Below are 185938 nucleotides of genomic sequence, written 5' to 3'. Positions count from 1 at the left end.
GGCTATACTGTTGCTTCCTTTGCCGGGAAGGGGTGAATAAAAACGGCGAACCTCCTTATCCTGCGCTCGCGAAGTGACTTTTTAAGGGTCAACTAGGTAGTTCAGCTGGTTGATTCCGAGCTGGCGCATTTCACTAGCCTTAAGACCTGTGCTAGCCAAAGTCGGGAGCGTAATGCCCTGCTTTTCGATATCGGCAGCGACATCGGCGTAGGCAAGTACTTCAAAGATATTTCCGACTTGATAATGGTTGAAAATCCAGGCTTGGTCTGTCTGCATGGTGTACCAGGTCGGGTCATACTTGATCGTATTGTTTTTGTAGCCAACGTCACCAGTCGGGAGAACGATCGATGCTGTACCTTCGCTTACATCGCCTAGATTGTAAATCATGTCGGCAAGGCAGTCTTCGATAGCGGCTAAGCGTTCTTCTTCAGAAAGCCCGTAATCGGTTGTAGCCTTGGTCTTGTCTGCTAGAATCAACTTGTACAAGGCGTACAGAGCGTAGGTGTGTGCATTTGCCCAGCCGGTGTTCTTGGCGCTTTTTAACATGCCTTTTTCGGTGGTAGAGAACCAGCCGCCTTCAAAGTATCCTGCTCCGGTACCAGTAGCTTGGCTTTTGAAGAGATCCTTTGCGCGGATCATGTCGTCGGCGTATTCTTTTTTGCCGGTAGCGTAAAGGAGTGCGACCGAGGCGAGAGCCAAGTCGTCTTCGAATTCGTTGTTGCCGTTGTAGGCGCTGGAGTAGAATGTGGGCGCTTTATTGTTCTTGAAGGGCTTGCCGTTGTCGTATGAGTCTTTGCCTTGAGCGAGGCTCTTGGCGAAGTCATACATCTTTTCGGCGACCGTCAAGCAGGCTTTTGCGAAATCTTTGTCATAGGTGGCGTATTCTTTACTTAAAATGGCAAGACCGGCAGCGATTTCGCCAGAAATGTTGGAACCGAGTTCGCCGAGTCGCACATCTCGTTCGGCGGGGCCTCCGCGATTTTCTACGTTCAAATAGTCTTGAGCTTCCGGGCGTCCCCACCAGCCATGATCGCTACCAAAGTTTCCTATGGAAACCGGCATATCGTCAATGACTCCGTTGGCAAATTTGTAAGCCTTCAAGAAAAAGTCTGCACCGTGTGCGGCCTCGCGCAAGACGTCGGGAATTCCGTCGGTCTTTACAAATTCACCTTGATTGTAGGCGTAGTGGTCGACATCTTTAGCGGGGTTGGTGGCAGACATCACCGCCAAAGCCATAAAGGCGAACGCCTGTGTCTGGGATTCCTTCAGGTGGTCGCCTGCATCGTACCAGCCGCCTTCCAGAGCGCCTTCTTTCGAAGCGAGTTCCGGGGTGACATTGATGAGGTCGTTTACCACCTTGCCTGCACCGTCTTTCACGTGGCTCGGACCGTGGAACCACGATTCGGAATTACCGCTACGCTGGATACCTAAGAACTTGAGGGAGGCATCCTTTGCCATGGTGTAAACGTCGTCGCTGATAATAAAGGTGCTCGAAATATCGTCGCCTACCTTGATGCGCAAGCGCTTGTCGGTAGGTACACTTTGCGGAATTTTACCGACAAAGATTTTGCCGGAAGGTCCGGTAATTTCAACCTTGTAACGTTGCTTGTCGTTTGTCGCGTTGTCCGTGCCGGCGATAATGGTCCAGTCGCTTTGGGTTACGGTTTCGCTTTCAGTAAAGGTTCCGGTCACCTTGGTGCTCAGTGACTTACCGTCAATATCCACGACTTCGAATTCGGTAGCCTTGGAGCCTACATAGTAGAACTGGCGTTCCGTATCGTTCTTCAGGTAACCTGCCTGGTTCACGCGGATCGGCGAAATTTTGGAGTTAATGGCGTCGTAGTAGGCCTGGTCCAAGACGTTAGGCAACAGGGCGCCCGCCTTGAAGCTTTCGGGAGTGGCGGGAATGTTCAAGACGTTGTGTTTCTTCGTAACCGTCGTGTCGAAATTCTCGAAAACCTTCGCATCCCAGCTCAAAGGCCAAGTCGGTCGAATCAGGTCGTATGGGGTGGTGGCGGCAAAAGCTGTAGAAGCAGAAAGTGCTGCCAGGGTAGATGCCATAACCCCTGCATGTTTTTTTAGACGCATAAGTCCTCCATATATTATGGAGGAAATATAGCACCGTTTTTAAAACTCTGCAAGCAAAATGTAAGATTCTGTAGTTTGAATCACATACTATTGATTGCGGTTGCGTTATTTTGCATTTTATTCGAACCTTAAGGCTTCAATCGGGTCAAGTCGGCTTGCCTTGCGGGCGGGGTACCAGCCAAAAAATACGCCTGTTGCAAAGCATACGGCAAAACTCACGATCACGCTGGTAACAGACACGCTCATGGGCATGTTGAAGGCGATTTTCACGATTTCGGAGGCGGCAATGCCGAGTGCTATCCCGATAATGCCCCCGAGTAGGCTGATAATCACCGATTCAAACAAAAACTGAAACATAATGTCCTTACCGCGGGCACCGATAGCCATACGCAGGCCAATTTCTTTGGTGCGTTCCGTGACAGAAACATACATGATGTTCATGATACCGATACCGCCTACAAACAAACTAATACCTGCGATAATCGTGAGCACCAGAGAAATCATGTCAGACGTACTCGTGATGGTCTGAATCATTTCTTCTTGCGTAAACACGCGGAACGGGTCGGTGGGCTTTGTCCAGCCGCGGCGTTCCTTTAAGATTCCCATGATTTCTTCGGTCGCCTTTTCGGCGTAGCCTTCGCCAATAGAATTTGCAAAAATCTGGCGGATATTTGTGGTGGCAGAAAACCTGCGCATCACCGTTTGGTAAGGCGTGAAAATCACGTCGTCGTTGTCTTGCCCGAAGTCGCCGGAGCCTTTCGCTTTCAAGGTGCCGATGACTTTCAGGGGAATGTTCTTGTAGCGAATGGTCTTGCCAATCGGGTCGCCTTCAGGGAACAGGTTCTTGACAACGGTTTGCCCGATCACACAGACTTTGGACATACGGTCCGTGACGTCGTCGAACATGACGCCGTCTTCGATTTCGTAGTTGCGAATCTTGAGGTAGTCGGCAGAAATGCCGCTCAAGGTCGTGGGGGAGTTGTTGTTGCCGACAATCGCCTGCCCGCCTACAGTCATCATCGGGGAAACGCCGTTGATGTAGGTAGCGTTTTCGCGGATAGCGATGATATCGGCTTCTTCGAGGAGTTCGCTGGTGGATTCCTGCTGCACGCCGCCGCGGCGGTCACGATTCGGCATGATAATGATGGCGTTCGAACCCATCGCAGTCATCTGTTCCTTGATAGAAATTCGGGAGCCTTCGCCCATGGCGACCATGGCAATCACCGCCGCGACGCCAATCACGATGCCGAGCACCGAAAGGAAGGTGCGCATGCGGTTACGGAGCAAAGCTTTGAGTGCAATTTTTATAAGAGTAAATGGTGACATTATTCCTCCTCAAACGTTTCCGGTGGAGGGAGGGCTTCGAAGGCTGCCTTGGCGTCTTGCACGGTTTCGTTCTTCACGTCTTTCTTAAGGAGCCCGTCACGCAGCGTAATGGTGCGCCCACTAAAGGTGGCGATGTCGGGTTCATGCGTCACGAAGGCGATGGTTTTTCCTTGGCGATTCAGCTCCTGGAAAATCATCATGATTTCGTAACTGGTGCGGGTATCCAAGTTTCCGGTGGCTTCGTCGGCGAGAATGATGACAGGATCGTTCACCAGGGCACGTGCAATGGCGACTCGCTGTTGCTGGCCGCCCGAAAGCTGGTTCGGCAAGTGGTTCATGCGGCTTTCGAGTCCGACCATTTTTAATGCCTCGATGGCACGGCGATGGCGTTCTGCGGCAGACACGCTGGAATTATATAACAGGGGGAGTTCTACATTTTCGATAGCTGTAGTGCGGCTGAGCAAATTGTAACTCTGGAAAACGAATCCGAGTTTCTTGCTGCGAATTTTGGCGAGCGCATCGCGCTTCAGTTTTTCGGTATGTTGTCCGTCTAGAATGTACTCGCCGGAGGTCGGCTTGTCCATGCAACCCAGAATATTCAGCATGGTCGACTTGCCGGAACCGCTGGTGCCCATGATGGTCACGAATTCACCGGGGTAGATGTCGAAAGAAACTCCGCGCAGCGCGTGGACCGTCTCGTCGCCCATTTTAAAGTCGCGGCGGATATTTTGTATAGATAAAATTGGGTCCATAATCGCTATTTTGATGTTTTATATAAACTTTTGGTTGCATTCTACATTTTTTAAACACTTTTTGGAGTGTGAGCGGCGTCACACTGGGCTTTAATTGGGCAAAAATACTACATTGAGAACAAAATGTAATAAAGACATGCGAGGGATACAATGAAAAAAGTCATTGCTTTATCACTAGTCGCTGGCGGTCTTGCCTTTGCCCAGTCTGGGCTTCAGGGTGGAACTTCCGGTATACATCAACACAACGCTTACACGTTGGGTCAGTGGGGTATTGAACTCGGTACGGGTGGAGATGTCTCTACGGATTCATGGTCTCAATCTCGTGGTGGCGTGATCAACCAGGGAAATAAGGAACGTTCTTTCCATGGTACGGCAGGTACTCTTTCGGGTAATGTCCATGCTGCAATTGGTCTGAAGGATTTCATTGACCTCGGTGTGGCTCTTCCGCTGTACTATGATCATGCCAACTTGAAGGGCGATGGCGAAGGCGATATCTGGAAGGCTAGCCGTGGCGACCTGAACGTTTGGTTGAAGGCCGGTCTCGTGGGCGATTCCAAGAGTTTCTTTGGCCTCGCTATCCAGGGTGATGTCTATTTCCCGACCGGTGATGAAAATGTGGGCATTCGTCCGCGTCATGCCTGGTACTTGAACGATGACGGTGGCAACACCAACCCGTATACCTCTAACGAAATTAACTTTGCCGGAACGGTGGTTCTCTCCTTGAACTTCGGTGCACTTGGTGTGCCGGTCTTGTGGAACACCCATGCAAGCTTTGTCTATGCCGACAAGGGTTCCAATACCTTGGTTTATGGCACGGGCTTGAACGTGATGCCGACCGACTGGTTGGATATCTTCACGGAATTCTCTGGCGAAATGCGTATCGAAGACGGTGCCTACCGTCGCGATCCGATGGACGACCCGATGCTCTTGACTCCTGGTCTCCGTTTCCACTTGCCGTGGCACATCGACCTCGCTTTGGGTGCCGATATTGCCATTCGTACCTTGGCTAACCTTGGCTACGATAGAGACGAAGAAATGAAGAATGTGCAGTACCAGACTGTCCGTCACAGCAGTTCTGAGGGTAACGTCAGCTACGGCTACGCCCCGACTCCGACGGTTGCTGTGACTGCATCCCTTACTTGGCGCTTTGGTGGCAATGTCAAGGACGTACAGACCGACAGCGATGCCGATGGCGTACCTGATGCCAAGGACCAGTGCGAAAAGACTCCGGCCGGTGCTGTGGTTGATTCCCTCGGTTGCCCGCAGGATTCCGACAAGGATGGCATTTTTGATGGTCTTGACAAGTGCCCGAATACTCGCGGTGGCGCAAGCGTTGATTCTCTCGGTTGCGAACCGGACTTCGACAAGGATGGCGTTCCTGATGCTCTCGACAAGTGCCCGAACACTGCCGAAGGCGTGAAGGCCGACGATGTGGGTTGCCCGAAGGATACTGACAAGGACGGCGTCTACGACGGTCTCGACAAGTGTGAAAATACGCCTGCTGGTCTCCCGGTTGACGAAACGGGTTGCCCGGCTGATGCTGACAAGGACGGCGTTGCCGACGCATTTGATAAGTGCCCGAACACTGCTGCTGGCCTCGCTGTTGACACCCTCGGCTGCCCGGCTGACGCCGACAAGGATGGCGTGCCCGATGCTTTGGACAAGTGCGCCAATACCCGCGAAGGTGCCCAGGTTAATGCCGAAGGTTGCGAAGGTGACTTCGACGGCGACGGAATTCCGGATGCCGCTGACCAGTGCCCGAACACCAAGCAGGGCGTAGCTGTTGATTCTACCGGTTGCCCGGCCGATGCCGACAAGGATGGCGTGCCTGATGCTTTGGACAAGTGCCCGGATACCAAGGCCGGCTTGAATGTTGACAATACCGGTTGCCCGCTCGACTTCGACAAGGACGGCGTACCTGATGGTATTGACCAGTGCCCGAATACTCAGGCTGGCGTGCCTGTTGATTCTCTGGGTTGCGCTGCTGACGCTGACAAGGATGGCGTGTACGACGGTCTCGACAAGTGCGCAGATACTCCGAAGGGTGCTGCCGTTGACACCGCTGGTTGCCCGGTCGACAGCGACAAGGACGGCGTGGCTGACTTCCTCGATAAGTGCCCGAACACCCTCGAAGGCGTGCGTATCGACAAGAAGGGTTGCCCGCTCAACAAGGCTGAAGACTTGGAACAGTTGAAGAAGGGTATCAACTTCCAGAGCGGCTCCAAGAAGCTCACCAAGGCAAGTTACAAGACCCTGAACAACATCGTGAAACTCATGAAGAAGTTCAGCACCGCCAATATCGAAGTCCAGGGTCATACCGACAATACGGGCTCCGAAGAAATCAACAAGCAGATCTCTCAGGATCGTGCCCAGGTGGTGGTGGATTACTTCATCCAGAACGGTATTTCTTCTGACCGCGTTCGCGCCGTGGGCTTCGGCTCCGACAAGCCGATCGCCGACAACAAGACGAAGAAGGGCCGCTCCAAGAACCGCCGTGTTGAACTCGTACCGTTCTAATCGGAATTCTTAAACCGAAATTAAAAACGCTCGCCAACGGCGAGCGTTTTTTTTGATTTATTTCTTAAAAACCCACTTTTTATAAAGCGTAAAGCTTGCAACGACGTATACGCCGTTCGCGACAATGTTTGCAAAGAATCCGGGCTTCATGAATTGTGAAATGAAGTCGGTAAACGGCTTGCACCAGGCGGTGTTCAAGGCGTAAACAGTCGCTTCGAGGGTGGCGAGGTTCAAGAGGTAGGCTGCCGCGAAAACGATAATGAACCGGATGACTTCGGTACGCTTGCGGTTATGGCTTTTGAAATTCCAGATTCGGTTCATCAGGTAACTGTTGATGGCGCCGAAAATGAACCCGAGAAAGTTGGAAAGTTCCAGGTTCCAGTCTAAAAGCTGGTGCATTACCCAGACCGATGCCAGGGTAATGAGGGTGTTCATGACGCCAATCAAGTTGTATTTGATGAAATGCTTCACGGACTGAAAATAAAAAAATGAATGGCCTTTGTTGCGTGTCTTCCCCGACTTGATCGGGGATCTCCTGTCTCAATTAAATAAAAAAGTATTTATTTTTTGCGCATGACTTGGATTAACGATAAGAAGTGCTCGGCGGCCGATGCCGCGGCAATGATTAACGATGGGGATGTGCTGGGAGTGTCTGGATTTACCTTGGCGGGTTACCCCAAGGAAGTGCCCACGGCTTTGGCCGCGCGTGCCGAAAAGTTACATGCCGCAGGCAAGCCTTTCAAGGTTACGCTTTTTTCGGGAGCTTCCACTGGCGACAGCTGCGACGGGGCTTTAGCTCGGGCGCAGGCGGTATCGCTCAGGATGCCTTACCAGAGCAATCCGAGTCTGCGTAAGGCGATTAACGCAGGCGAAATCAAGTATATCGACGCACACTTGGGCAAGATGGGTTACCTGGTGCGTACGGGGGCTTTGCCTGCCCCGACGGTCGCCATTGTCGAAGTTTCTGCCATTATGAGCGACGGTCGGGTATGTCTGTCGACATCGGGCGGAAATTCGGTCACTTACCTTGAGATGGCGCCGAAAATCATCTTGGAATTGAACACCCGCTTTGGCGATTCCTTTGTAGGAATCCACGATGTGGCGTTGCCCGAACTTCCGCCCCATGCAAAGCCGCTCGCCATTTACAGCGCCGGCGACCGCGTGGGTTCCGAATTCGTCAAGATCGACCCGAATAAGGTCGTTGCCATTGTCGAAACCTCTAGACTCGACGAAGTGAGCCCCTTTGTAGAACCGGATGAAATCTCGACCAACATCGGTCAGCGTATTTTGGACTTTATCAGCTTCGAAGAGAAAAAGGGCCGGCTTCCCAAGGGAATGGCCTTCCAGAGTGGCGTCGGCAAGGTGGCCAATGCGGTTCTGAACGCCATGTCCTGCGACGATCGCCTGGGCCAAATCGACCTGTATACCGAAGTGATTCAAGAGGCGGTGCTGCCGCTCCTTAAAAAGGGCAAACTCGGTGTCGCTTCGGGTACGGCTCTTACTTTGTCTGAAAACGCCCAGAAGGAATTCGTGGAAAACGCCAAGGACTGGAAAAAGCACCTGGTGCTTCGCCAGCAAGAAGTGAGCAACAGCCCCGACGTGATTCGTCGCGTGGGCGTGATATCCATGAACACGGCGCTTGAAGCCGACATTTTTGGAAATGTGAACAGCAGCCTTGTGACAGGCTCTTCGATGATGAACGGAATCGGTGGCTCGGCGGACTTTGCCCGCAACTGCTACTTGGGCTTTTTCTTGACGCCGTCGGTGGCCAAGAACGGTGCCATCAGTTCCATTGTGCCTTACGTGAGTCACGTGGACCAGACGGATCACGACACCATGGTCTTTGTGACGGAACAGGGACTTGCTGACTTGCGAGGCCTTTCGGCAGAAGACCGTGCAAGACTCATTATCAAGAATTGCGCCCATCCGGATTTCCGCGAACCGCTCACCGATTTCTTGGAATACAGCCTAAAGCACGCCAAGGCCGTTCATATGCCTCTTGCCCTTGATAGGGCATTCGAGATGCATTCTAGGTTCCTCGAAACCGGAAAAATGCGCTAAAAAGTTCCGTTTTTGCAGTTTTTTTGTGATTCTACTCATTGCCCCTGTTTTGGCGGGTGTCTTTGGTAGATTCTGTTGGCTTTTTCGTTGAAAATAAAGTAGTTTCTTGTTATATTGCGAATAATTTTAGGAACGACGAATATGAATCGCCTATTTTGGATTATAGTCTCTGCTTGGTTCGCCTTCTCTTTGCAGGCGTGTTCCGGTAGTTCGTCTTCTTCGAATGAAGAATATGATCCTGACGATGAATATGATGACGAATATGACGATCCTAATTCCAGCGGTAGTGGCTCCCATCGCGGGGATAAAAACTCTAGCGCTGTAGTCCAACGAGATTCTTTGGGCCGCCCCATTTCGAGTGCTGCGGATTCGGACAAACCGGGTGAATCGGGCAATCTGAGTGACCCAGACAATCCGAACACGTCGAGTTCCTCCACGGGTGCGGTTGTCGGTATTGAAGATCCGGTTATTGAAGATTCCACGGCTGTGGTCGATGTAGATGCCTTGCCGGAATGTACTGCCCAAAGCGAGGGCGAATCCTTCCTGGTCAAGAGCGAAAACGTTCTGTATTTCTGCCTGGCGGGCGAGTGGGTTCCTTCGGAAGAGGTCTCTCAGGCCACGGGAATTTCTTGCCGCGATGGCAAGATGTACACGGGTGTCGAAGATGAAGATGACGACAAGGGCTCAAGCTCGGGTGGTGGCACCTCGCCGTGGGGCTTTGGTGGCGGTAACACCGTCAATACAGCCGCCGTCGATACGGCAGAACCGCGCATTGTGGGGGCCCACTTGGTGGGCGTTGCCGAAAAGGGCCCGTTCCGCTACGGTACATCTATTAAGCTGATCGAACTTGACAGTACGCAACATTTGGCAGATTCCAAGCGTACCCACAAGACTTGTATTTTGAATGGCGATGGTAACTACAGCTTTGACAGCGTAGACTATGTGTCGCCCTATTTGCGTGTGAAGGCTAACGGCTATTTCCGCAGTGAACTGACGGGCGGGCTTTCTTCTAAGCCGGTGACTCTCGAAGCCGTGGTTGACGTGACCGAAAAAGATACGGTGAACGTGAATATCCTGACCCACATGGAAGCGGGTCGTGTGCTTAAGCTCGTGGAAAACAGCGGCAACAACCAGCCGATTCGCGCCGTCAAGGCTCAGGCCCTGCGTGAAATCCTTTCGAGCTTTGAAATCCAGTGGGATAAGTCTTCGGGCTCCAGTAGCACTGGTGGCGGAAACGGCGGTGGCTTTGGCGGCTGGAACTTTGGTGGGCAACAGCAGCAGACGCTCACGACCGATGGTCGTGCTGCCGAAGATATTGGACTTTTTGATGGTGACGAATACAGTGGCGCCTTGCTTGCCATTTCTATCATGATGCAGCGCAAGGGCTCGGGTTCCGAGATGACTTCTTATGCCGCGGGTATTGCCGACCGCATTAAGGGTAACGGCAACTGGGACGACAACAACGCCAAGGCTGACCTGGCAGACTGGCTCATGGTGCTCGATACCAGCGGTTCTTACGCAACGATTCGCAATAACATCGCCAGCTGGAATATGGGCGAGGTCCCCGACTTTGAAAAGCACCTGAAGCGTTTCTGGTCCAGAGCCTATAACTTTGGTGATTGCAATGCGCAGAAAGCCGATTCGGTATTTTGCATTTCGAACAGCCTGAGCGCCTATTTCTGCGGGGGCGGCTACGATCAGCCGGGTCCGACGGTCCGCTTTATCTGCGATGCCAATACACATGAATGGCGCGCCGCTACCGCTGTCGAAAAGGACACTTATGGTTACGGCAAGGGAGAATATCCGGGCCAAATCAAGAATGGCCGCGTCGATAAAGAAAAGTACTACGTTTACGACGATGAAAACAAGAAGTGGCGTGCCGCGACAAGCGACGACATTCAGGAATTCGAAGACATCGAAGATGTGTACAAGAGCCTGAAGTCGGGCGAAAAGGTCATCTTCTTCTTGCGCCACGCCAAGCGCGGCGATGACACCGGCAAGAACGGCCACTTGACCGACGATGGTAAGGCCCAGTCGAAGAGCGTGGGCGAAAAGTTCAAGGGCGAAGACATCTACTTTGCAAATTCGACTTATACTCGTAGCTTTGAAACCTGTGAAAACATCGCACTTGGTGCCGGTATGTCGGGCATTGAAAAGAATACTAACGAAAACCTTGACGGCGAATGGTACGTGAAGGACAACAGTAAGCTTGAACAGTACAAGAGCAACAATGGCGGCGGCTGGGTCGTGGCTTCGCAGTATGCGTACAAGGGCGACTACACTGACGCTTACTACGATCTTGAAGAATACAGCGAAAAGTATATTACCGAAGTAATCAAACCTGAATTTGCGAAAGTGAAGAAAGTGGGTGTGTTCATTTCGCATGACATGTTTGTGGTTCCGCTCACGGCGTACTTCACCGACAAGAAGGTGAACCTGCGCTACTTTGATACCAAACAATGGATCAACTACTTGGCGGGCCTTGCAATTATTATGGGAAGCGATGGAAAGATTCGTTATGTGCCCGTGAAAGGGTTGGAATCCGGCACGATGACGATGTAACTGTAGGTTAAAGAAGAGAGAAAATGAACCTAAAAAATTGGATGGGAGTAATGGGGGCAGCGCTACTGCTCCTTTGTGGTTGTGATGAAACAACGAGCGCAACCGATAATACAGAAACAGTTGTTCGAGATTCGGTGGTGGTGCGCGACAGCGTGCGCATCATCGATAGCGTAAGCGTTAGGGATAGCGTCAATGTAATTGATGTTGTCAACGTGATCGACAGTGTGAATGTTCTGGATAGCATTCATGTGGTCGATAGTCTGAATATTATCGACAGTGCCATCAACGTAATCGACAGTATTCATATCATAGACAGTGTCCATGTGATTGATTCCTTGTATATCAAGGATAGCGTGAACGTGATTGATTCGGTTGTTACGTACGGGCCGGAACATTATTTTGGCGAATGCAACACCCTGAATTCGGGCGTGATCAAGTCTGCGACCATTAACGGTGAACTTCGCGATTACATTTGCGACAAGAATACGCTTTTCTGGCGTCTTGCTAGCAAGTTCGATTGGAACCGCAAGTATATCGACGATTCTCATGTGGAAGACTTTACTCCGGTCCAGACGGTCGTCAAGAATTTGGCCGATACAGAAAAGTTGATTGTCATTTTGCGCCATGCCGAACGTGGCAGCGATTATTCTAGGACGGGCCCGCTGAATGAAAATGGCATAAGGCAGGCGTTTAAACTCGGGGAATCGCTCCAGAGAGATTCCATCAATCGTGATTCCGTTAAGGGCGATATCGAGGTGTATTACGGAGCGTCTGAATTTATTCGTGCGCACCAGACGAACAACAATATTGCCAAGGGCCGCGGCGAACTCGATACGCTTGCCGATACGATTCCGGCGCTGAACGACGATTGGTTCATAAAGAACGATTCCGCTTACAAGGACGTCCGCGATAAAAACGGGGGCGGCTGGAAGTTTACGGCGATGTGGGCGTACGAAGGCGGCTTTGCCGATGCCATGTATGACTTGGAAGAACGTAGCTCGGAACTTTTGGAAGAACATGTGATTCCCGCCTTTGAAAATTCGGGAAAGCAAGTAGGGTTCTTTGTGTCGCATGATTTGGTGATGATGCCTTTGGTGGTGTATGCTTCAGACCGAAAAATCGATTTGAAGTATCACTTGAATTCTACGAATCATTGGCTGAATTACCTCGGGGGAATCGCAATCGTATTCAAACCCGATGGAACCAGGGTGTTTTACGCGGTAAAGGGCCTTGATTCAGGGACAATGTAAAATGGTAGGTTAATGGTAAAAAAGAAGTGGTGTGTGGAATGTTTGGTGGGTGTTTTATTTGCAACCCTGTTCATGCTGGGGTGCAGTGCAGAAAATAATGGCGGCGCCGTAAATGGAGGCGATGCAGCAAATGAGGGCTCGACAGAGGTAAAGCCTGATACTCAGGCGGTTCAAGTGCTTGAGCCAATCAAAGCGCCCCTCTATGTCTTTGAAATTCTAGAAGAACGGATTGCGGCAGCCGATTCTACTGATTCCGTTAGCGTGAACAATATATTGGATTTGTTGGCGCGTCCTCGAGTGGATCAGCACTTGATGAACCATGTCCCGTTGGATTCTGCGGTGGAACGCGCCAAGTACGAAACGCTCGCGGCGTTCGGCGTAGATTCCCTGCAGTATGCGATGGATTCTAATGGCGTACTGCTTGCCATTGCGGCGATGGTACAGAGCCGCTTGAGCAAAGAGGAAACGCAGAACTTTATCGGCACTTTGGGTGAAGACCTGAAGGGCGATGGCGTGTGGAATGACCCTAATGGGAAAATCCAAATTGCCGACTGGATTGTAGGCCTCGATAGCAACTGGCGTTATGGCGAAATTCGAAACAACGTAACGTCTGCCTACGGCGGGAACGTGCCGAACTTTGAAGGCTACATGCGCGGCTTTATTCCGCTGGCTTATGCGTTTGAAACTTGCACCGAAGTGAATGCGGGCACAGTGACTTATGTGAATCAGGGACAGAGTGCTTACTTTGCAAATGACTACGAAACGTCGGATCATTCGGCGGTGCGTTTTATTTGCGATGCAAATGGATTCCAGTGGCGCCTTGCGCAGCCCATGGAAAAAGATACGGTGGGCTTTGGCCCGGGTGAATACGACCGTGAAATCCGCGAAGGGCGCGTCATCCATGACAACTATTACATTTACGATGCCGGCGCCTGGCGCCTTGCCACCCCGCAAGAAGCCGATGGCTTTACCGACTTGGTCGAGGTTTATGCGAACTTGGCCGCCGACGAAAAGGTTGTGTTCATTATTCGCCATAGCGAACGCACCGGCGAAACGGGCGCAAAGGGTCACTTGACCGACAACGGAAAAAAGTACGCCCAGGATTTGGGAAAGCGTCTTGCCGCCGTGAATAAGGAAACCTTTTATTTCGGCTATTCGGGCTATACTCGCACCCAGGAAACCTGCGAAAACATTGCCTTGGGCTATGGGCAATCCAAGTACAGCTTGGATATCCTTCCCGGCCTCGATGGTGACTGGTACATGAAAGACAGCGTGAAATTCGAAAGCTATTCGAATTCCGATGGCGGCGGCTGGGTGGTGTGTTCCAAGTACGCCTTTTTAGGGGCCTACCCGGATGTATTCTATGACTTGGAAACGCGCAGTGAGGAACTGCTGCAAAACGAAATTCTGGCGAATTTGGGCAGAATGGGGCGTGTGAGCTTCTTGGTTTCGCACGATTACCTGGTTGTCCCGCTGCTTGCCTACACGACAAATGGGCATGCGAATGTGCGCTTTTACGAAAAATGGAAATGGGTGAATTACATGGCCGGCGTGGCCATCATTATCTCACCCGACGGCTCGGTTCGTTATATCCCCGTAAAAGGCCTCGAAACTGGGGTGATGTAGCTTTCGGCGGCGTTATCCAAACGCCGCTTTTTCTAAATTTTCGTCGCTGATTTTTACAAAACAGAAACCCAAAAGAATGGATTGAATCCAATATGAACGAAACACAGACCAATGCACCCGAAGCTCAGGAAGTGGCTCCCGCCGCTCCGGCCCAGGAAGTGCAGCAGCCGGCTCTCGTTGCTTCGAAGCCTGCAGCAAAGGTGAAGGGCAAGTTCGATGAACAACTCGGACTCATGCTCCCCTCCGATGCCGCTCAGGTTCAGGAGCAGCTTTCTATGCCGGGTATGAATGACGACATGGTTTACAAGATCGTGGAAAACCACTCTGGTAACCATTCGATTCTCTATAAGACCTACGATCAGGCAGTTCTTGCACGCGACGTTCGCGATTCTATCGAAAACGCTGGCGGCCACAAGGTGCTCCCGATCGCCAAGGCCAAGCTGGGCTCGACCTACTGCAAGGGCGAATTCTCGACCGAACAGGGTTGTAAGGGTGACTCCGACACCTTCGGTATCGGCTCCTTAATCGAATTCCAGGCAACCGGTCTTATCGTGGTGATGTGCGTCATCGTGGGCCTCACGGTGCTCTGCTACCTCATGAACTTCATTATGGCCAAGCTCGGCCTCAACAAGGACAAGGCTCCGGCACCTGCAGTTAAGGCTGCTCCGGCCGCCGCTCCCGCCGCTGCAGCACCGGTGACCATCGGTCCTGCCCACTGCGACTGGGATCCGAACGCCAAGAGCGTTCATCCGGGCTTCACCAACAAGCAGCTCCAGGCTTTCCTCGGCATTGCCGCCGTGGCAGCCCTCGAAGAACACCCGGGCATGAGCAACGACCAGTTCCTCGCCCTCGTGACCGCAGCGGCGACCCAGGCTATCGGTCAGCCCTGCCGCGTGACTGCTTACAGAAACATTAACTCTCCTGCTTGGACGATCGTCAAGTAAGGTAAACTTTTAAAACTCAACAGGCTTTTAAGCCAGGAAATATCAAAATGAAGAAAACCGTCCGTATCAGTTTCGAAGGCAAGACCTACGATGTCGAAGTAGAAGTTCTTGATTCCAATGCCGCCGTTGCCGCTGCTCCTGCTGCCGCTCCGGTCGCTGCCGCTGCTCCTGCCGCCGCTCCTGCTGTTGCCGGTGGTACCGAAGTCAAGAGCCCGCTCGCTGGCTCCGTGTTCAAACTGAAGGTCAAGGTCGGCGACACCGTCGCTGCCAACCAGGAAGTGGCTATCATCGAAGCTCTCAAGATGGAAAACCCGGTCGTCGCTCCGTGCGCCGGCACCGTGAACTCCATTGCCGTCAAGGAAACCGACACTGTCGTCGACGGCCAGACTCTCATGACCATCGCCTAAGAGGTACAGATAAATGAGTTCTCTTTTAAATTCGGTCGTTGAGTTCGCAGGCGACACCGGATTCGCATACGTCACCCCTTCGATGATCGTGATGTGGATCGTGAGTTTCGTCCTGATGTACTTGGCGATTGTCAAAAAGTACGAGCCGCTGTTGCTCTTGCCGATTTCTCTCGGCGCACTGGCGGTGAACATCCCGAGTGCGGGATTCTACGATGGTGGCTGGAGCATCGAAGGTATGTTTACCCCGACGGCTGGCCTCTATTACTACATCAGCCAGGGTATCCACCTGGAACTCTTCCCGCCCATCATCTTCTTGGGCGTGGGCGCCATGACGGACTTCGGACCGCTTATCGCTAACCCGCGTACACTGCTTCTTGGCGGTGGCGCTCAGTTCGGCGTGTTTGCGACCATGTTCTGCGCTGTGGCTTTCGGTGGCTTTACTCTCGGTGAAGCAGCCTCTATCGGTATCATCGGCGGTGCTGATGGTCCGACCTCCATCTTTACTGCAAACAAATTAGCAAAGCACCTCATCGGACCTATCGCCGTGGCAGCTTACACTTACATGGCCCTCGTTCCGCTGATTCAGCCGCCTATCATGCGCCTCATGACCAACGACAAGGAACGCAAGATCCGTATGAAGGCTCTGCGCAAGGTGTCCAAGGCCGAACGCATCGTGTTTGCCGTGATGGTGATGATCGTGTGCATCCTCGTGGTGCCCGATGCTTCTGCTCTTATCATCATGCTCATGCTCGGTAACATCTTCAAGGAATCCGGCGTTGTCGAACGCTTGGTGAAGACCTCTTCCAACGAACTCATGAACATCGTGACGATCTTCCTCGGTTCTTCCGTGGGCCTCACGATGTCTGCCGACATCTTCCTCCGTCCGCAGACCCTCATGATTATCGCTATGGGTGTGGTGGCCTTCGGTTTCTCGACCGCTGCAGGCCTCTTCCTTGCTAAGATCATGAACAAGTGCACTCCCAAGAACCCCGTGAACCCGCTTATCGGTTCTGCTGGCGTGTCCGCCGTGCCGATGGCCGCTCGCGTGTCTCAGGTGGAAGGTGCCAAGTATGACCCGCAGAACTTCTTGCTGATGCACGCTATGGGCCCGAACGTGGCTGGCGTGATCGGTACTGCAGTTTGCGCAGGTTACATGATTTCTCGACTCTCGTAGTCTGAGTGTCACCCCGTGACATTAGAACGCCCCCGACTTTGTCGGGGGCTTCTTGTTTTATTGTTGTAATAATCTATATTATTCGTTGAAAATAGGGTTTTCTCTTATTCTCTGTCTGAAACTTCGACAATTTCTACAACGGGAATAGGACGAACGCTCACGTCTGCGACTAGCTATGGCTTGCCGCATCGTTTTGCTACATGGTTTATTGCTTTTGCAATTTACTTGAATGCAAACGGCCTTTTGGGGCGTGAGTTGTTTGTGTTTATTCGTTGTGGGCAGTCGAAGGCCTCAGACAGGTAAATGCATTCAACTCCACGCCTTTTTTGTTTATCGATAAAGCATGGTTTTGTATAGAATGAGAGCAAACTCGCCGAGTTATGCTCTTGTCTCTGTCTGAAACTTCGACACTTTCTACAACGAGAATAAGACGAATACTCGCGTTAACCCATGAGTGCCATGGGTGTATTGTGTCCTGGGTGAATTGTATCCGCTCGGGATTGCGGGTTTTTGTATCGTATTGAAATCGTCGTGCTTTTAGCTCCAGCAGGAGTGAACTCGTTCACTCTCTGCATGGAGCAACACGATGGCAAACGAATCGCTGAGCAAAGCTAAAGACGCAAAAAATGATGAGTTTTACACGCAGTTTGCGGATATTGAAAAAGAAATGAATGCCTACTTGGAATACGATGAAAATGTATTCCGGAATAAGACGATTTTGTTGCCATGTGATGATCCGGAGTGGAGTAATTTTACCCGCTATTTTGCGCAGAATTTTGAAAAGCTCGGCTTGAAGAAATTGATTTCGACATCTTATGCGATAGAATCAAAAAAGTATAAAGTCATGGATTGGCAACCGACTTTGTTTGAACAGCAGGCCCCTTGGTTTGATGTGGATAAGTCAAAAATCAAGGGCAAAATCTTTACGCTTGATCACGACACTAATAGGAACGGTCGGATTGACATAGAAGATTTGGAATGGAAGTATCTTGAAGGAGATGGTGATTTTCGCTCTGAAGAAATCAAGCGGTTGCGTGATGAAGCAGACTTTGTCATAACAAATCCGCCATTCAGTTTATTTAGGGAATTTCTTGCATGGATTATGGAGGCTAGGAAAAAGTTTGTCATTGTTGGCAATATGAATGCTATTACATATAAAGAAGTTTTTCCTCTATTAAAGGATAACAAAGCCTGGCTTGGCAATGGATTTCATGCGGGGAATGCCTATTTCCGCGTAATTGACACTGCTAATGCGGGAAAATATGCTAATGGTGTTTTTGATGATTCTACAGGGCTTGTGAAATTTAGAAATTGTTGCTGGTTTACAAATGTTGAACATGGGCGGCGCCATGAACCATTGTCTTTGATGTCTATGCAACAGAACCTTAAATTCTCTAGGCATAAAGAAATAAAAGAGAAAGGATATTTGCATTACGATAACTATGATGCTATTGAGGTCCCTTACACTGACGCTATCCCCAATGATTATAAAGGTGTAATGGGTGTGCCAATTTCTTTCTTGGATAAATATTGCCCAGAACAATTTGAAATTTTGGGAATCAGTCTGGAACTTGCAACAACAAAGCCTGCAGATTTGCCTAAGGCGAAACAAGGAGGTCCTGCTTTCTATATAAAAGAAAATGGAGAATACCAAAGACTTTATTGCCGTATTGTAATCAAGGCAAAAGGGTAGGTATACATTATGAAAACAGAACTCAGAAAATACTCCGTCAAAGATATCTGCGAAGGTTTCGTCTATAACGAACTCGAAGGTAAAGGTTTGTTCGGTCTCTCCGGTAAACTCACAATTCAGCCGGAATATCAGCGTAATTACATCTACGCTGATGGGAAAAAGGATGTTGCAGTCATAGACTCTATGCTCAAGGGGTATCCGCTAGGGCTTATCTATTTCAACAAAGTGGATGATGAGCATTTTGAAGTGCTGGATGGTCAACAGCGAATTACATCTATCGGACGATTCGTCAAGGGAAAGTTTGGCGTTGCGGATGCAAATGGCATACCTCAGTATTTCTCCGGGCTTCCTGCAGAAAAACAGAAACAGATTGAAGACTACGAATTACTTGTTTATGTTTGTGAGGGTGAAGAAACTGAAATCAAGGAGTGGTTCAAAACCATAAACATCGCGGGAGTCCCGCTGAATGAACAGGAATTGTTGAACGCCATTTTCTCGGGTCCATTTGTAACGGCAGCCAAGGCTGAATTCAGCAATTCCAAGAATGCCAATGTGCAGATGTGGCAAACTTATGTACGAGGAGAACCGAACCGCCAGGGAATTTTAAGCGTTGCTCTTGATTGGGTTAGTGGAGTAATGATTTCTGAAGAAGAAGCGAAAAAGTATAAGTTGTCCAAGAAAGACTCTTATATGGCGAAACATCGCCGTGATGCCAATATTGACGAACTGAAAACCTATTTCAATACGGTCATTGATTGGGCGTCAAGCGTTTTTGACATGACGGAAAGCGAAATGTGCGGGCTTGAATGGGGAAGGCTTTATGAAGTCTATCATAAAAACGCCTATAGTCCCAAAACCGTTTATGATAAAGTGATGTCGTTGTATGCGGATCCCTATGTGAAAGATCGCAAGGGGATCTTTGAGTATGTGCTCGGTGGTGAGGTAGATAAAAAGCTCTTGAATATTCGCGTGTTTGACGAAGCCACGAAGAAAAGTGTTTATACTGTGCAGACAGCCAAGGCGCAGTCGGCGGGTATTTCTAACTGCCCATACTGCGCTATGTCCGATAACGCAAATAAGAATAAAATTTGGAAACTTGCTGATATGGATGCCGACCATGTGACTGCTTGGAGTAAAGGTGGTGCCACCGATCGAGCTAACTGCGAAATGCTCTGCAAGTCGCATAATCGGGCGAAAGGGAATAGGTAAGTGTATTATAAAATGAAAAAGGCAGTCAAATGACTGCCTGAAATTTTTGGTTGGGGTGGTTATAATGCGCGAATCTCTTCTTCTGAAAGATTGGTTGTTTCGGCAATAATTGAAATGTCAACGTTTTTATCGCGCATTTTCTTTGCGATTTCCCGCTTTTCTTCATACCTTTCAATCGCCTTGTCTACGTCACTCATGTCTACAGTCATAAGATACCTCGCACTAAAGTTACACAATTTTACTTCGTTTTGCAAGACATTGAATACAGGATCGTTTGCGAATTCGCTGAAATCGCCTTCGTTGTTCAGTGTGTCGATAGCGCGGAGCCACTGAGCAAGACGGCTGTTGTCGTTGGCAAATCTCTGGGGATTTTTGAGAAACTTGGCTACTTCAATTAAGGTCACTGTCTGACGGTCAAAATAGATCCGCTGCTCTTGGTTTTTCAGCTGAACCGTCTGTCGGTAGTTCGGAGAGCCGGCAAAAGCATCAAAAAACAGGAAACTTACCACATTTAAATTATCAAGGCACGGAATTTCCCCTGCTTTCACCATATTGCTCGTAAGGCGAGCGACGTAAAGTACCAAACGTTCCCTAAATAGGGACTTGTGCTCATGTTGAACCTCGATAGAAATTCGGTCACGAGGAAAGTTCCCGTTACGATCGTTCGTCAGCAAAATGTCCGGTTCAGTACTGCGATAACCCAATTCTCCAGGAATAAACGGGTTAACGAGTTTCGGATTATCAATGCGGTCGGAACCGATAAGGTTCAAAGCTGCGTTTATGAGGTCTGTCGTGAGCATCAGGTTCTTTTCGCTGGCAAGGATTTTTTTGATACAGCCGTCGTTATAGAAATACACATTTCTGTGTTCAAACTTCTTGACGAATGCGTCAATATCTTGCCCTTTTTCTTTGGTTTCTTTGAGTTTTCCGAGAAATTCTGCGAAATCTTCTCTTGTCATTTGTTTTTTTCCATTTTTTTTCGGGAAAGCCTCCCGCGAGCGAATAGAGAGAATCCCTATTCTTGTATATACACGCTTTTTTCAGGCGTTTGAATGCCAAGTTTGATGTAAAATTTGTTTCATGGATTTTGAACTTTGTTTTATAGTTTGCTAAAAATTTTTGCATTTGGATACAAAGTGGCTAAATTCGCTTAAAAACGTCAATTTTGTTTTAAGAAAAATATTGCATGGCAGTTTTTAAAATTCTATTTTATAGTCATGATGAAATCAGTTATTGAATACAAGGACTATCGCGAGTATGTACTCGATTACTACCGCGAGCGCAAGCGCACCTCGGCGTTTACATGGCGCGAGTTTGCGAAGATTGCGGGTTTCGCATCGGGGTCGTACCTGAAGCTTGTTTGCGACGGTAAGACCCGCCTTCGGGAGGAAGGGGCAAAGAAAACGGCCTTGGCAATGGGGTTGCTGGGGTTTGAGTTCGACTACTTCGTTTTGATGGTTCGATACGAAAACGTAAAGACGGATCGAGAGAAAAAGAAATGCTTCGAAGAAATGGAGGCATTGAGTTCTGCGCATCACGTGAAGATTCTGGGCAGCGAAATGTACACGTTCTACGAAACGTGGAAACATTCCGTGGTCCGTGAATTGGCCGTGGCGATGCCCGGGGCGAAACCGCACGAAATCGCGAAGGCTTGCCGGTTGCCTATTTCGGCGGCTGACGTAAGCAGCAGCTTGCGATTCCTTTTGAATGCCGGATTCCTGACGATAGATGCCAAGGGCATTTATCACCAGACGACGCATTCGATTACGACGGGGCGCCTAAAGGTGGTTTCGGTGGCAGTGCATTCGCTGCTGCGCCAGATGGGCGAATTTGCGCTCGAAGCTCTGGACAAGTTGCCCATTTCGGAACGCCACTTTAGCGGCGTTACCATGGGGATGACTGCCGAAAGTTATGAAAAGGTCGTCGAAGAACTCACGGAGTGCCGCAAGCGCATCGTGTCGATTGTTTCGGCTGACAAAAAAGTGGAAAAGGTCTGCCGCTTGAATATGCAGCTTTTCCCCCTCTCAGAAAATTTAAATTGTAACCCGACCGATTTGGGTAAAGGAGTATAAGATGAACCACTATTTAAACGAAAAAAAGACAGGGGCGGTCTGGGCTCTTGCTTTGACGGCGCTACTCGGTGCCTGCTCCAATATGGAGTCCTCTGGCACAAGCGAAGAAGCGGAAGGCGTTATCGCCATTGCCGACAAGAAGATTGCTGGCGTATCGCAGAAGGGTCCTTTTATCAAGGGCTCCGAAGTGATTCTCAGGGAAACCTCGAAGGATGGCAATTTTGAACCCACCGGTCGAGAATTCTATACCCATACTATCAGCGACAAGGGTGATTTCAAGATTGACAGTATCAATCTGGAAAGCCAGTATGTGCTTATTTCTGTGGAAGGCCGTTACCGCCACGAGCACAACAACGAAATTTCTAGCTGTCCTATGCGTCTCAATGCGGTTTCCGACTTGGAAAAGCGCGAAACCGTAAACATCAACCTCTTGACTCATTTTGAATACAAGCGTGTGCTGAATTTGGTCAAGGAGGGCAGCTCCTTTGCCGAGGCCAAAAAGCAGGCCGCAAAGGAAGTCCTTGGTGCATTCGGCGTCAAGATCGATGTTTCTTCTGCAGAAGACTTGAACATCTACAATTCTACGGATGGCGACAGAACTCTGTACAATATCAGCCGAATTATAGATGAACAGCCTGAATGGAATTATTGGCGCGATTGGTATAATGCTGATGACGATGTCGATTGCTCCAAATTGCAAGCTTACGTCGATGGGTTTGCCAATGATTTTGCCGATGATGGTGTTCTCGCTGATTCGATTATGCAGGATCTCGTCGGAGAGGGCTATAGCTCTGCCAAGGAATGGAGCAACATGATGGATGTCGATGAAGACGATATCAAGCGAAAGGACGAGTCTGATCCGGATGGTATCAGTATCCGTTTCTTGAAGAGCGAATATGATTTCGGTATTCTTGTCTTCTTGAATTATATGGAATTGGAACTCTGTACAAACGATCTTTGGGGCGAATACAGAAAACTCAATAAGTCCATGGTGCTTTACGGCGAACTGATTGATTCGAGCTACTACTTCCTTTGCAACGGTTATTATTGGGACTTGACGACAAAAGATCATATCGATTCTCTCAAGCTTCCAATTGACCATGAAATGGGAACCATGACCGATCCTCGCGATGGACATGAGTACAAGACGGTCAGCTTTGAATACGAAGGGAAAACGCATGAATGGATGGCGGAAGACCTCAAGTACGATTCTGATGGACGCTATACCTGGACAACCGCCATGCAGATTGACGATAAGTTCATGAATGAAGTGGTTGAAGATAGCGTGATCGACGAAGTTCACCAGGGTATCTGTCCCGATGGCTGGCATGTGCCTAGCATAGACGAATGGGATGTCTTGATTGATTATGTCGGTGGAATCAACAATCTGCTTAACGAAAAATGGAGATCCTATGTTTTGGAAGCCGCCTTTGGTAAAGATTTGATCGGCGTGTTCTACAACAGGTTTGATTTCAATCTGACGCCGACGGATACGGTATACTTGGAAGTCCATTACCATTCTTATAAGCATAGCTCCTATTATATGAGTGAGCCCGATGAAGTCGATATGTTGTACTATCAATACCTGCTTGAAACAGCAAAGGATGATGAAGAACTCGAAGAAGTTCAAGAAAGGCTTCATCCGACGCCGGTTGGTGAGTATGGGGTAGAATTGTCTGTCGAACGCTACTATACTGAACGAGAACCGCTAAAAGAAGCTTACGTGCGTTGCGTAAAGAACTAAAGTGAAATTCATTCCCCCGATTTGGACCCGAGTGTTTAGGGCAGGGGGATGGTTAGGAGAGGAAACCTCGCTAGGATACTAGCGAGGTCTTTTTTTTGTGTTCTTGGAATACAAGTTGTGTTCTAAAAATTGCTAAAAATTTTAATAATTGGGTTAAATTCGTAAAATTTGAATAAAATTTGATAATTTGTGTTCCAAAAATAGAGAAATAGTCTATATTTGTGTTCATGAAGGAGATTATAGAATACACAGATTACCGCAAGTTCATCCAGGATTACTACGATGAACGTAAGCGTACTTCTGCGTTTACCTGGCGAGACTTTGCGCGAGACGCGGGGTTTTCGTCGGCGGTTTATCTGAAGTATGTCTGCGAGGGAAAGAAAAACCTCAGCGTAGGGGCTGCAGGTTCCGTAGCGAGTGCTATGGGGTTGGTGGGGTTCGAACACACGTACTTTGTGCTGATGGTTTCGTACGCGCATGCGAAGGGGGACGAGGCGAAACGAGCCGCGTTCGAGGAACGCTGTGCGCTTGCGAATGCTCACAAGGTGCGTGTGTTGGGGGGCGAAGAGTTCAATTATTTTAAATCGTGGAAAAACGTGGTGCTGCGAGAACTTGCGCCAAGTATGCCCGGTGCAAAGCCGCTAGAAATGGCGAAGGCCTGTAAGCAGCCGATTACTGCGGCCGAGGTCTCTGAGACGCTCGACTTTTTGCTGCGCGCCAAGCTTCTCACAAAAGACAAGGACGGAAATTACCACCAGACGGACAAGGCCGTTTCGATCGGCTCTGTTGATGCTGTGCCGGTGGCGGCCCGCGATTTGCAACGCCAAATGGCGGAGTTTGCTGTCAAGGCGGTGGGCTTGCCGCAGTCGGAACGCGATATGTCGGGCCTTACCATGGGAATTACGCATCGCGCTTACGAACGTATCAAGAAAGAACTTGCGGATTGCCGTCGCCGCATTATGGCCATTGTTACCGAAGACGACGATACGGAACAGGTGTACCGCTTGAACTTGCAACTGTTCCCGATGAGTGAAAGTTTGAAGAAAGACGATAAGGGTATCCCCAAAAAGGAAGGAGATCATGAAGAATAACTTGTGTAAGGCGACCAAGAAAGGCTTGGCCGTTGTTTCTGCAATGATAGGTATGTCGGTGCTGTTTGCCGCATGCTCTACTACTGAAGACGATCGCATTTCGGGAGGCGTCTCGGAAGATGCCGGCTTTGTGGCCGATGTGGCGGGCGTTGCACAGAAGGGCCCGTTCGTAAAGGGCTCCGCTGTGACGGTCCGCGGTATCGACTGTAAGACGCTGGAATTCACGGACCAGGTCTTTGAAGGCGTTATCAAGAGCGACAAGGGTGACTTTGCCCTCGATAGCGTTGCCCTCGATTCTTCTTGCGCAGTCATCGAAGTTTCTGGTAAGTACCTGAACGAAGTCACGGGCAAAAAGACGGAAGACGAATTGACGCTGCGTGCGCTGACGGACCTCAAGGATCGCGAAAACGTGAACGTCAACTTGCTCACGAACCTGGAATACGAACGCGTGATGCACCTTGTGAAAGAAAAGAACAATACCCTCGCCAAGGCGAAAGCCCAGGCCGAAAGCGAAGTTCTCGCAGCCTTCGACATCAAGGGTGAATTCGGTGAGTTCGAAAACTTGAACCTCTTTGAATCGGGCGATGGCAACGCGGCGCTCTTGGCCGTAAGCGTGATGATGCAGGGCGACGCCGATGCGGCTGGTCTTGCCAAGCGTCTCGACAAGTTCGACGATTCCTTTGCCGAAAGCGGTGAATGGAAGGACTCCGAAACGAAAAAGGCTATTGCGGAATGGACTGCCGAAGCTTCGGCAAACGGTGATCTTGAAACGATCCGCAAGAATATCGAAGGTCTGGATTACGCCGATGAAATCCCCGCCTTTGAAAAGTACATTCCCGCTGTTGAAGCCACTGACTCGACCGAGGAAAGTTCTTCGTCTTCCATCGAAGAATCTTCTTCTTCTGCCGCGCAGGATTCGATTGAAGAAATCGTCTCCTCTTCTTCGAAGGAAGATCCGCGCGACAGTACGGTGACATCTAGCAGTAGCGAAGCAAAGTCCGATACGGTGTCTTCGAGTTCTGCGGTGCCGCCGGTGTCGAGTTCGTCTGTTCCTGATTCGTTGGTTTCTAGCTCGTCCGTACGCGATTCGCTTTCGCTGGATAGCCTGCGCTCTTCGAGTTCTGTAGTGCCGAAGGATTCAACGGTCCGCGATACAGCAGTTCGCGATACTTCCGCTCGCGATACGGGCTCCGTAAAGCCGGATACTTCGGCTACGGCGAATGATACTGCATGTACCGATACGAAATTCCCCTATGAAATGGAATACTTGATTGGAAACGGTTATGAAGTTGTGAGTGCACGATGTGTGGGAGATTCCATCGTTGTGGATTGGAGATCGCAACACGTGATTCACGAAATAGAGGTAAGCGATTCGGGAACCTATGTATTCTCGACGGATTATGAAAAGGATGTGATGGACAGCTTGGCTCGTTTAAGGTCGGAATGGCTGGACGAGGGCTCGGGCTTTGTGTCTCGTGGATCAATTAATGCAGATAGGGACGAATTGGCGATGGATGTGTATGGTTATTCGTACTCGGATCGCGGCATTAACGCCAGTATGGGTCGGATTGACAATGTCACGTCACTTTATTCGTTCACAATGAACTTGAAGTATGCGGCGTATTTTATTCGTGCGTTCTCTGCGCCGGAAGTATTGGTGGCCGCAAGTGGATCTAGGACAGTCCGCTATGGGTTTGTTGTAGAGTTGTCTGCAATCTATTTGTCAAAGTGAAGTTAGGTAAAAAAATCTCCATACCTAAGAAAAAAGACCTCGCAAACTGCGAGGCCTTTTTTTAAGGGTGGGTGACCGGACTCGAACCGACAACATCCAGAATCACAATCTGGGACTCTAACCAATTGAGCTACACCCACCATGATTGTGAGCCCAAATATAAAAAAGCCACCCCGATTTTCAAGGGTGGCCCTGCAATTTTTTTGTAAAATGCGCCTTTTTAGTCGTTTTTCAGCTTCGAAATGATGCGCAGGTAGTTGGCGCGCTTGAAATCGTTGCGGTGTTCTTCGCAGAAACGGGGGTAAATGTACTGCTTCGGGAACACGCGGATGGTGAACAGCTCGTTGCAGCCTTCGAGGCAGCACTTGAAGGTGAGGTCCATGGATTCCGTGTAGTTGTGGCGGAAGATGATGTTCTTGGACTCGATGTTGTCCACATCCTTCTTCTGCTTCTGGCGCTGCTTGATATCGCGGTGCAATTCGCAGTACTTGGCGATCGGGTGGCCCCAGAATTCGCGGCCGCAGCCGGGTTCCTGACAGACTTTCAGCTTGATACGCTTCTTCTTTTTGTACTTAGGTAATTGCATAAAAACCTCGGTTTAGGGGTAAATATAGTAAAAATTCCAACTAATGCCGTTTTTTAGGCCGAATTTGAACGGTTTTGCTGATTATGGCGTGTATATAAGAGAGACCTTTTTGAAAAAGGAAGCCTTTTATGCATGTTTCACGAAAATCTAATCGCTGCATTTTCCTATGGGTTTTGCTTTGTGGCGCCCTTTGGAGCGCCGTTTTTGGCCTGCTTTTTTCGGGGTGCACCTATGATTCCGGTTGGGGCGGTGCGTCCGAACCGGTTCGCATCACGTTTTTGGATGTGGGGCAGGGGCTTGCCGTACTGCTGGAAAACGAGGGGAGGTTTGCCCTGTATGACACGGGACCCGACTCCGCCGGACTGATGGATACGCTTGCGGCGCGCGGGGTCGATTCGCTCGACTGGGTGCTGGTGAGCCACTTTCACCGGGACCACGGCGGTGGGTTTATGGAAATGGGGGCGGCAATCGAGTCGGGGCGGCTCAAGGTCGGACGCCTCTTGGTGGGGTTAGACACCGCGGTGGGCTTCGTGAGCGATAGCGTCTTTAAGGTGGTGCGGCGGTACAGGATTCCGGTCGATACGCTAGTGCGCGGCGATTCGGTGTACTTTGCCGAGGGGCTAAGGCTTGAATGTCTGTGGCCTGTAAGTTACGGACGCTTTGGCGAAAATCGGGCTAGTGTCGTCCTTATGGGTTCTATGGTGGGGCCGCAGGCGGGGCGTGAAAGTTCGTTCCTGCTTACGGGTGACTTGGATTCCGTTGGCGAAAATCGCTTGATGGAACTTTCCCGCGATTTGTCGGTAGACTTGCTGCAAGTCGGGCACCATGGTTCCGCGGGCAGTAGCGGACTCCAGTTCCTGGCGCGGGTGTCGCCAAGGTATGCGGCTGTCGGCGTCGGTAAAAACAACCGTTACGGTCACCCTAAAGAAGAGGTGCTGAACAAGCTCCGCATCATAACGGGTGATTCGTCGGCGGTATACCGTACCGACTTGCACGGGAGCTTTAGTTTTGAAATGTGGCCCGGCGTCGGGCTGATTGTTCCTTGACTTAGCCCCTGAAACCGACGCGTGCTTGGAAGTGGCAACGGTTGGTGGTGGGGCTTTTTTCCATATCGGCGTTCATGCCGAAGAATACGGCGTGGTGGTTCGTGTCCTTGAAACGGATGATGTTCACGTTTGCGTCGAGTGGCACCTGGTTCACGAAGTTCAGCTGCAACGAACGGATACCGCGTTCCTTGATTTCTTCTTTGCTAAGGCAATCGAGAATCCATTCTACATAGCGACAGTGGTTTACGTGGTGGTTTAGGTCCAGGTCGCTATTGCGGGCGCGTTCCGTATAAACTAATTGTGGATCTTCTCCCATGGGCAAAACCGAGAGCATTTCCGGCAGGGCGCTCTTTTCGAGCTGGATGGGGAAGGGGTACGGGCTGTTAGAAGGGGGCTCGGCAAAGCCGGTCTTCAAGTTCACCAGAATCCAGGAGGAAGTGCCTTCGGCAAGGGCGTGACCCTGGCTGTCGACAACGGCGTAGTCTTTCAAGACAACCTTGTCTTTATAGATTTCCTTGATCCAGGTGGAAACGTGAAGGTCTTCTCCCATGAGCGGAGTATGATTGATGCGGACCTTCATGCGCGTAATGGCCGAAGTGTAGCCGGCCTTGATCATGCGCCATAGGCCAAATCCGCCTCGCTCGGCGTCGGCTATGGCTGCCTCTTCCATGAACTGGAATAGGCGCGAAAGCTTGAGTCTGCCGTATTCGTCGCAGTCCGAAAAGCGTACGGTGAATTTGAGGTCTGTGATTTCGCTCATCATTTAGCGCTCCATATAGTCTATTGGACTATTTAATTTATAAATTTATCGGCATGGATACACCTTTCTTTCGCCCCAGTCATATTCAGATTCCTGCTTTGTCGTCTTATAACGGAGAACTTCGCGTCCCGGGTTCCAAGAGTATTACCAACCGTGTGCTTTTGGTGTCGGCCCTTGCCGAAGGAACTACCCGTTTGCACAACTTGTTGAAGAGCGATGATACCCGCTATATGGGCGAGGCTCTCAAGGCGCTTGGTGTCAAGGCGGATATGACCGATGACTTTACCGAAGCCGAAATTGAAGGTAACGGCGCCCCTATCGATGCTCCGTCTGTCTTGATGGAAAACGACAACTATGTGGCAGGTCTTTACCTGGGTAACGCAGGCACGGCCATGCGTTCGCTTTGTGCCGCCTTGGCTTTGGGTAGGGGAGTGTTCCATTTGAGTGGCGAAGAACGCATGAAGGAACGTCCCATCCGCGACTTGGTAGATGCGCTCCGCATGCTGGGTGCCGATATCGATTATATGGAAACGGAAGGTTTCCCGCCGGTGTGCATTAACGCTCACGGTCTCAAGGGTGGATCTGTCACGGTTCGTGGCAATATTTCGAGCCAGTACCTGACGGCACTTTTGATTTGCGCCCCTTATGCGGAATCTCCGCTTCACATTCATGTGGAAGGCGAACTGATTTCTGCTCCTTATATTCTTTTGACGCTCGATGTCATGAAACATTTCGGCATCGAAGTCAAGCATGCCGACCTTAAGGATTTCTATGTGCCCAAGGGCGTTTACAAATCTCCGGGTGACTATATGGTCGAAGGTGATGCAAGCTCTGCCAGTTACCCCCTCGCCGCTGCGGCCATTGCCGGTGGCAAGGTTCGCGTGCTGGGCGTAGGTTCCGAATGCCGTCAGGGCGACATCGCCTTTGTCGAAGTCATCAAGAAGATGGGTGCGACTGTGACGATGGGCCCCGACTGGGTAGAATGTGTCGGTCCTCAAGGCAAGCTCAAGAGCCTTGGTGAATTCAACGCCATCGAGATTCCCGATGCAGCTATGACGGTTGCGGTGCTCGCCTTGTTTGCTGACGCCCCCATGACCATTTCGGGCATTGCCAGCTGGCGTGTCAAGGAAACGGACCGTATAGCGGCCATGGCGGCTGAACTCCGCAAGGTAGGCGCCGAAGTTCGCGAAACCAATGATTCCATTACGATTACACCGCCGGCTCAGCTGCAGCCTGCGACTATCGAGACTTACAACGACCACCGCATGGCCATGTGCTTTAGCTTGGTGGCTCTTGGCGGCGTCCCCATCAAGATTATGGACCCCGCTTGCATCAACAAGACGTATCCGCGCTACTTTGACGATTTTTTGAAAATTGCCCACTAGTCGATAAAGGTTAATTAGTATCTTAGAGTAGAACCATGAAGAAGCGTATTTGCGGCATAGCTTTATTGGTAATGGGTCTCGCCTTGTGCGGGGTTGCTCATGCTGTGCCGGAACTGAGGGCTATGCCGACGCCCCCCGATACGCTCGTGCTTTGGGTTATGGACCAAGATATTAATGCAGGCACGGCTCTTCAAAAGTTGATGAAGAAGTATACGCGCCAAAGTGGCATTCCGGTCAAGATTCGGTTCGTGGATTGGGGTGTCGCCTTCGCCGAACTCAACAAGGTTTTGGTAAACGACGCTGGCCCGGGGACCGATTTCCCGGATGTGTTGCAACTGGGCTCGAGCTGGGTGCCGTACTTTGCCAAGGCCGGCATGATTAGCCCTGTCACAGAATTGTTAGACGCTGTCGATACAAGTCGCTTTTATCCGGAGGCCATGAAATCTGGCCATATCGGTCGCGATACTCTAGTGTACTCAATTCCGTGGTTCCTCGACATTCGTGGGTTCTTCGCGAACGAACGTATTTGGTTGGAACTGGGACTGCACGATACTGAAATTGAAACTTACCCGCAGTTCTTTGGCGTGCTCCGTGCCATTTCGGAAGCCAAAGTGACTAACCGGCAAGATGTTGAGGTGGTGCCGTTTGAATTTGGCGTGAAGGACGACTGGACGGGCTATCAGCAGATGTCTCCGTTCCTCTGGAATTACGGAGGTGACTTCGTTGCAGAAGTCGATAGCGGTTACCGCAGTGCCCTGGCAGACCCATTGACGCTGGTGGGACTTTGTTTTTATTTGAAATTGTTGCGCGACCATGACGTATCGCCGTACAACCTCAAGGAAAATTCGGCCCAGAGTGCAGACCGCTTTGTGCGTTCCGAACAGTTGATGATTTTTGGTACGTCCGAATTGATCCGCAAAATTGAATTCGACACGGAAATGGGCGGCTTGAGAGATAGCCCGCTCGCCAAAGACGGCTTGATTACAGTGACCGGTCCCAAGGGCCCGTACGGCAATTTCTCGTTTGTGGGCGGAAGCCATTTGACGCTCCCGAAGAACAGCAACCCGATCAAGCATCTAAAAGCCCGCGATTTGTTCCTGTTCATGCTCCGTGCGGACAATATCGATTTCTATTCCAGACAGTGCGGCTTCATTCCGCCCGACAAGAGCCTGATTCGAATCTGGATGCAGGATCCTCGCTACAATCATTTGATTGACGGTCTCGAAAATCATGGCCGTAGTAGCCAAAACATTCCGGAATGGAGCGAAATCGAAATGACGGTGAACAGCATGGTGTCTGCCATCGCGAGTACATTGCTCAAGCAAGATTCTTCCGTGAACGAAGAAATTGCGAGTCACGTGTTTGATGCTCACCAGAAAATCAATGGCATTTTGGGGTACAAAGACTCCGAAACGGAATCCGCTGTAAAGCACCGTATTCTTGCGGCTTTGGAAACCCCGGTCGAAGAAACCAAGTACGAAAAGGGTTTCGGTTCGGTCAGCGTGCAGCCTGAATTTAGCTTGCGGCTTATTGTGGTGATTTCTTTGGGAGCTGTTGCGGTCGTGCTATTGTTGGTGTTCTCTATTCGTCGGTTCCGCAAGCGCTAGAATTATGCGAAATATTTTTGCCTTAATTGGATTCTTTACAACTGTCGCTCTTGCCAATTTTCAATTGGATTCGTTCCAGATGTATGTGGATTCCGTAGTGCCGGGATCCCGTTATGGTCTTTCGATACGCTCGGTCAAGACAGGCAAGGAATTGGGAAACATTCGCGGGGTGGAAAAGTTTACTCCGGCAAGTACGCTTAAGACTTTGACGACTGCGGCGGCGGTGCATTATCTGCCGCTCGATTACGCTCCCAAGACAGATGTCTCGCTCAATGGTAGCGTGCGCAAAAAGACTTTTATTGGTGCGGTCAATGTACGCGGTGGCGGTGATCCGAATTTTTCGGGACGCTACTATGCTGACCCGTTCCATATGATTTATGCCATGGCCGATTCTATTCACGCCTTGGGAATAGATTCCATTTCGGGAAAGATAAACCTGGATTCTAGCTACTACAAGGGTCCGTGGCGTGCTGAACACTGGCGCAAGAATTTTTATGATGCCTGGTATGGCGCCGAAATTGCGCCTCTCGGTTTTAACGATAACTGCACCATGATCCGCTTTAAGCCGGGCTTGAAGGTGGGCGACCCCGCTCGTGCCGAAATTCAGCCTGATGTGGGTTATGTTGTCTTGAAAAATGAGATGATTACGGTGCCGGGCAAAAAGCGCAAGTGGACTTGGGCGCTCGATTCTGCAAAGCCTGAAATTACCATTGGCGGCGCTATCGGCATTGGTGTCGATTCAAGCCAGTTGGTGCTTCCGGTGCGTAACCCGATTGCTTATTTTAAGGCGGCCTTTGTGCATGCCCTCAAGGAACGCGGAATTGCCTTTGCCGAAAAGCAGGATGTCCCGGATGGCATTCAGATTGCATCTTATTCTTTCTCGGCGGCGCCCTTCTTGAGCATCCTCGACGAGATCAATCAGCGTAGCCAGAATATGCATGCCGAAACCATTTTCCGCAACTTGGGCGCTCAAAAGTCGGGCGTGGGTAGCGTTGAAAGTGGCCGTGCTGCAGAGATGAAATTCCTTGCCGAAATGGGGATTGATTCTACGGACTTTGAAGTGTGGGACGGTTGCGGACTTTCGCCTAAGAACAAGGTGAAACCTTCGACGGAAACGGCGATGCTTGCCAAGATGGCTCGCCACCCCAAGGGTCGTTTTTATATCAACAGCTTTGCAGGCCCGGGTATCGGTACCGGCGGCAAGCGTATGCTTGATTTGCCTTACCCCTGGCTCACCCGATTCAAGACGGGCTTTATCGGTGAAGTCCATGGTCTAGTGGGTTACATTTATGCGCTCGATGGCGATACTTTGGCTGTGGCCATGTACTTGAACGAAACTGGCAAGAATCCGGATTCCCAGTTGAAAGATGTGCTGGATACTTTGTGGAGTAGGCTAGTGTATCGTACTAACGACAACTATGCCTCTCTCATGAGAATGAAGCAGATGTGGCTTGCTGCCCAGAATGTGGCTGGCCTGACTGCAAGATTGGATTATTTTTCGAAGGCTCTGAAGGGGACTCCTTACAAGCTTGGTCCCATGGGTGAAAGCTATGTGGATCCCATCGAAAACAAGCCGTTGGTGTATATGGATTCGGTCGACTGTGTCACCTATCTGGAACACGCTCTTGCGATGGCGATTGCGCCTAGCGAAAATGAAATCTTTAGTACGCTCCAGAAAATCCGTTATAAGGGCGGTAAAATCGGTTACGTGAACCGCAAACATTACCTGTTGGCTGATTGGGTAGGCGATGGCAAGTTTGCTCGCGTGATGCAGGTGCCGGGCGATACGGTGGTGAAACGTACCATTCCCAAGCAGAATTTTTTCAAGGCGAAAAAGATCAAGTACGACACTCCCGATGCTCCGATGGACTTGCGCTACTTGCCGTACAATCGCGCCGTGGAAATGGCCTCTAAGCCTTACTCCGGTCCTCTGATGGTGACGGGTGTGGCCTTTGTCGCAAGTGCGAATGACTTGGATGCAACGCATACGGGCTTTGTGATTTTCCGTAACGGTGAACTTCCGAAACTTCGTCACGCTGCCTTCAAGAAGCAGGTGATTGAATTGACTTTGAAAGATTACCTGGCAAGCCGCAAGGGCAAGCTTCCCGGTATCACTCTCTTCGAGTTCCTGAAGCAATAGGATTTATTCCCCCAAATCAAACGCCAGAATCGCGACGAGTTCGTGCTCGCCGCCTTCATCGCTCGCAGGCCCCTTTTCAAAAAGGGTCCATGCGTCCGGCATCCATCCGTATGCCGCCATCGTCAGTTCCTTGCCGATGGCGATTTCGGCGGCTTCCACTTCTTCCCAGCGTACGGGACCCGTAGGAGCCTTATAGTAGCGTAGCATTCCGAGTGCTTCCATCGATTCAGGGTAATTGTCCACCAGCTGGTAAACGCAGTCCTTGTAGCTTTCGCCCTTCAGGCGAATGACGCGGTAAAGGCGCTTGTGGCCGAGGAACTTAGAAAGATCGCCGTGGTGAACGTCAATCTTGGAACCTTGCCCGAAAAACGTCATGAGCTCGCGGAAAATTTCCGAATCCTCTTCCATGAATGGGGAGAGCTTTTTAATCAGGGCGTTAACTTCGTTTGCGAGCATGTTTAAATAATAGATATTTGCGCCGCCCCTACTGAATTTTTTATTTTTATCTCTATAAAAAAGAGGCTTCAAAATGAAAAACGTAGTTCTTCTCGGTGCGACCGGTTCTATCGGTACTTCTAGCGTCGATGTCATTCACCAGCATTCCGACATCTTCAATCTTTATGCCGTTGCGGCTAACAGCAGCGTGGCGAAGGTTGCCGAAATCGTGCGCAAGTACAAGGTCGAACGCGTGTGCATGTTCAACGAAGCAGCCGCCAAGGAACTCGAAAAGGAACTCGGCATGAAGGTGCTCGCCGGCATGGAAGGCCTTTGCGAACTCGCTGCTGACCCGAAGGCCGACATCATCATCAACTCGCTGATGGGTGCTGTGGGTTGCCTCCCGACCATTACCGCTATCGAACACGGCAAGCATGTGGCTCTCGCCAACAAAGAAACCATGGTCATGGCTGGCCCCGTGATCTGGGACAAGCTTGCTGAAAATCCGAAGTCCTTCATTACGCCGATTGACTCCGAACACAGCGCTATCTTCCAGTGCCTCGAAGGCGGCAAGCGTGAATCCGAAGTGGAATTCCTCGAAATCACGGCTTCGGGTGGTCCGTTCCGTGAATGGCCGATTGAAAAGTTTGAAAACATTACCGTGGCCGACGCCTTGAATCATCCGGTTTGGAGCATGGGCAAGAAGATTACCATCGACTCTGCCTCCATGATGAACAAGGGCCTTGAAGTTCTCGAAGCTCACTTCTTGTTCCACATTCCGTACGACCAGATCAAGGTGGTTGTTCACCCGCAGTCCATGGTGCATTCGCTGGTGCAGTTCCGTGACGGTTCCCTGATGGCCCAGCTCGGTGCCCCCGACATGCGCATTCCGATTCAGGTGGCGCTCACGTGGCCCGACCGTCTCAAGCTCGATACCAAGCGTATCGACCTGCCGACGCTCGCGAAACTGACCTTCTTCGAACCGGACTTCAACAAGTTCCGTTGCCTTGCGCTCGCTTTCGAAGCCGGCCGCCGCGGCGGTATCGTGCCTGCCATGATGAATGCTGCAAACGAAGTTCTCGTTGACACCTTCCTCAAAGGCAACCTCAAGTTTACGGATATCCCGCGCCATGTGGAAACCATTATGGCCGGTGCCCCGAACGTGACCGGTCACCTGACGCTTGACCAGGTTCTCGAAGCCGACGCCGAAGCTCGTCGACTGACGCTGGACCTGATTAAGTAAGTTGTAATCTTGTACAACAGAATTTTTAGCCGCCCTGTGATAGGGCGGCTTTTTTGACTTATATTACTTTATGGGCTTTTAGCCTGTTTGGAAAAGGATTGAGTATGAGAAAAATGATAGCAGCATCTTGCCTTGCTGTAGCCGTTTCGGTATTCGCCCAGGGCTTTGGCGGCCAGCAGGGTAATGGCAAAATAGAGTATTCCGAAAAGTTCGCTGATCTGAACTACGCGGGCGACGGAAAAGTCTACCATACATTGGACATCTATTTGCCCAAAGAAACGAAGGATGCTTATCCGGTGGTGATTCACACTTACGGTAGCGCCTGGAGCATGAACAATTCCAAAGGCTCCGCCGATTTAAATACCATTTGCGCGGCACTCCTGAAAGCAGGCTATGCCGTGGTGACGCCGAACCACCGTTCTGCAAGCGATGCCAAGTACCCGGCGCAGTTGCATGACCTTAAGGCCGTGGTGCGTTTTATTCGCGGTAATGCGGCGAAATACAAAATCGATACGTCGTTTATCGCCATGTCCGGGTTCTCCTCGGGCGGTCACCTATCAAGTCTTGTAGCGACGACCTGTGGCTTGGAAGAAGGCAAGTCCGGCTCTGTAACGGTGGACTTGGTGGGCTCCCTGGGGGAGTTCACCAAGTTCAGTAGCTGTATCGATGCGGCGTCGCTTTGGTCTCCTCCGACCGATATTTACACCATGAATCCTATCAATAATTTCATGGGAAGCGGAACCTACGAAGGCGCTTTCATTGGTGCTGAACGCGAAGGAAACAAGGATAAATGGATGGTTGCCAGTTCGCCGTATTATGCGAGCGAAGACGATCCACCTGTCATTTTATTCCATGGAACGAAGGACCAGATTGTGAATCCGGAACAGAGCAAGGAACTTTACGATTCGCTCAAAAAGCATAATGTCGTGACGGAACTTGTTACGGTGGTGGGTGGAACCCATGGCGGCAACGAAATGTATGTCGACGAAAACTTGAACAAAATGATCAGTTTCTTCAATACGGCTCGCGAAGCAAAGGCTGCTGCAGTGATTCTGCCTCCCGACACGACTTGCTGCAAGGATTCTTCCTCCAATGATTCGACGGTTACAGATCCTCCGGCGCGGGTGCTTGCAAGCATGAAGCAATTTGCCCAGGTCGGCCTGATGTGCAACAAACTGGTCGCCTATGGAAGTAAGGACGAGTTCCGTTTTGCCGTTGTCTCTATGAACGGCTCTGTTACCCGCCGAGGTTCTTTCTATGGTTTCCATGACCTGTCTTCGCTCCCCTCCGGAGCTTATGCAGTGGTCGTGACATTGCCGTCTGGAGCGCAGAAAATCCTCAAATTCGTCAAAAAATAACACAATGGGTACACTTGTGTCCAATTTCTGGCGTAAGAGAACTCTCTTACGCCTTTTTTGGGGTATATTTGTAGCTACATAATTCATTAAGGAGTCCGAGATGTTGAAATTTGGCTTGAAACAGTATGCCGCTGTCGTGCTTTCTCTTACGTCGGCGGCTTTTGCTGCCACAGCGTACATTAACCAGATTGGTTACCGCGTAGGTGATGCCAAGGAATTTGCCTTGGTCGATGGAAATGGCAATGTGGAAATTACGGATGCCAGCGGTAAGACCGTGCTTACGGTGACCCCCTCTGCAGCTTCCAATTGGCAGCCCAGTGGCCAGAATGTCCAGTTGGTGGATTTCTCGGAATTGGATGCTCCGGGCACTTATTCTATCAAGGTGGGCGGTCAGGAACTCCGCAAGGATCTCACGATTGCCGCTAACACGTATGAAGAAGTGACTAAGGCTTCTTTGAAGTGGTATTACTATCAGCGTGCCTCTATGGAACTTGAAAGTTCTTATGCAGGCAAGTGGGCTCGCGCCGCAGGCCATGCCAACGGCAATGTGCAGCTTCACAGTTCTACCGGTGAATCGGGTTCCATCAACTCGACGAAGGGTTGGTACGATGCCGGTGACTATGGTCGCTACATTGTGAACTCGGGCATTACCACTTATACGCTTCTTTCGCTGTACGAACATTTCCCGGAATACTTCAAGACGCTCAAGTGGAACATTCCGGCTGACGGAACGCTTCCGGACTTGCTCGCCGAAATTAAGTACAACTTGGATTGGATGCTGACCATGCAGGCTTCTGATGGTGGCGTTTACCACAAGCTGACTTCTCTCGGATTCCCGGGCGATGTCATGCCGGCAGAAGATACCGATCCGATTTATGTAATCGGTAAGGGCTCTGCTGCAACGTTTGACTTTGCTGGCGTGATGGCTGTGGCTGCCCGTGTGTACAAGCCGTTCGATGCAACTTATGCAAGCAAGTGCTTGGAAGCTGCCAAGAAGGCTTATGCTTGGGGTGCCCAGAATCCGAATAAGGCTTACAGCAACCCGAATGGTGTGCAGACGGGTGAATACGGTGACAAGTGGCTCGGCGACGAAAAGGAATTTGCTTCTACGGAACTTTTCGTGTCTACCGGCGATGCCTCTTACAAGCCGAATAATGCTTCTGGAAATATCCCGAGCTGGGCTGATGTCGGTGGCCTTGCTACTTATGGTATGGCTACGCATGCTACGGAATTCGGCAATACCGCTCAGGCAGCCAAGGATAGCTTGCTTAAGGTGGCTGATAATTTTGTGAAGCGTACCCAGTCGGGCTTCGGCGTCGTGATGGCCAAGGATGACTTTGTGTGGGGCTCTAACGCAGTGGCCGGAAACCAGGGCGTTTGGCTGTTGCACGCTTATTATCTGACTGGCGATGCCAAGTATTACCAGGCTGCCGTTAAGGTGCTTGACTATCTGTTGGGTAAGAACCCGCTTGATATGTCTTTCTTGACTGGTTTTGGTACAAAGTCAGCCATGAAGCCGCACCATCGTCCGAGTACTTCTGACAAGGTGAAGGAACCTGTTCCGGGTATGATCGTGGGTGGCCCGCAGCCCGGTGGCGAAGACATTGGTTCTGAAACTTGGGAATGCAAGGACTATAGAACCGGTTTCCCGGCAACCTCTTATGTTGACAACAACTGCAGCTACGCTTCTAACGAAGTGGCTATCAACTGGAATGCTCCGTTTGCATACCTCGCTGGCGCAATCGAAGCTATCAACCACGGTTATGCCCCGAGTTTTGCTGCCGAAGGTGTTGCCCGCGGTACCGATGCAATCAAGCCCGCTGTCGCTCGCAAGGCTCACACTAAGCAGGGCCCGCAGCTCCGCTTTGCTGACCAGAAGCTCTATGTCGAAGTGAATGGCAAGCGCTTCAACTTGAAGGGTCATCAGGTTAAGTAGACTGTAGACGGTAGGCAGTAGACAGATTCCGCGCCGAATTTGAATAGTTTGCCCCTGACTTGTTCAGGGGCATTTCCTTTTTCTTCCTACATCCTACTTCTAACTTCCTACTATATTTACCCTGAGAGGTTTCTATGAAAAATCGTTTTGCCAACCATTTTATTTTTGCCGCCTTGGCGGGGCTTTCTCTGGGTTCCGCCGCCTTTGCCGCCCAGAATGTCATCAAGGTAGATGACTTGCACCCGGGTATTGTTATTAACAAAGACAACATGATGTCTGCGGACTTGGCGATTTGGAATCCGCCTAGCCGTTATTACGACATGACCTCTGCCTTGGTCGATGGCGGTTACACGCTGTTCCGTTTCCCGAATGGCAGCCTTTCGAATGATTACCATTGGAACGGTATCGGGAGCTACGATAGCACTGGCCTTTGGACTGCTGACGAAAATAAATGGGCTCGCGGTTTCTTGGGCGAAACGATTTACCGCGGCACCACCAAGGACAACTACGGCTTTGTGCGCCGCAGTCACCTGGCCGACGGCAACATGGAAACCATGTGGTGGGGCGAAATTCTGGATCCCGATGATCCGCCTTGGGTCGTGATTGAATTCCCCGAAAAGATCAATGTTGATTCCTTGCAGATCGATTGGGGCACTCTGCGTCCGAAATCTTTCGAAATAGCCTACTGGACTGAAGACTATGCTGAATATCCGGGCGTGCACCAGGCGCTCGAAAACAAGCTGAAAACCGAGAAGATCGTTAAGGTGAGTGGGGCGACGACGAAGTACAAGTCCAAGTTCCGCACACGCTATGTGGCAATCCGCTTCAAGGCTAAGGATTTGCCGGCCAAGGGCGTGCAGATTCGCGAAATAAAACTCTTCAGTGGCGAAACCGACTTGCTCGGCGGTAACAACTACAAGTTCTACGCCATGTCGACCCGTAACGGCGATAAGGCTCGCACCGACTGGACCGACATCAAGTGGGACTTCGAAGAATTCATGAAGTACATCAAGACGCTCCCGAATGCAAAGGCCGTGATTTGCGTGAATGCAGGCACGGGTACTGCAAAGGAAGCGGCTGCTTGGGTGCGCTACGCCAACAAGGTCAAGGGCTACAATATCAAGCAGTGGGAAATTGGTAACGAACTCGATGGCGAATGGGAAGAATCCGGTCCGATTTCGGCAAGGCATTACGCTGCCCGCTTCTTGGAATACGCACGCGCCATGAAGGCGGTGGATTCTACCATCATTCTGCACGGACCGCTCTTGAGTACGCATAAGATGATGCAGAAGGGCGCCGGCATTCTTGATGGCAAATACTGGATGGAAGAATTCCTGCGCATCGTGGGCGAGGCCGAAAAGAAAGACGGCAAGCGTTACCTCGACGTAGTCGACTTGCACAATTACCCGTACTGGACGCCTAACGAGCCGAAGCCTGCCGAGATGCTCAAGGCCATGCTCGACGTGGGCCCGAATATGGATACGCTCAATGTGTGGATGAAACGCCATCTCGAAGGTGAACGCGGCGTATTCCTTTCGGAATTCAGCACGTGCGTGCAGGGCTTTAGCTTGCTGATGGATTATCCGCAGGCCGCTGCCGTGGCAAGCATCTTTGCTCAGCATGCCATGCGCTTTGGAAATCGCTTGCAGGTGCTCCCGTGGGATGCTTTCGGTAACTTGTTCAAAGGTCCCGATGACACTTGGGGTACCATCAGTATGACCGCTCTTGCAAAGGAAGGCTCCTGGAATTATTGGAAGTCTCTGGAGCCGACGGCGGAATACTACGGCCTTTATATGACTTTCAAGGATTTCTTGGAAGACGGTTATGCCGTGCTTCCGGTAGAGGCAACTTCGCCGGATGTAGAAGCTTATGCAATTGGCAAGGGCGATTCTGCCCGCGTGATGATTGTGAACTTGTCGGACGCTCCGCAGGTGGTGCAGATTGACCGCGCAAGCGTCAAGGGCAATTCTAAAGAAGTCGGCAAGGGCGACTTGGTGCGTACACAGGTCGAAATCTTTGGCGAAGATCAGTTCAAGTGGGTGGGTACTTCGCAGAAGGCGTTCCCGTACCCGAAAATGGGTCCGAGCGGTCGCCGCATTAACCCGAGCAAGAGCAAGGACATTACGGTGCCGCCGTTTGGTCTCGCTGTCGTGCAGATCAACCCGAAGGTGGTGGGCATGACTGAAGCGACCAAGGCGCAGGCCGCAAAGCCTGTGATTCTCGCTGCGGCGCTTGAAAAGAAGGTTCTCATGGCGGGTGATACCATTGACTTGTTCGTGACGGCAACCCAGCCGAATGGCCAGCTGACAAACGGTTCCGTGAATATCGGCAACTGGGGCAAGCGCGGCTTGTTGATGGAATCGGTGACCCCCGATGACGGCAAGTGGAATGCTTCTGTTGAAAGTTTCCATGTGCAGATTCCGATTCCCGAAGACATGTACCCTGCCGCTCGTACGATTCATGTGGTGGTTCAGGGCCTTGGCGGTAAAGTGTCAGTGCTTGAAATTCCGTTCCGCATTCGTGGCGCCTACCGTACTACGCACGTGATGCAGAATTTTGATAACGGCCTCGATGCTGTCGATTGGTTCCCGGTGGCAAATGGCGACAACGCTACGACCATTGGCGCGAAGGTCTTTAACGGTGCTCCTCCGCATGGTGGCTTTATCCGTCACGACTTTATGATTGAACAGCCGCCTACGCAGGGTTGGCCGAACTTTGCGGGCGCCTACTACGTGATTCCCGAAGAAGTTCACAACTCGGTGGGTATCGTGTTTGACTATGCCACGAACCATAGCAATCCCGATGGCTATTTCGAAGTGCAAATCGCAAGCGAACAGGTCAAGGATTACGATGAATTCATGGTGCGCCTGAAAAATACTCACGGTTCCTGGATGCGTGACACGCTCATTTGGGAAAACATGAAACAGGAAGGCTGGGGCAAGACCATTCCGCAGCTCGACCCGAAGCAAATCAAGAACTTCTCTTGGCGTGCCCGCTACAGCGGTACGGGTTACATCAGCCTCGATAACATTTACCTGTTGCAGGAAGACGGTACCGAAGTCCCGATGCCCCGCGGTCTGAGAAGATTGCGTTAAAAATGTTATGCTTTGAAATTGTAATAAAGGAGAAAATATGTCAAATAAAGTTCGCTGTCCTGATTGCGGCAAAGAAAATGAATTGAGTTTTGGCACCTGCGAGTGCAGTGGATGTCATAAACGCTATGGTTTATGCAAAAAGTGCGGAAAAATATTTGATGCGAGTGGTGGCTTAAGCGCAACCTGTCCTGAATGTCGGGGGGCTGCTGCTGCTGCCGCAAGTGATGGTACATTTGTTGGCTGGCTGGATGCTAAAATAATGAATTCCAATCACAATCTTGAAATGCACCTTCTTAGGCTGTTTGTTGCAATACCAATTCTTAAACCATTAAAGCTCCGTCGTAAGGAGGGGATTGCATGGTGGTTTGGAACATTGTGGCTTACTTTCTATGTTGGGGCGATACTTACGCTAGTTATTTCAGGTGTATTTAAGCCTGAAGGAGAGTATCCTGATGTTTGCAGTGGAGTTATGGGATGGAGCGCTTCGTTCTTCCTTTTCTTGGCTCCTCGTGTTATTTCGTTGATAATAAGATCCTCATCAAACAAGGCTAAAATTGTGACTGCCAGCATTTTTTTGCTGGATATTATTGCAATTGCCATTGCTTATCAATTTAGTTTTGGTGCGTGGGTTGATGGTATCTTCAAACCAACATACTATGATTACAGAAGTTTAAGTGAAAATGAATGGAATGAAGTGCGGTCTGTAAGTAAGAGTGTGAATAATCAATTGGAAAAATGGAGAGAAGATAAGAACTTGACGACATCAGATCAAGGTTCTTCAAAAAATTGGGAAGAACAATATATATCATATGTATCTTATGTGGGCGAAACAGAGTATGATGCTGAAAAAAAATTATATAAATTGTCAAAAGAAATTTCTGTAACGCTTCGTAAAGAATTTGCTGGATGCCCTGCGGGTGCCAAATATGTAGAGAATATTACATATGCTTCAAAAAAGAACAAAGCTTTTGATCAGGTTGTTAATTCAAAACAGCATATTGAAATTCAAGGGGTTAAATCGAAAAATAAAAAGCTTGTAATGGTTGGCGACTGTTGGCAGCTTTTAGAAGTTGGGGCTGAATATGCTGAAATACTGTCTTCAACACCGAGACAAGAGACTCTTTATCTTTTGGATCAGCAATGGAGTACTCCGTCTTCATTCAATCCTCTTGCTGAAAGTTGGATGGTTTCGTGGCCTGTTGCTGGGCGAAACAATTTAATGTACGAACCTCTTCTTGTGTACAATTCATTAAATGATTCGGTTGAATCTCTTTTAGGTTCTCTAGTTAAAGATTTGTCCAACAACGATAGTATCGTTGTTGCGTTAAATCCTGCTGCTAAATGGAGTGATGGTAGATTGTTGTCTTCAGAGGATGTGCTGTTTTCGTACTTAGATTGTGGTAGGGATGTTTCTAACATCATTTCTCAAATTAATGTTTTAAATGAATCGAATGGACGTACGTACATATCATTTGTTGTTGCAAAAGAAAAATTTAATAATCCGCTTAAAGTTTATGAATTGTTGCAATATGTGCATATTGTTCCTGCTCATATATTTAAGCCCCTTATTGCAAAAAAAGGCTTGAAAGAAGCAAAAAAACTTGTAATGAGTGAAAATCCTGTTGTGTCGGGTCCGTATAATCTTAAAGAGTTTGCTGATGATAAAATCGTATTGAAACGTCGAGATGATTATTGGGGAAATGTCGCTATTCATAATGGAAAATTACCTGCTCCCCAATATATAGTTCATCCAATATTCAATGGCAATGGCCAAGGCATCTTTGCTATGCGAGAAGGTAATTTAGATATATCTTCATTGTATATACCACATGTTTGGAATAAGGAACGTCAAGGAATTCATGCGTGGTTGAAAAAAGAACCTTATTACACTCCGCTAACAATGCCAATGTTGATAATTAATACTCAGAAGTATCCTTTGAGCGATAGACGTTTTCGTAGAGCCCTTGCTGCTGCGATCGATTATGCTGGATTGGGCATGTTGTCAATGTCCAATTATACATCGAGTATTCGTCCTGGTCTTATTATTCCTGATGGCGTTGAAAAAAAATATTATGAAGAAAGTGATGAAAAATATGGCGTAATGCTAGATAACGCCAATCGAATTAAGCGAAAAAAAATGGTAAAGAGAATGTTTACTGAAGCTGGGTATAGTTCTGAGTTTTCTAGAGATGGAGAACTCGTTGGAATGTACAATTCTAATGGGGAAAAAATGCCGACACTTTACATCACTTGTCCTTATGGATGGTCTGATTGGGAAAGCATGGTGTCCATAGCTGTTGAAAATATGCGTGAGGCGGGAATAGATGTTCAAGAAAATTTTGTAGATGGAGGTTCTTATTGGCCTGCAATGGGACTTGGAAACTTTGATCTTATAATGCATAAACCGGCTGGAGATGCATCTCCAGCAATGCTGTGGAATCGCTTTAATGAAGTGATGTCTAGCCAAAATTGGAAACCTGTCGGAGAGTGGGCGGGAGTCAATGTGGGACGTTACAATCAACCGGATACATTGAACTTCCGTCCTGAAATTGATCGGCTTTTGTCAGAAATACCTTTGATGACTGATCTTAAGGAAAAAACTAGAGCTTATGGAGAACTGAACAGAATTTTTATGGAAGATCAGCCCGCAATACCTTTGGCATATGTGCCAGAAAACTATTATGACTATAGTGACAAGGTGTGGACGAATTGGCCTAATGCCCAAAGTCCATATGCGCCACCGCAGTTGCCTGGCTATGGAGCTGGAACGAACATTCTGTGGAATATTTCTCTTAAATGATGTTTTTAGTTGTTGTGTAAATCGTCTGTGAAATTATTAAGGCGGTCGATTGACCGCCTTTTTACTATCTTTCTCTACGATGGAATCGATTTTTAGCAATGTCTTGATGTTTGTGCTCGGCCTGTTGGGCTTGAGCTTCTTGGTGACCATTCACGAACTCGGCCACTTCTTGGTGGCAAAATGGAATAACGTCAAGGTTAATACATTCAGCATCGGTTTCGGCAAGAAATTGATTCGCTACCGTCACGGCGAAACGGAATACTGCATCTCGGCAATTCCGTTTGGCGGGTACGTTGCCATGGCGGGGGAGAACCCCGACAAGTTGAAAGAAGGTGAAGCCCCCGGTGAACGAGATTTCATGGGCAAGTCGGTGGGCGCTCGCGCTGCCATTGCGTTTGCGGGCCCGTTCATCAATATCGTATTTGCCTTTATTCTGTTGATGATTCTTTATATGGTGGGCGTCGAAGAACCGGCGACGAACGATTTGATCGTGGGGTTTGTCGCGAAAGATTCTCCGGCCGTAACCGCTGGCATTCAGCCGGGCGACACCATCACCGAAATTAACGGCAAACCCACTCAGGGCTGGGATGATTTCCGTGAACAAATCGGCGTGAGTCTCGGCGCAAGCGTCCCGCTTACAGTACACCGCGGCGGCGAACCGCTCTCGATTACGGTCGTGCCCGAAGAACTTGTTATTCCGGCACAAGATTCTACCGGCTCCGAAATTGCAATGGGTATCGGAGATATCGGAATTTACCCGCGCAATCGCGTGATTGTGCGCTTGCCGCCTGTGGCCGGTTCTGCAGCCGAAAAGGCAGGCCTTGCCGTGGGCGATACCATCTTTGAAATTAACGGCGAACATATTTCCCGCTACGAAGAAGTCGTGCGCATTATCGACGGCAGCAAGGGAGAACCCGTGAACATCACCGTTATCCGTAACGGCGATACGCTTACCAATTCGCTCACGCCGGTTTATAACGAAGATTACAAACGTTACATGGTCGGCATCCAAATGGGCTACGTGCTCTTCCGCGAAACCAAGATTGTGCGCCGCGGCCCTGTCGAAGCCTTCACGAAAACTTGTGCGACCAGTTGGAAAATGACCACGAGCATCTTCCGCTATTTCAAGCGCATGTTCCAAGGCCATGTCAAGGTCGATGCCTTCTCGGGTCCGGTCTCGATTGTCGCCGTCATGGGCAACGTGTGGATGAGCGGCTTCCAGGACTTTTTGATGTTGCTCGCCCTCATCAGCATTAACTTGGGCGTTATGAACTTGCTCCCACTCGCGATTACCGACGGTGGCTTGCTGATGTTCCTCGGCATTGAAAAGCTGCGCGGCAAACCGCTTTCAACTAAGACGCAGACTGTTATTCAGAACGTTGCCGCAGCTTTCTTCATCAGCTTCTTCGTGTTCATCACGATTCTTGATTTTACCAAGCTCTCGCTGTTCTTGAAGTGACACAAACGTGTCATCCTGAGCACGCGAAGCGTGTCGAAGGATCCGACGCCGCTGTCGGGTTATTAAATTGGGGGAGGGTGACACTTTTCGAGATTTGGGGTGTTATATGGGGAAAAGGAGTGTGAAAAGTGACTTTAGTGTTGAATACGCTGGAATCGGGCGATTGCTCGGAGCAAATTAAAGCGCTGCTCGCAGGCAAAGACGAAAATATTGAAATCGTCAACACTGCAGACATGAAAATCGCGCATTGCATGGGCTGCAATATGTGCTGGCTCAAGACTCCGGGTGTTTGCGCTATCAGGGACGACTACGAAATCATTCTCAAAAAATTGGTCGCTGCCGAAAACTTCTGGATAGTGACGGATACGAAATTTGGATTTGCCGACTATCGTGGCAAACGAGTCTTGGACCGTGTTGTGCCCATGCTGAACATGTACATCGAATTCCGCGACGGTTGGGAACGTCATCAACTGCGTTACCATCCTCTGAATTTCGGTGTCATTTACAAAGGCGATGGTAATCAGGAATTACTCGAAGAATGGAGCATGCGGGTCGCGAGAAATTTGGCAGGGCATTCGCTCGGCGTCTTCGCGCTAGACAAGAATGAGGTTCGCGAAAGCGCCACTTCGGAAACTGCCACAGTTCCGATTGAAGACGCTGTGCCCGTGAAGCGCGTCCTGATTCTCAATGGCAGCCCGCGAGTCAAAAAGAACAGTAACACGAATAAGATTATTGAAGCCTTTGGCGAAGGGCTGCGACAGGCGGGAACTTGCTACGATGTTTACTCCTTGTCAAACCGTTCTGAATGGGACGCTGCCCGCGAAGCGTTTATGACAAGCGACAATATCATTATTGCCATGCCGCTCTTTGTAGAATGTTTGCCGAGCCTGTTGCTTGAATTCTTGAATACGTTTCCTACAGAACGAAAACAGCCCGCACAACTCTCGTTCATCCTTCATGGTGGATTTGACGAAGGTCATCAGCTGCGCCTCGGTGAAAAGTTTTTGCAATCACTCCCGGCCCAGTTAGGATGCTCTTGCGGCGGCGTTCTCGTGAAAGGCGGTAGCTTCTTGCTTCGCAACCGCGAAAACAGCTACATCAAAAAGATGACCAACAAGATGCTCGCCTCTTACACGACCATGGGGCTGTCTTTTGCTCAAAACGGCAATTTTATGACGCCCGAAGCACAGAAATTTACGGGCCCCGAGAAGAATCCCTGGATTGGTCTGCTACTATTCAATCTCATTTTCAAGCGCATCGTCAAAAAGAACTTTGAGCGAATCGCACAGGAATGGGGCTGCACAGAACCGCTGGACAGCAAGCCGTATTAAAACAAAGGATCAACTTTATGAAACTAAAGAAATTGGAACACAAACTAACAGTCTGTAAAGTAGCGGACGTTAGTGATGTCGATACGGGTAAGGATTTCTATTTCATTGGCAAGACCGACGAAGAAATATCCCTCGTATGCAAAACAGATGATGTGCCCCAAAATACTATTGAACGAGATGATGGATGGCGAGGATTCCGTATTCAGGGTGTACTTGATTTTTCTCTTATAGGTATCTTTTCGAAACTCTCGGCTATTCTTGCAGAAAATGGCGTTGGAATTTTTGCGATATCCACTTTCAATACGGATTATATCCTTGTGAAAGCCGAAAATTTCGAGAAAGCGCTGGAAGTGTTGTCTGATGCGGGGTATGACGTGGTGTGATAAAGCCTCAAAGAAAGGATTATAATCGGATGAACTCTATTATCATCTACGGAAGCCGCTACGGCTCGACAAAACGCTACGCCGAACGCCTCGCCGAAATCACGGGGCTCAAGGCAGTTTTCTTTAAAGACGTGAAAAGCGTTGCCGGCTATGACCGCGTCGTCTATCTGGGCGCTCTTTGCGCAGGCGGTATCATGGGCCTCAAGAAAACGGTTTGCTGCCTCTCCGCAAGTCAGGAATTGTTTGTCGCGACTGTCGGTCTCGCCGACCCGACCGATGCCGAAAACGTCAACCACATCAGGGGTTGCCTCAAAAAGCAGGTTCCTGCATCGCATTACGACGAAAGTAAAATTTTCCACCTTCGCGGCGCCATCGATTACACCAGACTCAGCCTGAAACACAGAATCATGATGAAACTTTTGTATTCGAAGGTCACGAAAATCCCCGAAGCGGAGCGCAACGCCGAAGTCCGCGCCCTCATCGCCACCTACGGCAAGCAAGTGGACTTCGTGAATCTCGACACCCTAGAACCGATTGCTCAAATTTTGAAATAATTTGAATAAGTTCCTTGACAAGAATTCTAAAATAGTGTACATTTGTGCATAGAGCTAAAAAAGGAGAACCTATGGAAATGAAATTTTGTCAGAGCTGCGGAATGCCGCTCACACCGGAAATCTTGGGCACTAACGCCGACGGCAGCAAGAACGAAGAATACTGCATCTACTGCTACAAAGACGGTGCATTCACCGGCGACTTCAACATGGAACAGATGGTCGAATTCTGCTCGCAGTTCGTCGATGAATTCAACAAGAACACCGGCAAGAGCCTCACCCGCGAAGAATACAAGGCGGAGCTTCGCAAGTACTTCCCGACGCTCAAGCGCTGGCGCCTCCCGGCAGATCAACTGCCGCATGCCACATCGCCCATGAAGCAGAAGTTCATTGAAGAAGTCAACGCGCTGAACATCAAGGACATGCCGACCATCGACAACCTATTTGTGCTGCAGGGCTCGTTCATCAACCAGGAATACAAAATCAACGGCAACAGCGTCAAGCTCTTGGACGATAACGCAAGCTACTGGGGCAACCAAGTCGAAAAGAACGGTGCCGAAGGCCGTTGCTACGGAATCGCCTGCGATGAACACTACATTCTCGTGAGCGAATACGGCAAGAACGGCTCCGATGCCGAACTCGTCGTATTCAAGAAACGATAACGGATAAGAATTGTATTAAGCTTCTTTCCCGAGTACGGCGCGGGCCAACTGGTCGGCGCACGAAGTCGGCTTCCCGCCGCAGGTGTTGCCCAAGAGCTTCGCCGCGATATCTTCGGCGCTCATGCCTTCGCAAAGTTTGGCAATCGCTTTCAGATTGCCGTTGCATCCGCCCGTAAAGCGGATGTTTCTGATTTTGTCACCGTCGCGCGTAAACTGGATTGTTGTCGCGCAAACGCCTCTGGTCTTGAAAGTCTCTTCCATATGTGTCTCAGGGTTGAATGTCCGCCTTAAATATACAATGATTCCTGAAAAAATGAGATTCTGCATAAGATTTATGAAAAATTATGCAGATTTCATTGCTTTTCTGCATAAAAAGTTGTATATTTTGTGCAGAAAAAGGCCTGAATATGCATAAATTTGATTATTCCTTCCTGAAAAGTGGGTTGTTGCCCGCAAATTTGGTCAATACGACATCCTCTATTGCGTCGTTAAGGACAATGGCGTCGTTTCGCAAGGAATCCCATCAAGAAGTTTTCACGGAACTTGAATCCATTGCCAAGATCCAGTCCGTCAAAAGTTCAAATGCCATCGAGGGCATCATCACCAGCGATGATCGAATTGCGCAAATCGTGAACCAGAATAGCGCTCCGCTCAATCACGACGAAGCCGAAATTGCGGGTTATCGCGATGCGCTTTCGCTTATCCATACCGGTTATAATGATATTCCGTTTTCAGTGCAGAGCATGCTTTCTCTGCATCGGACACTCCTCGCGCAAGTGGCACAAAGTCGCGGAGGCGTGTTCAAGAACGAAGACAATGTGATTCTGGAAATTGACAAGTCGGGAATGCGCAAGATTCGTTTTGCGCCTGTGCGTGCTGCCGAAACGCAAAAGGCGATGGAACAGCTTGAACTCGCTTATATGGATGCGGCGGCTGATGACTCGATAAGCAAACTGTTGCTTATTCCATGCGTGATGCTTGACTTCCTGTGCATTCACCCTTTTAGGGACGGAAACGGCAGAATGTCGCGATTGCTTTCGCTACTTCTTTTGTACAAGAATGGCTACGATGTCGGTAAGTACATTTCTTACGAAGAGCAAATCAACAAGAACAAGTCGTGGTATTACGAATCGTTGCGGGAGTCTTCCGTGAATTGGCATGAAAGTCGCAATGACTATTTTCCGTTCGTTCAGCATTTCTTAAGCATGCTTTATCAGTGCTATCAAGAATTGGACAAACGCTTTGCAACGGTAAATTCAAACAAGATAACAAAGTCTTCTCGCATCGAGGCTACCGTATTGAATAGCCTTCTTCCGATATCGAAATCCGAGATATGCAAGATTCTTCCCGATGTCAGCCCGACTACTGTTGAATATGTTTTGGGAAAGATGCTGAAAAGTGGAGTCGTCACGACTGTCGGCGCCGGGCGTGGCACGAAGTATCTGAAGAAGTAACGACATCTCGTGGATTTTTATGGAGAAGGTAGAAACAGAGATTAATGCGGCTGGCGAGAATGCAGTGACTTCGCAAGGTAGGGAACCCTACAAGCTTGTGGATTTGCTTACCCTATTATGCGAAGTTGTTGGTTGATTTTTGTGACATCTATTTCCATATTGATTAATTCGGGCATTTCCCTATTGATTTTTATGAAAATAAATTGTATATTAATAGTGACTCTTGGTCGGACTGCCATACCAGAATGAGGCTTGAGAACTCTTATGATGTGTTTGGGCGATCAAGGATAAATTTTTCTCGGCTAAAACCATGCAAGATCAAATAGTATTTCAACGGAGCTAGGATTGTATGAATAAAAGAATCACCTTGATTACGCTTGCTGTTTTACTACTAAGTTGCAATTCTTTTGCCGATATGCGGTGTAGGACGGTTGGCCAAAATACCTATTGCGATGACGGCAATGGAAATTCCGCAACATATCGCCAAGTTGGAAATAATACCTATTACGAGGATAGTCGTGGTAATAGGGGTTCTTATAGAACGGTTGGTAACAACACCTATTATGAAGACAACAATAACAGCCGTAATAATGCCACGTATCGAAATGTTGGAAATAATACCTATTACAACGATAATAGAGGAAATCGTGGAACAATAAGAAGCGTAGGCAATAACACTTATTATGACGATGACAACAATAGAAATCGTTCGTCTCGTTGTCGAACTGTTGGGAACAATTATTACTGCGATTAAATTTGAGCCACCCTTTCGGGTGGTTTTCTTATAAAGAAAAGACGTTTTTGCAATGAGGGAAGGTTTTAATCTATTTTATTACAAGTTCCCATTTTTGTGCATGGTCTTCCATGACTGAAACTGCATTGGCGCTGTGGGTTAGGAAAGGACTTTTCTTTTGTGACCGCATGATGACGTCAAAAAGCTTTCTGTAGTTTTCCTTTGATTTTGCGTCCATTACTTTTGAGTATATTTCTATTTCGTTTAGTGACTTAGAATCAAAAAAGAAAAGGATTTTTGACAGCGTAGAAACGAAACAATCGGAAACTTGTATCAGTGGCTCGTTTTTTGAGTCAAGAAACTGGTAGTTCTCAAAAGGGAACAATTTCATTTGGGAAATGATTGTTTTTTCCTCGTCGAAATTGTGGTAAGAGTAAAGAAATGTGTAGCAATGCCTTTGATAGAATGGAAGGTAAGAGTCTTGCAATTCATATTTCTCGTTATTCGTAATTAAAGTATTCTCTTGTTGTGCAGGATGTCTTGCGTTATCTCTAACCATAGACCTTAATATGGTAAACCAGGAGTCATTTGCAAGAATGCTATCATTTTGAGCAAAGTCGTCAAGAAGATAGGTTAAGTTCTTCCAAAACAGTTCCGTTTTAGAAATGTCTGGAAAATCATAATTTGACAAAAATTCAGCAAATTCATCAAGATGTTGTTTCGCTGCCCTGTATAGAGCATCTTTTAGTAGTAAATGATATTCGTACATCGCTTTTAAATTCAAAGAATCAACTATATCAACTAAAGCGAAGTATAGGTTGTTTTCGACGGAATAATGAATACATGCTTTTGAGTTGTATATCCAGCTGATTAGCTTTGATACTCTATCATGCTTAATAAAGTTTTCAAAGGCCCAATCAGCAGGGCACAACATGTTTGATTTTAGTTCTGAAAAATTGGTTCCAAGATGCAAGGAATTGATGAATGATTGCGGGTTGCAACTCTGGGCGTCTTCTTTTGAGTCAAATGCTAGGCCTCCCAAAATGAAGTAATGGGACAGAGCATTTGTATTGTTAAATGAACCTCCTTTCGCTAATCGAAATTTTCTGCAATTACCTGTTTCATCAAAGAAAAACTCCCATTTTTCGTTACAAAGACTTACGCTTTGTAATTGCGCTTCGAGTTCACGTATTTTTATAAATTCGGCAAGACTATTTACTTGTTGCATTTTACTTTAAGTTTCCCCTTGGCTCATAAAGAACTCTTATGAGATTTACTTTCTGAATATATCTTTTTTATGCTGTTTAGCGAGTGAATTGGTTGAGAAAAGAACAAATCCGCGCCGCCAAAGGCTTAAATTTTCTACATTATTCCCCGAAACAGATAAGGACTCGCTTATGAATATTCTCGTCGTTGGTAGCGGTGGTCGCGAACATGCCATCGCTCTTGCAGTCAAGAAGTCGCCGCTGTGCGACACTCTCGTGTGCGCTCCGGGCAACCCGGGCATGGCTAACCTCGGCAAGTGCGTGCCGGTGGATGTGGCCGACCCGAAGGCAATCGCCGACCTCGCCGTTGCCGAAAAGATCGACCTCGCGATTATCGGCCCTGAAATCCCGCTCGTCGCTGGCGTGGTGGATGAATTCCGCCGTCGCGGGCTCCGCGCTTTCGGCCCGACTGCGGCTGCTGCCGCGCTCGAAGGCTCCAAGGCCTTCAGTAAGGATATCATGAAGAAGTACAACGTGCCGACGGCAGCCTTCGAGACCTTCACCGATCTCGCCTCCGCGAAGAAGTTCCTTGCCGAACACCCGGCTCCAATCGTGGTGAAGGCGTCGGGCCTCGCAGCGGGCAAGGGCGCCATCGTCTGCATGACTGACAAGGAAGCGAACGACGCTGTTGAAGAAATGCTCGGCGACAAGGCCGTCTTCGGCGAATCCGGCAAGACGGTGGTGATCGAAGAATTCATGGATGGCGAAGAAGCCTCCATCTTCGTGGTTTGCGACGGCAAGGACTACGTGATTCTCTCCTCTGCCCAGGACCACAAGCGCGTCTTTGACGACGACAAGGGCCCGAACACCGGCGGAATGGGCGCCTACAGCCCGGCTCCGGTCGTCACCGATGCTCTCCTCGACGAAGTCAAGGCAAAGATTATCGAACCGACCCTCAAGGGTATGGCTGCCGAAGGCAAGCCCTACACGGGCGTGCTTTACGTGGGCATCATGGTCACGAGCAAGGGCCCGAAGGTCGTGGAATACAACTGCCGCCTCGGCGACCCCGAATGCCAGATTGTGCTCCCGCTCTACGATGGTGACGTGCTCGCCTTGTTCGACGCTGCCGAAAAGGGCGAACTCGCGAAACTCGGTGCCCCGAAGGCTCCGAAGGGCAGCTCCGCAATTGTCGTGCTTGCAAGCGCGGGCTATCCGGGCTCCTACGAAAAGGGCAAGGTTGTCACGGGTATCGAAGAAGCCGAAAAGAACGGCGCCCAGGTGCTCCATGCCGGTACCAAGATGGTGGACGGCAAGTTGGTGACTAACGGCGGTCGCGTGTTCGGCGTGGTCGGTCACGGTGCAACGCTCCAGGAAGCCTTGGACATCGCTTACGCCGCTTGCGAAAAGGTTCAGTTTGAAGGCAAGTTCTACCGCAAGGACATCGGCAAGAAGGGCCTTGCAAGACTCGCGAACAAGTAGGCAGTAGAAAGTAGACAGTAGGAAGTAAATATGCAGATTAATGAAGTTCCGAATGCAAAGGTCGGTATCGTTGCGGGTAGCAAGTCCGACCAGGAAACTGTAGACAAGATCACCGCCGTGCTCGACAGCTTCGGCATCGTGTGGGAATACAACATCCTCTCTGCACACCGCACCCCGAATGCGACCGCGAAGTATGCTCGCGAAGCCGCCGGGCGAGGCCTCCAGGTCCTCATCGGTGTTGCAGGCCTCGCTGCAGCCCTTCCGGGCGTGCTCGCAGGGCACACCATCCTTCCCGTTATCGGTCTGCCCTGCGCCGGCGGCCCGCTCAACGGCGTCGATGCTCTGCACTCTATCGTGCAGATGCCCCCGGGAATCCCGGTGGCCACGGTCGGCATCGGCAACGGCAAGAATGCCGGTTTCCTCGCCGTCCACATCGTCGCCCTTTCTGATGCAAGCGTCCGCGAAAAGCTCGTCGCTTACCGCAAGGGCCTCGGAGACATCGAAGGCTAATTGAGAGTGGTTAGGAATAGTACAAAGTTCAGCTTCAAGATCGCCGCACTTGTGGCGGTCTTTGTTGCTGTATGTTTCGCGAGCGAACCGAACTTGCCCGAAGTGGATGCCCCATGGATGAAAGGCGAAAAGCTGACTTTCAGCCTCGGTTGGGGTTTCATTACGGCAGGTTCTGCAACGCTTGAAGTTCGCCCGACTTTAGATGGCAAGACTGAGTTCTTGACGTATGCGACGGGCAACAAGACAATCAATAAAATCTATCCGGTTAACGATACGGTCTACACTCGCGTGCGCAACAAGGGGCTCATGACCGAAGTGTTCCGCAAGCGCTTGCATGAGGGCACGTTCCACAATACCTCGGTGATCCGCTTTGACCGCAAGGGCGAAAAGGCCTGGCTTTCGGACACGGTATTCACTGACATGAAGACTCGCAAGGTCAAGCGTTCTGCCGATACGGCTGTCACAATCCAGGGCGCAGAACACAGCATCATGTCGGCGTTCTACCTGGTGCGTACACTCCCGCTCAAGGTGGGCGAGACCTCCCGTTTTTCGGCGGTGAGCGGCAAAAAGCGTTACGAACTTAAGGTCATTGTGCATGGTCGCGAAACGGTCAAAAGCGTCCTTGGCGAAGTCCCCTGTATCAAGGTGGAACCCGTGCTGGATGGTGACGGAATTTTCGTGTCCAAGGGCCGCATTTTCATCTGGTTGACCGATGACGAACGCCGCATTCCGGTCCTTATGGAATGTGAAATCGCGCTGGGTTCTATCAAGGCGAAATTGCTTGAGGCCAAATAATGGGGCGTTTTGGCAATTTTGTGCAAAAATACCCTTTGAAAAGCGTGTTTTTTGCTTTTTTTACATTAAGTTGCGTGCGATTTGCGCACTTAAAAGTTATATTCGCAAATGCGATTATATAATCTGAGGCTTTTTCATGTTTAAGAAAGTACTTTTGTCTTTATGCTTAACCGCCTTCATGTCTTGGGCTCAAGACGACTTCGACGAGGACGACGAAGGCTTCGTGTCCGCCCCTGCTTCTGCTCAAGAAGATGAGGGGGAGGCTGCTCCGCGTGCTACTATGGCTACCGGCGATGAAGAAGAAGAGGAAGAAGTCTATGACGTCGGTATTAACTCTGCCCAGCGCCGTGAAATGGCCGAACGCAAGAAGTTTGAAGAAGAACAGCGTCAGGATGAATATGCAAACTCTGAACGCCGTCGTGACTGGCTCCGTAACCGCTTGATTTTCCAGATCGGTATGGGTTCCCGTTACCCGATTATGGGTGAAACCGGTATGGGTATGGGCATCGGTGCCGGTGTCGAATACATTTTGCCGTTCCATTTGTCTCTGTACGGTTCTTTCGGCTTCTTGCCCAAGGGCACCGATAACGACTTCGACGAATGGGAACTTGAAGGCGGTACGGGTTACAAGGTCGGTTTGAACTACTACCTGTTCCCCAAGAACCCGCTCCATTTGGGCTTGTCTGTTTCTTATGGTACGGTCTACTTTGACCACGATATCATCCCCGATGAAAGCAAGGTCCGTGCCTTGATCAAGGTGGACGGCTTCCAGTTTGATGCCCTTATTACCTACTTGACCAATGAATGGTACTACTTGCAGTTCTCTATCGGTATGTACTATGCTCCGAAGCTGGCCAAGACTCCGGTTAGATACAATAAGGACAACGGAACGGGTGACGCAGAAACGGATAACCCGAGCTTCCGTAAGCTAGAAACCCCGATGACAGACTTGGAAGGAAATACCCAGTACATTTGGGATGATGGCGAATGGGGTTCCCGCGTGGTGGATCCGAAGGGCATGAGCAAGACGGGTATCGTATTCGGTATCGCTGTCGGTTACGCCCTGCCGGAACTCTTCCCGGATGACACCGAAAAGCGTCGCCGCGAACGTGAAAAGGCAAGAGCCCGCTCTGGCGTTGCCGGTCGCTAAGTCCTGATGTCATTCCGCACTTGGTGCGGAATCTGCATTTAAAAAAAGCTCCCTATTGGGAGCTTTTTTTCATACCCTTGATGCGATTCGAACGCATGACCTTCAACTTCGGAGGCTGACACTCTATCCAACTGAGCTACAAGGGCGAGCGAATCAAAGATAGTAAATTAAACCAACTTAACTATCAACTCATGCGGCTCGGCGTCTACCACGAGCGCGTCGCGGAATTCGCCTACGTCGGCATCGCCTTCAAGCACCTTCACGATATCGTCGTTTTCCATGGAGTTGCCTTCGGTGCGTCCATAGAAGTGGTATTCGCTTTCTTCGGCGACTTGGTCAATGATAATGCGAACGGTCTTGCCGATCATCGCCTCGGCGTGTTCGGCGTCGAGTTCTTCTTGCAAATCGTTCACGGCATCGAGCCTTGCGCGGGCTTCGCTTTCGTCGACTGCAGGCAAGTCCATCTCCATCACGGGCGTGCCTTCTTCGGGGCTGAATACGAATCCGCCCAAGTGATCGAACTGGATGTCTTCCAAGAGTTCCATCAGTTCTTCAAAGTCTTCGTGGGTTTCGCCGGGGAATCCGACAAGTACCGTGGTGCGAAGCGTTACCCCCGGAATGCGCTCGCGAATCTTGTGCAGAATATCGACAAGTTCTTTCTTGCGGTAGTTGCGCTTCATGTTCTTGAGCACGTTGTCGCTCGCATGCTGAATCGGCATGTCCACGTATTTCACAAGGCGCGGTTCGTTTGCCATCAGGTCCAGAAGTTCGTCGTCCACGAACATCGGGTACCAGTAAAGCGTGCGAATCCACGGAATGCTCGTGTTGTCAAGAATCGCCTTTAAAAGCTGGGCGAGCGTGCCGCCCTTCTTGCCCTTTTCGCGACCAAAGTAAGTCGTGTCTTGAGCGATGAGCGTGATTTCCTGAACGCCCTGCTTTTCAAGTTCCTTGGCTTCTTCAACGATGTCTTCGATGCTGCGGGAAACCTGCTTGCCGCGAATGAGCGGAATGGCACAGTAGGCGCAACGGCGGTTGCAGCCTTCGGCAATCTTCAGGTAGGCGTGGTGTTTGAATCCGCCCAGGTTCATGCGGGCCATGTTCTCGGCGTCGCAAGTGGCGGGGGCAACAATGCCCATCTTCTTCAAAAGTTCGCCCGGTTTGTAGGTGCCTACCCAGTAATCGACTTCCGGGAGCTCCTTTACGAGTTCGTCTCCGTAGCGACCCGAAAGGCAACCTGAAACGATCAGTTTCTGCTTGGGCTTTTTGCCGTTAATTTGTGCGAGAATCGCGTTGATGGATTCTTCCTTGGCAGCTTCGATGAATCCACAAGTGTTTACCAGGATGTAGTCTGCCTTGGCGGCTGTGTCGCAGGTGGTAAAGCCGGCGTGCAACATCTCGCCGACCAGGTTTTCTGCATCGACCTGGTTCTTGGCACATCCTAAGTGGACAACGAAAACTTTGGGCTTTTTAGTAGGCATGATGGCAAATTTAGAATTTTCTCTTACAAAAACACTACTTATTTTACGCCTACATTTTCAATTATCTATATTTCGCAACTAGTAACTGGTAAGTAAAACCTTTTAACACGCAAAAAATTATGGCAGATTATTCTGATAAAATGAACAAGGCCATTGAGGCCACCGAACGTGAATTCTCGAAGATCCGCGCAGGCCAGGCTAGCCCCGCTATCCTGAACGACGTGCGCATCGACTACTACGGTACGCCGACTCCGATTTCCCAGGTGGCTAAGGTTTCTGTGCCCGAACCGCGCATGCTGCTTGTGTCCCCGTGGGAAAAGACCATGGTCGACCCGATTGAAAAGGCTATCCTTGCTGCAAACATCGGCCTTACCCCGATGAAGGACGGCAACTGCATTCGCGTGAGCCTTCCGATTCTTACCACGGAACGCCGTCAGGAACTCGCAAAGATTGCACGCAAGCATGCCGAAGAAGGTCGTGTGGCAATCCGCAATATCCGCCGCGATGCTAACGACGCCCTCAAGAAGAACAAGGAACTGCCCGAAGACGAAGTCAAGAAACAGCAGGACGAAATCCAGAAGGCTACCGACAAGGCTATTGCCCAGATCGACAGCCTCCTCGCTGAAAAGGAAGCAGACATCCTCAAGGTGTAGTCCGGGGTTTGCGTGGCAAATCAGCTTAGACATGTAGCGATTATCATGGATGGCAACGGGCGTTGGGCTCGTAGCCGCGGTCTTGAACGTTTCCTGGGTCATCGTAAGGGAACCCAGGCGACGATTGACGCCGTCGAAGTGGGCGTGAACCTGAAGCTCGAACACATGACTTTGTATGTGTTCAGTTCTGAAAACTGGGGCAGGCCCAGCAAGGAAGTGGATTACCTGATGAACCTCCTGATTGAAATGGTGGTCAAGGAAATCCCCGACCTTATGGAGAAAAATGTAAAGCTTACGGTGATTGGAAACATGAACCGTCTGCCCGAAAAGCCGCGCGCAAGCTTGCAGTCCGCTATCGATAAGACGGCGAACAATACGGGCATGCAGCTGAACCTCGCTATCTCTTATGGTGGCAGGCAAGAAATTGTCGAGGCCGCTCGCTCCATTGCCGCTCAAGTCGCATCGGGCGCAATCAAGGCCGAAGATATCGACGAGACGCTCTTCGCTAAGAATTTGTATTTAAAAGGAGCTCCCGATCCGGATCTCGTGATTCGTACTGGGGGAGAATTCAGGCTTTCGAATTACCTGCTGTGGCAGGCTGCCTACAGCGAATTCTACGTAACGGATACGCTGTGGCCCGACTTTACCAAGGAAGAATTCATGAAGGCTGTCGAGTTCTTTAATACTCGAGAAAGACGTTTTGGAAAGGTGTTGCATGAGTAATCTTGCGCAGCGTGTAATTACGGCGGTTGTCGCCATTCCTATCGTGTTCTTTTTGCTGTGGTTCAGCGACTACAGCCGTATTGGACTGATGTGCTTTTTGGCCGGTGTCGGCGCCTGGGAATGGGCCGGCATGGCTTGCAAAATGTACAAGGGTCCCGATACTCGTTACCTTTCGTTCGCCGCTTCCTTGGCCCTGACGCTCGCTTGGGCGCTTTCCAAGGGTGGCTATTTTGGAATGCCTGCCGTGCCGTATGTGGTGGGCATGACCTTCCTCGTGATTTTTGCGATTTACATTGGCTTGGCGTATGCCAAGGTTGAAATTGATCACCTGTTCCCGTGGCTTGTGATGCAGCTGGGTGCCCCGCTCTATGTGGGCCTCTGGGGTGGCATGAACGTGATGATGATGGGCAACGGCCAGGGCTTTGAACATTGCTATCCGTTCATTTTAGTCATGACTTCGTGCTGGCTTTGCGATACCGTCGCCTATTTCTTCGGTAAATTCGCCGCTGGCAAGGGTCCTTTCGGTCGCCATCCGTTTGCACCGAGCATTAGCCCGAAAAAGACCTGGGAAGGTTCTGTCGCGGGTTCCATTGCGACGATTGCTTGGGTGACTTATTGGGCCAAGTGCAGCTCGGCACTCTCCGTTTTCGGTGCCGAAATCAACTGGGGTTCTGCTATCGTTATCGGCTTGCTCTTGACGGTGGCCGGTCAGGTGGGCGACCTCCTGATGTCAGCCCTGAAGCGCTGGAGCGGTACCAAGGATTCCGGCAACCTGTTTGTCGGCCACGGAGGCGTGCTCGACCGCTGCGATTCCTTCTACCTCGCAGCCCCCGCCCTCTACCTGTTCATGGATTTCCTCCAGAAACTCGGCTAGCAAAAAAATGTTTCCGAACGTTTACATTCGTTGTTTTTGCTAACAACGGATACTCTCGCCCTATTATTGCGATTGATTTAGCCCATATATATATTATAACGGGGTAAAACATTAAAATCAATCACTAAAAAGGGTGTGAGTGTATGAATTACAAAAAGATTTCTATTGCTGCGCTGATTGCCATGGGTTCTTCCATGGTTTTTGCTCAGGATGCTGAAATTGCCACTTGGGCAGGCTTCCGCAAGGGCGCAGCGTCTTTCACGTTTGACGATGGCGCTCCGAGCCACGTGAGCGACGGCGGTCCGTTGTTCGACAAGTACGGCTACAAAGCCACATTCAACGTGGTGGTGAACTGGAACCCCGACTGGAGCGGTTTCGGCAACATGGCCAAGAACGGTCATGAAATCGCAAGCCACAGCAACACCCACGGCCAGAACATGAGCGGCGAAGAAGCTTCTTCGAAGCAGGCTATCGCAGGCAAGATCCAGCAGAAGTACGGCATCATCACGGTCGCCTATCCGAACTGCAATGTGCCGAACAAGAGCGCCGTGCTGCAGAACTACGTCATTGGCCGTATCTGTAACGGTTCCTGGCAGAGCCAGCCCGACATGATGGGCAAGGACGGTCCTAGCGACTGGGCAATGGCATCCGCCATCATGACTGGATCCACCGGCACGAACGATTTCAAGGGCAACATGCAGAAGGCCGTACAGCAGGGCGGCTGGATTTCGTTCCTTACCCACGGTTTCGAGAACAAGAACAACGGTTCCGCCACCTACTCGCCCACGCCGCTCAGCGCCATTGAAGACGGTCTCAAGTGGGCCCAGCAGAATGACAAGGACATTTGGGTGGCTCCGATGGGCCATGTCGCCATGTATATCAAGGAACGCAAGGCCTCCAAGGTTGAAGTTTCTAACAGCGGCAGTTCCACAACGGTTAAGCTGACTCACAGCATTAAGGACAACGTTTCCGATTACGACTACCCGCTCACCCTGAAAGTCAAGTACAGCGGCTCCACTGCCAATGTGACGCAGGCTGGTGCCAAGCTCGAAGCCAAGGTTGAGGGTGGCTACGTATACTTCGACGCAGTCCCGAATGCAGGCGACATTGTTATCGCTGGTGAAGGCTCTGGTCCTTCTCCGGAATCTTCTTCTAGCGCAGAACCGCCGCAGTCTTCTTCTAGCGAAGCCAAGAGCTCTTCTTCTACGAATCCGTGGGGTCCGAAGTCCTCTTCTAGCAAGGGCGAAGTGGATTGCAATGTCAATCCGTTTGATGCTTCTTGCCATGGCATGGCTATTGCTAACGAACTTCAGAATGACTTCGGTCTCTCCGTCTACAGATCCTCTGACAACTACATCGTGGTCGGTGGCGCTAAGGGCATGAACATTACCGTGTTCAACAGCCTCGGCCATCAGGTGCGTACCACTCGCGGTCTCGGTGCCGTGCAGAAGGTCTATACCGGCGCCAAGGGCGTGTACATCGTCAAGGTGGGCGGCAAGTCCTTCAAGGTTAAGCTTTAATCCATTTTACCAAAACCTCTCTCGAAAAAAGGGAATCCTTATAAAAAGGGATTCCCTTTTTCTACATTTGGCACTAATATGCTTTTTTCAGAACTTCCCCTAGCAAATCCCTTGCAGCGTGCTATTCGCGCTGTCGGTTACGAACAACCCACTCCGATTCAGGAACAGTCGATTCCGAGTCTCTTGGAGGGGCGTGATCTGCTGGGAATCGCACAGACGGGTACGGGGAAGACGGCGGCTTTTGCACTTCCGATTCTACAGCTGTTGCTGGATTCCGGAAAGTTCCGTGCGCCTAAGACTTGCCGCGCGTTGATTCTTTTGCCTACGCGTGAGCTTGCCATTCAGGTGGAAGAATGCTTTAAGCAGTACGCCCAATTTACGGCCATTTCGACCGCCTGCATTTTTGGCGGTGTGAGTGACGTGAGTCAGAAGCGTAACCTGATTCGCGGCGTAGATGTTCTTGTTGCAACTCCGGGGCGCCTGCTCGATTTGATCAACCAGAAAGCAGTGTCTCTGAAGGCGCTTGAATTCTTCGTACTTGATGAAGCCGATCGCATGCTCGACATGGGATTCATTCACGATATCCGCAAGGTGGTGGCGCTGCTGCCGCAGAATCGCCAGAATCTGTTCTTCAGCGCGACCATGCCCGAAGACATTACAAAGCTTGCCGCGACAATCCTGCGCCCGAACCCGGTGAGGGTGGAGGTGGCGCCGCAGAGCACTCCGATCGAGCGCATTCATCAGGAACTCTACCGCATCGACAAGCGCCGCAAAGGCGCGCTCCTCAAGGAACTGCTGCTCGCTCACCCCGAAATGAAAAAGGTGCTGGTCTTTAGCCGCACCAAGCACGGCGCCGACAAGATTACGCGCGTGCTCGAAAAGGCGGGCATCAAGTGCGCCGCTATTCACGGTAACAAGAGCCAGAACCGCAGACAACAAGCTTTAGGCAATTTTAAGTGCGAACAGATTCGCGTACTCGTGGCAACCGACATTGCCGCCCGCGGTATCGATGTGGATGACGTGTCGCACGTATTCAATTACGACTTGCCCGATGTCCCGGAAACATTCGTGCACCGCATCGGCCGTACCGCCCGCGCCGGCAAAGACGGTATCGCCATTTCGTTCTGCGCCCCTGATGAAGAACAAGATTTGCGCGCCATCGAGAAGCTGACTCGCATCAGCATTCCCGAAGGTGACAAGGCAATTTACGAAAAGCTCCCGCCCCAGCAAAAGGAAACTCCCGAAAGCGAAATGCGCAACGCCCGCGGCCGTGGATTCCCGCGCCGCGACAATAACCGCGGTAATCGCCATGATAATAACCGTCAGGGCGGCCAGAAGGCAGAAAACAATAATCAGGCCAAGCACGGTCACGGAAAGAATCGCCCGCAGCAAAACCGCCCGCAGAATAATCCGCAAAACGAAAAACGCCCCGCTCCAAAGAGCGAAGGCGTTCAACAAGCGAATCCGCAGGAAGGGCGCCGAACCATCGGCCGTAACCGTCCTGGGTCCCGCGCCCGCAAGCGTATGCGTGAAGCCGCACGCCAGCCGGCTCAGGGCAACTAGACTATTTTATCGAGTACATGAACCATTCCCAGGTGATAGTGGCTTTTTCGCCCTTTGTCGTCTGGGGCTTGACGTTGTTTTCCTTGAAGAATCCCAGGTTCGTGACAGAAATGCAGTCCGAATCGTTCAGTAGGTCTTCGTCGTCGTAGTAGGCGTCATGTTCGTTCTTGTCCCTGAGTACGGGGCAAATGTCGATGGCGTCTATGCCGCGAGGAATCTGGATGGCGACTTTCTTTTCGCCCTTCCAACTCTTGAGGTTCAGCGTATCCAAGGCGGTAGCCGAAAGCGGATCGTATTCCGAGGGTTCGGAATCGATATAGGACTTCACCAGGAACCTGACTTGCGGGTCGCCAATTTTTTCGGTTTTACTGATGGAATCTGCGGTCTGCTTATAGCTGGTAAGCGTGATGCTCAGCATTTTCGTGACCTGCAGGTAATTGATTGCCGGGTCGTTGTTGGTGCCGATGAAGCTGCCCTTGTCGTTGTAGCTCTCGTTGTCCTTCACCATTCTGATGACGGTTTCGAGGCTCAAGACGGAGTCGGTGTCGCTGTCACGGAACTTGTCGATAAAGTTGTCGCAACGTACCTTATAATTGTAGACGACGCGCTTGGTCTTCTCGTAGCAATTGTAATAGTCCATGTTGTCGCGACGGCTTTCAAGAGTGTCCAATGCTGCATCGAAGTCGATCGAGAAGTTTGCCTGTTTTTCGTTTTCGACTTCAATAGAATTGTCTCCGCATGCCGTAAAGCAGAACGCGGTCAAAGAAATCAGCGGAATAGAAACGAGTTTCAACATAAAGCTTTTCTGATTCATAATCTTACCTCATTACTTTATGCTAAAGTCCAGGAACATACGCCAGGTAGGATTGCTGTCGTGTCCGATGTGATAATATCTGTGGTTTGCATTCTGCGATGCGCCACCGAAGGCAAACATCTGGACTTCAAACGAGACCAGTCTGCTTTCGATGCCCAGACCAATCCAGCCACTGGTTTCCCAGTCGTCCATATAGAAGAACTTGTTGGTCTGGTGGCTTTCGTAAAGGGGGAACGGGCTCTGACCGGCTTTGTCGATCAAGTCCAGGTCGGCCTTGAGCTTCTTGTCATTGGTTTTGATGTCGAGCCAGTTCTCGGTATCGGTCATTTCGTAAATGGGCTTGGTCAGTCCAAAAGTCAAGCTTGCGAAAAGGAAGGTGGTTGTACCCTTGACGTGGTAACCCACTTTTCCGGTGAGAGGCATGTCTGCCGAGAAGTTGTAGTATTTGCGGTCCAGGCTATGAACCAGCGTGTACTCTTCGCCAGAAGAAAGCTGTCCGTCCTCTTCGCCTACATCGAAGCTCCAGCGGGAGTAGCGGTAGAGGGCGCCCAATCTGCCCTGGAATCCTAGGTAGTTGCCGATATAGCGTCTGTAGAAGTAGTACATGCCCATACCCATGCCCCAGTCGGCATCGTGGTTCGTGTGCCAGTAGTTCTTGTCGTGGTAGTTGGCGCTGACAAGGCTTAGGCCATGATGCAAAGTCCTAGAACGCTTTTTGGCGGCTTTGATGACTCTTTTCTGGTAATCGGCATAGGTAATCTTGTTGCGAGGCTTCTTCGGTGCGGCACTATCGGCGGCAGTCGTGTCTGCCTTGGCAGAATCAGCCGGAGCGGCGGCTACCTTGGCGGTGTCGGCTGGCTTTGTGCTGTCAGCAACGACGGCTGCAGATGTGTCTGCTGCTTTGACCGTAGAATCTTGCACGGCGGCGGTCTGCGGCTGGTTGGCCGTAGCGGTAGAATCGGTGGTGGTGTCCCAATCGTCAGGGGGCGGTTCAGGAGATCCCTGGGCAAACCCGAGAACAGCAAGAACACTGCTAATAGTCAAAATTTTGCGAATAATGGTCATAATAATGCTTTAGCTCCCATAAATGGGGTTTCAGATACATAAAATAAGTAAAAAATAGCCATTGTGCAAAAAAATATTAAAAAAATGGAATTTGTAAAAAAAAATAATTAGTTTTACAGCAAGAAGGAATCTCAAGGGTTTTCCTTGTTTTTGTGGAACGGAAAGATGATCGTATAAGAGGATGTCTATGGATACAGGTAAGATTTCTCTTGGAAAGTTGCTCGCCCTGCTTATTTTTATGGTGGGTATTCAATCTGCGTGGGCAGATGTCTGGGATGGTACGACCAAGACTCCGGCAAAGAAGCAGACGATTGATGGCAAGGAATATTTCTTGATCGATTCTGCGGCAAATCTGGCGTGGTTTTCCGATACGGTGAATAATTATGTGCTTGAAGCAAAATGGCAGAGGTTGATAAGCCTCATTGAGGCCGACACCTCCAAAGCAGAATATAGAACTCGTGCGTTCAAGGATTCGGCTATCAACTTGATGAAGGCAATTCGACAGGATCCGGAATCTTACTATCTGGATCCTGCTAAAAAAGCCTTGTGGAATAAGGGACCTTATACAGGGTATTTGAGATCTGCGTGGGACTTTACGGTCAATGTAGAATTGAATGCCAAGATAACGGCGGAATACTTGGATATGAACAATAAGCCGTTTACTCCGATTGCAGCCGGTAATGGTACCGCGAAGTATACGGGCACGTTCTTGGGAAATGGTATTACCATTAAGAATCTAAAGGTCGACAGTAAAGAATTTGTCATGCAGGTTTTCGATGTAGTGCATGGCAATCCTTCCTATTGTCAGAATGTGGGCTTGTTCGGCGTGATCGGTAGCGGTACAGTAAGGAATCTGATTCTTGATGGGGTGACTATTTATGCGACCGGTAAAAATGATTACTGGGCAAACCCGCACCAGGTTAGCGTGGGTCCCATTGTCGGTTGGATGACCGGCGGAACCATTGATACCTGCTATACTTCGGGAAAAATCGTCACGAATGGTCGAGATGTTGGTGCTGGCGGTATTTTGGGTGCCATGACCGATGGCAAGACGGTAAGCAATGCCTTGAGCACGGCTTCAATTGAAGCGTCCGGCCGAGATGTTTATGTCGGTGGTATTTCGGGTGTGATTCGTGGTGGCGTGACGATATCGAGTAGCGTCTATGATGGCGACAACTTGGAAGCTCATCCGGATGAAATTGGTGCGCAAGGGGCTATAGCAGGCCGAATCGTAAACAACAGGGATACGTCAAAAGCGCAATCGATTACGATTACTCTGTCGAATTGCTATTACGATACCGATGCTTTGAACAATGATATTTGGGTTGGGTCTCTCGATGTGTATGTGAATGTTGTTGGCGACCCCAAGGGATTTAACAACGTCAATACAGAAGAAAATGCATGCTTGCTGAATAAACATACGTGGGACGCTACGACAAAAACATGCTCCGATTCTACGGGCCTTTGGACTAATCAGGAAAATATTGCTATCACCGGTGTTTCTAAAAAAGAAGATAACTCGAATGCTGAAACGGTATTCTTGATAACCTTCGATGCCAATGGAGGCTCTTTCGCTCCTGGTTCCAAGACTACTAAAGAACTTAAATTCAATACTCCGTTGACGGCCGATGAAATCTCAACACCGACTTATGACAGTACTAAGTCTTTTGTTGGTTGGGCATTAAGCCCGACTGCCAGCGCCCCTGAGAATCTGGGTGTTGTTTATGGCGTAAAGAAGGTGTATGCTGTATGGAAAGATGTTGTTCTTTATACGATTACGTTTGATCTTAACAATGGTGATGGTGCGGCAAAATATACCAAGAAGGTTGTAAAGGATAGCACCATTACGACTGCTGGCTTTACCGCAGAACAGCTGCCGTCTGTTTATAAAGTGGGAAACAATAAATATTATTTTGCAGGGTGGTCCGATTCTGAAAATGGCCTTGCCCTTGAAAACTTGGGTGTGGCAACAAAGGATGCGACGTTCTATGCTCGCTGGAGCCCTGCTCCGCAGTTTAAGGTGAAGTTCGATGTGCAGGGACATGGTACTGCTCCTGCCGATCAAGTCATATACGAAGAAGAACGTGCGACGGCTCCCGAGGAACCTGTTGCAAATGGTTATCAGTTTAAAGGTTGGTTTGTCGAGGCGGCGTGCACGAATTCGTATAATTTCCAGACTCCTGTTACTTCAGAAATTACCTTGTTTGCGAAATGGGTCCCTGTTCTTTATTCCCTTACTTATAACTTGAATGGTGGAACGGATAATGGGGCAAATCCCATTAACTATACCATAGAATCGGAAACGGTTCTGCTGAAAACTCCGACAATCGCTAACGATACACTTGAATTCAAGGGCTGGTTCTATGATGGTGCCTTTACGAATCAGGCTCTTCAGATTACGAAGGGATCTTTCGGCGATGTAACGCTTTATGCTTATTGGAGAACCAAGGAATATACCATCAATTATCAGGCTGGTGAAGAAGGCGCGAATAACGTTGCTCCTGTGGTAAAGAAATATGGCGAAGATATTGCCTTGTTGGGAGCTGTGTATAAGAGAGCTGGTTATGAACAAGATGGCTGGTCTACTGTTGATAACGGAGATAAGGCCTATGAACTGAATGCACTTTATACAGAAAATAAGAACGTGACTCTTTTCCCGCATTGGGAAAAGACTGTTTATAAGATTATCTATGAATTGGATGGTGGCGTGAATCATGTGGATAACGATACCACGTACACGATGGATTCTTCAGATGTTGTCTTGAAGAACCCGACAAAGGTTGGCTATAAGTTCGAAGGTTGGTATGATGCTGAAGTGGGTGGCAAAAAGGTTACCAAAGTGGAAATCAAGGCTCCTTATGGAGACGTGAAGCTGTATGCCAAATGGAGTCAGACTAAGGTTACTGTTACGCTCCAAGACAATTCTTGCGAGTACAACGGCAAGAACTGCGGCGCTAAATATACTGTATCGGTGACGAATGGTAGTCTTGGTAGCGATTATAAGACTGTTGTTGTGACGGATTCTATCAAGAATGTCTTTGACGGTCCGATTGATGCGAATATCGTAAGCTTTGCGATTGTGAACAAGACGACGGGAGATACTGTAACCAGTGCGTTCGATGTTACTTTTGTTGATGGTGGATCTATCAGTGTAAGCCCGAAATTGGTCAACTTTACTACGGATAACATTCCGTCGAAAACATATACGGGAGACTCTATCCATGTTGAAGGCAAGTCCAAGACTAGTGACTTGACTAAGGGTCATACGCACAATGTAGGCTATACCGTAGATGTGCTTGATGCGGGCGATAATTATGACCCGGTTATGACGGATCCTGCAGAAGTGAAAATCTTGGATGCTGACGGCAATGGCGTGACGGCGAACTATACCATAGGCAGTATTGCTCCGCCTGCCAAGAAATTTGTTGTAGAAAAGAGTAATGGTAATTTTGAGGTCGTTTTTGCTGACGAATATGTGACGGATGATGGAGCTCCGCATTCTATGACGCATGGGGCTTCTAGTGATGCTCCGGGAACGACTTTCATGTATCAGATGGATGGTGGCGAATGGACGGATAAGTTGAGTTCTCTCGTTGCTTCGGGAGTGGGGGACCATACGATTAAAGTTGTTGCGACCAACCCGAACTATAAAAAGACTCAAGAAAAAACGGCAAAGCTGATGATTACTGCATCGCCTGTTGTGACGATTGTTGCTGTCGGTGACTCGAAGGTGTATGATGGTACTCCGTTGTCGGCGACTTTTACAACGTCAGGAAATTTGGGTGCTGACGACCAGGTTGTTGATGTCGAATTTACAAACTCCATTACAGATGTTGGTACTGTGACCAGCTCAGTAAAATCTTATAAGATCATGAATGGGACGACAAATGTCACGGATTTGTACAAGGTAAATAAGGTTGACTGTTTCTTGTCTGTGACTAAGGCTCCGCTGACGATTACGACGGCTTCTGATTCAAAGGCTTATGATGGAAATCCGCTCACAGCTGGTGTAACAGCAGTTTTTGTCAATGGTGAAACGGCGACAGTGGTGGCGACGGGTAGCCAGAAGATGGTCGGTTCTTCTAAGAATACATACGATATTCAATGGGATGCAACTGCCAAGCAAGGAAACTACCAGATTGTAGAAAATCTTGGAATTCTGACCGTGACAAAGGCTGCCGTTACCATTAAGGTAAGTGCTGCTGAGAAACTTTATGGTGATGCGGATCCTGAGTTTACCGGCGAGGTTACGGGCCTTGTCAATCCGGATGACTTGGGCGTCATCAAGTATTACCGTTCGAATGCGAATGTAAAGAATGCCGGCTCTTATCCGAAAGCGATTTCGGCAAGTTATACTGCGAACATGAATTACGAAGTGAATGTAACCAAGGGCAATCTTACGGTTAAAAAGCGTAATGTGACATTGACGTCTGCAGACGCAAGTAAGGTGTACGATGGTACGGCTCTTACCGCCCCGACGGTGACGGTGGGTGGCGACGGCTTTGCTCCTAATGAAGGTGCCTACTTTACGGTAACGGGCTCCCAGACGGTTGCTGGAACAAGCGCAAATACGTTCACTTATGAACTGAAAGAAGGAACCGATGTAAGCACGAACTACACGCTTGCTGAGGTCAAGGGTGATCTTACTGTTACGAAGTCTCCGGTGACGGTTTCTATTGTGGGCCGCACGGGTACTTATGCCTATAACGGTTCTCAGCAAGTTGTGTCTGGCTACGATGCCTCTATTAACAACGCAATGTATTCAGCGAGCGACATCGTCTTCGGTGGCGAATCTGTGATCCAAAAGACCAAGAGCGGTACTTACGCTATGGGTCTCACGAGTGCAATGTTCACGAACAAGAACAATAACTTCGACGTGACCTTTGACGTGACTGATGGATCCTTGACGATTACACCTCCGGAAATTGTTGTTGCTTACAATGATGCCGGCGATACGCTCCATGTGATTGTGGGTGACGATGATTCTGATTCCGTGATTAACGAAAAGATTAATGATGCTCTTGCGGGTCATGTGCCGCCCATTGCGCTCCCGACCAAGGATGAAGACAAGGATTCTACTTATGCCTTTGACGGCTGGGAAAAGAATCCTACATCGGGTCAGTATGAACCTGTCTTTGATGCAACGGTCAAGAAGGATACGATTGATGTGAAATATCAGGATGATCCTGAAAAGCACATCGATGTGGAAATTCACGTGACCGATGTTCACAAGGATATCGTTGAAAAGATTAACGCTGCTCTTGAACAGAACGGCATTGCTCTCCCGAGCAAACCTGACAATGGCGATTCTACCTATGTTCTTGACTGGAAGCAGAATCCCGAAACTGGTGTTTACGAACCTGACTTCAAGGGCGTTTTGCGCGTGGAACAGATTATCGTCAAGTATGGTGATGGTGCTACGGATACAATCTATGTAGACATCCGTGCGCAGGATTCCAAGTCGCAGATCGAACAAAAGATCAACGACGCCTTGAACAATCATTTGCCGCCCATCAAGGTGAAAGGAAAGGATGATACCTATACTCTTGCCGGTTGGGAAAAAGATGAAGCGACGGGATATTACGTGCCTGTCTTTGCGAAGGGTGATGTTGTCTACGTGATTAACTTCCACCTGCCCGAAGGCGCTGTGTTGACGTCGAAGTTCAACGGCTACAATTATGGCGAGGTGACTCTTTTGCCCGATGCCGTCATGAAGTCTGACACGACATGGGTCTTCAATGGTTGGTATACAAAGACCAAGGGCCGCGGCGATCGCGTGAAGGCAATGCGCGAAACCGATGCCGGCAACAAGAGCTTGTATCCGCTGTTCCAGAAGACGCTCCGTTATGAGATCGCTGGAAAGACTGGCGAAGTGGTGGTGATCTACACGGACCGTGCCGATACGACGATTGCCCGTGCACTGAAGAGCGTGATTCCTGACGAAATTTCGAAGAATGGCGTGAGGTATGCCTTTGTCAAGTGGAAACTTGAAGATGGCGTCTATAAGGCTGTTTTGAAATCGCTTGCAGTACGCTTCAACGTGGCTGTTGACGCTCGCGCTCTCAATATCGAAGAGGCTCAGATGGGTTCCCGCTACGCAGTGTTTGACATGGATGGTCGCGTCGTGAAGCGCGGTACGGTATCCAATGGCTCGCAGCGTGTGGAAATCCCGAAGTCGGGCAGTTACATGGTGCGTGTCGGCAAGGACGCCGTCCAGGTGAACGTTAAGTAGAATGTCACCCTGAACTCGTTTCAGGGTCGGCATTCTACTCCGATATATTAATGTTCAATCGATGCACTTTGTAGTGCATGACTCTTGGCGAAATACTTAAATCGCGTGCGGCGGCAGACATGTTGCCGCCGTTTCTTTTTAGCGCTTCGCTCAGGATTTCTTTTTCGTAGGTGTCCATGAGAGTCGAGAGCGGCGCAATCTTGTTCGGGAGCATGGGCTTGCGGGCCGATTCGTCGGTCTGCAAGGTGGGCGGCAAATTGTGCGAATGGATGCAGTCGTCGCTCGTGGCGAGGGCTGCGCGCTCGATGCAGTTTTCAAGTTCCTGCACGTTGCCGGGCCAGTGGTAGCTCATGAGCATGTCAATCGCGGGCGTCGAGAGGCGCACCACATGCGTGCCGTACTTCAGGTTCACTTGCGAAATAAAATGCTCCGCCAAAAGCAAGATGTCGCTCTTGCGTTGCGCCAAGTCGGGCAGCGAAATCTGCACGATGTTCAAGCGATAGAACAAGTCTTCGCGGAAAAGCTTTTGCTGCATCAGGCTTTCAAGATTCTTGCTTGACGCCGCAATCAGGCGCACGTCGCTATGTAGGTGGATGTTGCCCCCTTGGCGGTAAAAGCTTTGGTCTTGCATGAATCGCAGTAGAATCTCCTGGTTCTTCGGGCTCAGTGCCGAGACATCATCCAGGAATAGCGTGCCACCGTTTGCGATTTCGGCCTTGCCCAAGTGGCGGCTGTTTGCGCCAATGAAGGCGCCGCGTTCGTAGCCGAAAAGTTCGCTTTCAAAGGTGTTCGCCGGGTTGCCGAAACCCTCGCTCAAGTTCGCACAACCCATGACGACAAAGGGCTGTTCTTTGCGTGCAGAAAGTTCTGCGATGGTGTGGGCGGTGAGTTCCTTGCCCGTGCCGTCATTGCCATAGATAAGCACCTGTGCGTCGTTCTTGGCGCACTTCTTGATTTGCTTATAGACCTCGCGCATTTCACCGCTGTTGCCGACCATTTTGCCCGGCTTCTCGTCGATGATATTGCGCAGCTCGCGGATCTCCGCTTTCAGTCTCTCTATTTCTTCTGCTTCCGTTGTCATTCCTTGACCATTAAGTCATGCCGGACCAGATCCAGCATCTGCTTTTTCATGTCCGAGCCTTTTTGCTTTACAATAATGTAATAATATACATTAATTTTACAATATTGTAAAGCATTTTGTTTCAAAACCTGTAAATTTTGGGTGCCAACCCACGTTTTTATTCCTAATTTCCTTCCATAAATTGAAAAACAGCTGTAAAACGGCAAATAAGAGGTTCAAAATGAGCGTAAGCTACCGCAAAAAGACCATCAACGAAATCGCAAAGGCCCCTACCGCGCCTGTTAAGCCGGCCGGACCTGTCAATGTGGATTTCTACGGCGAGGACGTGTTCAACATCGACGCCATGCGCGAATACTTGCCCAAGGATGTCTGCGAAAAGCTGATTGCAACCATTAACGAAGGCGCAGCCCTCGATCCGAGTATCGCGGGCGATGTGGCACACGCCATGAAGAAGTGGGCCATGGACCGCGGTGCCACGCACTTTACGCACTGGTTCCAGCCGCTCACCGGTTCCACTGCCGAAAAGCATGACTCCTTCCTTGAACCTGACGGTTGCCGCGCCATCATGGCCTTTAGCGGCAAGAACCTGATTGTCGGCGAACCGGATGCATCGTCTTTCCCGAGCGGCGGACTCCGTTCCACGTTCGAAGCCCGCGGCTATACCGCCTGGGATCCGACCAGCCCGGCATTCCTCAAGCGTCACGGCAACGGGGCTACGCTCTGCATTCCGACGGCGTTCTGCAGCTACACCGGAGAAGCGCTCGACAAGAAGACTCCGCTTCTGCGCAGTTTGCAAGCTCTTTCTAAATCTACCCGCCGCCTCATGACCTGCTTCAAGGCGGGCCCCAAGAAGACGACGGTCACGCTCGGCGCCGAACAGGAATACTTCCTCATCGACAAGCGCTTTTACCTGCAACGCCCCGACCTGTACCAAGCTGGCCGCACGCTGTTCGGTGCCGCTCCGGCAAAGCACCAACAGATGGATGACCACTACTTCGGTAGCATCCCGGCTCGCATTTTGAACTTCATGAACGAAGTGGAAATCGAACTCTGGAAGCTCGGCATTCCGGCCAAGACCCGCCACAACGAAGTTGCGCCTGCCCAGTTCGAACTCGCTCCGATGTTCGAAGAAGTGAACCTCGCTTGCGACCACAACATGCAAATCATGGAAGTGCTCCGCAACGTGGCCGACAAGAATGGCCTCGTTTGCTTGCTCCACGAAAAGCCTTTCGCTGGCGTGAACGGTTCCGGCAAACACAACAACTGGTCCGTGTCTTATGGTAAGGGTAACTTGCTCAATCCGGGTAAGGACCCGCACCAGAACGCCGTGTTCCTCACCACGCTTTGCGCTATCATTTACGCTGTCGACACGCACGCTGATTTGCTCCGCATGACGACTGCTGGTGCCGGCAACGATCACCGCCTCGGTGCAAACGAAGCTCCTCCGGCCATTGTCTCCATGTTCCTCGGCGACCAGCTCATGGACGTCATCGAACAAATCGAACAAGGCGTGCCCAAGTCCTCTAAGCAAGCTGGCGCACTCCGCATCGGCGCCGACATGCTCCCGGCTTTGCCGCGCGACGCCACCGACCGTAACAGAACTTCTCCGTTCGCCTTCACCGGCAACAAGTTCGAATTCCGCGCTCCGGGCTCTAGCCAGAGTTGCTCCGAACCGAACGTGGTTTTGAACACCATCGTGGCCGAAGCTTTCGACATGATTTCTGAACAGCTCGAAAAGCTCGACGAAAAGAACTTCCACACGGGCCTGCAAAAGATTTTGCAGAAAATCGTGAAGGAACACAAGCGCGTCATCTTCAACGGTAACGGCTACACCGACGAATGGGTCGCCGAAGCCGAACGCCGCGGCCTTCCGAATATTCGCACCTCCGTGGAAGCCCTCAAGGCTCTCACCAAGGAAGAAAATATTCAGTTGTTCGAAAAGTATGGCGTCATGAACCGCCGCGAAATGGAATCCCGCTACGAAATCAACGTCGAAGATTTCCACAAGCGCATCCACATCGAAGGCGAAGTCTGCCGCGATATGGCCAAGAACATCATCTTGCCGAAGGTCGTCGAAGCTTACTCCAGCGCATTAAAGACCAACGAAATGGCTCTGAACCAGGGCTTCCCCGGCGTCGATGCCTATGTGAAGTCTCTCGGCGAAGGCGTCAAGAACCTGAGTGCCGCCATTGCGACCATGGAAGAAAGCCTGAACGGCCTGCACGAAGGCATCCTCGATGCAATGGCCGCTTTGCGCAAGGTTGTCGATGGCCTCGAAAAGGTCGTCCCCGACGAAATGTGGCCTCTGCCGAAGTATAGAGAAATGCTGTTTATTTACTAAACAACATCGGCCATACGTCAAAAATTTTCCCTGCCCTCGGGCGGGGATTTTTTGTATCTGCAAACGACGCTAATTGTCGCATGCTCAATCTATATTCGTGATGTCCCCCTAAAAGGAGTACATCATGAACAGATTGGAAAAACTTGAAATATCGAATGTCATCGGTGATTTTCGTGCGGCTCTAGAAACTTTGGACCGCTACGACCACCAGCAGCTGGAATTCCCGAAGACCGGCGTAGACTATAGCGAAATGAGTGGCCCCATCACCTACGAGCAGGCGATGGAAGCGATTGATGTGCTCAAGGAAAAATTCCGAGACAGCGGAATCTTCGGCGTCGAAAAGGATGCTTCTTTCAAGAGTTCACTCGGACAAATTTACCAGACCTTCGACGGCAAGGAACTTTATCCGACCGTGCAGATGAAGGCGGCAACACTCCTGTATCTGCTTGTCAAGAACCACTCCTTTGTCGATGGCAACAAACGCATTGCTGCGTTTATTTTCTTGTGGTATATGTCGCGCAACGATATCCTTTATCGAGTGGACTGCTCCAAAATCGTAAGCGATGGTGCCCTAGTCGCACTCACGCTGCTCATTGCCGAAAGCAAACCCGAAGAACGTGAAACCATGACCAAGCTCGTGGTGAATTTGATTATGTAGGAGGTTCTTATGACTAACTCGTACTTTACAGATCCGCGAGATGGTGAAACCTACCGCACCGTAAAAATCGGCAATCGGATATGGTTTGCCGAAAACCTGCGGCATAAATGCGAAGGCGCGCAGGCGTATGCTGGCGGCAAGGGGTATCTATGCTTGAATGGTGAAACACCGCCTTACGATTGGAACTGCGACCCAAATGTGAAGAAATATGGCTTGTGCTACTACTGGAAATTTGCAGAAGCCGCAGTCCCCAAAGGTTGGCGCATGCCGAACAATGACGATTGGCGAGACTTGTTTAATGCAGTTGGCGCAAAATGTGAAATGGGCGAGCATGGTGCCGAAACTTACCTTGGGGCGGCTCTTGCGTTAAAGTCCAAAGACGATTGGGAAGAAGACGAACTGTTCCCTGTTGGCAAAAGTGCTGATGCATTCAACTTTACGGCGTATCCGGCGGGTTGCATGGAAGACTTCGGCTTTTGCGGAGCTCGCGGCAGACACACGCGATTCTGGAGTTCCGTCGGGCAAAACAAGTGGGCATACCGCGTTCGCCTAGACAATTGTTACGACGATGCCGTTCTCGACCGCTTTTGGAACGATTTTTCCTGCGCGAATTCAATTCGGTGCGTGAAAGACTACTGAATGGGTACTTATTCCAAGTTGGAGTGCCTAAAATAACGTTTTTTGAGGGAAAACTATAGTTTTTGTGGGGATTTGTGCTCTTTTGTAGAAAATAGGATATATTTCTTTTTAAAGAAGAAGGAAAAATATGGATAAAGAACCCGAAGTTATGGATATGAACGGCGCATCCCCTTTGAATAAGGGACTAGCCGTTTTTTTGATGATCATGTCGCTTTTGTATACTGCATCGCCCATTGACTTGGCTCCCGATGCCATTCCCGTTGTGGGGTGGCTCGATGACATTGGATTCCTTGTGACAGCAACCATGAATGTGGTTCAGCAGTTTTCAAAGGACCAGAATAGCGCCATGGTGAAAATCCTGAAATACGCCAAATGGTTTATGGTCATCGCAGTTGTAATCGCCGCTCTGTTGCTCGGCGGTTTGATTGCTGCGATCGTGGCGCTGATTGTGAAGTAAAAGGTTTAATGGAAAAAAGAGGTAAAAAATGAACAACGAAGAATTAAAAAATTTGATACAGTTTTATGCGAAAAAATATGATGTATCATCGGTAGAAACGTCTTTGCAAAAGGCTGTGGAACAACAGAGTGTCAAAATTGGTTTTCTTGGTGCGTTTAGTGCTGGTAAAACAAGCTTGATAAATTCCATTTTGGGATTGAATCTTCCGACAGACATTAGTGCGACTACAAAGTCAATTTGCATGATTGTGCCGACTCCTGGTATTGAAAAGAATGAATACTATTTGGATGATGGTCAAAGTTTGGAAAAAATTTCAATTTCTGATTTTTATTCAATTGTGGATGGTAGTAAGGATGGGTTAGCTGTTATAAAGACAAAACCGTCATCTATTTTGCCAGAAGGGTCGGTGTTTGTTGATACTCCGGGTATTGATAGTGTTGGAACCGAAATTGAACAGACTTTTGCTTATTTGCAGTATGTTGATGCTGCTGTATTTTGCATCAAAAGCCTAAATGGAACTATAAATCATAACGTTTTGGAGTTCCTTTGCCGTCCTGGAATTCAGTCGATGGCAAACCATATTGTATTTGCTTTGACGCATCAAGATGAAGTGGAGAATGAAGATGCTGTTCGCTCTGAGGTTGTTAGACAACTGCGTAATATTGGCGATAAATTGAAAATTGACAATATTGAAGATAAAATCTTTTTTGTTAATGGAAAAGATGGCGTTGGAAATGCTGATTTGGTTTATTCATTTGTAAAAACTCATATTTTAAATGATATTGAACATTTAAACGAAAAAAGGCTGAATCAGAATCTTTGCCAAATTGCTTCTCAGCTAAAATCTCATTTGGAGACGCTATTGACGAATATGAAATTAGATGATTCTGAGATAGATAAGCGACAGGAAGAAATTGAAAAATGTATTTATGATTTGGAAAATAGGATTGAATCTCATAGATGTCGCTTGTCTTCGTTGCAGCAGGAATTGCAAAAGGATATTTATAGCCAATTAAGTAGTTGGAAAACTGCTGTTTCTATTGCTGATTCAAATCAGTTAAAGAGTCAAGTTGATTCTATGCTGGATTCTCTTGTTCAAAGTATTGATTATAAGGTGAAGACCTTGTTGCCTAATTTTGATGTGCCTGATAATGTGAAAAGCTCTGTAGGCTCTGAAATTATGGCAGCGATGGCTGGAATTGATAAGAAAAAAGACGCTCTTGTTATGGTGTCTACGGCTGTGTTGACTGCTTGGCTTATGCCGGGGGCTAGTACTGCTGCAAATGCTGCTGAAGCTGCTGGTGGTGCTGCGGTAAAAGCTGCTGGTAATGCTGCAGAAAAGATTGGAAAAGAAGCTGCAAAACAAAATCTTTCTCAGAAAATAGGAGACTTGTTGTCTAAACGAGCGACACAACAAGCAGGTGAATCTGCAGGAAAAGTTGCTGAAAAAGTTGGGAAAGTTGCAGAAAATGTTGGAAAAAATGCCTCGAAACAAGTTGTGAAAGAATCTTCAAAATTTGCAAAGTTTCTTGGTGCAATGGGAACGGTTATTAAAGATATTAACCCGTTGGAACATGTGGGTACACTTGTTGCTGGTAAGGTTAAGGAATCTTCTTTTGAAGGGCTTATTGCAAATTATTCCTCATCTATTGCAAGAAATGTCATTTCTTCGTTATCTGATGCTTTTGAAGTTGAAATTGTTTGTCCGTTACAACAAAATTTGAATGATCAGAAGGTTGCGTTGGAAGAAGAAGAAAAGAAGAGAGTGCAGGGATATCAGAAATTTAATACGGAAAGAAGTGAACTCGAGGAAAACATTAAAAAAATTTCTCGTATGGTAGATAATATATGATTGAATATAAGGAAATGACCGCGAATGAAATGAAAAACTTTTCTGATGAAGTTGCTTCATTTCGTAAGGATGTAGAAAGAATTCTTGATTCGTTCCAAGAATTTGAGTCCATAACGTCTATTGATTTGGAAAATTATGCAGGTAACTATTTACGTTTGCAAAAAACAGGTCTTTTCAAAGAATCGAATGAATCGTCTCTTTTGCGAATAGCTCTTGCTGGAAGATATTCTTGTGGAAAATCAAGCTTTATCAATGATTTAATAGGAAAAAAGGTTGCTCCTGTAGATACTGGAGAAACAACACGTACAATTACTAGAATATCTTATGGAAAAACGTTGCAATTTTTTGATAGTGAAGGAAATTGTATTAGTGAGGCTGATTATCGTAAGAAAGCTGTTGATAAGGGGCTTAACAGACTTCAATATACGATTAATGTTCCATCAGATTTTTTAAAGGGGATTGTTATATCTGATGTGCCTGGCTTTGATCCAGGAACACAAGATGATAAAACAAAGAAAATAGATAATGAAATTAGTTTGAAAGAAGATAGGAATGCTGATATAATATTTTTGCTTTGTAAGTGTAGTGAAGGAGTCTCTGGGCAAAATCTTTTGGAGTTCTTGAAGGGCTCCAAGAGTAGAGAAGGCATTTTGAATGCTGATTATGCGGGAAAAGATAAGAAGAAATTGTTGTATGTTATCATTACAATGGCTGATACTGCAGTAGAACAGGCGGAAAGAGAGGCTGTGAAGATCTCAATAACTGCAACCTTGAAAAAGAATGGTATTCAGTATGAAGATTGTTTCTTCTATGCAAATCTCAGCGACCCCAATTGTGCTGATCTTGATGAAGATGAGAAAGTATATTTTGAACAAGAAAAACTGCGCTTAAAGAAAAAAATTGTAGAAATTGCTGACAAACATAGTGGCTTAGCTAAGCAGAGAATAAAAAAAAGTTTGGAAAAAAATTATGCAATTTTTAATGAGTCAAAGAAGGAATCGTTAAGAGAGTTCTCTTATCGGAAGTGTGGTTGGTTACGGGAATATTTGCTCGCTAATGGTGTTGGTGAAAAAATTGTGGATTACTCCCCGACGGAATTGAAAATCCAATTTAAAGACATGTTTGATAGTGTTTACGAAATGTATAGTTCGGCAATAAATTCTATTTATTTTTGTGAAGTCGGATGTAAAGGATCTTGGTTTAAAAATTATTATGTCAATGCAAGAGATGGTCGCTGGATTGGGTCTGGAAATTGGGCTGAAGAATGGCAAAAGAGTAAGGATAGTATTGATGCTTTTGTAAAACGTTGTGATTCTATATTTAGGCCGTATTTGAGATTGCCTCAATCTGTTTCGATGCCAAAATTTGAATTACTCGATGATTATAATGATGATTTTTTTGGAAATGACAAATCAAAAGTTTGTAAAGAATGTAGAGACTTTAATAGCCAAACTAGAAGGATGTGGTTGAGTTTAGTAAAAAAAAATTGGATGCTAAACGAAAAAAATTTGAAGAATGGATTGATAGCTCTGCGTATGACAAGAAAAAACAACTAGAAGAATTGTTTAATATTGAATACGAACAGATGAAATTTGAACTGGAGAGATAAAAATGTCAACAACAGTAAACCAAAACTTTGAAAATGCAAAAAAATGTTTCGAGGATGAGTTAGAACAGATTATTTCTAGCGATATTCTTCCTGTAGATATTCAAACATCTGCTGCTGATAAGACTATAACAGCAGAATCATTGCGGTCAGAATTTGATCATTGTTTGAATGAAATGTTCACTATTGCGGTATGCGGAGAGGTCAAGGCTGGTAAATCGACATTGCTGAATTCCCTTATTTTCGAAGATGAAGTCTTGCCGTCTTTTGTTACGCCTGAAACGGCAAAGTTAACTTTTGTTCGTGAGTCAAAAAAGGAAAAAAATTACTTTACGGTTAACTGGTATTCTAAATCAGAATGGGATGAAATGAAGAGTACCTTGCCTGAGGAAAATCGAAAAGCGTTGGATGAACGTCTTGAGTATTCAGCTTCAAAAGATGTGACTTTGTTCAATTGCGTTGGTAAAAGTCCTGTAGATGTTGATGATTTGGGACGCTTAGCAGAATATACTTCTGTTCCTAAAGAAGGCGAGCAAAATCCGAATGTCGGTGTATATACTCCATTTGTTAAGAATGTTGAAATTTATATAAAAAGTGATAAGCTAAAGAATTTACAAATTGTAGATACTCCGGGGTTGAATGATCCGAATAGAATCAATTCCAACGAAACTACAAAGTGGATTAATCAGGCTCATGCTATTATATATGTTTTTCCAGTTCGTGGTTTAGGCTCTTCTGATTTAGAGTTCTTTAAAACGTTTATGCCTGCTAAAACTTTAAATACTCGAATTCTAGTTCAAAATAGAATTGACGAAAATAAGGACTATAAGCATGCTACTGCAGGTTACTCTGATGAACCAGCATACAAAGCAGTTGGATTATTTGTTACTGGGGAAGTTTTGTGTCCGTATTCTGCTCAAGTTAATTTGGCTCAGAAGAAGAAGAAACATAATAAGGCCTCAGTCAGAGATGAAAAAATTTTAAGAAGATTCCCTGATTTTAATTCCGATCCAAATAATTTAGCTAAACAAGTTTCTGATCGCTTGTATAAAAATAGTGGTTATGCTCGTATTGAAAGTCTTAGCAATATTTGTTGTTCTGTTTATTCAGGAAAAGTGAAAAAAAATTCAGGAATCTATAAACCTGTTGAAATTTAAGTTTGACCAATTTGAAAGGCCTTTAGAAGAAATTAAGGATAAACTGAAAATTATAAGAAATGATGAAGCTGATATTATTGTCGAATTGGGAAAGATAAAAAAGAAATTAAATAAAAGTGTTGAAGACTTTGAATCGAATATAAAGGATCGGTTGTTGACTGAGTGGAATAATCTTAATTTTCAGCCGGAGATAGAACGTTTGGTAAGCAAATCGGGCGGATATCACAATGTTGAAGGTGAATTTCCTGATATTTGGGATCTTAAAATGAGAGAGATCAAGAATGGCTTGGAAAAATACATTCGTTCTGGTGTTCATGAAATCCAAGAAAATGTGTCGAAAAAGCAGGATTCTATTGTACAGAAAATTTCTGCAGTAATGCATGAAAATGTAAGAGGAATAATTGTAGACTATTCCAAGGAAAAATGGGATGTTGACATTGATTCTAATCTTAAAGATTTGGGTCTCCCATCAGGTTTTTGGGATAATTTAACTACAAGAGGATCAGTTGTTGCGGCTAAGATTACCGCTGCTGTAAATAAACAAAAGGCTAATGTGGAAAAAAAATATGACTCTATTCCGAAGCTTGTTTCTCAACGTATTTCTGCGTTAATTGCCAAAACACTTGATGAGATATCAGAGAAAATGGATTATATAGAAAAAACTCTTCAGGAAGTTTTGGATAAAGAGAAAAATTTAAATGCTGAAAAAGCTTTGTTAGAGAAGGAAATTCAAAATGAAAAAAATATGGAGGCTAAATGTACAAAGAAAATTGCAGACATCAAACTTCTTGTAAAAAAAACAGCATAGGAGGAAAAATGGAAGAGTCATTGAAAGAAGCGTCGGGTCAATCAAATGGAATATTGACTTTTATTGTCGTAATGGGACTTCTCGCTGCGGCTGTGCTTGTTTATAAATCCTTAAAAAAGAAAAAAACTGTTGATTCAGATAAAACGTCAAATGGTGATGAATGCGTTGTGTCTGAAGCCATGGTGTCTTGGTTCGAGAAAACTCTTCAGGCTTATGCTAAAAATTATTGTGCATATTTGCTTGAACAAAGTCGTTTGAGAAATAATTTATCCATGGATGAAGTTAAATCGTTGCGGGATAAATATGGTGTGGAACGGATTTCTCCAGATTTATTTCTTGAAATGAAATTTGCCGAATCATTCCCAGGTGCTGATATGGATGCTTTGAAAGCTATGCAAAAGGCTTGGCTTGATGAAAAACATATTTCGTATCATGAAAATTCTATGAGTGAAGCAATCGCTCGAGAAATAGAAAGAAATGTTACTCCAGAATTTCAAAATGAATTTGAAAATTTTGTTAAATCAATGAAGAAAAATTAGATAAGTGGTGATGAAAATATGGTAACAAAAGAAGAATTGGTTGAATATTTGCGGAATATGTATGATTTGCAAAATGATAATGGCTCTTTGTTTTCTTTTTTCGTAGAGCTTGATGATAATCAGAGACAAGAATGCCTTATTGATATTGATGAAGATTTTTGTAGAATACTATCTCCGGTAGGAGGTATTTGTGAATCAAAGTTGAATGATGTACTAGACTTATTGTTTAAAAAATTTATTGGGGGGCTGGTTAAAGGTGAAGAAGATTATTATGTTAATCATACATTTATTCTTGATGGCATAGATTCTCCTGTTGATGTTTCAATTATTGTTTATTTTGTATCAAAATTTGCACATAATATAAAAGAAGAAATTTTAGGAACTGATTGATTTTAATTGAAACTTATGCCTTCCAAGTTCTATTGTAAATATTGCGGAATTGGTTTTCCTTCGGTTTTTGCATTGGTGCATGCACGCTGTGCAAAGCAGGGTGGTGGTGCTAACCATGTGCTGTACGAGGGCTCTGAAAAGTCTAAGTACACTTGCAAATATTGTGGACTGCAATTCCCTACGATATTTGCCATGGTGAACGCTCGTTGTTTAAAGAGTCCTTCGAGGGGCGGCCACGAACCGGCTCTGTAATTGGAGATACTATGTCCAATACTACTTACGATTCCCGCTTTCTTTCTATCCCGTTCTACAGATCGCATCCGTACATGATGCCTTTTGTTGGTGACAATTATGAATCCTCAAAGCATAAAAAGCTTTTGCTTGTGGGCGAGAGCTTTTACTTGCCCGAAGGGGCTACTGTGCATCACGATGCGAATTCGTGGTACGGACATCCAGTGCTAACGAGTGATGAGCAGGATTGGTGCAACACTCGTGGGACTCGTGAGGGCAAGAGTGGTCGTTTCGGTAAAGAGATTGATCGTTGCTTGAATTTGGTGCTGCCGAGCGGCGGCAATGGTTGGCATCAGGTGGCTTTCCTCAATTACTTCTTGCGTCCGGCGGATTGCACGACTGGAATCGAGGATTTATGGAATGCTTATGGCGGAAAAGAAATTGACTGCGAACAAGCTATTCTCAATTTTATCAAAGTTCTTGAAATCCTGAAGCCGGACATGTTTGTGTTCTTGAGTTCTCGTGTCTGCAAGCAGGCGGAGGCCTTTGATTACCCGAAGTATTTTGGCGGTGAATTTTGGGATTGGACGGGACCGCGCGGCATTGAATATGTCTATACGAAGCATCCGTCAAGCGTCCATTGGAATCAGCCGATGACGGGCTACACAAAAGCTCGCGGCATGACGTCGCGGGATTTCTTTTGCGCTTGGCTTAAAGAAAATTGGCTCAAATAGTTTGGATAAAGAGTTGTATTTTGCAAAAAGGAGTAGCATTCCGCTACTCCTTTTCAAATTCAGATTTTGCAAATGACTCAGGGAGAATAGGATGCTAATTTAGACGCTCCAGGAATCTGTTTTCTCTTTAGGTATGTTGAAAAATTGAATTGCATCTTCACGAGTTATTTTCCCCGCATCAAACATCGCTTTAGCAATTCCTTGAAGTTTTTCGGCCTGTTCTTCCTCTTCAACTTCGGCAATGGACTTGTAGCCGTAAACTTCGCTGCATTTTTTGAAATCCATTTTGAACTGCTCCTTGGCTTCGCCCTTGAACCACTTTTTCAAATATACATAAGTTTTTGACAAAAGGTCTTCCGCTTCTTCACGTGGGAGAGACTTAAGTCCGGCAATTGCAGGTTTCAGGAATTTTTTGAGTTTTTCTTCCGAAAAAACATACTTCAAAGCAACTAAAGCCAAAGCAATCTTTGGCGAAATGTGCGGGATTTCCTCATCGTTGAAAATGTAACTGACGTCTACTACTTCAAGGATGAACGGAAGACCGATCTTGTGATAATATTCAGGATAGTTCGGGAACATGGTCGTTTTGCCAATCTTCCAAGGATCCTTGCCGTTGTAAAGGACAATGGCTACAGTCGGGATATTCTTCTGGTCGCGAACCATGATTTCGTACCAGTACTTTACAAGCTGGGGAATAATTGCTGATTCGGGGTAGCTTTTGTGTTCTTCTATAATTCCGACAAAAAGTTCGGCCTGCTTGGGCTCGTTACTGTCAATCTTTACGGTGAACGCAAGATCACTGTAACCGAACGAAACTACGTCGCTGAATGCTCCCGGAATTTCTTTTAGGGTGTCGAGATTTACTGTCGCAAGAAATTGTGCAAGATTGGTGTTCTTGCGTGCGGCAAGTCGCAAAAGTTCCGCCGTGCGAACGGGATCCTTGAGCACCGAACGGACATAGGAGTCGTGAGGAAAGTTTTCTGTCATATTTTTAGTCTCCATCAAGTTTGGAAGAGCAAATCTATCTAATAAAGCCCTGAAAAACGAAACACCCCTTCATTTTGCAAACAACTGATTGCAGCTATCAACAGAAAAAAATTTTACATCATAAAATGTCGCCTATAGTTTGCAACTATCAACATTTTTGTGAATAAAAAGTGAACGACATTAATTGTCGTGCGTTTCTTTTATATTGCATGGTAGAATCAAGAGGTTTTGCTATGCAGCTTCATTATCAAAATTCGGCAGAGAATTATTTCGGGAATGCGCTGAATCGGTTAGAAGGGAAGTCGCCTGTAGCGAAGGCGGAGTCGAGGACTTCTTTTATCGACTTGAAGATTATGGAATACTGGGTGCGCTTTATGCGGGCGTATCCGGATGGTTGCTGTCGCAGTTTTTGCGAGAATTATTTGCCGGTCCGTTATTATGGCGAATTTGCGAACCGTGTTTACGAGATTCGCGACCAGGTTGATTTTTCGAGTACTATCAGGACTTCGATTGATGACAAGCATTATGGGGTACGGGAGCTTTTGGAGGCGTATCACGAAACCAGGAATGTTCGCTTTGCTCAGCAGTTTTTTGAAATTATGGCTTATTTGGAGCGCGCGAATGATTGCTTGCGACCGATTATCGTGCAGATGATTGAAAATTGCGTGAAAGAAAAGCTGGCAAAAGGTTGCTCGCACGATGACGAAGCCTTGCAACGCGCTTTTGAGTTAAAGCGTCTTTTCCATTTGTCGGATGAGGCAGTGGAACTGGTGCTTTATTTGTGGCTTCGGAACCATCAGCGACTGTATTTGAGGCTAGAAAACATTCGGGTGAAAGAGGGGGAAACTTTTGACCCGAATGAGCGTGGAGCCTTTAGTCGGATTGCCTTGCTGACGGGGCTTGATGGCACAACGCTTCAGGAACTTTGTTCCAAGGAGAGTCCGCTTCTTAAGTTTCAGTTAATTCAAATGGAAGAATCGTTCCGCAATACGGATTTGAGAATCAAACGCAAGGAATTGTACCTAGCGGACGACGTGAGCAATTATCTGTATGGATTCTCAGATATGTCGCAGATTATGGATTTCAGACCGGCAGCAAAACCGTGTGTCCCCTATGAGCGGATTGTCAAGACGAATCCGCAGGCGTCTTTTGTTTTACAGATGCTGAAATCGCACCAGAGGGGCACTCCACTGAACATCCTTTTTTATGGTCGCGAGGGTACGGGCAAGACGGAACTTGCCAAGGCGATTGCACAAGAATTGAATGTTACGCTGCTTTCGGTGGGCATCGGTGAAGAATCAATGAGCGAGGAATCCCTTTTGCAGACGCGCTTGCGCTCGATGCTTTTGGCCGATTGGGAATGTGAGCGGAGTGGCTGCGTCATCTTGATGGATGAGGCGGACTTGGTCTTGAATAAGGCAGAAAAAGGGTCTGCTGAATATTATTTTCGAGAGCCTGAAAACGCCTGTCATCTGGATTACGAATAATATCGCGATGATTGAAAATAGTACCCGTCGCCGTTTCGATTACTCGCTAGAATTTTTCTCGTTCAGCAAGAGCGAACGCATTGCCATTTGGCAATCGGTGCTGAAAACGCAACAGGCGGAATCAATGATGCGTGGCGAAGATATTGAATGTGTGGCCAAGGAAATACCAGTGATGGCAGGGAGCGCCACTTTGGCGGTTCGGCTTGCTCAACGGATGCAGTCTCAGGATATGTCGCCTTTAAATGTGGTTCGCGAAGTGGCATCGTCGCATGCGAAACTTTTGGGTATATCGACTTTGCCTCAGGAATCGAGGCCAGATTATAATCTGGATTGTGTCCGTATTTCGAGTGGAGATATTCGGAATATTGATTATGTCGTGCCGATGCTCAAGAATTTTGATGCACGCTGGAAAGATTCGAAATTGACGGGGCGTAGGGAAAACCTGAATATATTTCTGTATGGCCCTCCCGGCACCGGAAAGTCGGCTTTTGCAAAGCATGTCGCGCATGACATTCTAGATCGCGAGATTATCGTGAAACGGGCGAGCGATATTCTGGGGTGCCATGTGGGCGAAAGTGAACATAACGTTAGCGCGATGTTCCGTGAAGCGGAACGGAGTGATGCGATTCTGTTTATCGACGAGGCGGACAGTTTCTTTGAAAATCGTGGTAATGCGAAAAACCATTGGGAAGTGACACTAGTGAATGAGTTCATTTGCCAAATGGATTCCTTTAACGGAATGCTGATTGCTGCGACAAACTACGAGAATGTCTTGGATTGGGCGATTCGTCGGCGTTTTCAGCTGAAGCTGGCGTTTGATTATATGGATCTGCCACAAATTTCAAGGACGTGGACTGCGTTCTTCGGGAGCCATTGCCCCAAGGAAATCCTTCGCTGCGATAATGTGGCGATTAGCGACTTTCAGAATGTTCGCCGCAAGCTAGAATATGTCCCTGATGAGTTGCGTACGAAGGAACTCATCTTGCAGAACATGCTCGAAGAACTCGCCAATAAAGACGACCATCAGGGCCGCAGATTGGGATTTTAAAAAATCTTTTAGTAGACGACAATAATTGTCGTCTACTAAATCTATATTGAAGAAAAAAGGAGGCCGTTATGAACTCGATAAATAAGAACGATACGAAACAGATGGAATTATATCCCGATGTGCGGGATGGCTTGACTTCTGTGCAGAGAAGAATTCTTTGGGCTCTTAGAACTTGCCCCAAAAAAGAATGGAATCGTTTCATGAAGTCTGCGAGCATTGTTGGTTCTGTGATGGGGCGTTTTTATCCATATAATGATGACTGTATATACAAAGCCTTAGTCAATATGGTACAGCTTACGGAGAAAACGCCTCTTGTTTTTGGTCAAGGAAATTTTGGTTCTCCAGCTGACCGAAACTCGTATGCGGCTATGCGCTTCACAGAGGTGATGCTTAGTCCTTGGGGTAAATCGATGTTTGATCGAATTGAAAATGGGGCTGTTGAATTGTTTGATAATTATGATGGTCGTTTCAAGGAACCCCGTTGCTTGCCATCTATGTTTCCTAATCTGCTTGTGAATGGATTTGAGGGTGAACATGTTAGTGTTCCTCCACATGATTTCTTAGATGTTATTGCTTATGTACGTGATTATTGTAATGGTGCTTCGCAATCGAACCATCCTTTGTTGGACGAATCTAGGACGTTCCCTATTTGGACCGGCGAGAAAGTTGAAAAACTTTCGTTTGCGCAAATGCTTGGAATATGGGTTGAACACCGCGTTGATTGTTTAGAGCGATCATTCGCTAGGGATGTCAAGGAAGCTAACGAAAAAATGCATTGGTTGGATGCGAAGAAAATGTTCTTGAAAGATTTGCCTGCAAATTTGGAACGAAGGCATAAATTCAAGAGTATGCAAGAATTCGGCGCTAGTATGGGTTTTGACGAGGTGCAAAATAGATATTTTGAAAAAATGACGATTCGTGATATAGCAACAAGTGATATTGATCAGGAAATCAGCCTTGCAGAAAGTGAACTCGCTGGGTTGCAAAAGACTCTTAATAGTAGAGAGGCTTTGCTTGGCATAATTCTGGAACAATTGGAATCTTTGGCGAATCCACCAAAAACAAGAAAAAAAAGCTTAAGTCCGAGCAAAAAAGATGCTTCCTGAACGGCTTTTTCTAATAAATATGCAAACATATTGCTTTTGTAATGTGCTTATACTATATTTAGTAGTTGTATATCGTTTGAGGTTAGTATGGCGACATCAATATTGCAAATACGTGTGGATGATAAGTTGAAAGACGAGGTCTCCGACTTGTTTGAAAGTCTAGGAATGGACATTCCTACGGCTGTTCGCATTTTTTTCAGGCGAGCGGTAATTGAAAGAGGGTTGCCGTTTAAGGTGTCCGAACATCCTACGATGAGTGAATCTTCTGGACTTATGTCGGCATTACGTGCACTCAATGAAGATGCCTTGAAAAACGGCTCTGCTGGCATGAGCGAAGAAGAAATTGAAGCGGAAATTAAAGCTGCAAGAGCGGAGAGAAAAAAACGTGTATTACGCAGTCGTTGATACAAACATATTGGTTTCTGCAGCCCTTGCGAAAGATCGTCTGCAATCAGTTCCTTATGCGGTTTTTCAAGGTATCTCGAAACACCTTTTTACGCCGATTGTTGATGAAAATATTGTTGAAGAATATTGTGAAGTGATGAGCCGTTCTAAATTCAGGTGGAATGTTTCATACGGTCAACGCTTTGTGGATGAAATTTTAAAATACGCTATAAATGAGCCTGTCGCGCCGACGGACTTTACTTTGCCAGATGTTGATGACAGAATCTTTTATGATGTAGCTTTTGCTCATCGTGATAAAAATGCCTATGTCGTTACGGGTAATATAAAGCATTTTCCTAACGTTCCTTTTGCGATAAGTGCTCGAATTTTTCTGGATTTGATAAATCCCGTTCAATCGCAAATATTTGTAAATGATGTCTCGGTTTCTTATTCCGCATCCACTCTTATGTCCGCGTTACAAGCCTTGAATGATGATGCATTGAAAAACGGCTCTGCAGGCATGAGCGAAGAAGAAATTGAAGCGGAAATTAAAGCTGCAAGAGCGGAGAGAAAATAGGAGCGTCAACAAATCTATATTTCCCACCATGTCCATTTTCACTAAATACATCCAGAACGAAGAACACTATTCCGAAGTGATTTCACGAATCATGTCGGTCCGCAATAACTTGTGGATTGGTACTGCCGATATCAAGGATGTGTATGTGAAACAGGATGGCGATGCGATTCCGTTGCTGGGGCAGTTGGCCGCACTTTTGAAGCGAGGGGTGGGCGTGCGCCTGATTCACGCAAAGGAACCTGGTCCGAATTTTCGTGAGGACTTTGACCGGTTCCCGATTCTGGTGACGGATTTGGAACGCGTGATGTGCCCGCGTGTGCATTTCAAGATGATGATTTTTGATCTCGAAACCGCTTACATCGGCTCTGCGAATTTGACGGGTGCGGGAATCGGCATGAAAAGCTCTCTGCGCCGTAACTTCGAAGCGGGAATTCTCACGAACGACCCTGCACTTGTTGAACCTGCTATAGAACAGTTCGATACGCTATGGATGGGCTCGCACTGCAAAAAATGTGGCCGCCAGGAATTCTGCGGGGATAGGATTAAGTAGACTTTCTTTCGTACAGTTTCACCAAATCTTTAGCACTTTCAAGTACCATTTGGCGGAGCTTAGCGGGCTTTAGCACTTCGGCAATGGAGCCGTAGTACATGACCCATTGCTTGAGCAGGCCGTTGACGGCGACCTTCATGGTCACGTGTATGTCACCGCAATCCAGCTCCTTGATTTTCATGCTGGGGTGGTAAGGGCGCTCTTGCAGAAAGTTCTTGGCGTATCCCGGGAAATAGATGACAACTTTTTCTTCTTGTTGGTCTTGGTCGCCCGAAAGTAACGTGCCTGTGCGGATTCGCTTGCGGAGTGTCTCAACGACTTTCGGATCTTCGACGAATTGTTCGCGCAAAAGTTTTACGGATTGAATACGGCGGAGCTTGAGGGCGTATGTTTGATCGGGGTGGTGCTGCGATACGCAACCGATGTAGATTTCGCCTTGGTTGATGGCGACCATCAGCGGAATGCGAGGCTTGTTGGTTGTATTGCCCCAGTTGTCGGTGTAGGTGATTTGTACTTTCTGCTTTTTGCGAATGGCGTCGAGAATGACTGGCAGATTCTTGCCTACGTTATCGTCAACGCTCGGAGGAGTTCCCATAAACAGAATGCGTCCGTTCAGTTCCTTCGCGTAATGCGCTAAAGTCGATTGTTCCTTAGCGGGCAAGTCCTGCGTGATTCTCTTGGTCAGGTCTTCGATGAGATTCGATGTTGCCGGATAAATGTTCGCGATGCGCTGCAGGAACATGAAGTGCAGTAGCGTGTCGCCAAATTCCGGGAATATGAGCTTGTTTGCACGTTCAAGTGCCACCTGGTAATAGGTCTTGCCACTTTCGACAGAGCGCTTGATGTAACCGCCCTCGATTTCGGAGAGTGCGTGCATGTCGCGCTGCACGCTCCGCAGGTCTTCTTCGCGAATGTCCAAATGCCGCATGATGTCGGCGACGCTGTAACGGTTGTTGTAGTGCGCCATCATGTAGACGAAAATTCGTATCATTCGTTCGCCGCGAGCTTGACTGGCCATAAAGCCTCCTGCAAAAGTGCAATTCTCATAAAGTGAGAAGTGTTTCTTAATATATAAAATGTAGGCGACAATAATTGTCGTCTTTTTGTGCAAAAGTAGTTCGTCTGCCGAAGCATGGAGGCTGCTTGGCCCCTGCCAAGGAATCAGAAAAATTCTAAATTTGGCCCTGTCATGTTTTTTAGGAAACATTTGGGGCTTATTTTTGGATTTGGAGTGGCGGTTATTGCGCTTGCCATGGTCTACCTATCTACTCGTCCGCTTATCCCGTTGGTTGTTCAGGAACAGATCGAAGCCGATATTGAAAAATGTGGCGGGCAACTGAAAGAGGCTCGCTGTGCGGTAAGTGGCGTAGACGACTGGATTTTCTTGCAGGAAAGTCTTGTCAACCTGGTGGTGGACTGGAAAGAAAATTTGAATTCATTTGTGGCTTTCAACGATTCGCTGGAAGCGCGCGGTATCAAGTTGGTGGTCGTGCCAGTTCCAGACAAATTGCAAATCGAGGCGGAACATTATTCAGAAGAATTGTCGGGTGGTATCGTTGCCCCGCAATATGAAGAATGGGTAGATGCATTGCAAGACGAAGGCGTTGTCGTTGTCGATGCGGTGGAGGAGTTTCTCGAAAAGAACGAAGAAACGCCCATGTTCGAGGCGTACGAAAGCCATTATACAAGTGCCGGCCGGCAGTTGCTTGCCCAGATGATTGCCGATTCCATCAACGAGATGGACTTGGATGTTCCGAGGGAGGAATGGTTCCTGCGCGACACGGTTGTTCCCGGTACCGGGAATCTTTATCACTTGAAGTACAATTCTTACCCGGATTACGATGTGCGCGTGTTAAAGACCGTGGATGCAGAAGGTAAACGCTACCGCGGATCCAAAGATGCTCCCATTGTGGTAATTGGCGACAGCAATGCCGATTTTGGCTGGAACAGTTCTTCCAATATCGGCGCATACATTGCGCAGGCGACAGGGATAGAGACGTTTACGCGTAGCCGTATTGGTGGCGGAAACTTTGGTCCGACCTTGTTCAAGGACCGTTCGGAATTCCTGGAAGGCAAAAAGATGGTGGTCTGGGTGTTTGATGGCCGTGAACTTTACGGCGATTTCAGCATGCCGGAATTCTAGTTCTTACTCGGCGTTTGCTAAGGCCTTCTTGTAGATGTCCTGCATCACGAGGCCTGCAATCATGAATCCAAAAATAGCGGTGGAGTGTGCCATGGTGCCGTTGATTTGCGCCTTACTGCTGCACCATTCGTGATCGACCAGGTTTGCATTCTGGAGTTCGGCTTCGCTCCTTTCGTGGCGCACCTTGGGGCACATGCAGGCGTCCGTTCCGCAAGAGGAATTCTTGCCACGGTTTTTCAGGAGTTCGTCGCTGTAGACGCATAGCACTTTTTTCTTGAGAGCCATTTTCTTTTTCTTGAACTTGTCGCGGAGCGCGCGGGCGAGCGGGCAACCGGCGACTTTCCAGAATTCGGCGACCTTGATTCGTGTGGGGTCCATCTTGAGGGCTGCCCCCATTGAAGAAAATACCGTGGCCTTGGTGCGCGTGGCGTGCCACAATAACTGCATCTTGTTTTCGAGGCTGTCGATGGCATCGATAATGTAGTCGAAGGTGTCCAGTTGGAATTTGTCCGTATTCGCTTCTTCGTAGATGTCTTGGAGTGCTACAATGTTGGCGTGCGGGTTGATTTCGAGCAGACGATTTTTCAGCACGTCCACCTTGACTTGCCCCACGGTTTTCGTGGTGGCCATCAGTTGGCGGTTCACGTTGGTGACGCACACTCGGTCTGAATCAACGAGTACGAGTTCCTTGATGCCGGAACGCACCAAGCTTTCGGCGCACCAGCTGCCGACTCCGCCGAGACCGAAGATGATGACGCGCTTCTGGTAGATGTTGCCCATTACGTCGTCACCGAGCAGGAGCGATGTGCGGTTAAAGATGCCTTTCTCGATTCCCATACGAATCCCGGTTAACCGAAGAGTCGGAGAACGCGCTTGATGCCTGCGATAAAGCGGTCGATGTCGCGCTTCAGGGTGTACGCGCCGAAGCTCAAACGAAGCGTGGCATCGACGCCGAAGCGGTCCATCACAGGTTGGGCGCAGTGGTGCCCGCTGCGGACGGCTACGTTTTCTTCGTCGAGAATCATGGCGGCGTCGCTGACGGCGATGCCGTCGAGTGTAATACTGATGAGAGCGCCGCGTTCCTTCGGGTTTCCGAGAACTTTCACCTGCGGAATCTGGGCAAGTTGTGTGAGCGCGTACTGCGTAATTTCTTCTTCGTGCTTGCGGATGTTTTCGATGCCAACCGCATTAATCCATTCGATGGCCTTGCCGAGGCCGATGACTTCGGCAATCATGGGCGTGCCAGCCTCGAAGCGCGCGGGAACGTCGGCGTAAGTCGTCTTTTCGAAGGTCACGTTTTTGATCATCTCGCCGCCGCCGTGCCAGGGGGGCATGCTGTCGAGAACTTCGTACTTGCCGTAGAGTACGCCTACGCCGGTAGGGCCGTACATCTTGTGACCGCTGAAGGCGAGAAAATCGCAGTCGAGCTTTTGCACGTCAATCTTGATGTGGCTTGAACTCTGGGCGGCGTCAATCAAAATTTTTGCCTGCGGGGCGAGCTTGCGAACGGTCGCGATAATTTCTGCAATCGGGTTCACGGTACCCACGGAATTGCTCACGTGGGCGACAGCCACCATCTTGGTGCGTGCGTTCAAAAGTTCGGGAAGCTTGCTCAAGTCTAAATCGCCGTTGTCCAAAACGGGAATCACCTTGATCTTGGCGCCCTTCATTTCGGCAACGATTTGCCAGCTCACGATGTTGGCGTGGTGCTCGAGTCCGCTAATCAGAATTTCATCGCCCGCTTCGAAGAACTTGCGACCGTAACTCCACGCCACCAGATTGATGCTTTCGGTGGTGCCGCGGGTGAATACGATTTCGTCTTCGGTTTTGGCGTTGATGAACTTGGCCACGTTCTTGCGGGTGGCTTCGAATGCTTCGGTGGTGCGAGCGCTCAAGCGATACACGCCGCGCTTTACGGAACTGTAGTGCTCGCGGTAAAAGTCGTTCATGACGTCGATCACGCAGTCGGGCTTTTGCGTGGTGGCCGTGCTGTCCAAGAAGGCGAGCGGCTTTGCGTCCTTATCGCCTGCGACGAGCATCGGGAATTCGTTGCGGATTTTTTCAGCATCAATCATGCGCCCAAATATAGAAAATGCAAAAAGGAATTTTCTGTCCGGAGCTATACGTTTATTTTATGACTGGTTATATTCGCTCCTGGTAGTCTACTTTTGTATATTTGTTTTGAATAATATGTGAGGGTTAAATGAAAATTTTTAGAGGTGTATTGTTTATAGGGGTTCTTGCTTTGGGCGCGACAACTGCTTTTGCCCAGCCGGAACTTCGCGATGCTATTGATAATGGCGATATTGCAACCGCCCAGAAAATCGTAAAAAAGGGCGCTGCCGAAGAAATCTATTGCGGCAAGCTTTCGCCTACCGATGCCGTCAAGGTTTACGAAAAGATCTTCAAGGCCATGCCTTACGAATCGTTCTCGAATTGCCAATCGCAATTCTCTTACGGTTACGGCACCAAGGTCTGCGCCAATGCCAAGGCCATGGATGCATGTACCGAGGTGATTTCGTACCTGCTTTTGGAAGGCGAATCGGGCAATACGAAGGCTCTTGAAACTTTGGAATCGGTGGCCAAGGTCGCCCTGAAGACGAAGGGCTATTCCAAGCCGGTCAAGGTTGATGCCGACACGAGCATTTGGGTGCCTTGCCCCAAGAAGAAGGGCGAAGCCCGTGACAAGTGCATTGAAGAATGCTATGAAAAGGCCGGCAGCCTGCGCGATACCATTCGCGAAGCTGCTTGCGCTACCAAGCCGGAACACTTTGTCGATACGACTATCAAGGTGAAGGTTCCTTCTCCGCTTTATGAAAAGCTCCGTAAGGGCTTGCTCGAAGGTTACTGGAAGACTCCGAAGAGCGCTGCTGAAAAGTATTCGAAGATTATGCAGGCCTCTGCCAAGGCTCTCTCGATTCCGGATACGGCGATCATTAACCTGGCTTACGTGAATCGCTGGGCCGACAAGCACAAGGCCGACTCTACGGCGCTCCCGGGTGGCGAACTCTTCCGTTTCTGCACGTCTTGGCAGCCGGCGGTGGACTCTATCTTGGGTGCCAAGGAATTTGAAACCCGTTGCCCGGTGTTCGAATCGTTCGTGGACAATCGCGATGGCCAGACTTACAGGGTTAAGGAAATCAATGGCACGCGCTGGTTTGTGCAGAATCTGAACTTTGCGATTGAAGAAAACTCCATGTGCTATGACCGCGAAGAAGAAAATTGCGCTACTTACGGCCGCCTGTATACGCATGAGGCTGCTTTGACGGCTTGCCCCGAAGGCACTCGTCTTGCAACCGATGACGATTGGAAAATGCTTGAAATTTATGCCGGTGGTGCAAATGAAGCGGCAGTCCGCCTGCGTAGCAATGGCTCTGATGATTATGCCTTTACGGCCATGTTCGGTGGCTACGCCAACAAGAACGGCATCTCGGTGATTCAGGGCGAAGGTGCTTATTTCTGGACGAGCAAGGATGTGGGTGACGGTCGCGGTATTGCACGCTCCATGTTCAACACCGACAAAGAAGTGTCTGCTATTCCGGTTGACAAAAAGTTCTGGCTCTCTGTGCGCTGCGTCGTGAATGCGGCTCCTGCAGAAGAATCCGCTCCCGCTGCTGCCGAGTAATTAGAAATGTCATTTAAGCCGACTTGCGACCGCGATTCTTGGGTAAAGCGCCAGGCCTTGATGAATAAGGTGCGTCGCTTCTTTGAAGGTCGCGGAGTGCTCGAAGTGGAAACGCCGACGCTTTCAAATGCGGGCGGTACCGACCCTCAGCTAGACTACTTTGAGGTCGAGGGCAAGCATTTCATGATGACGAGCCCCGAGTTCCACATGAAGCGCTTGCTTGCGGCAGGTTTCGGCGACATTTTCCAGATTACAAAGTCTTTCCGCAAAGATGAATTCGGTGCCCACCATAACAATGAATTCAGCATGGTGGAGTGGTACCGTGTCGGCATGCCGCAAGAAAAGTTGATGGACGAAGTCGAAGCACTCGTTTCTGAAATCATCGGCAAGCCGATTAACGCTCGCCGCACGCGCTGGATTGATGCATTCAAAAATTATGCGGGCGTGAATCCGCTGACGGCTTCGGGCGAAGAATTTGCCGCGGCTTGTACGGCCCGCGATATTCCGCTTCCGGCCGATGGCACGGCCATGTCCCGCGAAGACTGGTGGGATTACCTGATGGTGTTTGCGGTGGAACCGGTACTTGCCAAGAACGGCCCCGAGTTCATTCTGGATTACCCGCAGTCCCAGGCGGCACTTGCGCAAACGTATGTGGGCGAAGACGGCTACACTTGGGCGCGTCGATTCGAACTGTTTGTAGACCAGGTGGAACTTTGCAACGGCTACACGGAACTCACCGATGCAGCCGAACAGCGCAGGCGCTTTGCTGCTGATCTTGAAATCCGTCGCGGCATGAACAAACCCTTGCCGCCGATTGATGAAAACTTTTTGGAGGCGCTTGAATCGGGAATGCCCGCCTGTTCTGGCGTGGCACTAGGTCTAGACCGATTGTTTATGCTTGCGATGGGAAAGTCCGAAATCAAGGACGTGATCCTTTTCCCGAGCCCTATCGCTTAAGGGCTTTTTCAATTAATTTTCGCATCTGATTTTCGTCGAATTCACCGACGTTGATTTTCACGATGCTGTCTTGTGCGTTCACGAGGTAGGTCACAGGAATGACGCCTGGATTCCCGAGGACGTTCATCATGTCATAATTCCAGTGGAACGTTGTCCACTTGATGCCTGCGGCCTTGTTGTATTTCAATCCGATGCGTGGCGAATCATCTTCATTCACCATCAAGATCTTGAAACCCTTGTCGGCAAATTCTTCGTCAAGTTTTTTGAGGAGCGGGAGTTCTGCACGGCAGCCGGGGCACCATGAGGCGGTGAGTGCGATTAAGGTGACTGTTCCCTTTTCGGCTTGGTAGGTGGAGATGCCTCCGTCGAGGAGCTTGCCTTTGAAGTCTACGATTTTTGTGGGGGCGGTTTGGAAGTGTTCCTGCCCGCATGCGGAAAACAGGAATGCAAGTGCTAAAAGCAGCGTGCAAACCACAGAAAAAACACCTCGTGAGGAGGTTATTTTACACCCAAGTTCCATTCTACCATAATAAAATAGCGTTTTTTTGAAAAAAATGTGCATTTTTAATGGAAATATGCCCGTTTTTTAAGTTATATTCTTAAGCATGGCATACAATATTCAAGATCTTCTTTCTGAAATGGTCCAGCGTGGCGCTTCTGACTTGCACATTACGGCAGGCGCGCCTCCTCTTATTCGTCTTTCCGGTAAACTCACGCCTATTGGCGAAGACAAGCTGAAACCGGACGAAACCATGCGCATGACCTACAGCTTGATGAACGAAGGCCAGAAAAAGACTTTCGAACAGCAGAAGGAATGCGACTTCTCTTTCGGTATTGCAAACCTCGCTCGTTTCCGTGCGAACGCCTATTTGCAACGCGGTTGCGTGGCTTTGGCCTTGCGTATTATTCCGCTTGAAATTAAGACCTTTAAGGATCTCGGCCTTCCGAAAATCATGGCCGAATTTACGACCCGTCCGTCGGGCCTTGTGCTGGTGACGGGTGCTACCGGTTCCGGTAAGTCCACGACCTTGGCTGCCATGATCGACAAGATCAACAAGGAACGTCACGACCACATTTTGACGGTGGAAGACCCGATCGAATTCTTGCACAAGCACCAGGGCTGTATGATCAACCAGCGTGAAGTCGGTAGCGATACCAACAGCTTTGCTCAGGCTCTTAAGATGGCTCTTCGTCAGGACCCTGACGTGGTGCTTATTGGCGAAATGCGTGACCTAGAAACGATCCGTGCCGCATTGACCATTGCAGAAACCGGTCACTTGGCTTTTGCAACGTTGCATACCAACTCTTGTGTGCAGACCATTAACCGCGTGGTTGACGCGTTCCCGAAGGGCGAACAGCAGACCGTGCGTACGCAGCTTTCGTTCGTGCTGCAGGGCGTGATATGCCAGACCCTTATGCCGCGCATCGGTGGTGGCCGCGTGATGGCTTATGAAGTCATGAACGTGACGCCGGGTATTCGTGCCCTGATCCGTGATGACAAGGTGCACCAGATTGAATCGATGATTGAAATTGGTCAGAAGTTTGGCATGAACACCATGAACATGTGCTTGTGCGAACTGGTGAAGAACCATAAGGTTGACCGTTTCGATGCTCTCGCTCGTTCTCCGAGTCCGGACCAGCTGGAACAGTTGTTCGTGAAAGAAGGGGTGTAATCCATGGCTGAATTCCTTTATAAGGCGACAAATAGCCAAGGCAATAACTTTGAAGGAACGCTTGAGGCAAAGGACAAGGCCGAAGCCGAAGCCATGCTCATGCGTCGCCGCTTGGTGATTGTAAGTCTCAAGAAGAAACCTACAGAAATCAAGATTAAGATCGGTTCGGGTATCAAGCCTGCAGAAATTGCTCGTTTTACCCGTATGTTCTCTTCTATGAGTTCTGCTGGTCTGCCGATGTTGCAGTGCTTGAACATTCTGGAGAACCAGTGTGAAAACCCGGAACTCAAGAATGTCGTTCACAAGATTACGCAGTCCATTAACGGTGGTTCTTCTTTGGCCGATGCCTTGGCTCAGCACCCCAAGGTGTTCAGTTCCCTGTACACCAATATGGTGGCTGCCGGTGAAGCGGGTGGTATCTTGGATGGCATCTTGGCTCGTCTTGCAGAAACTTTGGAAAACAACGAACGCCTGAAACGTAAGGTGAAAAAGGCTCTGACTTACCCGGTGATGCTCGTTATCGTGGGTATCTTGGTGGTGATTGCCCTTATGACTTTCGTGGTGCCGACCTTTGCTGAACAGTTCGCAGCCCTTGATGCAGAACTTCCGGCTCCGACGTTGGCGGTGATGGGAATTTCTGACTTCCTCCGCGATAACGGTGCCTTCTTGTTTATCGGTGCGATTGTTGTTGGCGTAGGTTTTAAGTTGGCGATGCGTGTTCCTCAATTCAGATTTGCCTTTGACGGTTTTATGTTGAAGGTGCCTAAACTAGGTGACCTTCAGATTAAATCGACTACGGCTGGTTTCTCTAGAACGCTCGGTACCTTGTTGAATGCCGGTGTGTCCATTATGGATTCCTTGAAGGTGGTGGCCTCTACCGTTACGAACAAAGTGGTGGAAAGAGGTATCAACAAAATTGCTATCGGTATTGCCGGAGGTAAGAGTATGGCAGATCCGATGCAAGAAACTGGTCTGTTCCCGCCCATGGTGATCCAGATGACTGGCGTGGGTGAAAAAACCGGTAACTTAGGCGGCATGCTTTTGAAACTAGCGGACTTCTACGATGAAGAAGTGGATGCTGCAGTGGATGGCGTCGTGGGTATGATGGAACCGTTAATCATCGTGTTCCTCGGTGGCGCTGTCGGTGGCCTCCTAATCGCTATGTATATGCCTATGTTCAGCATGGGCGACGCTATTAAAGGGTAAAATTTCGCTAAAAACACATCGCGATACGGCATCACGCTTTGGCTCACGTATTTATTATACGCTACGCCAAAGCGTTCTTTGTCTCACTCGGTTTTAAGCGAAATTTTATTTGAGTTAATAGATGTTGTTGTAAATAATGTTCTGCTAGGCTTCCGTACGCCTATAATCTTTTACTTCCTACCGTCTACTTTCTACTTCCTACTGTTATGGAAGTATTCCTAAGATTTTCTTCGCGTTTGCGACTCGTTCCGCGGAGGGAGATTTGACGTCTTTCAGGACGTAGTCGATGCCGAGTTCTTGATACTTGGCGAGTGCGAGCGCGTGGTAGGGGAGGACTTCGACTTTTTCCACGTTGTGGAGCGTGTCGATGAATTCGCGCGTCTTGATTAGCAATTCGTCGTTGTCGCTCATGCCGGGGACGAGTACATGGCGGATCCAGATGGGTTTCTTGATTTCATCCAGATAACGGAACATGTCCAGGATGTTCTTATTGTCGTGGCCGGTGAGTTTCTTGTGCTCTACGGGATCGATGTTCTTGATGTCTACGAGCAAAAGATCCGTTGCGTCCATGAGGCGCTTGAACTTGCCGAAGTAGGGCTCGTTACGAACAAAGTTTACACCCGAGGTGTCGATGCAGGTGTGTACGCCTGCGGCCTTGGCTGCTTCGAAGAATTCAATGAGGAAATCCATTTGTGCAAGCGGCTCGCCGCCGCTTACCGTGATGCCACCGTCTTTGCCCCAGTAGCTTTGGTAGCGTAGGGCTTTCTTGAGCAAATCTTCTGCGGAAATTTCGAACGAACCGTTGTTGACTCCGTTGGCGCTTTGTGCGCCGAAGTCCCAGGTTTCAGGGTTGTGGCAGAATTGGCAACGCATGGGGCAGCCTTGCGTGAATACGACAAACCGCACTCCGGGGCCGTCTACAGAGCCAAAGGTCTCTAATTTATTGATTCGTCCGAGCATATTGTAAATGTAGAAATATATCGGTAAGTACAATTAGTACAGTTATGTTTGATTTGTGTTCCGGGCACTACCTGTTGCCTTTAAAAGGGGGTATATTTATGTTCAAAGAAACGAGGTAGTTTATGAAAACGAAATTCCTTCTCCCGATTATCGCTCTTGGCCTGTTTGCCGCTTGTAACGATGATAGCAGCAGCCCGGCCGCACCGGCTGACCAGAACCAGCCTGTCGTTGTAGATCCTGCTCAGCAGACTGACCCGGCAACTGATCCTGCTCAGACTCCGACGGACCCGGCTACGGATCCTGCAACAACCGATCCCGCCGTTACTGATCCGACCGTGACGGACCCGACTGTAACTGATCCGACTCAGACCGATCCCTCCACCGACCCGGTGGTGACTCCGGATCCTGTGACTCCGCCGGCAGGTAGCGGTTGTAGCGCTATTGCTCGTACGAACCTTACGGTTCCGGCTGTTCCGAACGAAGTGAGCGCCACTGGTAAGTATAACTACTACGGTGCAGAACTTTCCGGTAAGGACCAGTTCAAGTATGGCCGTTTCGAAGCTTGCATGAAGATGGTTTCGATTCCGGGTTCCGTGAGCTCCATGTTCCTTTACTACGATGATTCCTATAGGAATGGCTCGTATGTTTGGAACGAAATTGATATCGAAGTGCTCGGTAAGGGCGGTACTTCTTGGCAGTCCAACATCATTACCCGCGAAGGTGATGAATCTATCAAGAAGAACACTTCTTCTGAAGCAATTCACGAATATGGTTTCGATGCCACCGAAGGCTTCCACCTTTATGCAATCATCTGGACTCCGGATTACGTTGCTTGGGAAATCGACAGCGTCGAAGTTCGCCGTGACTCAATCGGTATCACTCGCGGTACACATGCCGATGCTGACCAGGTTGCGTTCTTGACCGAAGATCAGTCCTTGCGCTTCAACCTTTGGGCTTCCAAGAGCTCTGGCTGGGTGGGCAAGTTTACGGGTGACGAACTCGCTAACGGTCCGCAGGTGCAGTGGATTGACTATGTCCGCGTATACTCCTATGACGAAGCAACGAAGGGCTTTACCCAGCTGTGGCAAGACGATTTCGATGGCGATGACTTCGACAGAGAACATTGGGGCGCCGGTAACTGGGAAATGGAAAAGGTTTCCCTTTCTACCGAAAACGTCGTGGTCGAAGGTGGCTACTGCAAGATGCTCATGACCCGCGAACCGGAGTAATCTAGAATCTAGAACCGCAAACGATTTTCATTATTGTTCTCCTCCATAAAAGCAAAACGCCCCGGAAGTTTACTTCCGAGGCGTTTTTTACTTTCTACAGTCTACTATTATAACACGCCGTGGCAGGTACGGCTGATGACGTCGTCCTGCTGTTCCTTCGTGAGCGAGAGGAACTTGACAGCGTAGCCGGAAACGCGGATGGTGAAGTTCGCGTATTCGGGCTTTTCCGGGTGCGCCTGGGCGTCGAGCAACTTTTCCACGCCGAACACGTTCACGTTCAGGTGGTGTGCGCCCTGGGCGAAGTAACCGTCCATGACGGTGACGAGCTTCTGGGCGCGTTCGTCGTCGCTGTGGCCGAGAGCGTTCGGGCTGATGGTCTGCGTGTTGCTGATGCCGTCGAGCGCGTATTCGTACGGGAGCTTGGCGACAGAGTTGAGCGAGGCCAAGAGGCCGTTCTTTTCGGCGCCGTAGCTCGGGTTTGCACCGGGAGCGAACGGGGCGTGAGCCGGACGACCGTCGGGGAGAGCGCCAGTAGCCTTGCCGTAAACAACGTTACTGGTAATGGTAAGAATCGACGTGGTCGGTTCGGCACCGCGGTAGGTGTGGTGCTTCTTGATCTTTGCGATGAATTCCTTGAGGAGCCAGACGGCGATTTCGTCGGCGCGGTCGTCGTCGTTGCCGTACTTCGGGAAGTCGCCTTCGATCTTGAAGTCCTTCACGAGGCCGTTTTCGCCGCGAACGACAGAAACCTTGGCGTACTTGATTGCGCAGAGGCTGTCGACCACGTGGCTGAAGCCTGCGATACCCGTTGCAAACGTGCGGCGCACGTCGGTATCGATGAGGGCAAGTTCTGCAGCTTCGTAGTAGTACTTGTCGTGCATGTAGTGGATCAGGTTCAGCGTGTTCACGTAGATGCCTGCGAGCCATTCGAGCATGATGTCGTACTTGTGCATCACTTCGTCGTAGTTCAGCACGTCGCCGGTGATCGGAGCGAGTTCCGGACCAATCTGCATGCCGGGCACGAGACCGGCTTCTTCATCCTTGCCGCCGTTGATAGCGTAGAGAAGAGCCTTGGCGAGGTTTGCACGAGCGCCGAAGAACTGCATTTCCTTACCGGTCTGCGTTGCAGACACGCAGCAGCAAATGCTGTAGTCGTCACCCCAAACCGGGCGCATCACGTCGTCGTTTTCATACTGAATCGAGCTGGTCGTTACAGAAATGAAGGCGGCGTATTCCTTGAAGTTTTCAGGGAGGCGCTTGGTGTAGAGAACGGTGAGGTTGGGTTCCGGAGACGGGCCCATGTTTTCGAGGGTGTGCAAGAAACGGAAGTCGTTCTTGGTGACCATCGGGCGGCCATCCTGGCCCATACCGCCAACTTCGAGGGTGGCCCACACCGGGTCACCGCTGAAGAGCTGGTTGTAAGATTCGATACGTGCGAACTTGACCATGCGGAACTTCATGACCATGTGATCCACGAGTTCCTGGGCTTCGCTTTCAGTGAGCGTGCCGTTCTTGAGGTCACGTTCGATATAAATGTCGAGGAAGGTCGAAATACGGCCAACGCTCATGGCGGCACCGTTCTGCGTCTTGATGGCAGAGAGGTAACCGAAGTAGAGCCACTGGAAAGCTTCGCGGGCGTTCGTTGCCGGCTTCGAAATGTCGAAACCATAGCTCTGAGCCATCACCTTCATGGCCTTAAGGGCCTTGATCTGTTCAGCGACTTCTTCGCGCAGGCGAATCACGTCGTCGGTCATGGTACCGTCACCCACGTGGGCGAGGTCGTTCTGCTTCTGCTGGATGATGTAGTCGATACCGTAAAGGGCTACGCGGCGGTAGTCACCCACGATACGGCCACGACCGTAAGTGTCCGGAAGACCGGTCAGCAAGTGAGCCTTGCGCACTGCGCGAATTTCCGGAGTGTAGCAGTCGAACACAGCCTGGTTGTGAGTCTTGTGGTAGTCGGTAAAGATCTTGTGGAGGTCTGCGCTCGGCTGGTAGCCGTACTGCAGGCAAGATTCTTCAGCCATCTTGATACCGCCAAACGGCATGAAGGCGCGCTTCAGCGGCTTGTCGGTCTGGAGACCCACGACCTTTTCCAAGTCCTTGAGGCTTTCGCTGATATAGCCCGGCTTATGGCTCGTAATCGTCGAAACGATGTCGGTGTCCATATCGAGCACGCCGCCCTTCTTGCGTTCTTCGGCCTGCAGCTTCTGGAGTTCACCCCAGAGCTTTTCGGTGGCGTCTGTCGGGCCTGCCAAAAATTCCTTGCCGCCTTCGTATGCGGTGTAGTTGCGTTGAATAAAGTCGCGAACGTTGATCTCTTCTTGCCAGCGTCCACCTTCAAAGCCTTTCCATGCTTCGCTCATGATTTTCCTTCTTTGCTCGGCTGGCCAACGCCATAAATTCAGACAGCCGAGTCTTTCTTTTTGTTGATTTTTGTTTGAGCTCCAATATAGAAAATAAGGGGATTCGCCCAAAGGTGTTCTCGGGACTATATTTTGCTTTCTTAACGAGCGAATTTACAGATTTTGTTTTTTGTAAAGGTCGTAATTTAGGTACTATCAATGAGATAGGATACTTTAAACTTACTCGCCGCGGTTCTTGGCGGCAACGTCCTTGTACTTGTTGTGGTCTGCCAAGTTGGAGCTAAAGAAATGCGTCATGGAGCCATCGTCTTTAGCGACAAAATATAGGGCTTCGGTCTTGGCCGGGAAGAGCGCTGCTTCAATAGCCTTGCGTCCCGGATTAGAAATCGGGCCCGGCATGAGTCCCTTGAACTTGCGGGTATTATAGGGACTGTTGCTGTTGAGCTGGCTCTTGTAGATGGGACCGGTCAGATTCCTGAAGATGAACCGCACCGTGGGGTCTGCCCCCAGCGGCATGCCAATGCGTAGGCGGTTGTGGAACACTCCTGCAATCAGCGGGCGTTCTTCGGGGATGCCTGTTTCTTCTTCGACGACGCTTGCGAGGGTGAGCACCTTGTGCCAGCTGCCGAGCGTCTTCCACATGGAGCCGGGGCGCTTTTCCATTTCGTCGCGGACCTTGAGGTTAGCGGCGACCATGTGCTTCAGAATGGTTTCTTCGTCTGCATCAATGGGAAAGGGATAGGTGTCGGGGAGCAGGTAGCCTTCCAAGGAGCTTGCTTCGACGCCGAGGCTGCGGGCGAACTTCGGGTCTTGGACCAACTTGTTCCAGCGGTTCTCGTCTAGGTTCGGGTAGGCCTTCTTGAGGTAGTCGGGGATCTCCCAGGAGGCTCGACCTTCAGGGATGGTTACGCGGCGCACGGCGACCTTGCCGCTTGCGATAATGTCTAGGACCTGGGGCAGCGTGAGCCCTGCGGGAATTTCAAACCACCCGGCCTTGAGGCTCGGGTTCAACCTTTTCATGGTCAACCGGAAGGCGAGGTCGTCGCTCCAGATTCCGTTCTGCTTTAGAATCTGGAAAACTTTTGCCGGGGAACTTCCTTTGGGGACTTCCAAAAGCACGGTTTGGGTGTTTTGAGCCTTTTCACCCATCCTGGACTTGAGGTTTACGGTCAAAAAAGTGCCCAAAAGTGCCAAAATGATGGCCAAAATAAGTAAAATCTTCTTCATATCGCAAAAATTTAAAAGAAATCGTGACGAAAGTCAAAAATAAAAGGTATATTCGTACTTGCATTGTCAAGTTTTTAACCTGTTTCTGAGGAAAGATATGAAAAAGGTGCTCTTAATTGCTCTTGCTCTCATGGTTAGCGTTTCTTTCGCTGCTGGCAAGAAGGTTAAATCTAAGCTGGGTGACGTGGACCTGACCAAGGAAAAAGATGGTGGTTCCGTTGTTTGTACCGCAGGCTTTAATGACGAACTGACTATCCTTAAGGATGGTGAAACCGAAGTGCTCGTGAAGGGTCCTTGCGGACAGGGTTGGGTTCAGAAGTCTAAGGTTGAATATGTTGCTCAGGCTGCAGGCGACAAGTCCATGAAACTCGATCAGGTGGACGTGGTCGGCTGGCTCGATAACCCCAGTGCCGTGTTCGTGTTGGAAAACGATGACCTCGACCTCGACGGTGTGAACATCGATCGTGACTTCAAGGAATACTTGCAGCACACGATGGACCGCGAACAGATGGAAATGCACAACAACGAAAACTAATTCGTTGCATCACATTGCGTCTTTTGTAGCCCGGCTAACCGCCGGGTTTTTTATGTGTTTTAAATCACGTGGAAATTTGACCTAAAAATTCTAAATTTGGGCCCATGAAAATTTCTAGAATTGCAAATCTCTTTGGCCTTACGGTGCTTGCCGCAGGGTTTATTTCTCTTTCGTCCGCTGCCGTTACCCCGACCCGCGTGGGCCCAGTGAGCCAGTATGGTCAGCTGCAGGCTGGTAAGAATTCTCAGAACTATGGACGTATTTATGGTAGTTGTAAGGGTGTGACCGCCGGTAACGAAGTTGCCGTGCAGGGCATGAGCCTTTTCTGGAGCATGGCTAGTGGTGACGAAGGTCCGGCTTATTGGAACGGAAAAACGATTTCTGGACTTGTGGAAAAACAGAACATCCAATTGATTCGTGGCCCTGTCGGTGTTGATGGCGATTGGAAAAATGGAAACGGGAACTATTTTACAAATACGAATTTCCATAGGAATTTAATGGATTCGGTGGTGACGGCCGCCATTAAAAATGACATCTACGTGATTATCGATTTCCATAGTCATTGTGCAGAACAGATTACGAGTGATGCACAGTCGTTCTTTAGCTATATGGCTGAAAAATGGGGCGGCTATGACAATGTGATTTTTGAAATCTACAATGAGCCCAAGAACAATTGTTCTGACAGCTGGTTTGACCTGAGCGGAGCCCAAAACTACTGGAAAGAAAAAATTGCTCCGTATGCAAAAACGATTATCAAAACAATTCGTACTTATTCCGACAACCTGATTGTGGTGGGAACTCCCTACTTCGATCAGTATACCAATGCGGCTCTTGCCGAACCGCTCAATGATGCTAATGTGGCATATTCGTTCCACTACTATGCGGGTGATGACCCGTATCGCCACACGACGACTGACCAGGGTGCTAGAGCCGAAAAGGCGATGGAAGGCGGACTTTCTGTATTCGTGACCGAATGGGGAAATTCTGCGCCGAGCGGCAATGGTGGCTTCAATAAGGATTATAGCAGTACTTGGTATCAGTGGATGACCAAGAATCAGCTGTCAGGTGCAAACTGGTCTGTATCGAATAAGAGTGAAACGGCTTCCTATTTTAGTGGTGGCGCTTGGAATTATTCGGAAAGCGGTAAATGGGTAAATGAAAATGTGTTTGCTCCGATTCGTAATCAGGTGTACACGGCCTGTGCTGCAACGCCTGCATCGTCTAGCTCTAGTGTCGAATCTTCTAGCTCTAGTGCAAAGCGCGAAACGGTCTTTGAACTCACTAGCGGTAATGCGAACCAGACGGTGACTGCCGGCGATTCCATTAACCCGATTGTCTATCGCTATAATGACAATGTGACTCAGGTTTTCTTGTCTGGCCTTCCGAAAGGCTTTGGTAGCGTACTTGATACGAATGCGAGAACGTATTCTATTAAGGGGGCCTCTGAAGCATCCTTGCGCGATTATGAGTTTACCTATACGGTAACCGTGACTGGCGTCGACTCGAATACGACCGCAACGGGTAAGATCACCATCAAGCACAAGCCTGTTGCGACAACGATTGTCGTTACGGAAAATGCGACGCAGACGGTTGTTGCCGGCGACTCCATTTTGCCGATTGTATTCCGTTATGAGTACTTGGATTCTATTGCGGCGAGCGGCGTTCCCGAAGGAACCATCAACTTGCAGATGGATAGGTCTACAAAGACGATTACGCTTGCCGGTGCTGTCAAGGAAACTCTCCGTGATCATGAATATACTTTGAAATTGGATGTTTTTGGACCGGATAACAACGCCTCTGCTACGGCGAAGGTGATAGTTGTGGTGCCCAAGTCCAGCAGCTCCGCTGAATCTAGCTCCAGCGAAGAATCGTCTAGTTCCGAAGAAGTGTCCAGCTCCAGCGAAGAAGTTTCTAGCTCGAGTGAAGAATCCTCTTCTAGTGAAGCCTCTAGCTCCAGTGTTGAAGAATCCAGCAGCTCTGTAGAATCTTTGAGTTCTGAATCGGAATCTTCTAGCTCCGCAGAACCGGAACTGTCCAGCAGCAGTGTTGAATCCAGCTCCAGCGAAGGAGTTTCTAGCTCGAGTGAAGAATCCAGCAGCTCTGTAGAATCTTCGAGTTCTGAATCGGAATCTTCTAGTTCCGCAGAACCGGAATCGTCCAGCAGCAGCGTTGAATCTAGCTCCAGTGTTGAGGAATCTAGCAGCTCCGCTTATGCCGAAGTGTTGGTGGTTGGCCACATAGAACAATCTGCAACGCCAAACGGCAAGTTTGAAGAAATCGTATTCCAGAATGTGGTGACGGCAGTTCGCAAAACCTACAACTTGCATTTTGTGACCATGACTCAGTCCGGAAGTGAATATATCGTTTCTGCGACTACGGTGCCTGATTACTTTACGCCTGGCGATTATGTAGAAACCTTGACCATCAATGGTCAAACCTACGAAATCAAGCTTTCCGTGACTGAACATACGACCTTTGCTACAGCACCTGTGGCAAGTCCGATTCTGCTTGCGGTTGAAAACCGTACGCTCCATGTTTCGGGTTCCGATATGGTCCGTCTCGACGTGTTCGATATGCAGGGGCGCCCGGTTGTAGGCTTTAAGCAGGTGAGCGGTTCTGTCGCTCTCGACATGCTCCGCCAGGGCAATTACGTTGTGCGCGTGCGTGCGGGTTCCAATAGCTTGACTCGCCGGATTTCGATCAAGTAGTCGTCAATCTGACTGTTTGAAATGAGTCCCGCTTCGAAGGATAATTCGAGACGGGATTTTTATGCATAAATTTATATATCTGCATAGTTTTGTTATAAAGTTTTTCTATATTTGCGCCCATGAAATTTTCAAATGGTGTAAAAGACGGACTTCCGATTGGACTCGGCTATTTCGCCGTGTCGTTTTCGTTCGGAATTGCCGGGTCCAAGCTGATTAGCTGGCCGCTGGTCACCTTTATTTCGATGACGAACTTGACCTCGGCCGGGCAGTTTGCCGGGCTCCAGATTATGTCCGATGCCGCCGGCACTTTTATCGAAATGGCGATCGCCACGTTCTTTATCAACTTGCGTTATAGCTTGATGGCGATTTCTTTGTCGCAAAAGGTGGCGCCCTCGTTCGGTACGTTCAAGCGCCTGATGCTTGCAACGGGAATTACCGACGAAATTTATGCGCTTGCCGTAAGTCAAACTCAACCTGTGACTGCCCGGTATTTTGCAGGCCTTATGGTGCTCCCGTATATCGGCTGGTCTTCGGGTACAATGTGCGGTGCAATTTGTGGTGAAATTTTGCCTGCTGTTGTGACGAACGCTTTGGGCGTTGCCTTGTATGGAATGTTTGTGGCCATTGTGGTGCCGCAAATGAAGGCGCACCGCCCGACTTTGGTTGCCGTGCTGATTGCGATTGCCTGCAGCCTTGCGTTCAAGTATGTTCCTGCTCTGAGCGGTGTCACGGTCGGTTTTGCAATCATTATTTGCGCGCTCGTTGCCTCGCTCTTGGGTGCCGCCTTTTTCCCGGTTAAAGACGAGGAGGACGCATGCACTTAAGAGATTACTTCTTGTTCCTGCTTGTGATGGCGGGCGTTACCTACTTGCTGCGTGCGGTGCCGTTCGTTCTCTTGAAGGGTAAAATTAAGAGCCGTTTCTGGCGATCCTTCTTGGCATATGTGCCGTACACGGTGCTTGCCGCGATGACCGTGCCTGCGATTCTCTATTCGACCGACAGTAAGCTTTCGGGGGCATGTGCCCTAGTGGCGGCAGTCGTCGCTTCGCTTCTTGGCCTTGGCTTGGTGGGCGTTGCCGTGGTCGCTTGCGTGACTGTTCTCGGCGTCGACGGCATCTTGATGCTTTTCTAAATTTATTTTATGCTCCCCGAACAATGGAAAAAGATTCAGGACATCTGCGATAAGTTGTCCAAAGTCACCTACGAGAACTTGACGAAAATTATTCGTCTGGAATCGACGGGTAGTTCCACAGCCGCGCAAAAGCTCGATGACAGCTTTCAGAACGATGTAGACGCCTGGATGGGCGGCGGTACCTGCTTCAGTATGACATGGCACTTGTATCAAGTGTTCAAAGATATGGGGCTTTCGCCGCGTTTGGTGATGGGTCACAAGCGCAAGGAAAAGAATATCCACTGCGCATTGATATTGCCGGATCCTGATTCTCTCTCGCCTCTCGTCTGTAGCGAGTTTACGAGCGCCCTCTCGTCTACTGAATATCTCTTCGATCCCGGTTACCTGATTTTTGACCCGCTCCCGATTCCCTTGCCGCCTCCGCAAGGCAAGGGATCAGCCTTCTTTCCGCTGGTCCCGAACTGCGTAAGGCTGGACCGCCCGACCGTCGATTCCATGGCCTTATGGACGGGCGGTGCGGGAGCTCCGATGAAGCTCCGCTTCGAATATCCGGTCGAGGGCGTTTCCGTTGAAGAATTCAAGCAACATTGGAATGAAAGCTTCTACCGTGAAATGATGACTTACCCGGTGCTGAACCGCCTGGACCGCGAACGTGGCGTGCAGTACTATTATCAAAAGGGCAACCTCGTGACTCGCGATGCCAACGGTTCCCGCATCGAAAAGATCGAGGAATCCGTTCGCGTAGAAACCTTGAGTCGCATCTTTGACTTGAAGCCCGAACTCATTGAACGAGCTCTAGTCATCTTGAAAAAGTGTTAATTTTTCTTGATATAGCGGTTTTTTCCCCCCGAACCTCAAAAAAATTATATTTTTGCTACAAATCAAAGAGGTTTATTATGAAGAAACTTGCCCTCGCGGTCCTGTCTGTCGTTTCGTTGGCCCTTATGGCTTGCGGTCCTTCCAAACTCGAAATCCAGGAAGCCTCTTCCCAGAGCGACGTGATTCTCGAAGTTCGCCAGGTCCTGAACGACTCCATTAGCTTGTTCGTGGGCAATACCTTCTATCTGAACTCCAAGCAGGTCATTTCCGATGCGATGTACCCCCTTCTGGTGAGCACCCGCGACCCCTCGGAACTTGAAAAGCCGACTGCAACCGATATTCTCAATAGCGACGAAGACCTGTTGAACTACCTGCGTCGTTCGTCTCCGGATCTGATGAACGTGGGCATTGTGATTGGCGAAACCGCCTACAACGAAATCGGCTTCGAAGAAGCTGACGTGGTTGCCAAGCTTACTGCCATTTTCAAGAAGGTGCAGGGGGGCTCGCTGGTTCTTTTCCACGAAAAGGGCGGCGAACTTACCGATATGAAGAAATTGTACTAGAAATCAGTGCACATAAAGGCTCTCTCAAAACAGCGAAGATGTAACGGACGTTACATCTTTTTGTTTTTAGGGCGTTTTGTAAAAAAATACTTGCCTGATGTAAGATTTTCGTATATATTTACGTTGTCCATTATGGAAAATTAGGAGGTTCTATATGAACAAATTGTCTGTTATGGCTTGTGCCGCGTTGGTGTGTTCTGCGGCATGGGCTGGTCAAAAGCATTTCTTTATGGTGGTTCCGCCCAATATGCAAGAATGGGTGGCGTCGGCTCCCATGATCAGTACCGATGGTGGTGTAACTGGCAAGCCTATGACGGCTTACGCATATCTGTGCGGCTGGTACGAGTATACGTTTGCCGACGATGAAGTTACTGATAACGTGGTGATTTTCCGCGATGACGATGCTGATCGCGAAGATATGCTTGGCATGAACGGCAACTGGGAGACCGGTTCGGTGGCGTCTCCGATACCGATGAAGATGATTTTTGATATGGGGGGTGATTCCCTGTATTTTGTGCCAGATGAGTCGATGAAGACCAATGAAGACGGTTGGTATTTTCATGAAAGTGAAGTGACTTCGATAGAAGGCGTCTGTTCGTACGAAATGTCATGGATCGTCTATGATTCCGATGCCAAGCTGCATCCGGCATTCTCTTGCTACTCTCAGGGGGGCGAAGGTTGCCAGGCCGGTGCTCAAGGAGTTGACCTTGAAACGGCTCTCAAAGCGGTAAACGATTGTATCGGTGTGACTTCGGGACTTGTAGAAACGACTCTTGATCCTACAACGAAAAAGCCCAAGCTGACTACTGCCGGTAAGAAGTGCTTTCTTGAAGAAAAGTACTTTGACCAGCTGTTCAATTACACGCAAGGCGTAAACGAAATGAGCTGCTACGACATGCCTGTTTTGCACATGGAACGTGGCGGTTGGTGGGAATTCAGCTCCGATTACTATATGCCGTTAGGAACTTCCGCTATTGGAGGATTCTTCCCGGTAGAACAAACGGATGATGCTTCTGTGAAACTTGCAAACTCGGACCAGACTCCGCTTGCGGCTGCACGCGTCAAACGCGATGCCGAAGGCCCGGTGTTCTATGGCCCGTCGCTTAGAAAACTCGATTCTGTGGAAGGCGTTCCTGTAATGGACTTGTTGTGCAATGGTCCGGGTTGGAGCAAGGGACATAATTGCGAGGGCATTTTCCGTGATGGCTCAACCACTGAAGAGTTTATTCAGACCGCTCTTAAGTTGCCGAGAACATTTCCGGACAATTGCGTGCTTGGTTGGAGCTGCCCCGACGCAGCTCCTGAAGGTTGGCCATTCTTTGAATATGGAACAGATAAACAGGTGCAGAAAGGGGCGATACAATCAGAATACCGCTGGGTATCCATGGTTAAAACCGATGGAACCGGTGGACGCAACCATCATTTCTGCTATGAAACCCATGCCAAGTTTACCTATAAGCCGGGTCTTCGCTTGGCTCTTCGCGGTAGCGATGACATTTGGGCGTTTATCGATAACAAGCTGGCCATTGACTTGGGCGGAGTCCACCTGGATGCTCCGGGCTATGTAGATCTTGATGCCTTTGAAGGCGCTAGCGGCAAACTTGAAGTCGGCGCTCAGTACGATGTAGATATCTTTGCATGCGACCGCCGCACGACAATGAGCAATTTCGAAATCAGCACGAATATGTTCCTGGCTCAACTGCCTAAGTCTGCAATTACCATAAAGGGTGCAAAGTCGGCTGATCATCAGTCTGCAGCATCTTATAGCATTTGCTACACAACGACGACTGCTGGTACTTGCGGAATGGGTGCTGAACCAGTGACTGTTTGCGATACAATCACTCCGTCGACTATCTCTTATACGTTGGTCAAGGGTCATTCTGTAACGGATTCTGTTGTAGAAGGCTTTGATAAGATTTCTACTCCGGGCGTTTACAAGGGTGGCTTCGATCTCTCAAATCTTTCCAAGCCCATAGTCGATAAATCCAAGATTGTGTTGCCGGAAGGCTATTACACCTTGTTCGTGAATATTGATGGCAAGGCGGCAAAGGTGATGAGCTTCCGCGTTGGCACCGACGCAATCAAGCCCGTGGCTTCTGCAGTTAAGTCTCTCTTTGCGGTCAGAAACGACATGCGTTCCGCCCTTACTATTTCCGTGACGAATGCGGCTTCCGCCAAGTTCGCCGTGATGGATCTGCAGGGACGCGTGGTGCGTCAGGGCGCACTCGCTGGTGCTGAAACGGTGGTGCCGAACCTCAAGCCGGGTTCATACATCGTGAAAGTTGCCCGCGAAACCCGCCGCGTGACCGTCCGCTGATGTCATCCTGAAGTCATGCTGAACTTGGTTCAGCATCAGCATTCCTACTTAAGCTTCTTAAGCTCATGCCACAGCATGCAAAGCCCAATAACAGCAGCACCCGTGTCTGCAATGGGCTGCGCCATGAACACTCCCTTCAGCTCAAAGAAGTGGGGGAGTACAAGCAAGAACGGTATAAGTAAAATCACTTGACGACAAGCGTTCAGGAACATAGCCCTGAACGCTTTTCCTGTACCCTGGAAAAAGTTCCCCGACACCATGCCGAAGGGAATCATAAAGAAGGCTGCCGCAAAAATGCGCATGGCCCAAGCCGAAAGTTTGATGAGTTCAGGATCGTTCGGCGCAAACGGTGCCACGAAGGTTTCTGCCTGCCACATGAGAATTGCCCAAGTGGCGAACATAAAGCTGCCCGCATAAATAAAGGTGAACTTGAGGGTGGCCTTGACGCGGCTATTGAGGCGTGCTCCATAATTGTAGCCGATAATCGGCTGCGTTCCGTGCACAAATCCAAGCAGAGGCAGAATGACAATGCAAACAATGCTGTTGGTAATACCGAAAGCGGAAATCGCCATGTCGCCTCCGGAAAGCGCACCCGTCGTCTTGACGCTGATGTTACCGTAGGTGGTGAGGCTCCAGGCCAAAATGGCATTCATCAGGCTGTTGCAAATCTGCATCACGGAAGGTGGAAGACCGAGAATGTAGATTTTGCGGACATAGGCGGCATGCAACTTCATGTGGCGCCAGCGAATCTTGATCGGCGATGATTTCTTGACAAAGAACTGCGTAATGAGAGCCGATGCTACCAGCTGCGATGCGATGGTCGCCCAGGCGGCACCCTCGATACCCCAGTGGAATTTCATGATAAAGAGGTAGTCGAGAATGATGTTCGTGACAGCACCCGCGATTTCGCGGAACATGGCCGTTTTCGGGTGGCCCATCGAACGGATAAAGTGGTTCATGCCTGGGGCGATTGTCTGGAAGGCTGCACCGCACAAAATGATGCGCATGTAGCTGCTGGCGACAGGCAAAGTCTGCTCGCTCGCGCCAAACAACTTCAGGAGCGGTTCCATAAAGATTTCGCCCAGCGTGAACGCTCCAATTGCCATCAAAATCAGGAGCGAAAAGGAATTGTTCAGAATGATGCTTGCCTGGATGTACTTCTTTTGCCCGAGGCGAATCGCGAATAGCGTGTTGCCGCCTACGCCCACCATCATGGACATGGCCATCATGAACAGGAAAATCGGAAAACAGAGCGTAATGCCTGCGATGCCGAGGCTGCCGACGCCCTGGCCCACGAAAAAGCGGTCGACCACGTTGTAGAGGGCGTTCACCAGCATGCTGATGATGGCCGGGACCGAGAACTGCAAAACCAGTTTCGGGATACTTGCGGTACCAAAGGAATTAAGGCGCTCGGAATTCAAACTTGACATTTCGGCGCCAAAGATAGAATTTTTCTTTACAATTTAAAAGGCTACCTGATTACGGCCGCCCTCTTTGGCGACGTAAAGCAGTCGGTCGCATTCGGCAATCAATTCCTCGATTTTGCCGATTTGTTCGCCCTGGCGGCTAGCCAGCCCTAAAGAAATTGTCACCGGGATAATGGTGTCCTTCCACGAAAAACGATGACGTTCTACTGCCGAACGGAGGCGTTCGGCGCTCTTTTTGGCGTCTTCGGGGCCAATGCCCCCCAAAAGCAGTACGAATTCTTCACCGCCGTAACGGGCCAACAGGTCGGATTCGCGCTTTTCTTCTTTGAGGATTCGGGCGATTTCTTTAAGAACCATGTCTCCACACTGGTGACCCCAGGTGTCGTTCACGCGCTTAAAGTGGTCTGCGTCGACCATGATGGCGTGAACGTAATAGTTGTTGCGGCGAGCGAGTGCCAGCTCGCCTAAGCTACGGTCCATAAATGTGCGGCGGTTGCTTATTTTAGTAAGCGGATCCATGGTGGCCGCTTCGTAGAGTTCGCGGTCAAAGGCTTCTTCGCTCGCGTCCTTGAAGTCAACTTTCAGCACCATTTTGCCGATTTGCAGGCGGTTATGGTCCTCCAGCTTGCTTTCGCTGATGGGGGAGCCGTCCACAAAAGTGCCGTTGGTACTGCCTAGGTCCTTGACGGTTACGTCGATGCCATCGAAGGTAACGGCGCAGTGCTTGCGGCTTACCAGTTCGTCGTCCATGCGGATGTCGGCATCCTGGCCACGACCTAAAACCACCGTTCCCTTTTCAAGCGGAATCTGCTTGAACTGGTTTTGCGGGTACAGCACAATCAGGTGCGGTCGCAGGGGGGCGACTGGCAACTTGATGGTGTTTCCGCTGGCGATTGTTCGGTCCATGTCTTGCATAAGCACTCCGTGTTGCTCAGAAATGTAGTAAAATAAGTAGACTATAGACTGCTGGGTAGGATTCGGTTGTTTGAGGACCTCCCGAATATGCCCAGAATCCCGTCTGTGCGGCAAACTTTTATTTACAGAATTGCGAAAAAGTGCCGAAATTTGAATAAAAAGGGCGTTTTTGGGGGCTTTATATATGCTAAAGTAATTGTGTAAAGAAAAATACAGAAAAAAATGTCCGTTTTTTAACAGAAAAGGATATTTTTACGGGTGGATATTGGCGTCCCAAAAAGACCGGTCTTTTTGGTATGCCAATAAAAGGAAGTCATGAAAATGAGAAGAACTGAGATTCCTTTAAGGAAGGTTTCGTTTTGGAAATTAGCTTTGACCGCTAGTCTGCTTGTTTTTGGGGTGCAGACTGCGTGGTCTCAGAATCAATTGTGTCAGGGTACCTTGCATTTTAAGGCCCCCAGTGGCTGGGGGTTCCCGTATGTGGGCGGGTTTAATGTAAACCAGCTTAAGAGAATGACGTCTAATGCGGCAACGGGGTATTATGACTATGAACTGGACAATTTGGGCATAAAAGACAAGCTCTTTTTTGCTATTGGTAACAGGATGACGCCTGCTGGTAGCACCATTGTCACTGCGAAGGGCTTCGGTATACAGCCTTCTAATGGTAAAGATGACGCGAACTGGCCGACCAACGATGCCGACATTCCGTGTCCGGGCGCAGGCAACGAAGTCTGGGTTCTTGAAGATCCCAAGAATCCGGGCAAAACAATCGTTTCTAACACCGAACCCGATATCAAGTACTTCTATGTCTTGGTTCCGGATGACGAAGGTTGGAAGGCAACCGTTCCGATGTGGTCTCCCGATGGAACTTACGAAAGTCGCAAGCCGTTGAAGGTTGACCCCGATATGTGTGGCTGGTACTATGCCGTTTGGATGGATGAACCCATGCCGGAACAGTTCATTATCCTCAAGGATGACGATGAACTGTTGGAAGACCCTATCGGTGTGGATGGCTGGGGTGAACCCCTGACGCCGTTCCCGATGAATGTCTTCTTTGATGCCTATACTTCTAACAAGATTTACTTTATTGCTGACCCTGAAAAGGTGGATGAACTGTTGTTGACGTCTTCCATTTCTGAAGTGGATCCGCAGGTGGATGGTAACTGCTCTTACGAATTGGCAGCCTTCCTTTACGATACCGATGCCAGCTTGCATGGCGCTTTTACTTGCGATGCTTATCCGGTTGAAGGATCGAATGGTTGCTATGTGGCTACGGCGAAATATAATTTCCCTGGAAACGGACAAGCCAATACCGTGCCTTGTATTGGTGTGACCCCGGGAATTGTCAGTGCTGATTTGAATCCGGCAACCAAGAAACCGACTTACAATGTTAACAGTAAATGTTTTGCAAGCGAAGAAGCTTTCAATGTGATGTTTACTGAAACTCCGGGCGTGAACGTAGCCCATTGCCGCAACGTGAAGTTTGACCTGGCGAAGGACGGTATGTGGGAATACGATTCCTATAACGAGCCCACGGGTGCGTTCACCATTTTGAATGATGTGGTTTGCGATCCGGGTGACGCTACTTGTAAGGCGGCTTCTACGCTTAGAGCAGGTAAGGGTAACGTGGCGTATGGTGTTGGCGAAAGCGCCGGTGCCGGTAATACGAAGAATAATGTGTCTGCCGCTGCAACTCGCAAATTGGGTCAGGTGTACGACTGGTCTGCGATTGAACCGAATTCTGGCTTGCCCTATATTGACTTGTACCCTGTGACTGCAGGCGAGTTTGCTAGCGGTACTTATCCCAATGTTTATGATAACTCGACTTGGGATGCCCGTATTGAAGGCATGAACAATCAGATGTTCTGCTTCGAATCCCATGCAAACTTCACCTATCGTGCCGGCATGCAGTTCATGTTCCGCGGTGACGACGATATTTGGGTGTTTATTGATAACAAGCTCGCTGTGGACCTTGGCGGTACCCATTTGGCAGCCCCGGGTTTTGTGAACTTGGATGAGTTTACCGGTTCTAGCGGTGCTCTGGTTGCGGGTAATACTTACGATATCGACATCTTCTTCTGCGACCGCCGTACTGATATGAGTAACGTGCGTATCAAGACGAACATGTACATCCAGCAGAAGACCGCTATTTCTGCCAAGGGTAAAAAGGCTGCGGGCAATCCGGCCGAAACTGACTATACCCTTTGCTTCACCAAGACAGGTGACGGTTCTTGCGCCGCTGCCGCTGCAGGCATCGGTTCTGGTTCCCAGACCTATTGCGGTGCCGAAATTCTCCAGGCCGGCTATGTGCCTTCTTACACTCTGGTTAGTGGTAGAAAGTACGGCGAAAACGTGGTTCTTGGATTTGATAACGTTTCTCAGCCGGGTGTCTACAAGTGCGGTATCGACTTGACGGATCTTTCTTTCCCCAAGGTGGACAAGCAAAAGACTTGCTTGCCGGGCGGTTTCTACACCATGTTCGTGACGATTGACGGCAAGACCCAGAAGGTCATGAGCTTCAAGACGACTGGTGAAGTGGACGTGCTTTATAAGAACGGTAATGCGATTTCCGTGGATGACGAAACGGGCGAAATTACCCAGAGGGGGCACTACGAATTGCAGGAATCCGCTATGGGCGGCGAAAGGGTTCCGGTCTATATTTCTAACGTGGCTCCGCCGACTGAAGGTTCTACTTCCGAAGAACTGGAAGTGTTCCCGGATGACGCCATTGACATGACCTATACCCTCGAACATGATCCGTTGTTGCAGGTGTATGAAAGAACTGTTGATCCGGCAACAGGTGCAGAAACTTATACGCGTATCCGTCTGGGTACCCAGCGTAAGATTGGCGCATCTGGTGTAGATACTGTCTATGTAACGGTGCCGATGGCTGATTTGCAGCTGCCGATTACCCCGTTCAAGATCAATGTGCAGGGTCGAGAAAATGGACAGACCATTTACTTCTACTTGCCGCAGATTACCTTTATCGAATCCATTCCGGAACCGGGTGAAACGCCTACGTCTGTCCGCGGACAGACTGCTAAGGCCGATGGCTCCTTTGACGAATACTGGGTCGGTTCTATCTATGATATGTACCTGGCCATAGTGCGTCCGAACCCCGATGGTTCCTATAGCCCGTGTATCGAAGAATGTAACGGACTCACCATTCATGCGGGTGTGGGCGATGGCAAGACCTCTCCGAGTATTTCCTTCATTCCTGAAGAAACGATGTTCGTGAACGGCTATGCCACGATTTCGATCAACGCTTTGGTGGAATACCGTTGGGACTTGGATCCAGCATACAACCATCCTGCAAAGATTGTTGCTGAATACAATGACTATGTGTTTGCCGATTACTATCCGATGTACTTCCGCAACCCGCCGGTACCGTTCCCGAAGTTTGCTGACGTGTTCGATACCAAGGGTGCTGTGCCGACTCTGGAACACAAGATTCCGGATCCGTACTTCAGCATGACTACGGAATACTTGGATGGTATTGGTGACTCCGTTGCCATTTACTATGACCGCCGTATTCACCACGACTCCCTGCCGACTCGCGTTTGCGTGATGTGGGATTCTACGGTGGCTACGGAACATAACCCCTATGAAGAAGGCTATTCTAACGATCCGAGCGACAAGTCTATCTTCTGTAACGAACTGGTGTCGGTTGACTTGAACAACATCGACTGCTCCATGGCTCGTGAAGACTCTCTCTACTGCTCCAACGTGATTATGATTGGCGGCCTCACGCTTTCTGAAGGTGTCAAGACGGCCGGTGTGGGTAGAGTATTCTCTTACGCTGAATTCGAAGATAAGGGTAAGAAGATGAAGAGAGGCTATAAGGGCGCCGTGATTGACCGTATTGCACCGGTTCCGCTGCGTGCCGAAGTGCGTACTCTTAAGAACGGTGACCAGCTGACGGATTACGACAGCCTTGTGGTGATTATGTCTGAACCTGTGAAGCTTGTTACTTCTTCGAACAGAAAGACGGCTCTGGACTTCTACCTGAATTCTGCAATTGAATTGTCTGATGCTAGCCGCTATGTGTCCGCCCTGGGTGGTGCAGCTGCGGTTGTAACGGCTCAGAACGATCCGGCTTTGGGCTCCGACGAAAAGACGGGTGAAGGCCGTATCAAGTATATGTACCAGCGCGGCAGCGTTTCTCCGCACGTGGGCGACTATGTGCGTATGGGTGGTGACCTCACGACGGTATTCTGGTCTGATACCACGAACATTGTTCCGCAGGGTACCGATGCCGAAACGCTTCGTGCTGTTGCCGACGCTAGCTACTATTGGAACTCTCCGACACCTTACAACGAAACCAAGCGCATCCCGTCTCCGTGGGTGGCTGTCACGGGTGACGCCGAAATCGCTGTGAACGAAAACAAGTTTGCTTCGACTTCGAACGCTCCTGCTGGCGAAAAGGTTCCGCCTGTAACGGTGCATGGCTACCGCACGACAATGACCAAGGCTGAAATCTTGGCCGCAGAAAATGGCAAGCCCGGTCACATTGTCAAGGCTGACATGTATGCCTTGTACAACGGTCTCTCCGATGCCGAACGTGCCGCTGTGGCTCCGCAGGATATCTACTTCTACTACGAAGTGGAATACTTCACCAACCTGGGTAACTTTGTAGCCAGCAAGAAACAGAAGATTTACTGCGATGACAAGAAGAATACCGAAATTGATCCGGTAACGGGCAAGCAGATTCAGTACTTCAATGGTGGTACCTGTATTGATGCGGGTATGGACCGCAACTTCTTTATCGGTTGGAACATGCGTGCGGACAATGGCCGCGAAGTGGGCACCGGTGCCTACATCGTGAAGCTTAAGTCGTATGTAAAACTCGGTTCTTCGGGTAAGGAAGCTAAGCAGGAAAGTACATCCGTTTGGGGTGTCAGACGCTCCCCGAAGCCGAATACGGATTACTTGAAGCAAGCTGCTAAGTAAGTCTGAAAAAGCCTAGTGTTGAAAAGGAATTTTTACACTAGGCTTTTTTCTTGTGACGAAACTCACTTTGTTTCGTTTTTATAAGTTTCTGTACACAAAAGTCACGTTTTTTTCACAAAAAAACGAGAAAAATCATTTGGCTTTTTGGGCAAAAAAGGGTAAATTTGAGGGCGGTCTATTGCATTTCAAAAAGGCCGTCTTTTTGTTATGCTCTGTTTGAAGTAAAAACATCGATGGAAACGAAAATGATGAAAACAACAACGAACCTCCTATGCAAGTGGGCTTTGGGTGTCTGTCTGCTTTTCGCAGGAGTGCAGAACGCCTTTGCCTTAAAGTGCGAAGGTAAAATCTATGTACAGCTCCCGGATTCTTGGGCAACACCGTACATCATGGTTGACGGTACCAAGACCGAGCTATCGGCTGATTTGAAAGAAAACGGCTGGTATGTGCTAGATGCCTTGACCTATGGTGGCCAGTATGCTGAAAAGTTCTGGTTCATGAAGGCTGACTGGAATGACCCTGGTATTACGAGAGTTGACTATAACATCGGTGGCGGCCAGGACGGCTGGCAGCAGACTGACCCGTTTACCTGTGCCGATATGACCTCGGGTGTCATTTATATTTATGAAAATCCCGCAGAAGCCAACAAGACTTCTTTCGGACCGAACCCCCCGGATGCCAAGTATTTCTTTGTCATGATTCCGCCTGACATGGAAGAATGGATGTCTTCTGTGCCCATGATCAGTATGGATGGTGGCCAGACCGGTAAGCCCATGACGGCTGTGGAAGACCTGTGCGGCTGGTACTCTTATGTGTTCTTCGGTGAAGAAATCACCGACGATGTGGTCCTTTACCGCGACGACGACCTGTTGCGCGAAGACATGATCGGTTTGAACGGTAACTGGGAGATGGCTGCAACGGCAACGCCGATTCCTCTGGGCCAGATTCTTGAAAATACGGACTCCCTCTTCTTTGTCCCGGACGAAGAACAGAAGGGTGAAAGCCCGAATGGCTATTTCTACCACGCTGCCGATGTGGAAGGTATCGAAGGTACCTGCTCTTACACCATGGCCGCTATTATTTACGATACCGATGCTGATTTGCATCCGGCTTTCTCTTGCTACTCTGCCGGTGGTGAAGGCTGCCAGAGGGGCGCCCAAGGTGTTTCCCAGACGGAAGCCGTTACTGCAGTGAATAATTGCCTTGGCGTTCATCATGGACTTGTGGAAGATAAACTTGATCCTTCCAAGCCCCAGGCTATGAGAAAGCCGAAACTTACCACCTTGGGTAAGTCCTGCTTTATTAATGACACGTTCTTTGATCAAATGTTCAACTACGCCGAAGGCGTGAACGAAAAGAGCTGCTATGATATGCCGTTCAAGCGTTCTAACGACGGTAAGTGGGAATTCGACTCTGACTTCTACCACAGCCCGGGAGCCAAGGGCCCTGGTGGATTCTATCCGGCTGAAAATAATACAGATGAAATCATCTTGGCTGCAGACCCGTTGCAGAAACCGCTTAAAGCTGCTCGTACGAAACGTGCTGCCGAAGGTCCCGTGTTCTACGGCCCGGCCTTCCGCGAAATCGATCCGGCAACAGGTATGCCGAAGATTGATATTCTTTGTAACGGCCCCGGTTGGGACGGTGGTGAAGAATGTGAAGGCAAGTTCAATACCGGTAGTGATGAAGAAATGGCTTTCGCCATTGATTTTGTCGGTGGTGCATCCGGTACTTGCGTGATGGGTTGGTCTTGCTCTAATAGCGCTCCGACCGGTTGGCACTTCTTCAAGGAAGGAACCGATACCGAAGTGGATCAGTCTACTGCCGGCGCCTCTTATCGTTGGTCTGCTGAAAGAAACCAGCATTACTGCTTTGAATCTCATGCTAAGTTCACCCACAAGCCGGGTCTGAAGTTCAACTTCCGCGGCGACGACGATATTTGGGTGTTCATTGACAACAAACTCGCTGTGGACCTTGGTGGTACCCACTTGGCCGCTCCGGGTTATGTGGATTTGGATAAATTCAAGGGCTATGATGGTGAATTGCTGACGGTTGGTAACCAGTATGATATCGATATCTTCTTCTGCGACCGCCGTACGACCATGAGTAACGTTCGTATCAAGACGAACATGTACATCCAGCAGAAGACTGCTATCGATGTGAAGGGTACCAAGAACAAGGACAATCCGGCTGAAACGTCTTACGATATTTGCTACACCAAGACGGGTGACGGCTCTTGCGCCTCTGCAATGACCGGTGACGAAAAGGAAGAAAAGTACTGCGGTGAAGAAATCAAGAATGCAAACTTGCCCATTTCCTTCACCTTGGTCCAGGGTAACACCATTAGCTCTCCGGCTGTGCCTGGCTTTGAAAATGTCTCTGTTCCGGATGTGTACAAGTGCGGTATTGACTTGACCTCTCTGACCTCTCCGAAGGTGGACAAGTCCAAGGTTTGCCTTGGCGGTGGCCGCTACACTTTGTTCATCAACATTGATGGCAAGACCAAGAAGGTGGCAACCTTCCGTATGAGTGGTGAAGTGGACGTTGTTTATGCTAACGGCGTTGCCAAGGATACTACCGGCGTGGATATTCCGGGCGGCAAGTACACCTTGCAGACCTCCGCTATGGCTGGTGAAAGAGTTCCGGTCTATATCTCTTCTGTGGCTGCTGGCGAAGGCGCTACCAAGGATGTGGAAATTTATCCGGAAGATGCCAAGGGTGTTGAATACACACTTTCTCACGACAAGGCTATGGTTGTCTACAAGAGAGACGTGGATCCGCTCCTCGGAACGGAAACCTACACGAGAATTAGAGAAACGGACAAGCTCCAGATTGGTGAAACCGGTGTCGATACCGTGTACGTGACCGTCCCGATGGAAGAAATGAATGCTGCCATCAAGGAATTCAAGATCAGTGTTACTGGTCGTGACAAGGCCATGTCTATTAGCTTCTACCTGCCGCAGATTTCCTTTGTTGAAAAGATTCCTGAAGCCGGCGAAAATCCCACGGCTGTCAAGGGCATGACTGCTCAGGCCGATGGATCTTATGAAGAATACTGGTCTGGTTCCATTTATGACTTCTACCTTGTGATCCTGAAGCCCAATTCCGACGGCAGCTATACCCCCTGCTTGACAGAGTGCGATGGCTTTAAGGTCCATAACAGCGTTTCCTTGACCTCTCCGGGTATTGACTTTATCCCTGAAGAAGTGGCTTTCGAAAACGGCTACGCTACGGTGTCGATTCGTTCTCTGAAGGTCTATCGCTGGGATACGGATCCGGGTGTGAACAATCCGGCAAAGATCGTGGCTGAAATGAATGACTATGTCCAGGCCGAATACAGCCCGGTTTACTTCCGCGAACCGCCGGTACCTATTCCGGTCTTGGCTGACGTGTTCGACGTTCATGGTGCTACACCTTCTCTGGAACACAAGATTCCTGAACCCTACTTCAGCATGAGCCAGGAATACCTGGATGGTATTGGCGACTCTATCGCAATCTACTACGACCGTCGTCTCCATCAGGACTCCTTGCCGACTAAGATTTGCGTGATGTGGGATTCTGCTTCTGCCGAAGAACACAATCCGGTTGAAGAAGGCTACTCCAACATTCCGAAGGATGTCTCGATTACTTGTAACGCCTTGCTGACGATTGACAAGAGCAACATTGACTGCTCTAATCTGACGGAATACAATGGCGTGGGCGGCTACTGCTCCAACTTGATCACGATCGGCAATCTGCAACTCTCCAAGAGCGTCAAGACTGCTGGTGTGGGTAAGGTTCATTCTTACGCCGTGTTCAAGGACAAGGGCCGTGACGTGAAGCAGGGCTTCTCCGGTGCTTTGACAGACCGTATTGCTCCGGTGCCGCTGCGTGCCGAAGTGCGTACTCTTAAGAATGGTGACGACCTGACGGATTACGACAGCCTCGTGGTGATTATGTCCGAACCGGTCAAGCTCGTGACCACCTCCAACAAGAGAAGCTCTCTGGACTTCTACCTGAATTCTGCAGTTGACCTGGCTGACAATGCCCGCTATGCTTCTGCCTTGAGCAACACCTCCGCTGTGGTGACCGCTCAGAGCGATCCGGCTTTGGGTGCTGCCAATGGCGAAGGCCGTATCAAGTTCATGTACATGCGCGGCAGCGTTTCTCCGCACGTGGGTGACTATGTACGCCTGGCCGGTGACCTTGCAAACATCATTTGGTCTGACGATGTGGATCTGACCGTTGGTGGTGCCGACTCTATCCGTTCTACGGCTGATGCTGGCTTTGTCTGGAACTCTCCGACGGGTTACAAGGAAACCAAGCGCTTGCCGTCTATCTGGATTCCTGTGACGGGTGACGCTAACAAGGCTGTGCACGAAAACAAGTTTGCCTCTACGGCTAACGTCCCGGCTGGCGATAACGTTCCTGCCGTGTCGGTGAACGGCTATCGTACCACGATGACCAAGAACGAAGTCTTCGCTGCTGAAGGCGGTAGGCCGGGTCACTTCGTCGAAGCTGATATGTACGCTCTGTACAACGGCCTCTCCGACGAAGATAGGGCTAAGGTCACTGCTGATGACATCTTCTTCTACTACGAAGTGCAGTACTTCACCAACTTGGGTAACTACGTTGCCAGCAAGAAGCAGAAGATTTACTGCGACGACAAGAAGAACACGGCTGTTGGTCCTGACGGCAAGCAGATCCAGTACTTCAATGGCGGTACCTGTATTGATGCCGGTAATGACCGCAACTACTTCATCGGTTGGAACATGCGTTCTGACAAGGGCCGCGTGGTGGGCACTGGCGCCTACATCGTGAAGCTCAATTCCTACGTGAAGCTCGGTTCTGCCGGTAAGGATGCAAAGCAGGAATCTACCTCTGTATGGGGCATCAAGCGTTCGCCGAAGCCTGTTACAGACTACCTGAATGCAGGAAAGTAAACCCTGACATAATGAACTTAGAAAGCTCCCTTCACGGGAGCTTTTTGTTATATTTGACCTATGCGAAAGATTTTATTTGCCCTGTGCCTGTGCACCGTTGCCTTTGCCGCCGAACCGACCGATTTGGATACCCTTTTCCGCGGCAGGGAATACAAACCTGCTTTGAGCGCGTCTCTGCGCGACAGTGTCAAGAACGAATCGGCTGTGCCGAAGGCTGCCGCCAAGTCGTCCAAGTCTGATGGCTACTATATGCTTCAGTTTGAATCGGTGGCAGATTTTGATGCTGCCCAGCGTCGTCGTGCGCAGCTTTCCGCAAGCACCGGTTACTCCATTCAGGTGGTGTTCGATGCTCCCTTCTACAAGCTCCGCGGCGGTGGATGGGGTAGCAAGAAGGCTGCCGAAGACAAGGCTCGAGAATTGTCTGCTTACAATATCACGGCTTTTGTTGTGAAGGTAAAATAGCGACGAGCTCGGATGCCTTAGGCATCCTTTGAGTAATGAGGTTGTTCCACCCGCAGGGTGGAACTTTTTTTGTTAATGCTATTCCAAAAGTCCCATGGCCTGTTTCAGGGCATGTTCGTCCATGCTCTGCGGCATGAGGGCGCGTTCTTCAGGAGCTACGTAGGCAAGCTTGCGTTCAAAGTCCGGACGGTTCGAACGGTTGCGTGCGACCAAATCCTTGGCCTTGAGTGAGTAGTAGAACGGTCCGGTCTTGATAAAGCGTTTCTTTTGCAGACCCTGGTGGATTGCTTCGGTCAGAACTTGCTGTAGCACAGGACCTGCCCTGTCTACATGGTGCAGTTCCAGAACGCGCTGCTTCAATATTTCTTCGTGAATGGGCGCTTCGCTGTCGACGTAGAACTTGAGCTGCGTAATGAGCGCGGCAATGGGAAGTTCTGCGATAGGCTTGTCGTGGGCGGTTCCCTCGATCTTGGGGTGCTGCACCACGTAGGGTTCCGTCATGGGCTTGGAGGCGGCATCGAACACGTCGGATCCATCGTCTTCATCAGGTTCCGTTGTGGGCGGGGGCGCCACGCTCTGTTCGATGGCGATGGTTGCAATCAGGTGGCCGACTTCGTCCTGATTAGACATGAACCAGAACGGCAACCAGACGTTCATGACTTTCCAGCCGAATTGTTTTAGGATTAGCGGACGAACGTAATCGCGGTCTTCGATAGAATCGCGGAAACGTTCCGTCGTGCAGTCGTCTTCGATAAGGGACAAGAAATGGGTGGGGTTGTTCGCGTCAACCACGACCGGGCCCACGGGAATTCCGCCCTTGCAGGAATATTCTTGCACGACGATATTCGCGTCTTTAAGAACCTGAATGACTTCGTTGCGGAGCGGAGATTCTGCAGGTTCGATGTCCACGACGGGATCGTACTGTCTGGACTGCATGAAGTTGATCCATTCGCGGAAGAGCGAATTCTTTTGGGATGCAATCTTCGAGAGATCCAGTTCTGTGGTAAAGGCTCGGAGTTCTCGCTTTGCGAGGGTCGAACAAACCGTGACCTTGTGGTCGGCGGCCAGTCCGCTGGCGCCTTCGGCTTCGATACAGACGAGAATGGTGTCGCGGAACTGGTCCACGGCTCTTTCGGGAGTCTTCACGAAGTAGCGGATATCTGCGTTGGGTCTTGCGAAGAAGGCTGCCGCCGCAGTGCCTGCAATCAGCTTGGCCCGGATGCTGTCTTCGATTTCTTGACAGGTGGACTGGTGGAATGCGATGATTCCGAGAGTCTTTTCGGGGTGGCGTTCTGCATGGCGTATGGCGGTAAGCGCAATCGCTTCGATCTTGTCGGGGACTTCCTTGATTGAAATGCCCTTGAAAATATCATTGTTTGCCGGCGGAAGTTGCTTGATTCCGTTGTTGTAGATGCGTTCGTTGGCAAAGCTTACAATGGCGGGATCGCTGTACTGAGCCGAGAACCAGAGCTCGCGAGTCGGTGCTCCCTGGCGAAGGGCTGCCGTGAGGATGCTTTCTTGGAAGAAGGGGTTGCGTGCAACGGATTCTTCGTGGAAGGCATCGATGGGCAGGTATTCGTGACTCGGGTTGTGGGGGTCGCCCACAAGAATGGTCTTGGGAGCGGCAAGCAAAATCGGCGTGGCTTCGGCAAGGGAGATCGCGTCGGCATCGAGTATGATGGTGATGTCGAAGGATTGCTTGTCGGAAATGCGAAGTGCATCGGCGAGAGAAACTTCAGTAAGAACGCTCGGATCGTTGTCGACGGCGTTGTGCAGTTCCTTGAAGTTTGCACCCGAGAACTGGTCCAAGAGCGTGCGGTATTCCTTGCTCTTTTGAGCCTTAGCCTTCGGACTTTCCGAGAACAGGCTCGGGCAGGCTTTGGTCGCCGCCTGAATCTGGGCCCCGGTCCAATAGTGGGCGAGGGCGTTGCTGAAATCGGCATCTGCGTTATCGGGGTCCTTGAGGTATTCGACGAGGGCCATGCCGCAGTAGCTTTCCATTTTCTGGAAATGAGCGGCCAATTGCAGATGAATATCGAAATGGTTCCAGTTGTCGCTCCAGGACTGAATCTGGCCGAGCCACTTGTCGATGCTCAGACTTTCCAGCGGAGTTTCAAGCTGCATGTCCTTGTTGATTTGCTTGATGGACGTCTGGAGCTCGATGACGGAATTCCAGAGGTTCGACAATTCCGGTTGCAGCTCTTTGAAGTTATGCCATTGTTCCAGTAACTGCAGGAGCAAGTCCAGCTTGGGATCGTCCTTGTGCTGATCGCGGAATTCGTAAATGTATTGGATCTTCTGGTTCAGTTCGACCCAGTTAGAGCCTTCAAAGTGCCAGTCGCGTCCGAGCAGGTGATTGCCCAGCACGGCGCTTTCCTTGTAAGACTTCTTGTTTGCCTGCAGTTCCAATAAGGTGTCGATCAAATCCAGAAGCTTGGCGTCGGAGTCGACGGTCTTGGGTTTGCGAATCACTTGCAGCAAACGCTTGCGGGAAGAACGATAGCGTTCCGAAAGTCCCTTGAGTGAAATATTCTGGCATTCGGCAAAGTCGTCGCGTGCGTTTTGGATGTTTTCATCGACGGCGTTGTCGGTGTAAATGTCGGAGGTCTGCCTGCGGTACCGCACCCATTGGTCGCCAGCTTCGGGGAGGTGGGTCAGCGTGTCCTTGTAGGCGTGCCAGTTATGGCTACGAAGCTGCCAGTCTTCGAAGGTCGGCGTATTTTCGTCAAAGTTGTCGCGCAGGAGTTCGAGGATGTCGACCATTCCCGACAGGAACATTCCGGTGGGGAAGAGTCCTGTCGATTCCATCTTCTTGATGACCGGTTCCAGTTCTCTGGCGCGGTCTGCGGCGCAGCGGAGTTCTTCGGCAAGGACTTGCTGCTGTTCTGGGGACAGGCTTGCTACCTTGACTCCCTGGAAAGCCCTGCGGGCGTTGACGCCCTCCTTGTCGAAGTACAATTCAGACAAGGTTTGGATGTCTTTCTTGAGTTCCTGATATCCGTTGAAATCAAGCTGATTGATGCCGCGGAAAATGCGGTCGGGGAATTTCTTTTTGGGCGGTCTGACGTCCTTGAATTCGCGCAACAAGTCCGCCAGCACGACGTTGGTGGGCGGAATGGGCTTGTTGACGGCGTCGTAGTATTCCAGGAAGTTGTTCCGCATGGTGCGGATTTTCTGTTCCAGTTCACTGCGGTTGGAATCTGGGAAACTGCGGAAGGGCGGACGCCATGCGTTATGGAAGTTTCGCTTGCTGACGGCACGCTTGTGAACCACCAGCACCTTCTTGCCTTGGGCCACTTGGTCTGCCACAATGTTTGCTGCCACCTTCATTTTCTCGGTGCCGGGAAGAGCCTGGATCGCGTAGGCACAGGCGCTTTCGTTTTCGGCATCCACCGTCACCTTGTTGGTGTGGGAATCGGTGGTGTATAGGAAGTGGTGATCAGCAGGGGAGAAGACCTTGTCGAAGTCCTTTTCTTCAAACAGGGATTCCTGGGTCTGGAAGCCATCCTCGTGAAGAAGCGAATTAAGAATCGGATTGCCTGCGATGGCCTTTTCCGAAAAGCCCAGGTCATAACGTTTCTTGAGATTCAGCAGGTTGGAATTGAAGAATCCGAGACAAACCCCATGACGGGTGAAGCGCCAGTTGCGTTCGCCTGCGATGGCTTTTTCAAATTGTGAAAAATAGAGGAGCAGGCTGAACTTGCCGTTGATGATGGCGTCTTCGGCGGAGGGGAGCGCGATGGAGTCTTTGAGGCGTTCGCGCAGGATTACGTTTTCGATGGGTTGACGGGCCGAAATGGAAACCGTATTCTTAGTCGGATCGAAGTCCAGCGGAACCAAAAGGCTCGGGGCCAGGGCGTTGCCATCCCACTTTAAAAAGCCGAGAAGCAGGTAAAGGTCTGTTTCACCATAGTCGTCAAGCTTATGACGTAAAACCGCCGTAATGGAATCCAGGGCGGTTATCTTTTGCTGCGCGGTAAAATTCTGGGAAACCTGGAAGAAGGATTCCAGGGGAAGGGGCCCATGAGCCTGCAACCACTTTTCGTAGAAAAGGTCTCCTGCTTCGGTAATCAAAGGGGACTGTAAGTCATTTTTGGTCGAAAAGCAGAGTAAACGGTCTTTGGAATCAAAGAGGGCGGCTTCTTGCCGAATTTTGGCGACAATAGCAGAAGGTGAAGACATGTCTTGAATATACCTAATTTATTGTCGGTTGCGGAATTAGGGTTTTAAAAAGGAGTGTAAAAGGCGTGTTTAAAGTCGCTTTGCTACGATTGTAATCGCCTGTTCTAGCGCTGTAGGGGTATTGTTTGACAAAAATCCCGCTTTGTATAGGATTTGCCCGAGGATTTCCGGCGGTGTTTTACCGGCGTCTTTGTCTTGGCGGAGGCTATAGGCGTGCTCGCGTTTGGAAAGTTTTTTTCCGCTGGAATCCACAATCAGGGGGTGGTGCAAATACAGCTGGCGCGTGTACGGAGGAATGCGAAGACTCGGTTCGTCTTGGCAGGTATCGGCAATCAGCTGGGAAAGTGCAATTTGGCGGGCGGTGGAATTGCGGATGTCTTCGCCGCGGACAATGTGGGTGATTCCTTCGGTAAGGTCATCGATGCAGACGGCGAATTGATAGGTCCAGAAACCGTCGCGGTCGCGGATCGGGAAATCGCCACATTGAAGCTTGGGATTTTCGCTAAAGTCGCCGAGACGTTCGTCGTGCCAGTTGATTACTTTGTCTGGAATAACAATCCGAAGATTGTGCGGTAAATTTATCTCTCGTCTCTCGTCTTTCGTCTCTCGTCTAAAAAAACATTTCCCTTGATAAATCACCTCGCCGGTTTCGCTGATGGGGTTTTCGGATTGCAACTGCTTGCGGCTGCAGGTGCAAGGGTAAACGAGCCCTTTGGCGGTAAGCTTGTCGAGGACTTTCTGAAAGAAATCAAAATGGGAACTTTGAATGCTTTCGCTATCGTACCGGAAGCCGAGCCAGGCGAGATCTTCGCGGATACCGTCGATGTATTCCTTGCGGGCACGACCTTGGTCGTGGTCCTCGATGCGCAGGTGTATTTTGAGATCCCATTTTTTTGCGGCGGCCCACACGTAAAGAGCGGAGAGCAAGTGCCCTTCGTGTAAAAAGCCCGTGGGACTCGGTGCAAATCGGATAATGCCTGGCATGGGTGGAAATTTAGAAAACAGGGGGAGATTCCCGCCTCCGTGGGATTGACACAAGAGGAATTTTCTAACTTATTGTTTGATGAAGTTTGATTTGAAAGATTTCTTTTTGGCTGCTGCTTCAGCGATGGCTTTGGTTGCTTGTTCCGGTTCGCCGGAACCCCAAACGGAACCTGTACCGGCAGCTGTGCAAGCCGATACGGTTGCTACGTCTGCCGTTGAAGAAAAGGCTGAGCCTGCAGTCCCTGCAAGCTATAAAGATATTCAGTTCCCGGAATACAAGTACGTAGCGCCTTACCCCAAGGATTATCGAGTTGAAATTGCGCCGGGTATTGCAGGCTATATCGTGAGTGACCGCAGCCTTCCGCTGGTGAATTTTACGGTCTATTTTGAACAGCCCCGTGCTCCGCTGGCACTTAAGGACGAAGCGGCGACATCTATGATGGGCGGCTTGTTGCGTCGTGGCGGCGGCGGTGGAATTTCGGCCAAGGCTTTGGATGATTCTCTGGAATTTATCAGCGCCGGAATTTCGTCTTCTGTGGGAACCTTTACGTCCTCTTTCGATATCGACTGTTTGTCCAAGGATTTCCCGAATATGCTTGCCCTTTCGAAGCAGGTGCTGACGGCGCCCGCCTTTGACAAGGATCAGTTTGAAATTATGCGTGCGAATTTCTTGACGGCTTATGACCGCCGTTACGACACGCCGGCAAAAGTCCTTTCGGCTCTCCGTTCCAAGGTGAACTACGCTCCGAACCCGAGACTGTGGGACGCCAATGCCGCCGACTACAAGAAGGTGAAGGTTGCAGACCTGAAGCGTTTGGCGCAAGGCGTGTATGCTAACGGCCGTATTCTGTTTGCTCTTTCGGGCGACGTGGATAAGGATTCAGCAGTCGTGATGCTCAAGGAATTCTTTGAAAGCTGGAATGCTACCGTTGCGAAGAACATAAAGAAGGACTCCAAGAACCTCTTCCAGGAACCGACTCCGCTTTCGTTCGTGAGAAAGCCTGGAATCTATGTGGTGGATAAGGATATTACTCAGGCCAATATTTCCATGAACCAGCCCTTTGTGCGTAGACCTCACGCCGACTATTATCCGGCTGCAGTGGCAAACTTCATTTTGGGCGGTGGCAGCTTTACGAGTCGCCTGATGAACCGCGTCCGTAGCGACGAAGGCCTTGCTTACAGCGTGTACAGCTCGGTGGGTAACGACTACCGCGACACGGCTATGGTGACCATTGCCTTGCAGACCAAGGTGGAGTCGGTGGAATTCGCCCTGAAGCTCATTCGCGAAGTGGTGAATGAATTCGCTGAACAGGGGCCGACCGAAGAAGAACTTGCCCAGGCGAAAAAGTCGTTGATTGAAAGCCTGCCGAGCCTGTTCGACAGCCCCGAGGCGACTGCGATTATTTTCGCAAGGGGAGAACTGGTGGGAAAGACTTATGACCACTACCTGGATTACGTGAAGGAAATTAATGCGGTGACGGCCGACCAGGTAAAGGCGATGGTCAAGAAGTATTTTGACATGGACAAGATGACGACTTCCATTGTCGCCCCGGTTTCGAAGCTTGATGCGATTAAGCCTTTCACGGTCATTCCACAGGATAGTCTGGAGTTTAGGGATTAATGAAGATTCTTGCATACATAGCGAAGTCTTTGATGATGGCCCTGTTGTGCGGGGTATTCGCTTTTGCGGCTGAAGGGCCTGCGACTGATACGCTCGCCCGTCACAAGTTGCTGAAACAGCTGCAAAACGAAGACGATTTGCGTTCGCTGTGCTCTGGACTTAAGACGTGCATGAACATGGATTTCCCGGGTTGCTCTGTGGGAGACAAGCATCCTTGGCCTAAAGTAAAGTACGATGGCGAATTTTGCAAGCCATTCAAGGAACTTGCAAATCGCGGCTACAAGGCTGATCCCGGCGCTCCCATGGTTCCCGAGATTTATGCTAGGCTCGGTCGCCAGTACCGCGTGGAGTACGTTTACGAAGGAACGCTCCCGCTGAATGAAAACGTTATCAAGTATTTGTTTGACAACATGCCGTTTACGGCGCAGCTGATTAACGCCTATCTGGACGAAAACTATACGCTGGAATATACGCATCCGAACAGAAGGTTCTTTAACGGCAGTAACGGACGCAGCCTTTCGGGCGAATTCTATTGGGCTCTGCAGGATAGCGCGGGTCAAAAACTCGGTATGCGCGATGTGTTCTTTGGCTATGGACACGCCAAGATCTTGCGTTGGGCTCTTCACGGGACGGCGGTCGCCTACTTGGACATGGACCCTATTCCCGGTAACGAGATTAAGTACAAATTAACTGCAATCGTATTCCCCGGCAATTCCGTGCTCAACAACATTATGCAAATGAAGGTGTTCAGGAGCGTGGTGAATACGAAGATTGAACACATTGTCAATGACATCAAGAAGGCGGCCGGTATGTATTTTGGCGGCAACAAGGAGCCCATGCTCAAGAGTGCCCAGCTGAAGTCTGCCGACAATGTCCAGTATGTTCTTGATTTCGAAGAAGTGGTGAACGGTGCCCATTGGGAACTCGGTGATTTTGAACGCTTGCAGAAGGCCCGCAAACAAAAGCGCGAACAGGATATGCAGGCAGTTCCCATCATGGTAAAAGATATTCAGGCTATCAAGGAAAAGAAATGACGAATGAAACTCTTGAATCCCTTTTGGAACGTGTGACGGAACGCCGTCGCGAACTTTTGACGTCTGTCGTGGATCGCCGTACGAGGCATTTTTGCATGGTGCTTGAAGACTTGTTCGACCCCCACAATATTTCGGCTGTGATCCGTACTGCCGAAGTGTTCGGGCTCCAGGATGTCCACATTATCGAAGAAGACAACGCCTACAGCGTGAACAAGTCTATTCTGAAGGGCTCTTACAAGTGGATGAGCCTGTACCTTTACAAGAAGCGTATGCTCTGTATGGAAAAGCTCCGCGCCAAGGGTTACAAGATTGCCGTGGCCAGCACGAATACCACCAATTCTGTTCTGGATTTGGATTTGAGCCAGCCGACGGCTTTTTACCTGGGAAGTGAATTCCATGGAAACCACCCCGACACCCTGGCCCATGCCGATTATGAATTCAAGCTGCCCCAGTACGGTATTACCGAATCCATGAACGTGTCCGTGGCCGGTGGCGTACTCATGACCTATTTGGACGTGTATATGCAGAAAATGGGCCGCGAAAACTTCTTGCTTCCTAAGGCAGAACGTGACGCCCTGCTTTTGGACTGGCTCGACCGCCATGTGAACGGCATCGAAAACAACAGCCCGATCGTGCGAATCGACGAGTAGCCCCCTTAAATCTGGCCTTAAAAGCTCTCTTTCGGAGAGCTTTTTCTGTATTGTATACAAAAATATGCTAGATTAAGTTTCAAATGAAAAAGTATTCGGCTCTTTATTTTTCAGTTGGCTTGGTGGTCATCCTAGCCCTGATTATTCTTGTTTTTGGAATATTCTTCTTAAATGAGAAGGACCCCCGCGAAACCTTTAATACCTACTACCTGCGCTTCACCCAGGTGAGCACCCTGGTGCTCGATGACCCCGTGAAGGTGAATGGCGTGAAGCTCGGTAAGGTCGAATCCATCGATTTGGCCGGCCACCGCGTGGTGGTGACCATCAGGCTCCGCACCGACGTGAAAATCCCGAAGGATTCCGAAATCCGCGTGCAAAACATCGGTATCATGGGTGAACGCCAGATTGGCATGATCCTGGGTGATTCGTCGAGCTACTTTGCTCCGGGTGATACCATTACGGGCCAGTTTGACGCCGGTATCGCCGAAGCCCTTGGTCTTGTGGGCGAGGTTTGCGACTCTACGAAGGTACTCTTGGAATCGGTGAAGCAGGCCTTGAACCAGACGATCGTGAACCCGGAATTCCAGGAACGCTTCAAGACCCTTCTTGTGAAGGCTGAAACCTTGGAAGACCGCATTCTGGTGATGCTGAATACTGCCGACCCGCAGCTCCGGAAGAGCTTGGAAGGCTTGAACCAGGTGACGGTTAAGGTGAATAACCTGATTGATGGCGTTAAGCCGCCTATCGACAATATGTTTGCAAACACCGAAAAGGTGATGGGTAACGCCGACAAGTTGCTGGGCGAATTGGAACAAGTGACTAGCCATTTGGACGAACTCGTCGTGAAGGTCCAGAAGAAGATCGAATCTAAGGACAACACGGTGGGTATTTTGCTGAACGACCGTACTTTGCATGACGATTTGGTCAAGACGGTCCATTCGGCAGACAGCTTGGTGCGCATTATCTTACAAGATGGTCTAGACATCAACGTGGATTTTTTCTGAGGAAAACAATGATCGAAAAAACATTGGTGGTAACCAACAAGTTAGGGATACACGCTAGACCTGCCGGGATGATAGTGGACATTACCGGCCAGGCCAAGAGTGACATATTCATTGTGTTCGAAGGCTCCAAGGCTAACGCCAAGAGCATCTTGAACGTGATGATGCTTGCTATTCCTGCAGGGTCCGAAGTCAAGTTCGAAATCGATGGCGAAGACGAGGAACAGGTCGCTTCGCAGTTGGAAAGTCTGTTTAATGACCACTTCAACGAAGAACCCTGCTAAGAAGCCGGAACTGACCCGAACGGTCTTAAAGGGCGTTCCTGCATCCCCGGGCTTTGCCATGGGGTGCGTTTTTCCGGTAACGAACCGGAAGATTTCGGTGGTAGAAGAAACGCTCCCCGAAAGCCGTCTAGCAGACGAAGAACAGCTTTTCTTGAAAGCGGTTCATAAGACGACGAAGGAAGTTTCGCAGATCAAGGAAATTTCCGAAGGTCGCACAGGGATGAAGGACAGCCTCATCTTTGCGACTCATTTGATGATTTTGCAGGACCCCACTCTGATCAACGGGGTACTCGATAAAATCCGCAAGGACCGCAAGAATGCCCGCTGGGCGGTGCATGTGGTTCTTGGCGCCTTCATTGACAAGTTTGAACAGATCGATTCGCCGGCCATGCGCGACAAGGCGGCCGACTTGAGGGACGTGTACAACCGCTTGATGGCGGCCATGGAAGACTCCGGACCGGTGCTCGAGGATGTAGCTACCGAAGAAGGTGTCGTGCTGGTTGGCCACGAACTGTTGCCCAGTCTGTTGATGTCCATTAAGCCCGGCCAGGTGGCGGGGCTTGCCATGGATACCGGTGGCCGCACGAGCCACGTGGCTATCTTGGCCCGTTCGCTCCAGATACCGTTGGTGTCTGGTTTGAGAAATTTTGCAGCCCTCGTCAAAGTGGGCGATACGGTCATTATTGATGGCTCGAGTGGTCAGGTTGTAATCAACCCGAACCAGGAAGACATCAAGGATTTCTACAAGCGTCAGGAAATCTTTGAAAGGCAACGCCGTGAATTGTTCACGATGCGCCAGCTGGAACCGATGACCCGCGATGGCAAGTACATTACTTTGCACGCCAATATTGAACTCCCGTCGGAATCGGAAAAGGTGACCGACTTCGGTGCGACGGGTATCGGTCTATACCGTTCTGAATTTTTGTTCTTGCGCAATGAAGCTCCGACGCAAGATGAACAGCGCGATGCTTACCGCTACATTCTTGAAACCATGCACCCGTGCCCGGTGACCATCCGTACCTTGGATGCCGGTGGCGACAAGTTGGTGAGTGGTATTACGGCGGTGAATGAATCGAACCCGTTCATGGGGTGGCGCTCCATTCGCGTGTGCTTGGACCGCGAAGATATTTTCTGCACGCAGCTCAAGGCTCTGTTGTTGGCCAACACTAAAGAAAACTTGCGTCTTTTGCTGCCTATGATTTCTAGCATGACGGAATTCCGTCGTGCAAAGGCTTGCATTGTCAAGTGCCGTAAGGAACTGGAAGCGGCCGGCAAGAAAGTCGCGAAGGTGAAAATCGGCGTGATGATTGAAGTGCCTGCTGCTGTGATGATTGTGGACAAGCTGGCCAAGGAAGTGGATTTCTTTAGCATTGGTACGAACGACCTGGTGCAATTTACGCTTGCCGTGGACCGTACCAACGAATTGATTACGGATATGTTCCAGCCTCATCACCCGGCTGTGCTCAGCATGATTTACCAGACGGTTCAGGCTGCACACCGCGAGGGTATCCCCGTGGCGGTTTGCGGTGAAATGAGTGCGGACCCATTGAGTGTGTTGTTGCTGGTGGGCCTTGGTGTCGACGAACTTTCGATGACGCCTTGGAGCGTGATGTCTACTAAGAAAATCATCCGTTCGATTAACTTCGAAGATGTGCGCGACTCCGCACTGACGGTGTTGCAGATGGATGATGCCGACAGCGTGAATACCTTTATGCACAACAAGTACGCCCAGACAATTCGTGACTTGGGAATATCGAGCTTTGTGGGCCAGGTTGATAGCAGCAAGAAATAAAAATCAAGAATAAGAAATGAGAAAATTAATTGTATTGGTGGTTGTGTTCTGCGCAGGGGTTTTTGCGCAGGTGAAGGATTCTGCTCAACCGGGGCCGCTTCCGATGCAGGCGACGGATAGCTTGATTGCATCGATGCCGTTTACGCCCCCTAATCCATACGAGGCTTTGGAACAGGTTCCTCCTTCGCAGTTCCAGGATGTGGTGGTGCGTTACGATCGTCTGAAGGCTTTGAGCGAAGACCAGTCTCAACCCAAGAACGTGCGTGACTTTGCCCGTGCGGCTCAGTTCTTTTACAGGGAACAATGGGATAGCGCCTACTTTGCATACGATTCTCTGCGCGGTCGCGATGCCCAGTTGGATGGCTCCGTGATTTTGCGAATGGCCAAGTGCTTGTTCAAGTTGCGCGATTACAAGAATATGCGCGTGGTGCTGGGACTGTATAAGAATCTGGATCAGGACGCTTCTTTTGACAGGGTGGCCTCTAGACTTAGAATTGAAGCTGCCATGGCGGACACGACGCTTAGCGACCGTGCCCATGCGGACTCTTTGAGGGTCTTTGTGGAAAAGTACCCGAAGTCTGACGATGCCGCAGCACTCCGCTATCGCTACGCCCAGTACCTGGAACAGTTCAAGCAGATGAAAGAGGCAAAGCGCATGTACTTGAAGTTGCTGACCAGTGCATCGGTGTACAAGGATTCTGCCTTTGCCGCTATCCGCAGACTTCGCAAGGTGCGTGGCGCCCCTGAAACGCTTGAAGAAAAGGTGGCCTACGCCAAGATGGCTTGCGCCAAGGATAATGCCAATGAATGCCTGACGCTGTTGGATTCCATCAACATTCTGGATTCCATGCTGGTTTCCCTTTCGCCGGAAGCGGCGCTCCCGCCGCCGGAAGATTCCTTGCAGAAAAAGCTTCCGCCGAGTTCGTTGGATATGGCGACTCGCATTATGCTGTGGGAAAAGCGTGCGGTGACCTTGCGTACATTGAAGCGCGAAGACGAATCCATTAAGCAGTTCAAGTTCCTGCTGGATTCCGTAGAACCGCGCGCCTTGTGGATGCAGTCTATTTTGCGCCTGTACCGTAACAATGCAGGTCGCTACGAAAAAGAAATCCGCAAGATGGATGCCGCCTTGCAAGATGCAAACCAGTTCAGTAAGGAAAATGCCAATAACTTGTGGGTGAAGGGCTTTGAATACGAACAGAAGGAACAGTACGATAGCGCCATTGTCTGCTACAAGACTCTTTCGCACAAGCGTTTTAAGAATAATGTCAAGCGCCAGTGGGCCAAGTTCCGTATCGGTTTTGTGTACTTTAAACAGGAAAAGTGGAATGAAGCTATTCCGGCGTTGATCGATGCGACTAAGGAACCGTTCTTGTGGAGCGGAAGTGGCGCCCGTATGTTCTTGGGCGATGCCTACATGAAGGTCGGAAAGGATTCCCTGGCCCGTGAAGCTTACCTCGATTGTATTCGCGACTTCCCGCTTGCTTACTATGCTCACCGCAGCCGCATGAAGCTGGTGGAATACAAGCTGATGGCTGAAAAGGATGTTCCGTATGCACATGGCGTGCGTATGGCTCCGGAACAGACGCTTGCTTGGGTGCGTGCCTCGCAGAAAGTGGGCAAGCCCGATACGACTTACAACCCGGAACGTTACAACCGCATTCGCACACTGTTCCAGTACGGCTTTAGCGATCAGGCTTTCGCCCTTTACGACGAAGCCCGCAAGAAGAACGCGAAACGTCTGGATTTCTTGTACGAATATGGCAAACTCTTCTACGAAATGGGCGAAACCGCTGCCGGGTATCGCCTCGCTCGTCAGTTCCAGAACAATATCGATCGCCGCCGCCTGATGGCACCTCCCATCGATGTGTTGCATTATCTGTTCCCGATTCCGTACATGGACCAGGTGAAGTTCCATTCCGGCGAACGCATTGATCCGTTCTTTGTGTATAGCGTGATGCGTCAGGAATCGATTTTCAACTTTGAAATCATGTCGCCGGCAGGTGCTTGCGGACTTTTGCAGATTATGCCTGCAACGGGCAAGATGCTTGCCGAAAAGGAAAGCATTCCGAATTTCGAACCGCGTCAGCTGTTTAACGCCTACATGAACATTCGCCTGGGTATTCGCTACTTGGTCGACTTGAAGGCCGAATACAGCGATGACTACATGTATGTGCTGGGAAACTACAATGCCGGCCCCAAGCCCACTAAGCGCTGGCAGGCTGCGGGTGAGGGCAAGACTTGGGATATCCGTGCCGAAGATATTAGTTATTGGGAAACCCGCGACTATGTAAAGCGCGTCATGGGCAACTACTGGATTTACCAGGAAATCTACGACGGACTTTAATAGATGCTTTTCTTGCTGTTGACAATCGGGCCGGCGTTTCTCTTTGCCTGCGGAAACATTCTCGAAAAATCGGGCGTTTCAACGGTAGGCAAGCGTACCGGCGGAACGTCCCGTCCGTGGGAATTCTTTAAGGGCGTTATTACCAATAAGTTCTGGTGGCTTGGAATTTGCTGCTCGGGCCTTGCAACGCTCGGCTACTACATTGCCATGGCCCGTTATGACTTGAGCCAGGTGCAGCCTATGATGGTCTTGAATCCGGTGCTGACGGCACTGATGGGCTTTTGCATTTTGAAAGAAGCTTTGACCAAGCGCATCGTGATTGCGATTTGCTTTGTGGTGGCGGGTCTTTTGTACTCCGTTGAAAACCTGGGCGAATCAACTGCGGTGCAAAACATCGGCATGCTTTGGGCGTATGCCGGCGGACTGAGTGCTGTAACGCTGGTGGCGCACTTGTGGGTCAAGGACCGTGAAATGGTTGACTCCTTGATTATGGGCGTGGGTTTTGGCCTTTCCGCCGCATTCTACAAGAGTCTTGCCATGGATTTTGACTTGGACCATATCGAGCTTTCTTCAGTGGCGAGCCTCCTGATGGATTTCAGAACCCTCGGCTACATTGCTACCTACAGCATTGCGTTCCTGTATTCGCAGGTCTCGTTCTCTCGTGGTCGCGCCTTGTTCATTATTCCGTTCAGTGCGGCCGTGGGTGCGGCGGTGCCGACTCTTGCCGGAGCCTTGGTGTTCTCGGAAGCATTCCCTGTAGGGAAGGCCATTTCGGTGACGTTGGTGTTGATTGGCGCCAGTTTGTTCATTGTGCGCCGTCCTCGCCGTAAAAAAGTTCAGAATTAAGAACGGAAATTTGAATTAATAATATATATTACCCTTGATGTGTGGGGATGTTTTGACATTTCGTAGAGTTTATGCGACTCTGTTTGCCGCCTTGTCGCTGGTAGGTGTTTTGGCTTGTTCCGATTCGAATGGCCAATCTACGAAGGTAGAGCAAATTTCCGAAGAAGAAGTCCCTCAGGATACTTCGAAGGCGGATTCCCAAAAGACGCTTCCGTTTGTCGGCGGTGCGGTTATGCTTACCGAAGTGGACCCTATCAATATCGTCTATGAAGATCACGAAGGTGACGATGCGGGTTGGATTGAATTGTTCAATACCTCTGCCGATACCGTAGACTTGTCCGGAATGTATCTGACGGATCGGTTGACGGAACCTTTCAAGTGGAAGTTCGGAAATGCGAAACTGGCGCCGAGTTCATTTTTAGTCGTATTCATGTCGGGCAAGAATTATCCGGATAACGTGTTGCCACATGATTCGTTAAATATGATTGGACCGGGTTGTTGGACATGGACGGATTCTCAAAGCGATCCGCCGGGTTATAGTTATGCGGATCCCTTGCCCGGCCAGAAAAAGAATTGCTTCAAGGAAGAAAGCGAACGTCGTTTTGGCTCCGTGATGAAGCTTGGCGAAAACAAGGAATTGGGCTGGTCGTCTATTGCCGTTTTTGTAGGCACGGGAAATTCGGACAAGGAAGACGTGCTTGATATTTCGGCAACGAATGAAATCTTGATGCGGGCCTACATTACCAAGGACCGCAAGGTGTCTTTTAGGCTAACGCAACCCGATATTGATGACTGGAAAGGTTACGAGATCGTATTTACGGGAACAGGCGATTCTTCGACGGTGTACCGCGCGTCTTTGCCAACGGGAACAACTTTTCCGGACCTTCAAAATATTTACGGTACCCGAATGAGCCCGGAGGCGAACGAGTCTCAAGAAGTGACGGTCAAAGTTTTCAGCTACATCGCCCGCAATCGTGGGCATGAACCGCATGCATCATTCAAGCTGAACAAATCTGGCGGTCGCTTGTATTTGGTGAATGCCGATACGGCCATAGTGGATTCGGTGGCGTATCCTGAAATGCCTGTGGGGAAAACGTGGAATTATGGAACGCTTCTGGATGGTACGCCTGGCTTTGGATTCGGCGAGGCTTCGCCTTATGGCCTTGTAACGCAATCGGTGGTGCCGTCGCGATCGCCTGCGCTCGATACTTTGACGGAAATTCCTCCCTCTGGTTTTTACGATAAGCCCTTTGCGATTTCGTTCCCGGAAAATGCGGCGGTTCGTTGTGAAACGGGTGGCATTGCACCTACAGCAGAATCCGCTGTCGCAACGGCGTTGACGGTTGAATCGACAATGACGATTCGCTGCGCTTCTTTTGTGGCGGGGGCGCTCGCCGGCGAAGAAACAAATCGCACTTATGTGTTCGAAAGTGCGCCTGCTGTACCGGCGGTGTTCTTGACGGCGGATCCGAATTCCTTATTTGATCCGGATTCGGGAATCTACATGGAAGGCAATTTTGCGCAGAGCAAGGAACCGCATTATGGTGCAAATTACTGGCTCGATAAAGAAGTCCCCGTTACGGTGGAATTTATGGAACCGGGCGTGAATGCGCCTGCATTTGCAAAACGTGCGGGACTGAAAATTTTTGGAAATTACAGTCGCCAAAACGACAAGAAATCGGTGGCGATTACATTCCGTGAAAAGTATGGTGACAGTCGTTTAAAGTATGCCTTGTTCCCTGAATTTCCGGAGCTGAACAAGTTCAAGGTGTTTTTGCTTCGCAATAACGGCAGCAATTTTGGAAACGATTACATTCGCGACAGGCTCGCCAGCTCGGTGAGTGAGGGACTGGGCGTGGATTATCAGCGCGGCCGTTTTGCGGTGGTGTATTACAATGGCGAATACTACGGCATCCATAGCATCCGCGAACGTTCGACGGAATACTACTTCGAGACGCATTATGGCCTCGATCCTGAAAAAATTGACTTGCTGAAGGCGGACAATTCTGTCTCTGCGGGTTCTGCAACAGATTATGTGGCCTTGATGGACTGGCTTGAAGATCGCACCCTTGCAAGCGAAGAAAATTTTGCTTATGTGGAATCGCAAATCGACGTGGACAACTTTATCAATTACATGCATACCGAAATATTTGCCAACAATCGCGATTGGCCTGGCAACAACCTGAAAAAATGGCGTGGTACGAGTCCTCAAACGAAATGGAAATGGTTCTTGTACGATCTTGATTTCGGATACGGGAATTCCTATAGCGAATACACGAACAACATTTTTGAGTTTGCGACTGCCGAAGATGGGCCTTCTTGGCCCAATGGCCCCGAATTCACGCTTTTGCTCCGTCGATTGTTGGAAAACGACGGCTTCAAGGCTGCGTTTATCAATCGAATGGCTGCCTTGCTGAAAATGAATTTTGAAAGTTCCCGGGTGTTGGGGCGAATCGACAAAATGATGTCTGAAATCGAATCGGAGATTCCTCGCGACCAAAAACGTTGGAACTTGAGTGCATCAAGAATGACGAAGCAGTTGAATGACATCAAGGACTTTGCGGAAGAACGCCCCGGCGTCATTTACAGCGAACTGCAGGAATTCTTTGGCCTTGGGCATGCGGCTCCCGTAACGTTGTCTGTAAACGGCTCGGGTGCCATTCTGGTTCACGGCTTGAAGCTGGATGCTAGTCCCATGACCATCAATTTCTTTGAAGGGTTCCCCGTGACGGTCACTGCAGCGGCTAATGCCGGCAGCGTTTGGTCCGGATGGAGCGACGGTGTGATGGAGACGACCCGTACGGTTGTCCCTGGCGAAATTGAATCGCTCACCGCCGTTTTCAAGTGAGCTTTTTTAACTCAAATTTACATAGTGTACCACTGCGAACGCCCCGTGAACGGAAAGTTGTTCCATATCGCTTACGGATATACCCAATAGCGCTTTCTTTAGTTATAATCAAGGTCAGAAAGGCGGTATTTTTTTAAATTTGGGCACATTATGAGTTACAATACCAAGATTCTTTGCATTGGCGCGGGCTATGTCGGTGGCCCCACTATGACTGTTATCGCCGACAAGTGCCCTGATGTAAAAGTGACTGTGGTCGATATCAACCAGGCCCGAATCGACGCCTGGAATAGCGACAATCTCCCGATTTTCGAACCCGGCCTGGATGACGTAGTGAAGCGTGCCCGCGGCCGTAACCTCTTCTTTAGCACCGATATCCCGGCTGCCATCAAGGAAGCGGACATTATCTTCGTTTCTGTGAATACTCCGACCAAGACGTTCGGCCACGGCGCCGGCAAGGCTTCTGACCTGCAGTATTGGGAAAAGACCGCCCGCAATATTCTGGAAATTGCCGACGAAGGCAAGATTATCGTGGAAAAGTCCACGCTTCCGGTGCGTACCGCTGCCGCCATGGAACGAATCCTGAACTCCAACGACAAGGGCCTGCACTTCGAAGTGCTTTCCAACCCGGAATTCTTGGCCGAAGGTACCGCCATTAACGACCTGTTTGAACCGGACCGCGTGCTGATCGGTAGCCACCAGACGGAATCGGGCCTTGCCGCCTGCCAGAAGTTGGTAGACGTCTATGCCCACTGGGTGCCCCGCGACCGCATTCTGACGACGAATCTTTGGAGCTCTGAACTCACGAAGCTGACCGCTAACGCCTTCTTGGCCCAGCGTATCAGCTCTATTAACTCGATTAGCGCCCTCTGCGAAAAGACCGGCGCCGACGTGGACGAAGTTGCCTACGTGATGGGCAAGGACCGCCGTATCGGTCCCAAGTTCCTCAAGGCCTCTATCGGCTTTGGCGGTTCCTGCTTCAAGAAAGATATTTTGAACCTCGTGTACCTGTGTGGCTACTATGGACTCCCCGAAGTGGCCGCCTACTGGGAATCGGTGGTTAAGATTAATGAATGGCAGACCCACCGCGTGGTGGACCGCATGCTCGAGACCATGTTCAATACCATTGCAAGCAAGAAGATTGCCGTGTTCGGTTTCGCCTTCAAGGCAAACACCGGCGATACTCGTGAAAGCCCTGCAAATTTGGTGGTCCGTGATTTGCTCGCCGAACATGCACTGCCGGTCGTTACCGACCCGAAGGCTATTCCTGATGCCAAGCGTGATCTGAAGGACGTAATCGACCAGGTCCAGTTTGAAGAAGATCCGTACAAGGCTGCCGAAGGCGCACACGCCGTGGTGGTTTGCACCGAATGGAAGTGCTTTGCTGAACTGGATTGGAACCGCATTTACAAGGGTATGGCCAAGCCTGCCTTCGTGTTTGACGGCCGTAATATCCTGGATGCAGACGCCCTCCGTAAGATCGGTTTCGAAGTGTCCAGTATTGGTAAGGGGAAGGCGGAGTAAGTCACCTTGAAAATTGCTGTTTTAGGTACACGCGGTATTCCTGATATTATGGGTGGTATTGAAACCCATTGTCAGGAATTGTATCCGCGAATTGTGGACCGTGGGGCCATGGTCGTCATATTTGCGAGAAAGGCCTACACTCCTCAAAAGACGCCTTACAGATATAAGCGTGTGCAGGTTGTTCCTGTTTATGCTCCCAAGATTGCGGGGCTGGAAACATTCGTCCACACGTTTAGGTGCCTTTATAAGGTTTTGGCATGGAAACCGGACATTGTCCATTTGCATGCGATTGGCCCGTCCTTTGTTGCCCCTATATTTAGGCTTGCCGGCTTGAAGGTGGTCTATACCCATCATGGCCAGGACTACAACCGCGCTAAATGGGGCTGGTTTGCAAAGGCTATCCTTAGAATTAGTGAATTCGTGGGAACGAAATTCTCTAATCGCGTGATCGTTATTTCGGATTTGTTGGAAGAGTGGCTCAAGAAGAAGTTCCACTGCAAGACGACTGTCCGCATTAACAATGGCGTTACTTTGTTGCCTGCTTTGCCTGAAGACAAGACTAAGAAGTGGCTTGGCAAGTATGGGCTTGAAGGCAAGCGTTACATCTTTGCGTTGGGCCGTTTCGTTAAGGAAAAAGGTTTCCACGACTTGATTGCCGCCTACAAGAAGGCTTGCCTGGTTGATGTCAAACTTGTCATTGCTGGTACGGCTGATTTCAAGTCTGAATACGCAAACGAGATGAAGGCCGCTGCGGCTGAAGTGGGAGCGATTCTCCCTGGCTATATCCATGGCGAAGAACTTCAGGTGATATTTGAAAACGCATCGTTGTTTGTAATCCCGAGTTACCACGAAGGTCTTCCGATTGCATTGCTCGAGGCTCTTGGCTACAACAGAAACGTGGTCGCGAGCGATATCCCGGCGAATATGGAAGTCCCGCTCCCTGAAGAGTGCTTCTATGAACTGGGCGATGTAGATGAACTTGCCGAAAAGATGACGCTCTTTATGGAAACTCCCGTGCAGAGGGATTTCAAGCATATTGTCGAATATCATTACGATTGGGACAAGATAGCTGACCAGACGATGGAGCTGTACAAGAGTCTCGTCAGGAAGAAGTAGGCTGACTTCTGGTTATGAATCGGTTTGATTCGCTTGATTGCTTAAGGGCTTTTGCCGTAATTGGAGTCGTCATTTGTCACGTTCTTTCGAACGCGGACTTGAACTTGCCTGAAAATTTCTTCTTCCAGAAGTTTCTCCCATTTGGGTCGGAATATGTTTTCCTGTTCATGATGCTCAGTGCGTTTTCGATGTGCTGCGCCTATTATCAAAAATTCAAAGACCGTCAAGTTGATTTAAATACTTTTTATAAGAGGCGTTACCTTCGGATATGGCCTTTCTTTGCATTGATGGTTCTGATTGATGTTGCCTTGGGCTTTTCAAAGGAATCTCTTATCGAGGCCTTTGCGGACTTGACGCTCTTTTTTGGCTTTTTGCCGAATCCGGACATCCATGTGATTGGGGTGGGGTGGTTCCTCGGACTGATTTTTGTTTTCTATGCAATATTTCCCTTTTTCGTATTCCTGATGGATAACAAGAAAAGGGCGTGGTTTGTTCTTGCCTTGTCGATTGCGATGATGTATTTTGCGTCGTCGTATTTCTCGAGGCCCGAATTAGTCGTGCGGTCCGTGAGCAAGTGGAGTATTCTGTTCTGCATGCCCATGTTTGTTAGTGGTGGCATCATTTATCTTTATATTGACAAAATCAAGAAGATTCCTGTTCTGTGGGCGCTTGCGATTGCGGTTTTGACCACGGCCCTGTTTTTTATTCTGGGAAAGGATCTTTTTGTATTTAAGATGCTCGTGTTCGTTTCGTGGATTATCTTTGCCATTGCAGACAGCTTACGTCCGGCCAAATGGACCCTGATGAGAAACAAGTATGTTGCCTTTTTGAGCGGAGTCTCGATGGAAGTGTATCTGTGTCACATGATGTTCTTCAGGGCCATTGAAAAAGCTCATGTTTTGGAACCCATTTCTTCGGGAATTGCGCGATTCCTAGTTTGCTTGGTACTGACTTTGGCGGGGGCCATTGCGTTTTCCTTTGCCGTCAAGAAAACAATCTTCCGTGGCATTCATCGATAACGGATTTTTCTTGAGATGAAACGGCTCTTGCTGTCATTTCTTTTGGCGATCGTGTTTAGTGACTGTGCCTTTGAAAAAGGCGAAGATGAGCTGTGCTTTGTGGGGGATTCCATTACGTACTTGTGGGATGTTGAATACTATTTCCCCAATTACATTGTCCATAAGCACGCGGTTAGCGGTGCGGGGCTGAAACAGATGGATGCTTGGAATGTGTCCGATTGCAAAGGACGTACGACAGTCCTTCTAATCGGAACCAATGATATAGGCTACTGGAAAACAACGACTAAAGACATTGAATTTTTGCGTGAAGATTACAAGGACAGGTTTATCAAGAATGCAAAACGAATTGGGGCGGACCCGCTAATCGTCCTGTCCGTTTTGCCGAGGAATTTCATGGGGGACGAAGATCCTTCTGTAAACGAAAACATCGAAATTCAAAATGGCCTGCTTCGCGATGCCCTAAAAAAAGAAATTCCTGGTAGCCAGTTTATCGATGTGTTTGATTTATTCCTGGATGACGATTTCGAAATTCGCGAGGATCTGTTTAAGGATGGGCTGCATCCGAATGATGAAGGCTATGAAATCTTGTCTCGCCAAATACAGAGGGCCTTATGAGAAAGGTAATCTTGCTTGCTTTGCTGCTTTGCACTGTGAATTTGTTTGCAAAAGAATCGTTCTCTTACCTGATGGGTATGCGGAATAACCGTTATGTATTTGCGGGAATGGAGTATGCGGCGCGTTTTGGAATTGCAGTCGAAAATTCGGTTTTTACTCAGGGAACCGAAAAACAGTATGTACGCGTGTTGCCTTATTACCGCTGGAATTTAGGGGAGGGATTTGTGGGAAACTACGCCCTGTATGCAGGGATGCGCTATGACCGAGACTATTACGATATGGGGGCTCGTCTGGATGTCCTTTGGCAGCATTACCGCTACTTGCAGGTAGGAGGAACGCTGATGCCTTTTTACGACAGTTCTTTGAAGGGCTTGGTCGGGTACCAGGCTTATGCGCAGACTTTTCCGCTGAAAGAAATAGGCGTGTTTGCGGGAGCGAAGAACCTGCCCGATTTTAGGAATGTAGAACGGCGCTTTATGGGCGGCTTGGTGTTCGAATCGGGAAACCTGTGCGTTCGCCCGGAAGTATCAGTTCCAATGAACGGGGGGACGCATTTGTCGCGAGTGTCGCTATTTTTTATTTACCGGTCCCCCTGAAAGTCCTGTTGAAAGCTGGCGAAAAGCAAGGCCGTGGTGTCGGCGGGCAGACTTAAATTGCTATTATTATAGAGGTTGTTTTTGGGTAGAAATGGAGGCTTGCTGAGGTTTTATGTCTTGCTCGAATTGTAGTCATTGTAATTCTAAGATTCAGATGCCGACGGACGTGTCGGTGATTACGACTTATCGTTGTCAGATGCGTTGCAAGATGTGCAACATCTGGAAAAATCCGACCAAGAAAAGTGAAGAAGTCCAGGCGAAGGATTTGGAAATCCTGCCGCAGCTCAAGTTTGCGAATGTGACCGGTGGTGAACCGTTTATCCGCCAGGACCTGGAAGATATTGTCGAAGTCCTTTACACCAAGGCTCCGCGCATCGTGATTAGTACGAGTGGTTGGTGGGTGGACCGCGTCATCAAACTTGCCGAACGTTTCCCGAATATCGGCATCCGCGTGAGTATCGAAGGCCTCGAAGGCACGAATAACTTCTTGCGCGGCCGCGACGACGGCTTTGAACGCGGCATGAAGACGCTCAAGACCCTGCATGAAATGGGCGTAAAGGATATCGGCTTTGGCCAGACGCTCAGCAACTGGAACAGCAACGACTTGATTCCGCTTTACGAACTTGCCCTTTCGATGAATTTCGAATTCGCGACGGCCGCCTTCCATAACAGCTACTACTTCCACAAGGAAGACAACCAGATCAGTAACAAGGAAGAACTCTGCGACAATATCGGCAAGCTGGTGAACCGCCTCCTCAAGGAAAATCACCCGAAGTCTTGGTTCCGCGCTTTCTTCAACCTGGGCCTCATCAAGTACATCCAGGGCGGCAAGCGAATGCTCCCTTGCGAGGCGGGTTCCGTGAACTTCTTTACCGACCCGTGGGGCGAAGTATACCCCTGCAACGGTCTTGAACCGCGCTACTGGCAAGAAAGCATGGGCAACATCCATAATGCGAAGAATTTCGAGGAAATCTGGTTCAGCGAACAGGCGCAGAAGGTGCGCGAAAAAGTGCGTACCTGCCCCAAGAATTGCTGGATGGTGGGTACTGCCGCTCCGGTGATGAAAAAGTACATTGCGCACGTGGCCCCGTGGGTGCTCACGGCGAAACTCAAGAGCCTGTTCGGCAAGGAAATCGATTGCTCCAAGTTCCCGACATTTGATGTCGGCCAGGATCCGCGTCAGGGCGACCTGAGAATCGAAAGGTAGTGAGCGCACGATGCGAATTCTGCTTGCAAACAAGTTCTACTACCGTCGCGGTGGTGATTGCGTTTATTCTATAGAACTGGAAAACCTGCTCAAGGCATCGGGGCACGAGGTCGCTTTCTTTGCGATGGACTATCCCGAAAACCAGGACAGCGAATGGAAAAGCTACTGGCCGAGCGAGGTCGCCTTTTCTCCGAAGAAACCAGTCGCTTTTCTCAAGGCGTTCAAGCGTCCGTTTGGCGATGCAGAAACCGTAAAGAAATTTACCGCGCTGCTCGATAAATTTAAGCCCGACGTGCTGCACCTGAACAACATCCATACGCAACTTTCGCCTGTAATGGCCGAAATTGCTCACTCGCGCGGCATCAAGGTGGTGTGGACTCTGCACGACTACAAGCTGGTTTGCCCCGCCTATACGTGCCTCTGCAACGGTAAAATCTGTGAAGACTGCGTCGGTGGCGACAAGCGGAACTGCACCGCGAAAAAATGCCTCAAGAACAACTGGCTTGCAAGCAAGATTGCCGAGAAAGAAGCCGTGGCGTGGAACCGCGAACGTCTGGAACGTTGCGTGGACAAGTTTATTTGCCCGAGCCATTTCATGAAACAGAAAATGGAACAGGGCGGTTTCGATGCTTCGAAGCTGGTTGCTCTCCATAATTTTGTTGATGAATCGAAATTTGCACATGGGCCGGTGGAACGCGAAAATTCCTACTGCTTCGTGGGACGTCTCTCCAACGAAAAGGGTGCCGAAACCCTGCTGCGCGTGGCGTCGAAAATTGAGGCGACTCTCTATGTGCTCGGTACGGGTCCGCTCGAGGACGAACTCAAGGCGAAATACGCATCGGCAAAGCAGATTAGGTTTATGGGACACAGCGACTGGGAAACTTGCAAATCCGTGCTGCTCAAGTCAAAGTTCAGCGTGGTGCCCAGCGAATGGTACGAAAACAACCCGTTCTCGGTAATTGAACCGCTTTGCCTCGGAACTCCCGTGCTGGGTGCAAACATCGGCGGAATTCCCGAACTGATCGAACCGGGAAAGACCGGCGAACTTTTTGAGATGGGTAACGCCGAAGATCTTGAAGCGAAAATCCGCAAGATGTTTTCCGGAGACTATTCCTTTGACGTGAAACCTCTCCGTCAGCATTTTTCCAAGGACGATTACTTGGAACAGATGATGTCTGTTTATGGTTAATGCCGATGACTCAGGATTTGCCTCTGATTTCAGTCGTTATTCCGGTCTATAAGGTGGAAACCTATTTGGATCAATGCGTTGAAAGTATTGTCCAGCAGACTTACCGAAACTTGGAAATTATTCTAGTCGACGATGGTTCTCCGGACCGTTGCGCCGAAATGTGCGACTTGTGGGCGACAAAGGATTCAAGAATCAAAGTCATCCATAAGAAGAACGGCGGCCTTGGTGATGCCCGCAATGCGGGCCTTGTTGTTGCCACGGGTGACTATATCGGTTTTGTCGATAGCGATGACTGGTGCGAACCGGACATGTTCCAGGAACTTCTGGAATCCTGCCTGCAGTATAAAGCTCCCGTTGCTGTTTGCAATGTCTTTGTGGATTGGGAATGTGGCTGGCCTACTGAATACGAAACGTTTGCCGCTGAATGCTCCTGCTGGGACGCCTCCGATGTCCGTCGCAATTTCTTTAATGGCAAGTTGACGGCATGGGCTTGGAATAAGTTGTATCGCAAGGACTTGATTCCGGATTTGAAGTATCCGACCCAGGCATTCGAAGATATTCCCGTGGCCCGAAATATTTTTACCAAGATAGAACGTTGCGCCCTGACAGGGAAATGTTCTTACCATTATCGCCAACGTCAGGGAAGCATTGTCAATTCTGCCGTGAATCTGTCTCAGTTTACCTTGATTGACGAATTGAGAAAGAATGCTGTGGCGGCAAAAGCTTTTTTGCTTGAAGATGTCGCTGTAGCAAGGCTTGCGGTGAGTAGTTTCAATTTCCTCGCGAAAGTCGAAAAGGGAAAAGATCCTGCCCTGAAGTCGAAAATTCCTTCGCTGGTAGAAGATATTTGTCGTTATCAGTTTGGCTTGCGTGAAAAATCGGTTGTTCGGAAGAAGGACAAGATTTTCCTATATTGCATCGCTAAAGGGTTACCCTATAAAATGGTGTTCGGTATCCGTCGCCTGTTCCAGGGCGTTTATTGGGCATTGAACATGAAGGGGGGGCAGAAGAAACAATGATTTATTACTTGATAGGAGCTTTCTGGGTTTTAGCCCTGTTGAATTATCGCCTGGCGGCTTTGCTGTTGGCTCCTTTTGCGTTGCTTCTTCATATGTTCCCGGCGGTTGACGGACAGTATGTTTCGATTCTCGATTTCTGCTGCTTGGGACTGACGGTCTTGTTGCCCATCAAGACTAATTTTATAGCGAAAATCCGTACATATCCTTTTTGGGTGCCTAGTTTATGTGTCCTGGCATCTTATGTGGTGACGAACCTTTTGGGGGAACCGCATTGGCCGAGTTGTATATTTATTTTGAATACGGTTTATGTTTATCCGTTTGTGGTTTGGTGCGCTCTTGAAGAAAAACGTGATTTGAATGTGCTCGTGTACGGCTTTGCCATCTATATGGCATTCTGCATTGTGTATGCCCTGGTGGAATTGGCTCTTGGCGAGAATCCCATATTGGAAAAAATCATAACGATGAGGATTGTCAACGAGAACGTTCTGAATTATACGGAAGTCCGTTTTGGCCTGAAACGATTGCAGAGTGTCTACAATACCCCGATGTCTATGGGCTTGGCTCTAGGAGCTTTTGGATATTTCCTGTTCCAATTCCGTGATATGACCAAGAGCAAAAACCCCTATATACAGATGCTCATGGTGGCTTGTTTGGTCATGCCTTGGTTGACAGGTTCGCGTTCCGTGTTTGCCGCTGTGTTTATTTTGTTGTTCCCGATCATGAATGTCGTGATGAAAGAAGGGAAATTCATGCTTTTCAAGATTGGCCTGATTGGTGGCGCTATCTTTATTTTAGGTGATTGGATGCTGACGCTGATAGATTCTTTTATTCATTCGGATACGGCGGTGGCAGGCAGCAGTCTGGATATGCGCTTGATGCAGTTCGCTGTGATTGTTCCCTTCTTCTTGAACTCGCCGATTTGGGGAAGCGGTTACGCCTACACATGGACCTTTGTCAAGGCGGTGGATGCGGACTTGCTGGGTGCTGAAAGTATATGGCTGCAGTTGTTGGTTGACTTTGGCCTTTTGGGCGCTATAGCCTATACCGTCTGCATTGTGTACATGGTCAAGAGTCTCAAACCGGTATTGGGCAAGGGACGTTGGGCTTTGCCCATGGCTGTCATTGTCGGCTACACTTTATCGACATTCCTTGGCTTGGATTTGAACTACTTCTTTATCCTTTGCATGATGTTGATCAAGACTCATGAATTCTCCGAAAAGACCGAAGAGTAACGGTTACTTTTTCTTGAATTTTGCCAAAATCTTGTTGAAATATTTCAGGGCGATTGCGTCGCGGATCAAGTAGAGTACAAGGCAGTAAGCCGGAACATAGACTGCCGTAGACAAAATGATGTTTAGCAGGTGGATGTCAGTCTGGAAAATCCTTGTGACGGCCCAGGCAATGGGGTAGGCTATAATCATGTACTTCACCAAATCCAGTATCTGCAACATGTAGCTGTATTGCAAGATTTTTTTGGTTGGATAGAGGTTGATGGCCGATCCGACCAGATTGATGAAAAAGTGCGCTACAGCGATACCGATGACGCCATATTGGAACCCGATTGCAATGATGACAACGTAAATGGATTTCTTGGGAAATTCGAGTTTTAGGATAAGCCCTGTTCTATTTACCACCTGGAGCAGGCTGAGGCTTAGCTGACCAATGGGATTCCACATGGTTCCTGCGACAAGGACCTGGAAAAAAATGACGGCCGGCAGCCATTTGTCTGTCCAGAGGAAGATAATGATGTCTCTGCCGGTAAAGCACAAAATTGCTGTAAGCGGGGATATGATCATCGAAAGAAGCCGCATGACTTCGCGGAAATGGTCGCGAAGATCGCTGATGCTGTTTTGGTATTTGGCTAGGACAGGCAGCGCTACTTTTTGGATGATGCCGGAACTGACGGAATTTACGTTGCAACTCAAGCCATTGGCTTTGGAAAAAAGCCCTAGTTCTGATTTCGTGAAGAACTTTCCGATAATAACGGAGTATATCTCGTTGAAAACGGTGCCGATAAGGTTCGCTCCAAGCAGCTTCGAACCAAAATTAAAGAGGTAGCGGAAGGAATCCTTGCTGAATCCTTCATGCGGACGCCATTTTGCGAAAATCCAGAGGAGAACGGTCTTGATGAACGCGGCGAGAACGGTTTGCAAGGCCAGAGCGTAAACGCCCCATCCGTTATATGCCAAGGCAATGGCGATGAGACCGGCAGGAAGTTGACCGCAAAAGCCAATGATGGTCTGTAGCCTTATGTTCAGTTGGCTTGTGAGAATCGCGTTCTGGACAATGCAAAGGGAATTCAAGAAAACGCTTAGGCCAATAATCTTTACGAGCGGAATGAGTAGGGGCTCGTCGAAGAAGTTTGCGATAAGGGGCGAACAGAACCATAGGATGGCATAAGCGAACAGGCCTATGACAACGTTAAAATAGAATGCTGTAGAAAGATCCTTTTCGGAGCGATCTATCTTGCGTATAAGTCCGTTGGCAAAGCCTGCGTCAACGAAGGTGTTGGAAAGAGAAATGAATATGGTGGTAAGCCCGACAATGCCGTATTCGGTGGGCGATAGGAGTCGAGCAAGGACGATGCCGATAAAGAAGCTGACAATCTGGGAAGAAAGCCTTTCTAAAAGGCTCCAGATTGTAGCCCAAAATGGTGTGTTTGCTTTATTGGACATTCTTAGAACAGCGAATTAGAATGCCCGTAAATTCATCGGGGCTGTAACGTTTGATATGGGTGTTTTTCCTTTTGTTCTCGGTGCAATTAGGGTCCGGCGTCATGAAATTTTCCCCATAGTATGTAGATAGATTTTCCGTCGGATCTGCAGGAGCGTTCAATTCAAGTCCGTTAATAAAGACTTTCGAAAGGGGTTCCTTGACGCTGAATGTGTATTCTTTTGTTACCGAGATGGCGCATCCTTCGCCAACATTGAAGCTGTATGTCTTGAAAGCATCTCCCTGATGAAACCGGAGGAAAATGTCAAAGGGAATGCCCTTGTAGAAGAAGGCGTGCTCTGATGGAGTTTTTTCGTTGCTTTTGACATTTACAAGGTAGAAAAAATGATCTTTGACAAATCCCTTGGAGAGCAGGACTTTTTCGAATTCGTCGGTATATGCGTCTGCAGGCATGCCTACATCAAGATCGAAATCGTGGCGGATGAAGGATTTTTCTCGTACGGCACCCAAAAGCGTGCCGAATTCAAGCCAATAATCCTTAGAACATTCGGTGCAAGCGTCCTTGAATGCTTGCAAGGCTTCCATTCCGTATTCTTGCAATAGCTTCTGCAGTCTTTTGCGTTCTTTTTTCTTGCAATAGTTGGACCATTTTTGTTGCAGAAAAGAGCCCTTTTTACCGCCAAGGAGGCTATAAATTTTATGTGCAATTCCCATGATGTTCCTTCTGTAATTAAATCCAATAGATTTTGCTCAGGGCGTGTGGCGACGTGCGTTGAGCCCCTTTGGGCGGAGTCATGTAATCTCCGTACATTTGCGTGAGCCATTGGTCGTAATCGGCTGTGACCATGAACTCTTCTTCGTCAAACGGCTGCTTTACAAAGTTCTCGAACATTTTCCGAGGATAAATCGACCTGTAGGCGGCATCAATTTCTGGATCGATGGGCAAACCTACGAACTTTGCGTCGCTATGGGTTAACGTCGCTATCTTTTGGTATTCTTTTTCGGTCAGCCGTTTCATAGAAACGGGAATGGTGAAAATCTTTGCGCAACGAATCAAGATGCGCTTCCACCAGGAATTCTTCTTGTTCGGTTTTACCAGCTTTATGCGGAATAGTCGCTTGATTCGGTTTAGCGAATTCATGAAGGATACGCATTCTTCTTTAGTGTCGAACATATAGTCGAAAGGAAACACATCGATGTTTATGCCGATGTTTTTCATATCGATGTCTTCTTCGAGAATCGTTCGGGTGTCGGCAACCTTCGCATAAGGGTTGTGATAGTCTTTGTCAGTACGATAATCGTAGACATGGAAGTATTCATGTCGGTATTCCTTGACAAATTTCTCGTAATCGGGGCGGGGCATGGCGATGTCTATGTCGTCATCCCAGGGAATGTAGCCCTTATGGCGGATTGCTCCTAGCAGCGAACCGAAAATGAGTGTGTAGCGCAGGTTGTTGTTTTGACAAAATGCGTGGACATCTTTGAGGATGTCCTTTTGCATGGACTTCATTTCGTCAATGGAAATAGATTTCATTATTCTTTCCAGAAAAATTTTGTATGGTCGCTGCTGTGTTGTACCTGGTCTTCGACAGGAGGGAGCTGCATGTACGAACCGTAATTTAGTTTAAGGACTGCATCCCAGTCGCGAACGGCGGAAAAACGGCGGCCTTCAAATTCAACTTCAACGTAATCGTCAAAGATAGCCTTGCTGTAGTATTGTTTGTCAAGAGACGTGGTGCAGACGAGCTGGCTGCAATGGCTTGTACTCCCGAAAGGGTTTTCCATGCACTGCTGGAGTATGGCGTTGTTGATTTTAGAAAGGGACAGGTTACAGTATTTTATCTTACGGCAAATGAGCTTCAAATTCTGGACAAAAGATTTTTTCAGCGACAGCTTGGGAATGGACCTGCGTGCGGCAAGCTGCTTCTTGTATAGCTCTGCATTTTTTATCATGCGTTTTTTAAACAGATTCCTGTCGTCTTCGACGCCGTCGATAGGGAAAATATCGATCCAAACACCGAGGTTATCGTCAGGAGCCCATGGAAGGGTGGACTTGAAGATCGTCCGTTCGGTATCGCAAACGCGAGGTAGAGCGATGTAGCTGTCCTTGCCTTCGACGAAGGCGAATCCCTTGGACGGCTTGTAGATCTGTTTGAATTTTTCGTAATTGGGACGGGTCATGAGAATATCGATGTCGTCGTCCCAAGGAATAAATCCTTTGTGGCGAATCGCACCGAGCAGAGTCCCGTAGGCGAGGGAATACTGAATGCCGTTCTTCTTGCAAAAGGAGTCGACTTCAATAAGAATGTTTAGACATTCATTCTGCACGTCTTTCAGGGTCAGCTCTTTCATCTTGTTATCCGTTTACGATTTTTTCGATTTGCGTTACAAGATTGTCAAGGTCTTCATGGCTTTGGATGCCCATGTGAGATACTCTGAAAAAACCGGGACGACTTCCGGGCATAATGAACGTGTCGTATTTTTCGATCATTTCACGGAAAACCTTGTCGCCGTTCTTAGGAACATCAAAACCGGTAATGGCATAGGATGGGTTCTGCGCGGGGATATTCCAACCCTTTTCCTGAACAAGTTTGCGGAAGTATCGGGCGTTGTCTTGGACATCGGCGATAGTTTTTTCAAGGCCGTATTCCTTGATTTGGTGCAGTCGCTTGTTCAGTTGCAAGAAAATGCTTGTTGCCGGGCTAAAGGGGGTCTGACCGCGAGTCAGGTTTTTGAAATTGTCTTCAAAATCCCAGTAATAGCCTTTGTGGGCGAAATTGTAAGAGAGCAATTTCTTGTTGAAGAACAGGATCGAAAGGCCAGGGGGAATATTTAGCCCTTTTTGCGTTGACGTGATGCAAATGTCCAAGTCGAGCTCGTCCATGTTCAGTTCTTCGGCGAGGAACGTACTGATAATATCGACTACAATGGACACATTGTGTGCGTGACAGATGTCGGAGATTTTTTTGAGGTCGTAGAGCTGCCCGCTGGATGTCTCGTGGTGCTGGCAAAGGAATACGTCGGGCTTGGATTCTGCAATCATGGATTCCATTTTGGCGTAGTCGATGTCGCTTCCGAAATTGAGCTTCATGTCGACATGGTCGCAACCATAGTAATCGCAAAGCTGGCTCCAGCGGTGCCCAAAAGAACCGCCGTCTATGACGAACGCTTTTTTCTTTGTTGAGACGTAGTTTTCAACAACGGCACTCATGGCTCCGGTACCGGAACCGGTAAAAATGATGGTCCTGCCACCGGTGCAGTGGATCATTTCTAGCAACAATTTCTCTGAATCCTTGTTGATTTCTCCGAATTCGGCTGTGCGCATGTAGGGGACTTGCTGAGCCCCTATGTCAAGGATTTCTTGGTTTATAATGCCTGGAAATGCGTAGGTTTTCATATAGCTAATAAGTTGTCCTTAATTTGAAAGGGGGGGTCTACGTTCTGCGAAGGCTTGCATGATTTCTGCCATGCAGATGCTTTCTCTGCGGCGAAGCCTTGCAGAAGAAAAACGGTGGTTGAAGATGCAACTCGTAAATTCCTGGACTTCATAGCGAAGCCCAAAACCGTCCCATTTATAGAAGAATTTCTTGTTGTCGTTCTGGTTTTCGTAGCGGAGCTCGAAATAGTCTGTTTTCCACCAGGGGGCAGGAACATAGGCGTAGCCCTTTGTTCCCGAAATAATCAAATCGCCCTCGGTTTTGACACCAAGTCCGACCTTGAAGGTACAGGCTGCATCGGGGTATTCGATGACACCCTTTGTGAAAATGTCGACGCCGTTGTCCATTACGGGATAAAAAACGATGTTCTTGTAATCGATGCCCATCAGCTTCAAGATTGGCAGAAGCGGATAGGATCCTTGCTCAAACATAGCTCCGCCTGCTTGCTTGGGGTCGAATTCTCGGCCGTTCTTGTCGAGTAGCTGCGAAAGGGAAGCGTCGATATCGACAATTTTTCCGATGAGTCCCGATTTCAGAATAACCATCAGATGGTTGAACGCGGGACAGTGGGCCGTTTTGTTGGCTTCCATCAGAATGACTTTCTGGGATTCAGCCAACTTGTAGAGTTCCTTCGCCTCGTTTCCGTTCAAAACTAGAGGGGTTTCGCACAAGACATGTTTCTTGGCCATAAGGGCCGACTTTATATTGTCGTAGTGGGCAAGGTGGGGCGTTGCAATGTATACTGCGTCTACAAGGCTGTATAGTTCATCGAGGCTATTGCAAGGCTTTATGTCGTTGAACTTTTGAACAAAAGCGTCTTTTGCGGAATCGTCGGTGTCAAATGCGGCACAGACATTGACTCCGCTTACGATGGAGGCTTCCGAAGGGAACCTCTGGGCGACACGGCCGCAGCCGACAATGCCAAATTTTACAATTTCCTGAGAATTGTCGCGCAGCATGGTAGAACTGATGCCTTCGGTGCGCGGCAGATAAACTACCTTGCAGAACTCGTTCAGGTAATCAAAAAGGCCTTCCCAGTCGGAGCCAATGGCGAAAATGTCTACGTCGTATTTTTGGATGTCGTCAATTTTTTGGCCGACATAGTCTTCGATGATAATCTGGTCGGCAAGCCCCGTCGCTTTGACGGCCTCGACTCGTTCCAGGACGTTGTTTCTTACGTTGAGCTTGCCTCGGTCACGGTCAAAGTTGTCGTTAGTGACTCCGACAATCAAGTAGTCGCCCAGGGCTTTTGCTCGCTTGAGGAGGTTGATGTGCCCTTGGTGCAGAAGATCGAATGTCCCATAGGTGATGACTTTGGTCATTGTCAGTCTCAATAATTCGTATTATAGGTAATATTAAGAATATACATATATAAGGGATTGTCCGTCAACCAAGAAGCCTTTGTGGATAGATGATAAGGACTTCAATGGCCGGTCTGATGTTAAAAGGGGGAATATTCATTTTACAGGGCGATTTGTTGAATTTTGACTGAACGAACGGGACTATGAATCGGCTGTAAATCTTATATTTAGGTAGAACTTTCTTGTTGAAAAAGGAAACGATCGATGAAAAAATATAAAGTAGGGTATACTGCCGGCGTATTTGATCTGTTCCATGTAGGCCATTTGAATTTGCTTGAACGCTGCAAGGCAATGTGTGACACCCTTATCGTGGGTGTATGCGATGACGATTATGTTCATAACATCAAGCACAAGGAACCCGTATTTAAAGAGGATGAACGTGTTCGTATCCTGAATGCCCTTAAATGTGTGGATCGCGCCGAACTGGTCGACTTTAAGGTGACAGACGACAAGATGCTCGCACTGGATCGATTCCACTTTGACGTTCTGTTTTCTGGTGATGATTGGAAAGGAACCGAACGCTATAGAAAGACAGAAGAAGATTTTGCCAAGGTCGGTGTTGCCATTGAATATTTTCCCTATACACAGGGAATTTCTACAACCGACATAAAGACGAAAATATAGGGTTTGTCTTCTTTTGAGAATCGTACACCTTTTATGGGGCCTTGCTACTGGCGGCATCGAAAATATGCTAGTGGATATCGTCAACCAACAGGTTGAGGGTAATGAAATATCGTTAATTGTAATCAACAATATGCTGGACGAGTCCATCCAGGCCCGTTTAGACAAGCGTATCCGTATCTACTGTTGTGGCCGTAAAGTCAAAAGCAAGAACCCGCTTCCGATTCTCAAACTCAATTATTTCCTTAGGAAAATTCGACCTGACATTGTCCATGCCCATTATGATGAAATGGCGAAATTCATTTTCGGCAAATGGACAATGGTCCGTACCATTCACAATACCACGAATGACTTTAACGAATCAAAGTATTTCAAGGCCTGCTATGCGATTTCAAAGGCCGTGCAGGAAGAATGGAATCAGGTCGGCAAGGAAACGATTCTAGTTGAAAACGGAATTCCCTGCGATAGCATCAATTGTGAGAAAACAGGCCTGTTTAACGATGACTTGCTGCATTTTGTTCAGGTGTCGAGGCTTTATATCAAGCAGAAGGGTCAAGATATCCTTTTGAAGGCTCTCGCCGAAATCAATAAAAATAATTTGTGCGAAAAAAGTTTTAAAATGCACTTTGTTGGCGACGGTTCCAGTAGGGAACTGCTGCAGGATATGACGAAATCCCTGGGAATTGAAGACTTGGTGGTTTTCGAAGGTAATAAACCTAGAGATTGGATTTACGAGAATCTCTGCAATTTCGACTTGTTTATTCAACCTTCCCGTTACGAGGGATTTGGCTTGACTGTTGCCGAGGCGATGGTGGCTAGGGTTCCAGTATTGTCGAGTAATATCGAAGGTCCCGTAGAAATCATGACGGTCGTCAAGGATGGGCAAAAGCAACTAATTGGATATACTTTTGAATCCGAAAACCCCGAAGATCTTGCCCGTCAAATTGCCGCTTTTGTTAAACAGGGGCGCAACAACGACAATGTTGAATTTGGACGCCAGCATGTCATGCAGAATTACAGCATCAAAAAGACGGCGCTACAGTATTTGGACGAATACCGGAAAGTTCTCGCCTATAGGTGATTGTCTATCCAATCCATTCGCTGGTTAATCCAGCTGTTGAGTGAATCGATAGCTTCGTCGTAGCTGTCGTAGGCTTCCTTGTAGGTCCAGTTTTCGGTGTTTTCAAGTACGGGCCAGCGCTTGAATTCGTTTTTGGTGGCCGGTGCGAACTCCTTGGCGTATTTGCGGATGGAGTCGGGGAAGGTGGCGAGGAAATCGCGATGCTCCTTCCAGTAGCGGGCTGCCTCCTGCCAAAGCTTTTCACGCTTGAAAATGAGGCCGTTCCAGCCGCTGGGACGGATATACCAATCGGTTGCGGTGCGAAGGGAATCGACTTCCCAGTTTCCGTAGGCCACGTCAAAATCCCAGACGGGACCGAGGCGGATAACGTCCCCTTTTTGCCAAGTCAAGAAGATGCTGCGTCTAAAGGCTCCGTCCATATTCTTGGAAATTTCCTGAATCCAGTAGTAGCGCAAGTAATCCTCAAAGTCGAGGTAGTCCGTAATTTCGCCTTTCGGATTGTCGCTTCTCAGGTAATTTTCAAATTGGCTTAGAGCTTTCTTGATGAGAGCCGTCGAGGAATCGGTCGGCTCCTTGGGCGACTTGATTTCAAATTTGGTGCCTTGTTCCGTGACGACGAAGTGTTCTCCGCCATGTTCCGTAGGGCCTCTTTCCAGCAGGAAGGAACTGTCACTTTGGGGAATGTTGACTCGGTGCTCGCCGACTTTGACCGTTTCGACCAACTGGTAGACGCCTTGGTACTGCCTGTTCAGATAGAGTTCGACGAATTGGCTTCTCGGGGTGTATTCGTCGCCAAGCCAATCGGCAAGTTTGTATGTGATAAAGTTCTTGAGGAGTGTCTTGTCAGCGGAATTGCCGATGAGTGCCCATTCCTTGTCTTTGGGCATTCCCAAAAGTCCCTGTTTTTTTTCGAATTTAATCTTGTAGCCGGGCTTGGGCATCCCCGTAAAACTGGAGTTTCCTCGACCCTTGATGGTCAAGTCAAGAACATCGCTTTCGGGGGCATCCTTGCCGTATATCTGCAATTTTGCGGGAATTTTGGTTTCTCGGTCGCGAATCTGGGCGAAGTCTTCTGTCTCGATGACAAACCGTGGTAAGTTGGCGTAAGGGTATTCCGAATCGTCGCACGGCAGGTAGTCGGGGTCGCCCTTGGGGTCGTTCCAGACGCAGGAACAGCATAAAATGCAAAGGGTGAGAAGGGCCGACCATCGGAGCATGGGACAAATTTAGTTAGATGAAAAAGTTTGGTCAGTCAATCTTTTTTAAATTTGTGATGGTAATTTATGCGTTTGCCTGTTCTGAATTGGAAACGGTTAGGTTTCCTGCTTTTTGCCCTGTTGCCCCTCTCGCTGTTTGCCCGCGAGACGGTTTCTCCGGTGCGCGCTCCCGAAAGCTTTGTGCTGCTGGGGGGCATTGCAGAACTGCGCGATGACGTATACAGTGGCGATATCAATGTGGCGGGGGAATTTGCCCCCTGCAACTGCTTTAGCGTTTATGGCGATTTTGCCTACCGTCTCGTGAGTTATGAGTGGAATACGAAGGCGCATGACCAGATTCACGAAAGGGTGAATTTGCAGGTGAACGGCCTCAACGAATCGTATTTGGGGATAAAGTTGATGCCCTTTTCCTTTGCGGGTGTAGATGTCAACTGGAGGCTTCCGCCTCGCGAAGGTTCCAGGGTGAACCGCTTTTACCGAATCGGCGTTACCCCTTATGGCCTTTATGATGTTTCCCGCAACATGACTCTTGGCGCGGCGGTGGAATACTTTACGTTCCTCGAAGAACGGAACTTTCAGCCGGGCGATGAACTCGGTGTGAAAGGCTCCTTTTCGTGGAAAATACTTTGGGATCCCGATGATTATTCCGGTTGGAAGTTGGATTACGTTCTCCTGTACCGTTGGCGCATTCAGGAATCCAGAAATTTGAATTTGAACAAGCCTTATCAAAAAATGGATGACTTGGAGCGAGGCTTTAGAATACGTGTCGATGCGGCCCACTATTTCTCGGTCTTCAGGAATTCTTTGGGCGTGGCTCTCTTTTACGAAATGAATCGTGGACACTTGTTTGGAATGGAAACGGGACATACTTTAGGCCTCTATGCAAAATTCCTGTTCTTATAAAGCAGTCCTAATCGGTAATGGAACCATGGGAGAGCGGCACAAGCGGCTCTTCGAAGCCGATGGTGTTGAATTCGTCGATGTCGCCGACACTTCGGCCGAGGCTACCGCCTTGTTCAAACGAATTAAAACTGGCAAGATTACGCCTGACTTTGCCGTTATTGCATCTCCATCCGTAACGCACGATGAATACGTCAAGAAATGCATCAAAATGAAGCTCCCGGTGCTTATTGAAAAACCGGTGTCGGTGTCTGGAATGGAAGCTCTGGAATACCAGAAACTGGCTCTGAAACGGAGCGCACTTGTCTTTGTCGGGCATTCGGAACGCTACAACCCGGCCATCGAAGAATTTGCAAAGACCGACTTTTGCAAGGAAATGCAGGAGTGCTTGAAAAACTGGTTTCTCCAAAAGCAAGATGTATTTCCGATTTGTTTTAAGTTTACGCGAACGCACGGTTTTTCGCCGCGTAACCGCGATGTTTCCGTGGAATACGATCTGATGATTCACGACATGGACTTGCTTTGCTCCTTTGTCGACAAGAATGCCATGTTGTACAATTCGCTTCAATGCGAAGAATTTTCGGACGACCGCATTCACGCCATCTATGATTTCAGAACGTTCAAGGCTGAATTTATCGTAGACCGAAACTCCGCCTCTGATTCCCGCACGTTAGAGATTTCGATGAAAGGCCGTTCCGTAACGCTGGATTTGGGCGCCTATCGGAATGGCAATCCCGCCTATGCCCTGCAGAAGGAACACGAGGCTTTTCTAAATTATTTGAACTCTTATAAGAATGCTGCACAAGATGAAGACTCCGCATACGATTGGTATCGTGACTTTTACGACGCCTGCTATGCGGTTGCTCTGGTTTCTTTGATTGGTGAAATGTTCAAAAAGGGGAGAGCGAATGAAAAAGATGCAAAATAAGTTTATACCGGCGCTTTTTTTGTTTTGCGCTGCGTATGCCCTTGCCTACATTCCTGGCGAGTCGGGCTTTGTATCGCTCGAAAATGAACATGGTATTTGGGGTAACCCGGCTGGTCTTACAGCCTTTGATTCCAAGGGAGCACTCGTCAGTTACGATTACGACAACGAAATCAATAATTTCCGTATTGGCGGAAATCTTGATCATTGGGCGGCAGGCTTTGATTATACTCGTGGCCCGGACCATCTGGATATTTCCCGCTGGAGTTTGACGCATGGAAGTTCCCTGTGGAATCGCGTGATTTTTGTGGGTGAACGAGTGAATGCCTTCCGTACGTCTTATTATTCGGGAACGGAATGGAGCCTTGATTTGGGTGTCATGCTACGTCCGCTTTCATTCGTTTCGCTCGGCTACTCTTGCGACAACGTGCTTTATGCCGGTCCGCAAGCACCCGAACGCGTGCAGAATTTGGGCGCTACCTTGCGTCTGGGCCCGCTCTTTAGCGTGAGTTACGACGTTGAAGATTTCGAAAATCACCGTTTGCTTTTCGAACTGGGACTTTACGGCGTTCGCTGGGGATTCCGCATGCCGTTGCATGGCGACGACGAATATCGCCTTACATTCTCCACGAGTTTCGGCGGTTACAACAATGTCGCCTTGCATGTGTACGACGACCTTCTGCCTAAGGGCGGAGCCTGGGGCTATCACAGTGCACGCAATCCGAACGCTTCTTTGAGTGCGCAGATTATTCGTGTTCCGCTGGATATGGAAGTCTCTGAAACGGAAGAAGAATTCGCGTTTTTCAGAAAGAGTTCCATTTGCATTTGGCACGTTCGTAACCTATTCGAACATATGTTGCGCGATCCGGCTTGCGGATTGATCATTTTGGATTTTTCCGGCTACAAGGGTAATATCGGCATTTCTAGCGAAATTGACCGCTATGTGAAAAAACTCAAGGCTCGCGGCAGCAAGGTTGTCGCCTATATGGATGACATCCGCCCCGCAGTGTTACTGGCATCTGCTCATGTAGACCGCATTGTGGTGGAACCTTCGGCTCACATGAACTGGCGTGGTCTTGGCGGAAATATTCTCTTCTATAAGGGTCTTTTCGACAAATTGGGCGTGAAGGTGGAATTCCTGCGTCACGGGGCGTATAAGTCTGCAGTGGAACCTTACATTGCTGATTCCATGTCGGCAGAAGCCCGCGCCAATTTCGATACGCTGTATAACGATTTGTGGTATTCTCTGCAAACCTACATTTCGATGCGTGGTGTAGGAACCAAGATGAATGCCGAACAGGCCTACAAGCATCTGGATTCCTTGGCCTCCGAGCCGTTGGTGACGGCTTCTGCGGCAAAGCGTGCTGGCTTGGTGGATACGTTGCTGTATCTGGATCAGGTTCCTACTTACGCTCTCAAGACCTTCTTTGACATCGACTACCCGAATGCGGCGTATCGCACTTGGTATCCGACGAATAAGAAAATCTTCAACGAAAGCTGGGCGCCTAGGGCAAAGATCGCTCTTCTCAATATTGACGGAACCATTGATTCCCGTATGGAAAGCTCGGTGCTTGAATCGCTACGCAAGTTGCCTTCCTCTAGTGCAGAGGCGTTAATCGTACGTATTTCGTCGCCGGGAGGCTCCGCTATTGCGTCCGATAAAATTTGGGCCGCCCTCCGCCACGTCAGCGAACAGGGAATTCCTGTTGTCTCGAGTATCGGCTATATGGGGGCTTCGGGCGGTTACTACATCGCTTGCGCCGGCGACAAGATTCTTGCAGAACCGATGGCTATTGTGGGTAGCATCGGTATCTATGGCGGTAAAATTGATGCTTCGGGGCTTATGGAAAAGGTGGGCCTTAAGGCCGAAACCGTCAAGACTCATCAGTATGCCGACGCTACCACGTTTACGCGCGCCTGGACGGATCAAGAAAAGGCTGCATTGCAAGCGTACATGGATGAATTCTATGAACGCTTTACGGGTGTCGTCTCCAAGGCTACGGGAATTCCGCAGGCTACCGTCGATACCGCTTATGGTGGCGGGCGAGTGATGATTGGCATCAAGGCCCTTACGGCGGGCCTTGTGCACGGCCTCGGCGGAATTGATGATGCCATTGATGTTGCAAAACAACTTGCCGATATCGGCGAAAATACCGATGTGGATTTGCAAGTGTTGGGCTCCGGTCATTCCTTTACGCTTCCGACACCTGGCTCCAAGATGCTATATGAACTGTCAGATTGGACCGATTACATTTACGACTTGAGTCGTCCCCAGCTCTGGGCAATCGAACCCGCACTTTTTGAACCTGCTTTGTTAGGTATGGAATAATGCTTTATATCGTTCTGACTGTTTTGGGCTGCCTCGCTATTTCGGCCTTCTGTTCGGTAACAGAAGCGTCGTTTTACAGCATGCCGCCTGCTACTATTGAACTGCTGCAAAAACAGAAAAAGTTCACGGCGCGTTACATCGTGCATGTGAAAGAAAACATCGATCGCTACATTGCATCGGTGCTGGTGGTGAACACCATCGCGAATACGGTGGGCGCTTCCTTGGCGACAGCTCTTGCGGTCAAGAACTTGCCTCCTATTGGACAGGTTTCCCTCCCGATAATCCTTACCGTTCTTATCCTTTTGTTCGGCGAAATTACGCCTAAGACCTTGGGAGTCAAACAGGCGAAAATTGCTGCCCCTTTGGTCGCTGTTCCGTTTTATTACATTACGATTGTTCTTTCGTGGACGGGAATCATCTGGCTCTGTCTTACGCTGACCAAACATTGGACTCGCGAAAAAGAGGACAAGAAAGATGTAAGCATCGATGACATCAACAGCCTTGTAAGTCTTGGCCTTCGCGAAGATGTCATTGATCGCCAGCAGTCGGTGGTCATCAAGAATATTCTGGCTCTGAAATCGGTTCCTGTGCGTAAAGTTATGACGCCGCGCCAGGTCGTGTTTTCGCTGAAGGCCGATTCTACCATTGGTGAATCTCTGGATGAACGTGGCAATTGGCCGTTCTCTCGTGTGCCGCTTTACGAAAAAGAGAAAGACAACTGGATTGGTATCGTACTTCGTCGCGATGCATACAACAAGCTGGCAGAAGGCCTGCGCGATGTGAAACTTCGTCAGATGATGCGCCCGCTGCAATTGATTCCCGATAGCCTTACGTTAGACAAGTTGCTGCTTCGATTCTTGAAGCAACGTGGTCACGTTGTGGGAGTCGTTGATGAATGGGGTGCCATTGCTGGTATCGTTAGTCTAGAAGATGTTCTTGAAGAAATCCTCGGCCGCGAAATCGTTGACGAATACGATGAAAACGTAGACCTTCAGGAAACTGCTCGCCGCCGCTCCAAAGCCCTCGCTCGCATCCGCCAACAAAGCAAGAAAAATGACCTCCACTAAACCGAATTACTTCCCGGCTCTCGATGGCCTTCGACTCCTCGCAAGCATTAACATTGTAATGCTGCATCTGGGTTCTTCTAGCGCCCTCAACTACATGTCCGATTATAAGTGGATTGTTCCAATCGTGAATGCTCCTGCATTTGCGGCCGGTATTTTCTACGTGCTTGCGGGATTCCTCTTTGCAAGCAAGTTCAGTGATCCGGAACGACAGATTCCTGTAATTCCCTTCATGTTCAGCCGCATTGCAAAGCTTTACCGTTTGCACTTCTTTATGACGCTTCTCATGTTTGTGGTGCTTGTCTTTAAATTTAGCGGCTATACTCATTTGCCTGGCCTCTCTGAAATTGGTGACTGCGCTGCTGCTGGCCTTGCTAAAATGACACACCCGTGGCGAAGCCTTTTTTTGCATCTGTCGCTCACTTGGTCTATCGTGCCGGATCTCGGCATGAAACTGAATGAACCGTCTTGGTCCCTTACCAGCTTTTTCGTGTGCTACGCGGTGACTCCTTGGTTCAGCCGCTGGCTTTTCAAGCAGAGTGACCGCACGCTTTGGGTGCTTTTTGGAACGCTCTTTATTCCGGGAATTTTGTGGGCTACGTTCTTTGGCCTTTCCGATAATCTTTGGTTCGACAGTTACGATGCCAAGTACCGTTTCTTCCATATCTTTGCCCCAGTCCGTATTTTTGAATACTTGTTCGGCATGGTGCTCTTTAGGCTCTTTAAAGAAGGCCACTTCGATTTCCTCAAGCGAAATTTTGTAAGCGGTTTTGCTCAGTTCGTGATGCTTGCCGCCATTTATGGTAGTTTGTTCTTGATGCGCCCGGAACTGAATCCCGGCTTCAACTATTTCTTCCATCATTCCCTTCCGATTTTGCTTTACGGACTTTTCCTAGTTTCGCTGCTTACAGGAAAGGGCTTTATGGCTCGCTTCTTTTGCATCGGGATTGTCCGTAAAATTGGCCGCGCTTCGTTCTACCCGTATTTGATTCACCTTCCGCTGATTACGATTGCTTGGGGCATTTGCAATTTGAATGCTCCTAAAAACACGATTCTCTTCTTGATATTCGTCTACACGGTCAGTACCTTGTACAGCGAATTTAAGGTGTGGCGTCGTAAAAAGGCGAAAGCAAAACTCGCTCAGAATTCTGCAAAGTAATTTGCTGTTAACATTTGGCTGGGGCGTTAATTCCCGAAAAAAATGTGAGAACATTTAGCGAACGGGAACTTGATACAGTGGTGTGAATTTAATCACAATGTTCCTTAAAAATTACCGTTTTTCGCGGTTTATGCAACGGAATTATTACATATTCGCCCTTACCGCATTTGACACTCTATTTTATATTTACGAACGGGTGTAAAGTCATTAACAAGGAAAATCTATGAAGAACATTTTCAAAGTTGCGATCGGCGCACTCGCCCTTACGGCAGCGACCGCCTCTTTTGCGGGTCAGTATCCCTTCCCGCAGAACATGAAACATCCGCACGGCACGACCATTGAATATGCCGATACGGACATGATCAAGGCCCACTACCAGAAGTGGAAAAAGGCCTGGTACAACTCCAACAATGGTTGGATTTATGCACCGGAAGGAACCGGTTCTACCGTTTCCGAAGCTATCGCTTACGGTATGTTGATTGCTGTCTACATGGACGATCAGACCATGTTCGATAAGGTTTATGGCGTTTGGACATCCAACGGCGGCAACGGCGGTGGTATGAACTGGCGTATCGGTGAAGGTGGCGGTACCGGTTCTGCAACTGACGCAGACGTTGACGCTGCTCTCGCTCTCGTGATGGCTTCCAAGCAGTGGAGCAAGGACTCCTACCTGACTGACGCCAAGAAGATTATCTCTTGGATTGGCACCAACGACATTAACGGTGGCCATGTTAAGCCGGGTAACCAGTGGAATGACGCTTTCAACCCGAGCTATGGTACGCTCGCTAACTTTGAACTCTTCAAGTCTGTTGACGCTTCTGGTCCGTGGGCAAACGTGCTCTCTACCACCGCTTCTGACCTGAAGGCTTGCCAGAACTCCTCTACGGGTCTTGTCCCGGACTGGTGCGACTGGAACTCTCATAAGCCGACCAAGACTTCCGCTTCTGTGGCTCAGACCGAAAATGCGGGCTTCTTCGATGACGCTGCCCGTACTCCGTGGCGCATGGCTTGGGCTTACTACTGGTATGGTAATTCCGATGCAAAGGCCTTCAACAAGAAGGTTTCTGATTGGCTCATCCCGACTACTCACACTGCTAGTGGCGTGAATTCCGGTTACTATGTAGATGGTCAGCCGGAACTCTCTACCAAGCGTCGTTTCGTTTCTTCTACCTTCTCTGGTGGTCTCGGCCTCGCCACTTCTTCTGTTGATGGTGATGACGCTAAGGCTTACCTCGGTACGACCTATAAGGCTCTTTCCACTCTCACGAGCTGCGAAACTGCTCAGGGTTGCGGTGAAGGCGTTGCCGGTGAAAAGTACTATCCGGCTACTTTGAACCTCCTTTACCTCCTCCTCATGACCGGTAACATGCCGAACCTCTATGATATTTCCAAGTTCACCAAGTTCACTCCGGATCCGAGCAAGGCTCCGTCTGTTTCTGAAATTGGCGGTGTACAGCAGGCTATTAAGGATACGACTGTTGGTCTTTCTGGCTTCTGGAACTGGGGTGCATACCACGACAAGCTCGGTATCGGTACCAAGATGGTTCCGGATTCCGGTTCTTCTCCGCTCTTCCTCAAGGAAGATGGTCAGATCTACGCCGAAGCATCCATGGAAATTGGCCCGGAACCGAAATGGACTAAGGAAAAGGCTGATGCAGGCCTCCTCAAGTATCCGTCTGCTGGTATCGCCATGTCCTTCCTCGCTAACGACAAGAAGGGCGTGAACTTCAATACTCTCGGTATTAAGGCTGTTCGTGTGACCATGAAGGCATCTGGTCCGATTCGTATGGCTATCCTTAACGAATTCACTGCCGAAGCTGGTGCTGAACCGGGTATTTTCGTCCCGACGAGTTCTGAATACAAGGCTACGACTTATGACATGACTCCGTACGATCAGGGTGTCAAGGGCTTCGATGACGATAACTTTGGTGGCCTTCTTTCCTGGGTTGACAAGAATGAAGCTCCGGAAGGAACTCAGATCGTTACCGCTGTGACTGGCTTCAAGTGGGAAGTGAAGGACGCTAAGGGCGGTATCGGTGAATTCTCCATCAAGTCCATTGAATTCCTCGATGCAAGCGGCAATGTGATTGATCCGGCCAAGATTACCGGTATCGAAATCAGAACTGGCATCAACGCTGTTGCTACGGCTCCGGCTGCTGCAAAGATCTCTGTTTCTGGCATGACCATCTCTGCTGGCGCCGCTCAGGATATCGCCGTGTTCTCTCTCCAGGGCAAGAAGATTGTTTCTGGCAAGGCTTCCGTGACTGTTCCGAGCAAGGGTATCTACCTGGTTCGCGTGAACGGCAAGCTCTCCAAGGTGAACGTCAAGTAATCCTGACTTGCAACTAAGCAATTAAAAAAGGTCCTCGGCAATGCCGAGGACCTTTTGCTTTTTAATGTTATTCCGGGCTTGCCCCGGAATCGGCTTTTCAAGCTAATTACATCTCCTCCAATTCTTTTCCCTTCGTTTCCTTGATGAACTTTGCCACGAAGAAGATGCTGAACGCTGCAAAGAAGGTGTAAATCATATAGGTCGGTCCAACGCCAATGCCGTCATCGCCGGTAAGCACAGGGAACGTCCAAGTGACCACGAAGTTGGCGAACCACTGTGCAAGGCCGCAAATGGCGATGGCGATGGTACGAATACGGTTGTTGAACATTTCGCCGAGCATCACCCACATGACCGGTCCCCATGTTGCTGCGAAGAAGGTAATGTAGAGGTTTGCAGCAATCAAGGCAATCACCGGTGCTGCTCCCGGCAGGGTTCCGTCGGGCTGAATGTTCATGAAGCAGAGTCCGAGCGTGCCCAAGGTAACGGCCATGCCAATGCTACCGATCAACAGGAGCGGCTTACGGCCAATCTTATCGATAAGCAAGATTGCGACCACGGTCATCACTAGGTTCACACCGCTAGAAATCACGCTCGTGAGGAAGGCGTCGCTTTCACCAAAGCCTACACTCTGCCAGAGCATCGTTCCGTAGTAGAAAATCACGTTGATGCCCACCAACTGCTGCAAAATGGCCAAACCCAAGCCTGCCCACAGAATCGGAGCAACCTTTTCCTTGCCGTCAATGATTTCGAGCAAGTCGGTAAACTTGGAAGGCTTTTTGTTTTTAAAGGTGGACTGAATCGTTTCGACTTCCTTATCGACGCCTTCAGGGTTAATCATGGCAAGCACTTTCTTGGCTTGGTCAAGGTAACCTTTGTGAACAAGGTAACGTGGTGATTCCGGAAGCTTCCAGGCGGCGTATCCGTAAATCACTGCCGGAATGACTTCGACCCAGAACATCACCTGCCAGGCCTTGATGTGGCCAATCATGGGCGCATTTGCAGACCCTGCGATGCGTACAATCAGGTAGTTCGAAAGCAGTGCCACGAAGATACCGATCACAATGGCGAACTGTTGCATCGACCCTAGTCGCCCACGCAAATGGGCGGGCGCCGTTTCGGCGATGTAAATCGGGGCGATAATGGATGCCATGCCGATGCCGAGACCGCCGATCACGCGCCACATGATAAAGTCAGGAATGCCGAAGGGAATGCCAGAACCGATGGCACTTAAAACGAAAAGGTCTGAAGCAAAAAGCATGCAACGCACTCGGCCTAAGGCGTCTGCGATTTTACCTGCAAAAAATGCACCGATGGCAGCGCCAATCAGTGCGAGCGAAACGGACCAGGCAAGTTCATAGTCTGTCGCGTGAAAGTGTGCTTTTAGGGCTCCGTTCGCGCCGTTAATCACGGACGAGTCGAAACCGAAGAGAAATCCGCCAATGGCGGCAGATAGGGTAATCAGCACAATGTGCCTGAGATTTGAATTTGTATTTGTCATAACATTACCGTTTGGGTTGGTTATTGATAAACAATATATTTGTTTGTTCTAAAAAATGCCATATCAGATAACCAAAATAAAAGGAATTTCTTATTCCAAATTGGAATATTCCAAACTGGCCGGATGGCGTCAAAATGCTGATAGACAATGTATGACACCCGCGTTTTCGGCCCGAAAACGGACGTTTTGAATGTGGCTTACTCTAAAAAATTCTATCTTTACGCCCGAAAATTTAACGCCTTGTGGTCAGTAGAGGTTCAAGCGGACTCCCTGTCTACTTCCTACTTCCTACTGTCTACTATATCGAGGTAATCATGTTTCGTGAAGTAAAGAAAGAAGAGACCTTCCCGCAGATCGAAGAGCGCGTGCTCGGATTGTGGGACAAGGACGAAAGTTTCAAGAAGTCGCTTGACAGCCGTCCGGAAACCGAACCGTACACTTTCTACGATGGCCCTCCGTTTGCAACGGGCCTTCCGCACTACGGTCACTTGCTTGCCGGTACCATTAAGGACATCGTTCCGCGTTACTGGACCATGAAGGGCAAGAAGGTTCCTCGCGGTTTCGGTTGGGACTGCCACGGCCTTCCGATTGAATCTCTCGTGCAGAACGAACTCGGTCTCGCGGGCGTTGCCGAAATCCAGAAACTCGGTGTCGATAAGTTCAACGAAACCTGCCGTAGCAAGGTGCTCAAGTACACGAGCGAATGGAAGAAGACGGTGCGCCGCATGGGCCGCTGGGTGGACTTCGACAAGGGCTACAAGACCATGGACAAGAACTTCATGGAATCTGTGTGGTGGGTGTTCAAGCAGTGCTTCGACAAGGGCCTCATCTACCAGGGCTACCGCATCCAGCCGTACAGCCCGGCTCTCGCGACTCCGCTTTCGAACTTCGAAACGAACCAGGGCTATAAGGACCGTCAGGACCCGTCCCTGACCCTCATCTTCCCGCTCAACACGGACGAAGCCAAGTTCAAGGACACGAGCATCCTCGTGTGGACGACGACTCCGTGGACACTTTATTCCAACTTCTGCATTGTTGTGGGGCCGGACATGGACTACAACCTTGTGGAACAGGATGGCAAGAAGTACTGGATTGCCGCAAGCCGCACTGCCGCCTACTTCAAGAACCCGAATGTCGTTGATACCTGCAAGGGTTCCGAACTCGTGGGCAAGGACTACGAGCCGCTCTCCCGCATTTCCGATGCATTCGTGACGCCGGACCAGCTGTCCCGCCACTACAAGATTTACCCCGCCGACTACGTGAGTACCGAAGACGGTACTGGCGCCGTGCATACCGCTCCTTCCTTCGGTGAAGAAGACTTCCAGAAGGGTGCTGAACTCGACCTCGGCCTTTTCGACCCGCTCGATACCGAAGGCAAGTTCACGGACAAGGTCCCGATGTGGAAGGGCCTTGGCGCTAAGGAAGCCGACAAGGAAATTATCCGCTTCTTCAAGGAACAGGGCCGCGTGTTCAAGCAGGACACGATTGTGCATAGCTACCCGCACTGCTGGCGTACTGGCGTTCCTCTGATTTACCGTGCCCTCAAGACTTGGTTCTTGAAGATTGACGCGCCTGTCACGAGCAAGGACGGTATCACCAAGACTCTGAAGGAATGGATGGTCGAAAACAACCAGACGGTGAACTGGGTGCCGGACCACATCAAGAATGGCCGTTTCGGTAAGTGGCTCGAAGGTGCCCGCGACTGGAACCTTTCGCGTAACCGCTTCTGGGGTACGCCGATTCCGGTGTGGCTCAGCGACGACGGCGACATGATTGCCGTGGGGTCCATCGAAGAACTGCAACAGCTCACCGGCGTGAAGCTCGATGACTTGCACAAGCACTTTGTTGACAAGCTCACCATCGAAAAGAACGGCAAGGTTTACCGCCGCACGCCCGAAGTGTTCGACTGCTGGTTTGAATCCGGTTCCATGCCGTATGCTAGCCGCCATTACCCGTTCGAAAACAAGGAACTCGTGGAACGCAGCTTCCCGGCTGACTTCATTGCCGAAGGCCTCGACCAGACCCGTGGTTGGTTCTACACGCTGACCGTGCTTTCTAACGCTTTGTTCCAGAAGCCGGCATTCAAGAACGTTATTGTGAATGGTATTATCTTGGCCGAAGATGGTTCCAAGATGAGTAAGTCCAAGCGCAACTATCCGGACCCGAACGATCTTATCGAACGCACGGGTGCCGACGCCATCCGCTTGTTCATGATCAACTCCGCTGCTTTGAAGGCTGAAGACCTCCGCTTCAGCGAAGAAGGCGTGAAGGGCATCGTGAAGCAGGTGATGTTGCCGCTTTGGAACGCTGTTGCATTCTTTGTCTCTAACCACAACGCCGATGCCGCCAAGGGCCAGCTCAACTGGAAGCCGGGTCAGGAAGTCAAGAGCGACAACGAACTTGACCGCTGGATGCTTGCTACGCTGCAGGATCTCGCTGCCAAGGTCGAAGTGGAAATGAAGGCTTATCGCCTGTACAACGTGGTGCCCGCCGTGATTGCCGCGGTCGATGACCTCACGAACTGGTACGTGCGCCGCAGCCGCCGCCGTTTCTGGAAGTCCGAAAACGATGGCGACAAGAACGCCGCCTACGCTACCATGTACAAGGTGCTCGTAGACTTCTCCAAGATTCTCGCTCCGTTCCTCCCGCTCCTCGCCGAAGAAATCTACCAGATTCTCGTGCGCGAAGTCGATGCCAACGCTCCGGTAAGCGTGCACCTCTGTGAATTCCCGAGCGCCGACAAGTCCTTGATGGACGAAAAGCTCGTGGAACGCATCGCCATGGTGCGTGGCATGGTCGAAATGGGCCGCGTGATTCGTGCTACGAACAACGTAAAGAACCGTATGCCGATTGCTAGCATGACGGTCGTTGCTCACGGTAACGAAGAAAAGAATGTTGCTGAAACGATGAAGGACTTGATCCTCGAAGAACTCAACGTTCGTGAAATGAAGTTCCTCGAAGACGAAACCAAGCTCGTGCAGCTCTCCGCCAAGCCGAACTTCCTCGCTATCAAGGCGAAGGGCCCGGATTATGCGAAGAACATGAAGGTGATTTCTGCTAAGTTGAATTCGTTGTCTGTCGACGAAATCAAGGCTCTGCAGAATGGCGAAACCATCAAGTTCGACTTCGGTGAAGTCGGTGCCGACTGCTTGATGCTCAACCGCATCGTTGCCGACGGCATGGCCGTGGAAGCCAACCAGCACTTCACCGTGGCTCTGGACCTCAAGATTACCGACGAACTCCGCCGCGCCTGCGTGGCCCGCGAACTCGTGAACCGCATCCAGAACCGCCGTAAGGATCAGAACTACGCCATCACCGACAAGATCGAAGTGACGCTGTTCTCTGCAAGCGAAGTCTTCAAGCAGGCGGTTGCCGAAAACGAAGCATACATCGCCGGCGAGACCCAAGCAGTCGCTATCAAGTGGGCAGCTGCTGCCGATGGCTTGGAAGCTAACGACGCCGACGGCGAAGCCTTCGCCTTCACGACGGTAAAAGCCTAGCAAGGCGAGAGTCGCGCCCGTGCTTGCACGAGCATGACCGAGCCGCTGGGGCTTGGATGCGAAGCATCAATGCATAATTGATGGAAATGTCATCCTGAGCGAGAGGCGTAGCCTCGAAGTCGAAGGATCTTAATCCCCAAAATTTAGACCGTAGCATAACCGCTACGGTCTTTTGTTTCTTATGAAAAGCTTACCGTTTTGAACGCGTGCGCAGAATTACTCGGTTTTGATATAAAATTTACAAAAAAATGGCGAATTTTTAAATATTTCGCCAATTTTATAAAAATTTTGAGCGTTTTGTAAAAAAATAAGTTATTTTAAGAAATGGTCCCCGAAAGCTCCTGAGCTTGGACGCTTTCGGCGCATTGAACTATCTTTGAATTGAGTTGTGTAAGGAATATTATATGGTGTTTGCAAAGCTCGTAAAACGCGGTGCAAAGTCCGGCTATACCCTAGTCGAAGTCCTGGTGGTAGTTATCATCATGGGTGTACTCTCGGCAATGGGCGTTGCGGGGTTGCAAGGGGCTGTTGCGAATGCAAGAGTTAAGGATGCCGCTGTAAATACCGCCGCCTTCTTGGAAAGGGTGGCAACGGAATCTAGAAAACAATCTGCAGAATTGTGCTTAGTCAAGGCTCCTGGCAATAGCAGCAAATTGTTGGTTTATAAGTCCGATGAATCGTCGGATTATTGCCATGGTACAATTATGGATTCCCTTGTTGTGGAATCTCCGAATAGGTTTGTAAGCCTAAAGGATTGTGGTCTCGTTACGTCAGATTGGATCGGGAATAATCCTGCCGTTTTTGAACCTCGTCGCGGACTTTCTGCGGCACCTCTCGAAGGTGCTGTATGTATTCAATACGGATCGGAAGATCGTTTTGGTGCTGCGCGTAAATTGAAATTGGTTAATGGCATTAAAGCCCAGTGGAAAATTGGCAAGGGCTCTTCGGGCTGGATGGACTTGTAGGCTCTAGGGAGGTGTTTATGGATGTTCTTGGCAAAAAGTCTGGCTTTGGCATCGTTGAAGTGTTGATTGCTGCAGCGGTGCTTGGCTTTATGTATATGGCGCTACTCAACTTACAGGGTGGAAACCATGATGCTCTGCTCCGTATACGTGGTCGTGACGGAGCAACAGAAGTCGCTCAGAATCTGATTGATTCCTTGAGTGCTCTTGGTATTGCTCGTTTGTCGGATGCCAACTTGGCTGCAAATCCCATTGTGATATCAGATATCGAAAGAACCTGGAAAGGCCAACCGGGCGCCATTGAACACGATATGAAAGTGCTTTATGACGCCGAGATTACGGTGTCTCCTGATAATGAGTATGCTGTACAAAACTCTACGGCTTTACAGAGCGTTAAGCATGTGTATGCAAAGCGTCTAGATGTTAAGGTCAGTTGGCATTTTAAAAATTCCGTTCAGTCGATTACAGTTTCGGGGGTAATCCGATGAAAAAGTCTGGCTTTACCCTTATGGAACTTCTTGTCTACATGGCGATTGTAGGCATTGTTGTCGTTATTGCGGGCGAAGCTTTCAGCAACTCGACGAAGTTCCGTATTCGTACCGACAATATGATCAAGTCTTCTCATGAAGCAGAAGAATTGGCGTCTTTACTTAAGGCTGATGTTCAGCAGACGGGGGCGAAGTATTCAAAGGAAAATACTGTTCCTGGCGATAATGATTCTTTTGATGGACATGTAGTCAATGTCTATATGGATCCGACTAGCGATCTTTCTTCTTTCAACATAGATCCTATTTCAGATGCATATGATAATTTTACCATACGATACCTCCGTTATGATGATCAAGGTCGTTACCAAGCGACGGAACAGGTTGAATGGTCCGTTGATGACACTAAAAAAGTTTTGAAGCGTAATTGCGTGCTCCTGGATAAACTTAGCTCGTATAACCCAAAGAGAGATCCGTGCTCTGCTGGAGCTATAGAAATGGCAACAGGGGTTGAAAAGTTCAAGGTTTACCCTGCAATTCCCTCTATACGGAGTAATGCCGATGCTGACCATCAGGATGAACAAGTGTTTCCGCCTGTAGGTACAGATGTTTTTAGCTTGATTGCTCGTGTAGATGCTGCCGATATTATTGCTCCATCGTATGTGTCTGGTGGAGGAACCGGTGTCTCGTTGAGAGGGTTCGCTCGAAATTATAATGATGCGAATGGTACCATTAATGATGCACTGAAACAAAAGAATGAGCTGTATGTGGCAATGAATAGTGGAACTTCAACCGCTTTTAGTGAATGCCGACAGCTTACTTTAGAGGCGGGGATCGAATACGAAATATCCTTTGGCCTAGCTTATCCGAATGATGAATCGGATGCAGCCCAGCTCTTTGTTCCGGGTCGAGACCATATGGCAGTAGGTTTCCGCAATACGAGTGGTCAACCCATAGCGAATTTCAATGATTTCTTGTTCTATCCCCCTACCAGTACGACTTCTCAGGGAAATAGAACGATGCGTTTTACGGTTCCGCAGAAAATTGAAAATGTTTGTATGGCTTTTACCTTTGCAACGTATTCGCCTTTGGCTGGATCCGGTACGGTCACTATATCGAATTTGAAATTGAAGAGAATCGCAGGGTCCAACTATGTATTTGACCCGGCGATTACTATCCCGACTGTAGATAAAAAGAATGTGAAAGCCTTTAAAATAGAATTAGAAGTTGGCCGAGGCGGAAAGAACGGCCATGCTGGCGAAACTGGTCATATCGATATTGTAGTTCCCGCTCCTAGCAATGGTGTGGGAATTTAGGAGTTGTTATGCGTCTAGAACAAAAAATAAATTCAAAGGCCGGTGTATCTCTTATCGCCGTCCTTCTCTTTATGCTCGTTGCGACCATTGCCGCGACTGCCACTTACAAGTGGATTACGAGCGAATCTCGTTCTAGTTCTAGTCGTATGCTGGAACGTGAAGCTTACCAGAGTGCTGTAGCGGGTATTGAAAGTGCCCGTAGTTGGATGACGTACCATGCCAATGACGTGGGTGCACTTATTCGACAGTACAAGACGAGTGGTAATGCTGCAATAAAATTGAATGGTATGCTTACTGAATTGGTCCGTCCTGGGCAAAAGTTCAATGTTTGGTTGACAGGCGTAACGACGGAAAATTCTACCTATAAATTGAAACTAGTTTCGGAAGGCGAAGCCCGTAATGGTCAGGCGAAACATACTGAAGTGGCCATTTTAAACGTAAGTGGCCTTTATAGGGTAAAGCTGCCTACCGAACATTCCGGCCTCAATTATGAAGAAGCCTTCCAAGGAAGAAGTACTGGTATTACGGGTAGTGACTCTATTCAGTCTGCAATTATTAATGGGGATTGGATTACGAATAATACCCCTAAAATAGGCAATTTGGTTGTGACAGGGGAGATTCGTTATGGTGGTGCTGTTACACAGTCCGGAAACCTCTATGTAGGAGGGGATTTAAGAGCGGATGGAGCCTATCTCTTTGGTAGATCAGGCTTGGATACAAATATTGTTTACGTTGGCGGAAATATTGTGTGCACGGGAGACTTGGAAGTTCATGGTGACGTCTATATTGGAGGGGATGTTGATCAGAAATGTAAGATAAATGTGAGCGGCAATATGACGGTTGGGGGAACGATGACCAGAACGAATGACGCTCAGATGTTTACTATAGGAAAGAATCTTGTATTTAAGGATAATGCTGAATTAAATTATTCAGGGGAAGGAGCTCAGAATGCTGATGGTGTTGGACATAGTACTTATTTGTCTAAAATTTCTGGACCGAAGAGTTCGTCCAATAATAAAAGGATGAATCTTGGAAGCCCTATTTATCTTTATGATGATTTTGATGTGACCGTGAAAGTATGTAAGCAGGCAGCGACTTGCTCAGAAACGGGCTATTGCCAGGGCTTTTATGAAGCTTGTGGGTCGGAAAATGTTGGTGATGTGAATGACCGATACTTCCTTTTTGCTTCAACGGGTAATAATGTTTCTGCCTCTAAAGTTCAGTCGTGGCATCCGACTGATGATGTGCTGAAAGATATCGGCGACAATTATTGGGAAAAGATTGACAAAATGAATGCCTATGGAAGAATGATTGACTTGTCGACAGGAGAAGTTCCTCAAGCAATCTTCTTAAAGGATACTGCCGCCTGGAAACAGAAGCTGGCGAATGATCTTTGTGGTATTGACCCGGCATTTGTGATGAATGATGATGCAATCGATGACTTAAATGATTGCTATAACACTGCCGCGGCTGCGGGTCAATTGTATGAAGGCTTTTTACCCATTAGATGGGATTATGTTCGTAAAGGCGATATTAAAACGGATAAAAAATTGGAACATAACTTTATTATCTATGTTCCAAGAGTGATGGGGCAGACTGATCTTCCGCCTACTGCAAGTAATGCTGTAGTTTTATTTTATCTGGGTCGTGGTGCGTCGAATGAGTTGCAAGGCGCTACGGGTAAAACTTACAACTACTTTGTTTATTCTAAAGGGGATATTGCTCAATTTAATAATGTCCATATATCAGGTTCTGTAATGATGGAACCTGGTAAAACATTGAAAAAATACCAAGGTGGTGTGATTCTGGATTATAATAGGTCTGTTATGCGGACGTTGGTCAACGCTGGACTTATCGAAGAAAATCCGGAATTTACGGCGTTAGTCAATCCTACTGCGGATCCGGCTGCCGCTGCTGCTGCCGCAGCATCGGATGACTACTATATTGCGGTTGCGCCCCAGTTGTCTATTACGGTAGAAACTCAGTATGCGAACAAAGAAAAAATAAGCAACTTGTCAAGTGGTACGCAAGAGCCAGAAGCGTCTTTTATCGTGCTGCCTCGCATTATTTATTTGCCGAGAACACCCAAGGGTTCTTTGGACCAGTATTATCGAGTTATTCCCTTGAATAGCAAGGCTGCTCTTGACAATTCTCCGAACGTCAATTGTAACAACCAAATTCCTGTGGGTACAAGTTTAACTACAAGTAACCAAGAATTGGAAGCAGGAATATACACTTGCCATGTGACAGGCTCTATTTTGGGTAGACAATCTACGGTTCCGTTCTATGTCGTTGTCTCTGGTGACGCTAGTACTCCTCCGGTATCCTTTGGTGAAGCTTGGGTGGATTTGCGACCGGATGAAGAAACCACTGTGTCGCTTAATGTAACGGCTACTTCGGGAGGCCCAGCAGGAGTATATAAGGTAACGGTTCGTCGTCCTGCATCGGTTACTGGTTGGGATATAGCAATGATTCCTGCTGCAAATGGTACCTGTACGGGTAATGATTGTCAATTTACCATAAATACGGCTGTTGGAACCACAAATATATTCACTGTAAAAAATGTTTCGGCTACTACGGGACAATTGGATTTCCAAATTACCGATTGTGATGGCGGTTGTATTATTGGTACGCCTTATATCGAAAGCATTAAGGTAGCTTCGGATGTGGCCGTTCGTAGGCAGTCGTTAGAAAGTTGGTGTACAGCGAATGGTGATGGGTCTTCTGATGCGGACAAAGCTAAATGCGCTAAGAAATCGGCTCCGGATTGTTCGACAAATTCGGAATGGATTATGGCAAATGGTGTGCAATGCTCCAGGATAGATGCAAATGATTCCTGGAATTGTAAGAATATGGGGGACATTTCTCTTAAGATCCTCGACGGCTATGTTCCAAATGGTTGTGAAGCGGTTGTCCCTGGTGACAATTTGATTCCTCAGGCGAGTTTGGCTGGAGTTTCTGAGGTAACCCTTTATGCATCGCTTAAGGCAAAACAATTTACGTTCTCTACAGGATTTGCCACGGATGAGCCTATCAATACGAGCCAGAAAATAAATATTTCTGTGATTCAACCGGGGGCTACTGAGCCGGTGACGAGCAACTGTTCTTACGGCGATTTCAAGAATGCGGAAAGATATGCTGAAAAATGTCAAGTGCAAGTCTATTATGGCTCTGTAGTGACGTTGTCTTTCCCGGAAAATTCGGATAAGGCGGACTTTGATTATTGGATGTGTGAAAGTGGAACGGATTGCCCGAGTTCCAAGGTACCCTATCCTGAAAATACATATACGATAACGATTACTGGAAATGATATTGTTCATGCCCATTTTAATGAAAGTGACAAGCATTGCTTCTTTGATGAATTTAAAGATGCGTCTTACAAGGATGATGATTATAGAGGAACTTATAAGAATAGAAGCAGCTTTATCTGTGCCGAAACGAACCCCGAAAAGGAATATTGCCTCGATGCCACAAGGTCTCATCCGAATGCCAAGTGGCGACTTGTAAGTGGCGATGTTGATGATATTCAGTTCGATGGAGATGGCCGAATATCGCTTAAGTCTAGTGCAACACGACGTAGCAAGGAAGATGCCAAGAAATCCGTGACGATTATGAGCACGGTTGTGGCGGGTGGCTATGGAACGCTTAAGGCTCAGTTCCAAGTGCCTAGGGAAGAAGTGTCGTTAGATGATGAGGCGAAGGCGACTATCAAACAGTCTGGATTCCTGCTGCGTGCCGAAGAAGATGCAACGAGTTACCTGATGCTTAATGTATTTAGCGATAGGTTGAATCGTCTGAAAGCTAGAATCTGTGTGAATGGTGAAAATACCTGCCAGACGAAGAATATTGGAAATGCGATGGTGAATCAGGGAGACATTATCCTTGTCGCTGCCACATTGACTAAAAATAATGATAACCGCGACATCTTGGTGATAAAAGCCTATACAGATGCATTTAGTGTAGAGTACCAGGCAGTAGCCTTTGAATTGACGCAAAGTGAATTGAGTGGGGTTCAACATCTTTCTGATTCTTATAACCAGTATGTTGGGTACCGCTTGTCGGATCAAAATTTCAAACTTTATGGTATTGGCTGGCAGAGTGATGAATATTCCTCTGAATGTTGGGATAAATTCCCGTCTATTTCATGCTCCTTTAGAGCGGCTTATGCCGGTGGCCTAGTTCCTCAGAATAGGGATGTAAAACCGTGGATTGGTTTATCAACATGGTTTGGGGCTAATAAATGCACTCCCGACTATTACTACAATGGAAATGATGCGGGATGCTCGGGCTATGTAGAAAATTCTGATGATTATAAAAAATGTAGCTCAACAGGGTACAATTTCTCTGGAGAGGGCTCTGAAGGATTGCATGGCAATACCGTTGAAGTAAATGGAAATATTGTGGACGGAAACAAAACGGCTCGTGTAGGAGTTAGCGGTGTTGGCTGCGAAGTTTATGGAGAAGAAGCTCCATGGGCGAATAGTATTGCGGCTGTCCATTGTGGAACTTTCTGGGTCGGAAACTATACCAACTGTACTGAACATAAATACCTGACACAGACTGTCGACGGTGCTGAAGGTACGTATTTCGGAATCGATGCGAATGGCGAAACCGCCAATTTCCGTGGCGCCAATTTAATTGTGACTTTAGACAATCCGAGTGGCGCCGAAGTGACGGTTTACCTGTTTAGCCAAAATTCTACATCAGGCTATACTTATGGTGCGGATCCGATTTATAGCCAACCTTATACATCGACTGCTGCTGGAACCGGGGTCGTACTTAATATAAGTGTGGATGGGGTCTCTAATGTAGATGGCTTTGATCCAGAAAAAGTCGTTGGCGTTTACGTGAAATATGATGATGCCTCTGGTGTTGGCAATATTTCGGTGAATAGTCGTTGTCCCAATGCGTTGAGCCTTTTTGGCTGTAGAGCGGAATATAATCCGCAACGAGATGTGTGGAATGTTTCTGCAACGATAACGGCTGGAACCAGTTCTCAAGTTAAATCTGTCGATTTGACTAGAGTTAGGGCTGGTTCTTTTGAAACGAGCTTAACGGGCAATACTAAAAATTGTTCGGAAACCCCTAGCCCTTGCGCCTTCTCGGGAGATGATTTTGGATGGGAAATTCACCTTGATCACACACCCTATAATATGGGTAATGGTGAGTCTATAGATTATCAATTCTGGATAGAAATGGTTGATAATACGAATCACACCGTTGAAGGTTCCCCCTGTATCACTCGCACGACGACTGTGCCGAAGATATCGTCTTCTTGTCGTATTGCAAGTAATTCCCGCTCTAAGAGGCAGGGTATGGGATTGCCTATCATGACTTATTCCATTGCAGGGTGCCCAGAAACTTCTGAAGGAAGCCCGAAGTGCGGCTATACGATAAAGGTAAAGCAGAATGGCTCGGATGTGGCAACTGTTGCTACAAATAGCGCTGTAAGTGGAAATGTATCTAACCTGACCACGGATCCTGATGTTGCAAATACACAGAGTGAAAAGCTAGCTGTTGGAACATATAGAATGGTTCTGGAAAGTAGCAATGCCGAATATCCCTTTACCCCTTGTTCACAAGAATTTGAAATTACGGATGAACGTACGCCGTCGGGTGATCTTGAATGTTCGATGAATGATCTTGTTTTGAAGAACTCAAATGAGTATGTTTATGTCACCAGTAGGCTTGACCCGCAGGAATACAACATCTATATAGATGATGCCACTAGTCCGGCATGGACGGGAAATATCCGTAGAGGTCGTAATATATCGGTGGGACCTTTTACAACTCCGAATGACAACGCTTCCCATACCTTTATTATTACGAAGGCTAGCGATTCTGAAATTCAATGTATGGGTACCTTTAGTACGACCGATGCGATTGTTTGCTCCATCGAAAATGAAGTGAAAGCGGGCGAAAGTAATACCTTTGTGGTAGAAGCGATGCCGGGTATTGATATATATTATTGCACGTATGATGGACCGCTTGATTGTAAGGCTGAAGGCAGTACTTGCCCTGGAACTCTTTCTAATCAGACGTTCACCTTGGCGACGGAAACTTCAACCACGTTTAGCGTGACTTGTAATACTTCGCTGGGTAATAATATTTCCTGTTCTGCGACCGCTTCTCCTGCATCTACAGCTCCTGTAGTGACGTGCCCGACGACCCCAATACGTGCCGGCCATAATGAGACTATTGTGGTTTCTCCCATTTCGGTGGAAAACTGTGAAGAAAAATGCTCCTACTGGTTTGAAACGCCCAATGGAACAAAGAAGGGCCAAGGTGTCATTACGACGCAAACGTCCGTGTCTTTCCTGGGATCTGCCGATAGAACCGGAGAGAATACATACAAGTTCCATGTCGAAAACGGTCTAGGATCGGATGAGTGCGATATTGTTGTTAATTATGCCGGTCCTACATATACTTGCCCGGATGATATGGAAGTTGCTGTGGGTGCAGATGTCACTGTGGAACCGACAGATGTGTTGCATTGTCCGGCAGTTTCTTGGGGCTGGGGCTGGGGTGGGTATACTGGGGGCTGTTCCTATACGATTTCGGGAGGTTCCTTTACGGATGTAACAGGCGGTGCGTACAGGTCTGGTCCGATTCCTCAAAAGATTAAAGGTGAAACGGCTGCGTCAACGGATGATGGAACAGAATATACATTGACGCTTTCAAGTAGCCTTGGCGATGGAGAACCTTGTACATTTAAGGTGAAGTATGTGGTGCCGCCTTGCGGATGTACATGCGATCCGTTTAGCCTTTGTTATGATCTAAAAACGGAAAATATAGATGGAAAGAGTAATGCTACTCCTAAATGTATTTTTGCGAAAGATATTCATAAAATAAATGAAAACTATCGAAAATATCCGATTTATATTAATGGAAAAAGAATCGCGTCTGGATTTTGTACTGATCTTAAGAACTGTGAAACTGCTCTGAGGGGAGCTGGTATAACAAAGGTAGATAATGGGTATTACATTCTTGCTCCTGTTGCAGATTGGATTCAAATAACAACGGGCCCGATACCACATGACTTTACTGTGCCGAATTGCTCAAGTGATTAATTAGTCGTCCCTTAAAATCCCGCCCAGCCCGCATAACTATTGGGAAAAACTGATTTCTACCCTGTGAAAATATTGCAAGGTTTTCTAAAATATGAC

137 protein-coding genes and 2 tRNA genes are annotated in these 185938 nt (G+C 49.0%); 103 read left to right on the top strand and 36 right to left on the bottom strand.

Annotated features, from left to right (window positions below):
• Positions 1 to 81: 81 nt before the first annotated feature.
• The 3 genes from BUA40_RS07020 to BUA40_RS07010 all read right to left on the bottom strand — a co-directional run bounded on the left by BUA40_RS07020 (position 82) and on the right by BUA40_RS07010 (position 4166).
• Positions 82 to 2061: a glycoside hydrolase family 9 protein gene (locus tag BUA40_RS07020; protein ID WP_072799928.1), complete on the bottom strand. Its 1980-nt coding sequence runs from the start codon at positions 2059 to 2061 to the stop codon at positions 82 to 84.
• Positions 2062 to 2205: 144 nt separating this feature from the next.
• Positions 2206 to 3414: an ABC transporter permease gene (locus BUA40_RS07015; RefSeq protein ID WP_072799927.1), complete on the bottom strand. Its 1209-nt coding sequence runs from the start codon at positions 3412 to 3414 to the stop codon at positions 2206 to 2208.
• Complete coding sequence (locus tag BUA40_RS07010; protein ID WP_072799926.1) at positions 3414 to 4166, bottom strand: ABC transporter ATP-binding protein; 753 nt, start codon at positions 4164 to 4166, stop codon at positions 3414 to 3416. Before BUA40_RS07010 ends, BUA40_RS07015 begins: the two co-directional genes overlap by 1 nt.
• A 150-nt stretch (positions 4167 to 4316) precedes the next feature.
• Between BUA40_RS07010 and BUA40_RS14555 the strand changes: the two genes are divergently transcribed.
• Positions 4317 to 6683, top strand: coding sequence for an OmpA family protein (locus tag BUA40_RS14555; RefSeq protein ID WP_072799925.1), 2367 nt, complete (start codon positions 4317 to 4319; stop codon positions 6681 to 6683).
• Positions 6684 to 6740: 57 nt separating this feature from the next.
• On the opposite strand, the gene BUA40_RS07000 is transcribed toward BUA40_RS14555, so the two are convergent.
• On the bottom strand, positions 6741 to 7154 hold the full coding sequence (locus tag BUA40_RS07000) for a GtrA family protein (RefSeq protein WP_072799924.1): 414 nt from the start codon (positions 7152 to 7154) through the stop codon (positions 6741 to 6743).
• 102 nt (positions 7155 to 7256) lie between these two features.
• On the opposite strand from BUA40_RS07000, the gene BUA40_RS06995 reads away from it, so the two are divergent.
• The 9 genes from BUA40_RS06995 to BUA40_RS06955 all read left to right on the top strand — a co-directional run bounded on the left by BUA40_RS06995 (position 7257) and on the right by BUA40_RS06955 (position 19609).
• The gene (locus BUA40_RS06995) at positions 7257 to 8744 is read left to right on the top strand and encodes an acetyl-CoA hydrolase/transferase C-terminal domain-containing protein (protein WP_072799923.1); all 1488 of its coding nucleotides are present in this window, start codon (positions 7257 to 7259) and stop codon (positions 8742 to 8744) included.
• 141 nt (positions 8745 to 8885) lie between these two features.
• Complete coding sequence (locus BUA40_RS06990; protein ID WP_072799922.1) at positions 8886 to 11306, top strand: histidine phosphatase family protein; 2421 nt, start codon at positions 8886 to 8888, stop codon at positions 11304 to 11306.
• A gap of 23 nt (positions 11307 to 11329) precedes the next feature.
• Entirely contained in the window at positions 11330 to 12556 is a 1227-nt protein-coding gene (locus BUA40_RS06985) for a phosphoglycerate mutase family protein (protein WP_083585322.1), read from the top strand.
• A gap of 12 nt (positions 12557 to 12568) precedes the next feature.
• A complete protein-coding gene (locus BUA40_RS06980) occupies positions 12569 to 14182 on the top strand; it encodes a histidine phosphatase family protein (protein ID WP_072799920.1) in 1614 nt (537 codons plus the stop codon).
• Between the two features lie 92 nt (positions 14183 to 14274).
• Complete coding sequence (locus BUA40_RS06975) at positions 14275 to 15126, top strand: hypothetical protein (protein ID WP_072799919.1); 852 nt, start codon at positions 14275 to 14277, stop codon at positions 15124 to 15126.
• A gap of 47 nt (positions 15127 to 15173) precedes the next feature.
• A complete protein-coding gene (locus BUA40_RS06970; protein WP_072799918.1) occupies positions 15174 to 15533 on the top strand; it encodes a biotin/lipoyl-containing protein in 360 nt (119 codons plus the stop codon).
• A 13-nt stretch (positions 15534 to 15546) separates the two neighbouring features.
• Entirely contained in the window at positions 15547 to 16707 is a 1161-nt protein-coding gene (locus BUA40_RS06965; protein WP_072799917.1) for a sodium ion-translocating decarboxylase subunit beta, read from the top strand.
• A 586-nt stretch (positions 16708 to 17293) separates the two neighbouring features.
• Positions 17294 to 18400, top strand: coding sequence for an adenine-specific methyltransferase EcoRI family protein (locus BUA40_RS06960; RefSeq protein ID WP_072799916.1), 1107 nt, complete (start codon positions 17294 to 17296; stop codon positions 18398 to 18400).
• Between the two features lie 9 nt (positions 18401 to 18409).
• Entirely contained in the window at positions 18410 to 19609 is a 1200-nt protein-coding gene (locus BUA40_RS06955; RefSeq protein WP_072799915.1) for an HNH endonuclease family protein, read from the top strand.
• A 59-nt stretch (positions 19610 to 19668) separates the two neighbouring features.
• On the opposite strand, the gene BUA40_RS06950 is transcribed toward BUA40_RS06955, so the two are convergent.
• A complete protein-coding gene (locus tag BUA40_RS06950) occupies positions 19669 to 20568 on the bottom strand; it encodes a PD-(D/E)XK nuclease family transposase (protein ID WP_072799914.1) in 900 nt (299 codons plus the stop codon).
• A 258-nt stretch (positions 20569 to 20826) separates the two neighbouring features.
• Between BUA40_RS06950 and BUA40_RS06945 the strand changes: the two genes are divergently transcribed.
• The 4 genes from BUA40_RS06945 to BUA40_RS06930 all read left to right on the top strand — a co-directional run bounded on the left by BUA40_RS06945 (position 20827) and on the right by BUA40_RS06930 (position 26248).
• On the top strand, positions 20827 to 21681 hold the full coding sequence (locus BUA40_RS06945) for a TIGR02147 family protein (RefSeq protein WP_083585321.1): 855 nt from the start codon (positions 20827 to 20829) through the stop codon (positions 21679 to 21681).
• 1 nt (position 21682) lies between these two features.
• A complete protein-coding gene (locus BUA40_RS06940; protein WP_072799913.1) occupies positions 21683 to 23425 on the top strand; it encodes an FISUMP domain-containing protein in 1743 nt (580 codons plus the stop codon).
• 227 nt (positions 23426 to 23652) lie between these two features.
• On the top strand, positions 23653 to 24516 hold the full coding sequence (locus BUA40_RS06935; RefSeq protein ID WP_072799912.1) for a TIGR02147 family protein: 864 nt from the start codon (positions 23653 to 23655) through the stop codon (positions 24514 to 24516).
• The gene (locus BUA40_RS06930; RefSeq protein ID WP_072799911.1) at positions 24506 to 26248 is read left to right on the top strand and encodes a hypothetical protein; all 1743 of its coding nucleotides are present in this window, start codon (positions 24506 to 24508) and stop codon (positions 26246 to 26248) included. Before BUA40_RS06935 ends, BUA40_RS06930 begins: the two co-directional genes overlap by 11 nt.
• Positions 26249 to 26314: 66 nt before the next feature.
• Here BUA40_RS06930 and BUA40_RS06925 read toward each other — a convergent pair.
• Positions 26315 to 26388 (bottom strand) — tRNA-His (locus BUA40_RS06925).
• 80 nt (positions 26389 to 26468) lie between these two features.
• Complete coding sequence (locus BUA40_RS06920) at positions 26469 to 26834, bottom strand: hypothetical protein (RefSeq protein WP_072799910.1); 366 nt, start codon at positions 26832 to 26834, stop codon at positions 26469 to 26471.
• Positions 26835 to 26962: 128 nt separating this feature from the next.
• Here BUA40_RS06920 and BUA40_RS06915 point away from each other — a divergent pair, with 128 nt between their 5' ends.
• Positions 26963 to 27880, top strand: coding sequence for a ComEC/Rec2 family competence protein (locus BUA40_RS06915; RefSeq protein WP_072799909.1), 918 nt, complete (start codon positions 26963 to 26965; stop codon positions 27878 to 27880).
• A gap of 1 nt (position 27881) precedes the next feature.
• Here BUA40_RS06915 and BUA40_RS06910 read toward each other — a convergent pair whose 3' ends face one another.
• A complete protein-coding gene (locus BUA40_RS06910) occupies positions 27882 to 28643 on the bottom strand; it encodes an acyl-[acyl-carrier-protein] thioesterase (RefSeq protein ID WP_072799908.1) in 762 nt (253 codons plus the stop codon).
• Between the two features lie 50 nt (positions 28644 to 28693).
• On the opposite strand from BUA40_RS06910, the gene aroA reads away from it, so the two are divergent.
• The 3 genes from aroA to dacB are packed head-to-tail and all read left to right on the top strand — an operon-like array spanning position 28694 to position 33772.
• Positions 28694 to 30025 carry a 3-phosphoshikimate 1-carboxyvinyltransferase gene (gene aroA, locus BUA40_RS06905; RefSeq protein WP_072799907.1) on the top strand — a complete coding sequence of 444 codons (1332 nt, stop codon included), beginning with the start codon at positions 28694 to 28696 and terminating at the stop codon, positions 30023 to 30025.
• Positions 30026 to 30060: 35 nt separating this feature from the next.
• Positions 30061 to 31632 carry an extracellular solute-binding protein gene (locus tag BUA40_RS06900; RefSeq protein WP_083585320.1) on the top strand — a complete coding sequence of 524 codons (1572 nt, stop codon included), beginning with the start codon at positions 30061 to 30063 and terminating at the stop codon, positions 31630 to 31632.
• Between the two features lie 4 nt (positions 31633 to 31636).
• Positions 31637 to 33772 (top strand): D-alanyl-D-alanine carboxypeptidase/D-alanyl-D-alanine endopeptidase, encoded by a 2136-nt coding sequence (dacB, locus tag BUA40_RS06895; RefSeq protein ID WP_072799905.1) that lies wholly within the window; start codon positions 31637 to 31639, stop codon positions 33770 to 33772.
• Positions 33773 to 33775: 3 nt separating this feature from the next.
• On the opposite strand, the gene BUA40_RS06890 is transcribed toward dacB, so the two are convergent.
• Positions 33776 to 34228 carry a hypothetical protein gene (locus BUA40_RS06890; RefSeq protein ID WP_143149720.1) on the bottom strand — a complete coding sequence of 151 codons (453 nt, stop codon included), beginning with the start codon at positions 34226 to 34228 and terminating at the stop codon, positions 33776 to 33778.
• Positions 34229 to 34301: 73 nt separating this feature from the next.
• Between BUA40_RS06890 and dxr the strand changes: the two genes are divergently transcribed.
• The 10 genes from dxr (at position 34302) to BUA40_RS06840 (ending at position 49025) form a co-directional block, all read left to right on the top strand.
• Positions 34302 to 35450, top strand: a complete 1149-nt coding sequence (gene dxr / locus BUA40_RS06885) for a 1-deoxy-D-xylulose-5-phosphate reductoisomerase (protein WP_072799903.1) — start codon at positions 34302 to 34304, stop codon at positions 35448 to 35450.
• A gap of 104 nt (positions 35451 to 35554) precedes the next feature.
• The gene (locus BUA40_RS06880) at positions 35555 to 36808 is read left to right on the top strand and encodes an alpha/beta hydrolase (protein WP_255369237.1); all 1254 of its coding nucleotides are present in this window, start codon (positions 35555 to 35557) and stop codon (positions 36806 to 36808) included.
• A 100-nt stretch (positions 36809 to 36908) separates the two neighbouring features.
• Positions 36909 to 38744, top strand: a complete 1836-nt coding sequence (locus BUA40_RS06875; RefSeq protein WP_072799902.1) for a glycoside hydrolase family 9 protein — start codon at positions 36909 to 36911, stop codon at positions 38742 to 38744.
• A 134-nt stretch (positions 38745 to 38878) separates the two neighbouring features.
• Positions 38879 to 41839 carry a glycoside hydrolase family 44 protein gene (locus tag BUA40_RS06870; RefSeq protein WP_072799901.1) on the top strand — a complete coding sequence of 987 codons (2961 nt, stop codon included), beginning with the start codon at positions 38879 to 38881 and terminating at the stop codon, positions 41837 to 41839.
• Positions 41840 to 41876: 37 nt separating this feature from the next.
• Positions 41877 to 44639, top strand: coding sequence for an ABC transporter substrate-binding protein (locus BUA40_RS06865; RefSeq protein ID WP_143149719.1), 2763 nt, complete (start codon positions 41877 to 41879; stop codon positions 44637 to 44639).
• Positions 44640 to 44718: 79 nt separating this feature from the next.
• On the top strand, positions 44719 to 46098 hold the full coding sequence (gene rseP, locus BUA40_RS06860; RefSeq protein ID WP_072799932.1) for an RIP metalloprotease RseP: 1380 nt from the start codon (positions 44719 to 44721) through the stop codon (positions 46096 to 46098).
• A 128-nt stretch (positions 46099 to 46226) separates the two neighbouring features.
• A complete protein-coding gene (locus tag BUA40_RS06855; RefSeq protein ID WP_072799900.1) occupies positions 46227 to 47429 on the top strand; it encodes a flavodoxin family protein in 1203 nt (400 codons plus the stop codon).
• 17 nt (positions 47430 to 47446) lie between these two features.
• Positions 47447 to 47812, top strand: a complete 366-nt coding sequence (locus BUA40_RS06850; protein WP_072799931.1) for an ACT domain-containing protein — start codon at positions 47447 to 47449, stop codon at positions 47810 to 47812.
• Positions 47813 to 47841: 29 nt separating this feature from the next.
• Complete coding sequence (locus tag BUA40_RS06845) at positions 47842 to 48366, top strand: flavodoxin domain-containing protein (protein WP_072799899.1); 525 nt, start codon at positions 47842 to 47844, stop codon at positions 48364 to 48366.
• 71 nt (positions 48367 to 48437) lie between these two features.
• Entirely contained in the window at positions 48438 to 49025 is a 588-nt protein-coding gene (locus tag BUA40_RS06840; protein WP_072799898.1) for a zinc ribbon domain-containing protein, read from the top strand.
• 15 nt (positions 49026 to 49040) lie between these two features.
• Here the strand turns inward: BUA40_RS06840 and BUA40_RS06835 are convergent, their stop codons facing one another.
• Positions 49041 to 49286, bottom strand: a complete 246-nt coding sequence (locus tag BUA40_RS06835; protein WP_072799897.1) for a TIGR03905 family TSCPD domain-containing protein — start codon at positions 49284 to 49286, stop codon at positions 49041 to 49043.
• A 236-nt stretch (positions 49287 to 49522) separates the two neighbouring features.
• On the opposite strand from BUA40_RS06835, the gene BUA40_RS06830 reads away from it, so the two are divergent.
• Positions 49523 to 50479, top strand: a complete 957-nt coding sequence (locus tag BUA40_RS06830; protein ID WP_218588185.1) for a Fic family protein — start codon at positions 49523 to 49525, stop codon at positions 50477 to 50479.
• An 824-nt stretch (positions 50480 to 51303) separates the two neighbouring features.
• On the opposite strand, the gene BUA40_RS06820 is transcribed toward BUA40_RS06830, so the two are convergent.
• A complete protein-coding gene (locus BUA40_RS06820) occupies positions 51304 to 52440 on the bottom strand; it encodes a DUF3800 domain-containing protein (RefSeq protein WP_072799894.1) in 1137 nt (378 codons plus the stop codon).
• Positions 52441 to 52609: 169 nt separating this feature from the next.
• Here BUA40_RS06820 and purD point away from each other — a divergent pair, with 169 nt between their 5' ends.
• From purD to BUA40_RS06800, 4 genes are all read left to right on the top strand, one after another.
• Positions 52610 to 53896 (top strand): phosphoribosylamine--glycine ligase, encoded by a 1287-nt coding sequence (gene purD, locus BUA40_RS06815; RefSeq protein WP_072799893.1) that lies wholly within the window; start codon positions 52610 to 52612, stop codon positions 53894 to 53896.
• 30 nt (positions 53897 to 53926) lie between these two features.
• Positions 53927 to 54406 (top strand): 5-(carboxyamino)imidazole ribonucleotide mutase, encoded by a 480-nt coding sequence (purE, locus tag BUA40_RS06810; protein ID WP_072799891.1) that lies wholly within the window; start codon positions 53927 to 53929, stop codon positions 54404 to 54406.
• A 6-nt stretch (positions 54407 to 54412) separates the two neighbouring features.
• The gene (locus BUA40_RS06805; protein WP_255369235.1) at positions 54413 to 55201 is read left to right on the top strand and encodes a DUF3108 domain-containing protein; all 789 of its coding nucleotides are present in this window, start codon (positions 54413 to 54415) and stop codon (positions 55199 to 55201) included.
• A 136-nt stretch (positions 55202 to 55337) separates the two neighbouring features.
• Entirely contained in the window at positions 55338 to 56351 is a 1014-nt protein-coding gene (locus BUA40_RS06800; protein ID WP_072799887.1) for a hypothetical protein, read from the top strand.
• A gap of 72 nt (positions 56352 to 56423) precedes the next feature.
• Here BUA40_RS06800 and BUA40_RS06795 read toward each other — a convergent pair.
• A tRNA-Arg gene (locus tag BUA40_RS06795) sits at positions 56424 to 56497 on the bottom strand.
• Between the two features lie 21 nt (positions 56498 to 56518).
• The gene (gene rimO / locus BUA40_RS06790) at positions 56519 to 57829 is read right to left on the bottom strand and encodes a 30S ribosomal protein S12 methylthiotransferase RimO (protein WP_072799882.1); all 1311 of its coding nucleotides are present in this window, start codon (positions 57827 to 57829) and stop codon (positions 56519 to 56521) included.
• A 119-nt stretch (positions 57830 to 57948) separates the two neighbouring features.
• On the opposite strand from rimO, the gene frr reads away from it, so the two are divergent.
• The 5 genes from frr (at position 57949) to BUA40_RS06765 (ending at position 63162) form a co-directional block, all read left to right on the top strand.
• Positions 57949 to 58482, top strand: coding sequence for a ribosome recycling factor (gene frr / locus BUA40_RS06785; protein WP_072799877.1), 534 nt, complete (start codon positions 57949 to 57951; stop codon positions 58480 to 58482).
• 12 nt (positions 58483 to 58494) lie between these two features.
• Positions 58495 to 59205, top strand: coding sequence for an isoprenyl transferase (locus tag BUA40_RS06780; RefSeq protein WP_072799875.1), 711 nt, complete (start codon positions 58495 to 58497; stop codon positions 59203 to 59205).
• Entirely contained in the window at positions 59198 to 60079 is an 882-nt protein-coding gene (locus BUA40_RS06775) for a phosphatidate cytidylyltransferase (protein WP_072799872.1), read from the top strand. The genes BUA40_RS06780 and BUA40_RS06775 overlap by 8 nt, the downstream gene beginning before the upstream one ends.
• A 143-nt stretch (positions 60080 to 60222) precedes the next feature.
• Positions 60223 to 61599, top strand: coding sequence for a polysaccharide deacetylase family protein (locus BUA40_RS06770; protein ID WP_072799870.1), 1377 nt, complete (start codon positions 60223 to 60225; stop codon positions 61597 to 61599).
• A gap of 78 nt (positions 61600 to 61677) precedes the next feature.
• Positions 61678 to 63162: a DEAD/DEAH box helicase gene (locus BUA40_RS06765; RefSeq protein ID WP_072799867.1), complete on the top strand. Its 1485-nt coding sequence runs from the start codon at positions 61678 to 61680 to the stop codon at positions 63160 to 63162.
• 1 nt (position 63163) lies between these two features.
• On the opposite strand, the gene BUA40_RS06760 is transcribed toward BUA40_RS06765, so the two are convergent.
• Positions 63164 to 63976, bottom strand: coding sequence for a hypothetical protein (locus BUA40_RS06760; RefSeq protein WP_143149718.1), 813 nt, complete (start codon positions 63974 to 63976; stop codon positions 63164 to 63166).
• 12 nt (positions 63977 to 63988) lie between these two features.
• Positions 63989 to 65041: a hypothetical protein gene (locus BUA40_RS06755; RefSeq protein ID WP_072799861.1), complete on the bottom strand. Its 1053-nt coding sequence runs from the start codon at positions 65039 to 65041 to the stop codon at positions 63989 to 63991.
• Positions 65042 to 65228: 187 nt separating this feature from the next.
• Here BUA40_RS06755 and BUA40_RS06750 point away from each other — a divergent pair, with 187 nt between their 5' ends.
• On the top strand, positions 65229 to 71273 hold the full coding sequence (locus BUA40_RS06750) for an InlB B-repeat-containing protein (RefSeq protein ID WP_072799858.1): 6045 nt from the start codon (positions 65229 to 65231) through the stop codon (positions 71271 to 71273).
• Between the two features lie 34 nt (positions 71274 to 71307).
• Here BUA40_RS06750 and BUA40_RS06745 read toward each other — a convergent pair whose 3' ends face one another.
• Positions 71308 to 72354, bottom strand: a complete 1047-nt coding sequence (locus tag BUA40_RS06745; RefSeq protein WP_072799855.1) for a sigma-54 interaction domain-containing protein — start codon at positions 72352 to 72354, stop codon at positions 71308 to 71310.
• A gap of 220 nt (positions 72355 to 72574) precedes the next feature.
• Between BUA40_RS06745 and BUA40_RS06740 the strand changes: the two genes are divergently transcribed.
• The 11 genes from BUA40_RS06740 (at position 72575) to BUA40_RS06685 (ending at position 83766) form a co-directional block, all read left to right on the top strand.
• Positions 72575 to 74695, top strand: a complete 2121-nt coding sequence (locus BUA40_RS06740; RefSeq protein WP_072799853.1) for a glutamine synthetase III family protein — start codon at positions 72575 to 72577, stop codon at positions 74693 to 74695.
• Between the two features lie 124 nt (positions 74696 to 74819).
• Positions 74820 to 75353 carry a type II toxin-antitoxin system death-on-curing family toxin gene (locus BUA40_RS06735; protein ID WP_072799850.1) on the top strand — a complete coding sequence of 178 codons (534 nt, stop codon included), beginning with the start codon at positions 74820 to 74822 and terminating at the stop codon, positions 75351 to 75353.
• A 9-nt stretch (positions 75354 to 75362) separates the two neighbouring features.
• Complete coding sequence (locus BUA40_RS06730) at positions 75363 to 75992, top strand: FISUMP domain-containing protein (protein ID WP_072799848.1); 630 nt, start codon at positions 75363 to 75365, stop codon at positions 75990 to 75992.
• A 154-nt stretch (positions 75993 to 76146) separates the two neighbouring features.
• The gene (locus BUA40_RS06725) at positions 76147 to 76449 is read left to right on the top strand and encodes a DUF1232 domain-containing protein (protein ID WP_178299576.1); all 303 of its coding nucleotides are present in this window, start codon (positions 76147 to 76149) and stop codon (positions 76447 to 76449) included.
• A gap of 28 nt (positions 76450 to 76477) precedes the next feature.
• A complete protein-coding gene (locus tag BUA40_RS06720) occupies positions 76478 to 78301 on the top strand; it encodes a dynamin family protein (RefSeq protein WP_072799843.1) in 1824 nt (607 codons plus the stop codon).
• Entirely contained in the window at positions 78298 to 79857 is a 1560-nt protein-coding gene (locus BUA40_RS06715) for a dynamin family protein (protein ID WP_072799841.1), read from the top strand. The genes BUA40_RS06720 and BUA40_RS06715 overlap by 4 nt, the downstream gene beginning before the upstream one ends.
• A 55-nt stretch (positions 79858 to 79912) precedes the next feature.
• Positions 79913 to 81064 carry a dynamin family protein gene (locus BUA40_RS06710; RefSeq protein ID WP_072799839.1) on the top strand — a complete coding sequence of 384 codons (1152 nt, stop codon included), beginning with the start codon at positions 79913 to 79915 and terminating at the stop codon, positions 81062 to 81064.
• Positions 81054 to 81872, top strand: coding sequence for a hypothetical protein (locus BUA40_RS06705; RefSeq protein WP_072799837.1), 819 nt, complete (start codon positions 81054 to 81056; stop codon positions 81870 to 81872). Before BUA40_RS06710 ends, BUA40_RS06705 begins: the two co-directional genes overlap by 11 nt.
• Positions 81873 to 81880: 8 nt before the next feature.
• Positions 81881 to 82411 (top strand): hypothetical protein, encoded by a 531-nt coding sequence (locus BUA40_RS06700; RefSeq protein ID WP_072799835.1) that lies wholly within the window; start codon positions 81881 to 81883, stop codon positions 82409 to 82411.
• Positions 82412 to 82429: 18 nt separating this feature from the next.
• A complete protein-coding gene (locus BUA40_RS06695; protein WP_072799833.1) occupies positions 82430 to 82801 on the top strand; it encodes a hypothetical protein in 372 nt (123 codons plus the stop codon).
• Between the two features lie 263 nt (positions 82802 to 83064).
• Positions 83065 to 83766, top strand: a complete 702-nt coding sequence (locus BUA40_RS06685) for a hypothetical protein (RefSeq protein ID WP_072799829.1) — start codon at positions 83065 to 83067, stop codon at positions 83764 to 83766.
• Positions 83767 to 83865: 99 nt separating this feature from the next.
• Here BUA40_RS06685 and BUA40_RS06680 read toward each other — a convergent pair whose 3' ends face one another.
• A complete protein-coding gene (locus tag BUA40_RS06680) occupies positions 83866 to 84753 on the bottom strand; it encodes an Rpn family recombination-promoting nuclease/putative transposase (protein WP_072799827.1) in 888 nt (295 codons plus the stop codon).
• A 233-nt stretch (positions 84754 to 84986) separates the two neighbouring features.
• Between BUA40_RS06680 and BUA40_RS06675 the strand changes: the two genes are divergently transcribed.
• The 6 genes from BUA40_RS06675 to BUA40_RS06650 all read left to right on the top strand — a co-directional run bounded on the left by BUA40_RS06675 (position 84987) and on the right by BUA40_RS06650 (position 89905).
• Positions 84987 to 86240: an AAA family ATPase gene (locus tag BUA40_RS06675; RefSeq protein ID WP_072799825.1), complete on the top strand. Its 1254-nt coding sequence runs from the start codon at positions 84987 to 84989 to the stop codon at positions 86238 to 86240.
• Positions 86241 to 86247: 7 nt separating this feature from the next.
• A complete protein-coding gene (locus tag BUA40_RS06670) occupies positions 86248 to 87288 on the top strand; it encodes an ATP-binding protein (protein ID WP_072799822.1) in 1041 nt (346 codons plus the stop codon).
• Positions 87289 to 87356: 68 nt separating this feature from the next.
• The gene (locus BUA40_RS06665; protein ID WP_072799820.1) at positions 87357 to 88394 is read left to right on the top strand and encodes a DNA gyrase subunit A; all 1038 of its coding nucleotides are present in this window, start codon (positions 87357 to 87359) and stop codon (positions 88392 to 88394) included.
• Positions 88395 to 88508: 114 nt separating this feature from the next.
• Positions 88509 to 88799, top strand: coding sequence for a type II toxin-antitoxin system RelB/DinJ family antitoxin (locus BUA40_RS06660; protein WP_178299574.1), 291 nt, complete (start codon positions 88509 to 88511; stop codon positions 88797 to 88799).
• Positions 88780 to 89355 (top strand): PIN domain-containing protein, encoded by a 576-nt coding sequence (locus tag BUA40_RS06655; protein WP_072799815.1) that lies wholly within the window; start codon positions 88780 to 88782, stop codon positions 89353 to 89355. Before BUA40_RS06660 ends, BUA40_RS06655 begins: the two co-directional genes overlap by 20 nt.
• A gap of 28 nt (positions 89356 to 89383) precedes the next feature.
• Positions 89384 to 89905 carry a phospholipase D-like domain-containing protein gene (locus BUA40_RS06650; protein WP_072799813.1) on the top strand — a complete coding sequence of 174 codons (522 nt, stop codon included), beginning with the start codon at positions 89384 to 89386 and terminating at the stop codon, positions 89903 to 89905.
• Here BUA40_RS06650 and BUA40_RS06645 read toward each other — a convergent pair.
• Positions 89898 to 90923, bottom strand: coding sequence for a helix-turn-helix transcriptional regulator (locus BUA40_RS06645; RefSeq protein ID WP_072799811.1), 1026 nt, complete (start codon positions 90921 to 90923; stop codon positions 89898 to 89900). The genes BUA40_RS06650 and BUA40_RS06645 overlap by 8 nt on opposite strands.
• 171 nt (positions 90924 to 91094) lie before the next feature.
• Between BUA40_RS06645 and BUA40_RS06640 the strand changes: the two genes are divergently transcribed.
• Positions 91095 to 92048: an alginate O-acetyltransferase AlgX-related protein gene (locus tag BUA40_RS06640; RefSeq protein WP_072799809.1), complete on the top strand. Its 954-nt coding sequence runs from the start codon at positions 91095 to 91097 to the stop codon at positions 92046 to 92048.
• Positions 92049 to 92051: 3 nt separating this feature from the next.
• Here BUA40_RS06640 and BUA40_RS06635 read toward each other — a convergent pair whose 3' ends face one another.
• Positions 92052 to 92885: a tRNA threonylcarbamoyladenosine dehydratase gene (locus tag BUA40_RS06635; RefSeq protein WP_072799806.1), complete on the bottom strand. Its 834-nt coding sequence runs from the start codon at positions 92883 to 92885 to the stop codon at positions 92052 to 92054.
• 11 nt (positions 92886 to 92896) lie between these two features.
• Positions 92897 to 94123 carry an aminotransferase class V-fold PLP-dependent enzyme gene (locus tag BUA40_RS06630; protein ID WP_072799804.1) on the bottom strand — a complete coding sequence of 409 codons (1227 nt, stop codon included), beginning with the start codon at positions 94121 to 94123 and terminating at the stop codon, positions 92897 to 92899.
• A 128-nt stretch (positions 94124 to 94251) separates the two neighbouring features.
• On the opposite strand from BUA40_RS06630, the gene BUA40_RS06625 reads away from it, so the two are divergent.
• Both BUA40_RS06625 and epmA read left to right on the top strand, forming a co-directional pair.
• Positions 94252 to 95673 (top strand): FISUMP domain-containing protein, encoded by a 1422-nt coding sequence (locus BUA40_RS06625; RefSeq protein WP_072799802.1) that lies wholly within the window; start codon positions 94252 to 94254, stop codon positions 95671 to 95673.
• A gap of 6 nt (positions 95674 to 95679) precedes the next feature.
• The gene (gene epmA / locus BUA40_RS06620) at positions 95680 to 96630 is read left to right on the top strand and encodes an EF-P lysine aminoacylase EpmA (RefSeq protein ID WP_072799800.1); all 951 of its coding nucleotides are present in this window, start codon (positions 95680 to 95682) and stop codon (positions 96628 to 96630) included.
• On the opposite strand, the gene BUA40_RS06615 is transcribed toward epmA, so the two are convergent.
• Positions 96620 to 97105 (bottom strand): TlpA family protein disulfide reductase, encoded by a 486-nt coding sequence (locus BUA40_RS06615; RefSeq protein WP_072799797.1) that lies wholly within the window; start codon positions 97103 to 97105, stop codon positions 96620 to 96622. The genes epmA and BUA40_RS06615 overlap by 11 nt on opposite strands.
• Positions 97106 to 97235: 130 nt before the next feature.
• Between BUA40_RS06615 and BUA40_RS06610 the strand changes: the two genes are divergently transcribed.
• Together BUA40_RS06610 and BUA40_RS06605 are read left to right on the top strand one after the other, a co-directional pair.
• A complete protein-coding gene (locus BUA40_RS06610) occupies positions 97236 to 98303 on the top strand; it encodes a type IV pilus twitching motility protein PilT (protein ID WP_072799795.1) in 1068 nt (355 codons plus the stop codon).
• Positions 98304 to 98306: 3 nt separating this feature from the next.
• On the top strand, positions 98307 to 99509 hold the full coding sequence (locus BUA40_RS06605) for a type II secretion system F family protein (protein WP_072799793.1): 1203 nt from the start codon (positions 98307 to 98309) through the stop codon (positions 99507 to 99509).
• A 204-nt stretch (positions 99510 to 99713) separates the two neighbouring features.
• Here the strand turns inward: BUA40_RS06605 and pflA are convergent, their stop codons facing one another.
• Positions 99714 to 100469, bottom strand: a complete 756-nt coding sequence (gene pflA, locus BUA40_RS06600) for a pyruvate formate-lyase-activating protein (protein ID WP_072799791.1) — start codon at positions 100467 to 100469, stop codon at positions 99714 to 99716.
• Between the two features lie 122 nt (positions 100470 to 100591).
• Here pflA and BUA40_RS06595 point away from each other — a divergent pair, with 122 nt between their 5' ends.
• A complete protein-coding gene (locus BUA40_RS06595; RefSeq protein ID WP_072799789.1) occupies positions 100592 to 101698 on the top strand; it encodes a family 16 glycosylhydrolase in 1107 nt (368 codons plus the stop codon).
• 107 nt (positions 101699 to 101805) lie between these two features.
• Here the strand turns inward: BUA40_RS06595 and pflB are convergent, their stop codons facing one another.
• Together pflB and mltG are read right to left on the bottom strand one after the other, a co-directional pair.
• Positions 101806 to 104064, bottom strand: a complete 2259-nt coding sequence (gene pflB / locus BUA40_RS06590) for a formate C-acetyltransferase (protein ID WP_072799788.1) — start codon at positions 104062 to 104064, stop codon at positions 101806 to 101808.
• A 219-nt stretch (positions 104065 to 104283) separates the two neighbouring features.
• Positions 104284 to 105291 carry an endolytic transglycosylase MltG gene (gene mltG, locus BUA40_RS06585; RefSeq protein WP_083585314.1) on the bottom strand — a complete coding sequence of 336 codons (1008 nt, stop codon included), beginning with the start codon at positions 105289 to 105291 and terminating at the stop codon, positions 104284 to 104286.
• 97 nt (positions 105292 to 105388) lie between these two features.
• On the opposite strand from mltG, the gene BUA40_RS06580 reads away from it, so the two are divergent.
• The 7 genes from BUA40_RS06580 (at position 105389) to BUA40_RS06550 (ending at position 113365) form a co-directional block, all read left to right on the top strand.
• Complete coding sequence (locus tag BUA40_RS06580; RefSeq protein ID WP_072799787.1) at positions 105389 to 105826, top strand: hypothetical protein; 438 nt, start codon at positions 105389 to 105391, stop codon at positions 105824 to 105826.
• Positions 105827 to 105930: 104 nt separating this feature from the next.
• On the top strand, positions 105931 to 108534 hold the full coding sequence (locus tag BUA40_RS06575; protein ID WP_072799786.1) for a cellulase family glycosylhydrolase: 2604 nt from the start codon (positions 105931 to 105933) through the stop codon (positions 108532 to 108534).
• A 119-nt stretch (positions 108535 to 108653) separates the two neighbouring features.
• Positions 108654 to 109358 carry an AzlC family ABC transporter permease gene (locus BUA40_RS06570; protein WP_072799785.1) on the top strand — a complete coding sequence of 235 codons (705 nt, stop codon included), beginning with the start codon at positions 108654 to 108656 and terminating at the stop codon, positions 109356 to 109358.
• Positions 109349 to 109666, top strand: a complete 318-nt coding sequence (locus tag BUA40_RS06565) for an AzlD domain-containing protein (protein ID WP_072799784.1) — start codon at positions 109349 to 109351, stop codon at positions 109664 to 109666. Before BUA40_RS06570 ends, BUA40_RS06565 begins: the two co-directional genes overlap by 10 nt.
• A 9-nt stretch (positions 109667 to 109675) precedes the next feature.
• Positions 109676 to 110485: a hypothetical protein gene (locus BUA40_RS06560; RefSeq protein WP_072799782.1), complete on the top strand. Its 810-nt coding sequence runs from the start codon at positions 109676 to 109678 to the stop codon at positions 110483 to 110485.
• A 77-nt stretch (positions 110486 to 110562) separates the two neighbouring features.
• Entirely contained in the window at positions 110563 to 111048 is a 486-nt protein-coding gene (locus BUA40_RS06555) for a type 2 periplasmic-binding domain-containing protein (protein WP_072799780.1), read from the top strand.
• A 154-nt stretch (positions 111049 to 111202) separates the two neighbouring features.
• A complete protein-coding gene (locus tag BUA40_RS06550) occupies positions 111203 to 113365 on the top strand; it encodes a fibro-slime domain-containing protein (RefSeq protein WP_072799777.1) in 2163 nt (720 codons plus the stop codon).
• Between the two features lie 44 nt (positions 113366 to 113409).
• Here BUA40_RS06550 and BUA40_RS06545 read toward each other — a convergent pair whose 3' ends face one another.
• Together BUA40_RS06545 and BUA40_RS06540 are read right to left on the bottom strand one after the other, a co-directional pair.
• Positions 113410 to 114795, bottom strand: a complete 1386-nt coding sequence (locus tag BUA40_RS06545) for an MATE family efflux transporter (RefSeq protein WP_072799775.1) — start codon at positions 114793 to 114795, stop codon at positions 113410 to 113412.
• A gap of 33 nt (positions 114796 to 114828) precedes the next feature.
• Positions 114829 to 115698: a GGDEF domain-containing protein gene (locus BUA40_RS06540; protein ID WP_072799930.1), complete on the bottom strand. Its 870-nt coding sequence runs from the start codon at positions 115696 to 115698 to the stop codon at positions 114829 to 114831.
• A 489-nt stretch (positions 115699 to 116187) separates the two neighbouring features.
• On the opposite strand from BUA40_RS06540, the gene BUA40_RS06535 reads away from it, so the two are divergent.
• The 3 genes from BUA40_RS06535 (at position 116188) to BUA40_RS06525 (ending at position 126041) form a co-directional block, all read left to right on the top strand.
• Positions 116188 to 120657, top strand: a complete 4470-nt coding sequence (locus tag BUA40_RS06535) for a fibro-slime domain-containing protein (protein WP_178299572.1) — start codon at positions 116188 to 116190, stop codon at positions 120655 to 120657.
• Between the two features lie 245 nt (positions 120658 to 120902).
• Entirely contained in the window at positions 120903 to 125579 is a 4677-nt protein-coding gene (locus BUA40_RS06530) for a fibro-slime domain-containing protein (RefSeq protein ID WP_178299570.1), read from the top strand.
• Positions 125580 to 125639: 60 nt separating this feature from the next.
• A complete protein-coding gene (locus BUA40_RS06525) occupies positions 125640 to 126041 on the top strand; it encodes an SPOR domain-containing protein (RefSeq protein ID WP_072799766.1) in 402 nt (133 codons plus the stop codon).
• Between the two features lie 78 nt (positions 126042 to 126119).
• Here the strand turns inward: BUA40_RS06525 and BUA40_RS06520 are convergent, their stop codons facing one another.
• Positions 126120 to 130223: a hypothetical protein gene (locus BUA40_RS06520; protein ID WP_072799763.1), complete on the bottom strand. Its 4104-nt coding sequence runs from the start codon at positions 130221 to 130223 to the stop codon at positions 126120 to 126122.
• Positions 130224 to 130292: 69 nt separating this feature from the next.
• Positions 130293 to 131207 carry a glutamate--tRNA ligase family protein gene (locus tag BUA40_RS06515; RefSeq protein ID WP_072799761.1) on the bottom strand — a complete coding sequence of 305 codons (915 nt, stop codon included), beginning with the start codon at positions 131205 to 131207 and terminating at the stop codon, positions 130293 to 130295.
• Between the two features lie 91 nt (positions 131208 to 131298).
• Between BUA40_RS06515 and BUA40_RS06510 the strand changes: the two genes are divergently transcribed.
• The 18 genes from BUA40_RS06510 to BUA40_RS06425 all read left to right on the top strand — a co-directional run bounded on the left by BUA40_RS06510 (position 131299) and on the right by BUA40_RS06425 (position 153144).
• Entirely contained in the window at positions 131299 to 132828 is a 1530-nt protein-coding gene (locus BUA40_RS06510; protein WP_255369234.1) for a M16 family metallopeptidase, read from the top strand.
• Positions 132828 to 133862, top strand: a complete 1035-nt coding sequence (locus tag BUA40_RS06505) for a hypothetical protein (protein WP_072799755.1) — start codon at positions 132828 to 132830, stop codon at positions 133860 to 133862. Before BUA40_RS06510 ends, BUA40_RS06505 begins: the two co-directional genes overlap by 1 nt.
• Positions 133859 to 134512 (top strand): TrmH family RNA methyltransferase, encoded by a 654-nt coding sequence (locus BUA40_RS06500; protein WP_072799752.1) that lies wholly within the window; start codon positions 133859 to 133861, stop codon positions 134510 to 134512. The genes BUA40_RS06505 and BUA40_RS06500 overlap by 4 nt, the downstream gene beginning before the upstream one ends.
• A gap of 83 nt (positions 134513 to 134595) precedes the next feature.
• Positions 134596 to 135516, top strand: coding sequence for an MlaD family protein (locus tag BUA40_RS06495; RefSeq protein WP_072799750.1), 921 nt, complete (start codon positions 134596 to 134598; stop codon positions 135514 to 135516).
• Between the two features lie 8 nt (positions 135517 to 135524).
• Positions 135525 to 135797, top strand: a complete 273-nt coding sequence (locus BUA40_RS06490; RefSeq protein ID WP_072799748.1) for an HPr family phosphocarrier protein — start codon at positions 135525 to 135527, stop codon at positions 135795 to 135797.
• A complete protein-coding gene (gene ptsP, locus BUA40_RS06485) occupies positions 135769 to 137589 on the top strand; it encodes a phosphoenolpyruvate--protein phosphotransferase (RefSeq protein ID WP_072799746.1) in 1821 nt (606 codons plus the stop codon). Before BUA40_RS06490 ends, ptsP begins: the two co-directional genes overlap by 29 nt.
• 16 nt (positions 137590 to 137605) lie before the next feature.
• On the top strand, positions 137606 to 139936 hold the full coding sequence (locus BUA40_RS06480) for a lytic transglycosylase domain-containing protein (RefSeq protein WP_255369233.1): 2331 nt from the start codon (positions 137606 to 137608) through the stop codon (positions 139934 to 139936).
• Positions 139937 to 139939: 3 nt separating this feature from the next.
• Entirely contained in the window at positions 139940 to 140782 is an 843-nt protein-coding gene (locus BUA40_RS06475; protein ID WP_072799741.1) for an EamA family transporter, read from the top strand.
• A 52-nt stretch (positions 140783 to 140834) separates the two neighbouring features.
• Positions 140835 to 143630, top strand: coding sequence for a CotH kinase family protein (locus BUA40_RS06470; protein ID WP_255369232.1), 2796 nt, complete (start codon positions 140835 to 140837; stop codon positions 143628 to 143630).
• 150 nt (positions 143631 to 143780) lie between these two features.
• Positions 143781 to 145151 (top strand): nucleotide sugar dehydrogenase, encoded by a 1371-nt coding sequence (locus BUA40_RS06465; protein WP_072799736.1) that lies wholly within the window; start codon positions 143781 to 143783, stop codon positions 145149 to 145151.
• Between the two features lie 6 nt (positions 145152 to 145157).
• The gene (locus BUA40_RS06460) at positions 145158 to 146267 is read left to right on the top strand and encodes a glycosyltransferase family 4 protein (RefSeq protein ID WP_072799734.1); all 1110 of its coding nucleotides are present in this window, start codon (positions 145158 to 145160) and stop codon (positions 146265 to 146267) included.
• Between the two features lie 14 nt (positions 146268 to 146281).
• On the top strand, positions 146282 to 147286 hold the full coding sequence (locus BUA40_RS06455; protein ID WP_072799731.1) for an acyltransferase family protein: 1005 nt from the start codon (positions 146282 to 146284) through the stop codon (positions 147284 to 147286).
• 15 nt (positions 147287 to 147301) lie between these two features.
• Positions 147302 to 147901, top strand: a complete 600-nt coding sequence (locus tag BUA40_RS06450) for an SGNH/GDSL hydrolase family protein (RefSeq protein WP_072799728.1) — start codon at positions 147302 to 147304, stop codon at positions 147899 to 147901.
• Positions 147898 to 148497 (top strand): hypothetical protein, encoded by a 600-nt coding sequence (locus BUA40_RS06445; RefSeq protein ID WP_072799726.1) that lies wholly within the window; start codon positions 147898 to 147900, stop codon positions 148495 to 148497. Before BUA40_RS06450 ends, BUA40_RS06445 begins: the two co-directional genes overlap by 4 nt.
• Positions 148498 to 148609: 112 nt before the next feature.
• Positions 148610 to 149704, top strand: a complete 1095-nt coding sequence (locus tag BUA40_RS06440; protein ID WP_218588184.1) for a radical SAM protein — start codon at positions 148610 to 148612, stop codon at positions 149702 to 149704.
• A 10-nt stretch (positions 149705 to 149714) separates the two neighbouring features.
• The gene (locus BUA40_RS06435; RefSeq protein WP_072799721.1) at positions 149715 to 150893 is read left to right on the top strand and encodes a glycosyltransferase; all 1179 of its coding nucleotides are present in this window, start codon (positions 149715 to 149717) and stop codon (positions 150891 to 150893) included.
• Entirely contained in the window at positions 150893 to 151912 is a 1020-nt protein-coding gene (locus BUA40_RS06430) for a glycosyltransferase family 2 protein (RefSeq protein ID WP_072799719.1), read from the top strand. Before BUA40_RS06435 ends, BUA40_RS06430 begins: the two co-directional genes overlap by 1 nt.
• Positions 151909 to 153144: an O-antigen ligase family protein gene (locus tag BUA40_RS06425; RefSeq protein WP_072799717.1), complete on the top strand. Its 1236-nt coding sequence runs from the start codon at positions 151909 to 151911 to the stop codon at positions 153142 to 153144. The genes BUA40_RS06430 and BUA40_RS06425 overlap by 4 nt, the downstream gene beginning before the upstream one ends.
• A gap of 3 nt (positions 153145 to 153147) precedes the next feature.
• Here BUA40_RS06425 and BUA40_RS06420 read toward each other — a convergent pair whose 3' ends face one another.
• The 6 genes from BUA40_RS06420 to BUA40_RS06395 are packed head-to-tail and all read right to left on the bottom strand — an operon-like array spanning position 153148 to position 159344.
• A complete protein-coding gene (locus tag BUA40_RS06420; RefSeq protein WP_072799714.1) occupies positions 153148 to 154587 on the bottom strand; it encodes a lipopolysaccharide biosynthesis protein in 1440 nt (479 codons plus the stop codon).
• Entirely contained in the window at positions 154577 to 155299 is a 723-nt protein-coding gene (locus BUA40_RS06415) for a LicD family protein (protein ID WP_072799712.1), read from the bottom strand. The genes BUA40_RS06420 and BUA40_RS06415 overlap by 11 nt, the downstream gene beginning before the upstream one ends.
• Positions 155300 to 155315: 16 nt before the next feature.
• Positions 155316 to 156119: a LicD family protein gene (locus BUA40_RS06410; protein WP_072799710.1), complete on the bottom strand. Its 804-nt coding sequence runs from the start codon at positions 156117 to 156119 to the stop codon at positions 155316 to 155318.
• On the bottom strand, positions 156119 to 156937 hold the full coding sequence (locus tag BUA40_RS06405; RefSeq protein ID WP_072799707.1) for a LicD family protein: 819 nt from the start codon (positions 156935 to 156937) through the stop codon (positions 156119 to 156121). Before BUA40_RS06405 ends, BUA40_RS06410 begins: the two co-directional genes overlap by 1 nt.
• A 4-nt stretch (positions 156938 to 156941) precedes the next feature.
• Positions 156942 to 157982: a pyridoxal-phosphate-dependent aminotransferase family protein gene (locus BUA40_RS06400; RefSeq protein WP_072799705.1), complete on the bottom strand. Its 1041-nt coding sequence runs from the start codon at positions 157980 to 157982 to the stop codon at positions 156942 to 156944.
• 18 nt (positions 157983 to 158000) lie between these two features.
• Positions 158001 to 159344 (bottom strand): Gfo/Idh/MocA family oxidoreductase, encoded by a 1344-nt coding sequence (locus BUA40_RS06395; protein WP_072799703.1) that lies wholly within the window; start codon positions 159342 to 159344, stop codon positions 158001 to 158003.
• A 243-nt stretch (positions 159345 to 159587) separates the two neighbouring features.
• Between BUA40_RS06395 and BUA40_RS06390 the strand changes: the two genes are divergently transcribed.
• Both BUA40_RS06390 and BUA40_RS06385 read left to right on the top strand, forming a co-directional pair.
• A complete protein-coding gene (locus BUA40_RS06390; protein WP_072799701.1) occupies positions 159588 to 160007 on the top strand; it encodes an FAD synthase family protein in 420 nt (139 codons plus the stop codon).
• A gap of 13 nt (positions 160008 to 160020) precedes the next feature.
• Positions 160021 to 161085 (top strand): glycosyltransferase, encoded by a 1065-nt coding sequence (locus BUA40_RS06385; protein ID WP_072799698.1) that lies wholly within the window; start codon positions 160021 to 160023, stop codon positions 161083 to 161085.
• On the opposite strand, the gene BUA40_RS06380 is transcribed toward BUA40_RS06385, so the two are convergent.
• Entirely contained in the window at positions 161076 to 162302 is a 1227-nt protein-coding gene (locus BUA40_RS06380; protein ID WP_072799696.1) for a CotH kinase family protein, read from the bottom strand. The genes BUA40_RS06385 and BUA40_RS06380 overlap by 10 nt on opposite strands.
• A gap of 66 nt (positions 162303 to 162368) precedes the next feature.
• On the opposite strand from BUA40_RS06380, the gene BUA40_RS06375 reads away from it, so the two are divergent.
• From BUA40_RS06375 to BUA40_RS06350, 6 genes are all read left to right on the top strand, one after another.
• The gene (locus BUA40_RS06375) at positions 162369 to 163205 is read left to right on the top strand and encodes a hypothetical protein (protein WP_178299568.1); all 837 of its coding nucleotides are present in this window, start codon (positions 162369 to 162371) and stop codon (positions 163203 to 163205) included.
• Positions 163183 to 164130 (top strand): Gfo/Idh/MocA family protein, encoded by a 948-nt coding sequence (locus BUA40_RS06370; protein WP_083585311.1) that lies wholly within the window; start codon positions 163183 to 163185, stop codon positions 164128 to 164130. Before BUA40_RS06375 ends, BUA40_RS06370 begins: the two co-directional genes overlap by 23 nt.
• On the top strand, positions 164111 to 166456 hold the full coding sequence (gene sppA / locus BUA40_RS06365; RefSeq protein WP_255369231.1) for a signal peptide peptidase SppA: 2346 nt from the start codon (positions 164111 to 164113) through the stop codon (positions 166454 to 166456). Before BUA40_RS06370 ends, sppA begins: the two co-directional genes overlap by 20 nt.
• Positions 166456 to 167523, top strand: coding sequence for a hemolysin family protein (locus BUA40_RS06360; RefSeq protein WP_072799688.1), 1068 nt, complete (start codon positions 166456 to 166458; stop codon positions 167521 to 167523). Before sppA ends, BUA40_RS06360 begins: the two co-directional genes overlap by 1 nt.
• The gene (locus tag BUA40_RS06355; RefSeq protein WP_072799686.1) at positions 167510 to 168679 is read left to right on the top strand and encodes an acyltransferase family protein; all 1170 of its coding nucleotides are present in this window, start codon (positions 167510 to 167512) and stop codon (positions 168677 to 168679) included. Before BUA40_RS06360 ends, BUA40_RS06355 begins: the two co-directional genes overlap by 14 nt.
• Positions 168680 to 168902: 223 nt before the next feature.
• Entirely contained in the window at positions 168903 to 171011 is a 2109-nt protein-coding gene (locus tag BUA40_RS06350; protein ID WP_072799684.1) for a glycosyl hydrolase family 8, read from the top strand.
• Between the two features lie 106 nt (positions 171012 to 171117).
• Here the strand turns inward: BUA40_RS06350 and BUA40_RS06345 are convergent, their stop codons facing one another.
• Positions 171118 to 172509 (bottom strand): sugar porter family MFS transporter, encoded by a 1392-nt coding sequence (locus BUA40_RS06345; protein WP_072799681.1) that lies wholly within the window; start codon positions 172507 to 172509, stop codon positions 171118 to 171120.
• A 314-nt stretch (positions 172510 to 172823) separates the two neighbouring features.
• Between BUA40_RS06345 and ileS the strand changes: the two genes are divergently transcribed.
• The 5 genes from ileS (at position 172824) to BUA40_RS06320 (ending at position 185842) form a co-directional block, all read left to right on the top strand.
• Positions 172824 to 176009 (top strand): isoleucine--tRNA ligase, encoded by a 3186-nt coding sequence (gene ileS / locus BUA40_RS06340; protein ID WP_072799679.1) that lies wholly within the window; start codon positions 172824 to 172826, stop codon positions 176007 to 176009.
• A gap of 404 nt (positions 176010 to 176413) precedes the next feature.
• Positions 176414 to 176974, top strand: a complete 561-nt coding sequence (locus tag BUA40_RS06335) for a prepilin-type N-terminal cleavage/methylation domain-containing protein (protein ID WP_072799677.1) — start codon at positions 176414 to 176416, stop codon at positions 176972 to 176974.
• Between the two features lie 17 nt (positions 176975 to 176991).
• Positions 176992 to 177459 (top strand): type IV pilus modification PilV family protein, encoded by a 468-nt coding sequence (locus tag BUA40_RS06330; RefSeq protein WP_072799675.1) that lies wholly within the window; start codon positions 176992 to 176994, stop codon positions 177457 to 177459.
• Positions 177456 to 178772: a type II secretion system protein gene (locus BUA40_RS06325; RefSeq protein ID WP_072799673.1), complete on the top strand. Its 1317-nt coding sequence runs from the start codon at positions 177456 to 177458 to the stop codon at positions 178770 to 178772. The genes BUA40_RS06330 and BUA40_RS06325 overlap by 4 nt, the downstream gene beginning before the upstream one ends.
• A gap of 8 nt (positions 178773 to 178780) precedes the next feature.
• Positions 178781 to 185842 carry a hypothetical protein gene (locus BUA40_RS06320; protein ID WP_072799671.1) on the top strand — a complete coding sequence of 2354 codons (7062 nt, stop codon included), beginning with the start codon at positions 178781 to 178783 and terminating at the stop codon, positions 185840 to 185842.
• Positions 185843 to 185938: the final 96 nt, after the last annotated feature.

This window comes from Fibrobacter sp. UWT2, from assembly GCF_900142545.1.
GTDB lineage: Bacteria > Fibrobacterota > Fibrobacteria > Fibrobacterales > Fibrobacteraceae > Fibrobacter.
This window is presented reverse-complemented; position numbering and strand designations above follow the sequence as displayed.

What these genes read in the sequence shown, in the direction of transcription:
- BUA40_RS06775 (WP_072799872.1), top strand. Translation starts at nt 59,198, where the DNA reads ATGAGTAATCTTGCGCAGCGTGTAATTACGGCGGTTGTCGCCATTCCT.
- frr (WP_072799877.1), top strand. Translation starts at nt 57,949, where the DNA reads ATGGCAGATTATTCTGATAAAATGAACAAGGCCATTGAGGCCACCGAA.
- pflB (WP_072799788.1), bottom strand. Translation starts at nt 104,064, where the DNA reads ATGAGCGAAGCATGGAAAGGCTTTGAAGGTGGACGCTGGCAAGAAGAG.
- ileS (WP_072799679.1), top strand. Translation starts at nt 172,824, where the DNA reads ATGTTTCGTGAAGTAAAGAAAGAAGAGACCTTCCCGCAGATCGAAGAG.
- BUA40_RS06765 (WP_072799867.1), top strand. Translation starts at nt 61,678, where the DNA reads ATGCTTTTTTCAGAACTTCCCCTAGCAAATCCCTTGCAGCGTGCTATT.
- dxr (WP_072799903.1), top strand. Translation starts at nt 34,302, where the DNA reads ATGAAAAACGTAGTTCTTCTCGGTGCGACCGGTTCTATCGGTACTTCT.
- BUA40_RS06490 (WP_072799748.1), top strand. Translation starts at nt 135,525, where the DNA reads ATGATCGAAAAAACATTGGTGGTAACCAACAAGTTAGGGATACACGCT.
- BUA40_RS06420 (WP_072799714.1), bottom strand. Translation starts at nt 154,587, where the DNA reads ATGTCCAATAAAGCAAACACACCATTTTGGGCTACAATCTGGAGCCTT.
- BUA40_RS06415 (WP_072799712.1), bottom strand. Translation starts at nt 155,299, where the DNA reads ATGGGAATTGCACATAAAATTTATAGCCTCCTTGGCGGTAAAAAGGGC.
- BUA40_RS06755 (WP_072799861.1), bottom strand. Translation starts at nt 65,041, where the DNA reads ATGACCATTATTCGCAAAATTTTGACTATTAGCAGTGTTCTTGCTGTT.
- BUA40_RS06990 (WP_072799922.1), top strand. Translation starts at nt 8,886, where the DNA reads ATGAATCGCCTATTTTGGATTATAGTCTCTGCTTGGTTCGCCTTCTCT.
- BUA40_RS06635 (WP_072799806.1), bottom strand. Translation starts at nt 92,885, where the DNA reads ATGGGAATCGAGAAAGGCATCTTTAACCGCACATCGCTCCTGCTCGGT.
- BUA40_RS06945 (WP_083585321.1), top strand. Translation starts at nt 20,827, where the DNA reads ATGATGAAATCAGTTATTGAATACAAGGACTATCGCGAGTATGTACTC.
- BUA40_RS06540 (WP_072799930.1), bottom strand. Translation starts at nt 115,698, where the DNA reads ATGGACCGAACAATCGCCAGCGGAAACACCATCAAGTTGCCAGTCGCC.
- BUA40_RS06960 (WP_072799916.1), top strand. Translation starts at nt 17,294, where the DNA reads ATGGCAAACGAATCGCTGAGCAAAGCTAAAGACGCAAAAAATGATGAG.
- BUA40_RS06320 (WP_072799671.1), top strand. Translation starts at nt 178,781, where the DNA reads ATGCGTCTAGAACAAAAAATAAATTCAAAGGCCGGTGTATCTCTTATC.
- BUA40_RS06350 (WP_072799684.1), top strand. Translation starts at nt 168,903, where the DNA reads ATGAAGAACATTTTCAAAGTTGCGATCGGCGCACTCGCCCTTACGGCA.
- BUA40_RS06715 (WP_072799841.1), top strand. Translation starts at nt 78,298, where the DNA reads ATGATTGAATATAAGGAAATGACCGCGAATGAAATGAAAAACTTTTCT.
- BUA40_RS06500 (WP_072799752.1), top strand. Translation starts at nt 133,859, where the DNA reads ATGACGAATGAAACTCTTGAATCCCTTTTGGAACGTGTGACGGAACGC.
- BUA40_RS06525 (WP_072799766.1), top strand. Translation starts at nt 125,640, where the DNA reads ATGCGAAAGATTTTATTTGCCCTGTGCCTGTGCACCGTTGCCTTTGCC.
- BUA40_RS06700 (WP_072799835.1), top strand. Translation starts at nt 81,881, where the DNA reads ATGGAAGAGTCATTGAAAGAAGCGTCGGGTCAATCAAATGGAATATTG.
- BUA40_RS06335 (WP_072799677.1), top strand. Translation starts at nt 176,414, where the DNA reads ATGGTGTTTGCAAAGCTCGTAAAACGCGGTGCAAAGTCCGGCTATACC.
- BUA40_RS06325 (WP_072799673.1), top strand. Translation starts at nt 177,456, where the DNA reads ATGAAAAAGTCTGGCTTTACCCTTATGGAACTTCTTGTCTACATGGCG.
- BUA40_RS06985 (WP_083585322.1), top strand. Translation starts at nt 11,330, where the DNA reads ATGAACCTAAAAAATTGGATGGGAGTAATGGGGGCAGCGCTACTGCTC.
- epmA (WP_072799800.1), top strand. Translation starts at nt 95,680, where the DNA reads ATGTCATTTAAGCCGACTTGCGACCGCGATTCTTGGGTAAAGCGCCAG.
- BUA40_RS06445 (WP_072799726.1), top strand. Translation starts at nt 147,898, where the DNA reads ATGAGAAAGGTAATCTTGCTTGCTTTGCTGCTTTGCACTGTGAATTTG.
- BUA40_RS06455 (WP_072799731.1), top strand. Translation starts at nt 146,282, where the DNA reads ATGAATCGGTTTGATTCGCTTGATTGCTTAAGGGCTTTTGCCGTAATT.
- BUA40_RS06735 (WP_072799850.1), top strand. Translation starts at nt 74,820, where the DNA reads ATGAACAGATTGGAAAAACTTGAAATATCGAATGTCATCGGTGATTTT.
- BUA40_RS06505 (WP_072799755.1), top strand. Translation starts at nt 132,828, where the DNA reads ATGAAGATTCTTGCATACATAGCGAAGTCTTTGATGATGGCCCTGTTG.
- BUA40_RS06730 (WP_072799848.1), top strand. Translation starts at nt 75,363, where the DNA reads ATGACTAACTCGTACTTTACAGATCCGCGAGATGGTGAAACCTACCGC.
- BUA40_RS06330 (WP_072799675.1), top strand. Translation starts at nt 176,992, where the DNA reads ATGGATGTTCTTGGCAAAAAGTCTGGCTTTGGCATCGTTGAAGTGTTG.
- BUA40_RS06930 (WP_072799911.1), top strand. Translation starts at nt 24,506, where the DNA reads ATGAAGAATAACTTGTGTAAGGCGACCAAGAAAGGCTTGGCCGTTGTT.
- BUA40_RS06390 (WP_072799701.1), top strand. Translation starts at nt 159,588, where the DNA reads ATGAAAAAATATAAAGTAGGGTATACTGCCGGCGTATTTGATCTGTTC.
- BUA40_RS06965 (WP_072799917.1), top strand. Translation starts at nt 15,547, where the DNA reads ATGAGTTCTCTTTTAAATTCGGTCGTTGAGTTCGCAGGCGACACCGGA.
- BUA40_RS06935 (WP_072799912.1), top strand. Translation starts at nt 23,653, where the DNA reads ATGAAGGAGATTATAGAATACACAGATTACCGCAAGTTCATCCAGGAT.
- BUA40_RS06840 (WP_072799898.1), top strand. Translation starts at nt 48,438, where the DNA reads ATGGAAATGAAATTTTGTCAGAGCTGCGGAATGCCGCTCACACCGGAA.
- BUA40_RS06570 (WP_072799785.1), top strand. Translation starts at nt 108,654, where the DNA reads ATGAAATTTTCAAATGGTGTAAAAGACGGACTTCCGATTGGACTCGGC.
- rseP (WP_072799932.1), top strand. Translation starts at nt 44,719, where the DNA reads ATGGAATCGATTTTTAGCAATGTCTTGATGTTTGTGCTCGGCCTGTTG.
- BUA40_RS06550 (WP_072799777.1), top strand. Translation starts at nt 111,203, where the DNA reads ATGAACAAATTGTCTGTTATGGCTTGTGCCGCGTTGGTGTGTTCTGCG.
- BUA40_RS06870 (WP_072799901.1), top strand. Translation starts at nt 38,879, where the DNA reads ATGAAAAATCGTTTTGCCAACCATTTTATTTTTGCCGCCTTGGCGGGG.
- BUA40_RS06975 (WP_072799919.1), top strand. Translation starts at nt 14,275, where the DNA reads ATGAACGAAACACAGACCAATGCACCCGAAGCTCAGGAAGTGGCTCCC.
- dacB (WP_072799905.1), top strand. Translation starts at nt 31,637, where the DNA reads ATGCGAAATATTTTTGCCTTAATTGGATTCTTTACAACTGTCGCTCTT.
- rimO (WP_072799882.1), bottom strand. Translation starts at nt 57,829, where the DNA reads ATGCCTACTAAAAAGCCCAAAGTTTTCGTTGTCCACTTAGGATGTGCC.
- BUA40_RS06695 (WP_072799833.1), top strand. Translation starts at nt 82,430, where the DNA reads ATGGTAACAAAAGAAGAATTGGTTGAATATTTGCGGAATATGTATGAT.
- BUA40_RS06680 (WP_072799827.1), bottom strand. Translation starts at nt 84,753, where the DNA reads ATGACAGAAAACTTTCCTCACGACTCCTATGTCCGTTCGGTGCTCAAG.
- BUA40_RS06555 (WP_072799780.1), top strand. Translation starts at nt 110,563, where the DNA reads ATGAAGAAACTTGCCCTCGCGGTCCTGTCTGTCGTTTCGTTGGCCCTT.
- BUA40_RS06515 (WP_072799761.1), bottom strand. Translation starts at nt 131,207, where the DNA reads ATGCCAGGCATTATCCGATTTGCACCGAGTCCCACGGGCTTTTTACAC.
- BUA40_RS06875 (WP_072799902.1), top strand. Translation starts at nt 36,909, where the DNA reads ATGTTGAAATTTGGCTTGAAACAGTATGCCGCTGTCGTGCTTTCTCTT.
- BUA40_RS06685 (WP_072799829.1), top strand. Translation starts at nt 83,065, where the DNA reads ATGTCCAATACTACTTACGATTCCCGCTTTCTTTCTATCCCGTTCTAC.
- BUA40_RS06750 (WP_072799858.1), top strand. Translation starts at nt 65,229, where the DNA reads ATGGATACAGGTAAGATTTCTCTTGGAAAGTTGCTCGCCCTGCTTATT.
- BUA40_RS06710 (WP_072799839.1), top strand. Translation starts at nt 79,913, where the DNA reads ATGTCAACAACAGTAAACCAAAACTTTGAAAATGCAAAAAAATGTTTC.
- sppA (WP_255369231.1), top strand. Translation starts at nt 164,111, where the DNA reads ATGAAAAAGATGCAAAATAAGTTTATACCGGCGCTTTTTTTGTTTTGC.
- BUA40_RS06465 (WP_072799736.1), top strand. Translation starts at nt 143,781, where the DNA reads ATGAGTTACAATACCAAGATTCTTTGCATTGGCGCGGGCTATGTCGGT.
- BUA40_RS06915 (WP_072799909.1), top strand. Translation starts at nt 26,963, where the DNA reads ATGCATGTTTCACGAAAATCTAATCGCTGCATTTTCCTATGGGTTTTG.
- BUA40_RS06850 (WP_072799931.1), top strand. Translation starts at nt 47,447, where the DNA reads ATGAAACTAAAGAAATTGGAACACAAACTAACAGTCTGTAAAGTAGCG.
- BUA40_RS06480 (WP_255369233.1), top strand. Translation starts at nt 137,606, where the DNA reads ATGAGAAAATTAATTGTATTGGTGGTTGTGTTCTGCGCAGGGGTTTTT.
- BUA40_RS06725 (WP_178299576.1), top strand. Translation starts at nt 76,147, where the DNA reads ATGAACGGCGCATCCCCTTTGAATAAGGGACTAGCCGTTTTTTTGATG.
- BUA40_RS06800 (WP_072799887.1), top strand. Translation starts at nt 55,338, where the DNA reads ATGTTTAAGAAAGTACTTTTGTCTTTATGCTTAACCGCCTTCATGTCT.
- BUA40_RS06375 (WP_178299568.1), top strand. Translation starts at nt 162,369, where the DNA reads ATGCGTTTGCCTGTTCTGAATTGGAAACGGTTAGGTTTCCTGCTTTTT.
- BUA40_RS06950 (WP_072799914.1), bottom strand. Translation starts at nt 20,568, where the DNA reads ATGACAAGAGAAGATTTCGCAGAATTTCTCGGAAAACTCAAAGAAACC.
- BUA40_RS06405 (WP_072799707.1), bottom strand. Translation starts at nt 156,937, where the DNA reads ATGAAAGAGCTGACCCTGAAAGACGTGCAGAATGAATGTCTAAACATT.
- BUA40_RS06545 (WP_072799775.1), bottom strand. Translation starts at nt 114,795, where the DNA reads ATGTCAAGTTTGAATTCCGAGCGCCTTAATTCCTTTGGTACCGCAAGT.
- BUA40_RS06770 (WP_072799870.1), top strand. Translation starts at nt 60,223, where the DNA reads ATGAATTACAAAAAGATTTCTATTGCTGCGCTGATTGCCATGGGTTCT.
- BUA40_RS06580 (WP_072799787.1), top strand. Translation starts at nt 105,389, where the DNA reads ATGAAAAAGGTGCTCTTAATTGCTCTTGCTCTCATGGTTAGCGTTTCT.
- BUA40_RS06890 (WP_143149720.1), bottom strand. Translation starts at nt 34,228, where the DNA reads ATGCTCGCAAACGAAGTTAACGCCCTGATTAAAAAGCTCTCCCCATTC.
- BUA40_RS06835 (WP_072799897.1), bottom strand. Translation starts at nt 49,286, where the DNA reads ATGGAAGAGACTTTCAAGACCAGAGGCGTTTGCGCGACAACAATCCAG.
- mltG (WP_083585314.1), bottom strand. Translation starts at nt 105,291, where the DNA reads ATGAAGAAGATTTTACTTATTTTGGCCATCATTTTGGCACTTTTGGGC.
- BUA40_RS06645 (WP_072799811.1), bottom strand. Translation starts at nt 90,923, where the DNA reads ATGGCCAGTCAAGCTCGCGGCGAACGAATGATACGAATTTTCGTCTAC.
- purD (WP_072799893.1), top strand. Translation starts at nt 52,610, where the DNA reads ATGAATATTCTCGTCGTTGGTAGCGGTGGTCGCGAACATGCCATCGCT.
- BUA40_RS06370 (WP_083585311.1), top strand. Translation starts at nt 163,183, where the DNA reads ATGCAAAATTCCTGTTCTTATAAAGCAGTCCTAATCGGTAATGGAACC.
- BUA40_RS06410 (WP_072799710.1), bottom strand. Translation starts at nt 156,119, where the DNA reads ATGAAATCTATTTCCATTGACGAAATGAAGTCCATGCAAAAGGACATC.
- BUA40_RS06565 (WP_072799784.1), top strand. Translation starts at nt 109,349, where the DNA reads ATGCACTTAAGAGATTACTTCTTGTTCCTGCTTGTGATGGCGGGCGTT.
- BUA40_RS14555 (WP_072799925.1), top strand. Translation starts at nt 4,317, where the DNA reads ATGAAAAAAGTCATTGCTTTATCACTAGTCGCTGGCGGTCTTGCCTTT.
- BUA40_RS06560 (WP_072799782.1), top strand. Translation starts at nt 109,676, where the DNA reads ATGCTCCCCGAACAATGGAAAAAGATTCAGGACATCTGCGATAAGTTG.
- BUA40_RS06625 (WP_072799802.1), top strand. Translation starts at nt 94,252, where the DNA reads ATGAAAATTTTTAGAGGTGTATTGTTTATAGGGGTTCTTGCTTTGGGC.
- ptsP (WP_072799746.1), top strand. Translation starts at nt 135,769, where the DNA reads ATGACCACTTCAACGAAGAACCCTGCTAAGAAGCCGGAACTGACCCGA.
- BUA40_RS06865 (WP_143149719.1), top strand. Translation starts at nt 41,877, where the DNA reads ATGTCAAATAAAGTTCGCTGTCCTGATTGCGGCAAAGAAAATGAATTG.
- aroA (WP_072799907.1), top strand. Translation starts at nt 28,694, where the DNA reads ATGGATACACCTTTCTTTCGCCCCAGTCATATTCAGATTCCTGCTTTG.
- BUA40_RS06575 (WP_072799786.1), top strand. Translation starts at nt 105,931, where the DNA reads ATGAAAATTTCTAGAATTGCAAATCTCTTTGGCCTTACGGTGCTTGCC.
- BUA40_RS06880 (WP_255369237.1), top strand. Translation starts at nt 35,555, where the DNA reads ATGAGAAAAATGATAGCAGCATCTTGCCTTGCTGTAGCCGTTTCGGTA.
- BUA40_RS06610 (WP_072799795.1), top strand. Translation starts at nt 97,236, where the DNA reads ATGGCATACAATATTCAAGATCTTCTTTCTGAAATGGTCCAGCGTGGC.
- BUA40_RS06845 (WP_072799899.1), top strand. Translation starts at nt 47,842, where the DNA reads ATGAACTCTATTATCATCTACGGAAGCCGCTACGGCTCGACAAAACGC.
- BUA40_RS06380 (WP_072799696.1), bottom strand. Translation starts at nt 162,302, where the DNA reads ATGCTCCGATGGTCGGCCCTTCTCACCCTTTGCATTTTATGCTGTTCC.
- BUA40_RS06740 (WP_072799853.1), top strand. Translation starts at nt 72,575, where the DNA reads ATGAGCGTAAGCTACCGCAAAAAGACCATCAACGAAATCGCAAAGGCC.
- BUA40_RS06760 (WP_143149718.1), bottom strand. Translation starts at nt 63,976, where the DNA reads ATGAATCAGAAAAGCTTTATGTTGAAACTCGTTTCTATTCCGCTGATT.
- BUA40_RS06440 (WP_218588184.1), top strand. Translation starts at nt 148,610, where the DNA reads ATGTCTTGCTCGAATTGTAGTCATTGTAATTCTAAGATTCAGATGCCG.
- BUA40_RS06475 (WP_072799741.1), top strand. Translation starts at nt 139,940, where the DNA reads ATGCTTTTCTTGCTGTTGACAATCGGGCCGGCGTTTCTCTTTGCCTGC.
- BUA40_RS06910 (WP_072799908.1), bottom strand. Translation starts at nt 28,643, where the DNA reads ATGATGAGCGAAATCACAGACCTCAAATTCACCGTACGCTTTTCGGAC.
- BUA40_RS07015 (WP_072799927.1), bottom strand. Translation starts at nt 3,414, where the DNA reads ATGTCACCATTTACTCTTATAAAAATTGCACTCAAAGCTTTGCTCCGT.
- BUA40_RS06830 (WP_218588185.1), top strand. Translation starts at nt 49,523, where the DNA reads ATGGCGTCGTTTCGCAAGGAATCCCATCAAGAAGTTTTCACGGAACTT.
- BUA40_RS06820 (WP_072799894.1), bottom strand. Translation starts at nt 52,440, where the DNA reads ATGCAACAAGTAAATAGTCTTGCCGAATTTATAAAAATACGTGAACTC.
- BUA40_RS06980 (WP_072799920.1), top strand. Translation starts at nt 12,569, where the DNA reads ATGGTAAAAAAGAAGTGGTGTGTGGAATGTTTGGTGGGTGTTTTATTT.
- BUA40_RS07010 (WP_072799926.1), bottom strand. Translation starts at nt 4,166, where the DNA reads ATGGACCCAATTTTATCTATACAAAATATCCGCCGCGACTTTAAAATG.
- BUA40_RS06495 (WP_072799750.1), top strand. Translation starts at nt 134,596, where the DNA reads ATGAAAAAGTATTCGGCTCTTTATTTTTCAGTTGGCTTGGTGGTCATC.
- BUA40_RS06530 (WP_178299570.1), top strand. Translation starts at nt 120,903, where the DNA reads ATGATGAAAACAACAACGAACCTCCTATGCAAGTGGGCTTTGGGTGTC.
- BUA40_RS06360 (WP_072799688.1), top strand. Translation starts at nt 166,456, where the DNA reads ATGCTTTATATCGTTCTGACTGTTTTGGGCTGCCTCGCTATTTCGGCC.
- BUA40_RS06430 (WP_072799719.1), top strand. Translation starts at nt 150,893, where the DNA reads ATGCCGATGACTCAGGATTTGCCTCTGATTTCAGTCGTTATTCCGGTC.
- BUA40_RS06745 (WP_072799855.1), bottom strand. Translation starts at nt 72,354, where the DNA reads ATGACAACGGAAGCAGAAGAAATAGAGAGACTGAAAGCGGAGATCCGC.
- BUA40_RS06520 (WP_072799763.1), bottom strand. Translation starts at nt 130,223, where the DNA reads ATGTCTTCACCTTCTGCTATTGTCGCCAAAATTCGGCAAGAAGCCGCC.
- BUA40_RS06995 (WP_072799923.1), top strand. Translation starts at nt 7,257, where the DNA reads ATGACTTGGATTAACGATAAGAAGTGCTCGGCGGCCGATGCCGCGGCA.
- BUA40_RS06425 (WP_072799717.1), top strand. Translation starts at nt 151,909, where the DNA reads ATGATTTATTACTTGATAGGAGCTTTCTGGGTTTTAGCCCTGTTGAAT.
- BUA40_RS06920 (WP_072799910.1), bottom strand. Translation starts at nt 26,834, where the DNA reads ATGCAATTACCTAAGTACAAAAAGAAGAAGCGTATCAAGCTGAAAGTC.
- BUA40_RS06450 (WP_072799728.1), top strand. Translation starts at nt 147,302, where the DNA reads ATGAAACGGCTCTTGCTGTCATTTCTTTTGGCGATCGTGTTTAGTGAC.
- BUA40_RS06345 (WP_072799681.1), bottom strand. Translation starts at nt 172,509, where the DNA reads ATGACAAATACAAATTCAAATCTCAGGCACATTGTGCTGATTACCCTA.
- BUA40_RS06595 (WP_072799789.1), top strand. Translation starts at nt 100,592, where the DNA reads ATGAAAACGAAATTCCTTCTCCCGATTATCGCTCTTGGCCTGTTTGCC.
- BUA40_RS06940 (WP_072799913.1), top strand. Translation starts at nt 21,683, where the DNA reads ATGAACCACTATTTAAACGAAAAAAAGACAGGGGCGGTCTGGGCTCTT.
- BUA40_RS06665 (WP_072799820.1), top strand. Translation starts at nt 87,357, where the DNA reads ATGAACTCGATAAATAAGAACGATACGAAACAGATGGAATTATATCCC.
- BUA40_RS06605 (WP_072799793.1), top strand. Translation starts at nt 98,307, where the DNA reads ATGGCTGAATTCCTTTATAAGGCGACAAATAGCCAAGGCAATAACTTT.
- BUA40_RS06435 (WP_072799721.1), top strand. Translation starts at nt 149,715, where the DNA reads ATGCGAATTCTGCTTGCAAACAAGTTCTACTACCGTCGCGGTGGTGAT.
- BUA40_RS06630 (WP_072799804.1), bottom strand. Translation starts at nt 94,123, where the DNA reads ATGATTGATGCTGAAAAAATCCGCAACGAATTCCCGATGCTCGTCGCA.
- BUA40_RS06955 (WP_072799915.1), top strand. Translation starts at nt 18,410, where the DNA reads ATGAAAACAGAACTCAGAAAATACTCCGTCAAAGATATCTGCGAAGGT.
- BUA40_RS06970 (WP_072799918.1), top strand. Translation starts at nt 15,174, where the DNA reads ATGAAGAAAACCGTCCGTATCAGTTTCGAAGGCAAGACCTACGATGTC.
- BUA40_RS06640 (WP_072799809.1), top strand. Translation starts at nt 91,095, where the DNA reads ATGTTTTTTAGGAAACATTTGGGGCTTATTTTTGGATTTGGAGTGGCG.
- BUA40_RS07020 (WP_072799928.1), bottom strand. Translation starts at nt 2,061, where the DNA reads ATGGCATCTACCCTGGCAGCACTTTCTGCTTCTACAGCTTTTGCCGCC.
- purE (WP_072799891.1), top strand. Translation starts at nt 53,927, where the DNA reads ATGCAGATTAATGAAGTTCCGAATGCAAAGGTCGGTATCGTTGCGGGT.
- BUA40_RS06355 (WP_072799686.1), top strand. Translation starts at nt 167,510, where the DNA reads ATGACCTCCACTAAACCGAATTACTTCCCGGCTCTCGATGGCCTTCGA.
- BUA40_RS06720 (WP_072799843.1), top strand. Translation starts at nt 76,478, where the DNA reads ATGAACAACGAAGAATTAAAAAATTTGATACAGTTTTATGCGAAAAAA.
- BUA40_RS06400 (WP_072799705.1), bottom strand. Translation starts at nt 157,982, where the DNA reads ATGAAAACCTACGCATTTCCAGGCATTATAAACCAAGAAATCCTTGAC.
- BUA40_RS06650 (WP_072799813.1), top strand. Translation starts at nt 89,384, where the DNA reads ATGTCCATTTTCACTAAATACATCCAGAACGAAGAACACTATTCCGAA.
- BUA40_RS06675 (WP_072799825.1), top strand. Translation starts at nt 84,987, where the DNA reads ATGCAGCTTCATTATCAAAATTCGGCAGAGAATTATTTCGGGAATGCG.
- BUA40_RS06900 (WP_083585320.1), top strand. Translation starts at nt 30,061, where the DNA reads ATGAAGAAGCGTATTTGCGGCATAGCTTTATTGGTAATGGGTCTCGCC.
- pflA (WP_072799791.1), bottom strand. Translation starts at nt 100,469, where the DNA reads ATGCTCGGACGAATCAATAAATTAGAGACCTTTGGCTCTGTAGACGGC.
- BUA40_RS06670 (WP_072799822.1), top strand. Translation starts at nt 86,248, where the DNA reads ATGATTGAAAATAGTACCCGTCGCCGTTTCGATTACTCGCTAGAATTT.
- BUA40_RS06395 (WP_072799703.1), bottom strand. Translation starts at nt 159,344, where the DNA reads ATGACCAAAGTCATCACCTATGGGACATTCGATCTTCTGCACCAAGGG.